This window comes from Flavobacterium ovatum, assembly GCF_040703125.1.
Classification (GTDB): Bacteria; Bacteroidota; Bacteroidia; order Flavobacteriales; family Flavobacteriaceae; genus Flavobacterium; species Flavobacterium ovatum.
The window spans coordinates 2192672-2423357 of record NZ_CP160035.1; the positions used below are offsets into that span (position 1 = coordinate 2192672).

Consider the following 230686-nt stretch of genomic DNA (forward strand, 5'->3'; position numbering starts at 1 on the left):
TTCAAAATCTTCTTCGATACGTTCAAAAACCATATCGGATATTTTCTTGTTGTTCACAAAAACTAAAACTCTGCTCATGTCTTGATTGGTAGCCAATAAATGCTTTAGTAAATTAATTTTGGTATTGAAGTTGGGAACGTTATACGAAATCTGTGTGATGTTTTCCAATGGTGTTCCGGATGCCGAAAGGGTAACTTCTTCTGGGTAGTCAAAGTAATCGTTCAAAATAGCATCTACTTCATCGGTCATGGTTGCCGAGAACAAAATGTTTTGACGTTTCTTAGGCATCATTGCCAAAATAGCGGTTAGTTGTGTTCTAAACCCTAAATTCAGCATTTCGTCAAACTCATCAATGACTAATTTTTGCATTTCTTCAAAACGGATCACATTGTCTAATGTTAAGTCCATTATTCTTCCAGGGGTTCCAACCAAAATGTCGCAACCTGTATATACAGTAGTTTTTTGAGTATTGATGTTTACTCCTCCAAAGATACCGACAGTTCTAACGGACATGTATTTTGTTAATTTTTCTACTTCATCTACCACTTGAACTACAAGCTCACGAGTAGGGACAAGGATAACAATTTTTGGAGTATGCCCAGGTGTGAATTTATACAATTTTAATAATGGCAATAAATAAGCAAAGGTTTTACCCGTTCCTGTTTGTGCAATTCCCATCATATCACGGCCGGACATGATTACTGAAAATGACTTTTCCTGAATAGGAGTTGGAGTTACAAATCCCAAATCATCAATTGCTTTTTGTACTGATTTTGGAAGATTAAATTGCTCAAAAGTGCTCATAAAACGTATATTTTGTGCAAAGATACACTAAAATAACTAGTTCGTTGATGTAGGCTGTTTCTAAAGGGGGTAAATAGGTAGAGAACCGTTTGTAAAAAGATAGGAAACACTAGTTGTTTTTTGCTATGATGGAGAGTGATGATCACGTTTGTCTTTATAGCGAAATTTACGAATTACTACATTTTGGATTAAAATGATAAGCTGTTTTTTTATTTGTGTACTTTGCTATTTACTTTCAAACCGCCAGCCTTTACTATGACTGTTGTTTTCTTAATATGTCCGTATAAACCTATTTTTGTATAATGTGATTATATTTTCTTACTGGTATTATAAACACTAGCTTTTAGATATAAATTATTACTATAAATCAACAATTAAAGAATTAGACAGTATTAGAAATCAAAAAACAAATACTACCTTTGAATGTTATTCAAGACGATGAAAAAATATATATTTTCTAAAATTATACTTCTTACTAATCCAAAAGAAATTAATGCTAAAAAATTAATGCTAGCCAATGCAAAATTGGCCTTGCAAATAGAGAAAGGTATTAAAAGAGCTAAAGAATTAGTTATTGTCGATAAAGAACTTGTTTTTCAAAATCAAGAAAAAGAAAATCGTGCAGCCGAATTGGTTATTGCCAATAAAGAGCTTGCTTTTCAAAATCAAGAAAAAGAAAATCGTGCAGCCGAATTGGTTATTGCCAATAAAGAGCTTGCTTTTCAAAATAAGGAAAAAGAAAATCGTGCGGCAGAATTAGTGATTGCGAATAAAGAGCTTGTTTTTCAAAATCAAGAAAAGGAAAACCGTGCTGCAGAATTATTGATTGCAAATGCAGAACTAGTTTTTCAAAATCAAGAAAAGGAAAATCGAGCAGCAGAATTAGTGATTGCCAATAAGGAATTGGCTTTTCAAAATCAAGAAAAGGAAAAACGGGCAGCAGAATTGTTGAGAGCCAATAAAGAGCTAGAGGCATTTACTTACATCTCAAGCCATGATTTACAGGAACCATTAAGGAAAATACAAATTTTTTCTAGTAGAATCCTATTGGATGAATTTGTGAATTTATCTACCAAAGGAAAACATTCATTTGAACGCATACAAAATTCAGCTTCTTACATGCAAGCGCTTATTGATGACTTACTGGCATATTCACGTACTACAGTGTCCCAAAAAGCATTTGAAAAAAGAGATCTTAATAAAATAGTAAATGAGGCTACGGCTGCGTTAAAAGAAGAATTGCTTCAGAAAAATGGAACAGTAGAGATAAATGCTTTTTGTGAAGCCAACGTAATTCCTTTCCAGTTTCGCCAGTTATTACAAAGCCTTATTAGCAATTCGATTAAGTTTTGTAAAGCTGAAAAGTCCCCACATATAATTATTGAAAGTAATTTCATTTCACAAAAAGAGGCGCTCTCTTGTGGTTTACCTTTAGAAATGGATTATTGCCACATTAGTGTGAGCGATAATGGTATTGGGTTTGATCCAATTTATAAAGATAAAATTTTTGAAATTTTTCAACGTCTTGGTACTAAGGAAGCTTATAAAGGAACAGGAATTGGACTTACAATCGTGAAAAAAATTGTGGAAAACCACAATGGCGTTATCACTGCCATAGGTGAATTAGATAAAGGAACGGTTTTTAATATTTATATACCTAACCAACAATAGCAGTAAATGTGATTTCTAGTTGTCTTTTTTAATCTAAAATAGTACTAAGGATCACAAAATTGCGTGAGGGATAGTCCCGAATTTTCGGGAGGAAACCCTTTTTTGGGACTTTTTTTGTCCCAAAAAAGATTGCAATGTATAGCCCGACCCGCTTTTTTTGGCGGGGAACGCCCAAAAAATTATTTAAATCTCAAATCCCAAGAAACGGTAAAAGAGTAAATCCAGAAATAACTTCCTGGATCAAAACTGATTTCTTGATGGGTGATGTCAAACTGTGCGCCCCAAGCATTTCGGTTTTTGTTGGTAGTAAAATAATAGCCTAGATTGAATCGTTGTGACTGTAGGTTTACAATGGTGTTTTCGTTATTATCTACTTTGAATTGGTAAATCTCTGGGGAGAATCCCATGCTGACAGTTGTGGACCAATAATTGTCTGCATTGGAACGGTAACGACGGTAATTTAGAGTTCCGGAAGTACTTAATCCTCCATCACCAGGCGTTAAATAAGGGCGCACTGACCAGTAATTATTTCCAGTGTACCAACCGAGGGAACCCGTATAAATGTTGGTTGTGGTTGTGTATTGCAAGCTTCTAAACCCTAAAGAAAGCTCTAGACTATGTGGTAAGGATTTGTACAATTCGGCACCATAGCGTATGTCAGGAAACAAGAAAGAATCAGACACTCCAAAATTCATATAGGCGTACAATCCTTTGATGATCCTAGGGTATAAATCGACTTCAAATTGGGTTCCGTTTTCATTGAAACGTCTGTTGAAATTTACTTTGGCTATGACGCTTCCGTATTTGGTCAATCGACTTAATTTTAAGGTATGGTATTGCATGGGGTCAAAAACATCCGAATAAATGTCTACCGAAGATCTAAGACCGACGGTATTTTTTCGTAACGTTTGATTGAGACTTGCTTTGTATTCCTGAGCTTTGGTGTCGTTCGGATTTTTTTCTAGAATTGCTTCAACAATTTCTAGGGCTTCGATTTGTTTGGTAGTATTTTCTAGTGCGCTGGCTTTTAATAATAAAATTTCGGCGTCGTCTGGGGAAACTTTTAAGGCGTTGTCAGCCATTGTAATCGCATCGTAATAGGAATTACTCCAAGATTCGTTTTTGATGGCTGCTACCCAGTTTTCGTGACTTTTTGCATCGTTTTTAATGACATAAGCAAATTCTTTTCGGGCTTTTTTATAATTACCATCCCACGCATAGGTAGTAGCTAAAAAAGTGCGGATATCGCTATAATTAGGATACTTAGTCAAAATATTTACGAGTGTATCCTGTGCTTGCTTGCGCTGGTCATTGAACGCCAATTTTCTAGCAGTTTCAAATGAGGTATCTGGATTTCCGTTATAAGGCTTCTTTTGTGCTTGCATTTGCAAGACAACAGCAAAAACCAATAATAGAGGAAGTTTTGTTATTTTTTTTAAAATCATTTTAGAACGTTTTTTTTATTTTGATGAATTCTTTGTTCCCAGGATGTTTTTTAATCACACTGTCAATAGTGGAATTGGCCATGGCAAGATTATTCAATCTTTTATAAGCTAGTGCTAATTTTGCTCCCAGTTCAGGGTTTTCGACTTTATTTTTTAAACCTTGTTTAGCTATTGAAATACCTTTTGTGTCCTCATTAGACCACCAATACATGTCCATTAAAGCCAGATAACTATCATTATAATATGGGGTTCTTTTAATAACTTCTAAAAGTTCTTTTTCGGCTTTAGGGTATTGTTTGTCCCAGGCCAATGTGCGTCCTTTTAGAGTTCTTACATCAGCATAATTAGGGAATTCATTCAAGATGTAATTGCATAATAATCGGGCTTTGTCTCTTTCTTTATTGAAAGCAAAATCTCTAGCAAGAAAGAACGTTTGATCATACGTTAATCCTTTGGTTAATTGTTTAATAGTTGCTAAATCCTCCTTTGAAAATTGAAAAGCGGGTTTGGTGTAAATATTGATTGAATTGGGAATTATTTTGTTTTTTTGTGTCAAATACGCATTGAGTTTTTTGGCTTCCTTCAAGCTGTCTTTAATGGTTTTTAGCATTTCGCTATCGTTCACTTTGGTGATTTCAAAATCTTCATCAATTTGGAATAAATTTCCGTCTGAATAGAGATAGTCTTTGTAAATCATTTCGTTGATGCTTCCTTTATTTTGCATAATAGGAATTTTGTGAATGTTGCGAAACTTTTGAACCGTATCCAAACCTGTACTCATCCATGCTGTTTGTTCCATTTTATTCATTTTATAATTGTTCATTAAAAATGAAATTAAACTTGGTGTAATATCCCAATGAGAAGAAACTGATTTAAACGTTTGTGGTTTTTTCAACAAAGGACTGTATAGGTACAATGGGACATGAAAACGGCATAACTTGTCTTTTTGAGCAATTGGAATCAAGCGGTGGTCACCCGTGATAACGAAAATGGTGTTTTTATATTCAGGTCTTTTGGCATAATCATTCATGAATTTTTTAATTGAATGATCAGTATATAACAAACACGCAAAAATATCTTTATAGGTTTCCACTTCTGATTTGGATACTTGTAATGTTTTATTGGTATTGAGGATGCTATCCACTTTTTTAAGATATTCCTTTTTGGCAGGGAAATCAAAAGGTTCGTGATTGGTCAAGGTCATAATAATGTCCAATCGTGGTGATTTTTTTTCGTCCAATTCAGAAAGCATTTTTTTGAAAATTTCTTCATCAGGATACCCCCAAGTAAAGCCCCCTGAATTGGCTTTGGTTTTTTCGTAACCAGGACCAAATTTATTAATATCAATAACATTGTCGATGCCGTTGTATTCAAGAAAATTGATTTTTCGGTCAAAGCTAGATTCATCACCACAATAAAAAGAAGTGTTGTACTCATTGGCTTTTAAAATACTTACTAAAGAAATATTAGAGGGCAATGGATTCATTTCTAAAAAACCTTTCTCTCCATAAGGTAAAGAACCTAAGATAGATGGCAAAGCACCAAATGTACGGCCAGCATTACTCACGAAATTTTCCCAATAAAGTGATTTTGGAACCAAAGAGTCTAAGTAAGGAGTAAAACCTCTGTAAGCATTTTTACCAATAAATTCGGTTCCTAAACCTTCTACGATAATCATAACGATATTAGGTTTTTCTTCATTGATTTGAAAAAAAGGGGATAATACATCGGGAGTAGCATCAAAGGGTTGTACTAATGGATATTCTTTTTTGTAAAATAATTTATCTGCGTCAAACTCATTTTTATCTGTTTGATACCTGATAATGTCAGACGTGAAAAAAGCAAGTTTATTTTGATTTTTTGAATCAGAAAAATCAGAAATAAAAATTTTTAAACCTAACGTCAGTAGTACTAAACTACCCAAAGCTATGTAAGCCGTTTTGGTTAAAACGTATTTTGAAGTGTATTTATTAATTACCAGATATAGCAATGGAAACAGAATAAATGGAACAAAATAAAGTATGGATAGCGATTCAGATGCAGTTACCGTTGTGAACATATCATCAATAGAATAGCCTAAAAAGTCAGCTCCAAGATTAACAAGTGTAGTCAAATGATATTTAGTCAATGCAAATTGTCCAATAATAATCAAACCAAATATCACTTTGATACTAACAATGTCCCAAGGTTTTTTTATATACCCTAATAGTAGGAACAAAGGGTAAATTAAGGCACTGATGATTAAAACTGTCCAGAAATCATTGAGCAATTTAAAAGAAAAAGCTGTAATAATATTTGAAAGTTCGATTCCGTTAGCCATTTTTGAAAAAATTTCAAAAAGACTAATGAGCCAGAAGGTAAGAATTAATGAAAGGCTTAAGTATAGATAAGATGAACTAGTTCTTAGTTGTTCCTTTATTTTCATGCTTTTAAAATTATATTTTTTGCCAATTTAGTTATTTGTCATTCCTTTTCTGGTCATTTCACCCCATTTTATTTTTTTGTTAAAATAATAATCAAAGTTTCCTTTGATAGCGGCGTATAAAACAAAAGGATGATTGATAAAAGGTTCTAAGAAAGCCGTTTTAACTAGTTGGTAACCAATTCCTTTTTTTTTATATTGATGATAGGTGTGCTCTTCGGTTATGATGGTCACAATTGAGAAAAAAACAGTAAATAAATAGGCAACAATAATAAAAGCAATAGCATAATCCCATTTTACACTTTGCATTGCAATAAGAAACAGAAAATAAAACAGTCCAATTACTTCGATAATAGGTGCAATCCTTTCAAAAATTAACCAATAGGGATAACTAATCGTTCCTAATGAATTGTAATCAGAGTTAAATCCTATTTTTTTGTGTTTCTTCAAGGTTTCAATCGTTCCACGAGTCCATCTATTTCTTTGAGAAATAAAAATTTTATAAGTATCGGGAGCTTCGGTCCAACAAAGAGGATCGGGGATATAGGCTACTTTATATTTTATTTTTTGTTCCTCCATACGTCGTCTCATTCTGACGATAATTTCCATATCTTCTCCAACAGTATTGGTGTCATAACCTCCAACATCAATAGCTGTTTTCTTGTCAAACATTCCAAAAGCGCCTGAAATTACTAGTAAACCATTCAATTTACTCCAAGCCATTCTTCCTAATAAAAAGGCTCTTAGGTATTCTAATATCTGACCTCTTACCAAGTCATTTTTCGGCATATTTACATCAAGAAGTTTTCCGTCTTTTATTACACAAGAATTAGCAATTCTAATTACTCCACCTGCTGCAATAACCTTGTGGTCAGTAGACTCTAGAAATGGTTTTATCATTTTTTGTAAAGCATCCTCCATTAGTAAACAATCGACATCAATACAAGCTACATATTTATTTGTACTGATATTTAGACCTGTATTTAATGCATCTGCTTTTCCTCCATTTTCTTTATCAACAACGATTAATTTTTCAAAAGCAGGATTGGTTGACTTGAAAATCCCTTCGCGTAAAGGTTTTGTTGGTATTTGTTCATTGATTAAATAATCTACTTTGACTAGATCGTAGGCTTTTATTAATTTTTCAAGACTATCATCTTTACTTCCGTCATTTACAATAATGACATCATAATTCACATAGTGACTTGACAACAGGGATCTAACATTTTCAACAACGTTTAAGGTTTCGTTATAGGCTGGTGCTATGATTGAAATAGAAGGTGAAATAGATGATGACAAAATTTCTTTGTAATTTACAAAGCTGTTTTTTTTCATATAATTAACCGTTTCAAAACCTGAAATTATAGCTAATATGATATAGGATAGTATGGCTGAAAAAGCAAAACCATAAAAAATTAATTCTAAAATGGTAGTTATTATATCAGGTATATTTGTAATCATAACTAACTGGCTTTAATTAGACTTGTATCTTCTAAGTTTTCTTTGATAACTCTATCCATATTAATGGTATTAGCATCATTAATATCTATTATTTTAATAATATTTTTGGCAGCATTTCTAATCTCAAAATTTTCATGAGTAGTATATTGCATTATAAATGATTCGTCAACTGTAATAAGGATTCCTTCATCTATGGTAAAGAAAGCTATTTGTTCTTCAATAGTTCTTTCTTCAATTTGGTCTTTCAACAATTCAATTGCCTCAAAAATTCCTAAATGAGCAACAATTTCAATAGTTTGAATTCTTATTTCTTGATTAGGATGATTTAATAATTTTAAAATTTCATCTTTGGCCTCAAACTGATTGTAAATTTTAGCCAATTTTAAAGCAAAAGAAATAACAGAGTGATTTGAGGATTGTAACCAGTGTGTAATGTCTGGAAGCTTGTGATTCTCGGTTTTTTGAAGGATTTCTAATAATTGAATTTGATCCCACTCAGAGAGTTGCGTTTTTAAAACATTTAAAAACTCCAGTCCATCAAATGAAAATAATTTAACGAGATAAAATTGGATCTCTCTACGAACTTCTTTTTTAGGATGATTGATGTGTGCAATTATTTCATCATGAACTTCTTTAATTTCAAATTGTGTTAACTCTTTTATCGCTCTTGCAATTACATCCCATTTTTTTTCTTTTAATTTAGAAGAAGCTTGGTTAATAAATCCAGTCTTATAATATAATTGTTGAATAGCCTCAGCTGTTTCCCCTGAAATTTCATTTCTTAATTTCAATAAAGTGTTGATGATTATCTTTCTTTTCAGACCGCTTGCAGCACATTTTTTTAAATAGTTTATGATTTTTTGCTGTTCATTACTGATTTCTTCCTCCTCATTTCCAGCATATAAATATTCAATAAGATCAGATTCGTATTTTTTTCTGTAGGTAGCTTGAATTCGTTCCTTACTTCTCAATCGAGCTCTTAAATATTTTAAATAAGATACTAATAGTATGATTGTTAAAAAGAAACCAGCACTCAAAATCCATGACAATTGGATAATTGTAGGAGCATGTTTGATGTATTCAATAAAATTTTGAGATAAGTTTACCATAAATAATAGAATTTAAAGATTAACGAAGCAATCTTTTGGTTCTGATAATTAGTTCGTTGGGACTGAACGGCTTGCTCATGAAATCGGTTGCACCTAAATTAAAGGCATTCAAAACCATCTCTTCTTGACCAGCAGAGGAGAAAACAACAATTGGCGTTAGTAATGCCAGCTTGTTCCTTACATGACTTATTACTTCTAGACCGCTTACAAAAGGCATCATGATATCCGTTAGAATCATATCAGGGTTATGCTCTTCAATTAGGTTAATAGCCTCTTTACCATTACCTGCAATTAAAAGATGATAACCTTCCTTTTCTAATTTGAATTTTAGCAATAATGAAAGAATCGAGTTGTCTTCAGCTAAAACAATTTTTTTTGAGATATTCATTATAGGTTAAGTTATTAAGTTAAGATTTGGAATGTTTGGGCATATCAAATATACTACAATATTTTTGTTTTAATCGATAAAACGTATAAAAACACCGATTAAGTACATCTATTATGCGTTATTGGGTATAAATACTACAGTTTTGTTCTTGAAATAAAATTATAGATTTACTAAGAAACCTCAATGGATTAATAAAAATTAAATTTCGAGGTTTTTTAAAGAATATCCTTAATAAAAACAGTAAGTTTAGAAAAGAGAAGAAGAATAAGGTTAAAATCCTTCAAATACTCCTAGTCCAAATAGGGCAAAATCATATTTGGAAGGATCAATAGGATCTAATTCTCGAAGTTGTGAATCGAGTTCCTTTAGTGCCTTGGCGTCATTTTGTTTTCGGGTTAGTAAGCCTAGTTTTCTAGCAACATTACCAGAATGTACATCTAGAGGACATGAAAGTGCTGCCATTGAGATGGTTTTCCAGATGCCTAAATCCACTCCCTTATTGTCTTGACGACACATCCAGCGTAGGTACATATTGATTCGTTTTGCCGCCGAACCGTTCAAAGGGTCTGAAATGTGTTTTTGAGTTCTGCTTAAATGTGGGATTTCAAAGAAAGTTTTTTTGAATTCAGATATGCTTTTTTGCATCGAATGCGGTTCTTGGTTTCTAGCAAAAACGGCTTCTAGTCCATTATGATTACTGTAGATATTTCGAAGACTTTGAATGAAAAAAGAAAAATCATAACTATTGAAAGTTCTGTGAACAAAAGATTCTAATCGTTCCAAGTCATCTTCGGTATGTGACATCACAAAATCATAAGGAGTATTTCCCATCATATCCATCATGCGATGACTATTCTTAATAATCATGGTGCGATTACCCCAAGCAATTGTTGCACTCAAAAAGCCAGCAATTTCAATGTCCTCTTTCTGGGTAAATATATGCGGAATTTGTACAGGATCAGTTTCAATAAAATCTAGGGTATTGTATTGAATAACTTTTTCGTCTAGGAAGTCTTTGAGTTCAGTTTTATTCATTTATAGTGATTTAGCGTAAAAGCCATCTTTTAAATTTATTGTTCTCATTTGAGGTGCTATTTTGTAATATTTTTCAAAATACTCTATTTGGTTTTGACTAACACAAGGTATTCTCCCATCTCCTGTTTCCCAAAAAAAAGAATTGTTTACGGGGGAGTTGAACTCTAAATTACCGTTTTTAATAGTCTTATATTTAATGTCAAACTTAGAGTTTTTATGAGGATGAAAAATTTCATCGATATTAAAAATACTATTATTTGTCAAATTTGTATTTTTTGTTAAAACACTTAAATTAATCGGTATAAATAGAGTTATAGCGACAATTAATACTGACAAGTAAAGAGTGGTGATGATTTTTTTTTCATTATTTAAAATCAAAGAGATAATCATCAATAAAAATAATAATACGAAATTCATGAAAAACCGATATTGTGGTGAGGACAATAGTAACAATGTGACATGAAATAAAAACACAGTATACAAACTCCAAAAATATTTTTTATTAAAAAACAGTTTTATAAAAAAGGGCATAATAATGATTAAAACTATGATTAATTTATTTATTATACCATCTAAAAAAGGCCTGCAAAGCCAGATTTTGAAAATTCCGAATGGACTCATTTGTTCAAATTGAATCTTGGTTATGGCGAAAGAATCTCTTCTGTTTTCGTCATAATAAAAATGAGCAATTGACTCTGGGATTTGAAAATCAAAAGAAAATGGGTTTGTAGTAATTGGAAATAAAGGGTAGCCGCTAATCAAGGTATTCTTTGTCAGAAAAAGCAATACTACTAGAGAGCCGATGATGATTGATGTTGTTATTTTTAGTGTGCGATGTTTGAAAAACAGAAATAATAAAATTAAAGTTATCGCAATGAAGGTTACTTTTATATAAACAATAAAGAAGACAAATATTGCTATCAGATTAAATGTTTCTATAGAAATGTTGTTGTAGTCTTTTATAAATAAATAAAAAATTATAAAAGACAAAATGTAAACTGGTAAATCCGTTGAAGGACTGCTAATAAATGGGAATAAAAAAACATTAGACAAAGGTAATAAACCTATAATTAGGGCATTTTTTTCTTTGGTTTTAAAAAACGAATTGAGATGAGAAATGGCAAAAATATTCCCTAACAGAAGGCAAAATCCGCTTAAGTCATTGAAGTTTTTATAAATAAAAGAAAAATTGTAAGCACTTTGTGTAATGTGCCAACCACTAGTTTGTGCTAATGAAAGATGTAAGTTAGCCAAGCCTTTTACAAACCCATAATTATTGATCCATTTGATGGTTTGGATGTAGTAAGATTCGTTGTCTATGATATACGGTACAGCAGCGCATTGTGCTAAAATTAAAAAGGATATGATTGTTAGTATTATTTTTAAAGAACGACTAAGTGATTTTAATTGTCTAAAAAATAATTTGTAAATAACAAGAACTTCACTTTTTAATTTTAAAAATAAAATGCCATTGAGGACTAGTAAAAACAAGTGAAATTCAATATTTATTCTTCCAAAAATAGCCCAAAAACTAGCTAAAATTGTAGTTGTAAATAATCCTAGTAGTGAACAAATAACAAAATTTGTATTTTTCAGTTGAGTTACTTTATTTAATAGCACACCAAGATTTATGGTGGAAAATATAATATAAATCCAACTAATTAGGATCAGAATCATTTTAGTTAATTATTTGACCATCCATCATCACTAACTTTCTATCAGCCATATTAGCCAGTTCTTCATTATGAGTAACGATGACAAAAGTTTGTCCAAATTCATCTCTTAGCTTGAAAAATAATTGGTGTAAATTTTCTGCTGAAACAGTATCGAGATTCCCTGAAGGTTCATCTGCAAAAATAATGGCAGGTTTATTAATCAAAGCTCTCGCTACTGCTACACGTTGCTGCTCTCCACCCGATAGTTCGTTAGGTTTGTGATTGATTCGGTGCGAAAGACCTAGGTATTCCAATAGTCTTTTCGCTTCCGTTTCCGTTTCTTTTTTTGACTTGTTTGCAATAAAGGCTGGGATACATACATTTTCCAAAGCGGTAAACTCAGGTAGCAACTGATGAAACTGAAATATAAAACCCAAATTCAAGTTACGGAATTGAGATAATTTTTTATCGTTAAGAGTTAAAATGTCGTCACCGTTGATTTTTAGCTCGATATTACTATCTTTTTCGGGTTTATCCAAAGTGCCTAATATTTGCAACAGTGTTGTTTTTCCAGCTCCTGAAGCGCCTACAATGGAAACTATTTCACCTTTTTGTATGTGCAAATCTACTCCTTTGAGAACATGAAGTTGATCGTAATATTTATGTAGATTTTTTGCTTGAATCATTTGAACCAATTTTAGCAAAGAAACAAAGATTTTGCTCAAATTCATATTCTTTTGCTATTAAGAAAGATAAATTTTAGTTAAAAACAATCTTTTAAATCCACATAATAACCTAAATTTGAGAGAATAGTAATTCATCGTTATGAGTTACAGCTTAAGAACAATTATTATAAATACATATTAAAAAAGAAGCATGAATCAATCAATAGAAAATGAAGTTGCAATATTTGGAGGAGGATGCTTTTGGTGTACAGAAGCTTTTTTTACAGAACTTAAAGGTGTACAATCTATTGCTCCAGGTTATATTGGGGGAGAAGTGGTAAATCCTACCTACGAAGCAGTTTGCACAGGTACTACAGGTCATGCAGAAGCGGTTAAAATCGAATTCAATCCTGCTGAAATTAGTTACGAGCTGCTTTTAGAAGTTTTTTTTGCTACGCATGATCCCACAACTTTAAATCGTCAAGGAAATGATAGAGGGACACAATATAGAAGTGAGATTTTCTATACTAACAATCAGCAAAAACAATTAGCGGGAGCATACATTGAATTCCTTACGCAAGAGCAGGCCTTTCCGGATCCAATAGTGACAAAAATAACTGAAGCGACGACTTATTATGTTGCTGAGAATTACCATCATAACTATTATAGTGGTAATAAAGAACAGGGATATTGTTCTTTTGTAATTACACCAAAACTTGAAAAATTCAAGAAGATTTATTCCGATATATTAAAATAATAACACTATTTGTGTTTTGAATCTTCTGGGGTAAAATTGTAAATAATGTAAGCTGAGCACAGTTGAAACCTTGTTTATGGGTAATGATAAATCTCGACTGCACTCGATTTGACAAAATAGGTCCTATTAAATTCAAAGTCTAATTTAGTTTAATTTGGGTGTGATTAAAAAAAGTAATTATGGAAGAACAAGTACAGATTTCTCCAGTTGATAATAAAATTAGAGATCTAATTTTAGGAATTCTATTTGATGTAATTGGAATGATGTCATTTACAATTCCATTTATTGGAGAATTTGGTGATGTAGTATGGGCTCCAATATCTGGAATGATTATGGTTTGGATGTACAAAGGTAAAATGGGGAAAGTAGCAGGGGTAGTTTCATTTTTAGAAGAAATCTTTCCCATAACAGATTTTATTCCTTCATTCACCTTAATGTGGTTGTACACTTATTTTGTAAAAAAAGGGAAAAGGTAAAACTCTAGCTTTTTGACTTGGGCAATAAAAAACCCATTTTCATGCTTTTAATCATCTTTTTACCAAATGGGGTAAAAAATTTAGATTGTCCAAAAAGCCATCCAAAAAATAGCAGCATAAATGGATACAATGGAAGTACTATAACTAATAATATTATGTAGTATAGAAAGATATTTGTGTTTTCCTTCGTCATTCCTAACTCTTCTAAAACGAAAGCAGATATTTTGGCTGATAAGGAACCATTTATAGCAAATACTAGTATAATAATTATGAGTTGATAATTAGAAGTAATTCCCCAACGTTCTTTTAGTTTCTTCATTTAATTTGTAATGATTACAAATATAAGAACATTATCTTAGAGGTACATTACCATAAAGTTTTTGTTTGTAGGTATTTTGAAAATAAATCATGTAGTTATAAATGAGGTAATTTACTTCGTAACCATAATTAATCATTGGGTCATAATTGATGCTCATTTCATATAAATTAGGATTATAACGTTGTGGTTGTAAAACACGGTTGTTCCATTCGTTTATGTACAATAGGTTTTTGTTTTCCAAAAAACTTTGCGAATGATAATCACGTGGAAGTGACCTGCTGTTAAGCCAGGTGCTATATCCATTGTCAATAATGATCACTTCGTATTCTAATTCTTTATTAGCTATTCTTATAGTATCGCTTGCAACTGGATTATAATTTTTCTCTTTTGACGCTACGGTTTTTGAAGAGTTACAGCTAACTACAATTCCAATAATAATCACTAATATGTAAATGCTTTTTTTCATGTTGGAAATATGAACACTAAATTTACAAATTAAATTATTGATTTCTAATTGTTCTAAAATAAAAAAGCCATTTATGTTTTAGATAAATGGCTTTGTATATTTAATAGGTTTACCGTTATTTTCCAAAAAGTTTCCCAAACATACCCGCTATGCCTCCTTTTTTAGTAAGTTCAATTGCGTCCTCTAGATCTACTTTTCCATCTGCATTTTGATCCAATCCAAAATGTACTCCATAAGTATCAATTGCTTCCATTATTCCAGCTTGTTCTGCACTTCCATTACCAGTTATAGAATTAAGAATATCTGAAATGTTTAAGCTGTTGTCTTTAGGATCGTTTGCTTTTTCGATTAATGCATTCAGTACTTGTGGTATCATTCCTTTAGCAGCTCCAGTAGCGGCTTCACTGCTTAATCCAAGTTTCTGGGTTAAAGAATTAGATACTTCAGTTGTGATTTCTTGTACCGATGGATTGTTTTTATCGATGTCTTTACCTTGTAATAAACCCACTATTTGTGATAAATCACCTTTACTCGCAATTTTTTGTAAACTTGAAAAGATGGAATTGCTAGTTTCCTTTAGTACGGCCTCATTTTTTTCATTTGGTATACTGTCATTTTTTATTACAGCATCAGTACCAAATTGTTGCGCTAATTGTGCTAATTGTTCTAACATGGAGTTTTATTTATGAGATTAGTTTACCAAATTTAATGAAAAAAGGACTCATTAACAATTAGTAATGAGTCCTTTTTGTATAATAAAAACTTTAAATCTTAGCTTAATAGGCTAATGATTTGTGAAGCTAATTCAGTTCCAATTCTATCTTGTGCTTCTCCTGTTGCAGCTCCAATGTGTGGAGTCAAAGAGATTTTTGCATGCATCAATAGTTGTGTAGCTGGAGTTGGTTCGTTTTCGAAAACGTCTAAACCTGCGAAAGAAACTTTTCCACTATCTAAAGCGTTAACTAAATCTACTTCGTTGATTACACCACCACGAGCACAGTTTACTATACCTACACCGTCTTTCATTGTAGCAAATTCTTTTTCAGAAACAATGTAACCATCTTGAGCAGGAACGTGTAACGTGATAAAGTCAGCCTCTTGGAACAAAGATTCCAAAGATTGAGAAACGATAGTAGTAGTAATAGATTGTCCGTCAAAGAATTCAACTTTCACATCAACTTGAGGGATAAAGCTATCTGCAGCGATCACTTTCATACCCAGACCAAGAGCCATTTTAGCAGTAGCTTGACCAATACGACCAATACCTACAACACCCAAAGTTTTACCTCTTAATTCAACTCCATCAGCATATGCTTTCTTCAAGTCATTGAATTTAGTGTCTCCTTCTAATGGCATATTTCTGTTTGAATCATGCAAGAAACGAACACCCGAAAACAAGTGACCAAATACCAATTCAGCAACAGATTCAGATGAAGAAGCTGGTGTATTGATTACGTTGATTCCTTTGCTTTTAGCGTATTCAACATCAATGTTATCCATACCAACACCACCACGACCGATGATTTTGATTCCAGGACAAGCATCAATAATGTCTTTACGAACTTTAGTTGCACTACGAACCAAAATAACGCTTACGTTGTTTTCGTTGATATAGTTAGCCACTTGTTCTTGCGCTACTTTTGCAGTGATTACTTCAAATCCACCTTTTTCTAAAGCTAAGATTCCACTTTTTGAAATCCCATCGTTTGCTAATACTTTCATTTTTATTTCATTGCGAGTTACGAAATAATCGTAATCTCATATTAATTATAGTTATTAGGAGCTATTTCCCGCTATCCGTTTCAATCTTTTTATTTTTAAAAGAAAAAATAAAAAGGATTTTCACTGCTATCGGGGCTAGAATCCTGGGAGTGTTTTTAATTTATTTCAACTTTCCTAATTTCTAGGAATTAGAAGGATTAAACTTTAGCCTCCAAAGCTTGCATCACATCAACCAAAACTTGAACGCTTTCAATTGGCATTGCGTTGTAAATTGAAGCTCTGTAACCACCTACTGAACGGTGTCCTGGAATTCCAGAAATCCCAGCTTCTTTCCACATTTTATCAAATGTTTCAGTGTGCTCTGGGTTGTTCAATAAGAAAGTAGCATTCATGTTGGAACGGTCTTCAGTAACTGCTGCTCCTTTGAACAATGGGTTTCTGTCGATTTCTCCGTAAAGTAAGGCTGCTTTTGCATTGTTTAATTTCTCAACAGCTGCAACGCCACCTTTTTCTTTAATCCATTTCATAGTCAATAAAGAAACGTAAACAGGAAAAACAGGAGGTGTGTTAAACATACTCTCAGCTTTGATATGTTTTGTGTAATCTAAGATACTAGGAATGTTTCTTCCGTTTTTACCAAGAATCTCTTCTTTGATAACTACCAAAGTAGCTCCAGCAGGTCCCATATTTTTTTGAGCACCAGCATAAATGATATCAAATTGAGTAAAATCGATTACTCTTGAAAATATATCCGAACTCATATCGCAAACAACTGGTACGTTGGTTTGTGGGAATGACTTCATTTGAGTACCAAAAATGGTATTGTTTGATGTACAGTGGAAATAATCTGCATCAGCAGGAATTTCATATCCTTTAGGTACATTATTGTAATTGTCATCTTTTGAAGAGGCTACAATAACTGTTTCTCCAAAAAATTTAGCTTCTTTAATTGCTGCAGTTGCCCAAGTTCCTGAATCAAGATAAGCGGCTTTTCCGTTTTCTTTCATCAAGTTGTATGGAGTTCTCAAGAATTCCGTACTAGCTCCACCAGCAAGAAAAAGAGCTTGATACCCTTTACCTGTAAGGTCTAGCAATTCTAATGCTAAGGTACGTGCTTCGTCCATTACAGCTACGAAATCTTTACTTCGGTGCGAAATTTCTAAAATCGACAATCCTGAATTATTGAAATCTAATATAGCTTGAGCTGATTTTTCAAAAACTTCTTGTGGTAAAATTGATGGTCCTGCGCTGTAGTTGTGTTTTTTCATGGTGTAGTTTATGTCCAAAAAATTAAAATGCAAATTTCGGTAATAGGAGTTGAATAATCATTAAATTATTCATAATAATTATTAAATTTTTCCTTATGTTATTAACAAAAACGATATAGTATCGATATTATCTGCATAATCCCATAATTTTGGTTGTTGTGTTTGTCCAAATGGGATGCTGTTTTTTATCAAATTATTACTTACGATACATTGGATGTTTTCTTCTTCGGTTTCGAGTTTTTTTTCTAAATCGGCTAGGGTCTCATAAAATTCATAAAACACACTTGAAATCGGCGAGGCGTGACTCTTGTCCTCTTTGATCGTTAAAAATCCGTTGTCTAATAATTTAAAATTACTCATCAAGAAAACCGCTTTGTTGTAATCGTAATTGTTAGCGTACTTTTCATAATGAACCACATCTTGGTACTTAAACATGCCTTCAAAAAAGGGGTCAAATACATATCCTTTTGGTACAAAAAGCTTAGAAACGTTGCGACATCCAAGTCCAAAATACCTAAAGATATCTTCTCCCAATGCTTCCAATTGCTCCTTCGTTTCTTTTCCATTTAAAACTGCCACAGAATTTCTGCTTTTACGAATGATAGATGGTTTGTCTTTGAAATAATATTCAAAATAACGAGCGGTGTTATTGCTTCCTGTGGCAATTACAGTATCAAAATTTTCTAATCTCCCTTCGGTAAAAGTAATTTTGCTAGCAAGCTCTGGTTCGATATGGATCAAGTATTTTGCCAAAAAAGGCAATAAATGTTGGTCGTTTGATGATAATTTGATTAAAGCTTCGTGTCCGGAAATCAAAACGGACAAAAAATCATGAAATCCAACCAACGGAATGTTTCCAGCAAGAATCAAAGCGACTTTTTTTGGAGTGACGTCGGTGAAATCATAAGAATTTAACCAAGTATCTAGGTTCTCTTTAGTCAACGCTTCTGCCCAGGATTGCAACGCAAAATAAACGTGTTCAGGAGTATACCAGCCATTATGTGATTGAGTAAGCTGAATCAAATCAATAAATGACTCATAAAAAACGTCATTGCCCAAAACGCCTTCTTTTTGCGTATTTTCGCCTTCAGAAAATTGACTCAGGAATTTCCCTAGTTCAATAAAAGCATTTTTTTTGTTTTCTAATGTCATAATGTTTGTTTATGAAATGTTTTGATTGTAATTTTGCACAAAAGTAAGATTTAATAAGTCGAAAGTCAAAAGTCTTGTGTCAAATGTTTTTTGGCCTAAAACATTTAACTTAGAAAAACATAAATTAAAGAACAAAATGGCAATTATCATAACAGACGAATGTATCAACTGTGGTGCATGTGAACCAGAATGTCCAAATACAGCAATTTACGAAGGTGCTGACGATTGGAGATATAAAGATGGTACAAAATTAACTGGAAAAGTAATCCTTGCTGACGGTACAGAGGTTGATGCAGAAGATGCTCAAACTCCAGTTTCTGACGAAGTATATTATATTGTTCCAGGAAAATGTACAGAGTGTAAAGGATTTCATGATGAACCTCAATGTGCTGCTGTATGTCCTGTTGACTGTTGTATTCCTGATGATAATCACGTGGAAGACGAAGAAACATTGTTGAGTAGAAAAGCATTCCTACACAACGAATAGGAATAAAAAATACTTTTTGATACTAAGAACCTGAGTGATAACTCAGGTTTTTTTTTGTTATATTTTAAAATTCGGTATTTTTTTATATAACTAATATTCGGATCTATATTTTTTTTTAATCCAACTTGTCTGGTTTTAAATCATCTTGCTGTTTTAATAAAACTTCAAAAGAGTGATTAAATAAACCAATAAAGTTATTTTTAAAACCATCTGTTATAACGGAAGTATTGTTGGTTTCATACATTTGTTTGTACTAACGCTAACTGTTTTAGTATCAATATAAAAGATTCATATCCAAACAAGATGAAAAAAAACTACACTCTTTTAAAACAGCTTAATCTATTAGTGATATTATTAATTATGCATTGTTCCGTTTTTTCGCAAACCAATTATTATGTGAGCGCAACGGGAAATGACGCTAATAATGGAACGTCATCGGGAACCGCTTGGAAAACATTAGCAAAAGTTAATAGTCAGAGTTTTACAGCTGGAAGTATAATTAATTTTGAATCGGGCAGTGTTTTTAATGGTAATTTAACGATTAGTGGTAAAACAGGAACCTCAAGTAATCCTATTATTTATAAATCTTATGGTACTGGGAGCAAACCAGTCATTAGAGCTTCCGCAACTATTGGAAATTGGACATTAGTGAGTAGTAATGTTTGGAAAACAACCTTAGGGTTAGTAGGTGGTAAACGACTGGCTTCTTTGTATCTCAATAATACTGCACAACAAATTGGGAGAGAACCAAACTACAACACTACTGATGGTGGTTTTAGAGTTATCAAATCTCATACTAGTGATAATCTTTCTATTTCGGAAAACTCGAGTTTGCCTTATCCAATAGATTATTTTAAAGGTGGTGAAATTACGATTCGAACATTAAATGATTTAATGAAATCAGAAACAATTAGTTCGCATAGTGCTAGTACCGTTATTTTTACTCAGTCAAGTCCAACAAGTACTAGTGAAAATATAATACGAGACAATTTTGGGTACTTTTTTCAAAACCATGTCAATGCTTTGGATCAAGAAGGGGAATGGGCACATGATACAACTAACTCGACTCTTTATTTATATAGTACTTTTGATCCCAATACGTTGAGTGTGGAAATCCCTTCTGTTTCTTATGCTATAGAAATAAAGAATAGCAGTAAGTATATTGAAATAAGGAATTTACAATTTGATAATGGTATTAAAAACGTGATGAATATAAGTAGTATTTCCAATGTAATTATTGATGGCTGTGTTTTTAATAATGGAAATGAATATGTGACTTTGGGTTTTACATTAACGGATGTTACTTTTACTCATAATACCATTAATGATAGCAATAGTGTTGGGGTACGATGGGAAGGCTGTAGTGGGCTTACTTTTAGTAATAACACCATAACTAATATTGGAATGCGTGCAGGAATGGGAGCGATTAGTTATATTCCTTATACAGGTGTAAGGATTATAAGTAATGGAACTGGCAATGTTAATATTATAGAGAAAAATAAATTAGACGGCATCGGGTACCACGGAATCAATTTTGCGGGGGGTAATACAACGGTTCAGTATAACGAAGTGGCAAATTATTGCGCTGTAAAGGATGATGGTGGTGGTATTTATACGGTTAATAATCAAAATGCTAATAATCTAATTTTAAAGAATATTGTTCATGATGCCCCTGGCGCCTTCAAAGGAAATCCTGTCGGAGCAACTCCTAAAACGGCAGGGATTTATGTTGATAATAATACAAATAATCATGTAATCAGTCAAAATACGGTTTACAATGTGGGAGCATGGGGAATTATGACAAACCTATCTGGAACAAATACAATAACTGATAATACCGTTTTTAATTGCGGTAATGCTATAGTGTCTTCAACTTACAATAATAGTTTTGGTCCTGGCGGTGCTGTTGCGAGAGCAAATGATAATACTGTTTTAAGAAATATTCTTTTCACAAAACAAAGTACACAATATTGCGCTTCATTTAGCAATCAAATAACGAGTGCCGATTTTGGAACTTATTTGGGAATCCTAGATTTTAATTACTATTGTCAGCCTTATACTGGGGGAAAAGAGATTTCAACTAAAGAAGGTGGAACAAGCAAAGAATATCTCTTGCCTGCTTTTAAGTCAACATATTCTAATTACGAACCTAATGGATTAACTGCTCCCTTGAAATTTAGTATTGGCACAAATCCAGAAGCTTTTATCCGATTTGAAGTGAATGCTACAGATACACCTATAGTTGTTAGCTTGGGGAATGTGATTTATAAAGATGCGAAGAATGTTTCTTTTTCATCGGATATAACTCTGGCAGCCTATTCTTCCATTGTTTTGCTGAATACTGGGATATTACTTTCAGTGGATAAATTTGGGAATCTAATTACTCCTGAAAAAGTAATTGTTTATCCAAATCCTACTTCAGATTTTTTGAAGTTAGAAAAGCTAACAATAGGAGATAGTGTTAAAATTTATACGATAATAGGAGAATTGTTAAGTAGTTATAAAGCTAATAATGAAAAAGAAATAATAGATGTCTCTAGTTTAGATTCAGGAATATACCTTATTTCAGTTGGAAAATATTTTACTAGTAAATTTATAAAAAAGTAATAGTACCGTTAGTACAAAAAAAAAATCCTGAGTTTATAAAACTCAGGATTTTTTTATGAAATGATTTTTCTTAGAAGTTAAACCCTAATCTAGCATAGTAGTAAGCTCCTCCAAATCCCATTTGTACAGCATCATAATAACCACCACCTTCAACCCAGTCATCTTGTTGGTCAGGGTAGATATTCATTAAGTTGTTAGCGCCAATGCTCAACTTTGTTGCTTTAGAAAGTTTAAATCCTAAAGTCAAATCAGTTGTTATTTTTGCAGTATAAAGGTCAGTAGCCTTATTAATTTTATCATCAAAACTAGCATAGTCAGCAGTGTCTTCATTTGCTTGATAATCAATTAATTTAACTTCGCTGAAACGTGTAAATGCCAATCCTGCATTAAACCATTTTTTGTTGTAGTTTAAGTTTAGGCCAAATTTACTGTTTGGAGCAGATGCCAAAAGGAACGCTTTTTCTCTTTCTCCAAAGAAAATTTCTTTGTCTAACGAACCGTTCTTTACCTTGTCTATTTTCATATCATTAATATTCCCTACTAAGGTTGCGCTAACTGTTTGGTCTCCAAAATTCTTTTTCCAAGAAAAAACCATATCCAAACCTTTAGTTTTGGTATCCACACCATTTACGAAAAACTGTGCAGCATCAACACCTATATTCAAAGCTGTTGCATCAAAATATCCAGTTAATACAATACGGTCTTTTACTTTAATATAATAACCGTCAACCGTTGCTGTGAAATCACCAAAGTTTGCTGTAAATCCTAGTGAAGCATTTAATGCTTTTTCTTCGTTTAATTTTTGAATTCCAAAACCTTTAGTTACTGGACTGTTGTTTGGAGATAATAAAACTTCTGAAGCTCCAGCTGAACTAAAGTTAGTGAATCGAAGATTGTAGTACACTTGCGCCAATGATGGTGCTCTAAATCCAGTACTTACAGATCCTCTAAGGTTTATTTTATCAGAAACTTTCAGACGTGAAGCTAATTTTCCGTTCAATGTACTTCCAAAATCACTGTAATGCTCAAAACGTACTGCACCACTTATTAATAAAGATTTGGTAACATCCAATTCTAAATCAGAATATAAGGAGATATTGGAACGTGTTTTGTCTACTGCATTTGATGGGCTGTATCCAGGAAATCCTTGTGATCCACCTGGTCTACTTAGTGTTACAGGATTATCTGAGGATATAGGCTTTGAAGAGTCGTATTCTGGATTAGGAATTATTGGAGCAGATTGTGTAGTTGGGTCAGTGATAACTTTACCATTTGTATCATAAGTTACATAAGAACCTTCTTCACCTGCGAAAATATTAAATTTTTCTGTTCTAAATTCACTCCCAAAAGCAATATTAAATCCTGAGAAAAAATCTTCATAGTTTTTTGAAATATCAAAATTGGTTGTATTTTGTGTTAAACTATGTCCACCAGCATCAAATTCGGTTGGAGAAGCATTTTCTAATGAAGCATTTAAAGTTCCTTTTACGTAATAATGAAATAGGTTTTTACCATTAGTATTGCTAAAATCTATTTTCCATCCTCCTGCAGTTTCTGTTCTAAACCCTACAGCTATTGAATTGTCTAAAATATTTGATGTAATTCGTGGGCTAAAACCACCAGCGTAAATTGATTCAACTACACGCTCACCATCGTTTCTCGTAAAAGCATAAGCATCGGTATCTCTAAAGTTTCTTCCTCCAAATGCATAAAACTCTGTTTTGTCAGAGACGGGAACCATCATATTAGCAAACATATTGAACCCTATAATTGCAGCTTCACCAAAACCTTTACGGAAATCAAAACCAGGTCTTAATGTTTTGTTTTTGTTGATATATTCTGTTGTGAAATTGGCAAAACCCCCTTTGTCACCAATGGCAACTCCGTAATTTGCTCCTACTTTTACAGAACCACCATCAAAAGATTGGTTTTTACCAAATGAATTTCCATTTCCATTTTGGTCTAACCTGTAGTTGTCAGTATTAGCGGTTCCAGCAGGGAAATCTCCTTTTGCATTGGTGTTGTAAGCACCGTAAGTTACAGATCCAGTAAATTCATCAACATTGTCATTCAATACAATATTTACAACTCCGGCAATAGCATCAGATCCGTATTGCGCCGCCGCACCATCTCTCAGAATTTCGATTCTTTTGATAGAAGTGGCAGGAATCGCATTCAAATCTGTTCCTGTATTTCCACGACCACGCGTTCCAAAAAGATTGATAAGCGAAGACTGATGTCTTCTTTTTCCATTAATTAATACTAAAGTCTGATCTGGTCCTAATCCTCTTAATGACGCTGGATCAACGTGGTCAGATCCATCAGATCCAGATTGTTTATTCGCATTAAAGGAAGGAGCTACATATTGCAGTAATTCGTTTATTTCTAATTTTCCGCTTTGTGTTGTAATATCTTTTACATTAATAATATCAATTGGTACTGCTGAATTGACAACCGTTCTTTTGGAATTCCTAGAACCTACAATAACAATGTCATTCAAAATTTCACCACCTTCAGATGATAAAGTTACATTTAAAGTGGTGCCTTTAACTAGTTTTTCAATTGTATTGTAGCCAATGTAACTGAAAATTAAAGTTGCGCCCTCCTTTGCATTGATTTTGTATTTACCATCAAAATCAGTGGCAACTCCTGTATTGGTTCCTTTTTCAATAATGTTTACACCTGGTATGCCACTTCCTGTTTCATCTTTTACAATTCCGGAAATTGTTTTTTGTGAAAAAATAAAACTGGTGTTAAGAATTAAAAAGAATAGGTAGGTTATTTTCATATTATCGATGTTAGTGGGTTTTGTGTTGTGCAATATAACAAAATTTTAACACTTTGTTTGTTGGACGGTTGTTAAAACAAGCTTTTTAGTGTATTAATGTTATTTAATTTTTTTGAGAGGAATATTTTTTGAAAAAAAATAAAAAAAAAGAGAAATATTATTTTAAACTCAAAATTATCACTACTTAAACATTTATTAAATCTTATATTTGCACACTTTTAAAGCTAAATTTTCATATGTACTTATTCTAAGTGCTGATTATAAAATATAAAAACCATGAAAGCAGGAATTGTAGGATTACCTAATGTTGGAAAATCAACCCTTTTTAATTGTTTGTCTAATGCCAAAGCACAAAGTGCAAACTTTCCTTTTTGTACTATCGAACCAAACATTGGAGTAGTAAACGTTCCAGATCCTCGTATCAACAAATTGGAGGAATTGGTAAAGCCAGAGCGTGTGCAAATGGCAACGGTAGATATTGTAGATATTGCAGGATTGGTAAAAGGAGCAAGTAAAGGAGAAGGTTTAGGGAATCAATTTCTTGGAAATATTAGAGAATGTAACGCTATTATTCACGTTTTACGTTGTTTTGATAATGACAATATCGTTCACGTGGACGGAAATGTAAACCCAATTCGTGACAAAGAAACGATTGATATCGAGTTACAATTAAAAGATCTTGAAACAGTTGAAAAACGTTTGGAGAAAGTAAATCGTGCGGCAAAAACAGGAAATAAAGAAGCGATAACAGAAAAAGGACTTCTTGACCGAATTAGAGAGTCGCTTTTACAAGCTAAATCTGCACGTACAATTGTTCTTCAAAACAATGATGAAGAGGTTTTGATGGAAGCTTTTCAATTAATTACAGCAAAACCAGTTTTGTATGTATGTAATGTGGATGAAAACTCAGCTGTAAGCGGAAATAAATATGTAGATCTAGTCAAAGAATTAGTAAAAGACGAAGATGCTGAGGTAATTATTCTTTCTGTTGGTGCCGAAGCGGATATCACAGAATTAGAAAGTTTTGAAGAGCGTCAAGTTTTTCTTGAAGATATGGGGTTAACAGAGCCTGGAGCTTCTGTTTTAATTCGTGCAGCTTACAAATTATTGAAACAACAAACGTATTTTACAGCAGGTGTAAAAGAAGTTCGTGCTTGGACCATCAATATTGGATCTACTGCACCACAAGCTGCAGGAGTAATCCACACCGATTTCGAAAAAGGATTCATCCGTGCAGAAGTAATCGCTTACGAAGATTTCGTTAGTTACGGTTCGGAAGCCAAATGTAAGGAAGCAGGTAAATTCAAAGTTGAAGGAAAAGAATATATCGTAAAAGATGGTGATGTAATGCACTTCCGTTTCAACGTGTAGTTAGAAGATAATAGAATAAAGAATAAAGAGAATAGAGGGAACCGTAGAAGCAATTCTACGGTTTTTTTGTGGCTTATTTTTTTGAGAGTAGTTTCCTCGCCAAGTTTTGCACGCTGGAAGCGTCTCATGAAAGCCGAGTGAACCCCCGTTTTTAAGTACAGTTTCTCACGCTGAAAGCGTCTAGCGCAAGCCGAGTATGCCCCAGTTTGTTTTCCTGCAACTGTTCGATTACAACGAAAGATTCCTCCGGAATGACAAACAGCCGTTAATTCGTAAGGTTCAACCTCTATTCTTGCCCTAATTTCACTATTTTTATAAAAAAAATACATGAAAATCATAGCTTTTGGCGCAAGCCCCAGTAAAAATTCGATTAATAAAAAATTAGCGACCTACGCCGCAAGTTTGTTTGAAAATGCTCAAGTAGAAGTATTGGACTTGAATGATTTTCAAATGCCAGTTTTTAGTGTGGATATTGAAACCGAAATTGGACAGCATAAATTAGCACAAGCTTTTCTGGATAAAATTGCATCTGCTGATTTTTTGGTAGTTTCTATGGCGGAGAATAACGGAAATTACTCAGCTGCTTTCAAAAATATTTTTGATTGGTGTACTCGAATTCAAAAAGAAGTTTTTCAACAAAAACCGATGCTATTGATGGCGACTTCGCCCGGAGGTAGAGGAGGGGCTTCTGTTTTGGAAATTGCCAAAGCAGCTTTTCCCCGTTTTGGAACAGAAATAAAAGGAGTATTTTCTTTACCTAATTTCAATGATAATTTTGATGTCGAAAAAGGACAAATTTCGAACTCAGAATTTGATAATCAATTGAAAACAATTGTCGCTAATTTTTAATTATACCTTCTAGATTTAATGAAATTTTCTCATTCTCTTTTCTTTGTTTTGGCTCTTCTGTTTTTAAATACAGTTGTAGCTCAAGATTTTGCAGCTGTTGATACCAAAATAAAAAATTATCCAGCTATTGCCGATGTTGCCGTTTTGGTAGAAAAATTAAAAACTGATTTTGTTACGCCTGCTGAAAAAGCCAGAGCAGCCTATACTTGGATTACAACGAATATTGCGTACGATGTTGCTTTTTCTGAAAATATGGAGAAAAAACCTATTATTGCCTTTTCTTATAAAACAGAATAAGAGAGGCAAATAAAGGAAAAGAAATTCAAAGTAGATTTGGCCACCAGTACTGTTGCTTCCAAAAAAGCGGTTTGTCATGGTTATGCAGCTTTGTCGGAGTACTTATTGTCAAGGTTAGGTCTAGAAGTGCAAACGGTTTTTGGTACCATCAAAACGGATCCTTCTGAAATTGGTGAAATTCCAACTCAAATTAATCATGCTTGGAATGCCGTTAAAATAAACGGCGTTTGGCGTTTTATAGACACCACATTAGGTTCCGGTTTTATTTCTCAAAAGACTAATTTATTTAAGTTTTACTTTAATGATAGTTATTTTTTTACGAAGCCCGAACGTTTTTTCTTAAATCATTATCCTGTTGATTCAAAATGGTTATTGGTGCCAAAGACTAAGAGTGAATTTGCATTGCAACCGGTGTATTTTGGTCTGTATTTCAAAAATAATTTTGAGATTTTGCATGAGGGAAAAGGGATTGTTTCGTCAAGTAATGAAGAGAATTTTGCTTTTACCATCAAGGGATTAGAGGAGTTTGATTCTGTTCAATGTTCGTTTAACGTTGAGAATAAAAGTATTTTTTTAAAACCTCAAAACGGTTCAGGAGACTTTGTGATTTCGTTAAAAGACAGGAAAGATAATTATCTTTCCATTTATGTCAATAGGGAAATTATTGCGATTTATAAGATTATTTAAAAACAGCTAGTTTTTTAAATTATAGTATCAATAGTACACAGCTGCTTTTTTTGGAATCTATAATTTGGTAGTCAGTTGAAAGCTATTGTCGCTAATTTTTGATTTTAATTCCTCAATTCCAAATCCTTAATCAAAATTCCGAAATTGTTATTTTTTTTTGTCAATATCATTCTTAATAACTTTGATTGCTGCTGCTTTCAAAATAGTTCGAGAAATGCTATATTAGCACAAAATCGATAAAATCCCAAAATGTCAGATCAAAATCAATATACCGAAGATAACATTCGGTCACTCGACTGGAAAGAACATATTCGTATGCGTCCTGGGATGTATATTGGTAAACTGGGTGATGGTTCTTCGCCCGATGATGGTATTTATATATTGTTAAAAGAGGTCATGGATAACTGTATCGATGAGTTTGTCATGGGTGCAGGGAAAACGATTGAGGTCACTATCAGAGACAAAACCGTTGCTGTTCGTGATTATGGTCGTGGAATTCCGTTAGGGAAAGTGATTGATGTAGTTTCCAAAATGAATACCGGAGGTAAATACGATTCCTTAGCGTTTAAGAAGTCCGTTGGTTTAAATGGAGTAGGAACCAAGGCAGTAAATGCTTTGTCTAACTATTTTAGAGTCGAATCTGTTCGTGAAGACAAACAAAAAGCGGCGGAATTCTCTGCGGGTAATTTGGTACTAGAAGAAGAGGTTATTGATACCACCAAACGCAAAGGAACCAAAGTTACTTTTATTCCAGACGAAGCTATTTTTAAGAATTACAAATTCAGATATGAGTATGTAATCAAAATGCTGAAAAATTACTGCTACCTAAATACAGGATTGACCATTATTTTCAATGGTGAAAAATATTTTTCAGACAATGGTTTACGTGATTTATTAGATGAAAATATTGCTGAAGAAGACAAAGTATATCAAATCATCCACTTAAAAGGAGAGGATATTGAGATCGCGATTACGCACAGTAAGTCGCAATACAGTGAGGAATACCATTCTTTTGTAAACGGTCAAAATACAACCCAAGGGGGAACGCACCTAGTAGCGTACCGCGAGGCGATTGTGAAAACGATTCGGGAATTTTATAATAAAAACTTTGAACCTTCAGACATTCGTAAATCGATTGTAAGTGCGGTGAGTATAAAGGTGATGGAACCTGTGTTTGAATCGCAAACCAAAACCAAATTAGGTTCAACCGACATTGGTTCTGAACCCGGAATGCCATCGGTACGTACGTTTGTAAATGATTTTGTGAAAACAAAATTAGATAATTTTTTACATAAAAATCCAGAAACAGCCGATTTACTTTTACGTAAAATTTTACAAGCAGAGCGGGAGCGTAAAGAGCTTTCTGGTATTCGAAAATTGGCCAAAGACAGAGCCAAAAAATCGAGTTTACACAATAAAAAACTTAGAGATTGCCGCGTGCATCTTGCCGATATAAAAAATCCACGTTACCTAGAAAGCACCTTGTTTATTACCGAGGGAGATTCAGCTTCGGGCTCGATTACAAAATCTCGTGATGTGAATACGCAAGCGGTATTTAGTTTACGTGGTAAGCCTTTGAATTCCTACGGAATGTCAAAGAAAATTGTTTATGAAAATGAAGAATTCAACTTGCTACAAGCCGCATTGGATATCGAGGACGATATGGAGAACCTGCGCTACAACAACATCGTGATTGCAACCGATGCCGATGTCGATGGAATGCATATTCGATTATTGTTGATAACTTTCTTTTTGCAGTTTTTTCCGGAGTTAATCAAAGATGGCCATTTGTATATTTTACAAACGCCATTGTTTCGGGTTCGAAATAAAAAAGAAACGATCTACTGTTATTCGGATGAAGAAAAACGAAATGCCATTGAAAAATTAAAACCAAAACCAGAAATCACCCGATTTAAGGGATTGGGAGAGATTTCACCAGATGAGTTTCAGTTTTTCATTGGCGAAGACATTCGATTAGAACCTGTAATGCTAGACAAAGCGACTTCTATCGAAAAATTGTTGGAGTTTTACATGGGGAAAAATACGCCAGACCGCCAAGAATTTATCATCAGAAACTTGAAAGTCGAATTGGATGTGATTGAGAAGGAGTAAGTTTAAAAAAAAAAGTATAAAATGATAAGTAAAAAAGTTTTAATTTATACCATAATTGCCTTTGTAGCGGGATTTGTAGCCACTTTTTTTATAATTAAAAGTTTGAAATCATAGTTAATTTATTAAAGAATAAACTGAAATAAATTCAGCCTAAATGAAAGACGAAGAAGACGATATCATCCCCAATCAAGATGACGAAAATAGCGCTGAGGAGCAATCTACGGACGATAGTCAAGAAAAGGAAGAGGAGATTATAAAAGTAGATGCCAAAAATTTTGAAGGCGGACATTTTTATGATAATACAAATGACGAAGGTGATACCATTACCAAGGTTACAGGAATGTACAAAGATTGGTTTTTGGATTATGCCTCGTACGTAATTTTGGAACGTGCTGTACCTGCGATTGAAGATGGGTTCAAGCCGGTGCAACGTCGTATTATGCATTCGCTGAAAGAGCTAGATGACGGTCGTTATAATAAAGTTGCCAATGTAGTAGGTCACACCATGCAGTATCACCCACACGGAGATGCGAGTATTGGTGACGCTATGGTGCAATTAGGTCAAAAAGAATTATTGATTGACTGCCAAGGTAACTGGGGGAATATTCTAACGGGTGATAGCGCAGCGGCATCAAGGTATATTGAGGCTCGTTTGTCTAAATTTGGACTAGAAGTTTTATATTCGCCAAAGATTACCGATTGGGGGGTTTCCTATGATGGTCGTCGTGCGGAGCCGAATAACCTTCCTGTAAAATTCCCGTTGCTACTTGCGCAAGGGGCAGAAGGGATTGCAGTAGGACTTTCGACCAAAGTTTTGCCTCATAACTTTATTGAGTTAATTGATTCGTCTATTAAGATATTGAAGGGAAAACCTTTTACTTTATATCCTGACTTCTTGACTGAAGGAATTGCAGATATATCCAATTATAATGATGGACTTCGTGGTGGGAGAGTTCGTGTACGTGCGAAAATTGCCCAACTCGACAAAAATACGTTGGTGATTACCCAAATTCCGTTTTCGACCAATACGACTACTTTGATTGATAGTATCCTGAAAGCGAATGAAAAAGGGAAAATAAAAGTCAAAAAAATAGAAGACAATACCGCTGCCAATGTGGAGATTTTAATCCATATGTATCCTGGTATTTCTCCAGATAAAACCATTGACGCCTTATATGCTTTCACGGCTTGTGAAACGTCAATTGCGCCTTTAGGCTGTGTTATTGAAGATAATAAACCTTTGTTTATTGGTGTATCGGAGATGTTGAAAATATCAACCAACCGTACGGTTCAATTGCTCAAAAGTGAACTCGAAATTCAATTAAAAGAACTTGAAGAACAATGGCACTTCCTATCGTTAGAACGTATTTTTATCGAAAATAAAGTCTATCGATTAATTGAGGAAGAAACCACTCGTGAAGGTGTAATTAATGCCGTTGACGAAGGTTTGAAACCGCATATCAAACACTTAAAGCGTGCTATTACTGAGGAAGATATTTTGCGTTTGCTGGAAATAAAGATTATGCGAATTTCTCGTTTTGACAGCAACAAAGCGCAAGACAAAATTGAAGCTCTTGAAGGAAATATTGAGCAAGTAAAACACGATTTGGAGCACCTAATTGATTTTGCGATAGCTTATTTTCTAAAACTTAAAGAGAAATACGGAAAAGGACGTGAACGTAAAACCGAACTCCGTGTTTTTGATGATATTGAAGCTACCAAAGTAATTTTAAGAAACACCAAACTCTACGTCAACAAAGTCGAAGGCTTTGTAGGTACCAGTTTGAAACGTGATGAATACGTGACCGATTGCTCGGATATTGACGATGTAATTGTGTTCATGAGAGACGGTAGTATGATGATTACCAAAGTAGATGCTAAAACCTTTGTTGGTAAGGATATTATTCATATTTCTATTTTCGATAAGAGTGATAAACGTACCATTTATAATTTGATTTACAGAGACGGTAAGTCGGGGCCTTCGTACATCAAGCGTTTCAATGTAACGGCGGTAACAAGGGATAAAAATTACGATTTGACTAATGGAACCAAAGGGTCCCAAATTCTATATTTTTCGCACAATCCAAATGGGGAAGCGGAAGTTATTACTATTTTATTGCGCCAAATAGGAAGTATCAAGAAATTGAAATTCGATATTGATTTTGCAAGTATGGCTATAAAAGGGCGTTCTTCAAAAGGAAACATTGCAAGTAAATATCCAATTAAGAAAATAGAAATAAAAGAGAAAGGAATATCTACTTTATTACCTAGAAAAGTATGGTATGACGAAACCGTACAGCGACTGAATGTTGATGCAAGAGGGGAGTTGTTAGGCGAATTTAGACCGAATGACAAAATCTTAATTATTCAGCAATCGGGTAAGTTGAAAGTGATTACGCCCGAATTGACGACGCATTTTGATCCAGATATGATTGTACTCGAAAAATGGATTCCTAAGAAACCTATTTCTGCGATTTATTTTGATGGAGAAAAAGAAAGGTATTATCTAAAACGTTTCTTGGTGGAAACCGAAAATAAAGAAGATATTTTTATCACAGAACACGCTAATTCACAGCTCGAAATCGTTTCTACAGATTACCGTCCGGTGGCCGAATTGATTTTTCCGAAAATTAAGGGAGTTCAAAAAGAAACTATTTCGGTAGATGTGGAGGCTTTTATAGCTGTTAAAGGGTTTAAAGCACTTGGAAATCAATTAACGACAGACAAGGTGAAACAAGTAAACTTATTAGAGTCTTTGCAGTATGAACCTCCTGTAGAAGTTGTTCCAGAAAATTTAGAAGTGAAGGACGCTCATGGTGGAGATGATTCGGATATTCAGCGAGATGAAGATGGACAAATCATTTTGTTTTAAAAAAAGTTTGATAAATTATAGAAAGGCTGTTCGATGAGGACAGCCTTTTTTGTTACGCAAAGATCCTCAGAGGAAACGCAGAGATTCGCAAAGTTTTTTATTATCAATTTAATGTTTTGTAACTATACAAGAGCATATCAGTTTTTATTACAGTGCTATAAAGTAAAGGAGTCAATATGTTTGACCTTTAAGTGCTATTTCATCTTTAGCAGCGTTGCGTGAATGATAGGAGCAAGCTACCGAAGTAGCGCGGATAGCACGACAGCATTGCAAAAACAGGGCACATCACCGCAAAGTAATGTGCCCTGTTTATGGAATGGTGGCACGCCCATAGGATTCTTTTGATTTTATTACTGAATGTCACTGAGGGTTTTCATGAAAGCTATTAATGCTTTTTTCTCAGGTTCGGTAAGATTTAATTCATCAGCTGGGAGGGTTTGGTTGGCTACGGGTAAACCGAGGCCTAGGCCGCCACCATTGTTATAAAATTCGATGACTTCCTCTAGGGTAGTGAAGACGCCGTTGTGCATGTAAGGACCTGTTTTATCGATATTTCGCAGTGTTGGGGTTTTGAAAGAATTTCTGTGAATGATGGCTTGGGTGAGATTGTATTTCCCTAAGTCAGTGTCGAGTTTCCCCATTTTGTTGGGTATGCCTAGTACTTCACTTTCGGTTTTATCAAATTTTGGAGGAACGGTTCCATTGGTCAAGGGAATAAAGTGGCAACTGGCGCACTTTGCTTTTCCTGCAAAAAGGTTAAAGCCTTGTTTCTCTTCGGTTGTATAAGTAGTCTCATTTCTCATATAGCGATCAAATTTAGAATCGTAATGGCTAAGGGATCGGATGTAAGATGCCAAAGCATTTTTGATTCCAAAGGCATTGATGTCGTTTTTTGGAAATGCTTTTTGGAATTGTCTAACGTACTTTTTGTTTTTCATGATTTCAAGTGCGGCTTTGTCTAGATTGCCATGCATTTCGTCTTCGTTAGTGATGACGGCCACGGCTTGATCCTCAAGGTAACTCACTCTAGAATCGTAAAAAAAGTTACGTTGGTAGGCTATATTTTTTAAGGTCGGCGTATTTCTTATTAGGGAGGAGTTTCCGTCCATGCTTTTGGCAGTTGCTAGTCCATCGGTAAAGGCTTTATCTTCGTAATGGCAGGAAGCGCAGGAACGGGAGTTATCACCAGACAGAATAGGATCATTGAAAAGAATTTTTCCCAATGCGATTTTTTCGGGAGTAGTTTTGTAATCTAGGAAACCTGAAAATCCTTCGACATCAAAAACGTCTTTGTCAAAAAGTGTTGCTGCCGTAGTTTTGAGTCCGCGAATTTCTTCGAAAATTGGGATTTTTAATTCCAATTGTTTTTCATACAATGCCTTGCTGATTGGGTTGGCATATTGTTTTATAAAAGTAGCACGATCAAAAGCATTGTAGTCAGTATGCGATGTAGTGTAAGCAATTGCTTTTTGTATCAATATGGTTATTTTATCTTGTTTATCAACGGTGTAGGCTTTGTAATAGTTGGCAATACTTTGCAAGGATACTGTTGCTTCAGGAATAGATTGTTGGGCAATAGGAGAATCAAATCCTGTAATTCCCATAGTAATGATGCGGAATATTTCTAATCGCAGTGCGTCAAAAATGTGTGCATCTGTGAGTTCGTTAGTGTTTGTGATTTTTTTTAAACGAATTAAATTTCCAGATAACATAGCCAATTGTTGTAATAATTCTTTTTTGGTTGTGATGTCGTAGTTAGGGAAAAGCATTTCTTCGATCACTTGAAAACCTTGTGGGTCGATGATTTTATTGTCATTGACTTCAAATTCGGGTATGGCTGGGCCATTAATAGATTTGGAAACTTCGGGAAAATAGTATTCGCTCAACGCTTCAATATCTTTATAGGATTGATGTGCAATACTAAATTTCTTTTGGATTACAGCTTCACTTTTATGAGCCACGATAGCATTTTGTAATTGCTTGGTATTGGCGATTAATTGCTTGATATTTTCTTGAAGCAATTGTTTCACTTGATTGTGCTTGGGTTTTGTGTCGCAGGAAACCAAAACGAGGGATAGTAATAGAAATAAATATTTTCTCATAATAAATGTAAAAACCTTTTTTAAACATAAAAACAAAAACCACGACTCCTAAGAATCGTGGATTTTACAACTATTTTGTATGGTGAATTATCTAGGCAAACCTTTGATTAATACAATTTGACTCGCTTGTTGTTCGTTTAGACGAACAGTACCTCCATCAACACCTTTGTACTTTGTTCCTGTCCAGGTATGAGGTTGAACACTTAGTAAGAAAGCATCTTTTACTCCTATTTTGTCTGAAACATCAATTAATGCACCGTATTCCCAGTCTCCAAATTTTGAAGTACCACCTACGTTGTATTTTGCAGCATCTACCGCAGTACGACGTTGGTCTAACTCAACTACGACTTTCAACGTTTTTTTGGCAATGTCATATTGGTAAATATAACCATCATGAGTTTCGTCTCCATATCCATTTGGGTCCTCTTGAACATACACATAGTTTGTTGTTACACAAATATTGTCAGGATTTTGGAATTTACCAGCAATTCCAGTACGGTCATCACCATCAAGAACAACTTTCAAAGTTCCTTTTAAAGGATCATTATCGTCCAAGTTCAATTGATACACTCTACCATATTTGGTTCTTGATGCATCTGCATTGGTACCAGTTGTGTTTTGCCCCGTAACATTAAAGTATAGTTCTCTGTTTGAAGTTGCGCTACCTTTTCTATAATCTAAGTCTTCAATTCTGCCAAATTTCACGGCTTTTAGTGTGTTTACGGATGCGTTAATTTGTGCACCTGTCAACGTGGTGTGATTGTTAATTTTTACAAAAGAAACAGCATAATCTTGACCAACGGCCATGTCTTTTTCTCTCTGATTGTCATCGTTTCTTTTTAGCATATAAAGAGATCCGTTTTCTAAGTCTCCCAATTTATCTGAAACATACATGAATAATTGTCCTCCATAAGTTCCGGAATCGTCATCACCAATTACTACGACAGTTTTGCCTGGAAAAGCACTTTTGTTTAGAGGTAAAGCATTTTCAGCACTTAACCTTCCAAAAGCAGGTAACTCCTTAGTGATGTTAGCCCCTGCAACGTTTCCGTATGGGTCAACACGATGCGTTCTTGACTCTTCACCAGATTCTCCACAGGTTAAGAAGTATGGTCCAAAACCGTGTTCCTCTGGAGTAGCCATAGTTGCGCCACACAATCTCCATGTTCCACCGCTTGAGTTTAATAGATATTCTCCTTTTACAGGCTTAAATGTTTTATCTAAGGTGATTCTTGATACAGAGAAATTATCTTCGTTATTTACCAAGAAGGTATAAGTTCCATCAGGGTTTTTCAATAAACCACTACCATCTGCGGATCCTCCAAAAACATAATTAGGGCTTTCAGGAAGTATATCATCTGAACTCAATAAAGAAAATAATTCTAGATTTTCAAAACCTGCTTTTTTAGTCAATAATACAGGTGTTACCGATTGATCTTTCAAAACTACATCTGGGTTTGTTACAAAATCAGATTCTGTTTCGTCTTTATTACACGACACTATTGTCAATGCTAAAAGTGCTGGTAAAATAATTCTTTTCATTTTTTTTTCTTGTTTTAAATTTTTACAAAGAAAGAATTCAAGTATTAATGGAAAACACATTTTATATTATGAAACTTTTAACGTAATCGGTCTTTTTTGAGAGAAAGCAACAATTTGTTTACAATCGTATTTTTTTCATTGTTAATATAACAATCATAGACTTTTCAGTTTTACCTTTAAGTCCTAGATTTTAATGATGTTAGGGAAATCAAAGAAAATGAAGGGTGTTACCAAACTGTAAACATATTCCAAAACAAAAAAGACCATTTTGAAAAAGATGGACTTTTTTTTGTGGGCTACGCCTATCATATGTATAGGGGGTAAATCTCGAACGAGCTTGACAAAGGGAATCGTTAGGTGTTGGTAGTGATCTCAAATCTGAAGATTATTGCGACAGTAATAGGTTTCTTAATTTATTATGATTGAACGGAAAGAAACCTAATATAGGGCCTACTCTGTGTGTTAGCTAGATTTAGACTGTAAAGCCAAAGAGTTGGACCTAAATAGAGGTAGTAAATTATGTCGATTACCGTGAAAGAGATCTGAATTTATAGTAGGAGGTCTGCAATATTATAAGCAAAGAGGAATGAAGTTAGATGGCTAATTTACTGGAACAGGTTATTAGTTTCAGGAATTTGCAACATGCCTATAAAATGATAAGAAGCAATGGAGGCAGTGGAGGAGTCAATATAATAAGTGTAAAATACTTTTGATATAAGCATGGGAAACACTACCAAGAACTTCAATTGGAAATAGGATAGGTAACTTATGGCTTGAGGGATACTTTGAAGATGACTCAAATGTTTTAGATTAAAACTATGAAAACGAGCTATTGGAGTTAGGTTTCTTATCAAGGTAAAAGTAGAAAAGCCTTAGTGTTGGCGAGTGGCATTGAGTGGAAAAAGGTGGTAGGGTTTATTTAACAGTCAAGGCCTGAGTATGGGAATGAATAATAATTAGTTTTTTAGAACAAGGCTTATATAGGCTAATGCTGAATTACCAGAAGTTATTTTGTAGTCGACTTTAGGTAAACTGCCTTACACATAAGTATATACGGTGGTTTTAGATGAGGACAAAGTTAAACTTTAAAACATAACTTTGGCGCCTATTTTAATTTTAGATAACTATTTTTTAATAGTAAACTGATTTAGTTTTTATGAGGTAATTATAACGATTTTATTAAATTGGTTTACCAGATTAAGCGTTTTAAGCTTTTATTTAGAGAACTTGTATTTTTTTAATAAGTTAATACTTATTTTAATATGTTTTTTGACTAATTTTTCGTTAAAAAAATAGAGTTTTATTTGCTGAATTATTCTAAAAAAAAAGATTTTAGTTATAATTTTTCAATAAATTTTAATCAAAAGAATGAATTGTGTTTTTATTTTCATTTTTTATTTTTTTATACGTTGCAGGCTTTTTTATTGGTCAAAAAAAAATTATGTTTGTTTAGTTGATTGGTTAACCAAATTGGTTGATTGGGTTTTAAGATTTAAGTAGAACAATTTAGTCTAAATTTCTCAATCGATATAGTAATAGTAAAAACGAGGTTAGCTCAAAAAAACAAAATCAAAAAATAACTAACAAACGGATTAAATTATGAAAAAAACGATTTTAATGTTTCTCTTAGTTTTCTCAGCTATTATGAGTGCTCAGACTGGTACAATTAAAGTGTCAGGAAAAGTACTTGATAATACGGGTCAATCTATTCCAAATGCTACTGTGATTGTAGATGGCAAGAGTACAGTAACAGATATTGATGGGAAGTACGTGATATTGGCCAATAGCGCTAAGTCAGTTCTGAAATTTTCTTATTTAGGATTTGACTCAAAAAGTGTTGTTGTGGGTAAGAACACAGTATTAAATGTTTCATTAGTAGAATCAAATAATGTACTTAATGAGATAGTAGTTGTTGGGTATGGTACTCAAAAACGTTCTAGTGTGACTGGGTCAGTTGCAAAACTGAAGAGTGATCGAATTGAAAATGCTCCAGTATCTCGATTGGATCAAGCCATTCAAGGAAAAATTGCTGGTGTAAGAGTACAAAATATATCATCAGAGGCTGGTGCTGATACGCAAATTAACATTAGAGGTATCAGTTCTGTAAATGCTGGTTCAGGTCCATTAGTAGTTGTTGATGGACAACCAATGCCAGACGGTATGTCCTCTGTAAACAATGCCGATGTAGAATCTGTTGAGGTATTAAAAGATGCTGCTTCTGCTGCTATTTATGGTTCTAGAGGTGCAGGTGGTGTAATCTTAATTACTACAAAAAAGGGTAAAGAAGGTAAAACAAAGTTTAAATTCAGTAACAATACTGGTTTTAAAACGGCTTACGAGACTTATAACGTAATGAATTCTGTAGATTATGTTACTCAATTATACGCAGAATCGGATATGAGAATTGCAGATCCACAATTTTTCACGTACAATAGTGCTGGTGCTTCTGTCGCTAAAACTCGTGCCAATACAATAGGGTCTTTGGGTAAATTTCAAAGTCAATATGCTATTGAAAAAGAAATATTAGGAGGAGAAGGTACTGATTGGCAAGATGAGGCTTTGAGAACTGCTATCTATCAAGACATCCAATTCAATGTATCGGGAGGTAGTAAGAAAAGTAATTTTTATATTTCAACTGGTTTTCAAAATGACCAAGGTTTAATGTTGAAAAGTAATTTCCAAAAGTTAAATTTCAGATTGAAATATAATACAGACTTAACGGATAAAATTAAATTAAGCCTTAATTTGAATCCTTCAAATACTAAAACAGAAAAGCCTGTTGCTAACTTTATTGACTTTGCAAGGTTTCCTAGTTTTATGCCAATCTACCATAGTCAAGCTACGGTTGATTACATCAAAGCACAATATCCTAATTCTACTGTAAAGGTAGGTGATTTTACAGATGATGATGATTTTATTGGTTTAGCTTATAATGAGACTACTTTCGGTCGTAAAATATATGCTCCTGATGGTACTGAATATAGTGTGACCAACGCTACGGCAAATAGACCATTTAACACTTCAAACACGAATCCAATGCGTAATTTAACGCAACAAAATGATAATAATAATCAATTTCGTTTTCAAGGAAGTGCTGGTTTAAATTTTCAACTTGCTAAAGGTTTGGATTTTAAAACAACTCAAAGTATCTATTATAAAAATTCTCAAAGAGTACAAACTGGTGAAACAGATGCGTCAAGAATAGGGAATCCAAATTATGCTACTTATACTAATGGTACTTATTTTGATTTCTTAACAGAAAACACTTTAAATTATAATAAAACTATTGGTAGTCATGATTTTACTGCTTTGGGTGGTTTTACATACCAATCTACAAACACTAAATCATTGGTTACTTCTGGAACGACGTTTTCAAGTGAATCTATCAGAAACTTAAACTATGCTACAGTTGTTTTGCAACCAATTCAATCTGATATTACTGTTGGTTTAACTTCATTTTTAGGAAGGTTGAATTACTCTTATATGAGCAAATATCAATTTAGTGCTAGTTACCGTACAGATGGAAGTTCTTTGTTTGATGTAGGAAATAAATGGGGAGGTTTCCCAGCAGTTTCTGTGGGTTGGGTAGTGTCAAAAGAAAACTTTTTGTCTAATGTAAGCCAAATTTCAAGATTAGCGTTTAGAGCTAGTTATGGAGCAACAGGAAACAATGCAATTACTCCATTTTTATACCAAGAAACTTTGAATAGTTCAAACTATGTGAGCGGAATAGGGAATGGTTCTGTAACTGCAGGACTTGCCAATTTAGCTAGTGTGTATAGTAATAGTGATATTACATGGGAAAGAACTTTTCAAACCAATTTAGGATTTGATTTATCAATGTTCAGAAGTAGAGTAAACCTTAATGTGGATGTATTTAAATCGAATACTGAAAAATTATTACTTGAAAATTCTGCGATGTTAACATCAGGGTCAAGCTCTATAATTACAAATGCTGGTAGTTTGGAAAATAAAGGATTTGAAGTTGAGCTATCTACGGTTAACATTAAAACAAAAGACTTCACTTGGAGTACAGACTTTAATTTTTCACAAGCTAAAAATAAAATCACTGAATTAGGAGATAAAACGTCTTTGATTTCTCCAACAATTGATGGTAGAAACGGATTGAATAACTACGCTATCGTTGGGCAACCATTAATTAGTTATTTTGGATATAAAACAGCTGGTGTATGGAATAGTACTGCTGATATCAATGCTGCTAAAGCTTCTGGTGAAATTATTAGATCTGATTTAACAGGTGATCTTGTTGAAGGAGGTTTGAGAATAGTAGATACAAATGGTGATAAGATTATTGACACAAATGACCGTGTACTTTTGGGTAATCCTTATCCTGATTTTACTTGGGGTTTGACAAATAACTTTAAGTATAAAAATCTAGATTTGAATTTTACTTTACAAGGAGTACTTGGAGGAGAATTAATTAACGGAGACATTAATTATAACGAAATCAAAGAAAGAGTAACAAATTATACAGCAAACAGATGGGTAAGCCCTAGCAATCCAGGTGACGGTAACACACCCTATCTTACAAACGGTGTTAATCCACTTTTTACAGATAATGCTATCGAAGATGCAACTTATTTTACTTTAAGAGAGATTTCTTTAGGATATAGTTTTAATGCAAAGAGCCTTAAATTATCTAGTTTAAGAGTTTCGTTAACAGGTCAGAATTTATTATTTGTTACAAAAGATTACAGAGGTATAAATATTGAAGCTAGAACATCTCAAACAAGTCCGTTGATTGATGGGTATCAAAGAGGTGGATTCCCAATACAGAAAATGATTATGTTTGGTGTAGAAGTTGGATTTTAATAAAAATAATTGTTAAAAAACGGATTCATTTAAACCTTTTTTTTGATGAAGCTATTATAAATTTTAAAAATATAAATATGAAAAAATATATCAAAATAAACAAACTGTTTATTTTATTTTCTATCCTTTCGTTAGTAAGTTGTTCTGACAATATAGATATAGAAAATGTAAACAAACCTTTGCAGCAAGATTTTTATGTTTCTGTATCTGATTTTAATACAGGATTAAATGGTTGCTACAGTACCTTAAGAGCACCAATTGCTTATGAGTGGATGTTGACTGAAGTACGTTCAGATAACACCTATCTTAATAACTATGGAACAACCAATCCTCAGAACTTACAAATCATTAGTAATGATGTATTTGAAGCACCTTCATTTGATTTGTTTATAGAGCAATATTGGGCAACTACTTACACTAGTATTCGAAGTGTAAATGGATTGGCAAGTGCTTTGGGAACTAATTACAATCCTGCTACAGGAACTATCGATTATGGTACTACAAGTACTAGTTTTCCTTTGTCAGTTACTGAAAGAAAAAGAATTTCAGGTGAAGCTTCTTTCATGAGAGCATACCATTATTTTAATTTAGTAAGAGTATATGGTGGTGTCTTTTTGATTGATAAAATCATTACTCCTGATGAAGCATTATTGATTCCGAGATCAAGTGTTGCCGATATTTATAAATTTATCATTGCCGATTTAAAAAATGCCACTGCTAATTGTACTACTGCAAAATACTCTGCGGCAGTAGGAACTGGTGGCGCTGCAACAAAATGGGCGGCAGAAGCATTATTGGCTAAAGTGTACCTTACTTTAGGTCAAAAATCTGATGCTTTACCTTTATTGACAGATGTCATTACTAATAGTGGACACAGTCTTATTACAGCAGGTACTGCTCCTTATTCAGATGTTTTTTCTTCTACTAATGAGTTAAATCAGGAAATACTTTTTGCTATTCGTTTTAAATCAGGAGGTTTAGGATACGGTAGTTCATTGTCTAATTTATTCTCTAGTACTACAGATCAAAAAATATCAGGCTTAGTGTATCCTACAGGAACAAGAGGAGGATATAATAATCCAACTCCAGAATTATATGGGAATTACGCAACTAATGATAAGAGGAGAGATTATAATATTAAAACTAAAATAGTTACACCAGTTACTACTACAAGTGCTAATAGTCAATTGTATTGGGCAGGAAAGCATAATATTGCGGTTTCCGTTCAAAATGATTCTGAATTAGATTGGCCAGTTTTACGTTATAGCGATGTATTGTTAATGTATTGTGAGGCTTCAAATGCACCTACCACAACTGCTTCACTATCTTATTCTTATTTGAATCAAGTGCATGTTAGATCTGGTGCAACTGCAATAGTATTGGCAAATGTACTTGCAACAGCAGGTTATGAGAAAGCAGTTGCAGATGAAAGAAGATGGGAATTTGCATTAGAAAATCAAAGATGGTTTGACTTGTTGCGTTTTAAAACAACAATGCCAACAGTAAATGCAAAAACAATAATGGAAAATCACTTTACTGCTATGCAACCATTCTATAGTCAGTTTGATGCGGCCTACACAACGCCACAATTAATTGCAAAAGTTAATAATGTTAAGTTCGATTTATCACCGATCCCAAATGTTGAAATCGTAACGAATACAGTACAAAAAATCCCGAATAATCCTGGATATTAATCTTGATTTTTGATTAGGATTAAAACACTAAAATAATACCACAGATTGGTTTTTAGATAATGTAATTTCATTTTTTTTGAACACCCAATGGCACTTGTTTATCGCAAGAGTTATTGGGTGTTTTTTATTGGTCGCTATAAAACTTTAAGCCACAGTATAAAAAAAATATACGGATCATAACCGAAATTTCACATATTAGATCTATGTAATAGGAAGTTATTGCTAAAGTTATTTTCAATTAATGATGCATTTTTCTTAGATTGAGTACATTTTAAATCTTGTTTAGAAACAATAAATAACTTATACCAATAATGTTTGTAAAATAGTTCAATTATCAGTTTGAGCGCAGTCGAGAACCGCTATTACATCTCGACTGCGCTACCTATGACGTTTTAGTTTAAATACTTGACTTACATATACTTAAAAAAAAACACACCCCTAGCCCCTCTCAAGAGGGGAATTAGAAGTGCTAACATTCAAATAACGTCATTTTATATTGCTTTTTTTAGAATAAAAATTACTCCTCGACGTGACAAAAATTAGATTGGACTAAATTGTACAGGTTTTTGGTATTAAGTTAATTATATTTTATAGCCATAAAAAAAGTCCGTTTAATTAAACGGACTTTCTTATTATTATAAATATTTGATAAACCTTTACGAAGTTCCGTTTCCGAAAGCAACAAATAGTATTCCAACCACCATACAAGCCAGTCCAAAATAGAGGAAATTTCTAGCTTTACCAGAGGCGTTAATCCATTCTTTAGTTACGATTCCGCTCATGATGGCAGTAACCACACAAGAGGTGTTGAAGATGGCATAACCAACCGTATTTCCGCTATTTCCAAGTTTGAAAGCTGCGAAAGCAAACAAAGCAGAAGCTGCGTAATGAAAAACGGCCATTACCAAAATCAAGAAAAAGTTTTTGCCAAAAGAAGGTGTTTTGAAGTCGTTCCAAGCTTTTTTGGCAGACAATTGCCATACAAAATAAGCAGTCATAACCAAACCACCACTGATGAAGATTGGGAACATAACAGCTACGGCAGTAATCCAATCGGCGTTTCCTTGTGCTTGACAAGCATCATGTAAGTACGGGCGACCCACTGCATTGGCATAGCTGAAACCAGTTGCCAATAAACCACCAATAACAGCGATAAGGATTCCGGTTGTCATTGATTTAGAATCTGTACTTTCTTCTTTTTTCTCAGCGCTTTCTCTAGCGTATCCTGCTTTTCCGTTGGCGAAAATTCCAATCAAAACAATGAATAATCCGATAAGGATTAAAGTTAATTTGTTGGCAGGAGGAAGGTCTTCTACAATAAATGGAAGTAGAGAACCGACCAAAATCACGGTTCCGATAAATAACGAAAATCCTAATGAAAGACCGATGTAGTTGATGGCTTTACTCCACATCATTACTCCGATTCCCCATAGGAAACTCGCCAATCCCATTTTGATTAAAATATCTGTTGGCATTTCGCTAAAAATGGTCGAAAAACCATCAATTAAAGTAACCGATGCGATGATAGGCACAACGAACATGGTTAGTAAAAAGAATAAACTCCAAGTATTCTCGTATTTGAAATCTTTGGTGAATTTTTCTGGCAGTGCGTATAAGCCGAGCATCAAGCCTGCAAATATGGCTAATAATATTCCTTCGATCATAATTTTTGTATTGTGTGGTGGTTAATTAATTTTTTTTGTTGACTAGAAAGATAGTTTGAAAACAGTTTCACTTTCGAATGTTTCTCCTGCTTTTGTGATGCAGTTTGGAGCATTTTCCATATTGATTCCGTTTGGATAACGATGCGTTTCACAACAGAAAGCACGGTACTTACCAAATTTCTCTCCTGTTTCCCTCACAATGGCATCCGAAGTATATTTTCCGGTGTAGAATAACATACCAGGTTCTGAACTACTGATTTCTAGTTTGCGACCGTTTGAAGGGCAATTGATTTCGGCTACTTTTTCTAATTCGAAATTGTTTTTATCGAAAATATAGTAGTGCTCAAAACCGTCATTCATTTTAGTATGAACCTCTTTGATAGTTTGAGTAGTTCTCAAATCATCTTGTTGTCCATCAAGGTTGACGATTTCGCCTGTTGCGGCTCCAGTGTCATCCATGGCTAGTTTTTTGCCAGCATGCACTTGAACCGAATGGCTCTCGATAGAATCTGAAAATCCAGATAGGTTAAAATAGGTGTGATTTGTCAATGAAAGGGGAGTGTCAGCATCAGAATTGGCTTGGTATTTAATGCTCAATTCGTTGGCATTATTTAAGCTAAACCAAACTTGAACTACCACATTTCCTGGGAAACCTTCCTCAAGGTGATTGCTTAGTAATGACATTTTTACTACTGACGCAGCTTCAGTTTGGATAGTTTCGGCATGCCATATTTTTTTATCATATCCAACAACACCTCCGTGTAAATTATTAGCTCCACAGTTAGCTGCTAATGCGTATTCTTTTCCGTTAAGACTGAATTTGGAATTTTTTATTTGCGAAGAATAACGTCCAACGATGGATCCAAAATAAGGAGCGTTGGATGTATAGCTTTCAGAAAAATAGTTATCGAAATTTTCAAATCCACATACTAATTCATCTCTTGTTCCATCTTGATTAGGAACAGAGATTGAAGTTATTGTAGCACCATAATTCATGATTTTTACGGTCATACCGTTATCATTTGTTAAGGTGAATAAATCAATTTCTTGATTATTATGGGTTGCAAAATTGCTTTTGGTTGCTTGCATTGTGGTTGTTTTTTGGTGTTAATAGACTTAGTTTTGTTCGAAAGGCGCTAATTTATTCCAATCGAATATTACTCCAGTACCAGGATAATCAGGAGCTACAGCTCTATGATTTTCGACCACTAAAGGACGAGTGGTGTACTCATCAATTGGGAAACTATGCACTTCTAACCATCCTGAATTGGGTTGTGCCGAAACCAAACTTACGTGTAGCTCTTGCATACCGTGAGAACAAGCAGGAATATTATGTTTGTCTGCTAATCGTGCTGCTGCCAACCATCCTGTAATTCCGCCACAATTGGAAGCATCAGGTTGGATAAATGATAATTTGGCTTGGTCAAAAGCGTACTCAAATTCGTGAATCGTATGTAAGTTTTCACCCATTGCCAATGGAAAACCGGTTTGGTCAACAATTTCGCCATATCCTTTGTAATCGTCTGGAATAATTGGCTCTTCAAACCAAGTAATATTTTGGTCTTTGAAACCTTCGATAGCACGAATGGCTTTTTCTTTCGACATTGAATAATTGGCATCTACCATAAAAGTAACTTCTGGACCAACAAATTCACGTACGGCTCTGATACGTTCTAAATCTTCTTCAAGATTTTCACGACCAATTTTGATTTTCACAGCTGTGAAACCTCTTTCCATGTAACCTTTCATGTTGTTCAAAAGCTTTTCGATAGGAAACATCAAGTCGATTCCGCCACAATATGCTTTACAGGTATTTCCTTGTCCACCAGCCATTTTCCATAACGGTAAGCCAGCTTTTTTACATTTTATATCCCAAAGGGCAATATCGATCGTCGAAATAGCAAAAGAAGCAATTCCGCCACGACCTACGTAATGTACATGCCATTCCATGAAATCGTAGATTCCGTCAATGTCTGTGCCGTCTTTCCCAACTAGAACGGAAGCAAAATCATGCTCCACCATAGCCTTTATGGCATGACCACCTTTTCCACCTGTGTAGGTATATCCAGTTCCTTCCGATCCATCTTCAAGAGTGATCGTCGTAGTAATTAATTCAAAATGAGAATGATCACCGTGTTTGGCATCATTTAATATTTCGGGTAAAGGCACTTTAAACAATTGCACTTTTACATTTTTAATAGCAGTATTCATGTTTGTCTATTTAAATTTTTTAAACTTTTATTTCTTTTTAGATTTCAGATTTCGAATAATAAGAATCGTATCTGCTTCTCCACGCCAAGGTTGCCAAGGCCAAAAATTATCTTTTATTTTTTCGTATTTTCTTTCTTCCGAAAATTCACCCGTATAGGTATTGAACCATTGCTGTGTAGCATTTGCACTAGAAAAATCCTTGTTTATTAGGCCATCAAACATAATAGTAAAATTCTCCTTAGGCATAAACAGCATAATAATACCCTCTTTTTCATTGGTTAAATTATAACCGCTTCCATTATTATTAGGTGACGGTTTGAAGTTTTCAATATTGAAAGTATCGTATAATTTTCGCATATGCGAAAAATAATCAAAACGCGGTTTGTAAACGCCTTCGGGTTGTTCAAAAGGATTGTGAATTATGGCATTCCAAGAAGTTCCTTGCCAATAATAGGTACTGTACGCACCTGCAAAAAAGCACATGTAATTTCGTCTCAAACAAGATTCGGCATTGGTATATGCGCCAGGAAAAACCTTGTAAGGTGCTTCTTCGTAACCGCCGTGTTCGATGTTGAAAATAGGTTTGTTGGGGAAATCAGTACGGGCATCTATCATGTGCTGATAGAGTGTGTGTCTCCAGTTTTGAGTCGAAATAAAATCAACTTCATCGGGATGATTTCTGCAAAAACCATAATCATGTACAGAGATTAGCCTTTGGTATCCATCTAGTTTTTTGGTGCGAGCGATACGTTCAGATATGTATTCATTGGTCGCTCTGCCATAATGCAAAGCCTCTTTGGATACATCCCAAATCATATTCGGGAAAGCTTGGTAGCGTTTGATCACATAATCGTAATACCTATTGTCTTCTGGAGAATTCATTTCTGGCCATGCGACTTTTTTGTTCCAAACATAAATCATCAAATGACTCACCAATTCTTTATCGTGCATCGAAGCAATTACTTTGTCAAAATGATCAAAAAATGCAACATTGAGCGAACTAAAATCGGGTTTCGAATTCGAGCCTAAAAAAGGAAACATCTTTTCGCTTCCGCCGTATTCATGTTCTGGATGTTGAGCTAATAAAGGATCTTTGGGCCATGAAACATCATAAGTGTACAGATTCATTACAATTTGACTAAAACCATTTTGAAGAATCGTTTCTAGCAATTGATTGGTTTTGGATAGTTCTTTCTGACCGTAATCAAGAGCAAATAACCAATCGCATTCAAAAGCCAAATTGCTGTAATGTTTGCCATCTTGGTAGAAAAAATGCTGCGGATTTTCCTTAGAAGTAGTTATACCTCCATGACGGTCTTTTTTAGTATTTTTAAGAATCGAAATAGTACCTTTTTTACCCGACAATTCTTTTATATCACCAGTAATAGTAAAGTTCTTAATTCCTTCAGAGGCACTTGAATAGCGAAATACCCAAGTGTTATTTCCGTTAAAAAACAAGGGGACTTTTTGCGATTCTCCATTAGCATTTACAAGAGCAAATACATTTTTATCAAAAGGAGCTTCGACTTTGTTTTTCAAATGAAAAACAAGATCATTTACTTCCCATTGTGGAATGGTAATCAAAGTGTTGGCTTTGGGATTGTCCCATTTTTTTATTTGTGCTTTCGAAAATGAAAAAGCGCAACAAACAAAGAGTAAAATGATTTTGTTTTTCATAAGAAAATTGAAATTTAAGCTTTATGTCTAATGTAGAAAGTTTTCTTTTCTAAATATTGTTCAAAACCATATTTACCATCTTCACCACCAGAACCAGATAATTTGTATCCGTTATGAAAACCTTGGTGTTGCTCACCATGACCACGATTTACATATATTTCTCCGTATTCCAATTCGTCATTACATTTCATGATAGTACTCATGTCATTGGTGAAAACCATTGCAGCCAAACCATATTCGCAATCATTGGCAAAACCAATCACTTCTTCAAAAGTTTTGAATTTAAGTACTGGTAATATTGGACCAAAAGACTCTTCATGAACAATTGTCATATCTTGTGTTACATTGGTCAAAATAGTTGGTTCAAACCAATATCCTTTTTCAAATCCAGGACCTGTTGGTTTGTTTCCTCCAGTTGCAATTGTTGCACCTTCTTTTACACTTACGGCTACCAAATGCTCCATCGCTTTTAATTCGGCGGCGTTAACCTTTGGTCCCATATCTGTATCTTCCAACATTGGGTCACCTACTTTTAATGCTTTTACTTTTGGAATAAATTTTTCCATGAAAACATCATAAATATCTTCGTGTAAGTACATACGTTCGTTACAAGTACACACTTGACCACAGTTGTCAAAACGAGAATGCAAAGCAGCATCTACAGCAGCGTCAATATCAGCGTCTGCAAAAACGATAAAAGGGGCTTTTCCACCTAATTCCAATTGTACGTGCGTTAAGTTTTCGGCAGCATTACGAGCAATATCTTGACCTACAGGAGTAGAACCTGTCATTGTAACCATTTTGGTTATTGGACTTTTTACCAAAGCATTCCCCATAGCTCTACCAGGACCGGTAAGGATATTGATAACTCCAGCAGGAATTCCAACTTTGTTCGCTATGTTTCCTAATTCTAAAGTAGATAATGGCGTTTCGGATGTTGGTTTGATTACAATACTATTTCCCGCAATTAAAGCTGGTCCTAGTTTACGTGCTGCTAGTGCAAATGGAAAGTTCCAAGCAGTAATCGCTACAATTACGCCACGAGGCACTTTTTGAATCCAAATTTGCTCGTTTGCATTGTCTGAAGGGATAATGTCTCCTTCAATTCTACGCGCACCTTCGCAAGCATATTCGATAAATGACGAAGCTACAGCAACTTCAAAACGAGCAACTTTTAGTAATTTACCTTGTTCTTTTACGATTAATTGCGCTAAATATTCAGAGTTAGCTTTAATTTCGTTAGAGAATTTATACATTAGATCAGCTCTTTCTCTAGCTGGTTTCTTTTTCCATTCTTTTTGTGCTTTATCCGCATGAGCTAATGTTTCAAGAGCTTCTTCAGCCGTTCCATTTTGCACTCTTGCCACAATCTCTTCAGTACAAGGACTTAAAACATCAATTGTATCACCAGAAGTAGAAGTTCTCCACTCGCCGTTTATAAATAATTGGTATTCTTTAATTTCTGCCATTTTTATAAGTTTAAATTATTTTTTATTTTTAAATCCTCTTGCTATTACAGTATCGGTTTCACTTTCATATTCTTCACCATTTTCACGCGTTAATTTATCGTAGAATTGGTTGTAATTTGAATATTTATAGATTCCGTTTCTTTTTCTAATTTCGGCACCCATTTCTTTGAATTCTTTGGCTGCTTGGTCATGGTCTCCAATCAAAAATTGATATTTATTGGTTGAAATAACCACACCATTTTGATCTTTCAATTCTAATTTGACATAAAAATTAGATGTCACTTTTTTAAGATTATCTGTTTTTATATCAAAGAATTTTTGGGAACTGTTTTCGCCAACTTTAGAAACTTCAAAAGATCCTTTTTCGATGGTTTTTCCTTTGTCATTTTCTATTGTGAAATTGGCAACACAATTGTTGTATTCTTTGTAGAAATCATTCACGATCCAAATTTGACCTTGAAAAGTTTCGTCGTTGTGCCATCTTCTTTTAGCAAAATCCAAATTGATTAAAAGTGGTTGATAGGCCGTTTTTACAAATTCGTACGAACGTTTTGTCTTTTGGTAATTATCTACGATTCCCCATTTCATATCGGGCCAGTAGGTAATAAAGTGACAAAGTGCAACACCACTATTTTTGGGTTTGTTACGTCTAAAATGTTCTATTCCTAATTGAAAAATAATCCCTTGAGAATCTTGTGTAGCATCTACAAATTCTTCTAATGAACCTGTTTTTTCGCTGCCAAAAGCATCAAAATTTTGTGCTCGCAAACGGTCCAAATCTGCCCAGTGATGTCCCCAACTTGGTCCCGGAGGCCAAATTTCATTCGCAGGAATGAATTTCTTCAAACTTTCGATATTGGGAACAGAGGTGATTGCAAATTCAGGTACAATCGGAAAATCTATTTTTTTGTACCAATCTTCCATAGGCAAATGCCCCATTCCGTAGAAATAAGCAAGTGCATGAATGGCTTCTTTTGGTTTATATCCTGCTTCTTGCGAAGGTTCATCGGTCATAGGAGAATCGGGAACGTAGGGTAAATCTACTTCTGCTTGCAATGCTTTTCCAAGACGCTCCAAGAACATTCTAGTAAATGCAGGATCGGCAGAACGCAACATCATTTCTTCGCCACCTTCCATCATAATTAAGGAGGGGTTGTTGCGTCGTTCTCTAATTACGGCAACTCCTTCGGCAATTGTGGTCGCTATAAATTCCTCATCTCTAGCCAAATTCCCAGTTCCTAGTGGAATAATATCATTCCAAACCGTAATTCCAGCTTCGCTACACAATTCGTAAAAAATAGGTAACTCAGAGGGGTGCCATCCAAATATTCGAATATTATTCATGTTTGCTTCTTTGGCAAGCTGAATTAATTTTCGGTATTTTTCGTCAGACGTACGACCGGTAAAAATGTCTGGAGGTCCACCCCAACAAGCCGATCGGATGTATATTTTTTTACCATTAATGAGCGTAGTTCTAGGAAAACTCACTTCATCTCTAGTAAAACCAGGATTCCATTCCATTTTTACTTCACGAATACCAAAAGTAGTTTCTTTGTAATCGTGGTTGATTTTGTTTTCTGTCAAGGACAGCTTATTGATGTACAAATTGGGTTTTCCTAAATCCCAAGGCCACCATAGTTGTGCATTTTTTATAAAAATGTCTTTTTTGATTGTTTGTTTTCCGGGGGCAATCGTCTCGGTAAATTCTGTTGTGATTACTTCAGATTCAAAGTTTTTGCCTTGAATTGTCGAAGTAAAAGTCATTTGTTTAGGTTGCGAATTTGTATTTTCGACTTCAACCTCTAGCGTTACTTTCGCATTGTTATTGTCCTCGATTTTTGGTCGTAGGTAAACATCTTTAATTCTTGTTTTTCCAGTATAAACCATTTTTATTGGTCTATAAATTCCAAACGGAATCAAATCTCTCCAATAATCGCCAAACCAAGGCGTTTTTCTACCTGCAACTTTGGCGTTGACTTGTGGGGGAGGAGCCAATCGAATCATTAACATATTAGTACTGGCTAAGTTTTTTTTGCTGCTGCGAATGTATTTATTTACATCGAATGAAAAACGTGAAAAAGCACCTTCGTGACTTCCTAAGTGATTACCGTTCAACCAAATATCGCACGCATAATCAATTCCGTCAAAATCAATTCGAACCAATTGATCTTTTAAATCTTGAGTAACATTGAATTGCAAGGCATACCACCATTCGTAGTGCATTACCCATTGTGCTTTTACGCTATTACGTCCAAAGTAAGGATCTTCGATAGCACCTATTTTCCATAAGTCAGTGTACACATCTCCTGGTACTTGTGCAGAATTCCACACTAGTGTTTCAATATCTTCTGGTGGTAATTGGTGTAATCCTGCCTTGACACCTTCGCCAGGCAACATCATCTTCATTTTCCATTTAAACCCACTCAAATCTTGTGATAACTGGCTGTTGTCTTTATGAGAAACTTCAGACCCGGGTTGCGCCAGGACTGAAGTTGTCATAAAAAATAGTATGCTTAAAGCTATAAAGGCTATTCTTTGTAGTAATATCATTTTTTGTTTTTTTGATTATCTTCCCATCCAACCACCGTCAACAAGCATCGTAGTACCGTGCATGTAAGAAGCTGCCTCTGAACATAAGAATACTGTAGGTCCTGCAAAATCTTCAGGTTTTCCCCAACGACCTGCTGGAATTCTACCTAAGATTGAAGCCGAACGAACGGGGTCATTACGTAATGCTTCTGTATTATCGGTGTTGATATATCCAGGTGCAATTGCATTTACGTTAACCCCTTTTCCTGCCCATTCGTTAGCAAAAGCCATAGTCAATTGACCAATAGCACCTTTACTAGCTGCATAGCCAGGAACAGTTATTCCACCTTGAAAAGTCAATAATGAAGCCGTGAAAACTACCTTTCCACTTCCTCTAGCGATCATATCTCTACCAATTTCTCTAGTTAAGATAAACTGTGCATTTTGATTGACTTCAATTACTTTATCCCACATTTCATCTGGGTGTTCTGCTGCAGGAGCTCTTAAAATAGTACCTGCGTTGTTTACCAAAATATCAATTGTTGGGAAATCTTTTTTTACAGCTTCTATGAAAGCATATAATGCTTTTCTATCACTGAAATCGCAAGCGTATCCTTTGAATTTTCTACCCAATTCGGTTACTTCTTTTTCAACAGCACTTCCTTCGGTTTCTAATGATGCACTAACGCCAATAATATCAGCACCTGCTTGTGCTAATCCAATTGCCATTGCTTTTCCTATTCCTCTTTTGCAACCTGTAACCAAGGCTACTTTTCCTTTTAAACTAAATGTATCTAAAACGCTCATGTTTTTTTGCTTTTGGCCATTAGCTTGAAGCTTTTGGCTCGTTTGTTTATTTCTTATTTGGTAATTATATGTCAAAAAGCCAATAGCTAATAGCCATTAGCCAATAGCAATAAATACTATAATTGACAGTCCATCAATACTTTCAATCCTTCTGGGTTTTTGTCAATGTTTTCAAAAACTTGTTGGATGTTTGATAGTGGCTGTACATCTGTAATCATTTGTTCGAAAGGCAATTCGTTTGCTGTAATTAATTCGATTGCTTTTTCGTAATCTTCTTTTTCGTAAACACGAGCACCGATTAAGCTTAATTCTTTCCAGAAAAATTTGAATAAATCCACTGGTTTTTTCTCTCCGTGTATGGCTACCATTAAGATTCTACCTCTAATACCTGCTACTTCACACATAATGTCAAGTGCTGGTTGAACACCTGCTACTTCAAAAACAACATCGGCTTTACGACCTTCTGTTTTTCCTTTTACATATTCAACTAAGTCAATTTTGATAGGGTTTACAGCATCAAAACCTAATTCCTTAGCTTTTGCAATACGGTTTTCGTTTACTTCAGAGATGATGACCTGTGCTCCAGCATCTTTGGCAACCATAGCTACTAATAAACCGATTGGACCACCACCTAATACCACAGCAGTTTCTCCTTTTACCAAGCCACTACGACGTACATCGTGAGTTGCAACAGAAAGCGGCTCAATTAAAGCAGCTAGTTTTAAGTTGGTATTGTCTTTTAATTTGTGAAGTGTAAAAGCTGGAACATTCCAGTATTCTTGCATAGCACCTGGGCTATCGATTCCGATGAATTTTAATTCCTCGCAAATGTGATTGAATCCTTTATCAGATGCTTTTGCTTTGCGGTCATCCAAAGGGCGGACAACAACTTTGTCTCCAACAGCATATCCTGTAACGCCTTCACCTACAGCATCAATCGTGCCAGACATTTCGTGTCCAATAGTTTCTGGAATGCTTACACGCTTGTCCATCATTCCGTGGTAGATATGCACGTCAGTTCCACATACACCTACGTAGGCTACTTTGATTCGTACTTCGCCATTTGCTGGATTTTCAATTTCTCTGTTAATTACAGTGAAGGTTTTATTCCCTTCATAAATAGTTGCTTTCATCTTTATATTTGTTTCAAATAGTAAACTTGTTTCTTATTTGAACAAATATAATACTTATGAACGAAAGTAACTTACTTTAAAAGTGATTTTTTATTCACATTTGAAACAAGTTTCGTTAATAAAAAAAGGAAATAAAAAAAGTACCTAAAAATCTTAGGTACTTTTTACTAATTGGTTTGTAGTTGTTTACCTTTCGATATAACCAAGTTTAGTAGATATTTCTAAAGCATACTTAGCGATTATCTTTCCTTTTTCCTCAAATTCCGAATGGGGTAATCGACCATGCGGAGCTGTAATCCAAAGACAGGCAACAGGTGTACCTTGCTCATTAAAAACAGGAGCTCCAATACAATGGATTCCTTGAATATCTTCACCGTTATCAATTGCATATCCTAATTCTCGAACGGTTTTTAATTGTTCTTTAAATTCTTTTTTGGAAGTAATGGTATTCTTGGTGAATTTTTCAAATTTAACCGAACTCAAAATGGCATCTACTTCTTCGTCTGGAAGAAAGGCTAAAATTGATTTTCCACCAACAGAACTGTGCAAATGGAAACGCGTTCCCAATTCAACAAAAAGTTTTACAGGATAGGAGGAGGAGACTTGTTCTAAGATAGTACCGCTATTACCAAGAACTACGCCCAGCATTACTGATTCCTTCAACTCGTCACGTAATGCTCTCATGATATCAATCGATAATTCGACAATACTTTGCTCATTCATTGAAGAAATTCCCAAGGTTAACATCTTTCTCGAAAGTGTTATTTTTTTGGTGGTTTCGTTCTTTTGAAGATAGTTTTTAAAAATCAAAGTATTGGTTATACGAAAGGCACTAGATTTGGTTACGTCCAAAGTCTGAAGGATTTCAGACAAAGTAAGTCCTTTTGGGTGTATTGCTAATAATTCTATGATTTGTAATCCTCTTTCTAAATTTGGAACGTTATAGTTTGATTTTAAATCTTCTTTTTCTTGAGTCATGTTGTTGTGTACTAGATAGTGTGCAAAAATAGTTTTATTTATTTGACTTTGAAAAAAAAATATTTTTATAAAATAAGTTTGATTTTAACTATTTTATGTATCCTCTATTCAGGCTTATAGACTCTAATCCAGTCCACACGCATAGTTGATCGAGCATCATCCAACACGGATGGATCAGTAAAATAATTTATGCCTTGTGATTGTCTCCAGGGTTGGGATGCGGCCGAAATAATTAAATACATATCCTTGGTAAGTCCAGTTCCACCAGCATAATTATTAGGGTCAATTTGGTTGGTTGGCGTTGTTCTTACTAGTACACCATCTACATAATATTTTAATGTAAAAGGATCTAACCATAATACTCCATAATTATGGTAATCGTTTGCCCATTGTGTTCCCTTGCCATCAGCATAATAGGTTTCCAAACCAGATGGCTGGTAATCCTGAAATGGTGTTCTTATGAAGACATGATGACTTAAGTGTAAACGTTTGGAGTAGTAATCATTCGTTTTATCGCCATAAGCTTCTAGATTGTCAATTTCCTGAGTTGAGTCTTCGCTGAGCATCCAAACAGCTGAAGCTAATGAAGATTCGCTAATTTTCACTCGTGCTTCCATATACATTGGATAGCCGACTTTAGTTTTAGAAGTAACTACTCCTGTTCGAATTATATCTCCAGTTGATTTTTTTTCGATGGTAGCTTTGTAGACTAATTCGCCACCAGTAATGGTTGATTGAGAAGCAGAATATACAGTTGGAAGAGCTCCTGTCCATCCATTGAAGAAACGGTCTTGCCAGTTGGTGGTAAAATCGGCTGTTTTTCCATCATAATTAAACTCATTGGAGAAAACAGGTTGAATAACCCAGCTTTTATTGTTTCCAGCACTTGGTAGAAAACTAACTTCGCTTGGTTTTTTGGCAGTTGTCAGTTGTTTTTGATCACCATAAAAAGTTACGGAACCAGCTACAAAATAGGCTTTTAGGTAATAGATTTGGTTTTCTTTTAATCCTGTCAAAGTGAGATCAAATATATTGGAAGTACTAGTAGTTATTTTTTTATTGGTTGCTGTAGTTGGGTTGGTGGTTTCTCCCCAGCAGATTCCTCTTTCGGTAATTGTTAAATTGTCATTTCCTAAAGTGATGGTTCCTCCCGTTTCAATTTCAGAATATAAAGTTGCGCCTACAGGAGTCTTGGTGATAACGGAAGTAGCTTTGGGAGTCGGCGCTGGTGCTTCGTCTTTTGTACATGCAGTCGCTATGACAATAGAAAAAGTAATGAACATTAGTGTTTTGAAAAATTTCATAGTTTGGTGGTATTGGTATTAATACATATTAGTACTTACAAATGTAGTTTAAGTAGCTATGATTGTGATAAAAAGCAACTAGATATAAACTAAACAATAAAGCGGAAACTGTTTTTAAGTTGTTTTTTGTTAGTGGTTTATGTTTTTTTTTTTTAACATTAAAGGTATGGATTGATTCATGTTGTTAAAAACAATACTGCATCACTACACTTCCCTAAAAGATAACTCCCCTTTTTGAATTTACTTTTAAAGTATATCCAAAAAGAGGAGTTATTGGTGAATAATTGAATTATTCTATTTGTGCATATTCTCTACTTCTCTGTTTTTCCGTTTGCTGATTTTTCACCAATAGCTGTATGGGTTGTTTTTCTAGCTGATGAAAAACGCATAATACTTTGGTAGTTTCCATTGTTATATATATGAGTTAATCCCCATCTTAAAACCTCAGTTGGGTCTTTTTCATTATCTGCTGTTCTGTTTAAGCCAATTGCATGGGGTGCGTCTTTAATCGAAGCCATAATCTCAAAATTAATTCCATCTGGTGACCATTGAATGGTGTTTTTTTCTGGACCATCAGTGGTGATTAATGATGCAATTCCGCCGTTGTAAGGCCAAACGCAAATTTCGTGTCCACTATTACTTATTGGGTTATAAGGTGATTTTACGTATGGTCCAAGTGGATTGTCAGCTATAGCGACTCCATGACGAATTTGGCGACCACCAAAAGTCATTTCTTCACCCATTTGTTCTCCTTTGTAGTACAAATAGAATTTACCTTTGTATGGTAATATACATGGATCATGCGTTTTATGGCTGTCAAAATCTCCTTTTTTTTCTACCATAAAACGGTTGTCCGTAGTACCTTTCCAAACACCATTTTGAGCAGGTGCGATAACGGGAGCATCCAATTTTGTCCAAGGACCATTTGGCGAGTTAGACCATGCCATTCCTACTTTTTCTTGAACTCGTATGTTGTAGATTCCTTCAACAGTTTGGTAGCATAAATAATATTTCTTATCCCATTTCATGATCTCAACTGTGAAAACAGAACGATCATCATAAGATCCTTTTTTACCTCTAGGTATTGCAATACCTTCTTCTTTCCATGTCCAACCATCTTGAGAAGTTGCGTACCAAATATCGCAACGATCCCATGGAAAAACTTTTTCATTGGCCATATCTCCACCAAATCCTTGTGTTGGACCAGTACTTTTTGTGTACCAAACATAGTATTTTCCGTTTTCTTGGATGATAGCACTAGGATCTCTTCGTACAACACCTTCTTCGTAAGCCAAATCACCTTTAAGGGGTTGTAAGTTTCCAAACTCGATAAACCATTCGTTTCCTAATTCTTTAGGCCATTTTAAGGCTCTTTTTGAAGCGGCACTTAAGTGGTTGACATCCATAATACCTAACTTATCTTTAAGTTCGATAGCATCTTTTTTTAGTTGTTTTTCTTCCTCCATTTTGCATTTTGTTGACTGTGCAATTGCCGAGATTGGCATTGCTAGCGTTAATAATCCAAGGACGCTTTTGTTAATTATATTCATAGTTGTAGTTTGATTGGTATTACAATATTACTTAATTTTTATTACTTAATTTAATTTTACTAGTGAAATTAGTTTTTTCTGTGAAATTTATTTTATTATTTTCAAGAACAATTTTTTCAATTTGAACGGTAGCATCTACTTTTGCTCCTTTTTTCGATTGAACAATAAGCAAACATCTTCCTTTTGAAGTGGTTATAGTATTTGATTGAAAATCCTGAACATTATCGACTGCTCCATTATCTACTCCAAGTATTTTTACGTTTCCATCAATCGAAAATGTGATTGTTGGATTCACTGTTTTTACTGGGTTATTGTCTTTATCAACTACTTGTGCTACGATATGTGCTACATCATATCCATCTGCGGAAAGGCTAGTTTTGTCTGTTGTTAATTGAACACGGTAAGCTTCTGTTGGAGTAACTCTTTCCGATGAGATCGTCTTTCCTGATTTTGTACCTCTTGCAGTTAATTTTCCTGATTGAAAAGGAACGGACCATTTGTAAATATGATCGTCAAAATCGGTTAGTTTTTTCTTTCCTAATGATTTTTCATTCAAAAATAATTCGACTTCATCACAATTCGAGTAGATTTCGACAATTGTCTTGTCTCCAGATTGGTACTCCCAATGTTCGTTGACATCATGCCAAACCCAAAGTGCATTTTCCCATCCATTTTTCTTTTTTTCTACAGGCTCTCCTGTTTGTTCATCAATTTTATAGATTGATTTATCCAGTCTTTGTGTGGCAATATATAATTCAGGAGCATCATTCCATAATGATTTCATCATGTGGTAGGATGGTTTTTCGAATCCAGCATAATCTAATATTCCACTATCTATTCCTTTTTTAGGCCATTGTTTATTGGCTTCGCCCAAATAATCAATACCTGTCCATAAATACGTCCCCGATATAAAAGGGCGTTCCATAATGGCTTTCCATTCGTGCCATTGTGCTACGTTTTCAGTACCCATTATTGGTAATTCAGGATAGTTTTTATGTCCATAATCGTAAACTACTCTGCGGTAGCTGTAACCAATCATGTCTAATGCATCTGCATATCCTGATTCATAACTAGATGACGGAAGGATACAGTTAGCAATTACATAGCGAGTAGTGTCCATTTCTTTTGTCCACTTTGCCAGTTTTTTAGCAGTTTCACCAATATCGTATTTCTCCCTAGGTAGGGTGCGCAAGTTTTCTTGAATTTTCTCAATAGAATTAGGAGGAAGTGACCAGAAATAATTTCCGCTCCAATCCATATTATCAAAGAACCCAGTGGCTTTTGCATTTCGTTCGTATGTCCATTCAATTTCATTTCCAATACTCCATTGGATGATGCTTGGGTGGTTTCTATGTGCTAACATGGTATTTTTTAAATCACGTTCTGCCCATTCTTGAAAATGTTCACCGTATCCGCGGGTAATGGCGTCTACTGATTGTTCTTTCATGTTTTTACGCTTGTCTTTTGGATTGTCCCATTCATCAAAAAACTCATCTTGAACCATTATTCCCATTTCGTCACAAAGCGAAATAAATTCATCTGAACCTGGATTGTGAGAGATTCTGATTGCGTTTACTCCCGCTTCTTTTAGTTTTTCAAAGCGTCTTCTCCAAACTCCTTCTGGTACAGCAGCTCCTACAAGACCAGCGTCATGATGCAAACAAACCCCTTTGATTTTCATGTTTTGACCATTTAGGTAAAAACCAGTATTCGCATCAAATTTGATAGTTCGGATTCCAAATTTAGTCTGATTCTCATCGACTGTTTTTCCGTTTTGTACAATTTTAAATTGTGCCGTGTACATACTAGGACTCACTACATCCCATAATTTTGGATTTTTTACAGTGGTATCGATGTTGAATTTTGTTTCTTCCTTGGAACTTACTTTTCCTTTTGTGGTTTGCTCGGCTACTTTTTTGCCTTTACCATCAAGTATTGTTGTGATGATGTCAAAAGTTTCATCCTTATCAAAGTTGTTTTTAACATTAACTTCTAAGTGAACTTTGCTTTCTTGCAAAGACACGTGTGGAGTTGTGATATAAGTTCCCCAAATAGGAATATGTAGGTTGTTTTTGGTTACTAACTTTACATTTCTGTAAATACCAGATCCAGTGTACCAGCGGCTATCAGCATATCTTGAATGGTCTACTTTTACCTTAATTTGATTGCTGTTATTGTTTAAATAAGCACTTAAATCATAAAAAAATGGAGAATATCCGTATGGGTGTTCTCCCAATTTTTTATCATTTAGCCACAAAGTACTATTGTTATATATTCCGTCAAATAGAATATAGGTAGTTTCATTTTTGCTAGGTTTTACTTTAAAATCTTTTTTGTACCAACCAATACCTCCTAAAAGATATCCTGTTGCACCTTCTCCTTTTATAGAATCAAATGAAAAACCAACACTCCAATCATGTGGGAGGTTTACATTTTTCCAATTACTTTGACTAGAATTTTCTAATTTGAAATTCCAATCAAAATTAAAGTCTTGAGTGTTATTTTGAGCACAAGCACAAACGGTAATTAAATTAAGAATGCCGAGCTGAACTATTTTTTTTACGGAATATTTGGATTTTATTTTCTTCACGATGATAAGTATATAATTTGTAATTTTTAGGTCTAATGTTTAGTTCTTATGATTGTTTTTATGTGTTTAAAAAGGAGTTGTAAACTGAATCATTAATTGTTTTTTATGTTTCAAAATGAACTGAGATTATTATAATTTTGTTCCAGATAAACTTAAAGTTTCTAGTAAAATGGAGTTTATGGTAAATTGATTATTATGTTTATAACTGAGATTTTGATATAAAAAAGGATTTTAAAATAGTAAATATGAAATTGTGTATCATAATTAATGCGAATATTTCTGCGATACAAATATCTTATAAATATGGTTCTTGGTTTTTAATATCGACTAGACATAAACTGAACATTGGTGTTTTTGGGCAATTTTTTGCTTTTATTAACTAGACTGTAACTATATTGTACTCTCTTAGAATTGTTATCGTATCGTTCGGTTCAAAATCATTGACTATTTATAAACCAAATTCCAAACCAACTAAATATTATTTAATATGAATAGAAATACTTTTTATAAGCTTTTGAATAAATTTTGTATTTCAACAAATACAAAGTTTATTCTATTGACAGTCTTTTTATTTACGTCTTTTCATTTTTACAGTCAGGAGCATAGTGCTACCAATCCTTACCTAGAGAAGGCAAATGAAATTAAATATACTAATTATAAAGGGGCTATTTATCATTATAAAAAAAGTATCGAATACAATACTGAAAATAAGGACACCGTAAATGTTATCTTAAACTTACGTGATATGTCCGATTTGTATGCACACAGATTGGATTATGGAAAAGCGTATGATGGCTATTGGAAAGCACTTTTCTTAGCCGATGCTTCCAAAGATGATTATTCGAAAGCGATGATTTACCAAGGTTTAGGTTGGTTGTTTAGTTTTTACGATAGAGATATGGAAGCACTTCGGTATTACAATAATTCATTAAATCTTACTAAGAATAATAAAGGCTTAGGGGAAGTGAAGAAATTTGAATTAATGATTCAAGATTATTTTTCTATTTTGAATTTATACCGTGTTAATGGGGATTATGTGAAAGCTAAAATATATCTTGATAGTTGTCAGATTTTGCACAATAAGCTTAATAGAGGAAATAAAAACCATTTCGTACGTGCAGAAGAATATTTTTTGAAGGCAGTTGATAAAAAATATGATTCAGCTTTGGAGGGTTTACAAGAATCCAATCTGTATTTTGAAAAAAACGATCCATCGTATTTAATCATTATTAACTATTTGATTGCTGAAGTACACCGACTGAAAGGTGATGTAAGTCAAAGTATATTGTATTATGAAAAATCGTTGACTTTCTCTGGGAAATATCACAGCCATGAGAATTATGTAATTATGGATCATGAGGCTTTGGCTAAATCTTACGCTAAAGCAGGTGATTATCAAAAAGCATTTGCGAACTCTAGTATGGCTATGAAACTCAATGCAGATGTATTTGGTAAAGGGAGTAAAAACAGTCAACATTTGTTTGAGATTAATGATAAATACAGGGTTCAAAAGCAAAAAGCACAAGAAATTTTAGATAAGCAACGAATTACACAATTAGAAAGTGAGGAGAAAGTTTGGTTTTTGAAATCCATCTTATATACTATAATAATAGTATCATTAGTGTTATATGGATATTTGTTTGTAAGAAGCATCAGGAGAAAGCATAAGGCAGAGAAAAAATCTATAGCTGAGAAGCAGGAAATGGAGCTAGTGAGGAGCAAAGCTATTTTGGAATTAAAGAATAAGGAACTAACTAGTTCTGCTTTACAATTAATAGAGAAAGATGAGTTTATAGAAAGGTTAAAACTTAATTTGACTGATGATAAAGATGTTGATGTGCGAACAATCAACAAAATGCTAAAAACAATTCAAGGATCACCTAGTAGTAACTGGAAAGAATTTGAAGCTCGATTTACTGATGTTAATCAAAGTTTTTATACAAACCTTAAAGATAAGTTTCCAGATTTGGGGCAAACCGATTTGAAAATTTGCGCACTTATAAAGTTGAATTTTTCAAGCAAAGACATGGCTGCATTATTGGGAATATCATTTGAAAGTGTTCATACCTCAAGATATCGCCTTAGAAAGAAATTCAAATTAGATAGAAATGATAATCTAAACGAATTTATAGGAACTTTTTAGTATTATCTACAATTTTCAATACTTATAAAAACTTCGATTTACTTTATGTAATTCGAGGTTTTTTTTTTTGAATTTAATTTTGAAATATAAAAGCAATATTTTAAACATGAATTTAATTACAATTACATAAATTGAACTGTATTTAATAGTTTGTACGGTCTAGTTTTTCTTGAACACTAGTATTTACGGGCTTTTTTTTCTTTTTGTACAGTTTTAATCAAGTTGGTTTACGAGTTGTTTTTGTATAGAATATGTAATTTTGGGATATATTAATTATGTAGTCAATAAAAATAGCTAACATAGGTTGCATTATTATTAGTAGAACAACTTAAATCAAATTATTAAACCAATTAAAATTATTGTATGAAAAAAAAGAATGGATTTTGGAAAAAAACATTTCCAATAATGTTTTTTCTTCTAAGCTTTTGTGTAATGAATGCACAAACGCTTCAAAATGTAAAAGGTAAAATCACAGGTGATGGACTACCATTACCGGGTGTAAGTGTACTTATTAAAGGAACTACTACGGGAACGGTAGCAGATTTTGATGGTAATTATTCCATTAACGTTAAACCAAACGATATATTAGTATTTAGTTATATCGGTTTTGTTGGTAAAGAGTTTAAGGTAAGTAATAAATCTACTATCAATATAGATTTAGTTTCCAAAGTTTCTTCATTAGACGAAGTGGTAATTGTAGGATACGGAACGCAAAGAAAGAAAGAAGTTACAGGTGCCGTTACTCGTGTGAAACAAGAAGACGTTGCAAAATCAGCTACATCCGATTTAGGTTCTGCTTTACAAGGTTTGATTGCAGGTGTAAATGTAACATCAAGTTCTGGAGATCCAGGAGCAGAGGCAAATGTTCAAATTCGTGGATTGTCTTCTGTTTTGGGAAGCAATAGACCTTTATACGTTGTTGATGGTATTCCTTATGATATCAATCCAAACATTAGTATGAACGAAATTGAAACAATCGATGTTTTGAAAGATGGTGCTTCGGCTGCTATTTATGGAACTAGGGGTTCTGCAGGTGTAATTTTAATCACTACGAAGCAACCAAAAATTGGAATAATGAAAGTTAAAGTAGATAGTTACTATGGTGTTCAAAGTAATTACAGACATATGCCTGTTCCAACAGTTGAAGAAAAACTATATATTGAATTTATAAATAAAAATAACTTAGGTGGAACTGTATTTGGAAATTCGTGGACTACAATTGAAGCCAACCCAACACAATTAACAAACAATAGTAATTTTTATGATGTTATTGAAAATGATTTGGCTCCAATACAAAGTCATAATTTAAGTCTTTCTGGAGGAAAAGACGGTTTGTCTTATACAATTAATGGAGGTTACTTTGGTCAAGAAGGTTCCTTAATTAAATCAAATTTTGAACGTTATAATGTAAGAGCCAATACCCAATACAATAAAGGTAATTGGAAAATCTCTACAGGTATGTCTGCAAGGAATGAATATACAACAAATGCTCCATGGGGATTGATCCTAGATGCTGTACGATATAATCCTTATGGTGTACAAGTAACAGCCGATCAGGTTGCAATTGCAAATACCGGTGGAGATGCAAATGAATCAAGTCGTTTGTCATATATAGGGTATAAGTTGCAAACTACTGATAAAAATGCCAGAGATTATTATGATGGTAACATAAGTGCTGAATATAGTTTTAGTAAAAATTTCAAATATACCGCTAGAGGAGCGGTTAGTTTTGATAATGCAACTAGAATTACAGTTAATCCAGCATTTATCGCCTATGACAACCTAGGGAACTTAGCACCAAGTCAACAATCAAAAATCAAAAATTTAAGTTCTAGAGCAACAAAGCAAACCTTGGAACACATTTTTAATTACAACAAAAAATTTGGAAACCACAGCTTAGGTTTAACTGGAGTGTATTCTGCAGAAAGATATACTTATGCTGAATTTTATGCAGAAAAATTTGACCTTGCAAATAATGATTATACTACTTTAAATACTGCTAACGGTCTTGCAAATGCAGGTACAGGAGCAGGTAATCAATGGACTCAAGATAGAGATACTAAAGTAATTGGTACTTTGGGTAGAATGCAATACAATTACAAAGGAAAATATCTTTTGAGTTTGAGTGCACGTCGTGATGGTTCTTCTAAATTTAATGCACAACACTACCAATGGTTTCCATCAGCTTCATTGGGTTGGAATGTATCTGATGAAGATTTTTTCCAACCGTATAAAAAGTATGTTTCTACTTTCAAAACTAGAATGAGTAGAGGAACAACTGGGAATTCAGGTATTGGTGATTACTCATACAATTCGGTTATCGTATTAAACAATGATTACGTTTTTGGAACAGGAAGCGATCAGAATTATATTCAAGGAGCAACACAAACACAATATGCAAACAAAAATGTAAAATGGGAGACTTCTGTATCTACCAACTTAGGTTTTGATTTTGCTTTCTTTAATAATAAATTAACCTTAACTTCTGATTTTTATGTAACGGAAAAGAAAGATATGTTGTTTCCGGTTTTATTGGCTCCATCTGCAGGTGCTGGTCTAGGCGGTGACGTAGTATTGAATGTAGGTAATATGAGAAATTCGGGTATTGAATATGCTTTAAACTACCGTACTGGAAAAAAATTCAAACATGATTTAGGAATCAACTTCACCAAAAACACCAATAAAGTTACCAAAATGAGTGGAACAAATAAGTTGTTACCATTTGACGGAAGTACTATTTCAGGACAAGATAATGATCAGGATAAAGTATCCTACTTGGCTGAAGGTTATGTAGCAGGTGCTTTTTTCTTAATGAAAACCGATGGAATTGTAAATTTAAATAATTTGGCTGATTACCAAAAATTAGAACCTACTGCGAAAGCGGGAGATTTACGTTATTTAGACTCCAATGGTGATGGGAAAATAGATAATGATGACCGTGTTTTCTCTGGAAGCGGAACTCCAGATTTTGAAATAGGTTTAAACTATTCGGGTAATTACAAAGATTTTGATTTTTCTATGCAATGGTATGGTTCTTTTGGAGCTGAAATTATAAATGGAGGTAAAGCGTTAGGATATAAATCTTCCAATAATAAAGATTTAATTTACCAATGGACTTTGCAAAACCAAACATCTCAAATACCTGCGGACAGAGGACCATTACATAATAATTATAGAGGTTGGTCAGATTATTGGTTAGAAGACGGAACTTTTGTAAGGCTTCGTAATGTCTCTCTAGGATATACGGTACCTAAAAAAGTAATAGATAAAATGAGCTTGACAAAATTACGCTTTTTTGTATCTGCTCAAAATCCACTTAGATTTTCTAAATACCAAGGATATGATCCTGAAGTAGGCAATAATGGATTAAGTACACGTGGTATCGACAAAGGTACTATTCCACAAAGTTCAAAATTCACTGCGGGTATGCAGTTTGAATTTTAGATTAAAATAACCCAACTTAAAAATGAAAAAAATGAAAAAACACTTATACATAAAACTATTGATAGCAGTAGGGCTTACCCTTAGTGTTAGTAGTTGTCAAAAAGACTGGTTGGATGAATCTAATCCAAACAATATTTCAACAAATTTGTTTTGGAAAGATACCAAAGATTTGCAATCTGGATTAACAGCCACTTATTGGTCTTTTGCAAATCCAAGATGCTACGCTGTTATACAGGAATTGGCACGTACAGATTTGGCTTATGCAAACGGATATACAAGACCTAGTAATACCAATCCGTATTATCAGCAAATTTTTACCAATGCGGAAAATCCGATTAATGATAAATGGACTCAGAATTACACCTCTATTTTTAGAGCTAATCAGGTAATTACTGCTGCCGCAAGAATTATCCCTATACTTACCTCTTCAGCAGACATTGATTTAGCCAATAAAATCGTAGCACAAGCTCGTTTTTTAAGAGGTTTTCATTATTTTATTCTTTATCACTCTTTTAATGGTGGTAAATTACCAATTTTTGAAAATATACCAGAAAATGAAGCTGATTTTTCTAAACCATTACAGAGCGCAGAAACGGTGAAAAAATTCTTTTTAGATGACCTACTTTATGCAGCGGCTAATTTACCCGCTAATTGGACAGGAAAAGACAAAGGAAGAGCATCTGCAGGTGCAGCGGAAGCTTTAATTGGTCAAACGTATTTATATGAAAATAATTATAAAGACGCAGCTCCTTATTTTAAAAGAGTTATTGAGAATTATGGTTATAAATTAATGCCAAATATTGGTAGTAACTTTACAACTATGGATGAGTTGAATGATGAATCTATTCTTGAAATATCCTATGCAACAGGTTATACAGATAATTACAATAATTATGATAGTAGAGACGTAGCGAGTTCTGGAGCATTACAATTACAATTTACTGGAGCTTCTGGAACTTATTTTGGAGCAGTTGTAGCTAACTGGTTGATCCAAGAATATAGAAATGAGGTAATGGACACGCAAGACGATAGAAATTATGTTACAGATAAAACAACTGGAAATAAACGTTTAAGAAAATTTAGTTTACGTACTTCTTGGTCAGTAGCAGTTGTTGATGATATTGATATGCCCTATTATCTAAGTGAAGAAACAGGTCAAGGAGCAACTTTTAATGTTTTTATGACTACTTTTTGGAGAAAACACACCAATTGGGACATTACCAAAGGTGAAAATATTTTGTCACCAGGTAAAGTTCGCTCTGCAGTAAATGAAAGACTAATAAGATTAGGTGGTATTCATTTGCAATATGCAGAATGTTTATTAGAATTAGGAGATACAGATGGTGCTTTGGCTCAAATTAACAAGGTTAGAAAACGATCAGGAGTACAATTATTGGGAGCAATAGGTTCTGGAGAATATCCAACTAACGATCATGACAATATTGTTTATACCAAAGAAACGTTGAAAAAGCATTTAAGATACAAAGAATATCCACTTGAATTATCTGCTGAAGGTTATGGTTGTGAAAGAAATATAGATTTAAGAAGATGGGATGGACCTACAGGAAAAGCGGATCGTTTTAAAGCACTAGCTGCTAAAAGATACAAAGCGTTAAACTTTGATGTTTACACCGTTGTAAAATTAGTTCCTTTAACGTTACAGAAAACGACAAGATGGTCGTCAATATTTGTTGAAGTTGCACCAACAGATCCATTAGTAAATACAGTCTTGAATGAGTTTGAACAAGCGGCTAAAAATTATAACGCAGCTGCTCATGCTTATTTCCCATTACCAAATGGTGAAATTATAACTAATCCAACATTGTATGATATTACGGGTAAATAATCTCAAAAAATGGAATTACAAAATAAACGAGACTTAAAAAATAAATAAGATGAAAAATAAATTAATAATAATCGGACTGGTATTATCTGGTATCTTTTACGGATGTCAGACAGAATACGAAGCACCAAATTCACTAAGTGATATTGCTTTTTATAATAGTGCGGGGACTATAAAAACCCTAAATGTAGCTTTAAATAAATACATGACGTTTACCGACCTGTCACAGGGGGCAAATGAACATAGTTGGTCTATTGACGAAGGAGTTAATTTTCTTCAAGGCCCTATTAAAGTAAAGGACAGCGTTTTTACAGTAATTAACAATGGGCAAACACTTACGGCAGAAAAAACTGTTATTTTGCAGTTTAATAAGGCAGGTATTAGTAAAGTTCGTCTTTATAATGTATTCAAAGACTCTGTTACTTTTAGAGGTAATACTAATGGGGTGAACTATTTTAAAGGTTCTGTAAAAATCGCAGAGAATAGATGGGCAATTGATACTACTTTTATGGTAAAAGTTTATGACAGTATTTCTCCTATAATTCAAGTAAAACAAAACGATATAGCATTAAATCTAACTGGAAAAGATACCATTTATGTTGAAGCAGGAGATAAATTGCATTTCTCAGACTTAACGATACAAGGCGAGCCAACTGGTCGCAATTGGTATATCAAAAAAGTTCTAGCACCTGGAGTTGCTGCTTCCGCTTCGGATGTAATCGCTTCAAGTTTACTTGCAGAAGTCGATATTGTTTTTAAAAAATTAGGAGTTTATAGAGCATTTGTCAATGTTACACGTTCTGCTCAATATGTCCCTGGTGCTGCGAAAACGGTTACCATAAGCCGTCCTATTAAAGTTACAAAATCTAATAAACCTTTTATTATAAGTGGAGCTGTAAAAGAGCAAGCAAATGAAACAATTCAGATTCCTTTTGCTGGTGAGTTTGCGCCATTTCTTGATCCCAAAGCCAACTTTACGGTAAAAGTAAATGGAAGCACATTTGCAATTGCATCGATTACATTAAATGCTGTAGATCAAACAATTTTAGATCTTAAATTAACCCAAAAAATATATCGTCCCGATGTAATTACTATTTCTTATAATGGAACATCACTTAAATCAGCAGATGAACGAGTATTAGCACCTTTTACAGACGTACCTGTTGAGATGCATAATGTAAATTTACTAAGTCCATTTTTAAGTGGTTTTGAAGATGGTGGTGGTTTTTGGAAGAAATATTATTCAAGTGATGCACCTGCAGCTATCACATCAGAAAAAGCATTTTCGGGTATTTACAGTGCTAAACTTTCCTTGACACCTGGATTTAAAGAAGCTTCTATTGCTACACTTCCTCCAGGAGGAGCCAATTTTCCTAGTATTGTTAATCAAACTGGTAAAAATTATGTTGTAACCTGGAAAATGTTCATTACTCCCGAATCAATCACAGTAGGAAAAAGTATGGGGTTGTTTTATATTCCTGCTTGGGCAAACCTTTGGGTAGATTTGTCAGTATATCCAAAAGGAGAATGGGTAACCGTAACAGGCGAAATTCCGCCATCCACAATAACAGGATTGTATTTACGTTTGCTTGATGCAGCTAAAACTAGTAACCTAATAATTTATTTTGATGACTTTAAAATGGTTGAAAAAGAAGTTAGACCATAATTGTTTTTAGTTTGAGTTAGTTTGAAAAGGCGGTTACATTGCAAAATGTGCCGCCTTTTTTATGTCTTATTTTTTTCGAATAGAAGAAGCTCGAATATTCAGCTCCCCATTCAAAGTAATTGTTCGCGGTTTAAAACTGGTTTTACTTTCTATTTGTTCTAATAAAATTTGGGCAGCAGCTTTCCCAATTTCGTTTGCAGGTTGTGCAACAGAGGTCAATGGCGGTTCTATAATTGTCGCCATTTGTGATTCGGTAAAACCTACAAAAGCAATATCATCCGGAATTCTAAAACCATTTTCTTTGAATGCTTGCATCGCACCAATAGCAACAGGATCATTGGCCGCAAAAATGGCATCGGGAATAGTACCCTTTTTAATAATTTCTAAGGCCACTCTTCGGCCGTCTGCAATGGTAAATCCTGTGGAGATAATTTGAGTTGGGTCAACACTCCTTTTGTGTTTGTGATGCGCATCCATAAAACCTCTCATTCTTTCATTCGATAATGAGATACCTTCATTTCCTTTTAAATGGACAATGTTTTGGTAGCCTTCTGTGATTAAATGTTCCGTAGCAAATAACGCCCACTTATAATCGTTAAATAGTATTTTCGAACAGTTTAATTGATTGTTCACCCGATTAAAAAACACAATAGGAAATCCCGACCGAATAAGGTCTTGGTAATATTCGGTATTTTTACTTTCGCTCGAAAGGGAAATAATCAGTCCGTCAACCATGCTGTCTTCCAGCGTTTTTATGTTTTTTAATTCGGTTTCATAGCATTCACTAGATTGGGCAATCAACACTTGGTAGCCTTTCTCCAAAGCAATTTCTTGCACACCAATAATCACTTTTGGAAAAAATGCATTCACAAATTCGGGAACAATAATTCCGATGGTGTACGAACGTTGTTGCATTAACTTTTTGGCAATAGGGTTGGGGCGGTATCCAAGTTCTTTGGCTGTTTTCAAGACCAAATCTTTGGTTGCAGCATTAATATCGGCTTTGTCATTGAAGGCTCGGGAGACGGTAGAAACCGAAATCTTTAATTTTTTGGCAATATCTTTAATAGTAATGTATTTCATAACGGCTTAATTTGACATTTCAAATAGAATGATAAATAAATTAAGGGCAAGTTACAAATTTTTCGGTAACGTTCTCGGAACTTAATTTATATTTCGGTAACGTTCTCGGTACTCCTTTTTGAAAAAAGTATTTGTAGTTCTAAAATCTATGGTACTTTTAATAAAAATTAATTTTTAAAGTATGAAAAACATTGATATTTGGGTAATAATACTATTCTCCCTCTTAATACTTATGTGTGGGTTAGCCTTCTCTAAGACAGGTAAAAACATGAAATCTTACTTTGCTGCTGGTGGTGCTTTGCCATGGTGGATGAGTGGATTGTCATTATTTATGAGTTTTTTCTCTGCTGGAACTTTTGTCGTTTGGGGTTCTATCGCTTACAAAAGTGGTTGGGTGGCCGTTAGTATTCAATGGACAATGGCCATTGCGGGTTTTATCATCGGTATGTATATTGCACCGCAATGGCGCAAAACCAATTCATTGACCGTAGCCGAATACATTACCAATCGTTTTGGGTATAAAATCCAAAAAGTATATACTTACTTATTTCTGCTAATATCGTTATTTACAACCGGTGCTTTTTTATATCCCGTTGCCAAAATACTAGAAGTCTCCACCGGAATCCCAATTACGACCAGTATTATTAGTTTGGGAATTTTAATATTAATCTACACCGCAGTCGGTGGATTATGGGCCGTAATTGTGACAGATGTGTTACAATTTGTGGTTTTGACAGCAGTAGTAGTAATTATTGTACCGCTAGCTTTTGATAAAATTGGAGGAGTAAGTACTTTTATCGAAAAATCTCCAGAACACTTTTTTGACCTATTAAACCAGGAATATTCGCTTTCTTTTATCATTGCTTTTGGATTTTACAATTTATTCTTTCTTGCAGGGAATTGGGCTTATGTACAGCGTTATACTTCGGTGGCTACTCCAAAAGATGCACAAAAAGTAGGTTGGTTGTTCGGAGCATTATATACTGTGAGTCCATTATTATGGATGTTGCCACCAATGATTTATCATGTTGTAAACCCTAATTTAGTGGGAATAGAATCAGAAGGTGCTTATTTATTGATGTGCAAAGAAGTTTTGCCAGCCGGAATGTTAGGTTTAATGCTCGTTGGGATGATTTTTGCAACCTCTAGTTCTGTAAACACAACTTTAAATATTGCCGCAGGTGTCTTTACCAACGACTTATACAAACACTTTAAACCCGAAGCAAATGATGTTGAACTCATGCGTGTGGGGAAATTATCGACCGTGGTTTTAGGATTGATTACCATCGGTGTGGCTTTAGTCGTTCCGTTATTGGGCGGTGTGGTCAACTTTGTTTTGAGCTTGGCTGCCGTTACTGGTGGCGCGATGTTTTTACCACCTTTGTGGACCATTTTCTCAAAAAAACAAACAGGTACAAGTATGCTATCAGTGACTGTTTTGTCTTTGTCTATCACTGGTTTTTTCAAATTTATAGCACCTCAATTAATCGATTTGGCCTTGAGTCGTAGTATGGAAATGATAGTTGGCGTGAGCGTACCCATGACTTTGATGTTGTTGTCTGAATGTTATTTTTACTTCAGTAAGCAATCCAATTCTTCTTATGATTTGTATATCGAAAAAATGAATGTTGGCGAAAATGTCTACGACGATGCTTCGGATGGGAGTAATAAAAAAGGAGGACGCGTGATTGGAATAGGTGTTGGACTAACAGGGGTTATGATACTAGTTTTGGGTATCATCGCTGCGCATGGTGCTTTGATAGTCACTGCTATGGGCGTTGTTGTCTCGCTTTTAGGTGCTTTTGTAGTATTTAAAAATAAAGAATAAACAAAAAAATAAGACTTAAAAAAACTTTTAATACGAGTACAATGTTACAAGAAAATTTTAGCCAGATTGCCAGAAAAAACAAAACAGTAATCACACAATCCGATTTGGTGGTGGTAGGAGGCGGACTTGCGGGTGTGTGTGCTGCTATTGCTGCCGCTCGTGACGGGATAAAAGTAACCTTAGTACAAGATCGTCCTGTTTTAGGCGGTAACGCTTCTAGTGAAGTGCGTTTGTGGACTTTGGGAGCAACTTCGCACATGGGAAACAACAACCGTTGGGCAAGAGAAGGTGGAATTATTGACGAAATTTTAGTCGAAAATTTATATCGAAATAAAGAAGGAAACGCACTTATTTTTGACACCGTTTTACTTGAGAAAGTAACGAATGAAAAAAACATTAAACTGTTGCTAAACACTTCTGTTTATGAAGTTGAAAAATCAGCTCCTACTACTATTAGTAAAGTGCATGCCTTCTGCAGCCAAAACTCGACAACTTATATTTTGGAAGCGAAACTGTTTTGTGATGCTTCTGGTGACGGAATCGTTGGGTTTCAAGCTGGAGCCGCTTTTAGAATGGGTGCAGAAACCAAAGAAGAATTTGGAGAGCTTTTTGCTCCTGATCAATCGTATGGAGAATTGTTAGGACATACAATCTACTTTTATAGTAAAGATTCGGGAGCGCCAGTTAAATATGTAGCGCCAGAATTTGCCTTAAAAGACATCACCGAAATTCCACGTTACAAATCACTGAGCGATAAAGATTTTGGTTGTCGTTTGTGGTGGTTGGAGTACGGCGGACGAAAAGATACCATTCACGAATCGGAAGATATTAAATGGGAATTATGGAAAGTTGTGTACGGAGTTTGGGATTATATCAAAAACTCAGGTGAATTTCCGGATGCCGAAAACTTAACTTTAGAATGGGTAGGAACGATACCAGGAAAGAGAGAAAGCCGCCGTTTTGAAGGACAGTATATGATTAAACAACAAGATATAATTGAACAAAATGAGTTTGAGGATGCCGTTTCCTTTGGTGGCTGGGCAGTCGATTTACACCCTTCAGATGGGGTGTATGATAGTCGTCCGGGTTGTACGCAATACCATTCCAAGGGGGTTTATCATATTCCACTGAGCACGATGGTTAGTAAAAATATTGATAATTTGTTCTTGGCAGGCCGCATCATCAGTGCCACTCACGTAGCTTTTGGTTCTACTCGAGTGATGGCAACTTGCGCACATATGGGACAAGCAGTTGGGTTTGCAGCCGCACAAGCCATCAAACAAAATAGTGCGCCATTACAATTGTTAGAAAAAGAAAATTTAAAACAATTGCAACAAACTTTAAGCATCAATGGGCAAAGTATTCCAGGAATTGCTATTGATGAAAATTTGAATTTAATTGCTGAGGCAAACGTAACCGCTTCTTCGACTTTGGCATTAAATACCATTGATTTTGATGGAGAATGGACCTCTCTAGAAGTTGCCGTTGCTCAACTATTACCTTTGAAAGCCAATATAAAATATAGCTTTAAATTTTTTGCGAAAGCGAAACAAGCGACACAAATTACGGTACAATTGCGTACGGCTTCTAAGTCGAAAAATTATACGCCTGATACTATTTTAGAAACTAAAGAAATTGAACTTCATGAAGGAGAACAATTTATTGTAATTGATTTTGAAGCGAGCACTAGCGAAAATCAATATGCTTTTGTTACTTTTTTATCGAATGAAAACGTAAGTCTTCAATCGAGTAATAGTCGTTATACCGGAATTTTATCAGTCTTTAATGGTCAAAATAAAGCCGTAAACAATACCGGAAAACAAACGCCACCAGAGGATGTTGGAATAGATGCATTCGAATTTTGGATTCCGTTTAGAAGACCAAAAGGACAAAATATTGCGATGGAAATCAGTCCAGCCTTGACCGATTTTGCTACGGACAATTTGACCAACGGTTTTGTACGTCCCTATGGTGCGGCAAATGCGTGGATGGCTGCACTAAACGACAAGAATCCAAGTTTAAAGATAGCCTGGGAGGTTGAAAAAGAAGTAAGCGAACTAAAACTTTTCCTAGACCCAGATTATGACCATCCGATGGAGTCAACTTTGATGGGGCATCCGGAAGATGTGGTTCCGTTTTGTGTTCGTAATTACACCATAAAAAATTTGGATGGTACTATTTTATTCGAAAAGAAAAATAATTACCAAGCCATCAACAGTTTTACATTCGATGCCAATTTTAAAACCAAAGGATTTTTAATTGAATTGGAACAAGCGCATGCAACCGTTCCTGTTTCGGTTTTTGAATTGTTTTGCCAATAAGATTTAGATAAAAAAATTATGAATAAGATACTATTATCAATTGCTGTTTTTTGTTTTTTGGGTGTGAATGCGCAAAAAGTAACCGAAAACAAGTTTTCGTTAAACGGCGATTGGAAATTTTATGCCATTGAAGGTCAAGGTTCCAATTCACTCCAAGTGAAGGAAGAACCAACGGATATAATTGTGGATAATGCCGATGCTGATTTTGTAGCAATAAAAGGCAAATGGAATCTAAAAAAAGTAGGTACAAAAGGAGCTACTTTTTATAAAACAGATTTTTTACAGCGAACCTACAAATCAGGAGAAGAAGCGGACAATTACGTTCGTTTTCGACCTAAAATTTCGAAAAAAGGCAATTTTGAGGCATTTGTTCGTTTTCCATTCGAAACCAATTTGACAACGCAATTTACCGTGCAACATGCCGATGGAAAAGTAGCTACTTATGCCAATCAGCGTAGTCGTGGTGACCAATGGATAAGCTTGGGAATTTATACTTTTAACGCATCCAAAGATAATTTTGTCGAAATTTCGGCTAAAGATGAAGGAGGTGTTTCTGCAGATGCGGTGCTATTCAGACCCATTTCTGACGCTGTTTTTTCGAATGCTAAAAATCTTCCCAATCAAGTGTATTTGCCACAATTTAATGATTCCAAATGGAATCGTTTGAAAGTGCCAGGACATTGGGGAATGCTAAATAATTTTTCTAATTATGTGGGTAAAGGTTGGTATCGCAAGACGTTTAACTTGCCTGTGAACTGGAAAATAAATGCGAACGAAAAAGTACGTTTGCAGTTTGAAGCCGTGTATCATGTTGCCAAAGTATATCTCAACGGAAAATTTGTGGGAGAACATCAAGGCGGCTTTTCGCCATTTGAGTTGGATATAACCGATAAGGTTTTAGCAGGAAAAACAAACGTTCTGGCGGTCGAAGTGGATAATAATTTTCTCGTTGGCGCTACTTGGAACTGGGGCGGAATTATCAGAGAAGTGGCGGTAGTTAAAAATAATGCTGTTCGAATCACGCAGCAATACATACATGCAGAACCGAATTTAAAAACCGGAACAGCACTTTTGAAATTGAGATTGAGAGTCGAAAATAATTCAGGGGTAACAGAAAACATTCAAATCAATTCTGCTATTTTGGATATCAAAAAAGTGGCAGAAATGAATGGGAATCTTGCTGTTTTGGCCCATTCGATACAAGAAATAAATCTAGAAACAACACTTAAACCTGAAGATGTAAAACTGTGGCATTTTGATTCGCCAAATTTGTATCAGATTCAAACGACTATCAGCGAAAACAAACAGCAATTGGACAATCAAACCAATACGTTTGGGATTAGAAAAATCGAAATCAATGATTCCCAATTGCTTTTGAATGGCGAACCCATTCGATTAGGCGGTTTTAATAGAGTGAGTGAGCACCGTTTTTGGGGAAGTTCAGAACCGCAAGAATTGTTAGAGCAGGACATGAAATTAATGAAAGAAGCGGGTGGCAATTTTATGCGCATCATGCACGGTACACAAAACGAGCGCTTGATAGATTTGTGCGATAAAATGGGGATTTTACTTTTTGAAGAAGTGAATGTGAGGGAATTATCAAATCCAGAATTTAATGCGCCAATTTTCGACCCTTATCCCAAAGAATGGATAAAAGCGATGGTGAATCGAGACATTAATCATCCGAGTATTATTGGTTGGAGCGTGGGTAACGAACTCAAAAATCATTATGATTACGGTCGAAAAATGATGGAATATGTTAAAACCGAATTGGACCCGTACCGTTTGGTGACTTGTGTGAGCAATACAGGACAGAAAGATTCGGCTACGCCAGAAACAGACCCCAATACTTTTGCCGATATTATTATGCACAATATGTACCAATGGCAGGGGAAACCACAAGATATTTTGGATATAATTAGAAAAAAATGGCCCAACAAACCCATTTTTATTTCAGAGTATGGGTTTGACCCTTTTCAAACGCCTTCTTTAGATGAGGATAAAGAAATACTTTCGGACTGGCATGATAATTTTCGAAATAAAAATCCTTTTGTAATTGGCACTTCGTTATGGACATTCAACGATTATCGTTCGGGTTATGCCGGAACATCCGATGAGGAAAATAGGGTGTGGGGAGTCATCAATTCTTGGAGACAAAAACGCCGACTTTTTGATAGAGTAAAAAAAGAATTGAGTCCCATAAAAGACATTCAGGTTGAGGGAATCGATTTTGATAAAAAAGAAGCACAAGTGATTGTTCCGATTCGTGGACTGGCAGATTATCCTAGTTTTAGTTTGAAAAATTATAAATTGGTGTGGATTTTTAAAGACGCGAATGGTTTAATTATTTCGAAAAATGAGATGAATTTACCAACAATCCATCCACAAGACGGACTTTGGAAAGGCAGAATTCAATGGACAAAATTGGCAGCCAAACCAATGAGTTTAACCCTAAATTTAGAAAACAGCATAGGCATCAATCGTTTCGAAAAAACACTTTCGTTTCAAGTTCCAAATCCACCAGCGATTAAGGAGGTAATTGCCGGAAACCAATCGGTTCGTGTGTTATTTGATAAAGTTGCAGGAGCTACAGAATACCAAATTAGTTATCTAAATAGTGTCAATCAATTGGTAAAAACACCAAAAACGATTGCCGATTATATTGATGTTCCTCAATTGGTAAACAACCAATCTGTTTCATTGATTTTGACTGCTTTTAATGACAAAGGAGAAAGCAAACCTTCGATAAAAGTAATAGCAACTCCAAACGGAATTGCATTGCCACCGCTGGTGTACGATGCTTTTATTGCGGATCAAAAGTTGGTGATTGGATACGCAACAACTAAAGACGAGTTACAATACAAAGTGCGTTACGGCGCAACAGAAAAATTGTTGAACAAAAATTTTGTTACCAATGTAAAAGGAATGCTTTCGATTGATTTGAAAGACGAAAAGGTCATTTATTTTCAAATAAAAAGTGTTTTAAAAACAGGAGAAAGTAATTGGTCGAATATAATAAAAGCAAAAAAATAGTAGTTATGAAATATATAAAAATTCTTGTAATAGCACTTTTAATATTACAGTCTTGCGCTCAAAAATCTAAAAAATCGGCCGCCAATGTTGGAGGAAATGATTTTAAAATTGAGTTTGGAAAAGTAGCAAAAAAATCAGTTTTTTCAGAAGAAGGAATGAGTATCTGGGGAGGTTCACTAGTCAAAGGGGAAGATAATTTGTATCATATGTTTTATTCTCGTTGGCCAAAAGCACCAGGATGGATTTGGGTTTCGCATTCCGAGATTGCTCATGCTGTTTCTGATTCTCCTTTTGGACCATTCAAATTCAAAGATGTTGCTTTGAAGGTGCGAGGAGCCGAATATTGGGACGGATTGTGTACTCATAATCCAACGGTTCATAAATTCAACGGAAAGTACTATCTCTATTATATGGGAAATACGGGTGATTTGAAAATTGATGGAACACCAGAGAAAGAACAGTTGAATTGGGTACATCGTAATAATCAAAGAATAGGAGTTGCGGTTGCAGACAGTCCGTCTGGGCCATGGAAACGTTTTGACAAACCCGTTGTTGATGTGTCGAAAGATGACAATGCCCACGATGCTTTAGTAACATCAAATCCGTCTGTTTGTCAAACGCCAGAAGGGAAATATTTGATTGTTTATAAAGGAGTTGGGAAAAAATATCCATTGCCAAATGGTGGTCCAGTCGTGCATTGTGTAGCCATTGCTGACTCACCTACGGGTCCATTTGTAAAGAGAGAAAAATTAGCGTTTGAAATTAAAGGGGAACGTTTCCCTGCCGAAGACCCTTATATTTGGTTTCAAGATGGCAAATACAGAGCAATCGTAAAACGTATTAAAGAAATTGATAAAAAAAGGGTATTCTCCTTGGTGCAATACGAATCTAAAGATGGTTTTGATTGGGTACCTTCAAAATACCATGAAATATCAGAACGCATAGTGCAGTGGGAAGATGGTCGCGTACAGCAATTTACTCATTTGGAAAGACCACAAGTGTTTTTTGAAAACGGAAAAGCAGTAGCGTTGCTTTGTGCTGCAGACACGATTGTCAACAAAGTAAGGCAATCCTTTAATATTCAAATTCCGCTAATTATTAAAAAAGAGCAATTATGAAAACTAAATTTGTAACATTTTTAATTTTCATTTCAGCCATTTCATTTGCTCAAAATAGACCTAATATTTTATGGATTAATTCAGATGATTTAGGGGTAGAACTTGGTTGTTACGGTAATAAAGATGTAAAAACGCCTCATATTGACCAATTAGCAAAACAAGGAGCTCTTTATAAAAATGCCTATGCTACGGCGCCCGTATGCTCAACGAGTCGTTCGTCAATGATAACAGGAATGTATCCACCAGCTATTAATTGTCAAGATCACAGAACGATAAACATGACGATGTTGCCAGATGGAATCGAACCAATCACGACCTATTTTAAAAATGCAGGCTATTTCTGTTCTAATGGAAGTTCAGCCGATTTGAATAAAAAAGGGAAGGAAGATTTTAATTTTTTGAATAAAAATTTATTTGATGGAACAGATTGGAGACAAAGAGCAAAAGGGCAAGCTTTTTTTGCACAAATTCAAATTAAGCAGCCCCATCGGCCATTTGTTAGAGATTTAAAAAATCCTATTGACCCCAAAAGTGTTACGCTACCCGCTTGCTACCCTGATTATCCATTATTAAAAGCAGATTGGGCTTTGTATCTAGAAAGTATTCAAGACGCCGATCGTCAAGTAGGTGAAATAATGGAAAGACTAGAGAAAGACGGATTGCTAGAAAATACCATCATTTTCTTTTTTGGAGATAATGGAAGACCTCATTTACGAGACAAACAATTTTTATATGAGGGCGGTTTAAAGGTTCCCTTGATTGTTCGTTATCCAAAATTATTGAAAGCAGGAAAAATAGACCAACAAGTGGTGAGCTTGATTGATGTTACTGCCACCTCTTTGGCATTATCGAATATTGAGGTTCCAAAACATATTCAAGGAAATATTTTTTTAGGTAAAAACTCAAGTAAACGTAAATATGTTTATGGTTTTAGAGATAGAACAGGAGATGCCATAGAAAATATGCGAAGTATTACAGACGGAAGATACAAGCTAATTTGGAACAGAACCCCAGACAGATCCTGGATGCAACTTACAAGTTATAAAAAATTGGAATATCCTGCTTTTGCTTTGTATCACTATTTATATGAAAAAGGAGAATTAAAAGCTCCCTTTAATCAATTTATGGCTGACACAAAACCAGAAGTCGAACTTTTTGATTTAAAAAAGGATCCAATGGAATTTAATAATTTAGAAAATTCCGCTAAGCATCAAAAGATTAAATCTGTCCTATTGTCAAAACTTCAAAAAGACATGGTGTTTTTTGAAAAAAATAGGATACAAGAAAATGCGGCTACAGAAAAAGAAGCAATGGAATCTTCTGTAAAGTATTATAAAAAAGGACTTATGGAGGAAAATTTAGGTTTAAAAGTAGATGCAACTTATGAACAAATAGTAAAAAAATGGGAGAAAGAACTATTAGTAAACTAGTAACTTTCATTATTTAAAAACGTAAAAATATGTTTATTATGAATTGCAGAATACGAATCACCAAGTCAAATATTCTACTAACTAGCCTTGGTTTTGGGTGTTTATTTCTATCTACAGTAGGATGTACTGCTCAAAAAGACCTTTCGAAAATTGCTGATAAGCAAGGTGGTTTCCCTTATACGGTAACCAAAGAAAGCGAAAAAAGAGAAATGAGCAGCGCTATGAAAAGAGCGTTTACAAATTATATGGGACCGAGACCTGCTGCCAATGAATTGTTCTCCGCATTCAAACACACTCCTCTAAAAGGTTTTGATTATCACAATGGCGATGGAACCATTTCGCGTAGAGATCCTTCAAAAGTTATTTTTGAAAACGGAAAATACTATGTATGGTACACGCATCGAGAGACACCAACACCGCCTATGGGAGCAGATGCAAGCACAGAAACCATTCCTTCAACCGACTGGGATTTGAGCGAAATTTGGTACGCTACCAGCGAGGACGGATTTACTTGGAAAGAACAAGGAGTAGCCATAAAAAGACCTGCAAAACCTCAAGTAGGTTGGCGTTCGGTAGCAACTGCTGATATTTTGAAATTTAAAGGAAAATACTATTTGTATTACCAAGGTTTTATGGAAGCCAGCGGAAAAAAAGGGGATTACTGCCCAGTTGCTGCCTCTTATGCTGATTCGCCTGATGGTCCGTGGACAGCTGCCGAAGGCGCTATTATCGAAAATGGAAAAGAAGGAGAATGGGATCAGTTTGCCATTCACGATCCTAATCCGTTTGTACACGACGGCAAAATATATGTGTATTACAAATCAGCTTTTAATAGACCCAATAATCTTTGGGTAGCAGGGGGTTTGGCAATAGCGGAAAATCCTCTTGGACCATTCAAAAAACATGCTTTGAATCCGGTTTTGAATTCCGGTCATGAGGTTTCTCTATTTCCGTTTGAGGAAGGAATTGCTGCCTTAACGACACAAGATGGAAATGAACACAACACAATTCAGTACGCTAAAGACTGGGTAAATTTTGAAATAGCCGCAATTTCTTCAATGATGCCAACCGCTGCAGGACCTTTTATTCCGGATGCTTTTACAGATACTAAAAATGGAAGAGGAATCACTTGGGGACTAGAACATTTTGTTAATGCAGGCGGTAAAGGTAAATCGCATACGATTCTAGGTCGTTTTGATTGTGATTTGAGTTTGGATGTTGATGATCCTGATATGAAAAAAACAGCTCCTTTATTAGCTCCAGAGGTTTATTTTAGTCAAGGTTTGAGTAAAAAACAGATGGAAAGAATTTTGAAAAAATAAAGTTAAGAGGTAATAGAGAAGAGAGAAGACAGAAAAGAAAATAGAACACAGAAAATAGAACATAGAAAATAGAACATAGAAAATAGAACATACTGAATAGATTAGGATGTTCTAATTTAAAACATACCACAAAAATGAAATTTCAACAAAAAATAGGATTAGTGTTTGCTTTTATATCAGTAACAGCAATAGCGCAAGATATTCCAAACGAGCTTAAGTCAATTTATAATGCCAAAGCCGATGCTAAGTATTCGGATGAATTTAATGGCAATAGAAAAGAAAATTCTTTTGATACTAATAAATGGCATTATAGAGAATCAACCAAAGAAGGTTTGGGACAAGGAGCAAATTTTGTTCAAGAAAAAGACGGTTCGCTTATTTGTTACGGTCATAAAGAGCTAAAAAAAGGGGGAGCAATTATTTCTAATAATTATTTTCAATATGGTTTTTATGCTTTTAAATGGAAAACTACAGGAATTTACGAAAACAAAAGAAATGCTTGGCATCCTTCTTTCTGGGGTTCATTGGATGATACCAGAGGCAATAAAGTACCGGGAACTAATGGTAATGGAGATAGTTGGATGGAAATTGACGTAATGGAATTTTCTACCGGCGGCGAAGAAGCTACCGATTGGAGCACTGACGCACCATGCTATATTTGGAACGACTCTCTAAAAAAGAGAATAAAAGTAAATGACCCTATCGGAAGGGATTTTGGTTGGAAAAAAGCGATAATGATTGATGGTCATAAAGATAGTTATAAAGGAGAAGTAATTGGAATAAAAGGGTTTGATCAATGGCAAACGTTGGGAATGGAATACCATCCAGACTATATGCAAATGTGGATGCTAGACGGAAATCAATGGGTTGAAATCGGAAATAAAGTGACGTTTACAACTGATGATACTCCACCAACATTACGCACTGTTCCAAAATACGCTGTTAAACCACTGTATTGGTATTTAGGAACTTTGTTTTTTACTTATGGGAAAACAGCTATTCGAGAAGACCAAATTACAAATTCTTCTTGTGAAGTGGACTGGTTTCATTTTCATCCTATGAAAAAATAAAGTAGTAAACTTTAATGCATTTTTGTAAAATCATAGACTGATAGAATTTAACTGTAAAGAGATACCATTGATCTTGTCTACTGTAACCAAATATAAATTAGATGAATAAAATTGTATTAACCTTTTTAGTTTTTGTGCTTTTGTCTTGTCAATCCCAAAATAAAACTACAGCAGCTTATACTAGTACTGACTTGTCCTTAAACGGCAAATGGGATTTTTTGGCATCCAATGAAGTGCCTGAAAAGGATGTTTTAGTTGCAGATTATTCAACCTGGGACAAACTGCTTGTTCCTGGGAATTGGGATGTACAAAAGCGTTATTCGGACTATGTTGGGAAAGGGTATTATCATCGCACTTTTAACATTATAGAAAATTGGAAAAACAAACAAATCCGCATAAAGTTTGATGCAGTTTACGAAACGTCAAAAGTTTGGATTAATGGTACATTAGTTGGAAAACACCAAGGCGGCTACACACCATTTGAATATAATATTTCTGATTTAATCAAAATTGGATTGTCAAACTCGGTGGTTGTAATGGCGGATAACACTTATAAACAGGGTGCTTGGTGGCCTTGGGGAGGCATTAGTCGTGATGTTGTGCTAGAGGCTAATGAAGATTTAAGGTTAGTTTACCAACACATTGCTGCAGTTCCTGATTTCGCAACCAATAAAGTTCATTTCACCATTAAATATAAGGTTGAAAATAATGGGAATACTAAAAAAGAGGCGCTCATTCAATCCCAAATAAAAGGAATTAGTAAACATTCGACTACGATTATTGTGGCTCCAAACACAACAGCCATCAAAACACTAGAGTTTGAAGACGAAATTACTAATTACAAATTATGGCATTTTAATGCTCCTGTGTTGTATGATTTAAGTAGTGAGATAGTTGTGAATGGAAAAGTTTTCGATACGGTTTTCGATAAATTTGGGATTAGAAAATTTGAAGTTCGTGGTGAACAATTTTTTTTAAACAATCAGGCAGTTCGAATGAATGGTGTCAATCGGGTGCATGACCATCCTGATTATGGAAATACCGAGCCTTATCATTTGATTAAAAAAGATTTGCTGGACATTAAATCTTTAGGTTGCAATTTTGCTCGATTGATGCATGCGCCACTTTCAAAAAATATTCTCAAATTCTGTGATAGTATCGGTTTTTTGGTAGTCGAAGAAATTCCAGTTTGGGGAGACAATGACCCTCAGTCTTTTGCAGACAATCCGGTGACCAAAAAGTGGCTGGAGGAAATGATCGATAGCGATTTTAATCATCCTAGTGTTGTGGCTTGGAGTGTAGGGAATGAACTTCGGGAACCTGATACAGATTGGAAAGACAAAGCTTTAACAAATCAACAGTACAACTATGTGAATTCCATGCTAGATTACGTAGGTATACTAGACCCCACTCGATTGAAGACTTATGTAACCATTACTTCTTATAGAAAGGGTGAAATAGGAACAGAACCTTATGAAAAAGTTGATTTTATTTCGATGAATAGTTACGGAAACGCTATTGAAGATGTTCAAGCCACACATCAAAAATTTCCAAACAAGCCTATTTTTGTTTCAGAAATTGGTTTAAAACAAATAGGCCCTGCGCCCGATGGTAAATTGAGTGACGTACTTGTGGGGTATTTGCGAGCGTTAAAAAAGTTCCCATATGTAACTGGAGTTTCTATTTGGAGTTATAACGATTATCGCAGTAATTACAAAGGTACTCCCGCATCTGGTTTTAGAGAATGGGGAATTGTAGATGAAAAACGCAACAGAAAAGAGGCTTATTATCAGTTAAAAGAAATCTACAAAGAATGGCTCGAATACTAGCTTACATTTTAAATAGAATATGGTTTTTTTCAAAAATAATAATAAATAGCATATAATGAAAAAGTATTTGATACTCCTAATGGTGATTGGAACATTACTTTCTTGTAAATCCCAAAAACAAGAAACCGATTTTAAATTAAATTTCAAACCCGTTCCGCTAACCGCAAAGTTTGAAAGCGAAATCAAAAGTATTTGGGGAGCTTCAATTGTTAAAGGCAAAGATGGTTTGTACCATATGTATTATTCTCGTTGGGATAAAAATTTGGGTTGGGCTTGGGTCACGCATTCCGAGATTGCGCATGCGGTTTCCAAAAGTCCATTTGGGCCATTCGAGCCTAAAGATGTGGCACTGCCTATTCGCGGAGCTCAATATTGGGATGGTTTATGCACGCACAATCCAACCGTACACGAGTATAATGGCAAGTATTATTTGTATTATATGGGTAACACGGGCGATGGTGTTGCAATGGGCAATAAATTAAATCCGACACACCGGAATAACCAACGCATTGGTGTGGCTGTAGCCGATAATCCCAATGGGCCATGGAAACGCTTTGACAAACCTATTATCGATGTCAGTCCAAATACTGATGCACTTGATGCCTTGATGGTTAGTAATCCGTCTATTACGCAAAGACCCGACGGAACCTATTTGATGGTATACAAAGCAGTTGGGAAAAAGAAACCCGGGATTATGGGAGGTCCCGTAGTGCATTGCATAGCTACATCCAAAACGCCAACAGGTCCTTTTGTAAAATATGACAAACCAGTTTTTGTTGCTGAAGGATATGATTTTCCTGCCGAAGACCCTTTTATCTGGTATCAAAATGGAAAATACAGAGCCATTCTCAAAGATATGCACGGCGCTTTTACTACAGCGGGTAGGGGATTGGTTTTATTCGAATCGAATGATGGTTTTGATTGGAAATTATCTAAGAACGCTTTGGTTTCTACGCTAGAAATTAAATGGGAAAACGGCACAGTTCAAAAATTAGAGCACCTAGAAAGACCACAATTGTATATCGAAAACGGAAAACCAGTCGCCTTGTTATGTGCTGCTGATATCGTTGATGATAAAGGCGTTTTGCAATCATTTAATGTTCAGATGCCGATAAAGTAATTTTACTTAAACGATAAAATCGTATCATTTTCGAAGTCTTAATTCAAAAATAGAGCACAAAATAGAGGTGGCAGATATAACAAAAAAAAACCAAGATGTGAGTCTTGGTTTTTTTGTTTAAATCTAAAGAAAGTACTTATGAGGATAAAGTAGTAAACCATACCCTCATTAAAGTTCCTTATTTGTTTAGCATTGCTTTGAACCAACCGCTTCCCCAAGCAGCGCTCCAAATAATATTTTCATTGGTTGGATCTGGTTTTACATCCACCATTTTGTCTGGTTGTCCGATGCCTTTATTGATTTTTGACCAGCTTTTTCCAGCGTCTTTGGTTAAATAAATTCCAGGATTTCTGAACTGGCTTTCGTTATTACCCGCTTGTGCAGGAACATTAACCAAAATAATATTGGAATTTGCAGGAGAAACTTCTGTTTGCCATACATAAGGTGCAATAAAGAATTTGGTCCATTTTTTACCATTATCGGTACTTTTCCAAACGCCACCAGTTTCAGCATCACCATTGCGATAGCCTGCAGACAAGAACATATCGTTTGTTTTTCTGTCAATAAACAAATTGTTTACCCCTTGAATTTCCGATGGGATATTCATTTTTTTCCAACTTTCGGCTTTATCTGTTGAAACGTATAAACCATCTGGCTCGTTTCCTGAAAACTTATTCAAACAAGCATAAAGAACATTTGAATTTTTAGGATCCATTATAATTCTTCTAACGCTTCCTTTTTCTGGTAGCCCATTATTATGAAGTTCCCATGTGTAACCTGCATCTGTAGACTTGTACACACCAAAACCACCTTTTGTCAAAACTTTTTCGTTTACCGAACTACCAACTTCAGAAATTGTTCTTCTAATCGAACAGAAATATATATTGTTAGGGTCTTTTGGGTCAATAGTCAACGAATATGTCATCGCAAGACCTTCGTACGAATTATTTTTTCCTTCGAAAATGGTTGAAATGTTTTCCCAAGTTTTCCCTCCATTCATTGTTCTTCTTAATTTTCCTCTATGCTCTTGTCTCCAAGACAATATGTAAATAATATCAGGATTATTTGGATGCACCGCAACGGTTGATATGGAATGCGCTCCATCATTTCCACTATGATCGTGTACTTGTCCTTCAATTTGTTTCACTGCCACAGCATCTTTGTCTGGATAATCGCCAAGATCTGCAGTCTCCCACAAACCATGTTCACCACTACATAATAAGTATCTGTCTTTTTTTCCAGTTTCTAGCAACATAAATCTCCCTGGTAAATCACTATCACCACGACCTACCCACGCATTGCTACCTGGTTTGGTTTCATAATCATCAATTTGTTGCCAGCTTTTTCCGTGGTCTGTAGAACGTTGTGTTTGTTGACCTATTCCGATAAATACATCACCAACAGAATTTATAGCCAATAATCTATTTCCGAATGCAGTTTCGCTTAGTTCTTCATACGAACGAGCAACATGAGAAAATTCTACATTGGCACCCGTTGGATTCCCTTTGTCTTCCCAGTATTTTTTGTCCTTATTCGTTAACCAATATTGTCCTGCACGAGCACAAATCACCCATGTTTTTCCACCATCAACTGTTTTCCAAGCATCACCAGGTCCAAAAGTTTTATCATGGCGTTGGTTTTCAACTAGATAAATTTCGTCTTTATTGATAGGATTTACCACGATTCTATTAAATGCAGAATAAGTGTTTTCTGGAAGTTCAGGATATACGTTTTTTGCATTTACACCCAAAAAGAATCCTATGTTTTTAAAATAGTTATTCAGGTGCGCACCGTAGGTTATTTTATTGAAGTTAACACCTAGATTTCCTGTAATGTTTCCCCAACTTTTACCGCTATCGGTACTTTTGTACACACCACCTTTGGTAGAAATACTTTTGCCATTTGGTTCGTAAACTGTTTGTTCGACCAAGTACAAAATAAATTCTTTTGTTTTTGGATTGTAGTACGAAGTTAAGTCTCTTGGCAAATTGTTAGGCAATCCTTTGCTGCCTGCTTGCCATGAATCACCGCCATTGTTACTGGTGTAAATACCAAAATTGGTAGCAATAACCATTTCGTCTGCTCTGCTTGGATTGATGATGATACGCGCAACATCTAATTTCTCATTTATGTTGTTTGCTATTTTATCCCAACTTTTACCACCATTTTTTGTTCTTAAAATATATCCATACTGGGCTCTATCTTGAAATTTACCATGAATGTCCTTTTTTGAACGATGATTATCTTTTACATTCCAAAAATCACCTGCTCCAATAAACCAAATAGCATCATTTGTAGGATTGATTGCCAATTTAGTATGCGCATTGACACCTGATTTATTTGCACCAGGAATGGTATATATTAATTTCCATGTTCTTCCTCTATCTTTAGTTTCAAAAAGTTTACCTCTACGTTCTAGTGCTAGACCAAAATCTGGATTTTTTGTAGAAAAAGCAATATCGTGTACACGTTCCAAATCGTCACCAGTACCGTCACTATCTTTGATTGTTTGCCATGATTTTCCGTTATCCCAACTTCCGTAGGTAACATGCATATCAGGACCCATAAACATCACATTTTTATCTGTTGGATGGCACCAGAATTCTTCATTATAACCCGACATTCCTGGTCCAAAATTCTTCCATTCGACAGAAGGATCGGATATAACTTTCTCCTCTTTTAATTTTTCAAAATATTTTTTATCAATTTGGGCCATCGATAAAAACGGAATTAAGAAAATAAAACAAACTATTTTTTTCATTATTTTACGAATTTATTTAGAGGTGCAAGGTAGGATATCATAAATCATACTACTGTTAGTTATGTGTTAATAGCTATAACAAAAGATTTTTATTCTTGTGAATGTACCTGTTTTTAAGCTTCGATTGTAAAAAAATAATCCAAAATTCAGCATCAGTTTTTCGAACCTTTAGAAATTGAAACTGACGAAATGGTTTCTGTTTTGTTAGTAAAACAGGATTGTTATTCACCATAATTGTATTTCCACTAGATATTAACTGAACAAAGAGACCAATTAGTATGTTTTGCCATTTTGTAAGTTGGTATTGATGGATAATAGTTTAATATTTGTTATGATAGTGGTCGCATATGATAGGAGTGATTAAAGAATTAATTCCTATCTAAAAGTAAAAAAATAAGAAATTTAAGTCCTGATCGCTAAGGGTTCTCTTCAAAGTAAAGGCAGTGATTTGCCTTTGCCGACAAAGTTGACTAAGCAAATTGTAATAATTAAAACGGTTATAATTTTCTATGTTTCTAAAAAACACGAGAAACTATTAGATTAAAGAAATCGGGTTATCAGTACTAGTTTTTACTTTTTCTCCCCAACTCACTTGTTGCGCACTACTATTTTGGATCTATTCAAGTGTAATTTCAATAGATAAGAAAAAACATTTGTTATACTTAATTGACCGTTTGATAAGCTGTTTTAGATTCTTACTATATAATTTTCACGTAATACAAAATGCATTAAATAACAATGAATTAATTTATAATACTTAAAATCAATGGCGTATAAAAGAAAGTTACTCATACCTTTAATTTTGGTTTTTTTCAATTCTTTTGCGAAAGATATTTATGTCTCAAAAGATGGAAACGATGCAAATGCTGGTACACTTATTAGTCCCTATTTAACCATTACAAAAGCAGCAAATGTTGCTGTTGCTGGTGACGTTGTCTATATAAGACAAGGAACGTATCAAGAAGTGCTTAAGCCTATCAATTCTGGTTCGGTGGGGCAACCTATTATTTTTCAATCTTACCCTGGGGAGCAAGTAATTCTATCAGCGATGAAAGCGCTTTCGGGTTGGACAAAAACTACAGGTTCCATTTATAAAACTACAGTTCCTTTTACTGTTTTGGGACAGCAAAATTTTATAATGAACGATAATACAGCTCTAACTTTGGCTAGATGGCCAAACAAAACAAGCGCAGATCCATTTGTCCTAAATTCAATTAGAAACACAGGAGGAAGTTCAAAGGATGTGAGCACTGGTGCTTTTTTGACCGAAAGTTCCATACCAAGCTATAATTGGACTGGCGGCGCTGTTTTCTTTTATGGCGATAAGACTGGATCAGGGTGGACCGCTTGGAAAAGTAAAATTACTAGCAGCTCTAGTGGAAAAGTAAATTTTAATCTTATTTTCAATGAAGAATGGGTTCGTACCTATCACGCACCAGCCGATTTAGGTGATTTTTACTTAGAAGGCGTTAAAGAAGCACTGGATTATCAAAATGAATGGTATTATGACGAGAGTACAAAGGAGCTTTTTGTACAACTTCCTAATGGTACAGCACCGGTAGATGGTCAAATTAAAATGCGTTCTAATATAGAAGCCATTAATTTGAAAGATAAAAGTTATATTCAGATTAAAAATATAGCCGTTTTTGGTGGTACCATAAATATGGAAGACTCTACAACTTGGCAAGCAACAAATGGCAACAGCCGTACCACAAATAATTTGCTTTATGGAGTAACTTCATTATATGGAAATCATACGCAAGGTATTTCTACTTCATCTCGAACTAGTATGGCAAGTATAAATCTTCAGGGATCAAATAATGTTATTGAAAAATGTGAAGTTGCTTTTAATGCAGCTGCTGGTATACAAGTTAGAGGTAATAGTATTAAAATTATAAATAATTATATTCATGATTTTGATTATTTATCAACTTATGATGCGCCACTTGTAATAAGGGGGATTACTAACTGTATAATTAAGAATAATACTATTTTTAATGGAGGTCGAGATGCTATTCAATATGCTGGAACAAATAACGAAATAGCATACAACGATATTTCTCATTCCAACTTACTAGCAGATGATTGTGCACTTTTTTATACCGTAGGGAAACAATTAGGTACGGAGATTCATCATAATTGGTTTCACGATGCAACTGGAAGAGGCAATTTATACAAGGCAGCGGGTATTTATTTGGATAATGATGCTGAAGGATTCAAAGTCCATCATAATGTTGTTTGGAATGTAGAGTGGACGAACATTCAAATCAATTGGAACGGTAAAGATATTGATGTGTTTAATAACACACTTTGCAAAGCAGGTAAAGGAACAATGGGAGCATGGCATCAAGCTGGAACAGCCTTCTCAAACGTAAATGTATGGAACAACATCACAGATAAACAAGCGACTTCTGCTGGTGGACAAGAAACAGAAACTACATGGGAACCTCAATCGGATAAGCAAAACAATATTATAAGCAAAGAGTCTTTTGTAAATTGGGAAAATAACGATTTTCATTTAAAAGAAAATGCTCCTGCCGTGGATTACGGAAGAATTATCACAGGCTATACAGATGGATATAAAGGAGCTAGTCCAGATGCTGGTGCTTACGAACTAGGCGACAACTGGGTTCCTGGTATTAATTGGGATCCTAAATTGAGCCCGAATGGCTTAGGTTGTTATGGATTGCCAGGAGAAAATTGCCTCAACTTACCTAAAAGTGATCAGGATAAAGATGGTGTTGCAGATGAATATGATTTATGTCCTAATACACCAATAGGTATTGCAGTAAATACTACTGGCTGCCCTGTTTTTACTTTGGCTGCTGATAATTTTACTGTTTTGGCAACAGCAGAACAATGTGCTAGTAGTAACAATGGGTCTATTTCTATAACTTCTAAAGTTACGAATTTTCCGTTTACAGCAAAAATTGAAGGTACTACAATCCAACAAAATTTTACTGCAAATACTATTTTCGAAAACTTACAAGCCAAAGATTATAGTGTATGTATCACAACTACAGCTGATGCAAATTATAAACAATGTTTTGATGTGAAAATCACTGAACCTAAAGATTTATCTGTTTTTTCAAAGATTGATGATACAAAGCAAACTTTAAAACTTGATTTGTCAGGAGGGGAGACCTACAAAATTGTTCTGAACAATGTAACTACAATAACCAAGGAAGAAGAAATATCTCTAGGGCTTAACGCAGGTAAAAATACACTTATAGTAACTACAGACAAAGATTGTCAAGGTATTTATGAGAAAGATATTTTAATTAATGATCAAATAACTGTTTTTCCAAATTCAGTAAAAGATGTATTTACAATTGAATTTCCTTTCGAAATAAAAGATCTTGTTACCTATAGAATAATAAGTTCAAACGGGCAGGTAGTTCGTGAAAACAAGCAAAAAATAGCAAATAGTGTACTAGAAGTTAATATCGAGAATTTAGAATATGGTATATACTTTTTAAGTGTAATGTCTGAGGCTATTAATTATAATTGTAAAATAATCAAACAATGATAAAAATTAAATATAAAAGTTTATTGGGGATTCTACTTTCTTCTGTTTTACTAGTAAACTGCAGTAGTGGTGGTGGTGACGATGAAGTAGTAGTCCCAAAAATTCCTGAGGCATCCCTACTTATTGAGCCAGTAAAAGATAAAGAATGCAACTCTGGCACTGTAGTTTCAGATACTGAAACCAAAGTAACATTTAAATGGAATGCTTCTAAAAACACAGATAATTACACCTTGGTTTTAAAAAATTTACAAACCAACACCACTAAGAATGTAGATGTAAGTGGTACATCAAAAGAAGAGGTCCTATTAAGAGGTGTTCCTTATTCATGGTCTATTATTTCGAAATCAAATACCGATAAAACAACAGCAACGAGTACGGTTTGGAAATTTTACAATGCAGGTATTGCAGTTACCAATTATGCGCCATATCCAGCCGAGGCGGTAACTCCATTACAGGGAGCTCTGAGTTCAAGCACAACTACCTTAAAATGGAATGGTGGCGATATTAATAATGACATAGAATCATATGATGTGTATATTGGAACTATAAATCCGCCTACGGTTTTACATTCGAATACGACCAGCACGAGTATTGAAAATGTTGCTCTAAGTTCGAAAACAGTTTATTACTGGAAAGTTGTTACTAAGGATAAATTTGGTAACCGTTCTTATTCCCCAGTTTTTGATTTTAGAACACAATAGTCAAAATTTGAATATATAAAAAATGACGATTTCACTAAAATGCAGATAGTGAATCGTCGTTTTTTAATAAATAACTTACTGTTTATTGTGAGTGAATTTTAGAGATATCTTTCCAGTGAAAACTGTAATAAAAAAGCAAGATGTTAAGTAATAATTGTTGAACCTTTCGATTACTTGTTAAGGAAAAAACAGCAGTAATTAATAAAAACTGTATTCCAACTAGACATTACCTGAACAAAGGGATGCAATAGTGTTTTTGTCATTTTGTAAGTTAACAATACAGGATAATACTTTAATAGTTGTAATAATAGCGGTTGCTGACAAGGATATTGATTGAGAAGTTAATTTCTATCTAAAAGCACAAAAAAACAAGAAATTTAAACATTTGTAGTACTTATAAAACCATTTGGAACGACTTTATCGTTCTTTAATAACAATCTTTGCAATGTTAGTTTTAGTTAGTTTGTTTATTATAATACTCGTCCTCCCATAAAGGACGAGTATTACTTTTTTTAATTAAAAACGAAATCATGAGATTCAGCTATTTTACTTTATTTGCAGTGTTATTTTTTATGAAGCCAAATTCTACAATTGGTCAAAAGATAACTTCTAAGAAACCCAATATCGTTTTTATTTTTACAGACGATCAAACCTATTCTTCAATTCACGCACTTGGGAATAAAGAAATCCAAACTCCTAATATGGATGCTTTGGTTCAAAACGGAACCACCTTTACACATGCTTATAATATGGGTTCCTGGAGTGGTGCCATCTGTGTTGCTTCAAGAGCAATGTTGATTTCGGGTCGTTCGGTTTGGAAAGCAAATGAATATATCGAAAAAAATAAAAAAGCAGATACAGCTCCTGAAACTTGGGGGAAACTGATGCAGAAACAAGGATATGAAACCTACTTGACAGGAAAGTGGCATGTTGATGTTCCTGTTGGAAAAGTATTTACACACACCAAAGATGTTCGTGGCGGAATGCCAGCAGATGCTTGGGAACATGGGAAAATGGTTCGTCAATTTGATTCGATTTCCAAAATACCTGGAGCCAATCCTAGAGCGTTGATGCCTAACGGGTACAGCCGTCCAGAGAGCGAAAACGACCATTCGTGGTTGCCTTACGATACTTCAAAAGGAGGACATTGGAAGGGTGGAACGCACTGGAGTGTTGTTTTAAAAGACGATGCGATTGCATTTATTGATCAAGCAAAAACCAAAAAAGATCCTTTCTTTATGTATTTGGCATTTAGCGCACCGCACGATCCACGCCAAGCACCAAAAGAATACCAAGAAAAATATCCATTAAGCAAATTAACGATTCCGAAAAGTTATTTACCAGAATATCCTTTTAAAGATGCAATTGGTAATGGACCTAGTTTAAGAGACGAAGCATTAGCCCCTTTTCCAAGAACCGAATTTGCAATCAAAACACATATGCAAGAGTATTATGCAAGCATTACTTATGCCGATGAGCAAATAGGTCTTATTCTTGATGCCTTGAAAAAATCGGGTAAAATGGACAATACCTATATCATTTTTACTGCTGATCATGGTTTGGCAATGGGACGCCACGGTTTAATTGGGAAACAGAGTTTGTTTGATCATAGTATCCGAGCTCCTTTTGTAGTAGTGGGGCCAAACATTCCTAAAAATAAAAGAATAGACGAAGATATTTACCTTCAAGATGCCATGGCAACGTCATTGGAATTGGCTGGAGCGGTAAAACCAAGTTATATTGATTTTCATAGTTTCTTAGATTTGGCAACTGGTAAAACCAAAAAAAGTCATTACAAAGAAATTTACGGAGCTTATCTCGATTTGCAACGTATGATTCGAAAAGACGGTTATAAATTATTGGTCTATCCAAAAATCAGTAAAGTATTGTTGTTCGATTTGAACAAAGACCCAGAAGAAATGACTGATATTGCAGGTCTTCCTGCAAATAAAAGTAAAGTGAAAGCATTGTTCCAAGATTTACTCAAAGTTCAAAAAGAAATGGAAGATCCTTTGGATATTTCACCAATTTATAAAACATTATAATTAAAATTAAAACCATTGAAAAATAAAATCTTTCTTGCCGTCCTATTTTTAAGTGTTGGTTTGTTTGCGCAACAAAACGATTGGGAAAATCCCGCTGTGAATCATATTAATAAACTCGAAGCGAGAGCTACTTTTTATTCGTATGAAAATGAAGCTTTGGCTAAACAAGATCAAAGAGAAAAATCAGCTTGGTTCAAATCTTTGAATGGTGATTGGAAGTTCAATTGGGTGCCGAAACCCGCCGATGCTTCAACTACTTTTCAAGAGTTAAATTTTAATACTTCTTCATGGAAAACCATTGATGTGCCTTCAAACTGGGAAATGCGTGGGTACGGAATTCCGATTTACACGAATTCGACATATCCGTTTTTTAGTGATTTTCCGTTTATCAATCACAGCGATAATCCTGTTGGACATTATGTGAAATCTTTCGAAATGAATGATACATGGAAAGACAAGGATGTGATTCTACATTTTGGAGGGGTTTCTTCTGCCTTTTATGTTTGGGTTAATGGAGAGTTTGTAGGCTATAGCGAAGACACTCGCTTACCATCTGAATTTGATATTACCAAACATTTGAAAAAAGGACAAAATAAAATTGCTGTAAAAGTGTACCGCTGGTCAGACGGAAGCTATTTGGAAGCACAAGATCACTGGCGTATGAGTGGTATAGAGCGTGAAGTGTTCTTGCAAGCAGTGCCAAAAGTGAGACTGTCTAATTTTGTTGTTCGAACAGACCTTGATGATAAATATGAAAATGCTACGTTGCAAATTCGTCCAACGTTTGAAGCCAATATTGTTAATAAATATATTGAGAAAGTCGGACATTTTGGCGATGATCCGTTGTACACAACGGTTGATGACTGGACATTATCGACACAATTATTAGATGCAAACGGTCAAGTTGTAGGCGATAAAAAAACAATCAAATTAAAAGAATATTTTGGGGAATCTTATCCACAAAGAGACAATGTAGATTTCGCAATGATTGAAACAGAGGTAAAATCACCTCGAAAATGGTCTGCAGAAGATCCATACTTGTACACCTTGTTATTTTCTGTTCAAGATGACAAAGGAAATCCGATACAATTTACCAGTACCAAAGTAGGTTTTAGAGAAGTTAAAATTGATGGCAGAGGTCGCTTTTTGGTCAATGGAAATCCAGTAAAAATGATTGGAGTGAACCGTCATGACCATCATATGACCAATGGTAAAGCGCTTTCTAGAGCCGATATGGAAAAAGACGTGCAGCTGTTGAAACAGTTTAACTTTAATGCCGTACGTACTTCTCATTATCCAAACGATCCCTATTTCTATGATTTGTGTGACCAATACGGAATCTATGTTATGGACGAAGCCAATCTAGAATCACATGGTATTCGAGGAAAATTGGCCAACCAACCGCTTTGGGCAGCCACTTATTTAGAAAGAGCGATTAAAATGGTGCAACGTGATGTAAATCATCCGTCGGTGGTGATTTGGTCGTTAGGTAACGAATCGGGAATGGGACCAAACCATGCTGCTATGTCGGCTTGGATTAAGGAATTCGACCCAACACGCTACGTTCATTATGAAGGAGCACAAGGAGACCATACAGATCCTCGTTACCAAAAGAAGTTTAATTCAAAAATGGCCAATCCTACAGATCCAAAATGGGTAGATATGTTGAGTCGAATGTATCCAACACCTCAGGAATTGCAGGATTTAATGGATCAAACTAGTTTTGATACTCGACCGGTAGTGATGTGTGAATACGCACACTCAATGGGGAATTCAACTGGAAATATGAAGGAATATTGGGATGTGATTTACAAAAATGACAGAGCTTTGGGAGGTTATATTTGGGATTGGATTGACCAAGGAGTAGTGAAGAAAGATAAAAACGGTAAAGAATTTTTTGCCTATGGTGGCGATTTTGGAGATACACCCAATTCTGGTAGTTTTTGTATAAACGGAATTATTACTGCCGATAGAAAACCGAAACCAGCAACTTACGAGTGTAAATATGTCAATCAACCTGTGGTGATTTCTGCAACGGATGCTTCAAAAGGGAATTTCAATATCCTTAACCGTCATCATGCTGTCGATTTATCACAATATGATTTGGTTTGGAATCTTACTGAAAATGGACAATCAATTCAATCTGGAACGATTCCAAGCTTGAATACCAAACCGTTTGCTACGGAAGCATTTGCTGTTAATTTCAAGAACATAAAATTCAAAGAAGATGCAGAATATTTTATTACCATTCAAGGAAAATTAAAAAACAATACAGTTTGGGAGTCGAAAGGCTATGTTGTTTTCGAAGAGCAATTCGAAATCAATAATCCTAAGAAAAACGAATCGGATAAAGAAGCAAAAGCATTTTCTTTAGATACCAAAGAAACGGCTCAAGAAGTGGTTGTTCAAAACAAAGCGATTGAAGTGGTTGTGAATAAAAAATCAGGTTTCGTAACCAAATTAAACACCAATGGAGTAGAAGTATTGGCAAGTCCATTAAAGCCAAATTTTTGGAGAGCCGAAACTGAAAATGATGAAGCCTATCGTAATGCCAAGAAATTGAAAGCGGAATTGGACTGGATGAAAGCAGGAGAACGTTTTGAAGTACAAAATGTAAAAGTAAACACTAGCGATGATAAGAATGTCGTGGTAACGGTAAAAGGTGCTATTGCAAATCCAAAATCGGACTTAACATTAACCTACACCATTCAAGGAAACGGAAAACTAAAAGTAGATTACACCGTATCAATTGATACTAAGGCACCAAATGTTCCTAAAATTGGAATGCAGTTTGATACCAATAATCAATTGGAGAACCTTACTTATTTTGGAAAAGGGCCTTTCGAAAATTACCAAGATAGAAACGTTGGGTCAAAAGTAGGCTTGTACTCTGGTAAGGTGAATACTCTGGACCAATCCTATATTTACGTAGAAGATTATGGTAATCGCACAGACACAAGATGGTTTCAATTAGTAAATAAAGCAGGTAAAGGATTCATGGTAAATCAAGGGGATAAACTACTTAATTTTAGTGTTCAGCCATATGCTACAATGAATTTACAAGAAGCCAAACATACTAATGAATTGATCGAAAGAAATGTATTTACAGTTAATGTTGATTTAATTCAAATGGGAGTTGGAGGAGATGATACTTGGTCGAAAAGAGCAGAATCTCACCCTCAGTTTTTAGTTAAACCAAACACCTATAGTTATTCCTTTTATATTAGTTCAAAATAAAAAATTATGTCAAAATCACATTTTCTAGTTGCCTCTTTATTTGCATGCAGTGCTGTTTTTACAGTCAATATGTATGCGCAGAAACAAAGCAATCAAAAGCCAAATATCATTGTTGTTTTAACAGATGATCAAGGTTGGGCTGATGTTGGTTTCAATGGAGCCACAGATATTCCAACACCCAATTTGGATCGAATAGCCAAAGAAGGAGTGATTTTTTCTAATGGTTATGTGTCGCATCCGTATTGTAGTCCTTCCCGTGCGGGATTAATTACAGGGCGTTATCAAGCTCGTTTTGGTCACGATTGTAACATTGCCGAAGATGGGTTGAACAACCCAACAGTTGGGACACCACTGTCTGAAAAGATGATTCCCGAAGCTTTAAAGGCACAAGGATATAGAACGAGTGCCATCGGAAAATGGCATTTAGGCGATCATCCTTCCCTTTATCCAAACAACCAAGGCTTTGATTACTGGTTTGGTTTTCCTGGAGGAGCAATGAATTATTGGGGAGAAGCCAAAAACGAAATTCAAACGATTTATCGCAATGGTGTAAAAGTTCCTGAAGATGAATTGACCTATTTGACAGATGACTTTACAGATGAAACCATCAAATTCATCAATCAAAAAGACAAAAAGCCATTCTTTATTTATTTGGCTTACAATGCACCGCACGCACCAGATCATGCGACAAAACAGTATTTAGAAAATACCAAACATATTGAGTACGGTGGTCGCAGCGTGTATGCAGCCATGGTAAACGGAGTAGATAACGGAGTTCGTAGAATTGATTCGACCTTGATTGCCAATAAGATGAAAGACAATACGATCATCGTGTTTTTAAGTGATAATGGCGGTAGAGCCGAGTTGGCAGACAACCGACCAAATCGTGGTCACAAAGGAATGTTGTTTGAGGGTGGAATTAAAGTACCATTTTTCATCACTTGGCCAAATGGTTTGAAAGCCAACCAAAAATATGAAAACGTAGTCTCGTCTTTGGATTTGTTTCCAACCTTTTTAGACGCTGCCGGTGCTGATTATAAGAAAGAAAAACAATTGGACGGAACAAGTTTATTGCCTTACATCACAGGAAAAAATAACGGTAAACCAAATGATTTACTTTTCTGGCGTTCGGTTGGTGGTTTTGAATATGCTGTTCGAAAAGGAGATTACAAATTGTATAAAAGTGCATACAAAAACAAAACCTTACTTTTTGATTTGAAAAAAGATGCTCTAGAACGTTACGATATCGCAGACAAAAATCCCGCTATCATTGCACAATTAGAAAAAGAGTACACAGCATGGGACGCCAAGAACATGGCACCAGGTTGGGTAGATCCACATGCAGAACACGTAATCAAGGAAGAAAAAGAGTTACAAGCAACACGCCAAAAATCGCTTAGAAAAAAATAGTATTGGAGCTAGGAGCAGAACAGCTGTTTTCAATTCTCGCCTCGTCCTGCTGTTCATTAAATCTCTTGTATTGGCAGTAGCCATACAAGAGGATATCATTACCATCAGGGCTATAAAGGACATATATTTTTCATAATAATATTCTCAAAAGAGACGTATAAAATAGCGAAGGTTTTTATTAAAAATCTTCGCTATTTTTTTTACTCAAAAAAGAATTAGACTACTTATTCCAAATTAGTTTTGCACGTAATACGCTTAAATTTAATTTACTAATCAACCAACATATCTATATGTTACATTCTGAATATCAAATTTTTCGATCTAAAAAATTGCTTTTATCCACTATTATCAATGGCTTGGTAATTTGCCTTTCGATTACTGCTTCTGCTCAAAATAACCCAAAAACAGCAATTAATTCAAAAGCGATCAAAGTAGATGTCATTGCACCGGAGCACGGAATGGCAGATCCTCATGCGTGGGTACAAAATGATTCTGTGTATGTGATTTGCGGTCACGATGAATCTTGGGAAGGGAAAGGTTCTTTTCGAATGGATCGTTGGGAAGTTTGGTCTACTGGTGATTTGGTCAACTGGAAAAAGCAACGTGAAATTTTACCTTCGCAAACCTATATTGGCAATCAACCCAATTGTTGGGCAGGTGATGTTACCGAAAGGGACGGGAAATACTATTGGTTTTTTTCGAATAGAAATACAGATACTGGAGTCATGGTTGCCAATAGCATTACTGGCGAATACAAAGATTTATTAGGAAAACCATTGTTGCCAAAAGGTATTGTACCGGTGCACCCTTATGATCCTGAGATTTATATTGAAGATGATGTTTATACCATTTGTTTTGGATCAGGAACCTACTATATGGCGACGCTATCCAAAGACATGAAATCCTTGACCACAGAACCCAAAGCGATTTTGGTGAAGGATGCAAAGGGAAATAGAATGAGCACAGACGATAAATCTACTTTATTCAAACGAAATGGGTGGTATTATTTGGTGTACGGAAGCAGATATGCCATGTCTCGTAATTTATATGGTCCTTACGATTTTAAAGGTGCTTTCTTAGAAGGTGGACATACTAGTTTTTTTGATTGGAAAGGACAAAAATATGTGCTGCAAGAAAATCATGATATCAGTGCTTTTTACCGTGGCGCTAGTTTAAAACCGGTAAACTTTAATGCAGACGAAACCATCATTGTCCCAAAAGACGATAGAATGTATCCTTCACCAGGAAGACCATTTGAGTTCAAAAACAGTACGATGGGTTGGGCTGCTGTTAATGGAACCACCACCGCTTTCAAAGATGGTAAGTTAATAGGAACTCTTTCTTCCAAAAATGCAACCATTCAAAGTGCACCTTGGCTTTATACCAGTTCTAAAAATTGTTCAAAAATAACAATCAATATTAAAAACAATAGCAGTGCTACAGCACTAAAACTAGCTGTTTTTTCTCGTGATGAGAAAGAAAATAATTTTTGGGCAAATGGAACAGGACAAGTTGATTGGAAAAAGCAACAATGGGTAGAGATTCCGATATCGAAAAATGATTCCAAATTTAAAAGTTACACCATTAATCTGTCACAATTTCAAAATGTAAAAAATCGCTTGATGCAAATTGCATTGCAACCAACTGTAAATGCAACTTCTGGAAATTGGGAAATCGAGGATGTTATGATTGATTAGATGTATGCAAAAGAATTTTTCATGCTTCAGTTAATGAATGCAATAATAGGTAAACGTAAAAATAAATAACAGATGAAATCTAGTAGCAAACAAAATTACTTTTTATATTTTGTATTATTCTTGTGCAACCATGCCATGGTTGTAAATGCGCAAGTCAAACTGCCCAACCTTTTTGGGAGCCATATGGTGTTGCAAAGGGAACAGCAAAATCTTGTTTGGGGTACCGCTTCGAATGGTGAAAAAATCACTCTTACGATTGCTGGTCAAAAGCACGAAACGACTGCAGACAAAAAAGGAGATTGGAAAATAAAACTGAATCCAATGCAAGCGGGTGGCCCTCATACTATGATTATCGAAGGGAAAAACAAAATAGTTTTTGACGATATTTTGATTGGTGAAGTATGGATTTGCACCGGACAATCCAACATGGCCATGACACTTGATGGTGGTCCAGGACAACATTTGGAAGGAAGCAATGATGCTATTTTGAACAGTACCAATCCAAACTTGCGTTTTTTTACGGTTGGCAATTCCGTTAGTGATACGCCAATGGATAATTGTAAAGGAAATTGGGAACTTTCACAACCCAAAACAGCAGCAGAGTTTAGTGCCGTTGGTTATTATTTTGGGCAACGATTACAGCAGTTTTTGAATATTCCCATTGGTTTAATTTCCAGTAATGTTGGCGGTACACCCGGACAAGCATGGACACCCAAAGAAATTATAACTTCCGATTTTCCGGAATTTAAGAAAGATTGGACCGAAAAACAAACCACACAATCAGCTAGTGCTTTGTACAACGGTATGATTCATCCCTTAATTCCATTCACGATCAAAGGGGCTATTTGGTACCAAGGTGAAGGAAATAAATCAGACCCAGAACAGTATTCAAGATTATTTCCAGCGATGATAAAAAGTTGGAGAGACAACTGGAAACAGGGAGATTTTCCGTTTTATTTTGTACAATTAGCTCCTTATGGAAATCAAGGCGAAAACTGGGTAAAATTACAACAAGCGCAACTCAAAACGATGTTGACTATTCCAAATACTGGAATGACGGTAATTAATGATGTTGGAGATGCAACGCGTATTCATCCGCCACGAAAAAAAGAGGTAGGACAACGTCTAGCCTTATGGGCACTGGCAAAAACCTATGTTGTGGAAGGAATTTTACACTCCGGACCTATTTACAAATCCATGACTATTGAAGGGAACAAAGCCCAAATTTCATTTGACAATGCGCCGTCTGGAATTACTAGTTTAGGAAAACCCCTTAAATATTTCGAAATAGCGGGTAGTGATCACATTTTTAAACCTGCCCAAGCCAAAATTACCAAAGCCGGTAAAATTCTAGAAGTGTGGAACGACAAAATTAGTCAGCCCGTCTCTGTTCGCTACGCTTGGGAAAGTTATGTTGAAGGATGTTTGTTTAATACAGCATCACTTCCGGCTTCTGCTTTTTGTACTGATGATTGGGACACTATTTTTAAGAAATAAAAACATAAATAGCTATTAATAAACCACATAAACATGAATTCTTTACAATTGTTAACCGTTCTGTTTTTAGGTTCTGTATTAATGCCTAATACGGTATTATGTCAAAATCAAAAACACCGACGGAATCGATGCCTCAGCTAATTTCACCTCGGCTAAGAAAGAAGTGATTGATGATCGAATTACTTATTTTACAAGTGCCAATCAAAGCTGGATGACTGCGGTAACCCAACGTTATAAATTGGTAGTTTCAGACAAAGACAAACCTTGGCTGATTGATTTAGAAAAAAATCCAAATGAAAATATCAATTTCTATACGGATCCTGCATACAAAAAAACGGCTGAGAAATTGCAAACCGAGTTGTTGAAACAAGCCAAGCAATACAATGACCCCGCATTTTCTATTCACAAAAAGAATTTTATTCTTCAATAATTATTTTTAGTACTATGAAACCATCATTAAACTCCATTTCCGTTCTTCTACTTTTACTTTCATTTTGTACGGTAAAGGCCGAAGTGAAACTACCTTCAATATTTAGTAATCACATGGTTTTGCAACGCAATCAACAAAATCCTATTTGGGGTAAGGCAAGTGCGGGCGAAAAAATAACCGTTGTAATCAATGGGCAAAAACATAAAACCACCACAGACGAAAAAGGAAACTGGAAAGTGAAATTAGCATCTATGCAAGCAGGTGGACCCTATGTTTTAACAGTGCAAGGCAAAAATAAAATCACTTTTAAAGACGTTTTAATTGGTGAAGTTTGGGTTTGTGCGGGACAATCCAATATGCAGTGGAGTGTTGTTAATTCTAATCATTCAGAGGTAGAATTAGCAGCTGCCAATTATCCTAATATTCGATTATTCAGTGTTCCATTGGTAGCAACGCCAGAACTTCAAACAACTATCGCAGACACCACTTGGTATGCATGTACGCCGAAAAGTATTCCTGAATTTTCTGCTCCAGGCTATTTTTTTGGCATCAAATTATACCAAGCATTAGGAATTCCGATTGGATTAATAAATGCTTCTTGGGGATCTTCGTCTTTAGAAACTTGGGTACCTCGTGATGCAATGGAGAAAACCAACGAATACTCCGAATTATTAGAAGACTGGGATTTGGCTGTAAAAGAATTTACCGACGAAAAATTGGTTGAAGTGACCAAAAAGTACGAAGCTTGGGAAGCCGCAGGAAAACCGGGTAAAAAAATGCCTCCGCCAAGAGATATCCGTATCGGACAAAATAGACCCGCCAATGCTTTTAATGGTGTAATCAACCCTATTTTAGGATACGGAATTAAAGGCACTATTTGGTGTCAAGGCGAAAGCAATGTTGGTCGTTCTTTTCAAACGAGAACCTTATTTCCGTTATTAATTAATAGTTGGAGAGAAAGATGGGGGCAAGGTGATTTTCCATTTTATTGGATACAATTAGCCGATTTTGGAGAGGCAAAAGAACAACCTTCTGAGAGTAATTGGGCAGAACACCGCGAAGCACAAACAAAATCGCTTGCTATTCCAAAAACGGGAGAAGTTGTTACTTTCGATTTAGGAGAAGAAAGAGATATTCATTATCGAGACAAGCAAACGGTTGGAAACAGATTGGTTCGTCATGCATTAGCAAATGAATATGGTTATAAAATGGAAGCGAGTAGTCCAAGATATCTTTCTATGGAAAAAAAGCAAGGTTCCATCATCATCACTTTCGATCATATTGATAAAGGATTGTACGCATTTGATAATGAAGTTGTAAAAGGTTTTGCTATCGCTGGCGAAGACCAAAAATTTGAATGGGCTACGGCAAAAATCATTAGCAAAAATCAAATAGAAGTATCTTCGGATAAAATCATTAATCCTGTAGCTGTTCGTTACGGTTGGGCAAATAACCCAGAAATTAACTTGTATGATTTTGATGGATTACCAGTGACTGGTTTCCGAACTGATGATTGGAAAGTCTCTACACAAAATGCCAAAAAAGCTTCGAGACGCTACTAGTACTGCATATGATCAAAAAACAAATACATTTTTAACCGAAATTTAATTTCACTAGAATAACAGTGATTTTAGGGAGAGGATTAACCATTTGTATTATGGTTTAAGCCTAGATTATCGTTCTGTAAAATTGAAACGGACTAATTTTATAATCGGATTATAAAGCCAATTATTTTGTTTCAAGTAATAAATTTTAGAGAATGAATAAAAATATTTTAACCGTATTATTTATTGGTACAGTGCTGTTTTATCAACAAGGGAATAGCCAAAAGTTGGATTCTAATAAAAAGAAACCCAACATTATTGTCGTTTTTGCAGACGATATCAGTGCAAGAGAATTACCGATATATAATTCGTCAACATGGAGTGTTGCACCTCAGGGTGGTGATACTTCTGATCCTAAATTTAGGGCAGTAACTCCTGTAATGGATAGACTTGCTACTGAAGGTTTGTATATAAAAACCGCATGGGGAGCAACTATTTGCTCACCAAGTAGAGCTTCGATGATGACAGGAAGATATGCCCATCTTCATAAATGGTGGCATTTGAAAGATAGAGGAAAGTTTAAAAATGAAGAAGGTAAAAACATTACCTATCCTCTATATGAAAGTTCACCTTATACTATTGGTATTGTTGCCAAAGCGGGCGGCTACGCAACGTATTGGGCAGGAAAAACACAAATCGATGGCGTAGAAAAGTTTGGATTTGACGAAGGTTGTTTTACACCTGGAGTAAATGATAAGGGGAATCCTTATTCTGATTTCAAAATTGTATCCCAAAAAATAAATGGCAAGCCCGTACTTATAAATGAAGATACAGGTGGTCAAGTAGACTATTACGCCCAAGGAGGTTGGTACTGGAAACCTAACGTTGAGTTGATGAATTATCCCAATTCAAAGAAGAAATTTGAGTATTGGCCAAACACGCCAGAGTCCAAAGCTTCTTATGGTTTAAATACTTATGGTCCTGATGTCGAGCTAAATTTTATACTTGATTTTATGGAACGCAAGAAAAAAGAGGATAAGCCCTTTTTTATTTATCATACAAGCCATTTGGGGCATGACGGTTGGGATTTCTTAAACAGTGATATCAATCCAGAAACCAGACAAAAGTGGCCAGGAACTCCTATTGTAGAATGGAAAAACGGAAAATATGTTCGTACCAATCCAAATGTTACAGGAGACAAAGGAAATTATGACACTCACGGAACAGTTACTGAAGGAGGAATACACAATCACGTGAAATATTTGGATTATCAGTTATGGCAGTATGTTCAAAAATTGAAGGAATTAGGAATTGAAGACAATACTATTTTGATTTTTTGTGCTGATAATGGAACAAGTGGCTACGGAAAAGGAAGCACGGTTTCACAACGTGGCCCACACATACCTATGTTGATATATGCACCTTGTTTGAAAATGACCAAAAAAGGAGCACAAGATGCCTTGGTAGATGTAACGGATATTTTACCAACTATTGCAGAGATTACGGGAGTAAAATTACCTGATAACTATGAACTAAATGGAGAGAGTTTAATTCCGTTTTTGACAACTTCCAAACCAGAACACCGCAAATGGATTTATACTTTTCATAACGAAAAACAGTTGATAAGAAGCAAAGATGTATTGATTGATGGTCAAGGGACTATTTATGATGTAGCAAAATATCCAGCCGATTTAATCAGTTTTCCTAAAATAAAGGAGGTAAGTGAAACTTCAAAAACCTATCAAACGGAGTATAAAGAATTAAAAGATATTTTACCACAATTTGATATGTACAAGACAGAACATGATGCACCAGTAAATGGTATTGGAAAAGTTGATCCGTTGAAAGTGAAAAAATAGTAGTAAATCATTCCTCTTTTGAGAGAAAACATTCAAATTGATAGCTTAAAAGTAGACTACCTATGAGACATCAATTATAGGTAGTTTTATTTTTGAAAAAATTAATATTTGAAACTAGTTTTATATATGAATTCATTAAATTTGAATTCTTGAAATTTTAATTAGAAATAAAGAGTGGTAGATTCAATCCTACCATATAGATTATAATAAATACAACAAATGATAAAAAGTAATTTATACAAAAAAATAAGCATTGCCTCAGTGGTTTTAATAACGATGAGTACGAATGCACAAAAAGTGGATTTTTCTTTTCAAAACAATAATTTACCGATTGAGAAAAGAGCCGAAATTTTGGTGTCCCAAATGACAACCGAAGAGAAAATCAATCAGTTGAAAAATGGTGCTGCAGCGATTCCACGCTTGAAAGTGCCCGATTATGATTGGTGGAATGAAGCGCTTCACGGAATTGGTAGAAACGGTAAAGCAACTATTTTTCCACAAGCCATTGCTTTGGGTGCTACTTTCGATGCTGTACTAGCAGAAAGAGTAGCTTCGGCAATTTCTACAGAAGCACGTGCAAAATACAGTATTTCTCAAAAAAATGGGAACCATAGTAAATATTCTGGATTGACTTTTTGGACTCCCAATATCAATATTTTTAGAGATCCACGTTGGGGACGTGGTCAAGAAACCTATGGTGAAGACCCATATTTGACTTCTCGAATTGGAGTTGCTTTTGTAAAAGGATTGCAAGGAAATGATCCTAAATATTTGAAAACTGCCGCTTGTGCCAAACATTTTGCAGTACATTCTGGTCCAGAAGTCATTAGACACGTATTTAATGCAGAACCTTCAAAACAAGATTTATACGAAACCTATTTGCCTGCTTTTGAATCTTTGGTAAAAGAAGCAAAGGTCGAAGGTGTAATGGCGGCATACAACGCCGTATACGGAAAGCCAGCTTGCGCAAGTGATTTTTTATTGAAAGAAACTTTGAGAGACAAATGGAAATTTGATGGTTATGTAACCTCAGATTGTGGTGCTGTTGGCGGTGTTTCGGGTAAATTAAAGTATGTAAAAACGGCGGCAGAAGCGGCAGCAGTTTCTTTGAAGGCAGGAACCAATTTGGAATGTGGAACGACTTACGATCAATTGAAAAAAGCGATTCAAGAAGGTTTTATCACAGAAAAAATAATTCATGAAAGAACGGTTCAACTTTTCAAAACTCGTTTTAGATTAGGAATGTTTGACGAGTCCGGAACAGATAATCCGTATTTGAATTATGGTTTGGATAAAATTCATAGTCCTGAACACATTGCTTTGGCGAGAGAAGTTGCGCAAAAATCAATTGTATTATTAAAAAATAAAAACAATATTTTACCCTTATCGAAAGAGATAAAAATCCCTTATGTTACAGGCCCTTTCGCTAACTCTAATGATATGTTGATGGGAAGCTATTACGGAGTGACTTCGGGAATGGTGACAATTTTGGAAGGGGTTGCAGATGCAGTTTCTCCAAGTTCTTCGTTGAATTATAGAAGTGGTGTTTTGCCTTTTCATAAAAATATTAACCCCAAAAACTGGGCTCCTTTTGAAGCAGGTGAATCAGATGTGACGATTTGCGTCGTAGGTTTAACAGCCGATAGAGAAGGAGAAGAAGTTGATGCCATTGCTGCCGAAAATGTAGGTGATAAAAATGATTTGAAGTTGCCACAAAGTCAAATTGATTATGTAAAAGAAATTGCTACTAAGATCAAAGGAAAGCCATTAGTTTTGGTAGTTGCCAGCGGAAGTCCAGTTTCATTGGAAGGAATTGAGGAATTATGTGATGCTGTCGTGCAAATTTGGTACCCAGGTGAACAAGGTGGAAATGCAGTTGCCGATGTACTTTTTGGAGACATTTCACCCTCAGGACATTTGCCATTGACCTTCCCTAAAAACATCAAACAATTGCCAGCTTACGAAGATTATTCGATGAAAGGCCGTACCTACAAGTACATGACCGAAGAGCCAATGTATCCTTTTGGATTTGGTTTAACCTATTCGAAAACAACTTTCGATAAATTAAATATAAGCAGTACAACTTTAAAAGAAAAACAAACTTTGACGCTACAAGTTGCCGTTTCAAACACAGGAGCTTATGACATTGATGAAGTAGTACAATTGTACATTAACCCAATGGAAGTTTCAGGCGGAATTCCGATTAAAAGTTTAAAAGCTTTTGAGCGTATTGCTTTGAAAAAAGGAGAAACAAAAACGGTGAACTTCACTATTGAGCCAGACAAATTGAAAGTAATCAACGAAGCTGGAAATAGTGTGTGGAGAAAAGGTAAATACCAAGTGGTTGTTGGGAACGCTTCACCAGGTGCATTAAGCACTCGATTGGGAGCTGCAGTACCACAAGAAGCGGTTTTAGTTTTGAAATAAACAGTTTGAATTTAAAATTACTAAATAAAAATTATGTCTTTTAGAAAAATCCTTGTCCTGTCCGTTTTATATGTATGCGGGAATCTACAAGCCCAAGTGAAACCTTATTCAACTCCCGAAATTGAAAAGCAAGTGGATGCTTTGATGGTCGATATGACTATGGAAGAGAAACTGGCTCAAATCATGGGAACTCGTTTGGAGGAAATCCTAGAAGACGGAAAAGTTTCTTTGGAGAAATGCCGAAAACACATTCCGAACGGAATAGGTCAGTTTTGTCAATTTGCGGCAGGACAGGCATTAGAACCAGAAAAACTGAGAGATCTAGTGCGACAAGTACAGCATTATTTAATGACAGAAACTCGTTTGAAAATCCCAGCGATTTTTCATGAGGAAGCTATTACGGGTTTTGCGACCCAAGGAGCCACGACTTTCCCACAACAAATTGGAGTGGGTTGTACTTGGAATCCTGAGTTGGTCGAAAAAAACACCCATTCTACAGCAGTAAATATGAGAGCAGTGGGCACTACTTTGGCACTTTCGCCGATGTTGGATTTAAGTCGAACTGCGCATTGGAACCGCCACCAAGAGAGTTATGGCGAAGATTCGTATTTGACTTCTCGCTTAGGTGTTGCTTTTGTACAAGGATTGCAAGGGAACGATTTTAAAACAGGAGTTGCTGCAACCGTAAAGCATTTTGTAGGCTACGGAACCAATAACGACGATCCAAAAGAGTTATACGAAGAATATTTGATGCCGCATGAAGCGTGTATGAAAATTGCAGGTGCCAAAAGCGTAATGCCTTCTTATGGAGAATACAAAGGCGTTCCCGTAGCAGCTAGTCCGCAGATGTTGGATCAAATTCTACGCAAAGAGGTTGGATTTGACGGCTTGGTAGTGAGTGATTATGGAGCGATTAATTTGCTGTTCAAAAAATACAAAGTAGCTACCGATTCGTTAACAGCAGGAGCAATGTCTTTGAATGCAGGGATGGATGTAGAATTGTCTTCGCCATCAACATTTCCTAAATTGGGCGAAGCACTTAAACAAGGATTGACAACAGAAGCAAAAATAAATACTGCTGTCAAGCGTGCTTTGATTATGAAAGCCAAACTGGGTTTATTGGACAAAAATCCAATTATTGGTAAAGACGGAGATTTGGATTTAGACACACCAGAAAACAGAAAATTAGCGTATCAAACAGCTAGTGAATCGATCGTTTTATTAGAAAATAAAGGAGTTTTACCTTTGAAAAAGTCCGTTAAAAAAATTGCATTAGTTGGTCCAAATGCGGCAACGGTTTATGGCTTGTTGGGTGATTATACCTATCAAGGAATGCGAGCTTTTTGGAAACAATCAGCTTTTGATTCGAATAATCCAAAGTTGGTGACTATCAAAGAAGGTTTGGAAAGCAAGATTGGAAAAAAAGTACAAATTGCTTACGAACGTGGTTGCGATTGGAATGATGATCTCGAAATCAAAATCGACAAAAGTGGAGCAGGAGACAGCCGATTGGACAAATTAAAATTATTAACTGTTAAAGATTTAGAAAAGCCAAACTTACAAAGGGCTTTAGAGATTTCGAAAGAAAGTGATGTTATCATTGCGGTAATGGGAGAAAATTTATACTTAAACGGCGAAGGACGAAATAGAAAAGGAATTCGTTTGCCGGGAGAGCAAGAAGCATTTGTACAAAAACTACTTGCTACAGGTAAGCCAGTTGTTTTGGTGATGTTGAGTGGACGTCAAGAAGTAATCAGTAATTTTTCAGATCAATGTGCGGCAGTCATTCAAGGATGGTTTCCGGGGGAAGAAGCTGGAAACGCAATTGCAGACATTCTGTTGGGAACCGTTAATCCATCGGGAAAACTATGTGTGACTTACCCTAAAACAGAGAAAAATGTAGAAATCGATTATAAAAATGGCTATCCCGAAAAAGAGTTGGTGCATTATCCTTTTGGTTACGGATTATCGTATACCAAATATGAGTACAGTGATTTGAAAATTAAATCAAATGTTAGCAATTCCGATGAAACTTTTTCAGTTTCGTTTACACTAAAAAATACAGGAAAAGTGGACGGAACCGAAATTACGCAATTGTATGTTTCTCCAAAAAATGCAACTTCGACTTTAAAACCGATTCAGTTAAAAGGATTTGAAAGAGTGTCTTTGAAAGCAGGAGAATCAAAGAAAGTGACTTTCAATGTTTCGCCAGAGCAAATGGCACAATACAAAAACAGTCAATGGATTGTTGAGAGTGAAGCCTACGACATCAAAGTAGGAGCGTCAAGCACCGACATTCGTTTAAAAGGCGAAATGCAACTTACAGGTAAAAGTAAACTTCTACCAAAAGGAAGACAGGTGTTTTTTGCCTCAGTAACCAAAAATTAATTAAATATTTTATACAAACACTAATGATTAGTAAGATGAAAACGAGACAGATACTGACCTATTTGTTTATGGGGGTACTATTGACCAATGCAAATGCCCAAAAAGGAAAAACTACCAAGCCCAATATTGTCGTAATTTATTTGGATGATTTAGGTTATGGCGATCTTAGCGCTTATGGAGCTACCGAAATCAAAACACCAAATATGGATGTTTTGGCCAATGAAGGAGTCAAATTTACCAATGGTTATGCCACATCTGCGACTTGTACGCCTAGTCGTTACGGTTTGCTTACGGGAGTGTATCCGTGGAGAAATAGTGAAGCTAAAATTCTACCAGGAACGGCACCACTGATTATCAATACCAAGCAAGAAACTTTGCCTAAAATGCTAAAAAGAGCAGGATATCAAACGGCTGTCATAGGAAAATGGCATTTAGGATTGGGAGCAGGAGACACCAATTGGAACGGTCATATTACGCCAGGAGCCAACGAAATTGGTTTTGACGAGTCGTATATTTTAGCCGCTACACAAGATCGTGTACCAACAGTTTACATCAAAAATGGTCGTGTAGACGGTTTAGATCTAAAAGATCCTATTGCTGTAAATTACAATAAAAATTTCCCAGGAGAGCCTACCGGTGTTGATAATCCTGAATTGTTAAGCATGAAATGGAGCCACGGTCACAATAACAGTATCGTAAACGGAATTCCGAGAATTGGGTTTGTAAAAGGTGGAAAAGCCGCAAACTGGAGCGACGTCGATATGGCCGATCACTTTTTGGCAAAAGTGCAAGATTACGTTCGTACGCACAAGAAATCACCTTTCTTTTTGTACTACGCTTTACAACAACCACACGTTCCCCGCACACCAAACCCTCGTTTTGTTGGTAAGTCTGGCATGGGACCTCGTGGAGATGCTATTTTGGAAGCCGATTGGTGTATTGGTGAATTCATTAAAACCTTGAAAAAAGAAGGGATTTTAGAAAACACATTGATTGTATTTTCAAGTGATAACGGTCCAGTTTTAGATGATGGGTATTATGATGATGCCGTTGAAAAATTAGGAAAACACACCCCAGCTGGAAAACTACGTGGTGGAAAGTACAGTTTGTTTGATGCAGGTACACGCGTGCCGTTGATGGCATACTGGAAAGGAACAATCAAACCACAAGTATCAGATGCTTTGGTGTGTCAAGTGGATCTTTTGGCTTCGTTGGCCGATTTAGTTGGAGCAAAAGCTGAGATGGGAGACAGTGAAAATATGTTGAAACCTTTATTAGGGAAATCAAAAAAAGGACGTAACAACATCGTTTTGGAAGCCGGTTCTAATACTTGTTTCCGCTCAGGTGACTGGGTAATGATTCCGCCATACAAAGGAAATGCAATCAACAAACAAACTAACACAGAGTTGGGAGTTTCGCTTCAATTTCAATTGTATAATTTGAAAAACGATCCAAGCCAAGACCACAATCTAGCCGAATCAAATCCAGCAAAATTAAAAGAACTTCTTGCCGCTTTTGAAGCGATTAGAGGTAAAAACTATTCGAATATAAAATAGTATTTTATAATTTTTTAAAATGAAAAATACCTTCTCTGCATTTTGTGGAGAAGGTATTTTTTTTTGGTTTTTATCGAAAGAAAAAACTTAAAAAGTTGTTAGGGATTTGTGTGGAAAACGCATATACTTGCGTATATTTACTTGGAAGTACTCATTAAAAAAAAACGACTGAATAATCAAAATAAACAATAAATTATATATGTTTTTTACTTCAAAACGACTGTCAGAAAGAGCAGAAGGTCTTGAACTTTTAAAAGAAATTTTGAAGAACAAGAATAAATCTGTTATTATTCATTATTCCTGTGAATCCTTTGTGACTACCCATGGACGCACACCAAGAGTAACCTCAATTTGTATGCGATATTTAGGAACATCACAGACAAAATCATTTTCTATTCATTTGCAAGCGCAGTTTGAGCAAAAAGATTTTAATAATCTAACAATTGATGATTATGATGAATTGGAAAAGAAGATGTTGAATGAGTTTTATGAATTTACGAAAAAACATAAAGATTTTAAGTGGGTACATTGGAATATGCGTGACTCAAATTATGGTTTTGAAGCAATCGCAAATCGTTATCGAATTTTAGGTGGTGAAGCCTCTGAAATTGACGAAGATAGACGTTACGACTTTCCTAGAGTTTTAAGCAAAATATATACTCACGGTTACGAAAAAGATAAACCAGACGGCAGACTATTAAACTTGGCTAATAGTAATAATATAACCACAATTGATGCTCTAAAAGGCGTGGAAGAAGCAAAGGCATTTCTTAGATTCAAGTAATAAATGCAACACTTAGAAATTGATTAAATAAAGCCTACTGATAAGTCTTGCAGATCTAGATCTTCAAGACTTATCAGTAGGCTACGAAAAAAATTTCACTTATTTTTGGGTTACTAAGCACAAAAAAAGATGTCACATTTAACGATTGAACAAAGATACGAAATTGCTACACTACGTTCGCAAGGATTTTCCATGAGTAAAATTGGAGAGTTTGTAGGTAGAGACAAATCTGTAATTTCAAGAGAACTTTCTAGAAATTCAGACCAAAGAAATAATGTATATAAAGCAGATTTAGCTCAAAGTAAATTCCATTTTCGACAGCGAAAAAAAGCAAAGAAAATACACTTTACTGAAGAGATTAAAACACTTGTAACATCACTATTAAAGGAAGATTTTAGTCCCGAACAAATAGTTGGTCATTGCAAAATAAAAGACTTTAAATGTGTTTCTGCTGAAAGAATTTATCAATTCATTTGGGATGATAAAAAGAAAGGAGGTCAACATTATAAGCACCTTCGCTCAAAAGGTAAGAGATATGCTAAAAGGGGAGCTTTAAAGGGGTCGAGAGGTATTATTAAAGACAGAGAAGGTATCGAAAACAGACCTTTAGTTGTAGAAGAAAAGCAAAGAATAGGTGATCTTGAAATAGATTTGGTTATTGGTGGAAATCACAAAGGAGCTTTATTAACAATAAATGATAGAGCAACAGGCGTGCTAAAAATGGCTAAAATATATAGTAAGGAAGCACGAGAAGTTCAGGGGAAATTAATTGAATTATTAATGGAATGGAAACCTATTTTGCACACTATCACTTCTGATAACGGAAAAGAGTTTGCCAACCACAAAAAAGTGTCAGAAATACTAGAAATTAAATACTTTTTTGCCAACCCATATTGTAGTTGGGAAAGAGGTGCTAATGAAAATTTAAATGGACTAGTAAGGCAATATTTCCCCAAAAAATATAACTTTGATTTAATAACAGAAGAAGAGGTTTTAAGAGTAACAAATAAATTAAACAATAGACCCAGGAAAAGGTTTGGATTTAAAAGTCCAAATGAAATTTTTGAACAAAAACTTAAACAATGTGCATAATGTTGCATTTGTTACTTGAATCCACCTTTGAAAATAAAGAATATTTAAAACTACATAAATCTACTCTTCGAAAAGTTGATATAATTGATAGCATCATTGACCGTACCGACAAAAATGAATTAAAGGTTATTTCAAAATCAAAGCATATTTATGGTTTGACAATTCCTGGGATTTTCGAAATTGTAAAAAACAATTGGATATTAATCATAATTTGGAGCGTAATAATTTATATAGTTGGAGCAGCAACTGAACCGATAATTCAAGGAATATTTGGAACAGCAAGTTAAAAAAAAAACCAACTAGCGCTCGTTTGTCCTTGTCCCTGGCCCAACCACCGCTCGTTTGTCCTACCTTCTGGTGCTTGACTGCGTCGAGTACCTATTTACCTTATGACCAAAAAAGGTAGCGTTTGCAACGCGGTTCCTTACAACAATTATAAATTAAAATGTAAACGCAAAATAGTTTATTTGATAGAAAAACGATGTCTGAAAAATACAAAGTAATAGATAGTACCGTGCCCACTTTCATAACTATTACTGTTGTAGATTGGGTTGACGTTTTTACAAGGCCTATATATTGTTCTATTCTAGATGAATCCTTAAATTATTGTATTAAGGAAAAAGGCCTTAGCGTCCACACTTATGTATACATGACCAACCATATACATTTGATTGTGACAGCACCCGAAGACGAGTTACAAAATGTTGTTCGTGATTTTAAAAAATTTACTTCAAAGAAAATAATTGCAGCAATCAAGGAACAACCTGAAAGTAGACGGGAATGGTTATTGCGGAAATTTAGTTATGCAGCGGAGGTTAGAGGCAGAGCGAAGAATTATAAACTTTGGCAAGATGGTTTTCATCCTGTGATTTTGGATACTCTCGAGAAAATTGAACAAAGAATTAATTATATTCACTATAATCCAGTAACCGCAGAAATTGTTTTTCATCCTCGTGATTATGTCAATAGTAGTTACAGGAATTACGAAGAGGATAATGCAAACCTATGCAACGTAAACACAGAAGTTTTATGGTAGTGAACCGCGTTGCAAACGATACGACTTGTTTTCAAAATTACAGCAGGCACTCGACGCAGTCAAGCGCCAGAGGGAGTGAGTAGTTTACAATAGCTTCTCTCACAAATACAAAAGAGTACTAAAAATAATAGGTTTCATTATACACTACACACCTTTATAGCCGTTAATTTATGTAGAGGGTCGAATGCTGTTTTGTAGCGGATTCTCATAAATTAGTATTAAAACTAACTTTTGAAACTACGGAGACCACAATAAAATTCTATCTTTCCTTTTAATAAAGGTAAAGAACAAAAAATCATGAAAAATATATTTATCGCGTCACTCTTATTATTGAGTGTATCCTGCAAGAAAGAGGCAGTAAAAGAAACTTTCGATACAACAGTTGAAACGACAGCTATTCCAACAGCATTAGCAAAAGAGGAACCTAAAATCAAGGTCGAAAATTTCAACAAAAGCTATGTTGGCACTATAGGAAATGGTATTGAAGTTGTTTTTACAATTTCGAATGTAGATGGAGCAATCAGCGGTTCTTATTTTTATAAAAAAGTTGGGCTAGATATTGCCCTTGAAGGTAGTCTTGAAGGAGATGAACTGACATTGTTTGAACTTGATGGTCAAAAAAGAAAAGTGGCCACGATTGATTGCAAAATTGTGGAAAATAAGATTATTGGTACTTGGAAAAGTAAGAACACCCAGAAAGAATTAAAAGTAGCATTAACCGAAATGGACCATCTTGTCGCTGAACTTCCTAAAAATATTGTTGGGACTTACACCAATGCAAATGGGACAGCTTGTAATTTCAAACTGATCATCAGTAAGAAAAAGAACAGCTATTTTTATTCCATTATAACTGCTGAAAGGTCATTGAAAGGGAAAGTTAGTTTTAGTCGTAATATCGATTCCAAAGAAGTTTACATCAATTTTAACGGAATCAAATGGGCGGCGTATAATGGTGCTTTGGATGCAGAGGGAGAGCCAGCGAATAAAACCATCAAAATTCCAGTTGGAATCGAAGGTTTACTGAATGAAAATGAAATTACGATTCAGAACTACGGTAATGCAATGAACAATTACACGAAGTTTAATGATTGTGATGACAAATATATTACGTTGCGCAAATAAACAACTGGGATATTCTTTTGTTGCGAACTGAATTTATAAATTAGGAAATCCGAAAAACAAATGATAGGAAAAATATGATTTTAGTTGTTATCGCTGCGATTTGTTCATTTGACTTTACGACTTACTTGATTAGTTTTTAAAAATTAAAAAAATAAATGAAATTGAAAACAGATTTTACATTAAACAATAAAGTAATAATAGTTACTGGCGGCACTGGAGTTTTGGGTGAAGCTTTTGTAAAAGGAATTGTAGAAGCAGGAGGAACTGCTTGTATTTTGGGGAGAAACGAAAAAATAGCTAACGAAAGAGCACAATCAATTATAGATTCTGGAGGAAAAGCAATTGCTTTAATTGCTGATGTGACCAAAGAAAGTGATTTGATTGCAGCGCGTGATCTAGTTCTTTCAAAATTCGGAAAAATTGATGGTTTGGTCAATGCTGCTGGCGGAAATATGCCCGAAGCCGTTATTCAACCAGAGCAGGATATTTTTAAAATGAACATGGGCGCTTTGCAAGAAGTGATGAATCTCAACTTATTTGGAACCGTTTTACCAACGCAGTTATTTGGCGAAGCTATAAAAAACAGTGTAGGAACCGGTAGTATTGTCAATATTTCATCAGTCTCTACGGTTCAAGCTTTAACTAAAGTATTAGGATATAGTATGGCCAAATCAGCCATTGATTCTTATACCAAATGGTTTGCTGTAGAACTTTCTAATCGTTATGGTGATGCTATTCGAATGAACTCCATTGCTCCTGGTTTTTTTCTAACGGAACAAAATAGAACCCTTTTAACAAATACAGATGGTAGTTTGACTGCAAGAGGAAATGCTATAATTCATAAAACGCCTTTTAGCCGTTTTGGAAATCCCGAAGAATTAATTGGCGCCTTAGTATGGTTGTTAAGTGATGCTTCGAAATTTGTTACCGGTTCAAAAATAACGGTCGATGGAGGGTTTACTATTTATAGTGGTGTTTAATTTTTCAAATATATAGATTATGTATCGAATGAAGCAAACGTGGAGGTGGTTTGGTCCAAACGACCCCGTAAGTTTACAATATATCAAGCAAACGGGTGCCACAGGAATTGTGTCGGCACTGCATCATGTTCCTCACGGTGAAGTTTGGACAATTGAAGAAATCAATAAACGGAAATCTGAAATTGAAGCAGCTGGTTTGACTTGGGACGTAGTGGAGAGTATTACGGTTCACGAATCTATAAAAACAAGGACGGGTGATTACCAATTGTATATTAACAAATACAAAGAAAGTATTCGTAATGTGGCGCAATGTGGTATTAAAATTATTACCTATAATTTTATGCCTGTTAATGATTGGACAAGAACCCAATTGGATTACAAGATGGAAGATGGTTCGGAAGGATTGTATTTCAATTGGGCAGATTTGGCATTGTTTGATAGGTATGTTTTAAAGAGAGAACAAGCAGAGAAAAGTTATCCAGAAGCGGTTGTTGTTAGAGCAAAAGAACGTTTTTTAGAAAGTACTGAAAAACAATTGGAAGAGTTGGCAGCTATTATCATGTTTGGCATCCCGGGTGAACAAAAGGCGAGTATTCCTGATATGCGATTGGCTTTGAAAGCCTATGATAAAATTGATAGAGCGACTTTGAGAAGTAATTTGAGCTATTTTCTAAACGAAATTTGTCCCGTTGCTGATGCGTTTGGAGTGAGATTAGCAATTCATCCAGATGATCCGCCTTTTGATATTTTTGGTTTACCTCGAATAGTAAATTCCATTGAAGATTTTGAATATATTCTAGCAAATGCTCCGTTTGAGTCCAATGGAATTTGTTTTTGTACAGGGTCTCTTGGGACATCTTTAACGAATGATTTACCCGAAATGGTAAAGAAACTCGATGCTAAAATTCATTTTATTCATTTACGAAATGTACGTAGTGATGCAGAAGGGAATTTTTATGAAGCAGACCATTTGGATGGAAATACAGATATGTTTGAAGTTGTAAAAGAGCTTTTGACCATTCAGAAAAAGTATAAAATTTCGATTCCTTTTCGCCCTGACCACGGACATCAAATGTTGGATGATTTGGGAAAAACAAACAACCCTGGCTATTCGGCCATTGGTCGTTTGCGTGGATTGGCAGAATTAAGAGGATTGGAAGAAGGAATTATTCGATCGTTATAAAAACTTAAAAATATAGGATAGTGGAAAACTAACCTTATGAAATAAAATAAGCACTTCCGGTATTGATATTAGGTTGAATAGCAAAATGCAAATGGAAGTAAAAAACACTATTCTTCAAAAAGGATTCTAGGTGTTTTTCCCCACTAGTACTCAAAGATTAAGAATTAAGATTTTAAGAATCTTTACTGATAATAAATAGGATATTTAAAGACCTTTAATCCATCAAAAAAAAAATTGTTGTTGTTACTGAATTAAAAAAACAAGAATTTTATACTTTAAAAAGAAACCTTAAACCATGAAACAATTCAAACCACTGACTTTATTATTTTTGATGGGCCTTTGCACGACAATTAATGCTCAAAAAGGTCCGCAATTTAAAAATAATCAAGATCCAAAACCTACTGAAGCAAAATGGAAGTTGGTCAAAAATATGTCCGATGAATTTGATGGGGAAATATTGGATAAAACAAAATGGCTACCTACTGCCAAAGGATGGATTGGTCGTGCTCCTGGATTATTTGTGGATAAAACGATTCAAGTCACAAATGGAAGTTTACAAATTACAAATTCAAAATTACCTGAACCGGTAGTGGAAAAAGGAAAAACTTTTACTCATGCTGGAGGACTTGTTGCATCGGTTGAAGGTAGGACTTACGGCTATTATGAATGCGAAATGAAAGCAAGTAATACTTTTATGTCTTCTACTTTTTGGTTGATTAATGAAAGAGGAAATGAAACAGGATGTGACAAAAGAACCACGGAATTAGATATTCAAGAATGTATCGGACAAATTACTTGTGATAAAGTATGGTGTCAAGCTACAGATAAATCAATGGGCTCAAACCTGCATAGTAGAGGTATTCAACCTGGTTGTGATATCAAAACGGCTTCGATAGGAGCAAAGGGGAATTTAGAAAAAGGAAAAGTATATGATGATTTTCATACTTATGGTGTTTGGTGGAAAGATAAAAATGAAGTTCAGTTTTTCTTAGATGGAAAATTGGTGAAAAAAGTGATACCTCCTGCTGATTTTAATATCCCCATGCATTTGCGTATGGTGACAGAAACTTATGATTGGAATCCAGTTCCTGCTGATGGCGGAATGAATGGATCTGTAGCCGAAAGAACAACTACTTATAATTGGATACGTACTTGGGAATTGGAAGAATAGATAGAAATTACCTTTGTAAAAGCCCCATTTTGGGGCTTTTTTGTAATATGCCAGGCTAATCCAAAACAAGTAATGGGTGTGTTTCGACTTAGGTTAGTAATGCAAAACACCACTTGTAATCATTATTATTAGTTACATTCCGTAAATTGCTACTTTACTTTTTCCACTTGCCATTTTACTAACATTAATTTGTGTTGGAATACGTTCAGTCATTTCTTGAACGTGTGAGATTACCCCAACTTTTCGCCCTTGGTTGTGTAATCGTTCCAATGCATCCATAGCAATATTGAGTGTGGTTGGGTCTAATGATCCAAAACCTTCATCAATAAAAAGAGACTCTACTTTCATTCGGCTTGAAGTAAGTGATGAAAGCCCCAAAGCCAAGGCTAGAGAGACTAAAAATGATTCCCCACCTGAAAGCGAATAAACGGTGCGTATCTCATTTCCCATATCTTGATCAATTACCTGAAGACCTAGCGAACCTGGAATTCGTTGTATTTTGTATCGGTTAGTTAATACTTCGAGATGGATGTTGGCGTAGCCGAGTAAAACATCAAGTGTATATTCCTGTGCAATTTGGCGAAATTTTTTACCATCTGCAGAACCTATGATATCGTTTAACTTGCTCCAGTTTTCAGAAATTGCCAATTGTATATGTATAGATTTAAGTAAGTCCCCAATTTTATTTTTATTGGTTGCATCTAGTTGTAGTTGAAATGTTATTTCTCCTTTTATTTGCTTCTTCTTTTCGAGTTCAAATTTGGTAGCAACATGTAATAACTTAAGATCTTCTAGCAGATGGTTTGATGCGCTTTTGAGTTTGTGAGCTTCTAGTTGCTGAGTTCGTTCAGCAAGTATAGCAGTTATTTTAGTTACTTCGTCGTCAATTATTTTTAGCGAATTCTGTTCTGTTTCTATCCAATCGTTACTTAATAAAAGCAATTCTTGAAGTTGCGTTATACTTAAATTTTGACTTTGCTTTTGATTATACCCTTCGAGCCAATCTATCATTTTTTGAAAAGAAGTTGTAGCTGTTTTATTAATTGTTTCTAAGGATTCTAGTAATCGTTTCTTATTTATGTTGGCTTCAGCACTTTCAATAGACAGCTGCTGATTTTGTTGTTTGTTTTTTTCAACCTGATCTTGCGCATTAATTATGGCGTCTTTGAGTTGTTTTTCTATTTCTTGAATCTCAATTCCGTTGAAAATGGCAGTACGCTGTTTTTGAAGCGAACTGTAGTCTTTGTCTTGCATATAATAAGCTTCTGTTTTTTGTAAAGCTTCAGCCAAAAAGCTTTTCTCTTGGCTTTTTAATTCGCTCAATCTTGCTTCAAGAATTCCTTGCTGACGGTAACTTTGTTCTCGTTTGTCGCTGTTGGTTTTCCATTTTTGAGTAAAATTTGTAATTTTTTCTAGAAAAAGGACAGGTTCTACTTTCCAGTTTTCCATCCAATCGGCGTTGATAAAATAAGGGGTAAGCAGTTCTTCTACTTCAATAAGTGATACAGTTGCTTTTTCTTGTTCATTTTTCCGATTCGTTTGTTGTTCAGCAAATAAGACTAACGCATTCTTATCCTCTTTTAATTGATTGTTTAGATTGTCAATCATTTCTTTCAATAGATCCAATCTTGTTTTATCAATTTCTAATTGTTGTTTTTGAGAGGTATGTGTTTGTATTTGTTTTTGTAAATCAGTTTGTGTTTTTTTGAGTTTTTCTAATTTTTCAGCTAACCAATCGACTTTTTGTTCATTTGTAATTTCTTGACATTCTTTCGAGATAGCAAATTTTTTCCATTCCTGTCTTTTGAATTCCAATAGGCTTTTTTTAGTACCCAAATCTTCTTGCTGGCTACCAATAGTTTTTTCAAATGTGCTACATTCCTGTTCAATACTACTATGTTGCTTTAAATAAGAATCATAAGCAGTTTCATTGGTTTGATGTGCCATTTCCAAAGCAGTCAAAACATTTTCTAGCTGCGGATTGTGCGCTGCATACGGATGATCCTCGCTTCCGCAAACGGCACAAGCTTCATTGTCAACCAATTCGGCTCTTAATTTCTCTACATTTTCGGAGGCGGCCAAACGTGCTTTTTGTAATAATTGAGAAGAAGCTTCTTTGACTGCTTTTTCAGTAATCAAACGCTCGCTAATTTGTTTTAGCGTTTCTTCTTTGGTTCTAAAGTCTGATTGATCTTGTATTTGTTTTTTGTCTAAAGCTTCATAATTATTTAATAAATTAAATAATGAATCCCAATTTGCCGAAGCTTGAATGGTATTTTGTACGCTAAGTTCAGTCTGATCTTTGTCTAAATTCAGCTTCTCAATTGGAATTAAAAGTAGTTCTTTCGATTTTGAATCAAACGTTTTTTTAAGTCCTTCCCATTCTTTTTGTTGGGTTCCAAGTTTAGTTTCAAGATTTGTTTTTTCAATTTCCTTTGACTTAATTTTATTTTCGACTCCCTCTAATTCTTTTTTCGAAAATTGTACAGTTTCCAAGAGTTTTTGAGCGTCTTGTAATTTAGAAAGAATAATGTCTTTATTTTCTGCTAAAGGACTACGGTCTTTGTTTTCCGTTTTCCAATTTTCTATAATTTTTATATCTGTCAAAAGTGTTGTTAGCGCTAGTTGCTGCTCTCCAACTATTTTTTGGTGGTTTTTACTTTTTGTTGAAGTATTTTCGGCTTCTTCTTTGACTTTGGCTAACTGCTCCTTTTTTTCAGAAAGTAAAGTATCCAATTTTTTAGCCTCCTCTAATTGTGGGAGTGCTTCTGTCAGGGATTTATTTTTGGCAGTAAGATTTATTTCTGAAGATAGTAATTGAGTATCAAGGACTTCTTTTTGTTTTAGAAGTCCGGCAATGGTTACTTCTAGTGTTGCCAAAGCGATTTTTTTTTCCGTTTGCTGCTTTTGTGCTTGTTGGAAAGCATCAAACCAACTTCTAGTTTTTTGTGCTTGTTCTGCTTGTAATAATTTCAAGTTGCGAGCTGCTGCTTTCGTTTTTTCTTGCGTAGCTTGTTGCAAAGCCGTAGTTGCCGCTTCGTAACTCGTTTGAATTTGAATTAATTGCTCATGCCAATTTATTTCATTAGCCAAGCCAGTTGCTTCTTTTTCGAAAATAATAATCTGCTCTTCTAATACTGCCAGTGCTTCTTTTTGGGTGATTAACTCTTCGTCCGTAAAAGTGGTAATCCCTTCCTTTTGTAGGTTGAGCTCTCGAAGTTGCTGCTCTTCCTGTTTGTATTTCTCATAAATTTTTTTCGAAATTTCAGAGTAGATATAAGTACCTGTCAGTTTCTCTAATAAGGATGACTTTTCATCTTTATTGGCTCTCAAGAAAGCGGTAAAATCACCTTGAGCCAAAAGAACTGAACGGGTAAATTGTTCAAAATTCAAACCAATTAATCGTTCGATTTCTTTATAGGTTTCTGCTTTTTTACCAGGAATAGGAGTATTTGAAGTGCTATTTTCTAAGGTAATTGAATCGGCTTGCATGCTTCCTTCGGCCTTGTTTCTCGCTCGTCTTACCGACCAAGTGGAACGATATTGCTGTCCATCGGTTCCTATGAATTCCACTTCGGCATATCCGTCGGCGGTACCATCTCGCAAAATTCCACGTACATCCCCTTGGCTCATCGTACTGCCTTGTACATCATGAATTTCGATTCCTATTTCTTTGGCCTGTAAATACCTTGGTGTTTTGCCGTATAAAGCCAAACAAAGTGCGTCCAAAATCGTTGATTTACCCGCTCCCGTTGCTCCTGTAATGGCAAATATTCCCGCAGATTTTAAAGGTTCTGCTGTGAAATCAATTTCAGTAATACCCTCCAAAGAGGCTAGGTTTTTTATACGGATGGCAATTATCTTCATTTTATTCTTCTTTTTGGTTAACCTCTTGAGCGACTTCTTGAAACAGTTGCATCATCAGTTCGGGAACTTCGGTACTGAATTTACTTTGGTATATTTTTGAAAACACATCAATTGGTTGTAATTCGTTCAATTTTTCGGGACTAATAAATTCCGTGTCTTTCGAACTAGAATTTGGATATTTTACATCAATTTTGGCTAGTCTAATGTGTTTTCCAGTTAAAGCTGTTTCTACTTTATGGCGTAAAGCAGGCTCTGGTCCTTCAAGCAGTACGCGTACTTCGAGGTAAGGAGCTTGTTCGATGCTAGTTTCCATGTCTGGTAATTGTTCTAATAAAATAAGGACATCATCTAACGGCTTATTTGTTAATGGAACCCGTTGAAGTTTTACAAATAGCGGAATTTCTACCGATTCTAGATTACTTATTTCTTCATCGATTTCGAAAATAATCACTTGATGTTTATAATTCAATTCCGAAAAAGACATAGGTAAAGGGCTACCTGAATACCGAATGTGTTCTTTGCCGCCAATGCGTTGCGCTTTATGAATATGTCCCAAAGCCACATATTTGATTTCTTCGTGAAATGCGCTTGCAGGCACGCATTCAACCCCGCCCATAATTAGTCTTTCGGTTTTGTCCAACTCCGTTATTTCGGCTTGATGAGTGTGCAAATGTCCCATGGCAATAATGGCTTGTCCTTTTTGTTTTTTGCTTTTGGCACATTCAAAAGTTTCGTTATACAACGCCGTAACACCATCGGTATAAGGATTGTTACCGTCGGTAATCGAGGGATAATCACCCATTCGCAAAAAAGGAACGGCAAGACACCAGACTTTAATTTCGCCTAAAGCATCATGAATCGGAATTATAAGTTTTTCATAGTCAATCGCTCCTTCCGTATTTTTCTCTACCAATCCTATAATGTGAATGTTGGAGGATTCGAGTAATGGTTTAGGTGATTCCAAGCGCGAAGCAGAATCATGATTTCCAGCTGTAATGACTATCTGAATCGCTGGATTGGCTTTGATGGCTTGGTTTAAGAATTTATAAAACATCTTAATCGAAGTCGCGGCAGGATTAGAATGGTCAAAAATATCGCCACTAATAAGCAATACATCAATTTTTTTTTCCGCTAAAGTGGTAATTAACCAGTTTAAAAATTGTAGGTGTTCATGAGTACGATCGTATTCATGAAAAAGTTGACCTATGTGCCAATCTGCAGTATGGAGAATTTTCATTATATGTGGATAAAGATAATTGTTTTTTTAGGCTAGGCTAATATAGGGAAATGGACCTGTTTGCTTTGTATGAAGTCTTAATTTATTTTATAAAATAAAGAGATGGAAGGTGTAGCGATTTCAATGGGGTTTGGGAATTTACTAATAATAAAAAATTCAATTTTGAAGAGAAGAGATGTGAAAATCCAAAAAAAAAGCTCCAAATTTGCATTTGGAGCTTTTGTGACCTTGACTGGATTCAAACCAGTAACCTCTTGAGCCGTAATCAAGTGCGCTATTCAGTTGCGCCACAAGGCCGTTTTGTAATCATGTCTGTCGTAAAAAACATAACCTGATTGCGGGTGCAAATATAAAGATAAATGTGTAATTTGCAAGCCTAAAATTAAATTAAATTCAAAAAAAATGTCAATTAAGAATTATATACGTGATATTCAGGATTTTCCAAAAGAAGGAATTTTGTTCAAAGACATCACGCCGCTACTTTTAGACCCAAAAGTAACACGAGAATGTGTGCAGATTTTAGTGGATTCTTTGAAAGGACAACAAATTGACAAGGTCGTTGGAGCAGAAAGCCGTGGTTTTTTGTTTGGAATCTTACTGGCGCAAGAAATGAATGCGGGTTTTGTACCCGTGCGCAAGCCTAATAAGCTTCCGTATGACACCATTTCAGCTTCCTATGCTTTAGAATACGGGACCGATACCTTAGAGATTCATAAAGATGCGATTCAAAAAGGAGATCGAGTCTTGATTCACGATGATGTTTTGGCAACTGGAGGAACAGCCAAAGCGGTTTGTGAATTAGTAGAACAGCTAGGAGGCGAAATTGTCCAACTAAACTTTTTGATGGAAATAAGTTTCTTGAAAGGCAGAGAAAAGCTTCCTAATAAAGAGGTGTTTGTAGCCTTGACTTATTGATTTATGGCTCGTGTGGTTACAAAATAACGATAGCCAATAAGTGCCAATTGCCAGCTTTTGGCTTTGGAAACATCCAAACCATTTTTGGTAAAACTAGGTAATAAGAGTTTGTTGAGGTAGGCTAGAATTTGAAACATTTTTTTTAACAAAGGTATTGTTTTTTAGGTCTTAAGGATTTTGTTTTTTATTGAAAAAATGTTCTCTTTGTGTCTTTCCGACTTTTACACTATTTTTACAAAATAAAAATAATTAGGTTTATCTTTTATAGGAAGAGCTATAAATTCGCGAATCATTCGATAATTAATGAAGTTTTTTAATCTACATACACACTATTACACCAATCAACCAGAAATTGTTGAATTGGTAAATCAATACCCTTGGGAGTTTAATGAAAATTATTCGTTCTTTTCTATTGGGATTCATCCGTGGTATATTGACGAAAAAAGACTGTCTTCCGACTTAGAAACTATTGAAGCTAAATTGCAAGAAAAGAGTTGTTTTGCCTTAGGCGAATGTGGATTGGACAAAAGAATCGACATCCCGATGGAACTGCAACAATCCGTTTTTGAAAAACAACTGGTATTGGCTCAAAAATATAATAAACCTGTTGTGATTCATTGCGTAGCAGCTTTTGATGAATTGATTGCGACCAAAAAACGATTGAAAATCACCGTTCCCATCATCATTCACGGATTTTCAAAAAACCAACAATTGGCAAAGCAATTAGTCGATAACGGATTTTATCTTTCGTTTGGAAAATATTTATTGCGAAACCCCGAAATGGAAACCGTTTTTAAATGGGTTCCTGAAGACCGATTTTTTTTAGAAACAGATACTATTGCCGAAAGCTTGGAAGACGTCTATGCTTTGGCAGCAAAATATAAAAATAGCACAATAGCTGAAATACAGCAAACAATTAAATATAATTTTCAACAGGTTTTTAAGACTAGTTGGGAAACAAAATGAATCTAAGGCGCAAAGTTTTTTAACTTAACACCTTAAACTTTAAACAAAAATAAAAAATGGCAGAGTGGACAGAAAGAGCAGAACTTTTATTTAAAAAAGAAGGATTAGAGAAATTACAAAATGCTCATGTATTGGTAGTTGGCTTAGGTGGCGTAGGTTCTTTTGCAGCCGAATTTTTGGTTAGAGCAGGAGTTGGAAGTTTGACCATTGTAGATGGAGATGTTGTGGATATCACCAATATCAACAGACAATTGCCAGCCTTACATTCTACAGTTGGGCAACCAAAAATTGATGTTGTTGGAGATCGTTTGATGGATATTAACCCCGAATTAAAGTTAATCCGAATTAAAGAATTTCTTTCGCCCGAAAGGGCTTTTGAAATAGTTACTACGGATTATAATTATGTAGTGGATTGCATAGATAGTGTGACTCCAAAACTTAATTTAATTATTGGCGCAAAGAGAAAAAGAGTTAAAGTTATTTCGAGTATGGGTGCTGGGGGTAAAATGGAAGCTTCCAAAGTACAAGTGGCAGATATCGGTAAAACCGTAAATTGCTTTTTTGCAAAAACCATTCGCAAGCGATTAAAAATGGAAAAAATAGACAAAGTAAAAGTTGTTTTTTCATCTGAAATACAAGATGATTCAAGTTTGAAGATGACCGATGGTTCCAATTATAAAAAATCTTTTTATGGTACGAATAGCTATATGCCAGGATTATTTGGTTTATACGCTGCCGAAACTGTAATTCGATATTTAATAAAATAATTAAAAATAGAGGAAAGTAGAACCACGAGCTACTTCCATTTCGAATATAAATTCCGATTTTTTATAAAATTAATTCGTGATAATTCGTGGCAAAAACAAACAAAATGATACAAACAATAATTTTTGATATGGACGGTGTAATTGTAGATACAGAACCCGTACACCGTTATGCTTATTTTCAACATTACAAAGAATTAGGACTTGATGTTTCCGAAGAGCTGTACACTAGTTTTACAGGCCTTTCGACTAGAAATACCTATCAGAAATTAAAAGATAGATTTGGTTTCGAGGGAGAAGTCGAGGATATGATTCTTAGAAAGAGAGCCTTATTCAACGATGCTTTCGACAGTAAAGAAGATTTACAACTTCTGGATGGAGTAGAAAACTTAATCAAAGATTTTTATAATAACGGAATGCAGTTAATTTTAGCTTCCTCAGCTTCCAAAGTGACTATCGAACGAGTTTTTACACGATTCAATTTACATCCATATTTCACTCATATTGTGAGCGGAGAAGATTTTCCACAGTCGAAACCAGATCCGGCTATTTTCTTGCATGCAGCTTCACTTTCAGTTGCACCCAAGGAAAACTGTATTGTGATTGAAGATAGTACTAATGGAGTAAAAGCAGCTAAAGCGGCCGGGATTTTTTGTGTAGGTTACAATAGTGTACATTCAAAAGATCAAAACTTAGATTTAGCGGATAAAATCATTAGTCATTTTGACGAATTGAATCATGCAGCTGTTGTTCAGTTTTAGTAGTTTAGTAGCAATGGTTTAGGTATTATTTAACAGCAAAACGGTTTTCTATTTTGTAATTTTGCAAGATAAAATTATTCGACATGAAAAATATATTGATAGCATTTGCTGTTTTTTTATCACAATTTGCAATGGAGGCGCAAATTAAAACGCCACAACAAAGTCCTAAGGCAGTACTCAACCAACAAGTTGGTCTTACAGATGTGGAGGTGGTTTACAGCAGACCATCCGCTAGAGGAAGGAATGTCTACGGTAATTTAGTTCCTTTTGGAAAACTATGGAGAACGGGAGCCAATGAAAATACACTGATTAGTTTTAGTGATGATGTTGTCATTGACGGAAAGACTTTGCCTAAAGGGAAATATGCCCTATATACGATTCCAAATATTCAAAGTTGGGATGTTATATTTTATAAAACCACTGATAATTGGGGGACTCCTAAGGCTTATGATGAAGCAAATGTAGCTTTGAAAGCGAAAGCGAAAGAAATTGCTTTGCCGCAGTCAGTAGAAACCTTCACTATTGGAATTAACGGTTTAGACAATGATTCGGCAAATTTAGATTTAGCTTGGGAACATTCTTTCGTTAGTTTAAAGTTTGAAGTACCGACTCAAAAGAACGCCATGGAAAGTATCCAAAAAGTACTTGGAGGAGCTACTGGCGCTGACTATTATTCAGCTGCACAGTATTACTTTCAATCCAATGCCGATATTACTAAAACTGAAAGTTATATTGATAAAGCTTTGGCGTTAACTCCTGAAAAACCATTCTTTTACTTGCGTTTGAAAGCTTTAGTTCAAGCTAAAAAAGGAGATAAAAATGGTGCCATTGAAACCGCTAAATTATCGATGGCTGCAGCTGAGAAAGCAGGAAATCAGGATTATGTAAAAATGAATAAAGACAGCATCAATGAATGGAGTAAGTAATTTGCTTATCTCATAAAAATATAAATCCCGTTTCATGCCAAATGAAGCGGGATTTTTTTTGGCCGTTCCCCGCCGAAATCCCGAAAGGTTTGGAGCGGGGCTTATACTCACTGCAAGTCCTCAACAAGTTCTGCTATCGCTACACTTGTTTGTGGGCTTTCCTCCCGAAACTTCGGGACTATCCCTCAAACTGCACAATAGGTTATTTTTTTTGTTCCACATTTCATCAAGATTAGAAGCTGGCTTAACCACAAACAAAAAGTTTTAATCGGGGTTAATTTGAGTAATCTGTGTTAATTGTTCAACTAAATTAATTAGTGAAAATAGTGTCTGTTTTTAAACCACTCGTGGTTCCGCGTTTTTGCGCAACAACACCTGCAACAACATAGACAATACAATCGTCAACATCGCACCAATAAAGTTCAACCATAAGTACCCTAACGTTTCTTTACCGCTTGGGTAAATACTATTGGTAAAATAATAAATGGCAAAAATGGCCAACTGACTGATTACAGCACTATAAAAAATGGCTTTTGATTTTACAAATTTGAAGTAAAAACCAACCAAGAAAATTCCCAATACAGTTCCATAAAATATGGAGCCAATAATATTGACAAGCTGAATTAAATTTTCGAATAGTGTTCCAATACAAGCAAAAAGGATGGCAATAATACCCCAAAGTAAGGTAAAAAACTTAGTGGCATTCAAATAATGTTTTTCTGTTTTTTCTACTTTTAAATTACGTTTGTAAATATCAATAGCTGTAGTTGAGGCTAATGCGTTCAATCCTGAAGCCGTAGATGACATCGCCGCTGAAATTATTACAGCCAATAATAGACCAATCAACCCCTTGGGTAAATAATGAAGAATAAAATGAAAAAACACATAATCCTTGTCGTTGGTTTCGCTATTAGGGTCTGCTTTTAGAATAATTTCTTTGGCTCGCTCTCTCAAATCTTTTTCTTTCAATGACAAGGCAACTAATTCTTTCCTCAAAATAGGATTGTCAAAATCTTGATTCAGCTGGTCGATGTACAATAAGTTGATTACTTTTTTGTCTTCAGATAGCGTGGTAAGATCTTTTTCTAAAGCATGGTATTCACCTTTAAATTTAGATTTTTCAATCGCAATTTTGTTATTTGGATTAAAGTTTAAAGGAACTGGGTTGAATTGAAAAAAGACAAAAACCATTACTCCAGTCAATAAAATAAAAAACTGCATCGGTACTTTCAAGAATCCATTCATAATCAACCCCAACTGACTTTCACGCACCGATTTCCCTGATAAGTAACGTCCTACCTGCGATTGGTCAGTACCAAAGTACGCCAATGCCAAGAAAAAACCACCTGTAATTCCGCTCCAAAAAGTGTATTTGTCTTCTGGATCTGTAGAGAAACTAACGATATTCATTTTAGAATTGGCACCTGCAATATGAAGCGCATTGCTAAAAGTCATGTCGTTAGGCAAAAAACGTAAAATCAAGAAAAAGGTAATAAACATCCCCGACATGATGACAAACATTTGCTGTTTTTGAGTTACGTTAACCGCTTTGGTTCCTCCTGAAAAGGTATAAACGATAACTAACGTTCCCATGACAATATTCATGTACGTTAAATTCCAGCCCAATAATGCGGATAAAATAATGGATGGAGCATAAATTGTCAACCCAGTTCCTAATCCTCTTTGGAACAAAAATAAAACAGCTGCTAACGAACGGGTTTTTAAATCAAAACGCTTTTCTAAATATTCGTAGGCTGTATAGACTTTGTATTTGTGGTAAATAGGAATAAAAGTCAAACAGATGACTATCATTGCTATAGGTAGGCCAAAGTAAAATTGCAAAAATCCCATACCGTCATGATAAGCCTGTCCAGGTGTGGATAAAAAAGTAATGGCGCTAGCTTGTGTTGCCATGACAGATAATCCTACGGTATGCCAAGGGGTTTCGTTTCCTCCTAAAATAAATTCTTGAACATTTTTACTCCCTTTTGTTTTCCATGCCCCATAAATCACAATAAATAATAAGGTGACAATTAGTACAATCCAATCAAATAACTGCATCTTTTATGAGTATAATTTCATTATTAAAAAGAAAATAGTGATGTAAATAGCATTAGCAATCAACACCCAAGTGTAATCTTTTTTCCATTTTTCCGACTTTTTTGGTTCCATGCTATTTGTTTTTAGGGTTTTGTATTGGGAACAGTTTCGGTATTCCTGTTTTGTAAGGAAATAAGATTGGCCATCAATCGATAAGCTCCCGCCACTCCTTCTGGTAATTCTCTAAAAAAGCTTAATCCGGTATAAACATAGTATCCTTTGCCGTAGGGCGCTACTAATAAAGCTCCATCTTTAGGACTTTCGCCCGTATCATTGGACGATAAAATAGGAGTAAAGGCAGGGTCATATTCATTAGGGTAATACAAACCTTGTTCCTGTGTCCATCCTGTAAAATCGGCTTGAGTTATTTTGTTAGGGTAGTTTAAAACGGGATGATTTGGAGCGAGAAAGCGAACTTTTACGTTTTCTTCGGTTACTCTATCATTTGATAAAGTTATTGGATAAGGGCCTAATTGTACGCCTGCCAATAAGTTTGGAGTGTTGTATTGTACAATCATCGTTTTACCTTCTTTGATAAAATCAAATAATATTTGTTGTTTGTTGACCAAAGGTTTAATCGTATTGTATGCTCTGATTCCTGTAATAATAACATCAAAGGAGGCAATACTCTCAGCGGTAATTTCTTCTGGGTCTAAAAAGAAAAGATCATAGCCCATTTGTAATAAACTGGCAGGAACAGCATCTCCTGCACCCATAATATAACCCACTTTTTGTGGGCCAATTTTGATGTCTAATTTGATGAATTTAGATTCAGCAGGCTGCAACACCTGTTGTTTGGTAATATGTGGATATTCAATATTCACTTGCTCTGAACTGAATTTCTTTCCATCTACAATTATACTGTTTTTAGCGAATATTTCACCAGCTAAAGCAGGAGGAGTCACTAGAAATTGAAAGATTTTTTCATTTCCCTTTTTTGGTATTTCGACTTCAATTTTTTCGGGTGTAACAAGCCAGTTTTTGGGTAATTCAAGTTGTAGTTGTCCTTTAATACTGTCTTTTCCAGCTTTGACTATGATCGCTATTTCTTTAGGTTTGTCATTGTTAAAAAGAATTACTTTTTCTTGAAAACTAGTAGAGACTTCGGGGATGATATCTAAAAACTGATACATTTCGCCTTTTGTCGGGTGGTTGAATTTGTACACTATAGGTTTTTCTATAGTAATATCTAGTCCGTTGATATTGAGATTGAAGAATATTTTGTTGTTTCTGATGATATCTGGAATTCCAATATCTTCGGGGTCTTTTACAGTATACATTCCCAACGTTCCCGTTTCTTTCAGCCAATAAGGCGCTGTAAAATCACTTGTTATAGGTACATCAATAAAAATACTAATTTTATTGACGATGTTGTTATTCAAAGGTCGGTTTTGCGTAGTCGTAATTTGTTCAGGAAAAGTGGTAATGCTTTCTAATTTAATTTTAGCATCGGTACGATTAATTGCTTCTAAAGTAAGCTGAACAGTATTACCAGGACAGACTGCTTGTAGATTGGCAACGGCTTCCAGATACAATCCTGCACAATTGGTAATACAATTTTTAATTTCTTCAGATTTGATGGTTTTCCAATGCGATTCGTCCAATAACTGAATCATTTCGTATGCTTTGACCAAATTTGGAATACTTTTATAAGGATTGGTAAAATCGTATTTAGTAATAATTTTAGTAATTAAGTCTCCAATAGGTTTTCCACCAACAACACGGTTCCAACTGGTATCAATTCCATCAAATAAATCCAATTTAGATTTTTGTCCGTTAATTTGTTCCAAATATTCAATTTCTACCCCACGGGTTCCGGTACTTCCAAAACCTTGTGATTGGTGACAACTTCTGCTCAAAGCAGAAATCTCCGAATTGGATTTGCCTAAATTAGTATAATATACGTCTGTTTGAAGCGTAAGAAAATTGGATTTATCAGCAGCATCAAATTTCTCTTGACTCCCATAAAACCAATAAGAAGGATTGAAAAATTGTTTTGTGACTTGCCAAGGTTCCACGTAAGCCAATTGTTCAGGAAAGGCTGTGGTAGTATTAGATAAATCAAAACTTTCGAGACTTAATAATGCCGAAGCCGAATGATGACCATGAGTGTTTCCAGAAGTGCGATGATCAAAGCGATTGATGATAAGGTCCGGTTTAAATTTACGAATAGCCCAAACGATATCTGCTAATACTTGCTTTTTATCCCAGATTTGTAAAGTTTCTTGAGGCGTTTTGGAAAAACCAAAATCATTAGCACGGGAAAAAAATTGTTGACCACCATCAATTTTCCGAGCTTCTAGTAATTCTTGGGTGCGAATAACTCCCAATTGTTCCCGTAGTTCTGGACCAATTAAGTTTTGCCCTCCGTCTCCTCTTGTTAATGAAAGGTAAGCAGTTCGTGCTTTTTTTTCATTAGATAAATAAGAAATTAGTTTAGTGTTTTCATCATCTGGATGGGCAGCGATATACAAGACTGAACCCAAAAAATTAAGCTTCTGGATTTGGTTGTAAATCTCAGCTGAATTCGGCTTTTGTGGCTTTTGAGCCGAAATTATTTGGAAAGAAAAAAGGAATAATAAAAAGAATTTATTAATGTATTGATACATCTTTTTTGAGATTAATTTGCAATAGAGTCAAATGTAGTAATTATAATTTTTTATGACCGTTTTTTTTAGTTTTCTTATCAAAAGAAAGAGCACCAATGATGCTCTTTCTAGTTGAATAACCTATTAATAATTTACAATATAGTCTTTAGTGTTTTCCTTTGTTTTTATTTGACTTACTTTTTTTATGATCATCGTGGTCATTATCTTTGCTTGATTTGTAATGATTTTTGTGATTGTCATAGTGACTATAAGGTTGGTTTCCTCTATACCCTTTAAGAGCAATTTTTTGACATTTTTTTAAATCATAATGACCATAACGGGATGGTAAGTGTTTCGCTCTTACCCAATTATTACCATTTAAATAAATGAATATGGAAGCATGGGTGTCGTAGTATGCATTTACTTCGGGGATGTAATAATAATCTACTGTTGAGTACCCTTGTACAGGAGCCCAAACGGGACGTGGACCTATATTCACGTTTACGGATACTTGGGATTGAACCGAACTTGACACAACAAATAAGACGCCTAAGGCTAATAATTTTAATGTTTTCATGATTTCTAAAATTTGATTGTGTTGAATTTATTTAATTTATTTTGTATATGTATATTTTCAATAATTATGCCAAAACTATATAAATATACGTATAATGAGTTTGATTTTAAGTTGAAGTAAATAGATTAAATAAAATTGATTTTAAAATGTTTGCCTTTTTTAAAATAGGTTTTTGAAAGGAAAGGAATTATTGTTGTGTTTATGATTTATTAGGATATAACTATAAAAAAAGAGTGCTTAAAAGCACTCTTTTTAGTTAATCAATCTAAATTTACATTATTTAGGAATTAATGTTTTTTGTAATGTTTTTTATCTTTTTTGTAGTCATCTTTATCATGGTGATCGTGGTCATCGTATCGGTCAGAACGGTCGTATCTATCATGATCTCTTTCTACATAGACTACACGTTGCGGAGTTCTGTGGTTGCTATAATGTTCGTAAGGACGATTTCCTCTATAACCATTCAAAGCTACTGTATGGCAATTATTCATATTTACATTTCTATATTGATATGGTACATTTCTTGATCGTACCCAGTTGTTACCATTTTGATATACATATACTGAAGCACGAGTATCGTAATAAGCATGTACTTCAGGAACGTAATAAAAATCGACTGCTGCATATCCTTGGGAAGGTGCCCAAACAGGTCTAGTTCCTATGTTTAAACTTACGGACACTTGCGCTTGAATGGAACTAGTTGCTGCAAACAGAATTCCTATGGCTAATAATTTTAATGTTCTCATGATTTCTATAATTTTAATTGTTTTGTTTGTTTCAGTGTTATTGTTGAAAGGATATTTTCAACAACTGTGCCAAAACAATTTTATAGATGCTGTGAGGTTATTGTTTTTGGTGCTTTTGTAATCTTTAAAAACTTGAAATATAATGAGTTATGTTCATTTTAAAATACTAGAATTTAAATTTTAAATCTGAGTATTTGGTGTTTTTATTTAATTAAAAGTATTGGATAAAATTATTTAGAGCGAATAAATAGTTCTAAATAATTAAATTTTGATAGATGATGTTTAATAAAATATTTTAATCTGGGGCTAATAAAAAGACAATGATTGTTATGCATTCACGTCCAGTCCGAAAGTATTTCTTAAAAGTTCAATATTAGGATTGAGTTCTAGTAAGCGGTTGTAGCGGTCTTGATCGTTTAAATTTCGTTTGTTTTGTATGGTTTCATTCACAATGACCTCAATCGTAATATCGTGATTGTGTAAATGACCACGTAAATGACCTAAAAGTCCAATTTTTTCACTTTCAAAATCTAGTTTAGAACCTTCATTGGGTAATTCAATGGTAATTGCACAACCAGCGTTTAACTTAGGGTCATTAATCATCAATAAAGATTCCATGATGCGATATCCTTTTTCTCCAAGCTTTTTAGCGTAGTTATTCCACTGAATCAACATTTCAGTTTCCGTAAATAATTCTGTGGGTAAAACAGTATATGTGACTGGTTTCACAAAGTTTTTACTGTTTTCGACCAATGCTTTTTTGGCACGAATACTTGTTAACGAAAAAGCAGAAACATTAGGGCCGTCAAAATTTGGTGTTTCTTTTTTTACAGGAACTATTGGTGTTTCTTGTATTTCAGAGGGTGCAGGAACTGTTTTGGGAGTATCAACGGTTGCTGTAGTTTCCTTTACTGACGTTTGGTCTGCAATCGAATAATCACGTTTCCTAAAATAAGTAGGTGGTATTATGAAAGACTCAACTTTTTTTTTTCTCCATCAAAAGTGATAGAGGCAAGTTGCATTAGGCAAAGTTCAACGAGTAAACGTTGGTTTTGACTCAGTTTGTATTTCAGATCACAATCATTGGCGATAGCGATTCCTTTTAGTAAAAAGTCGGCTTCACATTTTTGAGCTTGTATCCCGTATAGTTTTTGAGCTTGTTCTCCTGCTTCTAGTAATGTTAGCGTTGCAGGCGTTTTGCTGACTAATAAATCCCTAAAGTGACTCGCTAATCCCGATACAAAATGATGTGCATCAAACCCTTTTGACAAAACAGCATCAAAAGCCATTAATAAATCCGGGATTTTATTTTCAATAATTAAATCGGTGATATTGATATAGGTTTCATAATCAAGAACGTTTAAGTTCTCGGTTACGGATTGTCTCGTTAAATTGGTCCCACAATAAGAAACCACACGGTCAAAAATAGACAACGCATCACGCATCGCGCCATCCGCTTTTTGAGCAATGATATGTAAAGCATCATCTTCAAAAGTGATTCCTTGACTAGTAGCTACTTCCGCCAAATGTTCTTTGGCGTCTTTGACAGTGATTCTTTTGAAGTCAAATATTTGACAGCGAGAAAGTATCGTTGGAATGATTTTGTGTTTTTCGGTCGTTGCCAAAATAAAAATGGCGTGTTTTGGTGGTTCTTCCAATGTTTTCAAGAAAGCATTAAAAGCCGCAGAAGAGAGCATGTGCACCTCATCTATAATGTACACTTTGTATTTTCCGGTTTGTGGCGGGATACGTACTTGGTCAATCAAGTTTCGGATATCATCCACAGAGTTGTTCGAAGCCGCATCCAATTCGAATACGTTAAAAGAGAAATCTTCTTCCAAATCATCATAACCGGGTTGGTTTATTTTTCGAGCCAAAATCCTAGCACAAGTTGTTTTTCCAACTCCTCTAGGACCAGTAAACAACAGTGCCGAAGCCAAGTGATTGTTCTCTATAGCATTCAATAAAGTATTGGTAATAGCCTTTTGACCCACAACATCTTTAAATGTTTGAGGACGGTATTTTCTAGCCGATACGATAAATTGTTCCATAGGTTTGTGTATTCGAAAGCAAATATAAGACTTGAAAAACCATTTACAAAATTTATATTTAATGGTCTTTTAGATTAAGATTAATAAGTAGCTTTTTTGGAACACAGATTGAAGAAATTGGAAAAATATTAGAAATAGTTAAGTTATCATAATCTGTATTAATCCTCTTAATCAGTGGCTAATAAAAATGAATATGTGATAATTTGCGGAATTTGTGGTTCGAAGAATATCGTACGTTGAATTTTTAGAACACAGATTTGAGAAATTAAAGAAATCTATAAAATTTTCTTAGTTTAGAAAATAGAATTAATCCTCTTAATCAGTGGCTAATAAAAATGAATTTGCGGTAATTTGTGAAATTTGTCGTTGATGACAAAGTATTCTATGTTTCCCCTGCAAGTATAACGCCTAAACTAAGTTCAAAGATTAATCTATGATTCTATGTGTTAAAAAAAACTAGTAAACTAAAAGTTCACAATACTGAAATACTATATTTGCTTACCAATTAAAAGCAGTCATGGAAATATATCATTCAAAAAAAGCCAGTTTAGAAAACGATTTAAAAGCCTTAAACAAAAAATATAGTTCCATTAGTATATTACGATTGCTGGCAATTGTTGTTTTCGGTACGAGTATTTATTATTACATTCAAAATAGCGAAACACTTTTTGCAATTGCTGCAGTTGTCTTTTTTATTGGATTTATTGTCTTGATGAGATTTCATTCTAAGTTGCAATTCGAAAGAAAAATTCAAGAAGCATTATTAGAAATAAATATCAACGAAATAGATTTCCTCGAAAATAAAAAACTGACATTTGAAAACGGAATAGAATTCAATGACTTTCATCATCCGTATGCGTATGATTTGGATATTTTTGGCGAACATTCTTTATTTCAGAACCTCAATAGAACGGCGACTTATATTGGAAAGAAAACCTTAGCCAATCAATTATTGAATGTCGCAACAGTTGCTATTATTAAAGAAAACCAAGATGCCGTTCAAGAATTGACTCAGAAATTAGACTGGAGACAAGAGTTTTCGGCTTTCGCCAAAATCACCAAGGACAATCAATCCAGTTATAGTGATTTACTGAAATGGAGTAAATTTAATAGTGACCCTTTGCCACGTTGGGCAGTGCTGTTTTCGTTTATAAGTCCTGTTGTTTTGGTTGGTGTTTTTGTGGCGTATTTGGTGACTTCAAATACAGTTTTGATTAATAGTTTATCGTATTTATTTATTCTTAACTTAATCGTTTTGGGTAAATTTTTAAGTCGAATTAAAATCGAAATAGCTAATTCAGATAATATTGACAGCATCAGTAAGCAATATAGTTTCTTGCTTCAAAAAATAGAAAATGAAACCTTTCAATCTGCGAAACTAAAAGGGCTACAACGCAAATTAACATTCAAAACTGAAAATGCTAGTATTCACTTAAAGAAATTATCAGAACTTTTTTCGAATAATGATACGATAGCGAATTTGATTACTGCCGTTTTATTCAACGGAACATTTTTGTTTAATGTCCATGTTTTAAAAAGTTTGATTCACTGGAAAAAAGAACATGCACACGCACTCGAAGAATGGCTAGAAATCATTGGTGAAGTGGAAGCTTTGAATAGCTTAGCGAATTTTGCCTACAACAATCCTGATTTTATATATCCCGAACTGAATTCAGATTTCCAAATACAATTTAAAGATCTTAGTCATCCTTTGTTAAGTTCTAAAACTAGAGTAGGGAATGACGTTAGTTTTAATCCACAATCGTTTATGATTTTGACGGGTTCCAATATGTCGGGCAAAAGTACGTTTTTGAGAAGTTTGGGTGTTAATATGGTGCTGTCTGGAATAGGTTCTGTAATCTGTGCTTCAGAAGCCAAAGTACATCCTTTGCCTGTTTTTGTTTCGATGCGATTATCGGATTCTTTGACTGATAGTGAATCGTATTTTTATGCCGAAATCAAACGCCTGAAACAAATCATGGATGCACTCGAAGAACGACCTGCTTTTGTATTACTAGATGAAATCCTAAGGGGAACCAACTCTGACGATAAACGCAATGGAACAATTGAAGTAGTAAAAAAAGTAATTGCTCAAAAAGCCGTTGGAGCAATAGCCACTCACGATATCGAAGTTTGTTTGACAACCAATAATTTTCCAGATACTTTAATTAACAAATGTTTTGAAGTCGAAATTCAGAATGACGACCTTCACTTTGATTACAAACTAAGAGATGGTGTTTGTCAAAATAAAAGTGCTTCTTTCTTGATGAAAAAAATGGGCGTTATTTAGAAGGAGGTTTATTAAACATAAAAAGCACAGCTTTTCGTTGCGTATAAAACCACTAAAGTAAATTGCAGCTATACGTTATGTTTTTAAGCTATTTAAGAAATTGAGGCTCATATAACTGTTGGTGCAAAAACAAACTCAATAAATTCATTGCGAGGAACGAAGTAATCACGTCTGCTGCTTTACTTTCAGTTTTTAAATCATTTGATTCTGCAAGATTTTTTGTTGAATATCTCCTTGTGGATTTTCTTTGCGGACACAGGAATCCCGAAGCGTCGGGACTGTGCTAACTACTGTCTGTAAACGTGCGCGATCGGGGTTAAAAACACTATGACTAGTGAATAATAACTAGTTAGTTTTTTTTCTTTTCCAATCTATATTGAAAAACGTATTATTTAATATTGTAAATATTAGTAAAAGAATAATAGACATTAAAATCATTGGATACTTCCAGTGTAGTCTGTAATTTGTAAAAGAAAAAACAACAAACCAATTTGTTCCCAAAACTAAAAAGGGAACGGAACATATTGTTTTAACTATGTTCGTTGTAGTTTTTTTTCTAAAAAGTATAATAGCTAAACAAATTACAATTGGAAGTAAAAGTCTAAATTGTAATACTCCTGTAGTTGAAGTTTTATAGCTTAAGTCAATGTCTTTAGTTTCAATATGTGTCAGGATAAAATTTATCAATATTAAAATATAAATGGAATATTTAATTATTCTATTGCTTTTTTCTTCCATAGTTACTTCACGTAAATTTTAATCTCCACAAGTTTAATGATCTTTCTTCAACTCACAAAACATCCCTCCAAGTTTTTTCTGTCTTTTTTCAACTCGTCAATCCTTGCAAAATCTCGCGTGAAGGATAGAGGCAATCCGCCGCGGCGGAGCCGAAAGCCTACCACCACTATAAAAAGGGGCTTTGTAAACGCAAACTGCTTTTATCCCCTTTTTATAGTGGAGGCAAGCCTAGATGATTATTTTTAGGAGTATTAAAAGTGACTTTTGGGAAGAGTAAAAAAAATATATAATTCCGTTTTTACAATCCAAATTTTAAAAGTAATTTTGCGCCCATGCAACACAACGTACTTATTTTAGATTTCGGATCGCAATACACTCAGCTGATTGCGCGTAGAGTTCGCGAATTAAATATATTCTGCGAAATTTTTCCTTACAATCATTTTCCAGATGATTTGTCCAGTTATAAAGCAGTAATTCTAGGAGGTAGCCCTTTCTCTGTACGCGGAGAAGATGCGCCACACCCAGATTTGTCGCAAATACGTGGCAAATTGCCATTGCTTGCCGTGTGTTACGGGGCGCAATATTTGTCTCACTTTTCGGGTGGCGAAGTTGCGGCATCGAACACGAGAGAGTATGGTAGAGCGAATTTGTCATACATTAAGGAAGACGAAGTTTTCTTTGAAGGGATTTCGCCAAATAGTCAAGTTTGGATGAGTCATAGTGATAGTATCAAGGCGTTACCAACCAATGGAGTTAAATTAGCAAGTACTCACGATGTGGAGTTTGCGGCTTACAAAATTGAAGGGGAAACGACTTATGCGATTCAGTACCATCCAGAGGTTTTTCACTCAACTGAAGGTGGAAAAATGTTGGAGAACTTCTTGGTGAAAATTGCCGAAGTGCCTCAAAACTTTACACCAAACGCTTTTGTTGAAGAGATGGTGGCAGAGTTGAAAGAGAAAGTAGGGGATGATAAAGTAGTTTTGGGACTTTCGGGTGGAGTAGATTCTACTGTTGCGGCAGTTTTATTGCACAAAGCGATTGGAAAAAACCTTTACTGTATTTTTGTAAATAACGGTTTGCTTCGTAAAAACGAATTTCAAAGCGTACTGGATCAATACGAAGGTATGGGCTTGAACGTGAAAGGAGTAGATGCTTCGGAGCGTTTTTATACTGCTTTGGCGGGAGTTACAGATCCTGAGTTGAAAAGAAAAGCGATTGGGAATGCTTTTATTGAAGTTTTTGATGCTGAATCACACCTTATTGAAGATGTGACTTGGTTGGCTCAAGGAACTATATATCCTGATGTAATTGAATCGGTTTCGGTAAAAGGACCTTCGGCTACGATTAAATCTCACCATAATGTGGGTGGCTTACCTGATTATATGAAATTGAAAATTGTAGAGCCTTTACGCATGCTTTTCAAGGATGAGGTACGTAGAGTAGGAGCTTCATTAGGAATTGATCCTGAATTGTTAGGAAGACATCCTTTTCCGGGACCTGGATTATCGATTCGTATTTTAGGAGATATTACCTTGGAAAAAGTACAAATCTTGCAAGATGTTGATAAAGTTTTTATCGACGGGTTGAAATCTTGGGGATTGTATGATAAAGTTTGGCAAGCAGGAGCGATTTTGCTTCCTGTGAACAGTGTTGGTGTTATGGGTGATGAGCGAACGTATGAAAAAGTGGTTGCCTTGCGCGCGGTAGAATCTACTGACGGAATGACGGCTGACTGGGTACACTTACCTTATGACTTCTTGATGAAGGTGTCTAACGACATTATCAACAAAGTAAAAGGAGTGAATAGAGTGGTGTATGACATCAGTTCTAAACCGCCAGCAACTATTGAGTGGGAATAAGCACAATTAGTTTATTGGAATAAATATAGAAACGGTATCAAATTTTTGGAATAAAATTTGATACCGTTTTGTTATCGTTGAAATAATAATTTCTATAAAATTAAATAATGAAGTACTTTTTTGCCTGTATTCTTAGCTTTTTTTTAGTTGTACAATCTAGTTTTTCTCAAGGGAAAACCATCACACATAAAGTTGCGGCAGATGAAACTATTATTCAGATTGCTCAAAAATACCAAGTAACGCCCTATGATATTTACCAACTCAATCCAGACGCTCAAAGAGGATTGAAGCCAAATACGGTTTTGTTGATTCCAAATAAAGCAGGATACAAACCTGCTGTTGTGCCAGCTGTAAAACCTACTGTTGTATCTGCAGCTGTGCCTGATAAAATTATTTTGAAAACGACTTCCCACGAGGTGATGCCAAAGGAAACGATGTATGGTATTTGTAAAAAGTACAATCTTACAGAAGAGGAACTTATAAAATCTAATCCCTTTTTAGAAACTGACGGTGTACAAATTGGACAAGTTTTACTTATTCCAACTAAAAATACGGCTAAAGCAGTTGAGAAATCAGTAGTAGTCCTTGTTCCTGAAAAGACATTATATCATGAAGTCCTTCCTAAAGAAACGAAATATTCGATTGCGAAACAATACGATTTAACGATTGAAGAATTGGAAAAATGTAATCCAGAGATAATTTCAAATTTCCCTATTGGATTTAAATTATTGATAAAAGGAAACCGACCAAAGGAAGTAACTCCTATAGAAACGGTAGGGTTTAAAAAAGAGAGTAGTATACCAAGTCCGTTGAATTCAATACCTCTGATGGAATATACAAGTTATGAGGTGAAGCCTCAAGAAACTTTATATAGTTTGTCTAAGAAGTTTGATTTGACGCAAGAGGAGTTAATTGCGCTTAATCCTATTATGAAAACAGGTGTTTCTATTGGGATGCTTTTGAAAGTTCCTGCGAATATCATTTCCAATTTTCAAGAGAAAAAAGAATTTGGTTCCTTGTCTAAAATCATTGCTGAAGGGAGGCGTAAGCGATTGGTGATGTTATTGCCTTTTAATATTCCGAATGTAGAAGGAGATACCGTTAATTCGACAATGGAAAGATTGAAGAAAGATAAGTTTTTGAATATGACTTTAGAGTTTTATTCTGGAGCGTTGATGGCAATTGATTCGGCTAAAGTGTTAGGCTTGCCAATTGATATTGAGATTTATGATTCACAAGAAAATAAATATGGTTCTAATGTGGCTTCGCTTATTCAGCGTAAGAAGCTGGACAGTGCTAATGCTATTGTTGGGCCATTCTACCAAAGTAATGCTGAGGTGGTGGCAAAATTATTAACAGAAACCAATACGCCAGTTATTTCTCCATTGTCTAAAGATGTAGGGAATCCGTTTCGTAATTTATACCAAACCATTCCTTCGACTGATGCGGTAAAAAATACCATGTTTGATTTTATGCGTGCCAATGGAGGGAATATCATGGCAGTAGTAGATAGAAAGAAAATATCTATTATTAAATATATCAAGGAGAACCAAAAAGGAGTTTCTTTTGTAGCTTTTACAGATCGAGGAAGCGTTTCCGTTGAAAGTTTTAAAAGTCTTTTGGTAAAAGGGAAGATGAATTATGTGGTGATGGAAACCGCTAATACTTGGATGATAAAAACGACCATAGCTATGATGTTAGGGGTAAAGAATGAATACGAAGTGCAATTAGTGATTTTGGAGCCTAATGATACCTTAGATTTTGAAGAAATAAAGTTTGATAATTTGGTCAAATTAAAACTGATGTACCCATCAGTTACTCGTGAAAGTGTAAGTCCTGAAGCTATGGTTTTTGATAAAAATTATAAAAAAATTAATAATATTTATCCAGGAACCTATGCTACTCGTGGTTTTGATGTGACTTTTGATACCATGATGCGATTGGTTCAGGATGTGAAATTTGAAGAAACGGTTAATTCAATAGCGACCAAGCAAATCGATAATCAGTTTGAATATTACCGTAAATCAGATGGTGGATATACCAATAAAGGCGTGTTTATCCTGTATTACGATTCAGATTTAACTATTAAAGAAGCAAAATAATGACCTCAAAAGTAACTTATTTAGGAGATTTAAGAACATCGTCTATTCACTTACAATCAGGAACTGAAATTATTTCTGATGCGCCAATAGATAATAACGGAAAAGGAGAAGCGTTTTCACCAACAGATACTGTGGCCAATGCTTTAGCAAGTTGTATGTTTACCATTATGGGGATCAAAGCGAGAGACATGCAAGTGGATTTAGCTAGTTCAACTGCGTCTGTTACTAAAGTCATGAAAGCAGCGCCAAGGATGATTGCTGCAATCGAAATTGAATTTGATATGAATGTTATGGTTGATGATAAAACCAAAACCATATTAGAACGAGCGGCGATGACTTGTCCCGTTTTCTTGAGTTTACATTCAGATATCGAAAAGAAAATTAGTTTTAATTGGGGGTAGTTTTTTTAGAATATTGATTTTATAAATAAAAAATCAGAAGTAATTCTTTTAATTAGAGGCAATGTATAAGCTATTCTTACATATTATTTTATAATTTAAAATAATTTTACAGAGTAATCTTTGTGTCCTTTGAAAGTGACACGCCTAAAATAAAGACAAATAAAATTGTATGTCTCTGTATGTTTCAAAAAAGAATCTAGATTGCCGTTTTAGACACGAATAGAATTTACCAAAAATAAAACTTAGTGTATCTCTGCGTTCCCTTTGAGAATCTCTGCGGAGCCAAAAATGATATAAATGGATAAAAATCAAGAACAACTCATTAAACTAGCACATACCAAGATGCCTTTTGGTAAATACGAAGGACGCTATTTAATCGATTTACCTGAGTATTACGTAGTCTGGTACCACAATAAAGGATTTCCGAAAGGCGAATTAGGGCAACAACTCGAATTAATTTATGAATTAAAATTAAATGGTTTAGAGGAATTGATACGAAATATTAAAAAAAGGTATCCAAAAACTAGATAATTAGTTAAATAAATAGCGGTTTTTAATGTAAAAATGAATCTGTTAACCAATTGTCAAATTTCCAAATTATCTCTTTTTTAAATTAGCATAATCCCAATTTATAATCGTATTTTTGCATCGTTTTTTATACAATTACAATACAAATCAATACAGAATGAATCAAACGAAATATATTTTTGTTACAGGTGGTGTGACTTCTTCTTTAGGGAAGGGAATTATTGCAGCATCCTTAGCGAAATTGTTACAAGCCAGAGGATATCGTACAACAATTCAAAAGTTTGATCCTTATTTGAATGTGGATCCGGGGACGTTAAACCCTTATGAACATGGGGAATGTTATGTAACAGATGATGGTGCTGAAACCGATTTGGATTTAGGACACTACGAACGTTTTTTGAATGTTCCTACTTCACAAGCCAATAACGTTACTACAGGTAGAATTTACCTTTCTGTTATTGAGAAAGAAAGAAGAGGAGAATTCCTTGGAAAAACCGTTCAAGTAGTTCCTCATATCACTAACGAAATTAAGGATAGAATGCAATTGCTTGGTAAATCAGGTGATTATGATATCGTTATTACTGAAATTGGTGGAACTGTTGGGGATATTGAATCTTTGCCTTATATCGAATCTGTGCGTCAACTAGTTTGGGACATGGGAGAACATAATGCTATTGTAATACATTTAACGTTAGTTCCTTATCTAGCTGCTGCTGGTGAGTTGAAAACAAAACCTACACAGCACTCTGTAAAAACATTGATGGAAAGCGGTATTAAAGCGGACATCTTAGTATGTAGAACAGAGCACGAAATTTCAAATGAAATTCGTAATAAACTAGCGTTGTTTTGTAATGTAAAAAGAGAAGCTGTTATTCAATCTATCGATGCTTCTACTATATATGAAGTGCCCAATTTAATGCTTGAAGAAGGATTAGATATTGTGGCTTTGAAGAAATTAGACCTGCCTAAAAAAGTAGCTCCAGATTTAAAAACGTGGAACACTTTCTTAAAGAGAATCAAAAACCCAAAACATACTGTAAACATCGGTTTGATTGGGAAATATGTTGAAATGCAAGACTGTTATAAGTCTATTTTAGAATCGTTTATACACGCTGGTGCAGCAAACGAAACTAAAGTTAATGTGATTTCAATTCACTCAGAATACATTGACGACGAAAATATTGCTGAAAAATTCAAAGGTTTAGACGGAATTCTTGTTGCTCCAGGTTTTGGCGAAAGAGGAATCGAAGGGAAAATTGCAGCTGTTCGTTATGCACGTGAAAATAAAATGCCATTTTTGGGTATTTGTTTAGGAATGCAGATGTCGGTTATTGAATATTCAAGAAACGTATTAGGATTAGCAGAGGCTAATTCGACAGAAATGAATAGTGATACTCCAGATCCAGTAGTGAATTTGATGGAAAGTCAAAAAAATGTTACAGAGAAGGGTGGTACAATGCGTCTTGGAGCTTGGAAATGTCAAATCAAGCCTGATACTTTAGCATACAAAATTTACGGAGACACAATGATTTCTGAACGTCACCGTCACCGTTATGAATTCAATAATGAATATCTTGGTGCACTAGAAAAAGCAGGTTTAAAGGCTTCTGGTGTAAATCCAGATACAGGATTGGTTGAAATAGTAGAGATCGAAGATCATCCATTTTTCATTGGAGTACAATACCATCCAGAATATAAGAGTACTGTGGTAAATCCACACCCTCTTTTTGTAAACTTCGTTGCAGCAGCTGTACAATCAAAAAAGAAATAATTACCAAAATTTCCGTTTCTATCTTAGAAACGGAAATTTTTAGATTTTAAACATTTTTTATAAATTATAATGGAAGAAAAAAAATTTGATCCCAATTCGTTAATCGGTTTTGCATTGATATTTGGAATATTAATTTGGATAATGTACCAAAATAAACCAGATGAAGCCAAAATTGCTGCTGAAAAAGCACAAAAAGAATTGGTTGCTAAAGAAATAATTAAAACGGAAGAAGTAGCTAAAACAATTACATCAGTAGCTGTTACTCCCGGAGATTCTCTACAAGTTGCTCAATTGCAAAAGTCATTAGGAAGTTTTGCTTTTTCGGCTACTTTACCGTCTGCAAAAGAAGATTTTACTACAATCGAAAATGAATTAGTTAGCTTAAAAATAGCTAATAAAGGGGGGTATATTGTTGAAGCTACTTTGAAGAATTTTGAAAGATTCAAAAAAGGTTCAGGGGAATTAGTGAAGCTAATCCAAGACAATAATTCGAGTTTAAACATTCAATTGTTTACCAAAGACAACCATACTTTAAATACTAAAGATTTGTTTTTTGAGCCTACACTAACTAAAAATGGTGATGATCAAATTCTTTCTATGCGTTTAAAATCCGCGGATAATGCTTATTTAGAATATAAATATGTGTTGAAAGCGGATAATTATATGCTTGATTTTGAAATTCAAACACAAGGGTTAAGCAATGCTTTGGTTACTTCAAAACCATTAGAATTACAATGGGATTTAAAAACTTATGCTAACGAAAAAAGTATTACTTACGAAAATCGTTATGCTGAAATGTATTTTGAATACGAAGATGAAAAAACAGATTATTTAGGACAAGGTACTGATAAAACTGATAATCCTGAAAAAGTATCTTATATCGCCTTCAAACAACACTTTTTCTCTTCTATATTATTGAGTAATGAACCTTTTTCGAAAGCGGAATTGTACTCTAACAACTTAGTAATTGACCAAGATGTAGATACTACTTTCACCAAACAATTTAAAGCACAAGTACCTTTGGCTTTTAAAAACGGTGAAATTGACCAAAAAATGAACTGGTATTTTGGACCAACAGATTACACACTTTTAAAATCGTATGACAAAAACTTAGAAGCAATTGTTCCATTAGGTTGGGGGATTTTCGGTTGGATCAACCGTCATGCTTTTATTCCTTTGTACGGTTTATTGAGTGCGTTTATGGAACATGGTTGGGCAATTATTTTGTTTACCATTTTGATTAAATTATTGATGTCTCCGATAACTTATAAATCATTTTTGTCACAAGCAAAAATGAAAGTTTTGAAGCCAGAAATTGCTGAATTGGGTGAGAAGTTCAAAAAAGACCCAATGAAGAAGCAACAGGAAACCATGAAATTATACAATAAAGCGGGAGTGAATCCTATGGCGGGTTGTATTCCAGGTTTGTTGCAAATGCCGGTGTTTTATGCCTTATTTCAGTTCTTCCCATCTGCTATTGGTTTAAGACAGAAACCGTTCCTTTGGGCAGACGATTTATCATCATTTGACTCGGTTTACGAATTACCATTCCGTATCCCAGCTTACGGGAACCATATTAGTTTGTTCCCGATTTTAGCGTCTATCGCCATTTTCTTCTATATGAAATTGACAACGGGTGACCAACAAATGGCTGCTCCAGCGCAAGAAGGAATGCCGGACATGGCTAAGATGATGAAAATCATGATTTATGTTTCACCATTAATGATGTTGTTTTTCTTCAATAGTTACGCATCAGGATTGAGTTTGTACTACTTTATTTCCAACTTAATCTCAATCGGATTGTTATTGGTTATCAAGAATTATATTGTGGATGAAGATAAAATTCACGCTCAAATTCAAGAAAACAAAAAGAAAGAGCCTAAAAAGCCAAGTAAGTTCCAACAAAAATTACAAGATGTAATGGAGCAACAAGAGGCTAACAAAGCACAACAAAAAAAGAAATAATTCAATCAAAAAAATCTCGTTCATTCGGGATTTTTTTGTTTTTAGACGTAATTTTATCTGCTGAAAAACGTTAACATTAATTAAGTACATATCCAGTAGTCCACTATAGCCATGAAAAAAATAAGTCTTACTGTTTTATTTTTAATACTATTGAGTTTTGGTCTACAAGCCCAAACCAATTCCAATCAACTTGACGCTAACGGTAAGAAAGATGGAATTTGGAAAGGGGTGCATGGAGAATCTAAAAGACCTAAGTATGAAGGAACTTTTGCCCACGGAAAAGAAGTAGGTATTTTTAAATTCTTTGATGATACTATGGTTGGTTCTGTCATCGCTACACGTGAGTTTAGTGCTGTTGACGGAAGTGCATATACTGTTTTTTACGATCAAGCCAAGAATAAAGTAAGTGAGGGTAAAGTTGTCAACAAACAATTTGAAGGTGAGTGGAAATATTACCATCAAGCTTCGCCAGTCATAATGACTAAAGAAAATTACAAAAATGGAAAACTAGAGGGTTTACGTTCTGTTTTTTACACTAGTGGGAAAATCGCTGAAGAAACAAATTATAAAAACGGACTTAAAGAGGGTATTTATAAAAAGCATTCTGAAAACGGAATTGTATTAGAAGAATCGTTTTATAAAGCAAATGAATTCAATGGTCTCGCTATTTATAAAGAAGCAGATGGGCAAATCGTTTCACAAGGAAATTTTTTCAATGGAAAAAAAATGGGTATTTGGAAATTTTATGAAAATGGAAAATTGACTAAGGAATCGAATATGAGTTTGCCACAAAATCCAAAACCAGCCAAGGCGAAATAGTTTTGCCGTAAATTACACTGACTTGATTTTTAATGATTCTCAGAGATCCTGTTATTGTGAGCAAAGCTTAGCAATCACACAAAGAGAATGAAACGGTAGGTGATGTAGCAAACGTGATTGCTTTATACCTAACAATGACTTTATAGAGTTTATTAGCGCAACAACACTTATATGCACTTCTATTTTTTATATGGTTTAAAATGATCAGCGCATTGCTAAGTAGAATAAACTTAGGTATTAGGAACTATTTGTAGTCGTATAAAAAAAAACTCAAGTCCATTCGTCGTTACAGGTAAATTTTATAAAAAAAAACACACGACCTTATTTCGTTCTCATTACTTATAGGACTTATATAGTTTAAAATTTGAGCACTTCTCCGTCAAACTTAACCATTTTACTCGAATTAACAATAGTTAAAGATAATATCGTTTTAAAACTTTGTACCTTTGCACCCTCATAAAAAACAGGAATAATGAAACGTGTCGTAGTAGGTCTTTCAGGAGGAGTTGATTCAAGTGTAGCAGCTTATTTGTTGCAACAACAAGGCTATGAGGTAATTGGACTATTCATGAAAAACTGGCATGACGATTCGGTTACTATTTCTAATGATTGTCCTTGGCTGGAGGATAGTAATGACGCTTTATTAGTAGCTGAAAAACTAGGGATTCCTTTCCAAACAGTTGATTTAAGCGAAGAATATAAAGAAAAAATTGTGGACTATATGTTCAATGAATACGAAAAAGGGCGTACTCCAAACCCTGACGTACTTTGTAATCGCGAAATAAAATTTGATGTTTTTATGAAAATTGCTTTAAGTCTTGGAGCGGATTATGTAGCCACAGGACATTACTGCAGAAAAACAGAAATCCAATTAGAAGGTGAAACCGTCTATCAGTTAAAAGCAGGCGCGGATAATAATAAAGATCAATCTTATTTTCTTTGTCAGTTATCACAAGATCAGTTATCTAAAGCTTTATTTCCAATTGGAGAATTGACAAAACCAGAAGTAAGAGAAATTGCCGCCGAAATGGAATTGGTTACCGCCGAAAAGAAAGACTCACAAGGACTTTGTTTTATCGGAAAAGTACGTCTACCAGAGTTTTTACAACAAAAATTACAACCTAAAGAAGGTTTGATTATCCAAATTGATGCCGCAGATTCTATTTATGCCGTTGAAAAACCGGAAGGCTTGTCAGAATTAGAGTCAATCATCCAAGCTTCTAAAAAAATAGAGTACACTCCTACGATGGGAAAAGTAGTGGGAAAACACCAAGGTGCTCATTATTTTACAGTCGGTCAACGCAAAGGATTAAATGTAGGTGGAACTAAAGAAGCCTTATTTGTCATAGCAACTAATGTAGAAACCAATACTATCTACACGGGAATGGGAGCCCAGCATCCTGGATTATTCAGGAAAGCCTTGTTTGTTGATAAACCTGAAGTACACTGGGTTCGTACGGATTTAGCCTTGAAGAATGGAGAAACACTGGAAGTAATGGCTCGTATTCGTTACAGACAACCTTTGCAAAAAGCAACTTTATATCAAGTTGAAGAAGGTATGTTTGTCAGTTTTGAAGATCCTCAATCTGCAATCACCGAAGGACAGTTTGTAGCTTGGCATCATGAAGATGAGTTACTTGGTTCAGGGGTAATTTCTTAGTTTTCATGTATTTAGCAGAAAAAGAGGTTAATCACTTCAGTAAGTCTTCAAAAAGATAAGGAATTAGTGTTTATTTATTATATTTGACACTGCACTTATATTTTTGTTGAAATTGAAAAAAATCACACTATTATTGGTCTTTCTAGTTTCCTTGACTGCTTGGTCTCAGGACGATGCATGGGTTTATTTTAATGCTAAATCCAATGAACAAGTGTATTATGATTCTCCTTTGAGTATGCTTTCACAAAGAGCCCTAGATAGACGTTTCAAACAAAATATCGCCTTAGATTTTAAAGATATTCCAATTAATCCATCTTATATTAGCCAAGTAAAATCAGTTGACGGGATTACTGTTTTGGCTAAATCCAAATGGTTGAATGCACTTCATATTCGTGGTTCTGTCTCGACAATTAATTCATTAAAATCATTTGGTTTTGTAAGTAACGTCCATTTTGCAGATAAATCATTAAATATAACCGCAAAATCAGTCAATACTTCAAAATCAAAAATAGAATCCAAAATCAGTAATAGCCGCGTGAATTTTGCGTACGGAACCTCCGATAATCAAATAAAAATGCTGAAAGGTGACGCTTTACACCAACAAAATTATACCGGTTCAGGGTTAATTATTGCGGTTTTAGATGCCGGTTTTCCGGGTGTGAATACGGTGCAACCCTTTCAACGTTTAAGAGATAATAACAAAATTTTAGGAGGCTATGATTTTGTGACTCGAAATGCAAATTTTTATGCGGGAAACAACCATGGAACCTATGTGTTGTCAAGCATGGGGGGCTACAAAGAAAACGCTTTAGTAGGTACGGCTCCAGATGCATCATATTATTTATTCATTACAGAAGATAATTCACAAGAAAACCCAGTGGAAGAATCCTATTGGGTGGAAGCTGCAGAAAAAGCAGATAGTTTAGGTGTCGATATTATTAATACCTCTTTAGGGTATTTGGGGGATCATACAAATCCAGCTTATAATCATACTTATGAAGACATGACAGGTGATGCTACTTTTATTTCTAAAGGGGCTAACATTGCTTTTTCAAGAGGAATGATTGTAGTGGCCTCAGCAGGAAATGATGGAACTGAATCCGAGCCTCATATAGGTTCTCCTGCAGATGCTTTTTCAGTTCTGGCTGTAGGTGCAGTTACTGCTAATGGGAGTAAAGCTAGTTTTAGTTCAATTGGACCTTCTTATGATGGTAGGGTCAAGCCAGATGTAATGGCACAAGGACAATCTACTGTTTTGTCTGATGAAAACGGTAATATAATTGCAGCCAGTGGAACTTCTTTCTCGGGGCCTATTATGGCAGGAATGGTAGCTTGTTTGTGGCAAGCTTTTCCTAATAAATCCAATCAAGAAATTAAAGATATGATTGTGAATTCAGCCGATAAATTTTCGACTCCTAGTCCTCAATACGGATATGGTATACCTGATTTTAATTTGGCTTTGGGATTGCAATTCCCAGATATGGAAGAGGATGTTATGGGGGCTATTCATTTGAATCCTAATCCTACAGCAAGTCTTGTGAAAGTAAGTTTTCCACAATCTGTACAGGGAGTCAATGTCGTTTTCTATTCGGTATCAGGGAATAAAGTATTGGACTACAAAAATATAGTTTCGGATGCGCCAATATCATTGGAATCTTTAGAAAGTGGTACCTATATTTATAAATTAGAATTTAATAGCTCTATCAAAACAGGAAAAATTATTAAACTATAAATAATTTTGTTGATGAATAGAATTACCCAACTTTTTAATATTCAATATCCAATAATTCAAGCTGGAATGGTTTGGGTCAGTGGCTATAAGCTTGCCAGTGCTGTTAGTAATGCTGGAGGATTGGGATTAATCGGTTCAGGTTCTATGTATCCGGAAGTTTTGCGAGAGCATATACAAAAATGTAAAAAAGCCACTTCAAAACCTTTTGGTGTCAACGTTCCTTTGTTGTATCCAAATATTGAAGAAATAATAAAAATTATTATTGAAGAAGGGGTGAAAATTGTTTTTACTTCGGCAGGGAACCCTAAAACTTGGACGCCAATTTTGAAAGAAAATGGAATTACCGTTGTTCATGTTGTGAGCAGTGCTACATTTGCATTAAAAGCACAGGCAGCTGGAGTAAATGCTGTGGTGGCGGAAGGTTTTGAAGCTGGAGGTCACAATGGAAGAGAAGAAACCACTACTTTTACGCTGATTCCAATGGTTAAAGAACAAATCCATATTCCATTAATAGCCGCGGGAGGCATTGCAACTGGACAAGGGATGTTAGCCGCCATGGTGCTAGGTGCTGATGCGGTACAGGTAGGAAGTCGTTTTGCAGCTTCTAAAGAATCTTCTGCTCATGAAAATTTCAAGAATTTGATTGTAGCGGTAAAAGAAGGAGATACACAGTTGACTTTGAAAGAAATAACTCCAGTGCGATTGATAAAAAATAAATTTTATCAAGAAGTTCAGGAATTGTATAAAAGTTGCCCAACTACGGATGATTTAAAGACTTTGTTAGGTCGCTCTAGAGCAAAAAAAGGAATGTTTGAAGGTGATTTAGAACAAGGCGAACTCGAAATAGGGCAAGTAGCAGGAATAATACATGAGGTAAAAACAGCCACAGATATTGTAACATCTATGGTAAAAGAATATGAAGAAGCAAGAATAGCAATACAAAATAATAGTATTATCTAATGATTAAAAAGTCCCCAATAAAATTAAGTTTCTTATTGTTTTTTTTAAGTTTTGGCATGCAACAATTGTATAGCCAGTCTTATAAGTTTACGACTTCTGGTGTGAGTGTTTTAGAGAAAAATGATAGAGGAAAATGGGGCGAATGGTCCAATTTAGAGTTGGTGAATCTAGTGGTAAATTTAGATACTAATAAAAACCGTATCGTGGTTTATTCTCGAATTATTCAAGTATATGACATTGTCACTTATGCTCCAGCAGAAGAAAATGATTCTGATATCGTTTATTCTTTTATGTGTAAAAATATCGATGGCGAAAATTGTACACTCTCTATTATCACTCGAAAAAATCAAGGAAACCGAAAACAATTGTATATTAATTTTGGTGATAGGATTATCCTCTACAATATTTTTAATGCTTAGAGAACTCAGGTAATAATTTGTGCGTGCCCCGTCGAAAAAAGGGGTCGGGTTTTACGCTAAATCTTTTTGTCCTGGCAGAAAAGCCAGCCCAAAAAGGATGCCGCTTCAACCTCTCACGCAAAACGCACTAGCATTCAAAATTATTTTTAGAAAAAAAATGAATAACTTATACAATCAAAATGATGTCAAAGGTATTTTAAAAAGATTAGAAAACCTTCAACCAAACTTAGAAAGACAATGGGGCAAAATGTACATAGCTCAAATGTTGGCTCATACTAACATATCTCTTGAGACAGCATTGGGACAAAATTCTCCAAAAAGAATGTTCATTGGCCGTATTATTGGAGGTTTCCTCAAAAAGAAATTTCTAAATGATAAACCAATGGACATAAACTCGCCAACAGATAAAAACTATGTCTTTACAGATAAAAAGGAATTTGAAAAAGAAAAAAGCAAAGCAATTCAAAGTGTAAAGCAATTTTATGAAAATGGAGCTGAAAAATGCACCAAATACCCTCATTCTTTTTTTGGAAATTTCACAGCAGAAGAATGGGCAGTTTTACAATGGAAACATTTTGATCATCATTTAAGACAATTTGGAGCATAAAATAAAACACTTACATTATTGTTGATATCAGGCTGGTGCTCGTTTGCAACGCGAATTATTTACTGCTAAAAACGATGCCGCAAACGTGATTACTATGTTCTTAGCAATTACTCTGTCCGGTTTGTTTGTGCTACATACTCATTTGAAATTCTTGCTATTAATAGTTTAAAAAAAACCTTTATGAATCTCTGTTTTTTCTCTGAGAATCTCTGCGGAACAAAAAATTAAATGACTTATATGTTTTTAAAAAAAACTATTCAATGTCCTTAATAAACTCGTCATATTCTAGATAAAACAATTCTAAAGCATTCATTTTTTCGAAAAAGAAATCAAAAATAGCATCCCAATGGTAGCGGTTACTAAAACCTACTCCTTGTTTTTCGACCCAAATACGACTGATAGTTTTACCACTTTCTAATACATACTCTTTTTCGAAAACCAAGTCTTTGATGAATTCCTCTTCAAGAATACTTCTCAAGGCTTCCAGTTTTTCAAAATAAGCGGTACGTTTTTCAGCACTACGGTGCTCAATGTCAATTAATACTTGTGCTTTTTTGTTATCTACAAAAAACTTAAAAGAAAAATCTTTGATTTTAGTATCGTACAAAACCCATTTACGTGGATGTTTTTCGGCAAAACTAACCCAGAATTCTCTTTTTATCTTTTGTGATTCTTCTTTACTGTACATGTATTTATGCGTTTTGATTGGCCAAAATTTGTGATATGTTGTTTTCTAGACTATATTTATAGTTGCTATAGACTGCAAAAATAAGATTTGATTATGGATTTTCGCTATTTTTTAGAAATTGTTCCCCATATTATTAATGCTGAATTACCAGCATTGACTGCGCATGCTAAAATGGCACCATTGGAGCGCATGGAACAATTAAATTATATTGATTTGGATAAAAAGGATATCAAAACGGCTGCCGTAATGATGTTATTGTATCCAAAAGCCAGTTTGACACATTTGGTATTGATAGTTCGGAACTTGTATGATGGTGTACATTCTGGACAAATTGCTTTTCCTGGTGGAAAATATGAGTCTGAAGATGTTGATTTTGCCCAAACAGCCCTAAGAGAAACCTATGAAGAGGTAGGAGTGCATCCAGATTTTGTGGAAATTAAAAAAGATTTTTCACCCATTTATATTCCGCCAAGTAATTTTATGGTCTATCCTTTTTTAGGAGTTAGTCAAAATGAAATTAATTTTGTTCCAGACCCATCCGAAGTGGATCATATTATTGAATTGCCATTGTCGGTTTTCATGAGTGATGAAATCATTGTAAAAGTTAAAATGACGACTTCTTATGCTCATGAAATTGAAGTGCCTGCTTTTGAAATTGAAGGTCAAATGGTTTGGGGAGCAACCGCTATGATTTTGAGTGAACTGAAAGAAGTCTTAAAATCAGTGATTCCTTAAAAATGAATAAGCAGCGAATGAAAACTGCAACTGAACACTATAATTTTTCACAATCAAAATAAACAGATCACTGAACACTGAGACAGAATATTGAAATTAAAAATCACTACATTCGTAAATCAATTTTCAAAAAAAAAATAACTAATTATGGGATTGTTGAAACGAAATCCTTTTGGACATATATTGATTGTGAAAAAATGGATAATCCGATTTTTTGGGGGTTTAACACACCGACGTTATAGAGGATTCAATGAATTGCAAATTGAAGGTTCTGAAATTATTAAGAATTTGCCTGACACTAATGTACTTTTTATATCCAATCACCAAACCTATTTTGCTGACGTTGTGGCGATGTTCCATGTGTTTAACGCTAGTTTAAGTGGGAGAACGGATAGTATTAAAAACGTTTGTTACATGTGGCAACCTAAACTCAATATCTATTATGTGGCTGCCAAAGAAACTATGCAAGCGGGATTATTACCAAGAATTATGGCTTATGCGGGAGCGATATCTGTAGAACGTACTTGGCGAGCCAAAGGTGTGGATGTAACAGAGAAAAAGGAAATCAATCCTAATGATACTGAGAATATAAAAATAGCACTTCAAGACGGCTGGGTGATTACGTTTCCACAAGGAACTACCAAGTCTTTTAAACCTGTGCGGAAAGGAACGGCTCATATTATCAAAGAACACCGACCGATTGTGGTTCCAATCGTAATTGATGGTTTCCGACGTTCTTTTGATAAAAAAGGATTGCGTGTCAAGAAAAAAGGAATTTTACAGTCCTTTATCATTAAAGAACCCCTAGAAATCGATTACGAAAATGAAACCATAGAGGATATTGTGGCAAAAGTCGAATATGCTATTGAGCAACATCCGTCATTTTTGAACGTTATTTCAATTGAAGATCTCGAAGAGCAAGAAAGATTGAATGACTTGAGGAAATGGGAAGTCTAGTTAATAGTGGTCAGTCGCAGTTTTTAGTTTTCATTCATTTTGGGTTAATCAAAAATAGTTAATCGTATATCAATAAAAAAAATGAATATACCCCATTCAACTTTACCACGTATTATTATCATAGGCGGAGGCTTTGCTGGAATTGCATTGGCGAAGGCACTCAAGAAACAGGCAATTCAAGTTGTGCTTATCGATAAAAATAATTACCATACTTTTCAGCCATTGTTGTACCAAGTGGCGACTGGAGGACTGGAAGATGGTTCGATTGCTTATCCACTTCGGAAAGTGATTCAGGAATATGACAATTTCTATTTTAGATTAACAAATGTTCAGGAAATAGACACAAAGAGCCAAAAAATAATTACCGAAATAGGGGAGTTGACTTATGATTATTTGGTGATGGCAACGGGAGCCAAAACGAATTATTTTGGTAATAAAGAAATCGAACGAAACAGTATGGCGATGAAAAGCATTCCGCAAGCGCTGAATATTCGTAGTTTGATTTTGGAAAACTTTGAGCAAGCGGTCTTGACCAGTGATGTAGTAGAAAGAAATAGCCTCATCAATTTTGTGCTTGTAGGTGGTGGTCCTACGGGAGTAGAATTAGCAGGAGCCTTGGCCGAAATGAAAAAAGCTATCCTCCAAAAAGATTATCCAGACTTAGATATTACCAAAATGCAGATCAACCTCATTCAAAGTGGGGATCGTATTTTAAATACTATGAGCGAAAAATCATCTCTGGCTGCCGAAAAGTTTTTGAGAAGTCTAGAGGTTACTATCTGGAAAAATGTACGTGTGAAAAACTACAATGGCCACACCGTAACGACTAATACCGATTTGAGTTTTGAGTCGGCAACGGTGATTTGGACAGCAGGAGTTCAAGGTGCTTTAGTTCAAGGACTGCAGGCGGATTCGTTAATCGAAAAAGTAGAACGCGTTCGTGTGAATGGGTTTAACCAAATCAAAGGTTACACCAATCTTTTTGCCATAGGAGACGTAGCTTGTATGGAAACCTCTGATTTTCCACAAGGGCATCCTATGATGGCGCAACCCGCTTTACAACAGGGAAAAGTCTTGGGTGAAAATTTAGTACGATTGATTACTAACAAACCCATGGAAGCTTTTGAATACTGCGATAAAGGCTCGATGGCAACGATAGGCAGAAACAAAGCCGTAGTCGATTTGCCAAGATTTCATTTTGACGGTGTTTTTGCGTGGTTTGTTTGGATGTTTGTCCATCTTTTTTCGTTGATAGGATTCAAGAATAAGGCCGTAGTTTTCTTGAGTTGGGTGTACAACTACATCCGTTTTGATAGAGAAAGCCGCTTAATTATTCGACCTTATAAAAAGAGAAGTTTTGTAACGTTTACGAGCGATGAACTGTAGGGAGATATGAATTATGAAGTAGTAGGTCATAATTTTGAAGTATTACTAAATATACGATATGCCTTGTTAACCAAAAAAAACTTAGGAACTTAGCAACTCTTTTTTTTCATAATTAATCAATAAATTCAAGAACTTACTATAACTATCCATTCCATCCGTTTGCTGATTAGCTTTCAAGAATTGATCATAAAACGCATGAAAAGCGTTGTCAATAGGGCTTTGATAACGCATCCAGAAATCTTCACTTTCTTGATAGTTTTTTAGGACTCCAGGATGAATGGTTTTGAGTAAAGCTTTGTATGTATTTTTATCACGCATTTGCCAATTTCCCAAACAATAGCGTAAAGCAAAACTATAACCTGAATATTGAAAATAGAGATTCGGGTTCTTTACCGTTGCTAGAAACCCAATAAAATTACATTCACTTTCACTACCATACCCCAGTTGATGAGCCATTTCGTGTGCTGTTACAATAGGAAAATTGTACATGGGCATCAAATCATTGACTTGTGCTTCATTAGTAAAGGGATTGAGATACCCGCTAAAGCCCATATAAGTCAAAGGCAAGCTAATTAATGACTTTTTTGTGCTTCTATTTTTGTAGAAAAAAAAGGAATGTTCTTGAGCTAAATTTTCATAACCATTCAGATTCATGTTAAAAACAGTTTCTTGCGAATAAGGAAAAACTACTTTTAGACCGTCATTTGTGGTGATTTGATGCTGAATAGTATTGGTTTTTACTATCAGTTTTTTGGTAAAATCCAGTAAATCTGTATCGGAATAGTCACGGTTGATATTCATTTTTTCAAACAATGGTTCGCGGTAATAATTGAATCCCCACAACAAATGAAATACAAAATACAAAACCGAAAGAAAACTAATAACCGTCAATAGATTATTTTCCCAATGTAGTTTCCACTTTTTTCTTTGTTTCCAAAGCCATTTGATGATGAAAAAAATTAAAATTCCGTACAAACAATCGCCTACTGAAAACGGGAAGAATCCAAAGGTAATTCTGGATATTTTTGAAATAATGAGGTATAAACCATTACTGTAATAACTTTCAACCCAGTCGGGGAAATAAGCTATTACTTTTAAAAAAAGGATTTGAACTAGGAGAAAAAGAGGAAGTATATATTTTGATTTCACGAAGCGAAATTTTATTTGCTAATGGTAAAGATAGTTTGTTTTTGTTCAAACATATAAATTTTGGCTTCGCAGATTTGTACTGATTTTTTAAATCATAGACGAAATATAAGAATATATAAGTTTTGATATATCAAAGTACAATATAGGTCTAATCTAATTTTTGTCACATTGAGCGCAGTCAAGATGTAATAGCGTTTCTCGACGGCGCTCAAATTGACAATTGTACTATTTTATAAACATTATTGGTGTTATTGCGCGGAGGTTTGTAAAATGAAAATACAGAGTTGGGCTAAGATTTAGAAAGAAACACTACAAAGTTTATCATTTCTTAGAAATTTCACATTCCAATTTTACTGTTTTGGAGGTGTTTTAGCGGGGCACTCTAGTTGGTTTTGGCTATCTTTTATGAATCCATTCTACGGTAAAGCAAAATGCAATGAGGACTGATGAAATAATTACGCCAAGGATATTGGAAATTAATTGTTGCTGAATTAACGTTATTAACGCAAAGACGCACAAGATGAATCCAACCAAAGGAATTATTTTATTACCCTTTACAGCAGTCGAAAGTTTATAACCTACTAGATTAACCATACTGAAAATTAATAAAAAACCTACGCTTCCTGCCGTAGATATACTTTCTAAATCTAGTGTGTTGACCAAGATTAAAGTAGCAATTGCCATTATCATCAAACCTATGGGTTGGTTCCAAAGTTTAGAAAGGAAATGATGTGATAGTTCATCATCTTCGGCAATTTCATAGCTTACTCTGCTTCCTCCTAAAAGTGATGCGTTAATCGCTGAGAAGGTAGATATTAAAGCGGCTACTGTTATAATAGAAAAGCCAATTTGCCCCAGCATAGGTTTAGCGGCTTCTGCTAAAACATAATCTTCGGCGGTAGCGATTTTTTCAAAGGGAAGCGATCCAACGGTTACAATAGCAATGATTATGTAAAGTAGAATTACAAAAATCACTGAAAAATAATAGGCTCTGGAAATATTTTTTTCAGGTTTTATAATGTCTGGAGCAGCATTTGCAATTAATTCGAATCCTTCATAAGCGACAAAAATAACCATCCCGCCAGCAAATAATTTCGCGGGAGATTCCCAATGGGTGATGGCTAGTTGTGCAATATTTGGATTTTCATTTAAACCATAAATGCCAATACCAATAAATCCAATAAGAATAATCAATTTGATGATAACGGCATAAGATTCTATTTTTCCTATAACCGCAATGCTGTAATAGTTGATGGCTGTAGCTATAATAATAATCGCACTGGCGTAAATATGAAAATCAATATTTTTGTTAGCAGTAATTTCAAATAAATTCGGAGCATAAGAGCCAAATGCAGAAGCATACAAGGAAAGCATTATGATATAGCTCACCCAAAGTAAATTATTGACACCGCCACTAAAAACGGAAATACCAAATCCTTGATTGATGAATTTAACAGTTCCTCCTCTGTTAGGATAGGTTTTGGACAAATTAACGTAGCTGTACGAAGTGATTAAAGCTACAGTTCCAGCTAATAAAAATGCGACTGGTGTACCTCCTTGCGCCAAGGAAACAGCTAGTCCAAGGACTGCAAAAATCCCACCACCAACCATACCACCTATTCCGATGGAAATGGCCTCTTTTAACCCGATTTTTTTATTCATGTAATCCTTTTTTTCTAGTAGAACCAATAGAAAAACACAAGTTACTGCTTCTTTTTAAACTGAACGGTATAAAATATAAAGTTTTTGGTTTTGGTGGAAAATCACTAAGTAAATATGTGGATAAGCTAAGTATTGTAGAAAAAACGCTGTAAATTATGTCATTGCAACGAATGAACTAATCACGGCTATAAATCACGTACCTTTTACTTATTGATGTGAGTACATAGCTTCAATATTTATCATCAAAGTTTGTATAAAACCGCTATTAAAAGTTGAAAAGTACTATCGGTAGAACATGTTGCTTCCTTCTTAATTATCTGAAAGCTCTAATAAACCTTGTTGAATTATATGAAAAATAAGCATATAATTTATTTATAACTTTTTTTCAGAATAACTGTTCAACTTACATATTTAGCGAGGTACTACCTTTTAAATTTAATAAAACCACCACAATTCCCTTGTCTTTCGATAGATTGTATAACAATCAACGTTGCTATAGTTAGCATGTTTAAAAATTCGTAATAAGAAGTATTAGTTTGATGTATTTTGCCTACTTTTTCTATTTCTTTTTCCCATTCCAAAAGTTGTTCTTTAGCATTTAGCAAATCAGTTTCGTATCTGACGATTCCAGCATTTTGTCTCATCAAATGTTGAAGTTTAACTTTTAATGTTGTCAAATATTCAGAATCAATTTCAGATTTTTCTATTTCTTCTACTTTTGGAATTTCAAATAGGGATTTTTTTATTTCTAAATTTGGATTGGTTAAAAATTCATATATTTTATTTGAATAAACCAAAGCTTCCAATAAAGAATTTGAAGCCAGTCTATTAGCACCATGTAAACCTGTTCGCGAACATTCGCCACAAGCAAATAAATTTTCTACGGATGTTTTTCCAGACTGATCTACGGCAATTCCCCCACAAATATAATGTTGCGCAGGGACTACAGGAATCCAATCTTTGGCAATATCCACACCTACATTTTTACAACGCTCATAAATCATTGGGAAATGATTGATGAAAGCCTCCATGTTCAAATGAGTGCAATCAAGGTAAACACAATCATCTTTTGTTTTGGATAATTCTTTTTCGATGCTTTGAGATACAATATCTCTAGAAGCAAGATCGCCTCTAGCATCGTAATCCAGCATAAAAAAATGTCCGTTTTTGGTCCGTAAATGTGCTCCAAAACCGCGAACTGCTTCAGATATCAAAAAGGATGGGCCTACTGATTTATCATATAATGAAGTAGGGTGGAATTGTATAAATTCCATGTCTTTAATTTCTGCGTGAGCACGGTAAGCCATGGCGATTCCGTCTCCAGTAGCAATAATTGGATTGGTGGTGTGTCCATATAAATGACCAATTCCTCCTGTTGCTAAAATAGTAAAATCAGCTGTGAAGGTAATAGTTTCTTTATTTAATTGATTTAAAACATAAGCCCCCAAACAACGGTTGTTATCTGTTATTAAATCAATAGAAAAGTGGTGCGCTAGTACGTCAATATTTTTTTTAAGTTGCACCTGACTCAATATGGCACGTTCAATTTCCTTTCCTGTTTGGTCTTTATGGTGTACAACTCTGTTTTCAGAATGGCCTCCTTCTTTTCCTAAATCTAATGTACCTTCATTGTTTTTGTCAAATTTGGTACCCCATTCAATGAGTTCTTTAAGGCATTTAGGGCCTTCGTTAATGACCATTTCTACTACAGCGGGGTCGCATAAACCGTCCCCACAAATAATAGTATCTTCAATATGTTTTTTATAAGAATCTCCAATTTGGTCCGTTACTATTGCAATACCACCTTGTGCATACTTAGTATTAGATTCGTCTGCAGTAGATTTAGTAACTATAGTGACCGTTTTCTCAGGAAATTGGTTGGCTATTTTTAAAGCTAAGGTTAGACCTGCAACTCCAGATCCTATAATTAGGTAATTAGTTTTGATCATTATTTTGATAATTCCAGCATTCGTTCAATAGGAATCAACGCTTTTTTGATAATGTCTTCAGGAACCGTAACTTCTGGAGATTCATTTAATAAGCAATTGTATAATTTTTGTAAGGTATTCATTTTCATGTAACCGCATTCACTACAAGCACAAGTATTGTCTTCTTTTGCTGGGGCAGGAATTAAAATTTTATTAGGAACTTCTTGTTGCATTTTGTGCAAAATTCCAGCTTCAGTAGCGACAATATATTTATGGTTAGGATCTGTTTTTACAAAATCAATCATACCGGCTGTAGAACCAATGTATTTTGCCGTTTGTAAAATATGTGTTTCCGATTCTGGGTGTGCTATAATCTTTGCATCTGGGTGTTCTTTATAAAGATCAAGTAGTTTTTCTAACGAAAAAGCTTCGTGAACCACACAGGAACCGTCCCAAAGTAACATCTCACGCCCCGTAACTTCCATTACATATTTTCCTAAATTTTTATCTGGTGCAAAAATAATAGGTTTGTCTTTTGGAATTGAATTTACAATTTTTACTGCATTAGATGATGTTACTACAATATCCGTCAAGGCTTTTACTTCGGCAGAACAGTTTACATAAGTAATAACGATATGATCAGGATGTGCATCAGTAAATTTTTTGAATAAATCTGGTGGGCAGGAATCAGCAAGAGAGCAACCTGCATTGGCATCTGGTAAAATAACTTTCTTAGATGGGTTTAAAATCTTAGCAGTTTCGGCCATAAAATGTACTCCTGCAAAAAGGATGATATCAGCATCTGCCTTCACGGCTTCTTGTGATAGCCCTAAACTATCACCTACATAATCGGCTACATCTTGAATATCGGATTCTTGATAATAATGGGCCAAAATAACCGCATTTTTCTCTTTTTTCAAGGCCAATATTTTTTCTTTAAGATCTTTCATTCCTAATAAATTTGATTTTTTAGTTTAACTATGAATTTGTTGTAAATACATACGTATTTTCAACGATTATTGAATTACAAAATGTATTTATAAAAACTATTTTGTTGGATTTTTTTCATTTCTAGATTTGTAAAAACAAAATTAATACCTTAAAAAGGTATCTCCTGATTTAATTCCTAGAGCCAATTCTTCAAGATTTGTATTCTCTAACATGAAACTTAATTCGTTTCTAATGATTTTGAATTTATCATGAACCGGACATGGATGTGTCTCGGAACAGTGACTGAGTCCCAATCCGCAACCTGTAAAGATACTATCTCCTTCTAAAGCCGTTACAATATGTGATAATTTGATATCTTTCATTTTCTCCTTTTCAATTTCAAAACCACCACCAACACCTTTTATAGAATCAATAATTTTGTCTTTAGATAAAATCTGAAGGATTTTAGCAGTAAAGGCTTCTGGAGAATCAATTTTTTTGGCAATGTCCTTCAATCCAACTCTTTTATTTTGATAAGATTCTGAAGCTATAAAAATGGTGGCTCGAATGCCATATTCACAGGTTTTTGAAAACATAATTTGTTTTTGTCAAAATTACGAAATAAGTTTTATTTTAGGTGTTAAATTGGATTGTTTTGGGTAGTAACTTGTTTTCTTTTTACATGACTTAGTAAATCTCCAGTAATCAGCAAAAGTCCAATGGCTAAAAGAACACTACCTACAAACAAACTTAGATAATAGTGAGGAAGCATTCCCGTTTCAAAGAATAAGCATAAACCTTGTAGAAATAAAAGCATTTCGGTAGCTACAAAACCGGTTAGAAAGACTTGGATTCCCCATTTTTGAATAACATTTTGAACATTTATAAAATTATTTTTCAATGCAAATCCAAATAAAAAACCAGTGATAATACCAAGCATGGTTAAATGAATGTATCCAATTACAAAATTCCTGATTTGATGCGACATTTGAGCTAATTCGGGAAATAATACAATCAATTGAATTCCGATTTTTAGTATTAAAGAAAGTAATGCAAAACCATAAACTATTTTTTCTAAAGAAGATAAAGTACCAAAAAAGACTTGTAATTGTGATCTAGCGTTTTGAATAAAAAGTACAGCAGCAACCAATTGTAGCACCACACCAACTACATTTATCCAATAAAAAACAGGATTGGTAAGAAACCAACTTACCGGCAAGGCCAAAGTCATGATCGTTGCAATAACGAATAAGCTGTAAAACAAACGGAATTTCTTCTCGTCAATTTTTAACTGAATTTGTTTAAAAAACAAAGCTAAAACCGCAAACAGAAACCAACCATTAAATTGAAAATGTAGAAAATACTGAATACATATTTGATAAAAAGCACTTGATTTCCCTAGTAATCCAACTGCTGGTCCCAAACACCAAACACCGAAAGTAGAAAAAACCATAAAAAGTAAAGCGGTGCGCAACATTCTTTTTTCGGGGAAAGTAGTGGGTTTTGCGTCTTTCCAAATGAGTCGAGCAAAATAATAACTGCAAAAAATATGAAGGGTAGAAAATAGGATAGAAACAAAAGCATAACCTTGAGCAGGGAAATCCAGCATCATGCCAATGACGGCGACTTCGGTAATCCAAAATAAGCGATTGTAAATTCGTTTTTGTTGTGCTTCTTTTGGAATAAAATTATAAACGATTAAACAATACAACATCATATAAACCCAGCCCAACATGGCTACGTGAGAATGACCATGCATTAAAAACTGAAAATTCACGCCTTCGATTGGGGAAACATACATCCAACGAAGGAGCAGTCCCATTAACGAGGCAATAAAAAAATTTACAAAACAAATTACTATCCAATGTTTTTTCATAATCAATCTCTAATACGAACCGTAACTTTTTGCTGAATTTTAAAAATATAACCATTGATAAATTATGGGTATAAAGCCTTAACTTATTATTGGTTCAAAATATAATTTTAAAGCCAAAATGTATTATCATCTTTTTCAACAAAAGCTTCTTCTGTATGGATTTCTTTAATTTTAGCTAATTGATCCGCGGTGGCTACTTTTTGAATTTCAGCAAATAATACGCGCTCTTCAAAACGAATGTGTGCTTCCAATTCTTTATCAATTAGACTAAGATTTTCTTTTAAATCGGTAGTAGCGTTGAATAAATCTTTGAGACGACTATGTTCTGACAACGCTTGTTCAATCAATGGATTATCATTGCCTAAAATCGTAAAAATATATTTTTCTTCTAATTCAAAATGAGGTTTTAGATGATTTTCAAAAAACCAATCAGTGTATTCTTTAATGCATTCTAGAGGAACTTCCTTTTTTATTCCAGTGCGTATTTTCCAGCATAGCAATAATCCTTGATGATGGTCGTGACTTACAGGTTGTAATTCAGGGGCTCTTTTTAATGGTTTAGTATCGCTCATGAGCTATTTTTAAATTAATGGTTTATAAATAAAATAGAATAATCACCCTCTAAAATGTATTTTTATTTTTTCTGTCGAAAGGTTTTCTTTTTCTAATTCTTTAAACGAATACCCTAGTTTTTCAATAGTAGTCGTTCCGTTTACAAAATGCTGAATGTAATAATTGCCTACGTATCCTGCTTTTTCCAAATAAAGAATCATTCGATGAATATCTTCTTTTTTAAGTAAATCAGAATGTACGGTAGTTCGAACTTCAAACGGCAACTGACTTTCGAGCAATAAATGTAGTGACTTTTCGAAAGGGATAAAAAGATTCGATTGTGTTATTTTTTCAAAATTATCTGGCATCGCCTTAAAATCAAGAGCAACATAGTCAATCAACTCTTTTTTGATTAATTCCTCAAGTACTTTGGGTTGTGAACCATTGGTATCTATTTTGACCAGAAAGCCCATTTTTTTGACTTCTTCAATAAACAAAATACTCTTTTTGTGAAGTAAACATTCGCCTCCGCTAAAGACTACGGCATCTAGTAATTGTTTCCTGCTGTTCAAGAATTCTAATATTTTTTCGAAAGAAATACTTCCTTTACCAAAAACAATTTCGGGATTATAGCAATACAAACACCGCATATTACAGCCTGCAAACCAAAGAATGCAAGCTGATTTATGTGGGTAATCTAATAAGGTAAATGGAGTGATGCTATAAATTGGTTTAGCAACATTTTCTTTCTGTAAAATGGGTACGTTGTTTGTGTTCACCTTTTTTTCCTATGTTAAAACTTTCTACTGGTCTGTGATACCCCATTACACGAGTATATACCAGGCATTTTGTTCTCAATTTTTGATTTTCTTCTAGAATTTGATGTGCTGTTGTTTTCATGGTTTTTTGTTTAAAAGTTTAACTGGTTATTTGTTTAAAGGTTTAGAGTTTAAAATTGTTTAGAGGTTAATTGTTTTAACAGTTTAGTGTCTAAATTGTTTAAAGTTTTAGATTATTGATGTAATAAGATTTCAAATTTGTAGTTCACCATTAACCAGTTCACCAGTTAAACTTTTAACCCCTTAAATCTTTAAACTTTTCTCTTTCTCTTCAATCAATATTTCATCACATTTTGGGCAATATTCATGTTCGCCATTCAAATAACCGTGTACGGGACAAACGCTAAATACGGGAGTCACCGTGATATAAGGCAATTTGAAATTGGAGATTACTTTTTTGACAAACTGCTTGCATGCTTCTGGTGAACTGATTTTCTCACTCATATAAAGATGAAGCACCGTTCCGCCAGTGTATTTGCATTGCAATTGGTCTTGCAACAATAAAGCTTCAAACGGGTCTTGCGTAAAATCTACCGGAATTTGGGAGCTGTTGGTATAATAAATATTCTCTTCTTGACCCGCTTGAATGATGTCTGCATATCGTTTTTTGTCTTCTTTAGCAAAACGATAGGTTGTCCCTTCGGCAGGAGTTGCTTCTAGATTATAAAGATTTCCCGTTTCTTCTTGAAATTCTTTCATTCGGTTTCGAATGTGGTCCAGGATTTCGGCAGCGAATTCTATTCCAGTGTCGGAGGCAATAGTGTCTTCATTGTTCGTAAAATTCTGAATCATTTCGTTCATTCCGTTTACACCAATGGTCGAAAAGTGATTTCTGAAATGTTGCAAATACCGCTTGGTGTACGGATACAATCCACGGTCATACATTTCTTGAACGAACACTCTCTTTTTCTCCAAAGTCGCTTTTGCAATGTATAAAAGATGGTCTAGTTGTTTGAATAATTCGAACTTATCACCTTTGTATAAATAACCCAAACGAGCCATGTTTACGGTTACGACACCAATACTTCCGGTCATTTCGGCACTACCAAACAAGCCGTTTCCACGTTTCAGTAACTCCCTTAAATCCAGTTGCAAACGACAACACATACTGCGAACCGCATTGGGTTTGTAAGCGTTTTCGTTTTCAATTTGGTTGCCGTTTTCATCCAAAACATATTGACTGCCAATAAAATTTTGAAAATAAGACGAACCAATTTTGGCGGTGTTTTCAAACAACAATTCGGTGTTTTCTCCATCCCAATCAAATTCTTCGGTAATATTCACCGTCGGAATCGGGAAGGTAAAAGGTTGTCCGTTGGCATCACCTTCGGTCATTACGGTATAATAGGCTTTGTTGATAAGATTCATTTCTTTCTGGAAATGTTCATATCTCAAATCGGTTAATTTTTCGACACCTCTTTCATTGGCACGTACCAAAAGGTCATATTTAAAATTACTTTCGAAAAAATGCAAATCATTTTTGGTCGGAATCTGAGTTTTCAAATCTTCGGGAACCACCCAGTCCAAAGTAATATTCGTAAAAGGCGATTGTCCCCAACGAGCAGGAACATTCAAATTATAGACAAAACTACGAACGGCTTTCAGTACATCATCAAAGGACAAATCGTCTGCAAAGACGTAAGGAGCTAAATAGGTATCAAACGAACTAAAGGCTTGCGCACCTGCCCATTCGCTTTGCAAAATTCCAAGAAAATTGGCCATTTGTCCCAGAGCTTCTCTAAAATGAGAAGGAGCTTTGCTCTCCACACGTCCTCGAACTCCGTTGAAACCGTCGTTCAGCAAAACCCGTAAGCTCCAACCAGCGCAATAACCAGTAAGGCAATCCAAATCATGAATGTGAATGTCTCCATTACGGTGTGCGTAGCCTTCTTCTTTAGTGTATACCTTGTCCAACCAATAATTAGCTATCACTTTCCCAGCAACATTATTGACTAATCCCGCATTGGAATAGGAGGTATTGGCATTGGCATTGATGCGCCAATCGGTTTGTTCGATATATTCTTCAATGGTTTGCGTACTATCTACATAAGTAGTGTCGTCGTTCAAACCGTTTACATGTTCTCTTTGAAGTTTGCGAGTATGACGAAACAACATAAACGAACGCATCACTTCAAAATAATTATTCTCAAAGAAAGCTTTTTCGATTAAATCCTGGATTTCCTCAACAGCCCAAACTTCTTTGGTTTCGAGTATTTCATTAACACTATCAAAAATACTTTCCTCAACAACTACAGAGGCACTTTTGAAACTCTTTTCAATAGCATCTTTAATTTTAAAAGACTCAAACGGTTCGTATTTTCCATTTCTTTTGATAACGTATTTCTCCATAGTTGTTGTTTTTTAAGTTGCTAAGTGACTAAGTTTCTGAGTGACTAATTTTTTTTATTTCTTACCTTAAAAATCAGATTCTTATCTGCTTAATGTTTTGCCTTGTTTTTTAATTTATTGTGTTTTAAACTTAGAAGCTAAGAAACTTAGCATCTCAGCAACTTTCTTTGATACTTAGCAGCTTAGAAACTTAGCAACTTTCTCTACTGTTCTGCAAATTCTTTTTCTAAAGCCACTGCTTTTGGGAACAAAATGTTGTTTTCCAAATGAATGTGTTTGTGTAAATCTTGTTCAAATTCTTGTAGCATTGCAAAAGTCACTTTGTAGGTATTACAAGCATCAGCTGGCGGAGTGTAATTGTTGGTCAGTTCTACAATTTTAGCAAAACGGTCTCCTTCTGCTTCGTGCTCTGCCATCATCATCGCAATCGGGTTTTTAACGGTTCCAAAGTGAGGTTGTGCAATTAATTCATCAGAAATTGATGCGGTAACCATTTTTTTAATAAAAGGAAATAACATCAATTCTTCTTTTTTCATGTGTTGTGTTAGTTCTCCTGCGCAACCTTTGAAGAGTTCGTTGATTTTAAATAATTCAGGATGACTTGCTCCATGAACTTTACATAATTTATCCAAAAACTGAAGTAATGTTGGTGTTTTTTCTTCAACATAACGATGGTGTGTTTTTTCGATATAATCAGCTAAAAGATCTAATGGCCATGCATTAAAATCGATTCCAGAATCACTTTTAGTATTCAAAACAGCTTCAATTTCGATTTGTAAATCTTCTGGTTTTACAGCTTTTTTTTCACAAACTTCTTCTACAGTTCTATTTCCTTTGCAGCAAAAATCAATGCCGTATTTTGAGAATAAAGCGGCTGTTCTAAAATCTTTTGCTACATATTCTCCAATTGTAATTTTTTCTAAAGTTTCCATATTGTTGTTTTTATATTTATTTGAATAAGCAAATTTAGTAATTATTTTTAATAAAAGATAAATTTATCCTTAATTAAATTATTTTTTATAATTCACTGTTAGTTAGTATGTTGTTGCTTTTTGTATTATGTTTTTTGAATTTCTACTATTAGGAGTGTAGTGACCTTGCTAAAATTATTTTTACTAGAAATCATGCCTTTTACTTAGTCTTAAATTCATTTTTGAAGTGGAGAGTATTCAAATAGTTCAGATTTGGGTACGAATATTAGACCTTTTTTTATTTACTTGCTTCAAGTCGATTTTGGTTTAAATAATCAATCTTAAAAATAAGTTAAAAACATGATTTTTATCATCTTTTGAGTGAAGCTTCTATTGTACATTTACCGAAATAAAAGACAAAAATATCTTTTATTTGAAAGTCGTTATTTTAAACCATATAAATATGAAAAACCAATTGAATTTTAGAAAATTCCCGCAAGTATTTGCCTTTGTATTATTTGCTTCTTTGGCATTCTTTTCTTGTAAGAACAAGGACGAAAAGGACAAAAATTATGAAAATGTAGAGGTTGAAGGTCAAAAAGAAGCAGAACTTACTTCGCCACCCTTAGTGCCAAAACCAGTAGGCGATAGACCAGCAATGAAGTTGGTTGTCAATATGGAAATCCTTGAGCGAGAAGGCGAGATGGTCGATGGAACCAAATACATTTATTGGACTTTTGGAGGAACGGTACCAGGAAGTTTTATTAGAACCAGAGTTGGTGATGAGATAGAATTCCATTTAAAAAACCATCCAGACAATAAGCTACCGCACAATATCGACTTACATGCCGTAACAGGACAAGGTGGTGGTGCAGCAGCATCGATCGTAGCTCCAGGACACGAGAAAGTGTTTAATTTTAAGACCTTAAATCCAGGTTTGTATGTGTACCATTGTGCAACTGCACCGGTAGGAATGCACATTGCCAACGGAATGTACGGACTGATTTTGGTTGAACCAGAAGGTGGATTACCGCCAGTGGATAAGGAATACTACGTGATGCAAGGTGACTTCTATACCAAAGGAAGTTATGGAGAACAAGGAATGCAACCTTTCGACATGAATAAAGCGGTAAAAGAAACGCCAGATTACGTTGTATTTAATGGTAAAGTGGGTGCCATTGCTGGTGATAATGCATTAACTGCCAAAGTAGGCGAAACAGTACGTATTTATATGGGTAATGGTGGGCCGAACTTAGTGTCTTCTTTCCACGTGATTGGGGAAATTTTTGACAAAGTACACGTTGAAGGTGGCGAAACAATTAATAAAAATGTGCAAACTACTTTGATTCCAGCTGGTGGAGCGGCAATTGTAGAGTTCAAAGTAGATGTTCCTGGAACATTCATCTTGGTTGACCACTCAATCTTTAGAGCATTTAACAAAGGTGCTTTGGGAATGTTAAAAGTAGAAGGGCCAGAGAATAAAAAATTATTTGCAGGTACAACTCAAGAAGGAATTTATTTACCTGAAGGAGGAACCATTCAAAATATGCCTGCACGTAAAAAAGAGGAAGCGCCATCTGTTGCAAAAACGCTACCTGAGCAAATCAAAGCGGGTAAAGGGATTTATGGAACCACTTGTTTTGCTTGCCACCAATCCGAAGGACAAGGGATTCCAAATGCGTTCCCTCCATTGGCAAAGTCAGACTACTTGAATGCTGACCCAAAACGTGCTATTCATGCGGTAATAAGAGGATTAAGTGGCGAAATTACAGTTAACGGTAAAAAAATCAATAGTGTAATGCCAAGTCAGAACTTAACCGATGATGAGGTTGCAGATGTATTGACTTATGTATACAGCAGCTGGGGAAATAATAAAACAACGGTTACACCAGCAATGGTAAAAGCGGAAAGAAGTAAAAAATAAATTCTAAATAAATAATAAAGTCATGAAAAAGTACATTTTAGGACTTGCAATTTTAGGTTTTGGATTGCAAGGGTATAGTCAAGATGCAAACAAAGGTAAAGCAGTTTATAATAAAACGTGTGTCGCTTGTCATCAAGCAACGGGAGCTGGAATTCCAGGAGCATTTCCTCCATTGGCAAAATCAGATTACTTAAATACCGATGTAAACCGTGCCATAAAGCAAGTCATCAAAGGATCTTCGGCTCCTATGACTGTTAACGGTAAAAAGTACACAACACCAATGCCTGCACAAGCTTTGACCGATCAACAAGTAGCAGATGTACTTACTTATGTATATGCCAATTGGGGTAATAGCAAAAAAGTAATTACAGTTGCCATGGCAAAAGCGCAACGTAAATAAAATACCATTTTGCCTTTTAATTTACCATTTAGAGATTAAGAACCATTAAGCTAAATTTTCTTAATTTCTTAATGGTGAAAAAAACATTTTCAAAATGGTAAATTTTAAAGGATACAGGTGTAAGAAATCTATTGAGTTGATTAATTAAAGATTGAAAAAAATCCGTTTTTATCTGCTTAAATCTGCGTCATCTGCGTGCAAATAATCTCGTTGTCCGCATGGCGGACAATCAAATAACCTAAAACCAAAGCCTCTCCATGTCTTTATTACATAAAATAGCAAGTTTCTTTCTATTGTTTGCATGGGGCATTCTTGGTGCTCAAGAAGTAAAAATGGTACCTATAAACGGGGGGACTTTTGTTCCCCTTTATGGTGCAACTGCCAAAAAACCTACCAAAGTAGATTCGTTTAAAATGGATGTTTATCCTGTTACCAATGTGCAATATCTAGCTTTTGTAAAAAAATATCCAGCCTACAGCCGTTCCAAAATTATTGGTTTGTATGCCGATAAAAGTTATTTAAATCAATGGAAAAGCGATTTTGATTATGGTAAAAATAACCTGAGTAACGCACCGATAACCAATGTTTCTTGGTTTGCAGCCAAAAAATATTGTGAGTGTCAAGGAAAACGTTTGCCGTCTATGGACGAATGGGAATATGTAGGTATGGCCGATGAAAAACGGTCTGATGCCCGTACCAAACAAGAATTCAATAAATTTATTTTGTCTTGGTACGAAAAACCAAATTCTGCTATTAATGAAGTGGGACACACCTACAAAAATTATTGGGGCGTGTACGACATGCACGGATTGGTGTGGGAATGGACATCCGATTTCAATAGCATTTTTCTATCAGGAGAATCCAGGAAAGATAAAGATACCGACAGAAATCTCTTTTGCGGAAGCGGTTCTATCAACGCAACCGACTTGATGAACTATGCTGCCTTTATGCGCTACGCTTTTAGAGGAAGTTTGAAAGCAACTTATAGTACCAAAAACTTAGGTTTTAGATGTGCGCAAGACAAATAAATTTATCCAAAAATCAATACAATGAAATCAATCCTAACATCAAAACGAAATAGCTTTCTTAAAAAAGGAATGGCTGTTTTATTTCTCTTGACAATCCTTTTCACTTTCGAAAATTGCAAAAAAAAGGAGGCCGAAGTAAAGGAGAAAACCATTTCGGACTTGTCGATTTATAATTTACCATCCAAATGGACCAACCAAAACGGTCAGGAAATCGAAATGAAACAGTTAAAAGGAAAAGTATTGGTCATGGTCATGATTTATACTTCCTGCAAAGCTGCTTGTCCTCGTTTGGTGGCAGATATGCGTAATATAGAATCTCGATTGCCAGAGGATATTAAGAAAGATGTAAAGTTGGTTTTAATCAGTATTGACCCAAAAACCGATACTCCAGAACGTTTAAAAGAGTTTTCAATCGCCAATAAAATGGAAGGAGAACAATGGGAATTCTTGCGTTCTACCGAAGAAAACACTAGAGAGTTTGCAGCAGTGTTGGCTGTAAATTACAAGAAAATTGCTCCTTTGGATTTCTCTCATTCGAATATTATCAGCGTTTTTAATGCCGAGGGTGAACTTACTTTTCAACAAGAAGGATTGGGGGTGAATTCAGACAACACTGTACAGAAAATCATTGAAGAAGCTAAAAAAATAAATTAATAAAATGAAATTACTAAAAATAATCAGTTTGTCATTATTGACAATGACTGGAGTAGGAGCAATTGCTCAAGAATTTGACGCTAGTTTGCAATTGCGTCCTCGTTATGAGTACCGCAACGGCTTTAGTAAATTAATTGCCAACGGCGAAAGTCCAACTTCATTTGTTTCGCAACGTTCTCGTTTGAATATGAATTTCAAACAAGATAAATTGAAAACCAAATTAAGTCTACAAAACATTCGCACTTGGGGAGATGTTGCGACGACGACTCAGACTGACAAAAATGGAGTTGCCGTATTCGAAGCTTGGGGACAATATGATTTGAATCCCGATTGGAATGTACGTTTAGGACGTCAAGTGATTTCGTATGACAACCAACGTATTATGGGCGAAATTGACTGGATTCAACAAGGACAAAGTCATGATGCCCTTGTGTTTTCGTATCATAAAAAAAGCAACCAATTGGATTTAGGATTTGCCCTAAACGCAGCGGCAGAAAATAATTTAGCACCAACCACTCCATATACGGTGAATTACAAAGCCATGCAATATGCTTGGTACCACACCCAATTGGACAAAATAAGTGCAAGTTTTCTATTCTTGAATACGGGTTATCAATACGCCAAAACGCCTAGCGATTTGGAGGTAGATTACAAACAAACCTTTGGAACTTATTTGGTTTTCAAAGACAAAAAGTGGGATGCCAATTTGGGTGTGTATGCGCAAACGGGTAAAAGTGTCGGTCAAGATGTGGATGCTTGGACTGTGGCTGCCAATTTGATGTATGCTGCTTCAACCAAATTCAAAGTAGGTTTGGGCTACGAATACCTTTCAGGAAAAGACCAAGACGATAGCAGTGCAGGATTCAAATCTTTCACACCATTGTTTGGAACCAACCACGCTTTCAACGGATATATGGATTATTTCTATGTCAAAAATCACGTGAATAGCGTAGGCTTGCAAGATGTGTTTTTGAAACTGAATTATTCAGCAAACAAATGGCAATTCAATTTGATTCCGCATGTATTCAATGCCGCCAACACGGTTTTGGATAGTTCAAGCAACAAAATGGACAGTTACCTAGGTACAGAGGTTGATTTGACCGCCAGTTATGCCGTTCAAAAAGACATTATGCTCTCCGGTGGCTATTCTCAAATGTTTGGGTCTAGTACTTTGGAACGCATCAATGGCGTAGCAAATCCAGCCAATACCAACAATTGGGCTTGGTTGATGGTTTCGATAAGTCCAAAACTATTTTCGATAAAATAAAAAAAGCAGCATTATTTGGGCGTGCCCCTTCGTAAAAACTACGGGTCAGGCTGTTCGCTATATCTTTTTTGGGGCAAAAAAAGCCCCAAAAAAGGATGCCGCTACCATCCTTCACGCAAATACACGACACGTTTATTTGGTCAATAAATAAAAATATAACAATCTAATTATATAGCTTTTTAGTACAACAGTAGTTTCAATTGCCTCTAGCTTTAGCTGGAGGGAAAATAAAGCAATTGTAGTATTGGCTTTAGCCAAGATCATCTACTATTTGGCTAAAGCCAAATAGCTTATTTCTGATTTTATACTTCCAGCTAAAGTTGGAGGCAATGCAACTTTTGGAAAACTAACCACTCTGAATTACAATCTAATTACTAATTCAACCTCAGGATCAAAAGGCTATAAATTCATTTTTATGGCCTTTTTTTAGATTTTTTTTAATTCATCAATTATGTATCGCAAACCACTACTCATTATCGGACTTGTATTGCTGCTTTTTGTAGCATTTAGATTTTATTTTTTGCCTCAATTTGATGCCAAAGACGGAATTTTTTCAAAAATAGAATCCAATAAAATAGCGTATGTGGGTGATGTATCTTGCAAAGAATGTCATAACGGTCAGCATAACGAATGGTCGGATTCACACCATTATAAATCCATGTTGCCGCCCAACGATTCAACAGTAAAAGGGGACTTTAACAACATCACTTTTACCGCAGATGGTGTGACGAGCCGATTCTTCAAAAAAGGAAAAAAATTCTACATCAACACCCAAGGAAGTGATGGTGCCAATCATGATTTTGAAGTCAAATACACTTTTGGTTTTACGCCATTGCAACAATATTTAATTGAATTTCCAGGCGGACGCTTGCAAGTATTGCGCACAAGTTGGGATGTTAACAAAAAGAAGTGGTTTAACCAATATCCGGGAGAAAAAATCCCTGCACACGACTGGTTGCACTGGACAGGGAATGCACAAAACTGGAATACCATGTGTGCCTACTGCCATTCGACCAATATTCATAAAAATTATGATAGCGAAAAAGATGTTTACAAAACCAGTTATAGTGTGGTAAATGTGAGCTGCGAAAGTTGCCACGGTCCAGGCAAAAAACATATTGATTTTGTAAAAGGTGGGGATTATAAATCGGGGGATAGAATAGAAGGAAGTTATCTGAAACTTCCTAAAAACGCCAGTCAAGCCGATGAAATTTTGGTTTGTACCCCTTGTCACGTTCGGGCTGGCGAGATTAGTTCCAAGAAAATAGATAGCAAGGAATTATTGGATAATTATATTCCGGAAATTCCATCCACAGAGAACTTTTTTGCAGACGGACAAATTGACGATGAAGATTTTATATACACATCTTTTATGCAAAGTAAAATGTATAGTCAAGGTGTAACATGTAGTAATTGCCATAATCCACATTCTACTAAACTGAAAAAAGTAGGGAATCAAACTTGTTTACAGTGTCACGTTCCGGCTACTTATGATGTGCAATCTCATACCAATCATGCTGTTGGTAGTGCAGGTGCTTTGTGCGTAAGTTGTCACATGCCGGGTAAATTGTACATGGGGAATGATTTGCGTCACGACCACAGTTTTAGAGTGCCACGACCAGATTTATCGGTAAAATATGGTACGCCAAATGCGTGTAGTAATTGCCACAAAGACAAAACCGAAAAGCAACTTGCTAGTGCGGTTGAAAAATGGTTTGGAACCAAAAGAAAATACCACTTTGCCGATGATTTAATCCCCGGAAGCAAGCTGGACGCCAATAGCGAAAAACATTTGGTACAATTAATTAAACAAGCGACAACTCCAAATATTGTGAAAGCTACAGCTGTTTTTTATTTAGGAAGCATTCAGACCAATTCGAGTTTAAAAACGCTTTTGGAATGTTTGCATCAACCCGATGCACAAGTTCGTTATCGAACGTTACGAAGCTTAAATAATTTTGAATATTCGACTTGGATTAATAATGTTGGCCCATTATTGACAGATAAAGTTCGAGCCGTGAGAATTGCTGCTGCCGATTTGTATATTGGGATTCCCGTTGATAAAATCCCGTCGAATTGGACTGAAGATTTTGCGCTTGCGCAAAAAGAACTCAAAGATTATCTCTACTATCAAACCGATTTTTCTACAGGAAATGTAATGATGGGCGACTACTATTTAAAGTTGAATGATTATGCGAATGCAGAGAAATATTATTTGAAAGGTTTACGAAAAGACAGTCAGATGAATTATGCTTTGTTGAATTTGTCTACTATATATAATTCGCAAGGAAACAACGATAAAGCATTATTGGCATTGAAAGTAGCGGCTAAAAACGATTCCAAAAATGACCGCGTTTTTTACAATATGGCGTTGTTGTACAATGAAATGAATAATAAAGTTGAAGCCGAAAAAGCATTTGGAAAAGCGGTACAATTAGAATCAAGAAATTCAAGAGTTTACTATAACTATGGATTGCTTTTACTCGAAAAAAATAAGTTTCAAGAGGCAGTTGCCGTGCTTGAAAAAGGGATTTCTATAAGTCCCAATGAACCCGATTTGCATTACGCACTAGCATTTGTTTACCGTCAAAGTAATAATATGACCAAAGCAAAACAATCGGTTTTGAAGTTAAAATCACTAGCACCCAATAATCCTAGTTATCAGGAATTATATAAAGCAATGGGTATGTAATGGTGTGTTTTAACAAGGCTATAATTCGATTTATTTTTCCGAACTCTGATATTTATCATATAATAAGCTGTTTTTAGGGATTACTTTTGCTTCATCAAATAAAGGATTTTAATGTCTTTTATTGAGAATTGTATAATTTAAGAGAAGCAAAAAATGAGTAATTTATCACAATCACATCGAATGTTATTTTTGAATACACTCGCATTCACCATATGTTTCGCGTGTTGGACTTTGAATGGTGTTTTGGTTACTTTTTTAGTAGATAGAGGCATTTTTAATTGGTCAGTTGTTGAGGTGGGTTGGTTACTCGGAATTCCAATTTTATCTGGTGCCATCTTTAGGTTGCCAATCGGAATTTTAACCGACAAGTTTGGAGGTAAAATTATCTACTCTGCATTGCTATTCCTTTGTGCGATTCCGTTGTTTTTATTGCCTTATGCCAATTCGTTTTGGAGTTTTGCTGTCCTAAGTTTTCTGTTTGGATTGGTCGGAACAAGTTTCGCAGTTGGTATTGCTTATACTTCGGTTTGGTACCCAAAAAACTGGCAAGGTAGAGCATTAGGAATTTTCGGAATGGGAAATGCAGGTGCAGCCATCACCACTTTTGTAGCACCAACTCTTTTAAATTATTTCTCGAAAGAGGACGCAGTAAATGGCTGGAAAATGTTACCCGTAAGTTATGCTATTGTTTTGGTATGCATCGGTCTCGTATTTGTCGTTTTTACTAAAAATAAAAAACCAGAAGGAGAATCAAAAAATCTAAAAACACTTTTGACTCCGTTGAAATCGGCTAGAGTTTGGCGATTTGGAGTGTATTACTTCTTGGTTTTTGGTTGTTTTGTGGCGTATTCACAATGGTTGTTGCCAAATTTCATGAATGTCTATCACACCACTTTGGTCATGGGCGGAATGTTTGCAACGATGTTCAGTTTGCCTGGCGGTGTAGTTCGTGCTTTGGGAGGTTACCTGTCTGATAAATATGGCGCTCGACAAGTAATGTATTGGGTTTTGGGTTCTACGATGGCGATTAGTTTTTTGCTGATGTTTCCAAAAATGGAATTGTTTACTTCAGGTCCTGGTATCATGGCAAATAATGCGGGTGTAGTTTCCAAAGTTTCCGAACATGGATTGGTATTAAACGGGAATGATTACAGTATTAAACCAAGAGTAGATGGTGTTTTGACAGACGCTTCGGTTTTACCAGTTAAAACTTCTTGGCAAGAAATAATAGTTAAAGAAAATCAAACCGTAAAAAAGAAAGAATTACTTGCTAAAGGTGTTACGCAAATTAAGTTTTCTGCCAATATGTGGGTGTATGTAATTCTGGTGGTTTTAATCGGGATTTCATGGGGAATTGGGAAAGCTGCAGTTTACAAACACATACCCGAATATTTTCCAAATGAAGTAGGAGTTGTAGGTGGAATGGTTGGATTAATTGGAGGTTTAGGAGGTTTCTTCGGGCCAATTATTTTTAGTTATTTACTCAATTTTACAGGACTTTGGACAAGCTCTTGGTTGTTTATTTTCGTCATTTCTACAATATGTTTATTATGGATGCACAACACTATTATAAAAATATTGAGAAAGAAAAATCCAGATTTTAGTCGTGAAATCGAACACATTAATCATTAAAAGAAAATTCACAAAAATAAAATAATACCATAAAATAAAAGATTATGAAAACATGGTTAGACAATTGGGAACCAGAAAACGAAAAATTCTGGAACGAAACGGGAAGTAAAATTGCTTGGAGAACATTGATTATTACAACATTGTCATTAATTATGTCTTTTGGTTCATGGTTTATGATGAGTGTTATAGCTGTAAAATTACCGGGACTCGGTTTTTCATTCACTAAAGATCAACTTTTTTGGTTGGTAGCAATACCTGGATTGGCTGCAGGATTTTTGAGAATTATTCACACCTTTATTTTGCCTATTTTCGGAACAAGGCATGTTGTAACCTTTGCCACTTTACTTAAATTAATTCCAGCAATTGGAGTTGGATTTGCGGTAATGGATACTAATACTCCCTATTGGGTGTTTGTCCTTTTGGCAATTACTACCGGTTTTGGAGGAGGAGATTTTTCGTCTTTTATGCCCAGTACAAGTTTGTTTTTTCCAAAAAGATTGAAAGGTACTGCTTTAGGAATTCAGGCTGGAATTGGAAATTTTGGGGTTAGTTTGGCTCAGTTTATAACGCCACTTATCTTGAGTGTTAGTATTTACGGGGCTTCATCAGTGTTTACTAGTATCGATGCTAAAAACACCCAGATTGTTCTTAAAGATTCCACAGTTGAAAAACAAAAAGAAGTCTTTGCCGCTTTAGATGTCAAAACTCAAAATTCAATTTTAGCAACAGTAAAGAAGCAAGTATTGGATTCGGTTTCTGCAGTAACGCATTCGAAAGAAAATCACGAAATTTTCTCTGCATTACCAATAAAAGAGAAATCAAAAGCAATTGCAAGTGCTAATCCTAAGTTGGCTGCACAAATATTACACAAAATTAGCCCCAAAAACGAGGCGGTTAAAACTACAGACATCTACATTCAATCGGCTGCCTTTTGGTACACTGGATTTCTTTTGGGTTTGGCGCTTGTTAGTTGGTTGTTTTTAAAGAGCATCCCGATGCGGGTTTCTGTAAAAGAGCAAATGGATATTTTTAAAAACAAACATACTTGGTATTGTACCATCACTTATTTGATGACATTTGGAACTTTTGCAGGTTTAGCAGCAGCATTTCCATTGATGATTAAGTTTTTATACGGTGATTTTGCAAACGCTCCAGACCCATTAGTTTACGCTTTTTACGGACCATTAATTGGTTCTGCAAGTAGAGTTTTATTTGGTTTTGTTGCTGATAAAGTTGGTGGAGCAATCTTAACGACTATTACAGGTTTAGGAATTATAGCAGGAACCATAATTTTGGTAACACAAGGACTGGTAGCTCCAACAAGCATGGATCAATTTCCATTGTTTGTAGGTGTAATGTTAATGATGTTTTTCTTTACAGGAGTTGGAAATGCAGGTACTTTTAGACAATTTCCTATTATATTTTCTGAAAATCAAAGACAAGCAGCTGGAGTTATCGGTTGGACCGCAGCGATTGCTGCATTTGGACCTTTTATTTTTTCTATATTAATTGGTAGTAATATTGGTTCCAATGGGTCTGCTAATCAGTTTTTTATTGGTTTGATATTGTTTTGTATATTAGCTACTGGAATAAATTGGTGGTTTTATAATAGAAAAGGGTGTGAAAAACCTAGTTAATCTGCATTTTAATTAAAACTATTCGAAATGAAAAATAAGACTTATAATTTAAAAGCCTTACTTATTGCGACGCTTTTGTCTGTATTTATGATTGTGCTTGTTTTCTATGGTTCTAGAGAATTGCAAAATTTTGATGCTGCATTAGTAACCTATTTGTTCGGAACGGTGTTTGCGTTTTTTGGAATCGTTTATAGATATACTGTTTGGCTGCAAAGGCCACCCACTTGGATATATTTCAAACGAGGTATAAGCTATTTGTTTACAGGAAAAGTGATTTCGCATTTCTGGTTTGCATCCAAGGAAACGATTGAAAATATTGCTTTTCAAAAGTTTATTTATCCAAGAGGAAAATACCGTTGGATGGCGCATTTCATGATAGCCATTGGTTGTACATCGGCTTTTATGATAACTATTCCGCTTACTTTTGGATGGATACATTTTACTTTGGCACCCAATTCAATTTCGATTTATGAAGCCCATTTTTTTGGTTTCAAAGTAATGGATTTCGAACTAGGTTCTGTCGTTGCATTCTTGACTTTTCACGCTTTGAACTGGTCATCCTACTTAGTGATTTTAGGTTCATTGTATTATTTAAGAAGACGATTAACAAACCCAGGATTGATTGCAACTCAAAGTTTTGAAGGTGATTTGTTACCACTTATTTTGTTAATTGCTATTTCGGTAACGGGATTAGGATTAACGTATTCGTACCAATTTATGAAAGGTTTTGCTTTTGACTTTTTGGCCGTATTGCATGCGATAACCGTAATTATGTTTTTGATTTGGATTCCGTTTGGGAAGTTTTTCCACATCATTCAGCGTCCAGCACAAATTGGAGCGCATATTTACAAAAAACAAGGAATGAAACAAGGTATGGCAGTGTGCGAACATACAGGTGAAGAATATGCAACCAATTTACATATCAATGACCTGAAAATAGTTACCAAAGAATTAGGTTTTAATTTCGATAGAGAAGACGGAACTTCCCATTTAGACTTGAGTCCCGAAGGAAAAAGATCTCGTTTGGCACAAGCCCATTTGAAAGCAAGAACCGCTGGAGGTAATTTATTTGGATAATTAAGGAACTGTTTAGTTTTCAGTTGCAGTTTACAGTTGTAATTTGAATTAGAAAAGTGATAAAAAGACTTTCAGCTTTCGTACCAAAATAGAAAGTAAAAAATACTTTGAGCCTTTGAGTCTTCGTGGCAAAAAAAAATAAAATAGACTTTGTGCCTTCGAGGCAAAAAAAAATAAAAATCATGGCAAAATTACCCGTTTCAGAAGAAAATATTATTGCTCAATATGGACCAACGCTTAATTACAGTCCAAAAGAGGGATATGAAGGAAGAGATGAACCAGACGAATTGGTAAAAACACATTGTTGCTTTTGCGGTATGCAATGCGGAATTCAATTGTCTGTGAAAGATAATAAAGTGGTTGGATTTGAACCTTGGATGGAATTTCCTTTTAACGAAGGAAGATTGTGCCCAAAAGGAGTACAGCGCTATTTGCAAAACAACCATCCTGACCGCCTTTTGCATCCCGTAAAAAGAGTCGAAGGACAAGGTTTTGTACCGACTTCTTGGGATGAAGCGATGGATAAAACGGTTTCGGAAATCAAACGCATTCAAACTACTTATGGTAACGATGCTTTCTCGGTACTTTCGGGAGTTTCCTTGACCAATGAAAAAAGTTACTTGATGGGGAAATTTGCCCGAGTAGCTTTAAAAACAAAAAACTTAGATTATAACGGACGCCTTTGCATGGTAAGTGCAGGTGCTGGAAACAAAAAAGCATTTGGATTAGACAGAGGTTCGAATAATTATTCGGACTTAGAATATGCCGAAGTAATTATTGTGGCTGGTGCCAATGTCAGCGAGACTTTTCCAACTTTAACGCATTGGATTTGGAAGGCTAGAGATAGAGGAGCCAAATTGATTGTAATTGACCCAAGGATGATTCCACTGGCTAGAACTGCCGATATTCATTTGGATGTTCGTCCCGGAACCGATTCTGCTTTATACGGAGCAATGCTGAAATATTTGGCGGATCACGATATGTTGGACCACGATTTTATCGACAATCATACTTCAGGTTTTCAAGAAACTTTGGATGCTGTAAAAGACAATACGCTCGAATGGGCCGAAGAAATCACAGGAATTAAGAAAGAAAAAATAGAAGCTGCAGCCAAATTATGGGGAAAAGCCAATACAAGTTTCTTGCTTCATGCTCGCGGAATCGAACACCATTCAAAAGGAGTAGATAATGTTTTGGGTTGTATCAATTTGGTTTTGGCAACAGGACGAATCGGAAAACCCTATTGTGGTTATGCTACCATCACAGGACAAGGAAATGGCCAAGGTGGTAGAGAACACGGTCACAAATGTGATCAGTTGCCTGGAAATAGGGATATTGAAAACCCAGAACACCGCAAATATATTTCGGATGTTTGGGGAATTGATGAAAAAGATATGCCTGGGAAAGGGTTGTCTGCTTACGAAATAATCGAGGCGATTCATCGAGGCGAAATCAAAGGATTGTTGTCTATTTGTTTCAATCCGTTGGTGTCTTTGCCGAATAGTAATTATGTTCGTGAAGCTTTAGAAAAATTAGAATATTATGTTTGTATCGATTTCTTTATGAATGAAACCGCTCGTCATGCCGACATGGTTTTGGCAGGTTCATTACAAGAAGAAGAGGAGGGAACAACCACATCTGCCGAAGGTCGAGTTATTCGAATTCGTCAAGCGGTAACACCTCCGGGAGACGCAAGGACAGACACTTCTATTATTTTAGAATTAGCCAAAAGGTTAGGAGCAGAAGATAAGTTTACTTACGAAAATAGTGAGGCTATTTTTAATGAATTGCGTGTAGCTTCCAAAGGAGGAACAGCAGATTATTATGGAATTACCTATAAAAGAATAGAAGACGAAATGGGTGTTTTTTGGCCATGTCCAGAAATCGGGCATCCCGGAACCCCGCGTTTATGGGAAGATAGAAAATTTAAAACTCCAGACGGAAAAGCACATTTTAATGCTGCACCTTACAAACTTCCTGGGGAAGTTACCGATGCGGATTATCCTGTGATTTTGACCACGGGTCGTGTAGTTTCGCAATATTTAAGTGGAACACAAACCCGCAGAATAGGGAAATTAGTTGACCAATATCCTGAGCCGTTATTAGAAATTCATCCGGCTATGGCAAAGAAATTCGGCATCAAACAAAGGGAATTGGTGCGTGTTTCAACTCGAAGAGGAGATGGCGTTTTTCCCGCGAATATCGTAGAAACCATTCGAGAAGATACCGTTTTTATTCCGTACCACTGGTCTGGAAAAAAATCGGCAAACCAATTGACACCGGGAACTTTGGATCCAATTTCCAAAATCCCTGAGTTTAAAGTTTGTGCTTGTCACTTGGAACCACTTAACGAAATTGCAGCTCCTTCTAATGAATCCAAGGCTTACGCTAGTCTTTAATCTATAAAAAATTGATAAAATTATGAATTATACCAGTTTTAATAAAAATGAAGAGTTTTTTGTAGATATGCAACGTTGCATTGGCTGTAAAGCCTGCGAAATGGCTTGTGCCGAATGTGAGACGAACGGACAAGATTCGATGATTCACGTGAATTATGTTGACCGTGCTTCGACTGTGCAAACAACAGTACAAGTGTGTATGCACTGCGAAGACCCCGTTTGTGCCAACGTTTGTCCTGCAGATGCCATCTCCAAAGACGAATTCGGAATCGTACATACGGCCAATACTGAAAGATGTATTGGATGTTCCAATTGTGTGATTGCTTGTCCTTTTGGTGTACCCAAAAAAGAAGAAAGCTATGATTTAATGATGAAATGCACCATGTGTTATGACCGTACGAGTGTAGGGAAAAAACCAATGTGCGCAACAGTTTGTCCTAGTGGCGCGTTGTTTTATGGTACGAAAGAAGAAATCGCCGAAATGCGTCCGAATAGTTCACCAGTAAATACTTTTGTTTTTGGACAAGAGATTGTAAATACCAAAGTGAATATTATGATGCCAAAAGGCAGTACCGAATTGATAATATTTTAGTATAAAAAGGAAATTGTGAAAAGTTGCTAAATCAGCTTTACACTTTAAACATAAGAAAAATGTCAAAAGAAGATAATTTGAATCAAAATTGGAAGAAAGATTTTCCAATAGAAAAACAACAAGCAACCAATGTAAGTCGTCGTGATTTTGCCAAATTCCTAACCTTGGTTTCTGGAGGTTTGATGGTTGGTAGCGGAGTCGTTGCAGCCAAGGCGTATTTGATGCCCAAGGAAGAAGTGGCTGGAGAGCATTTTGTATGCAAAAAAGACGAAGTGCCTTCTGGAGGAACTCGTGGTTTTGTAATCGAAGGAAGTACCGTTCCTTATATTTTAATTCATCTAGAAACGGGTGAGTTCAAAGCCTATGAGCAGAAATGTACGCATCTTTCTTGTTCTGTTTTCTACAAACCTGGAACAGGAATTATTCATTGTCCTTGTCACGAAGGTTCGTTTGATGCCAAAACAGGAGATGTGATTGCTGGTCCTCCGCCACGTGCATTGCCAAATTTAGATGTCTTCTTCAAAGACAATGATATTTATGTAAAAGCCGCAGAAAAAGTGGAGTATCACAGTTAATTCAAATTTTAAATAAAAGCTTATGAGTAATTTTAGAACCAGTCAAAATAAAGCCAATCCCAATAAACTAAATGCGATTCTTTCGACATTGATATTTATATTAATCTTGAATGTGAGTATTCAAATTTGGTTGTTGTATGCTTCTTTGAACAACGCATTAGACAATAATCGCGAAATTTTGATTCCAGCTTTTATAGCTTCTTTGCTGATTTTTTTAATTGGTTTTGGTATGTTATATTATTTACCAACAGGAAATAATAAAAAGTAAAGTTTAATAATCTCAAAAAAGCTTCAGGGAAATCGGAAGCTTTTTATATAGTCAAGACTGAACAAATATCAAAATACTTTTTGAAGATTTAGAGTGGATCATTAGGAATAGATAATCAATATTAAGTAACTAATACTCAGAAAAGGGAGGTTTTTTTATCCTTTAAAAGTTATGTGTAGGTCAGGAAAAGAAAAGATAAAAATAAAACCCTGATAATTATATTATTATCAAGGTTCCTTTGGAGTGATTGGGATTACAGTTGAACACTTGATACCAGTTTTGACGTTTTTTGAGGGTCTTGATTACAGAATTTAAACAGTTAACTTCAAGGTTGTTAATTTAGTAAGAGTCTTTATTCTTCGGTTATTTAATCCGTTTTTTGACAAAAGGCATATACTGATTAGAACATTGTTGTATAGGTAAAATGTAATAATTTTTTTTATGTAAATTTTGTTATTATCATTGGGTTTCGGTCTCAATATAATATTCTTGGTCTAAACCTTTTTTTTCTGTATTAATGATTTCCAATAAGTATAAAATTTTTACTTCCTGAATGGTATCTATTTTGAAATTTAGTTTTTGATTATTAAATCTTTCTCTATTTCCATTTTCACATAAAGCACTTTTAATATTTTCAGGTATGAAAAAGGTAGCCTTTTGTGATAAATGCTTTTTGTATTCATTTAAATAAATTCCAATTCCTGCAAAATCAAAATCTCCAAAATGTAGATAATTATTAGGAATAGATTTCAGCCATTTTATTAAATCTTTATTTTGATTTTGTGGATAACGGGAGACAAATAACGGGTTTAAACCTTCAAATAAATATTGCTGTTCTTGAATCTGACTGAAGTTTTTAGCATTTTCAACACCTATGATCGTTACATTTTTGGGTATTTTAAAAGTTTCATAATCATAAATAAAAATAAAACTACCTTCGACAGGATTAATTGTTATTGACTTATTATTTAATTCAGCAATAATTGGATTGTAACAGTTTACCAAAAAACCTTTAAAAGCTCTTTCCTTTGAGTTTTTCGAGTCGCTAGTAATTTTTACAAAGTCAGCGCGACTTGAATTTTCGTTTTCTAAAGCTTCAATGTACTTATTCAAATCATTGATTTGTAATTGATTTATTAAATAAAGGTGTAAGTTATTTTCATTAAATAGCTGTAAAGTTTTTTTATGTTTTCCCTTTCTAAAAATGATATTTTCTCTAACTAAATCATCAATTAACTTGCTTTTAGCTGAGCTATCTGGAATAGTTTCGCCATTAATGAGTTGGACTAATACTTTTGCTATTTTTAAGGTTAAATTCATTAATCAAGAATTTTGGTATTTACCTTTATCAGCCTATTTATTTTAGTTATGTATTTTTTAGCATCCGTTTTAGATTGCTCTTTAGCCAATTTATACGTGTATTTATAGTCGGTTGCATTTTGACTTGTTGGAGAACCATTGATTAATAAAATGTTTCTTTCATTAGCAAAACGTAGAATACCTTTCTGATTCGTAGGATGTAATGTACCTATTTCATCCATCATACAGTGTAATTTAAAATCTTTGAATTGTTTTGATGCACTTTCTTTAAAAACATTAAGTAAAGAAATGTTAATCATCGCTTTTACCAAAATATCGGTACCTTTACTTCCAACATCGGAAAGTTTTTCTACCCAACCCGAATCATTATCATTTTCTACAATTCTAAATTGCAAATCGAAAGATTCTGATAAAGTAAGCGAAGTGTTTTTAGATTTTTCCAGCTCTTTTACCAGTTGCTTTAACAATTCTACAGCTTTTTGATTTTTTGAATTGGTTTCTGAACTTGTAAACAAATTTGACTCTCCTAATAAAACACTATTCTCGTCGTTAAACTCTTTGATTTGAATCAGTAATTTCACTATTGAGTTTGAACTTTTTTGCGTTCTCATTTCCATTTCTTTAATGGCTTGCACAAAATTTTTGTTCACAAAATCGTCATTTATTTTTCGGATAATTTTTTCAATTTCTGCTTCTTTTGAATTTAATTCAGTGGTTTCCCTGCCAATTAACCGAATAATATTAGCAAAACGTTCATTCACTCTTTTTTCAAATTCATTTATTTTATCAGCTTCAACAAATTCTTTTAAGTCTAATGCGAAATTTAGATAATCCAAATCCTCATTTAACTTTACTTTAAAACTAAAAATATTATGCTCGTTAAAGTTTCCATTAAAATTGTTGATGGCTTGCTGTAACTCTTTGAATGTTTCAATTCCTTTATAATGTTTGTCGTTTATTTCCGAAATAATTGCAACAGCCGTTTTTGTATCTTCAATTTTGTTTGTTGCATCAGAAAAATGAATTTGAATACTTGTGAAAGTTTCTGATTTTTTAAACTCTAGAAACTTGTTTTCATCAATCTCAAATTCGTTTCTTTTTGATTGAATGTTCTCAACTATTTCTTTTTGATTGCTGTATTTTTCTTCTAATTTTTTAATTTCAATTTTATGTTCAGTTTCAAAAGCATTTTGCTTTTTTTCTAAGCTTAATTTATTAGCTTTCAGTTCTGGTATTTTATCAAAAAGTTCTCTTTTATCTTTTTCAAATTCAATAACGATACGTTCGTTAATAGTTATAAAATCTAGCGAATTTGATAGTTCACCTAATCTAACGTCAATTAAATAAAGCCTTTTTGTATCAGCCCCTTTGTCATCTAATTCCGAAGTTTGTTGTTTTTTTAGTTCCAGAATTCTATAGTCACACTCTTTTTTATTTGCTAAAATTGCAGTTGAAATTACTTCAATTTTTGTGTTCTTTATCGTATTTAGATTTGAAATTTCAGTATCTCGTTCTTTTTCTTTTAAAGTGACTTTTCGATCAATTCCTTTTTTAATAATCTTTATTTGCTCTTGTGCTTTAATTTTTTGAGAGGCTATTTTATCCAATTCACTTTCTAAACTACTTAGAATTATTCCTTTTTCCTTTTGGGATTTTTCAATCCACTCATTCCATTCAATTTTGTTTTTCTTTAGTTTTTCTTCAACTTGAGTAATATTGTATTCATTTTCCGCTATACTATCTTTTAAGTCTTTTATAATTTTCTGAAATTTAGTTTTAAGTTTAAGCAAATTACCATCTTTATCGATGGTGGTTTGCTTAATAGTTTTTTGAATATCCTTAATCTTATTTTGAAGTTCTTCAATTTCAAGATTATAATATTTTACCGTTTTAATTCTGCTTTTCAAAGCATTTAAATTCAGTTCTACGCCAAAAAAAGTATTCGCATTTTTATCAATTAATTGTGGGTTTAAGTCCGAAATAAATAAGACGTTGTCTTCATCAATAACTTTTCCAATTGTGTTTTCCCAGTTAGGAATTGTATCGTTTAGCCAACCATAAAGTGACGATTTACTTTGCTTGATTTTATTTTGAATGACCTCAATTTCTTTTTCGAATTTTTGATTTTTTTCAATTTCTTTTTCAATGGAAACAGTATGATTTCTTTCGATATCTTTTGTTTCTAATTCCCATTCTTTTCGAATGTTTTGCGATTTGTTTTTTGAATTTGAAATGATAGAAGTAGCCGTATTCAGTTGACCATTCAGTGTTTCTTTTTCTCCTTTGCATTTTTCAATTTCTGCAACAAAAAAGCTCTGATGTTTCAGTTCTGATTTTTTGTTCTTAAAACGATTCTCTTCATTTTCTATACTTTTTAATTCATTCGAAGCTTTTTCTTGTTCCGCTTTATGATCCCCTTTAATTTGTGAAATCAATAACTGATATCTATCGATTAATGAAGATTTTTCTTCACTAAATGAACTTTGAATATTATTCTTTTCCGCGTTTTGAGTATTGGTATATTCTTGATGTTGGTTTTGTACCTGAGCTAATAATGCTTCATATTTTTGAGTAATCAATCCGAATGAAGAGGTGAGAATATTTTTTTCTTCTACTAAGGTTTTTTGTTCATTCGTTAAAGTGCTTTTCTGTGCTACTTTTTCAATTAAATCAGTAATATTTTGATTGTTGTATTCGGTTTGTTTGTCGCCTGCTTTGGTTAATTCTTTCTTGATATAATCTATCTCTGAAATTATTTTCTGTTCTCTTTTTAAATGAAGGTCTTGTAAGTTTTCCTTCTTTTTAAAAATTGAAATAAGCGTATTGTTTTCATTCGAAAAGTTGGATAGCAATATAGGTTTATGGCTTTCAATATAAGACACTCTGGAATTCAAACTTGAAGCTAATTCTTTCTTTTCTCTATTCAAATAATTAAAAATCCTGTATTTTTCAATTACTCTTTCTGCTTGATTACGAACAATTATTTGACCTTTTTTGTTTTTGTTAAACCATATTTTAATATCATTAATTTGTGTTTCAAAATCTCGTAAATGACTTTTATGATAGTTTTCAATATCGATTATAAATTCGTCTTCATTTAAAGAATTTATAATGGTGTCTTTAATGAATTTAGCCTCTAAATTAGAGTTCAACAATACATTTTGGATGGTTCTAGGGATATTTTGGTATTGCTTGCTTTCAATTAAAGCATATTTCCTGAATTCAGCATTTAATCCTTTATTATCACCATAAATTATCCTGCGAAAATCTTCATAATTTGAAATCAAGGGCGTATAGTGAATTTCTTTTCCAAACGAATTTCTAATCTTTTCCCAATTTTCAAATGCTCGATTATTGTCATCAACAAAACTTTCACTTTTGTATTCCGAATCAAAAAATCGAAAAGCAACTTTACCGTTTACTTTGTAAGCTAAAACACAAAATGGTATACTATCTTTTACCACTTCATAGATAATGTAGGAGTTTTGATACTCAAAATAATAGTCATCAAAACCTTTTTTTTCTCTTGGAATACCCAATTTCGTTTTATTGGCATTGTAAAAAAACAAAATAGCTCGAAGCAAAGTGCTTTTTCCAACACCTTGTGTACCGATTAAATGGGTGTTTCCGTCTAATTCAATTTCAGCATATTTTATAGATGCGCTGTTGATAAAAACTATTTTATTCAGGTATCTCATTTTCTATTTCTTCAGGAATATTAATAGTCGTAATGATGTCTTTTAGGTAATTGAAAGAAGTTAAAACTTTGTAGGTTTCAGAAATCTCATTTTCTAAAGAGATGAAATTATCCTTTTCTAATTTTTCAATTATTTTTTTAATTCGATCATAGTTCTTTTGCTCTCCACTTATTTTTTTAAGATTTTCTAATTTCGTCTTTAAATCTGCATTGTTTTTTAATTGGTTTACAATATCCGCAGGGGAAAACCGAAAACCAACATCAAAAGAGGAATCAAAAGTTTTGAAGAAATCTAGTATATCAATCCAATTAAATGCTTTTTCCAATTTTCTGTCTAAGTCGACATTATTTTCAACACGACTAAAATAAAAATATTCGTTTCCTTGTTCTAAAATATAATTTATTTGATAAAAATACTCGTGTAAATCTTCAAAGGTATCTTGTTCTTCGAGTACTTTATAAAGCGTTTGAATGTGTTCATTTGGACTGTTAGAACAGATAAATTGTCCTCTGCGGAGCACATCAAATATTTCTGAAGTATATTTTGTAATCATAAGTATTATTTGGAATATACGATGGCGTATTCTATATCGTTTGTTTTTTGAAAACCATCTTCAATAACTAATTCTTGTTCGTATTGAGAAATAATTTGGCAAAAAATAGTTACTCGCTCATCAAAATCAACTTCTTTCTGGAAGTCATAATGAAGAATAAAATTGAACAAATTATCGCTAGTTGCAACAAATTTGTTTCTAATTTCTTCCAAATTAATCATCACTTCACTTTCAATACTGTTTTCAAGGTATTCATCCGAAATTCTATCGGCAAGAGCGGGTTTGTTTTGTTTTCTGTTTTTATGATTTTTTGCAATTCTTTTAATTGCTTCAAAAGCTTTTTCGTTTTCTCTGAGAAAATCTAATGATAAGTTTAAAGGTTCAGTTAATCTCGTTTCAAAAATGACTTGATTTTTAGTGGCTATTATTTGCTTAGTATCTGTTTCTGCTTCAATTGTAAAATGATCTTTTAGATATTTTAGTTTTCGAAGCTTTTCTGAAAATTTCCCTTGATGTTTAATTTGATTTAGATAATCAATAATTTGTTTTTCTATTTCAATCAAGTTATGTGAGCATTCTCCTAATTGATGTTTTAACTCAATAATAATCCTGTTTAACTCTTCATCTAATGCTCTGTTGAAAAACGTAATTTCATCTTCTTTAATCAGTTTTAAAGTATGATCAATAAGGTTTTCAACTACTTTTCTTTTTATATCTAGATTTTCAAGCTTTAATTGTTTGTTTTTATAATTTGTTTCATTTTTAAAAGTATTCTCGATATTTCGTCTCAAATCCACTACACTTCGAAGTGTAATAATTCCCATTTTTCTGAAAGTTTTTTTGATAAATCGAAGATAGCTGTACTTTTTGTTATCGTTATTTTCGTTTAAAAAGTAATCAATGTTTTCTCTAATATTTTTGATGTTTTCATCAATATAAGACAAGTTGATTTCTTCGTTAACATCCAAAATCTGTTCAAAGAATTCTAAAAATTGATCGTCAAGTTCTAAAAGCCCTCCGTTTTCTCTTATAACTGATCTTTCTATCAAATACTGAATACGGTTTTCATCATAATCAACTAGCGAAACGGCATCACTGTATTTGTAATCAATAGATTTTCTTTTGCTAAACATTTCAGAAATTAGTTTTTCCTCTCTTTTCAAAGCAGAAATTAATTCCTTAATGTCATTGAATGTATTCATCTATTTGATCTTTATTTTACTAATTTGAGATATTTATGTAAGAGAATCACTTAAAATATATTAAATCAAATATAATATTTATTTTAAGTGATTGGTTAAGAATCTAATATTTTTGCCATAATTTATATTAAGTTAAATATTGAATTGATAGTTTCAATTTTTATTTCATGAATACTTTTGATTCATCATTAAGGTATGAAGATTAAACATTACATTAATTTTTGTTCCCTTTCCTTTAACTGATTCAATTTTAAATTCACCTTTGAGGGATTTTACCCTTTCATTCAAATTAATTAAACCAATTCCATTTTTTTTATGGTTAACGTCGAAACCGTCACCGTCATCTATAATATTTAATTCTAAAAAATTATGCAGTATAATTGTAATAGTACAATTTTTGGCATGTGCATATTTACTAACATTTAAAATAGACTCTTGGATTATTCTATACATATTTATCTTGTAAATATTTGGTATTGATAACCATTCGATCTGTGGTGGTCTAACCCCCTAATAATCGGACTTTAACATTTTAGGTTTTACAAACATAGTAAATTATTAAATATCTTTGCCTAGCAAGGAACAAACGACGGCGAGTTTTATACCGATGTTTGTAGAAATGTTTCAGGCCTGACCATTTCGTTTTTATTAAAATTTAGTTCATCCGCCCAAAAAGGCGGAATCTCTAAATTTTGCAAGGAACTGCACTTCCAGCTCGTATTGCCCGATATTTGGTTGTATGGAATTTTGAGTTTAAAGTTTATTTTTCGTTTTATTTCGTCTCTTTTTTGTTCTATTAGGTCTTTGTTCCAACATTCTAAAAAGATATTCGGAGGTAAATTACAAACAGACGAATGCAATCGTTGATTGTTGTATTTTTCATAAAAAAGAGTTAGAAGCTGCTCCAATTCGTCGATTGTCCAAAAATGAAATGGGCGTAGTTTTTTTGCTAAAATAGCGTGAAAACTTTCAATGTGTCCGTTTTCTTGTGGTGTGTATGGGTGTGTAAAGACTTGATTTAAATGGTTTTCTTTGAAAAAATCCTGAATCGTTTTTGCTGAAAACCTACTGTCATTGTGGAAATTCCAGCTATATTGACCACCCAATTCCAATTTAAAGTGATCACCTGATTCCAATTCAAAATGACCACCTAATTCCGGAGCAAAATGACCATCTCCATTTTTCATTAAAAACTACTTTTTTTCATCTGTTAATTAGTATTCAAATATACTTAAAATATTATCCCTTGTTTATGCTTTTTTTCTTTCTCATAGATTCTCCATGGAGTTCGATTCGGTGAGATTGATGTATTAGCCTATCCAAAATTGCATCAGCTATGGTTTTCTCTCCAATGATGTCATACCAACCTTGCACTGGGATCTGCGATGTTACAATAATAGAACCATTGTTATGCCTGTCTTCAATGATTTCTAAAAGGGTAATTCGATTGTGACTATCTAATGCCTGGAGTCCAAAATCATCCAAAATAATAACATCTTGCCTTTCAATTTTAGCCAATTCTCGCAGATAAGAACCATCTGCTTTGGCCATTTTTAATTTAGCGAACAACTTCGAAGTATTAAAATAGCTTACTTTATAGCCTTGTATACAGGCTTGATAACCTAATGCGGTGCCTAAATAACTTTTGCCCACACCAGTGCTTCCGGTGATTAAAATATTTTCATTTTTTTCTACAAATTCACATTCTGCCAGACGCAGTATGGTGTTTCGATCCAGATTACGAGTCTGGTCAAAATGGATACTTTCAATATTTGATTTGTAATGGAATCGGGCGTTGGTGATACTGCGAGCAATACGCTGATTGTGCCTTTCATCCCATTCGGCATCAATAAGCATTGATACAAACTGATCGAGTGTGTAATGGTCTGTTTTTCCGCTTTCAATGGCCGTTTTAAAAGCATTATGCATGCCATAAAGCTTCATTTGTTTCATTTTTGTTACTGTAGATTCATTCATGATTACTTGGTTTTAATTAATTATAATATTGTTTTCCTCTTATGTTACCGTGGATAGGGAGTTCTTGCTCGGGTTCTTGCTCAAAATCAATATGGTCTAAGTTGTTTTCTAAGATGTTTTGTATGGTCTTAAAATTGTAAATCTTAAAATCAAGTGCCCGTTTACAGGCATTTATTAATCGCTGCTTACCAACCTTTTTTTCGAAGTTTAGTATTCCTAAACAACTTTTATAAGCCTGTTCAGGGTGGTTTCTGCTTTCGATTATTTGCAAAATATATTCTCCAACGGACTCATCAATACTAATAGCCCAATCAATGAAGCGAGCAGCGCTCCACTGGGCTACAAATTGATGCGTACTGGCTAAATGCTCTGGGATTGTGGTATAAACATACGGTTTGTAATTCCTTTGATGAATGGCTATCCGATTGTATTTGTAATAGATCTCTACCGTTGATTTAGTATACAATAGTTTGGCTTTTTTCTTTACATATTGATACGGAACACTGTAATAATTTTTGTCTTGACTTAATTGAACATGCCCATTTTGCATGATAGTAGCAAAGGATTGGTATTTGATTTCAAAGCGTTCTTGTGGCAGTGGGCGCAGTTTTTCTTTTTCATCTTCTAAAAATACTTCCAAGCGAGAATATGGGCGTCCCGTGAGTTTTCGACTATTATGGGTGTCTAATAAATCCCATATCTGCTGATTTAATTCTTCCAGAGAAAAGAATTTGGTTTCTTTTAGATTGACATAAATTCTTCTGTATAATATCTTAACAGCCCCTTCAACTAACGACTTATCCCTAGGTTTATAGGCTCTGGCAGGCAAGATTGTAGTTTGATAATGTTCGGCTAAATCAGCTAAGGTTTCATTAATTGTGGGTTCAAAACGACTGCTTTTTATCACTGCAGATTTTAAGTTATCGGGAACAATTGCCGCTGGAGTGCCTTCGAAAAAACGCATAGCATTTTCTACAGAAGTGACGAAATCTTCTTTTTGTTGGCTTATAGAAGCTTCAGCATAAGTATATTGACTGGCTCCCAATATGGCTACAAAAAATTGTACTTCTTTGATTTCCCCAGTGTCGTTATCAATAATGGAGAGTGTTTTTCCGGCATAATCCACATACATTTTATCACCAGCTTTGTGATTCATATGCATTACTGGATTGACTCGTTTACTCCATACTTTATAATGATGGGCAAATTGCGAACTCCTGTAACCATCAGGGTTTATGGCAATATATTGTTCCCACATATGTTGTATGGTAACACCAACTTTTTTTAGTTCACGCTCCATTTTAGGGAAAAAATTATGGAGTGTCTGTAATTTGGGATTAATTGATTCAACAGTAGTCTGTGAAAACAAAAGTTCTAGTTCAGCATCTGTTTTTTTATCAATTAATTCAAAGCTTAATCCGAGAACTTCAAATAAAGAAATATATTTCTTTACCGTATTCCTGGAAAGGGATAAGTAGCTACTTATGAATAACTTACTCTTTCCATCACAATAGAATTTAATTACTTTTCTAATTTTACTCATGTCTGTTATTTTGTTTGCCATAATCCGTGTTTTTTTAAACGAATGTATGGTTCTAACAACATGAAAAAGTCAGTAGTTTTTAATAATCAATTTAACCCGAAATCAGGTGGTCAATTTGAACTGGAAAGTGGTGGTCAGTTTGCTCCGGAACTGGTGGTCAATTTACACTGGAAAGTGGTGGTCAATTTGACTGGTTTTTCCAGGTTGTGCCTTAAAATCTTTAAGATTTAGAAAAAAACTTTATTCTGAAAAATAATAGAAATTGTTAAAATAGGCGACTACTTTTGTGAGTAGTCGCCTTTAATTTTAAAGCCTTTTTAATTGAAGTTGAAAACGTCAGTACCATTTTTTTGAAATGAGGTACAGATTTCAAAAGCCTTTTGCGATTTTGATTGTGCTGTACCTCCCAAAATAATAGATTGTAATTTTGCTTCATTGTTCTTATAGCTACGTACATTTTGGTAGTAGCCTGTAACTGCGTTATAAGCTCCAAACAAAGTGCCTTTTGTCGTTTCCATTTGTTGTGAGTCGCTCGTCATAGCATAGGCAAAGGCATCCTCAACCGTATTTTTAAAAACGGTTGATATTTCGTCCTCATTTCCGTTTTTAATATGCTGTAAGGTTTCCTTGTTGGGACATAGTGCTAATTGTATCAATTTTTTAACCTCGTTGTCGTTTACTCTTACTTTTGACCATTCATTAAAAATTCCCTCTAGTTGATTACTAAATTCGTTTGCTAATCCCATTACTTTATGCGCATTCTCCAAACGTTGTTTTGCTCCCGAAGTATGGCGGATGCGTACCACGTTGCTCATATTTCGAAGTGAAGCGTTTAGTGTATTTTGGCATACAATTCTAACAGGTGTAAAAGCTGCCGTAATACTTCCGCTACCATCGTGTGAAGTAGTGAGGAAAATATATTTTTCTGTAACATCATCACCAGTACCCACACGAATATAGTCAGGTAATTTTGCTGTAATAAAAATGCGTTCTCCATTTCCTAAAGCGCCTGCAGTCTCGTACAAAATTCCATCAGTACCACCTACAATAGCATCAAAGAAACCAAATGCTTCACGATTTTGTACAATATGATACTCTTTACCGACTACACCCAAAACAGTATTGGTATCGTTACGGGTAGTAGCAAAATAATTAGGCACTTTTAGTTCATTGTCCCTAATTTCTAAACTGTCAGTAGGATCAATTATGTTTGATACCTTGGAATAAAGAGGACTTTTTATAACTTCATAGTTAAGTCCTGCGTGGTTAATAGCTTCTGCACTTGTCGGATAGTCTGTTACTATTTGCCCTAAGCAGTGCCAAGCTTTTTGTTGTACGCTAAAAAATGAATAACGTCCCGTTCTTTCGTTGAAATTTAAATTGTGTGCCATGATATTAAAATTTAAAAGGTTGAAAAATGAATAAATTAATGGTGTTAAAAAGGTAGATCATCGACCGTTTCATGTTCTTTAACTTTCCTCTTTTCTTGATTTGAGATGTCAAGTTTATTATCTGTTTTCATACCGCCTCCATGCAATTTAATAGTAGCCGTGTGAAAATTTAAACTTGCTCTTAATTCCCCGTCATTAGCTGTCCACGCTCTAGTGCTTACTCTGCCTGTAAGCTCTACCAAAGCGCCTTTGGTAAGTATCTTCGCTACATTTGGACTAATCCAATACGAGCAATCAAAATAGCTTGTTTGCTCTATGCGTTCGCCTTGTTTGTTGCGATAGCTGTCATTGATAGCTATCGAAAAGTTTACTACTTGTTTTTCCTGTGACGTTGTGCGTACTTCCGCATCCCTTGTCAGTCTTCCGATGATGTTCATAATTTTTAATTTTTAGAGTTATAATTTTTCAGTTAATTTATTCGGCAATGAGAGGAGGAGCTGTTTCGTTTCACTCTGTTTCCATTTCTAAAGCTGTTGTTTTCCATAATTGACATTTTTTTTATTCGTCCAAAGAGTCGGAGTATGCTATGTTTCGTTTCGAGAGCATAAAAGGTTAGTGTTTAGCAAAAACAAGGTTTTATCAAATAAATACTACCCGAATGGGTGGAGATTTTTTGATAAACCCGCAGGGCTTGACCTTTTTTTTGCGTTAAAAACACTAGTATACCTTTGCTCTTGAAATGGGACAATTAGCATACTGGCTTTTGAATATAGATAGGATGGAAGCAAGGTTGTAAAGCGTATTATGTTTTATTGTAAAGAAAGAAGGTAATCACTAGAAATATTGTCTGATGGTTTTAATCGGCTTATAGTTTGAAGTAATGATATGGCTATTAAAGCCATGGAAAAGGATCTTGAAAATTATACGTAGGTAGCAACTTCAATTTTCAAGATTCTTTTATTGAGTATTCTTAAAGCTCTTTTATACTGTAGCATAGCGAAAGTATAAATGTGCTTTGCGGATTGTGCTGCGGACAAAAAGCCCAGGGTTCTTAAAGTCTGAGCTGAATTTTAAAATTATGCAAATAATGCATTGTCAAAGGATATTTATCCACAAGAAAGAGAAGTATATTCATTAGTACTAAGTACTGAACGGGACAATTTATATAGATTGTTTATTTATTGAGTTAATTTATTTAGTCCTCAAGTTTAGAAAAGGAAATAGTGAAATAGTAGGAGTGATAGAAATGTAATAAATTTAAATTTCCGATGGAAATAGATAATTTATTTAGACGAGTTACCAATTACAAACAAAATGATACATCGACTGATGTTAAATGCCACTAGTAGTCAAAAAGAGCCTTGACATGACATTCCCATTCGATTTACTGGCCTTGCTGTTAAATTTATTTATGTGTGCGTTCATATAAAATTCACAAAGTAAAAATAAAATTCATTTTCATAAAGAGTAAAGGAGGTAAATAATGGAACAGGAAGACAAGAGCTTGATTGATGGAAAGATAGAGGAGTTAAAGTTTGATATTGAGAAGCTAAATGAACAGAAATTCGTAAATTTACTGATTGAAATTATTGTTTCTATTACATTAAATGAATTAAATGAAAAGAGCGATTAGATACTTAAGATTTAGTCAGTTGGGACAAAGTAATGGTTCCATTGAAAGACAGGAGCTTTATACGGATCAATGGTTGAAATTTAACAATGTTGAATTAACAGATACTTTTATTGATCGAGGGAGAAGTGCTAAGACATTTGATAGACCAGACTTTATTAAACTTCAAGAGTTTATTAGTAAACATTTTAAAACTGTGGACTATCTTTTGGTAGATCAAATGGACAGATTTAGTAGGGATGCTGGAGAAGCAATGAGTATGGTAAAGATGCTTCAGCGAAAATACAATATTCAGGTCGTCAGTGTAACCGAAGGAATTACGTTCGACTATGATACTCCAGGAAGTTTTTTCAGAGCGGGATTACAACTATTGCTTGCTGAAGAGGATAATATTAACAGGAGTATTAAAATTAGGGGAGGACTCTATACTGCTAGAGCAAAAGAAGGCCGTTACATCGGAATTAAACCACCTTATGGTTATATAAAGTTTGGCGAAGGAAAGGAACGAAAATTAATTATTGAAGAAACAGAAGCAAAGGTTGTCAAGTTTATGTATGATGCTTATTTACATGATACACCACTTTATATAATTAAAGGACAAGTATTTAAATTAGGATTTAAAGCAAGAGGAAATACGGCTGTTGAAAGAGTATTGACTAATCCTGTGTATGCAGGTATGTTGCAGGTTCAGGGATATAAAGAGTATCCCGGGGGAATTTTTCCAGCTATACACGAAGCTATTATTGATAAAACTACTTGGCAATTGGTGCAAAATAAGATGAAAAAGCCTGAAAAAGTTAGAGCAATATTAGATGAAAATTTACCACTTCGCGGAATCTTAAAATGTCATTGCGGAAACCTACTCACAGGTGCTCCATCAAGAGGGAAATCAGGCAAGTATTTTAATTATTATAAGTGTAAGACTTCAAAGCATAATAATATAAGTGCAATAAAAGCCCATACACAGCTTGCTGAAATATTAGAATTAATGAGTCTCCCAGAAAATACTTTGTCTGAAATAAAAAAGTCTTCTAGTGTGGCAATAGAAGAAAATTTAAAATCTAACAAACTGATAATAGAACAAAAGAAACTTTTGCTAGAAGAGACTCAAGAAAAGATGTTTTCTGTAGAAGAAAAGTGGATTAAAAATGAGATTTCAAAAGATACTTATGATAGATGGTATGCTACTTATAGCAGTACTATCCATTCCTGCAAAGATGCAATTGAGCGTTTAAGTAAAGTTGAAACACATGCATTCAAAATTTTACATAAAAAATTACACTTACTCGGAGATCTAAAATCTATATATGATAATGCAAATATTATCCAAAAAAGGGAATTTGTCAAATTGGTGTTCGACAGCAATTTATACTATCAGGAAGGTGTCTATCGAACACCTACCATGATACCGATAATGTCTCGGAATCACCTGTTAATGCAGGAAAAAGGCTTGTTGATTTACCATAAAAAAAGGGATGATTTTCCAATCATCCCATCCAGTGGAGTCGCCGAGAATCGAACTCGGGTCCAAACAAGCAATTAAAAGGCTTTCTACAGGCTTATTTCCTGATTAGATTTTCGATAACAAGCTAGGCCAGAAACAGCCACTTATTACTTATCTTCTTAATTTTGAAATCCACCCGAAGCTCATGGAAATCTAGGTCTATTTTTACGGTTCTCCTGAATAGAACGCCACAAACCAAGGCTTTCAAGGAGAATCCAGCTTTCCTATCTGATAGGAACGTGGCGTAATCGTACTATAATTCGGATTATGCAGCTAAAGCGTAGTTATTTTCGCCGTTTAAAATGGTGAGATCTTATATTAACGAGCAAGGTCTCAATGCTCGGCCTGCTTACTTTTCAATTCGACTTGCTGTCAAAACCAGTCGACCCCAGTATTTAATCATAAAATTGAGTTTGCAAAGATATTCTTTTTGTGCTAACTACAATTTAGTTATTGTTATTTATTCATCAAAAATCATTCCCCATTTCCGTTGTCATCTAGTTTAAAGGGGTAATCACCAAATAAAGCGGCTAGATTACGCACTTTATAAGTCATGCGATTGAACTTGTTAGACAAGGCTATTATAGTGACTTTCTCCTCTGGCAATGTAATGTAGGCAGAAGTATTTCCGTGCCACCATCCGTTATGGAAGTAGAAATTTTGTCCAGTCTCCCAGTTAATCATTCTCATTCCAAGTCCGTAGTTATTTAGACCTTTGCGCTCATTGCTGTAGCCGATAAATGCTTTTTTTAGTAACTCAGGTTTAAAGAAGTCTGGATCATTACGTCCCATATCAAATTTCAATAAATCTCTAGGAGTGGAGTAGATATTTTTATCTCCATAAATAGCGTCTAAATAATCCCAATAGTAAAGTGAAAAATTACCTCTGTATGACGGATTTGCTGTTTGCCTGTCTTTATCATAATCAAATACATAAGTGTCATTCATGCCTAAAGGTTTGAAAATAATCGTTTTCATAGCCTCTTTATATTTTTGACCAGTAACTTTTTCGATGATTAATGCCAAAATAGCATAATTTGTATTGCAATAACTAAAACGACTGTCAGTTCTAAATTCTAAGTCTATTTTTTTAGTAATCAACAAGTTTACAATGTCTTGATTTGTCAAAATCTTATGACGATCCCAAATTTCTTTTTTATCTGTAAAATAGGAATAGTTTCTAATTCCACTTCGGTGACTCAATAGATTTTTAATTGTTACATTCGGATAAGGAAATCCTTTTAAAAGAGTAGTGACTTTTTGTTCTAAATCTAACTTATTTTGGTCAATTAATTTTAAAACTGCTGTAGCCGTCATTACTTTAGAAACTGAGGCAATATGAAGTGAACTAGAACTAGTCATTTCTGTTTTAGTTTTGTTATTCGCTAAACCTTCATATTTTTCGTAAATAATATGACCGTTTTTTGCCACCAAAAAACCTCCGTTTAAACTATTATGAGGCCAGTTTTTGTTATAAAAATGCTCAATTGCATTTTTCTTTGAATTGACATATTCATTTGTAAGATTAGGACCTTCTTTTAAAACAAATGTTTTTTTTGATTTATTATCTGATAAATCTTGTTCGGAATTATTATTTCCTTTACAAGACGTCAAAAGGAATAAGAGCAGTAGTAATTGTAGTATATTTGTATTTTTTATCGAAATCATTATTTTGGTGCTTGAAAAACAAATATATAGAATCATTCTCTTTTTTGACAATTATTTGGAAGTCATTTTAGATTATTTTTTGGAATTTAATTCTTGTTTTTCTATCGATTTGAGATTCAGAGGTTCAGCTATAAAAAACTTTTTCATTGTTGATGATGATGGTTTTGACGAACTTTTTTTTGTAAAAATAACCCGATGTAGGCTATTCTTTTTTATAAGTTTAGCCATTAAATATAGATAATAGTTTTGAAAATGAAATTTGGAATTTTAAAAGAAAGAAAAAACCCGCCAGACCGAAGAGTTGTTTTTTCACCTGAGGCTTTAGTTCAGTTGAAGCAACAATATCCTGATTTTTTAGTTACAGTTGAAAGTTCTAAGGATAGGATATTTACAGATGAAGAATATCAATTTGCAGGAATAGAAGTGGCAAAAGATGTAAGTGATTGTGATGTACTCATTAGTGTCAAAGAAATTCCAGTAGATGAGTTGATCCCTAACAAATCCTATTTCTTTTTTTCGCATACGATAAAAAAACAACCACATAACCGTGCTTTACTTCAAGCTGTTTTAGAAAGAAATATTAATTTATACGATCATGAAACTATAGTGGATCAAAACAATCGTAGATTGATTGGTTTTGGTAAATATGCTGGTTATGTTGGGGTATATAACAGTATTCGTGCTTTTGGATTGAAATTTGGATTGTTCAAATTGCCTAAGGCTTCTACATTAAACGGAAAGGAAGAGCTCGTTAGGCATTTAAAGCGTTTGGTATTACCACCGTTAAAATTTGTAATAACCGGCAAAGGAAAAGTAAGTAAGGGGGCCAAAGAAATCCTTGATACTTTAAAAATTAAGGAAGTTACAATTGAGAACTATTTGACTAAGAATTATACACAATCTGTTTATACTCAATTAGGAGTGTCTGATTATTATAAAAGAAAGGATAATAAGTCTTTTGATTTTGATGAATTTAAGTCTAGCCCTCAAGATTATGAATCTGATTTTGAAAAATTCACTAAGGTTTCTGAAATTTATATTTCAGGACATTTTTATAGTGTAGGTTCTCCACTTATCTTAACTCGTGAAATGCTACAATCTAAAAATTGCAAGATTAAAGTTGTAGCTGATGTTTCCTGTGATATTAATGGTCCAATTGCTTGTACATTGCGTTCTTCGACTATTGAAGAACCTTTTTATGGTTATTTACCTTTAGAAGGCAAAGAAGTCGATGTTTTCCATCCAGCTGCTATCGTTGTGATGGCTGTGGATAATTTACCAAGTGAATTGCCTAGAGATGCTAGTGTCGGTTTTGGAGAAATGTTTACAGAACATGTAATTCCAGCTTTTTTTAATGGAGATAAAGATGGAATCTTAGAAAGAGCACAAATCTCTAAAGATGGTCAATTAACTGTTCGATTTAGTTATTTACAGGATTATGTCGTAGGAAAATAATACTATAAAAAAAAGGCTGCTCAAAATTGAAGTAGCCTTTTTTTAAATTATTCTGTTAATTGATAGAATTTTCCCGTCATTTCTTTTCCTTTTAAGACTTGACCAGTTTTAATTAAAGCATCTGCATATCTGTAATAATATACAGTATCTCTTGATTTGCTAGCTTCAAATAGTTTTTCATACCATTTTACTGCTTTTATCATTTGATTTCCAAAATAAAAATGATCACTTAATTTCCTGAATAGTACAATCGATTTGTATCCTTTTTCAGCTACTCTTTTGTAATTATCAAAAATTCGAACATATACATATTGTTGTCTTTTGCTAATTGGATTGTTAGCGATATCTTCAATTACAGCAAATTTTTTAAAGTTTTCAATTTCTTTAGCAAGTAATACTTCATCTGCTTTTGAGTCTTCAACTATTTCGTTTTTGGGATTTAAAAAGGTGTATTCAAGGATGGTTTTTGTAATTGATATCTTTGAATTGGTTTCTTTAGTAGTATTATTATCTGTTTCTAATTCATTATTTTTTTTATCAATATTAGACTTATTGTTAATTATATCAGGATTGTTTTTTATTTGATCAGTGGGAATAATTTTTTGTTGAATACTTTCGTTTTTGTAAACAGGAGTAATGATTCTTTGATTAGTGGAGCCTAGATTAACTTTACTGATCAGTCTTAAATCTGAAACCATATAGGTTGTTTTTGATCCGCCAAAACGGTCATTTATAATTTCTTGTACCTTGTAACATTCTATTTTTCTTTCTTGACTTGAAACGTTTAAACAATATAACTGTAATAGGAGAATTAGAATTAAATAATTTATTTTCATTGTAAGAGAATGCTTTTTTCGGGAAAGTTAGTAGAATATTTTTATAACTATATTCAGTATATTTTTTTTGTACAAATATATCTATGAAAGTAAAAAAAAAACATTTACTGGTATTTTGTCTTTTTAACCTTCCAAAAAGAATATGTAATTTAAGGGTTTTTTATTAGCCGAAATAATTTTAATGAGAACTTTGAATTATTCTGTTAAACGATTGAATTTTTCTATCATTTCATTTCCTTTAATAGTTTGACCAGTTTTTATTAAAGCATCTCCATATCGGTAGTAATATTCTGGGTCTAAATGAGTAGTTATTTTAAATAACTCATCATACCATCGTACTGCTTTTTCAGTTTGTTTACTGTAGTAAAAAGAGTCGGATAATAATTTAAATAAGTAAACAGATTTATATCCTTTGTCCGCAACTCTTTCATAAATGTCTATAATATTGATGTAAATATGGTCGGTTTTTTGTCTTGTTGGGACATTTTTTGCTATTTCAATAGCTTCAGTTTTTTTAAAATTTTCAATAGCTAATTTTAAAGCTACTTTCTCAATTTCAGGATCTTCTATTACTGCTGTGTTTTTACCTTCTAATTGAATTTCGCTAACTTTCTCTGACCTTTTTTTTACAACTATTTCTCTAGTTTTATTTTGTGGAGAATTAGAATAATTTTTATCGGTGAAGTTTTCTTTTTTGTAAACGGGTGTTATTTTTCGGGTGTTATTAGGTCCCAAATCTTCGTCACTAATAAGACTCAAATCAGAAACAGTGTAACTTGTTTTGGTTCCACCAAAACTTAAATTTACCGTTTCTTCCACCTGATAATAAAGTACTTTTCGAGTTTCGGTATTAATGGTAACTGTTGGTTTTTGGCAATAACCATTATGCGTATAGAAACCTGCTAATAATATAGTTACTATTTGGATAATTTTTTTCATGACGTGTAGTTTTAGAATCCATATGCAATTATTATAAAATTATATTTCAAAAAAAAAGTAAAACGAGAACCTTAATTAAAGTCTGTATTGCAGATTAATAAAGTAAGTGTTGGAGTGTAAGTCTCTTGTTTGTCATACAACAAATAAAAAAATCTTTCAGTGCAGTTTTTATAGACAAAATAAGGTTTTCTGTCAATAATTCAGGTTTGCTTCGTGTATGTCGTTAATGTATTGACAATGAGGTGGTATTGTTTGTTTTTGGGCTTTGAATAATAAGCTAAGTTAGTAAAAAAAAGCCTCTAAAACAATTTTAGAGGCCTTTTTGTAGGTTTGTTTTACATTAAAACTTATAGTTGTATCCTAGACGAATAACTTGTGTTTCATAATAATCATTACTAGTATAATGAAAACCATTTCCTTGAATTTCTTTTTTAGGAACCATACTATTTAATAAGTCAGTAGCATTAATGAAAAATTCTCCTTTGCCATTTTGTACCGTTTTTTTGATTCCTAAATCTACAGAGTAACGCGACTTTATTTTTCCCTGCGCAATCACATCGGGTGCTAAATATATTGCGGTTAATTGTGCATCAATTTTCTTAGCAAAATGGAAGCTATTATTCCATTTAATATTGCCGGAATAAATAACTTGTTCATCAGCCGAAAATAAATGCGTAGTGGGATATTTATTTTCAACTGTAAAAGCATTAATTTGATTGCGATACGCATTCATATTGACATTAAAGGAGTATGATTTACTTATTTCTTGTGATAATACCATTTCAATTCCGGTATTGTAACTTTTATTTACATTTTGAAAAGTAGCATAAATAATGTCACTTCCAGGAACTGTGCTCGAAATTCTAGTAATAGTGCCATCGGCAAAACGATGATAAAGTGCATTGTATAAACTTCCTTTTTTCCATGATTTTTTGTATCCAAGTTCTAATGAATTAGTAAACTGTGGTTGCAACTGTGGGTTTCCAACTTTTATGATTTCGGCATCATCATATTTGGGAAAGATACGAATGTCAACTTCATTGGGTCTATCGACTCTTCTGTTAAAAAATACCGACATCTTATTATCGTCATTAAATTTATAAGCTAATCTCATATTAGGGAAAGGCTGTGTATAATTATAGCCATCACTTTTGTAAGTATTGTGATTAGGATTCACTTCGTAATTCAAATCAACATACTCTAAACGTAAGCCTAGCTCCGCTTCCCATTTGATACTTTCAAAAACATAATTACCATATACTGCTGGAATCAATTCTTTGTAGGTCGCTGGTCCACCAGCATCAGCATCTATTACTGAGTTTTGCCCTGGTTTGAATTCCATATTAGTAGGAATATCTCTTTTTCTAAATTTGATTCCCGTTTCGATTCTACCTTGTTTTAAGGGTTCAATATAGTCTAGATTAAAATCATATACCGTTTCATCAGAAAGTAATTTAAATGCGTCTGTTCCGGTAGATCCGACTAAAATATTGTCATAAAAATATTTCTCATCCTCTCTATGGAAAGTGTAATTCAACCCAATGTTCAGTAGACGTCCCGCTTCTTTAAATTTGTGTTGGTAGGAAGCTGTTGCCATTACAGTCGTTTTTAATTCATCTTCTAAAAACTGCCATAACCTTCTTCTTTCTGAAAAATCGCCATTGAAAAACGGTTGATCACCTCTGTCGATAATTTTTTCGCTCCCAAACATTCCTGAAACGGTCAGGGTATTTTGGTCATTAATGTAATAATCAAATCCAGATTTTATAGTGGTAAAATGCGTGTTTCTATTTCGTTTTAATTGAGAATTGATAATATCACCATTGTCATACGTACGAGTCACAAACTCATTTTTGTTCAAGGTTTCTGTATAAAGATAATCTCCTTGAAAAAAGGCATTGATTTTGTTTTTACGATAATTTAGCGAAAGCGAAGGATTTATTTTTGGTGTCAAAGTATATTGTGGACGAATAGTAGGTAAGTTTTCTTTACGAACCCATAAGGAACCCAAGCCTGAAGTGAGTCCCACTTTTCCATTAAATCCTTCTTTTTTATTTTTTTTGTAAATGATATTAATGATTCCAGCATTTCCGTTTGCATCATATTTGGCCGAAGGATTGTTGATGATTTCGATTTTTTCAATTGCTGAAGCTGGAATATTGTCTAAACCACTTTGACTTCCAAAACCAGTTAATGCCGTTTGTTTGCCGTCAATCAAAACCATGACTTTGTCGCTTCCTCTCAGTTGGACTTTACCATCTTGCACGGTAACACTAGGTAAATTTTGCATGGCTTGTAAAACAGAACTTCCTGATTGCGTAATATTATCCGCTACTGAAAATGTCTTTTTGTCCATTTTATTACTAATCGCTTCTGCTTTGGAAGTAATAATTACTTCATTCAATGAATTGATGTTTTCGTTTAGTATAATGGTTTTTAGATCCAAGAAATCAGAGAGTGTTCCAATGAACAAGTCCTGTTGAGATGTAGTATAGCCTAAGGATGAAATTTCCAGAATATAATTTCCGTTTTTTATATTTGTCAAAGTGAAGCGACCAGATTCATTACTGATGGTACCAGCAACAAAAGTTTGTTTGGTAGTTTTTAGAAGCACATTTGCAAAAGGTAAACTGTTATTTGTTTTTCCTTCTTTTACAAGGCCTGAGACAGTTACTTGCTTGCTCTGAGCCCTAGAAATATTTGTAATCAAACATAAAATGAAGAGCGTTTTTAAAAATATATTTTTCATAGATGTGTATTTATTTTGTGTTTAAAATGATTCCTACTCCTAGTTGTTTTCCGTTATAGAAAGGAGATATTATTCCTGTATTTGTATTATTTTTCTTTTTGAATATTCGATTGATGTAAGGGAAGGTCCAATAGGCAATTTTTGTTGATAAAATACCAATTCCAGCTCCCATCGTAACATCAGTCAACCAATGACGGTTGTTGTAAATACGAAAAGCACCTGTTCCTGCTGCAACCAAATAGCCCGATATTCCATACCAAACTGACACGTCTTTGTATTCCTGCCATAAAAATTCAGCGCCTGCAAATGCAGTTGCCGTATGACCAGAAGGAAAAGAATTATTAGCTGTGCCATCAGGACGTTCGATATTTGAAATCTTCTTCAAAGGCAATACGATGGAAGACATGAGTAAATACGATGTTGCCAAAATTATCGAACGGTCTCTTAAATTATTTTTCCCTTTAATTCCCATATTATTTAATGCGTAAACCGTTACGGCAGGTGCGTACTGGGAGAAATCATCTACTGTTATTCTTTTGTCAATGTGCTCGTTGACTTCCTCTTTGATTTCTGAATTGATAGATTTTATAGCATCGCTTTCCAAGCCAATTATGCTATAAGACATTAAAGTGACTGGAAGGATTAATTGTTTATAATTAAAATGTATGTTTTCCTGTTTTGTTGAATAAATGCTATCCTGTTTTATTAATTGTTGTGCTTGACTATTTACATTTAACGTAATAAGCATGTAAGCTACATAATAAAGGTGTTTTTTCATTGTATATTTTTTTCAATATTGTTTAAATATTATCTAAAAACGAATAATTAATATTAGAGTATTGGGGGACGAAAAATAGAGTAATCAGGATTATAGGAGTAAAACTTATTTTTAAAAATAGAAGTCGATTTTTGCTCAAAGGAATACGGTACAGTAGTATTTTTAAATTCAAAAATAACTATCTTTTCTTTTAAAGGGATAACTGGATTAATTTGGAAAAAATTCCACCATTTGATGTGGTTTGTCATCATCTTCCGTTTCATCATCTTCAAAAACCCCATCTAAATTCATTAAATATTCTACAATAAAATCACCTAAATTTAAATCAGGGTCTTCGGTAACTTTACAATAATCATACATTTCAGGCAAGTGAATCAAATTCGAGAAATTACCCAAAGGAAGACAAATCACTCCTAGAGTATAGTAAACAAACAGAAATATGTAGAATGTTTTTCTCAAATTTTTTAAAAATGCTCCAAATGTAAATTATTTATATGCAATAGACGTTAATGAGTGAATAAGGTTTAAAATAAAAATCGGCTAAAAGTTTTATTTTTAGCCGATTTAAATATTTTGAAAAGAGTCTTAATCTAAAAATGATTTTAGCTCTTCATATGTTTTTATTTTAGTACTTACTTTATCTTCGTGCATAACTGCTTCAATTTGAGCAGGAATTGAAAGTGTAATATTCAAAGCTGGTTCTACAACATCTAAAAACTTAATTGGATGCGCTGTTTCTAAGAAAATACCAATTGCATTTTCGTGTAACGGTAATTCTTTCTTTAAACCTAAATAACCCACTGCACCATGAGGTTCTGCAACATAACCATTTGTTTTGTATATGTTTTGCATGGCAACCGTAGTTTCTGCATCGGTAAAGCTATAGGAAGAGAAATCTTTTTTGAATTGCTCCAAATCGTTTTGATACATTTCTTGAATACGAATAAAGTTACTAGGATTTCCTACGTCCATCGCATTAGATATCGTCGCAATCGAAGCTTTAGGGTCGTATTCTCCGTTTACTAAGAATCTTGGAACGGTGTCATTCACATTCGTAGAAGCTACAAAATGGTGTACAGGTAATCCCATTTTTTTAGCAATAATTCCTGCACAAATATTCCCAAAATTCCCACTTGGACAAGAGAAAATTAATTTTTTATTTTGACTTTTCAAGGTTTTGTATGCAAAGAAAAAGTAGAACATTTGAGGTAGCCAACGTGCAATGTTGATAGAATTGGCAGATGTCAATCCTTTGTGTTTTAGACTTTCGTCCAAAAAAGCTTTTTTGACCATGTCTTGACAATCGTCAAAAACGCCATCTACTTCTAGCGCTTTGATGTTTTGTCCTAAAGTTGTTAATTGTTTTTCTTGAATGTCACTTACTTTTCCTGAAGGATATAAGATGATAACTTCAACTCCTTTTACGCCCAAGAAACCACTGGCAACAGCGCCTCCTGTGTCTCCAGATGTAGCTACAAGAACCGTATTTTTACTATCTTTTTTATCTCGGTTAAAATAACCCAAGCAACGGGACATGAAACGTGCTCCCACATCCTTGAAAGCCATTGTTGGTCCATGAAACAATTCTAAAGAGTAGATTCCGTTTTCAAGAGGAACTACCGGGAAATCAAAGCACAAAGTATCGGCAATGATTTCTTTTAATTTAGTTTCTGGAATTTCATCTCCAACAAATTGTTGAATTGCAGCAAATGCAATTTCTTCATTACTTAAATTTTCAATGTTGTCAAAAAAGTCTTGTGATAATGGTGTGATACTTTCAGGAAAGTACAACCCTTTGTCAGATGCTAATCCTTTAATAACCGCTTCTTCAAAAGAAACGTTCGGTGCATTATGATTTAAACTGTAATATTTCATTGTGATTTTTGATTTTTGATTGAAGATTAACGATTTTTGATTTTTTCTAGTAACAACTGTTACATCTTAAGTCAGAAATCGTTAATCAAAAATCTTAAATATTTTTAATACTTATTTTATAACTCTCATTCCTTCGTCATTCACTTTACAAACATGAATTTCGTAAGGTAAATTGATACTATCGTAAACGGCACACATGGCTTTTGCAGCTTTTTCAGCAGTCTCTTTTCCTTTGCTTAACGCAAAAATAGAAGGACCAGAACCTGAAATACCTGAGCCCAAGGCACCTTGTTCGTATGCGGCTTGCTTAATTAAATCAAAACCAGGAATCAAAACAGATCGTAAAGGCTCTATAATTTCATCATGCAATGAACGACCGATTAATTCATAATCTTGGGTGTATAAACCAGCAATCAATCCACCAACATTTCCCCATTGTGTGATAGCACTTTTTAGAGAAACGGTTTGTTTTAATACCGAACGTGCGTCCGATGTTTTCAACTCTATTTGAGGATGAATAACTGTAGCATATAACAATGAAGGGCTTTCAATTTTTATTATATCCAAAGGATTTGCACTTCTTACCAAAGTAAAACCACCCAAAAGGGCAGGAGCAACGTTGTCTGCATGGGCATTACCAGAAGCTAGTTTTTCTCCTTGCATGGCAAATTTCACCAATTCTGTTCTGGTAAAAGGATTACCTAGTAATTCATTCGCACCAAAAACAGCCCCAGCTGAACTAGCAGCACTACTACCAATTCCGCTTCCTGCTTTGATGTGTTTGTATATTTCAATTTCAAAACCAAAATCGGTTTCCACCTCTTCAAGCATAGCTAACAAAGCGACACCTGCAACGTTATTTTCGGTTTCAAGAGGTAAATTGGCACCTTCAATTTTTGTGATTCGAACCCCTTTTTCTTTTGATTTTCGAATAATCATTTCGTCCCCAACATTGTCTAGGCATAATCCTAAAACATCAAAACCACAAGATAGATTGGCAATTGTAGCAGGACAAAAAACTTTTATTTCATTCATTTTTTTTGTAGTTTCTAAGCTTCTTAGATCCTAAGTTTCTAAGTTCCCCAGTTTTATATTCATTTTACAATCTTAGTAACTTAGAATCTTAGTCACTTAGTATCTTTTCTTAAACGTTACCTATTCTAATTACATCAGCAAATATTCCGGACGCAGTAACTGCCGCACCTGCACCTGCACCTTTGATTAATAAAGGCTGGTCCACGTAACGGTCAGTGAAAAACAATACGATATTGTCTTTTCCTTCCAAGTTATAGAATGGATGATCCTTTGGGATAAATTGCAATCCTACACTAGCTTTGCCATCTTCGAATTTTGCAACATATTTTAATCTTGATTCTTTACTTATAGCTTCTTGATAAATTGCATCAAAATGAGCTGCGTGCTCAATTAATGAAGCAAAGAAAGCTTCGTTAGAATTAGTTTGCAAACAAGCTGCAGGCATAAAAGGATCGTTAGTAATTTCTTCAATATCCATTTTATATCCACTTTCGCGAATCAAAATTAATATTTTTCTAGCCACATCAATTCCGCTCAAATCAATAGTTGGGTCAGGTTCTGTAAAACCTTGTACACCTGCTTCTTTTACGACATCGTGGAAAGAGTTTTTATCATCAAAATTATTGAAGATAAAATTTAAACTTCCTGATAATACGGCTTGTATTTTGTGGACTTTATCACCAGAAGCAATTAAGTTTTTAACGGTGTCTATAATAGGTAATCCCGCTCCAACATTCGTTTCAAATAAGAAAGGAGCATTGTATTGACGGGATAGATTTTTTAATTTTATATAGTTGCTGTACTCAGATGCACATGCAATTTTATTACAAGTAACAACTCCAACACTTTGTTCTAAGAACCTTTCGTATAATTTTGAAACCCCTTCGTTGGCAGTGATGTCTACAAAAATACTGTTACGTAAATTAAGTTCTTTTACTTTAGAAACAAAACAATCTTGGTCGGCAGTTTCTCCTTTTTCGTCAAGAAGGTCTTTCCATTTTTTCAAGTCCATACCATCTTCGTCAAAATACATTTTTCTAGAATTAGATACAGCAATGACACGAAGGTTTATTTTTAAATTTTCTTTTAAAAATTTCTTTTGTTGTGCAATTTGAGAGATGAAAATTTCCCCTACGTTACCAACACCCATTACAAATAAATTCAATTGTTTGGTGTTGTCTTCAAAGAAACGTTCGTGAAGTGTATTCAATGCTTTCTTGACATCTCTTTCGTTAATAACCACTGAAATATTTCTTTCAGAAGCACCTTGAGCGATGGCACGAATATTTACATTGTTTTTCCCTAAAGTACTGAACATTTTTCCGCTCAATCCTTGGTGGTTTTTCATTTTCTCGCCTACAAGTGCAATGATACAAAGGTTTTTTTCAACGATGCAAGGTTCAACTTTATTTTGTACGATTTCAATTTCAAATGCCTTATTGATTGCGCCTTCTGCTTCTTCAGCATCTTCATTTAAGATCCCGATGCATATAGAATGCTCAGAGGATGCTTGTGTGATGAAAATAACATTAATATGTACTTGAGAAAGTACTTCGAAAAGCCTTTTTGAAGAACCAGTTACTCCGATCATTCCTGGGCCTTCAAGTGTGATTAAAGTAATGTTTTCAATATGACTTATACCTTTTACAGGATTAGTACTAGCTATTGGGTTATTTGAAATATAAGTTCCTTCTACTTCTGGAGCAAAAGTATTCTTAATATAGATTGGAATGTTTTTTTGTAAAACAGGTTGAATCGTTGGTGGATACAATACTTTGGCACCAAAATGTGACAATTCCATTGCTTCTTGATACGAAATAGTAGCGATTGGCTGTGCTTGTTTTACAATTTTTGGATTGGCAGTAAACATTCCGTTTACATCAGTCCAAATTTCTAAATCGTCTGCATGTAATGCTGCGGCAATGATGGAAGCGGTAAAATCGGAACCACCACGACCTAAAGTAGTACTTATCCCTTCTGTCGAAGAAGAAATAAATCCTGGCATAACCACAACTTGATTTTCATTCGAATCAAAATAATTCTTGATTAATAAATTAGTAACGTCAAAATTAACGTTGGCTTTTCCAAAATTATTATTGGTTTTAATTAATTCGCGACTGTCTTTGTAACTAGTGTTTTTTAAATTTTGTTTTAAAGCTTCAGCGATAATATAAGAAGAAAGTAATTCTCCAAAACTTAAAATTGTATCCAAAGTTCTAGCGGAAAGTTCTCCCAAAAGAAAGCATCCATCCAGTAAAGTTTCAAGGTGGTTGATGATTCTTTTAATATGACTTAATAGACCGCTTTGTTCGCTAACTGGAATTAGTTGCTTTAGAGTATCTAAATGTGTCTTTTCAATTTCAGCAATGATTTCTTTGAAACTTTCATCATTAGCGGCGGCTTTTGCTGCCGCAAGATGTAGTGTGTCAGTGATTTTACTAAGCGCAGAGACAACTACTATTATTTTATCTTCTTTGGCTTTATTAGCGACGATGTCTAAAACTAATTTTATATTTTGTGCATTGGCAACTGAAGTTCCGCCAAATTTTAATACTTTCATTTCGTTTGTTTTATTTAAAAAAAAATGTACTATTTTTTATATATCCAAGACCTTCCTTTAAATAAGGAAAATGCAAATATAAGATTATATGTGAATTGTTTACCCCTAAGGGGTAGTAGTTGTTGTAAAAGTAACAGAAAGTACAACTTCATTAGAAGTTGTTAGGGAAGTAAAATATGTGTTTCTGTAATTGTTCATATTAAGAAGCCCAAATGTACATATTTTTTACAAAAAAGCAAAATGCTTACTCTTTAATTTGTTTTTGATTAGCTAATGTTATAGTTAGTCAGTGGTTTAAGTTTAATATGGATTTGTTCTTATAGATGCGTATTGATAAAAAAAAATAATTTAAATTTGCGCACAACAATAAAATAGATAAAAATGTCAATAAATAGTATTTTTCAGTTTTTAGTTCCAAAAGATAAAAAGTTTTTTCCTCTATTTGAAGAAGCTTCAAGTAATTTAATTGAATTAGCGTCAGATCTTCATGAAGCAGTTAATTTACCATTAAAAGAAAGAGAAGCTCTTTTTCAAAAGATTGATGTTTTGGAACAAAGAGGAGAAGATATTACGCGCCAAACAAATTTAGAGTTAAGTAGAAACTTTATTACTCCTTTTGATAGAGAGGATATTCATTCATTGATTACTTCAATAGATAATGTTGCTGATAAATTACACGGAGCTGCTAGTATCATGCGTTTATATCAAGTAGATAAAATCACTAAATCTATAAGGAAATTAACGGAAATTAATCTTGAGGCTTGTCAAAATATTGACTCAGCTGTAAAAGAGTTAAGAAACTTGAAGAATCTTAGAAGTATTACTGAAGCTTGTGCTAGAATTAGCAAATTGGAAAACAAATCAGATAATGTTTATAATAAGGCAGTTTTTGAGATTTTTGAAAATGAAACAGACGTTAAAAATATTATTAAATATAAAGAAGTATTATCTGTTTTAGAAACGGCTACGGATAAGTGTAAGAGTGTTGCTAGTGTATTAGAATCAATTGCAGTAAAACACTCTTAATTTAATCGTTACATTTCTGAAACTACATTTATGGATTTTACATTACTTATAGTTATAATAATTTTAGCCTTGATTTTTGACTACATCAATGGTTTTCATGATGCTGCTAATGCAATTGCTACTGTAGTTGCTACAAAGGTACTGTCGCCTTTTCAGGCGGTACTTTGGGCTGCTTTTTTTAATTTTTTAGCCTACTGGGTTTTTGGTTTTGGAGTGGCAGATACTGTTGCAAAAACTGCACACACTATGGATATTAATCTAGTCGTGATTCTCGCAGGTGTGATTGCGGCTATTTGCTGGAACTTACTCACTTGGTGGTTGGGAATTCCTTCTAGTTCTTCTCATACTTTGATTGGAGGTTTTGCTGGTGCAGCTATTGCACACGCAGGTTTTGAAGTGGTTTCATGGTATAAAGAAGGAAAAGATGGAGGAATGCCATCGGGAGTTTTAATCATCATTGCGTTTATTGTACTTGCACCTTTGGTAGGAGCGTTGATGTCCTATTTAATCTCTCTTTGGTTATTACATTCGTCGAAAAAAAGTATTTATCCTAAACTATTTACATTGGCTTTGATGGCTTTTACTATTTGGTTTATCGAAGGGCAAATGGTATATTATGAAGCTATAGAAAAACCACGTTTTGATTCTCATTTTCTGAGTGTTGCGTTTGAAGCTCATAATTTAAAATGGTTTTTGGTTGCTTTTATTGTATTGTCGGTAAGCATGTTTTGTTTGATTTTTAGTTATTTAAACTTAAATCAAGCATCATATTGGTTGAAAAAGATGCAATTATTGTCATCTGCAGCCTTTAGTTTAGGTCATGGTGGGAATGATTCTCAAAAAGTAATGGGAGTTATTGCTGCTGCTGTTGCAGTATATATTCATACAACTGGTGCGGCTCAAGAGAGTTTACCTGAATGGTTGAATGTGGTGCTACCAAATGATAAAGGAGATTTTCATATGCCAGGTTGGATTCCATTAGCTTGTTATACGGCAATTGCGGCAGGAACTTTAAGCGGTGGATGGAAAATTGTGAAAACAATGGGTTCTAAAATCACAAAAGTAACTTCGTTTGAAGGTGTGGCCGCGGAAACAGCTGGAGCTTTAACTTTATATTTTACAGAACATTTGAAGATTCCGGTGAGTACAACGCATACTATTACCGGTTCTATCATTGGAGTTGGATTGACTAAGCGTGTTTCTGCAGTTAGATGGGGTGTTACTGTGAGTTTGTTATGGGCTTGGGTATTAACGATTCCAATCTCGGCTTTGTTAGCAGCTTTGTTTTATTATATATTAAGTGCTTTTATTTAGAAAGTGTTACTACATAAATTGATTAAAAAAAACATCCTAATTACTATAAATTAGGATGTTTTTTTTGCCTTATATAAATTTCTTTAAGTGGACTTACTTTGATTTGATGAAGTTCTTTTCAATTGCTTTAATCATTTCTCCAGCGATATCTTTATTAGTCGCTCCCTCGATACCTTCAAGTCCAGGGGATGAATTTACTTCCAGTAATAACGGACCTTTAGAGGAACGAATGATATCTACACCTGCTACTTTTAAATCCATCGCTTTTGCTGCTTTAATTGCAATGCGTTTTTCTTCAGCTGTTGCTTTGATTACTGAGGCGGTTCCTCCTAAGTGGATATTTGCTCTAAATTCACCTGGCATAGCTTCTCGTTGAATAGTTGCTACAACTTTTCCATCGATTACAAATAAGCGTAAGTCTTTTCCGTTAGCCTCTTTGATGAATTCTTGTACAAGAATATTTGCATTTAAGCTTTTGAAAGCATTGATAACACTTTCTGCTGCTTTTTTTGTTTCTGCTAATACAACTCCTTTTCCTTGTGTTCCTTCCAGTAATTTTACAATTAATGGTGGTCCGCCTACCATTTTTATCAAATCATTAGTATCCAAAGGGGAATTTGCAAATCCAGTTGTAGGAATACCAATACCACTATGTAGTAATAACTGTAGGGAGTATAATTTATCTCGTGACTGCGTAATAGCCATTGAGGAATTTAAACAATATACATTTAAGGCTTCAAATTGACGGGTTAAAGTACAACCATAAAACGTAGCACTAGGACGTATTCTAGGGATAATAGCGTCAAATTTATTTAATATTTTTCCGCCTCGATAATGAATCTCTGGTTTTTCGGCATCGAGTTTCATGTAACATTCTTTAATGTTTAAAAAATGCATTTCATGTCCGCGCATTTCACCAGCTTCCATGATCCTTTTATTACTGTACAATTCAGGATTACTAGCTAATAGCCCAATACGTAAGCCTGTAGTTTGTTTTTCAGCATCTTTGTAAAGGCTTTTAAGGTTTTCTGGAGTTGGTTGTCCTAATAAGTATTGTTGTTCGGGATCGACTAATACACGTCCGCTCATTGCTTCCCGACCTAAAAGCATACGGTAGCCCATTGAATCTCGGTTTGTTAACGTCATTTCAATAGTCCATTTTTCTTCTCCAATATCTATGGTAGTTTGGATGACATACCTCTGTTCTCTGAATCCACTTGAACTTTTAACAATTCGCTTATCAATAAGTGGGGCTTCACAGTGGATAACTGTTTTTTGATTGTTTTGAATTGGATTGATATCGAATTTCACCCAATTTGCTTCATTTTTTATAAAAGGAGCAATATTTATGGCATGTAAAGCGGAAGTTTTAGCGCCTGAATCAACACGTGCTTTGATGGTTGGGATTCCTAATTCTGGAAGCGAACACCATTCTTCACTACCAAGTATGACTTTATTTTGAGACATAATGTATCGTTTGTTTGGTCTAATTTATGTAGGGGCAAAAGTAGATATAGTTTTTTGAATTCGTTAAGAAAAAAGTTTAAAAAATAAACCCGTTATGTTAATAAAACGTAACGGGTTTATAGAATAGTTATAATTGTAATTATGGGTTTGTAGCTTCGCCTGCTTTATGAATTACAACAGACAGTTCTTGTGCTCCATCTTCAATATCCATAAATATTTCATCGCCTGAATGTATTTTAGAGGTGATGATTTCTTCTGCAAGAGTATCTTCAACATATTTTTGAATAGCTCTTTTTAGAGGTCTAGCACCAAATTGCTTGTCAAAACCTTTGTCTGCGATGAAACTTTTTGCTTTGTCTGAAAGATTTAATGTGTAGCCTAATTCGGCAACTCTAGCAAATAATTTTTTTAATTCAATTTCTATAATTAAATCGATATCTTCTTTTTCTAAAGCATTAAATACAATTACATCATCAACACGGTTTAAGAACTCTGGAGCAAAAGTTTTCTTTAAAGCGTTTTCAATAATGCTTTTTGAATTATCATCGGCTTGGGCTACTTTGGCAGCAGTTCCAAAACCAACACCTTGACCAAAATCTTTTAATTGTCTAGCTCCAACGTTTGAAGTCATGATAATTATAGTGTTTTTGAAGTCTATTTTACGACCTAAACTATCTGTTAAGAAACCGTCATCGAGTACTTGTAAAAGCATATTAAATACATCTGGATGTGCTTTTTCAATCTCATCTAAAAGAACAACTGCATATGGTTTTCTTCGTACTTTTTCAGTCAATTGCCCCCCTTCTTCGTATCCAACGTATCCTGGAGGTGCTCCTACTAATCTTGAAATAGCAAATTTCTCCATGTATTCACTCATGTCAATACGTACTAGGGCATCTTCAGAATCGAATAATTCTCTTGCAAGAACTTTTGCTAATTGTGTTTTACCAACACCTGTTTGACCAAGAAAAATAAACGAACCAATAGGTCGGTTAGGGTCTTTTAGGCCTGCTCTATTTCTTTGAATAGAACGCGAAATTTTCAAGACAGCTTCTTTTTGACCAATAACTTTACTTTCAATTAATTCGGGCAGTTTTGCTAATTTATTACTTTCAGTTTGGGCAATACGATTTACAGGGATTCCAGTCATCATTGAAACTACATCAGCTACATTGTCTTCGGTAACTTCAATTCGGTTATTTTTAGCATCTTCTTCCCATTGTTCTTGTGCGATGGCTAAATCTTTTTCAAGACGTTTTTCATCGTCACGAAGTTTGGCTGCTTCTTCGTATTTCTGTTTTTTAACTACAACATTTTTAAGCTCTCTAATGTCTTCTAATTGGCGTTCTAGGTCAAGAATTTGCTTAGGGACTTCAATATTAGTGATATGAACACGAGAACCAGCTTCGTCCAAAGCATCAATTGCCTTGTCAGGTAAGAACCGCTCAGACATATAACGATTGGTTAATTTTACACAAGCTTCAATTGCTTCTTGTGAATAAGTAACATTATGGTGGTCTTCGTACTTGTTTTTTATATTGTTTAAAATAATTATTGTTTCGTCAACAGATGTAGGTTCTACAATAATTTTTTGAAAACGTCTTTCTAAAGCACCATCTTTCTCAATATATTGCCTGTATTCGTCAAGCGTTGTTGCTCCGATACATTGAATTTCTCCTCTTGCTAATGCGGGTTTAAACATATTGGATGCATCCAAAGACCCAGTTGCTCCACCTGCACCTACAATCGTGTGAATTTCATCAATGAAAAGAATGATATCGTCATTTTTTTCTAATTCATTCATAACGGCTTTCATACGTTCTTCAAATTGACCACGATATTTGGTACCTGCAACAAGACTAGCTAAGTCAAGAGTAACAACGCGCTTATTGAATAATATACGAGATACTTTCTTTTGGATAATACGTAGAGCAAGTCCCTCTGCAATAGCAGATTTACCCACACCTGGTTCTCCAATTAAAAGAGGGTTGTTTTTTTTGCGTCGACTCAAAATTTGACTTACACGCTCAATTTCTTTTTCACGCCCTACAACAGGATCTAATTTTCCTTCTTCGGCCATTTCGGTTAAATCTCTACCAAAGTTGTCAAGGACTGGAGTTTTAGATTTTTTATTCGATTTGTTAGATGGAGTGTTGAAGTTGCCCTCTTTTAGGCTGTCATCTTGTCCTGGATCGTCATTATAGGAATCAGTAGCTCTAGGTAGGTTTTCTAAGAATTCTTCTTCGTTTGGTGTCATATTTAAATATTGTTCTTTAGCTATATCATAATCTATTTTTAGTTTATTTAGTAGCTTTGTTGTTGGGTCGTTTTCGTTTCTTAATATGCAAAGTAATAAATGTGCTGTACTGATTGAAGTGCTTTGAAAAACTTTAGCTTCTAAGAAGGTTGTTTTTAAAGCTCTCTCCGCTTGACGAGTCAAATGCAGGTTTTTCTTTTCTATATTGGTCTCAGTGGTAGGGTTTGCGGGGCTTAGTATTTCTACTTTTCTGCGTAAGTGTTCTAGGTCAACAGAAAGGTTGTTTAATATCTTTATTGCTTTTCCATTACCGTCCCTTAAGATACCAAGCATTAAGTGTTCTGTTCCTATAAAGTCATGGCCCAGTCGCAGGGCTTCTTCCTTGCTGTAGGTTATAACGTCTTTTACTCTTGGTGAAAAATTATCATCCATAATATTTGTATTGGTATCAGTAAATTTAGTGAATTAGTATTTTAAAAACAAAAATCATTCCTTTCTAGGGTCTTGACAGCTAATTGACAAAAAAAATAGATAATACATCTATAAATAAAGGTTAATTTATTAAATAAATACAACCTGCGTTTGTTAATAAATCATTGAAATTAGTGTGTTAAAAAGCTTTTAAAAATTTCAAAAAGCTGTATATTGGCACGTTTTGAAACTAATATAATATTTAATATAACAACTTATGTCTGAAGGAGAAAAGGTAATTCCTATTAACATAGAAGATGAAATGAAATCAGCTTACATTGATTATTCAATGTCAGTTATTGTATCTAGAGCACTTCCAGATGTTAGAGATGGTTTGAAACCAGTACATCGAAGAGTCCTTTATGGAATGTATGATTTAGGAGTTTTTTCAAATAAAGCCCATAAAAAATCCGCTAGAATTGTTGGGGAAGTTCTAGGAAAGTATCACCCACACGGAGATACTTCAGTATATGATGCTATGGTTCGTATGGCCCAGGAGTGGAGTATGCGTTATTTATTAGTTGACGGTCAAGGTAACTTTGGTTCTGTGGATGGCGATAGTCCTGCAGCGATGCGTTATACTGAGGCTAGAATGCGCAAGATTTCTGAAGAAATAATGGCCGATATCGAAAAAGAAACTGTTGATTTTCAATTGAACTTTGATGATACTTTATATGAGCCGAAAGTAATGCCAACTCGTGTTCCTACCTTATTGATTAATGGAGCAACGGGTATTGCAGTAGGTATGGCAACTAATATGCCTCCTCATAACCTTACTGAGGTTATCAATGGAACATTGGCCTATATGGACAATAATGACATTGAGATCGATGAATTGATGAATCATATAAAAGCGCCAGATTTTCCTACTGGGGGAGTTATTTATGGTTATGAAGGTGTTCGTGAAGCTTTCAAAACAGGTAGAGGTAGAGTAGTAATGCGTGCCAAAGTTGGTTTTGAAGAAGTAGATGGTAGAGAGTGTATCATTGTAACGGAGATTCCTTACCAAGTAAATAAGGCAGATATGATTAAACGTACTGCTGACTTAGTAAATGACAAAAAAATAGACGGAATTGCGAATATTCGTGACGAATCGGATAGAAATGGTATGCGTATCGTTTATATCTTGAAACGTGATGCAACTCCAAACGTTGTTTTGAATACCTTATATAAGTATACACAATTACAATCTTCTTTCAGTGTAAATAACATTGCATTGGTAAAAGGGCGTCCGCAAATGTTGAATCTGAAAGATATGATTCATTATTTTGTAGAACACCGTCACGATGTTGTTACACGTAGAACACAATTTGAACTGAAAAAAGCCGAAGCAAGAGCGCATATTTTAGAAGGTTTAATTATTGCTTCAGATAATATAGACGAAGTTATTGCTTTAATAAAAGCTTCGAAGAGTACTGAAGAAGCAAGGGAAAAATTAATCGAAAGATTCAAACTATCTGATATTCAATCTCGTGCAATTGTAGAAATGCGTTTGCGTCAATTAACAGGTCTAGAACAAGACAAGTTAAGAACAGAGTACGATGAAATCATGAAGTTAATAGAGCATTTAAGAGCTTTATTAGCAGATGTAAACTTGAGAATCGCTTTGATTAAAGAAGAACTAGAAGAAATTCGTGAAAAATACGGAGATGAACGTCGTTCTGTTATTGAGTATTCTGGTGGAGATGTAAGTATTGAAGATTTGATTGCAGATGAGAATGTGGTAATTACAATTTCGCATGCAGGATATATCAAACGTACAAACTTGACAGAATATAAAACTCAAAATAGAGGTGGAGTAGGACAAAAAAGTGCTGGAACAAGAGATCAAGATTTCTTGGAGCACATGTTTGTTGCTACTAATCACCAATACATGATGTTCTTTACTCAAAAAGGAAAATGTTTCTGGATGCGTGTTTACGAAATTCCAGAAGGAAGCAAAACAGCCAAAGGTAGAGCAATCCAAAACTTGGTAAACATAGAGAGTGATGATAAAGTGAAAGCTTTTATTTGTACTCAAGATCTTAAAGATAAAGACTATATTACTTCTCATAACTTAGTTATGGTAACTAAAAAAGGGCAGGTTAAGAAAACTTCTTTAGAGAAATATTCTAAACCTAGAGTTAATGGAGTTGCTGCAATTACTATTAAGGAAGGGGATGAGTTGTTAGAAGCTAAATTAACAAATGGGGATAGCCAAATTATACTTGCTGTTAAGTCTGGAAAATTAGTTCGTTTTGAAGAAACTAAAACACGACCAATGGGAAGAACAGCTTCTGGAGTACGTGGAATCTCTCTTAAAGATGATAATGATGAAGTGATTGGCATGGTTACTGTTGCTAAGGATGCAGTAAACGATACTCAAGTTTTAGTGGTTACTGAAAATGGATACGGAAAACGTACTAAATTAGTAGATGATGATGGAGAGGATGTTTATCGTATTACCAACCGTGGTGGAAAAGGGGTAAAAACACTTAATATCACCGAAAAAACTGGGCCGCTAATTTCTATTAATGCCGTGACTGATGCTGATGATTTAATGATTATTAATAAATCAGGATTAACAATCAGAATGGCTATTGAGGATTTACGCGTTATGGGACGTGCTACTCAAGGTGTGAAATTAATTAACTTAAAAGGTAAAGATTCTATTGCTGCAGTTACTAAAGTAATGAAAGACGATGCCGAAGAAGTTGTTGTTGATGAAGATGGTAATGTTATTGAAGTAGAAACAATCGAAAGGGTTAAGCCTGTTTTAGAGGTTTTAGAAGACGAAGGTTCTGATGACGATGATGATTCTGATGATGACGAAGTTGAAGATGAAGAAATTGACGATGATTCAGAAGATGATGAGTCTTAATAACCAACTGAAAACAAACTAACTAATTTTAAAATAATTTATTATGAAAGCTAATAATGTATTACTGACATCAGCTTTATTGATATCGGTAGCTGCTTTTGCTCAAAAAGATCAATTAAAAGCAGTAGAAAAAGCGATTAAAAAAGGAAATATGCAAGAAGTTCCTAATTTGTTAAATCAAGTAGAGCCTCTGCTGTCTAATGCTTCTGATGCTGAAAAAGCACAGTATTATTATTTGAGAGAAACTGTGTATATGGACGCAGCTGATAAAAATGTTGATGTAGATAACAATTTATCTTTGGCAGTAAAAGCAGCTCAGGAAGTAATTGCAATTGAAAAGAAGTCTGGAAAGATGGAGTACACAAATGAAGTACTAAAGACAATTTCAAAAGTAAAAGATAAATTAATAAACGGAGCAATTGAAGATTCTAAGATTGAAAAGTATAAAGAGGGAGCGGCTAAGTTATCTGAGGCATACCAATTAGATAAAAAAGATACTCTGAATTTGTATTATGCTTCAAGTTTTCAGTTAAATGGTAAAGATTTCGATGGTGCTCTTGTGAGCCTGCAAGAGTTAAGAAGATTAAACTTTACCGGTAAGTCTAAAAGCTTTGTTGCTACCAGTTTGATTTCTAATAAAGAAGAAGCGTTTCCTTCTAAAGAAGAAAGAGATAGAATGGTGAAATTGAAGACACATTCGAAGCCAAGAGTTGAAGTAGTAGCTTCAAAACAAGGTGAAATTGTTAAAAATATCGCCTTAATTTTAGTACAACAAAAGAATATTGAAGAAGCTAAAAAAGTTATTGTGGAGGCTAGAACTTTAAATCCAGAGGACACTTCTTTGGCTATGACGGAAGCTAATTTATATTTAGAAACTAAGGATTTTGTTTCCTATAAAAAATTGGTTACTGAAATTTTAGCAAAAAAACCAAACGATGCTGATTTGTTATTTAACTTAGGAGTTGTAAGTGCAAATGCAAAGAATAAGGAAGAGGCTGAAATGTATTACAAGAAAGCTATTGAGGTAGATCCTAAATACATGAATGCTTATATCAATCTGGTAGGTGTAAAGTTAGAAGCTGAAACACCACTTAATACGGAGATGAATAAATTAGGTACTTCTGATAAGGACAATAAAAGATACGAAGTGTTGAAGGGAGAAAAGAAAAAGATTTATCAAGGTGTAATTCCGTTTTTGGTAAAAGCTTTGGAAATTGACCCTGCAAATAAAGATATTGCGACCACACTTATTAGTGTTTATGGTGCTTTAGAAATGTCTGCTGAGAAAAAAGCATTGAAACAAAAAATGGGTATGTAATTTTTTTTTATACTAAAAAACCGCTTAGATTATTTTCTAAGCGGTTTTTTGTTGTTGTTTAGCGAATTATTTATTCCAGATTTCCCAAGATTTTTCAGCTTGTAATTCAAGCATTCTTAATCCATTTTTAATTTTAGCTCCTTTTGCCTTCGCGTTTTGAAGAAATTTAGTTTCAGCTGGATTATAAATTAAGTCGTAAGCGATATGTTTATCTGTGAAATAATCATAAGGAATCGCAGGGCTAGCATCAATGTCAGGACTCGTTCCTACGGGTGTGCTGTTGATGATAATGTGGTATTGATTAAATGTCTCTTCGTTTATTTGACTATAGTCAATAGTGTTCTCTTTATTGCCACGAGATACAAAAGTATATTCAATGCCTAGTTCTTCTAATGCGAAAGCTACACCTTTAGATGCCCCGCCAGTTCCTAGAATTAACGCTTTTTTGTGATGTGGCTGCAATAGTGGTTGTAATGACTTTTTAAATCCATAATAATCAGTGTTGTAGCCTTTTAATTTTCCGTTTTTGGTTATTTTAATGGTATTTACAGCGCCAATTAAAGCCGCTTTTTTTGATAATTTGTCCATATATTGTATGACAACTTCTTTGTAAGGTATGGTTACATTGATACCTCTTAATCCAGAGTGATTGTTCTCAATGATACTCGGGAATTCAGTAATTTCAGGAATATCAAAATTTTCATAGCTACATCCTTCGTAATTACCAGATTCAAATTTTTCTTTGAAATATCCTCTAGAAAAGGAGTAACTAATGTTTTTTCCTAATAAACCAAAACGTTTTTTTTGAATCGTAATCATTATTCTTTTTTATGTTTGTCAATATAGTTTCGCACACTTTTTTTAGTCCAAACGACAGGGAATAGATCTTCTAAAATTATATAATTATCAAAATTAAGACGCAAAGCATTACTTAAGTGAAATTTTGCTTTGGTAGTATCTTGAATCATAAAATACAATCCGGCTAATCGATATTCAATTTCGTTTGATTCAGGGTAAAATTCGGTCGCTTGTAAAAGTGTTACTATAGCTCCATCAAATTCGCCTAAAAACTGCAATAAATCTACCCAAAACAACCAAGTGTCAAGTTCAGTGTCACCAAATTCCACTGCTTTTCTGTAGCCAAATTCAGCTTCTTCAAAAAAGTTCATTTGTTTATTGATAGTAGCATATCGTTTCCAATAGAGTTTGTTTTGGTTGTCAATGGCCAAAGCTTTGTTGGCATAAAATAGTGCCTTTTGGAAATTATTTTGACGAACGTAAAAATCAGTAATGGCAATCCATCCTTTGTCTAAAAGGGGATCTTCATGTACGGTTTCATTATAAAATTTTAAAGCTAGTGCTGTATTTCCAAGTTTTTCATGGCATTTTCCTGTTCTCAACAAGGCATATGAAGTGGCATCGTCTAATTCTAATGTACGATTGTAGCTTTCTATGGCTTTTTCATATTGGTTTAAGCGTTCATAAGCTTTAGCCTTCTCCATATGTGCACCTAAGAAGTCTTCGTCAATTAAGGTAGCGTATTCAAAAGCGCGGATAGCTTCGTCGTATTGTCTTAATCCATAATGTAAGCGTCCTTTTTGATGCCAAGCAATTTCGCTATATGGATTTTTTTCAATATATTGGTTGAGATATTCAATGGCTTGAGTATGTTGGTCTAAAAATTCAAAACAATAAACCACGTTATATAAAGCTGTTTGATCTTCAATATCTTCCTCCAAACATTTTATAAAGCTATTTTTAGCGTCTTCTAGATTATCCATAAAAAGATACTCCATACCCATTAAATTATATACATCAGCATAATCATCAGTATGTTCTAAAGCCATTTTGAGATAGTCTACAGCTTTTTCATGTTGGTCTCTTTTAGAGCATATATTAGCTTTTTGGATATAAATTTCCTCGTTGTTAGGCTCTATTGCATAGAGTTCGTTTAGTAATTTTTCGGCAATATCAAGCTTGTCCTCAAAAATAAGCATTTCGACTTGCACCAATTTCAAACCAGTTGATTTAGGGTGTTGGTCTAAGGCCAATTTAAGGGCTTTTTTAGCTAATGCTGGCTTACCCATATCCAAATAGTGAAGGATAATTTCCTCAAATTCTTCAGAGTCAAAAAAAAGAACTTTATTAGTTTTTAACATGGACTCGAATTTGGAAAGCGATAAGTTATAGTTTTCTTCTTCGTCACTTAGTTGCATACTGTTGTTGTTTAGAATTTAGCCTATTTAAAGTTAGGTATCATTACTTTTATGAGGAAGAAAATCTTGAATTGTTGTCAACAATTTAATTAACAATTTGAAGTGTAATAAATTAGTAATAATGTTATTATTTTTTAGTAATTTTTTCCTGTTGTAAAGCCACTTCGTTCATCACGTCTATCAATATCGAACAACCCTCACGAATTTCTTCTTCAGAAATAGTCAAAGGAGGAGTGATTCGTATAGCGCAACTTTCAAAGAGTAACCAAAATAAAATTAGCCCTCTGTCTTGACATCTTAAAATCACTTCATTTGTAATGTCTTCGCTTTTTGTCATAGCAGCAAGCATTAACCCTTTTCCTCTTATTTCTTGTATCAAAGGATGTACCAAAAGTGTTCTGAAAAGCTTTTCTTTTTCTAAAGCCACTTCCATGAGATTGGTTTCTGTTAATTCTTGCAAAGTCGCTAAACAGGCTGACGCAATGACAGGATGACCGCCAAAGGTAGTGATATGGCCTAGTTTCGGATTATGAGTCAATAAATCCATCATTGCTGTAGAGGCAGTAAAAGCACCTACGGGCATTCCGCCCCCCATGCCTTTGCCCATTACTACTATATCAGGTACAATATCATAGTTTTGAAATCCAAATAATTTCCCAGTTCTACCAAAACCAGGTTGTATTTCGTCTAAAATTAATAATGCCCCTACTTCGGTACAGCGTTGACGTACTTTTGTTAGAAAATTATTCTCAGGTTGGATAAAACCGGCACCACCTTGAATGGTTTCTAATAAAATCCCAGCTGTTTTAGTCGTTATTTTTTCTAGATCTGCTTCATTGTTAAAGGTAATGAAATTAATATCAGGAAGTAAAGGGCGAAAGGCTTGCTTGCGTTCCTCGCATCCCATTACACTCATAG

The 230686-nt window shown here is 34.5% G+C and carries 168 protein-coding genes, 1 tRNA gene and 1 other RNA gene (2 of these 170 cut by a window edge); 90 read left to right on the forward strand and 80 right to left on the reverse strand.

Annotation, left to right across the window (positions count from 1 at the left end):
• Positions 1–804 carry the 5' portion of a DEAD/DEAH box helicase gene (locus tag ABZP37_RS09390; RefSeq protein ID WP_366182454.1) on the reverse strand. 540 nt of this gene lie to the left of the window's left edge, so 804 of the gene's 1344 nt are visible here — the first part of the coding sequence; the start codon lies at positions 802–804; the stop codon falls past the left edge of the window.
• 438 nt (positions 805–1242) lie between these two features.
• Between ABZP37_RS09390 and ABZP37_RS09395 the strand changes: the two genes are divergently transcribed.
• Positions 1243–2475: an ATP-binding protein gene (locus tag ABZP37_RS09395; protein WP_366182456.1), complete on the forward strand. Its 1233-nt coding sequence runs from the start codon at positions 1243–1245 to the stop codon at positions 2473–2475.
• Between the two features lie 179 nt (positions 2476–2654).
• Here the strand turns inward: ABZP37_RS09395 and ABZP37_RS09400 are convergent, their stop codons facing one another.
• The 8 genes from ABZP37_RS09400 to ABZP37_RS09435 all read right to left on the reverse strand — a co-directional run bounded on the left by ABZP37_RS09400 (position 2655) and on the right by ABZP37_RS09435 (position 12676).
• Positions 2655–3920 (reverse strand): YaiO family outer membrane beta-barrel protein, encoded by a 1266-nt coding sequence (locus ABZP37_RS09400; protein WP_366182458.1) that lies wholly within the window; start codon positions 3918–3920, stop codon positions 2655–2657.
• A 1-nt stretch (position 3921) separates the two neighbouring features.
• A complete protein-coding gene (locus ABZP37_RS09405) occupies positions 3922–6345 on the reverse strand; it encodes a sulfatase-like hydrolase/transferase (RefSeq protein WP_366182460.1) in 2424 nt (807 codons plus the stop codon).
• A 27-nt stretch (positions 6346–6372) separates the two neighbouring features.
• A complete protein-coding gene (locus ABZP37_RS09410; RefSeq protein WP_366182462.1) occupies positions 6373–7803 on the reverse strand; it encodes a glycosyltransferase in 1431 nt (476 codons plus the stop codon).
• 2 nt (positions 7804–7805) lie between these two features.
• Positions 7806–8912: a hypothetical protein gene (locus ABZP37_RS09415; protein WP_366182464.1), complete on the reverse strand. Its 1107-nt coding sequence runs from the start codon at positions 8910–8912 to the stop codon at positions 7806–7808.
• A 19-nt stretch (positions 8913–8931) separates the two neighbouring features.
• Positions 8932–9300 carry a response regulator transcription factor gene (locus ABZP37_RS09420; protein ID WP_366182465.1) on the reverse strand — a complete coding sequence of 123 codons (369 nt, stop codon included), beginning with the start codon at positions 9298–9300 and terminating at the stop codon, positions 8932–8934.
• A 270-nt stretch (positions 9301–9570) separates the two neighbouring features.
• Positions 9571–10335 carry a TIGR02757 family protein gene (locus ABZP37_RS09425; protein WP_366182467.1) on the reverse strand — a complete coding sequence of 255 codons (765 nt, stop codon included), beginning with the start codon at positions 10333–10335 and terminating at the stop codon, positions 9571–9573.
• Positions 10336–12012, reverse strand: a complete 1677-nt coding sequence (locus tag ABZP37_RS09430) for a hypothetical protein (RefSeq protein WP_366182469.1) — start codon at positions 12010–12012, stop codon at positions 10336–10338.
• A gap of 1 nt (position 12013) precedes the next feature.
• Positions 12014–12676, reverse strand: coding sequence for an ABC transporter ATP-binding protein (locus tag ABZP37_RS09435; RefSeq protein WP_366182471.1), 663 nt, complete (start codon positions 12674–12676; stop codon positions 12014–12016).
• Positions 12677–12866: 190 nt separating this feature from the next.
• On the opposite strand from ABZP37_RS09435, the gene msrA reads away from it, so the two are divergent.
• A complete protein-coding gene (msrA, locus tag ABZP37_RS09440; protein ID WP_366182473.1) occupies positions 12867–13412 on the forward strand; it encodes a peptide-methionine (S)-S-oxide reductase MsrA in 546 nt (181 codons plus the stop codon).
• Between the two features lie 179 nt (positions 13413–13591).
• Positions 13592–13888 (forward strand): hypothetical protein, encoded by a 297-nt coding sequence (locus tag ABZP37_RS09445; RefSeq protein WP_366182475.1) that lies wholly within the window; start codon positions 13592–13594, stop codon positions 13886–13888.
• A gap of 4 nt (positions 13889–13892) precedes the next feature.
• Here the strand turns inward: ABZP37_RS09445 and ABZP37_RS09450 are convergent, their stop codons facing one another.
• From ABZP37_RS09450 to ABZP37_RS09475, 6 genes are all read right to left on the reverse strand, one after another.
• A complete protein-coding gene (locus ABZP37_RS09450; RefSeq protein WP_366182477.1) occupies positions 13893–14207 on the reverse strand; it encodes a DUF6787 family protein in 315 nt (104 codons plus the stop codon).
• Between the two features lie 31 nt (positions 14208–14238).
• Complete coding sequence (locus ABZP37_RS09455) at positions 14239–14673, reverse strand: DUF6146 family protein (RefSeq protein ID WP_366182478.1); 435 nt, start codon at positions 14671–14673, stop codon at positions 14239–14241.
• Positions 14674–14788: 115 nt separating this feature from the next.
• A complete protein-coding gene (locus ABZP37_RS09460) occupies positions 14789–15346 on the reverse strand; it encodes a hypothetical protein (RefSeq protein ID WP_366182480.1) in 558 nt (185 codons plus the stop codon).
• A gap of 98 nt (positions 15347–15444) precedes the next feature.
• Positions 15445–16395 (reverse strand): D-2-hydroxyacid dehydrogenase, encoded by a 951-nt coding sequence (locus ABZP37_RS09465; protein ID WP_366182482.1) that lies wholly within the window; start codon positions 16393–16395, stop codon positions 15445–15447.
• A gap of 197 nt (positions 16396–16592) precedes the next feature.
• Entirely contained in the window at positions 16593–17663 is a 1071-nt protein-coding gene (gene serC, locus ABZP37_RS09470) for a 3-phosphoserine/phosphohydroxythreonine transaminase (protein ID WP_366182484.1), read from the reverse strand.
• A 93-nt stretch (positions 17664–17756) separates the two neighbouring features.
• Complete coding sequence (locus tag ABZP37_RS09475; RefSeq protein WP_366182486.1) at positions 17757–18815, reverse strand: acyl-CoA reductase; 1059 nt, start codon at positions 18813–18815, stop codon at positions 17757–17759.
• Between the two features lie 76 nt (positions 18816–18891).
• Here ABZP37_RS09475 and ABZP37_RS09480 point away from each other — a divergent pair, with 76 nt between their 5' ends.
• The gene (locus tag ABZP37_RS09480) at positions 18892–19302 is read left to right on the forward strand and encodes a 4Fe-4S dicluster domain-containing protein (protein ID WP_366182487.1); all 411 of its coding nucleotides are present in this window, start codon (positions 18892–18894) and stop codon (positions 19300–19302) included.
• A 115-nt stretch (positions 19303–19417) separates the two neighbouring features.
• On the opposite strand, the gene ABZP37_RS09485 is transcribed toward ABZP37_RS09480, so the two are convergent.
• Complete coding sequence (locus ABZP37_RS09485; protein WP_366182488.1) at positions 19418–19546, reverse strand: hypothetical protein; 129 nt, start codon at positions 19544–19546, stop codon at positions 19418–19420.
• Positions 19547–19605: 59 nt separating this feature from the next.
• Between ABZP37_RS09485 and ABZP37_RS09490 the strand changes: the two genes are divergently transcribed.
• The gene (locus ABZP37_RS09490) at positions 19606–21909 is read left to right on the forward strand and encodes a right-handed parallel beta-helix repeat-containing protein (RefSeq protein WP_366182490.1); all 2304 of its coding nucleotides are present in this window, start codon (positions 19606–19608) and stop codon (positions 21907–21909) included.
• A 70-nt stretch (positions 21910–21979) separates the two neighbouring features.
• Here the strand turns inward: ABZP37_RS09490 and ABZP37_RS09495 are convergent, their stop codons facing one another.
• Complete coding sequence (locus ABZP37_RS09495) at positions 21980–24697, reverse strand: TonB-dependent receptor (RefSeq protein WP_366182492.1); 2718 nt, start codon at positions 24695–24697, stop codon at positions 21980–21982.
• A gap of 276 nt (positions 24698–24973) precedes the next feature.
• Here ABZP37_RS09495 and ychF point away from each other — a divergent pair, with 276 nt between their 5' ends.
• From ychF to ABZP37_RS09525, 6 genes are all read left to right on the forward strand, one after another.
• Complete coding sequence (gene ychF, locus ABZP37_RS09500) at positions 24974–26068, forward strand: redox-regulated ATPase YchF (RefSeq protein WP_366182494.1); 1095 nt, start codon at positions 24974–24976, stop codon at positions 26066–26068.
• Positions 26069–26395: 327 nt separating this feature from the next.
• The gene (locus ABZP37_RS09505; RefSeq protein ID WP_366182495.1) at positions 26396–26917 is read left to right on the forward strand and encodes an NAD(P)H-dependent oxidoreductase; all 522 of its coding nucleotides are present in this window, start codon (positions 26396–26398) and stop codon (positions 26915–26917) included.
• A gap of 18 nt (positions 26918–26935) precedes the next feature.
• Positions 26936–27214 (forward strand): hypothetical protein, encoded by a 279-nt coding sequence (locus tag ABZP37_RS09510; protein ID WP_366182497.1) that lies wholly within the window; start codon positions 26936–26938, stop codon positions 27212–27214.
• A gap of 36 nt (positions 27215–27250) precedes the next feature.
• A complete protein-coding gene (locus ABZP37_RS09515; RefSeq protein WP_366182499.1) occupies positions 27251–27901 on the forward strand; it encodes a transglutaminase domain-containing protein in 651 nt (216 codons plus the stop codon).
• 249 nt (positions 27902–28150) lie between these two features.
• Positions 28151–30013, forward strand: coding sequence for a DNA topoisomerase IV subunit B (locus ABZP37_RS09520; protein WP_366182501.1), 1863 nt, complete (start codon positions 28151–28153; stop codon positions 30011–30013).
• A gap of 154 nt (positions 30014–30167) precedes the next feature.
• Positions 30168–32885: a DNA gyrase/topoisomerase IV subunit A gene (locus ABZP37_RS09525; protein WP_366182503.1), complete on the forward strand. Its 2718-nt coding sequence runs from the start codon at positions 30168–30170 to the stop codon at positions 32883–32885.
• 350 nt (positions 32886–33235) lie between these two features.
• Here ABZP37_RS09525 and ABZP37_RS09530 read toward each other — a convergent pair whose 3' ends face one another.
• Complete coding sequence (locus ABZP37_RS09530) at positions 33236–34987, reverse strand: cytochrome c peroxidase (protein WP_366182505.1); 1752 nt, start codon at positions 34985–34987, stop codon at positions 33236–33238.
• Between the two features lie 87 nt (positions 34988–35074).
• Positions 35075–36529: a hypothetical protein gene (locus ABZP37_RS09535; RefSeq protein WP_366182507.1), complete on the reverse strand. Its 1455-nt coding sequence runs from the start codon at positions 36527–36529 to the stop codon at positions 35075–35077.
• Positions 36530–38128: 1599 nt separating this feature from the next.
• Between ABZP37_RS09535 and ABZP37_RS09540 the strand changes: the two genes are divergently transcribed.
• Positions 38129–41362: a TonB-dependent receptor gene (locus tag ABZP37_RS09540; RefSeq protein WP_366182509.1), complete on the forward strand. Its 3234-nt coding sequence runs from the start codon at positions 38129–38131 to the stop codon at positions 41360–41362.
• 77 nt (positions 41363–41439) lie between these two features.
• On the forward strand, positions 41440–43056 hold the full coding sequence (locus ABZP37_RS09545) for a RagB/SusD family nutrient uptake outer membrane protein (RefSeq protein ID WP_366182511.1): 1617 nt from the start codon (positions 41440–41442) through the stop codon (positions 43054–43056).
• Between the two features lie 656 nt (positions 43057–43712).
• On the opposite strand, the gene ABZP37_RS09550 is transcribed toward ABZP37_RS09545, so the two are convergent.
• The 12 genes from ABZP37_RS09550 to ABZP37_RS09605 all read right to left on the reverse strand — a co-directional run bounded on the left by ABZP37_RS09550 (position 43713) and on the right by ABZP37_RS09605 (position 60968).
• Positions 43713–44720, reverse strand: a complete 1008-nt coding sequence (locus tag ABZP37_RS09550; protein ID WP_366182514.1) for an L-rhamnose/proton symporter RhaT — start codon at positions 44718–44720, stop codon at positions 43713–43715.
• Between the two features lie 42 nt (positions 44721–44762).
• Entirely contained in the window at positions 44763–45809 is a 1047-nt protein-coding gene (locus tag ABZP37_RS09555) for an aldose epimerase family protein (protein WP_366182515.1), read from the reverse strand.
• Between the two features lie 27 nt (positions 45810–45836).
• Positions 45837–46931, reverse strand: a complete 1095-nt coding sequence (locus ABZP37_RS09560) for a mandelate racemase/muconate lactonizing enzyme family protein (RefSeq protein ID WP_366182516.1) — start codon at positions 46929–46931, stop codon at positions 45837–45839.
• Between the two features lie 27 nt (positions 46932–46958).
• Complete coding sequence (locus ABZP37_RS09565) at positions 46959–48608, reverse strand: DUF4038 domain-containing protein (protein ID WP_366182518.1); 1650 nt, start codon at positions 48606–48608, stop codon at positions 46959–46961.
• A 14-nt stretch (positions 48609–48622) separates the two neighbouring features.
• Entirely contained in the window at positions 48623–50077 is a 1455-nt protein-coding gene (aldA, locus tag ABZP37_RS09570) for an aldehyde dehydrogenase (RefSeq protein ID WP_366182519.1), read from the reverse strand.
• Between the two features lie 15 nt (positions 50078–50092).
• Positions 50093–52627, reverse strand: coding sequence for a sugar-binding domain-containing protein (locus ABZP37_RS09575; protein ID WP_366182520.1), 2535 nt, complete (start codon positions 52625–52627; stop codon positions 50093–50095).
• Positions 52628–52642: 15 nt separating this feature from the next.
• Complete coding sequence (locus ABZP37_RS09580; protein WP_366182521.1) at positions 52643–53413, reverse strand: SDR family NAD(P)-dependent oxidoreductase; 771 nt, start codon at positions 53411–53413, stop codon at positions 52643–52645.
• 116 nt (positions 53414–53529) lie between these two features.
• Positions 53530–54546 (reverse strand): alcohol dehydrogenase catalytic domain-containing protein, encoded by a 1017-nt coding sequence (locus ABZP37_RS09585; RefSeq protein WP_366182522.1) that lies wholly within the window; start codon positions 54544–54546, stop codon positions 53530–53532.
• Positions 54547–54732: 186 nt separating this feature from the next.
• Positions 54733–55524 (reverse strand): IclR family transcriptional regulator, encoded by a 792-nt coding sequence (locus ABZP37_RS09590; RefSeq protein ID WP_366182523.1) that lies wholly within the window; start codon positions 55522–55524, stop codon positions 54733–54735.
• 104 nt (positions 55525–55628) lie between these two features.
• A complete protein-coding gene (locus tag ABZP37_RS09595) occupies positions 55629–56828 on the reverse strand; it encodes a family 16 glycosylhydrolase (protein ID WP_366182524.1) in 1200 nt (399 codons plus the stop codon).
• A gap of 311 nt (positions 56829–57139) precedes the next feature.
• A complete protein-coding gene (locus ABZP37_RS09600; RefSeq protein ID WP_366187517.1) occupies positions 57140–58294 on the reverse strand; it encodes a glycosyl hydrolase in 1155 nt (384 codons plus the stop codon).
• Between the two features lie 115 nt (positions 58295–58409).
• Positions 58410–60968 carry a glycoside hydrolase family 2 TIM barrel-domain containing protein gene (locus tag ABZP37_RS09605; protein ID WP_366182525.1) on the reverse strand — a complete coding sequence of 853 codons (2559 nt, stop codon included), beginning with the start codon at positions 60966–60968 and terminating at the stop codon, positions 58410–58412.
• 487 nt (positions 60969–61455) lie between these two features.
• On the opposite strand from ABZP37_RS09605, the gene ABZP37_RS09610 reads away from it, so the two are divergent.
• The 4 genes from ABZP37_RS09610 to ABZP37_RS09625 all read left to right on the forward strand — a co-directional run bounded on the left by ABZP37_RS09610 (position 61456) and on the right by ABZP37_RS09625 (position 70064).
• The gene (locus tag ABZP37_RS09610) at positions 61456–63111 is read left to right on the forward strand and encodes a hypothetical protein (RefSeq protein WP_366182526.1); all 1656 of its coding nucleotides are present in this window, start codon (positions 61456–61458) and stop codon (positions 63109–63111) included.
• Between the two features lie 363 nt (positions 63112–63474).
• Positions 63475–66555 (forward strand): TonB-dependent receptor, encoded by a 3081-nt coding sequence (locus tag ABZP37_RS09615; protein WP_366182528.1) that lies wholly within the window; start codon positions 63475–63477, stop codon positions 66553–66555.
• 31 nt (positions 66556–66586) lie between these two features.
• Positions 66587–68401 carry a RagB/SusD family nutrient uptake outer membrane protein gene (locus tag ABZP37_RS09620; protein ID WP_366182530.1) on the forward strand — a complete coding sequence of 605 codons (1815 nt, stop codon included), beginning with the start codon at positions 66587–66589 and terminating at the stop codon, positions 68399–68401.
• A gap of 49 nt (positions 68402–68450) precedes the next feature.
• Positions 68451–70064, forward strand: coding sequence for a hypothetical protein (locus tag ABZP37_RS09625; RefSeq protein WP_366182532.1), 1614 nt, complete (start codon positions 68451–68453; stop codon positions 70062–70064).
• A 66-nt stretch (positions 70065–70130) separates the two neighbouring features.
• Here ABZP37_RS09625 and ABZP37_RS09630 read toward each other — a convergent pair whose 3' ends face one another.
• Positions 70131–71147, reverse strand: coding sequence for a LacI family DNA-binding transcriptional regulator (locus tag ABZP37_RS09630; protein WP_366182534.1), 1017 nt, complete (start codon positions 71145–71147; stop codon positions 70131–70133).
• 268 nt (positions 71148–71415) lie between these two features.
• Here ABZP37_RS09630 and ABZP37_RS09635 point away from each other — a divergent pair, with 268 nt between their 5' ends.
• The 9 genes from ABZP37_RS09635 to ABZP37_RS09675 all read left to right on the forward strand — a co-directional run bounded on the left by ABZP37_RS09635 (position 71416) and on the right by ABZP37_RS09675 (position 86218).
• Positions 71416–72975, forward strand: coding sequence for a sodium:solute symporter family protein (locus ABZP37_RS09635; protein WP_366182536.1), 1560 nt, complete (start codon positions 71416–71418; stop codon positions 72973–72975).
• A gap of 41 nt (positions 72976–73016) precedes the next feature.
• Positions 73017–75296, forward strand: coding sequence for an FAD-dependent oxidoreductase (locus ABZP37_RS09640; protein WP_366182537.1), 2280 nt, complete (start codon positions 73017–73019; stop codon positions 75294–75296).
• An 18-nt stretch (positions 75297–75314) separates the two neighbouring features.
• The gene (locus tag ABZP37_RS09645; protein WP_366182539.1) at positions 75315–78329 is read left to right on the forward strand and encodes a glycoside hydrolase family 2 TIM barrel-domain containing protein; all 3015 of its coding nucleotides are present in this window, start codon (positions 75315–75317) and stop codon (positions 78327–78329) included.
• Between the two features lie 5 nt (positions 78330–78334).
• On the forward strand, positions 78335–79447 hold the full coding sequence (locus ABZP37_RS09650) for a glycoside hydrolase family protein (protein ID WP_366182541.1): 1113 nt from the start codon (positions 78335–78337) through the stop codon (positions 79445–79447).
• The gene (locus tag ABZP37_RS09655; protein WP_366182543.1) at positions 79444–80877 is read left to right on the forward strand and encodes a sulfatase; all 1434 of its coding nucleotides are present in this window, start codon (positions 79444–79446) and stop codon (positions 80875–80877) included. Before ABZP37_RS09650 ends, ABZP37_RS09655 begins: the two co-directional genes overlap by 4 nt.
• Before the next feature lie 38 nt (positions 80878–80915).
• Complete coding sequence (locus ABZP37_RS09660) at positions 80916–82199, forward strand: family 43 glycosylhydrolase (protein WP_366182545.1); 1284 nt, start codon at positions 80916–80918, stop codon at positions 82197–82199.
• A gap of 134 nt (positions 82200–82333) precedes the next feature.
• Complete coding sequence (locus ABZP37_RS09665; RefSeq protein WP_366182547.1) at positions 82334–83269, forward strand: hypothetical protein; 936 nt, start codon at positions 82334–82336, stop codon at positions 83267–83269.
• Between the two features lie 101 nt (positions 83270–83370).
• Positions 83371–85098, forward strand: coding sequence for a glycoside hydrolase family 2 TIM barrel-domain containing protein (locus ABZP37_RS09670; RefSeq protein ID WP_366182548.1), 1728 nt, complete (start codon positions 83371–83373; stop codon positions 85096–85098).
• 55 nt (positions 85099–85153) lie between these two features.
• Entirely contained in the window at positions 85154–86218 is a 1065-nt protein-coding gene (locus ABZP37_RS09675; protein ID WP_366182550.1) for a sucrase, read from the forward strand.
• Positions 86219–86396: 178 nt separating this feature from the next.
• Here ABZP37_RS09675 and ABZP37_RS09680 read toward each other — a convergent pair whose 3' ends face one another.
• Positions 86397–88979 (reverse strand): hypothetical protein, encoded by a 2583-nt coding sequence (locus ABZP37_RS09680; RefSeq protein WP_366182552.1) that lies wholly within the window; start codon positions 88977–88979, stop codon positions 86397–86399.
• A 766-nt stretch (positions 88980–89745) separates the two neighbouring features.
• Here ABZP37_RS09680 and ABZP37_RS09685 point away from each other — a divergent pair.
• From ABZP37_RS09685 to ABZP37_RS09785, 21 genes are all read left to right on the forward strand, one after another.
• Complete coding sequence (locus ABZP37_RS09685) at positions 89746–92508, forward strand: right-handed parallel beta-helix repeat-containing protein (protein WP_366182554.1); 2763 nt, start codon at positions 89746–89748, stop codon at positions 92506–92508.
• Positions 92505–93209: a hypothetical protein gene (locus tag ABZP37_RS09690; RefSeq protein WP_366182555.1), complete on the forward strand. Its 705-nt coding sequence runs from the start codon at positions 92505–92507 to the stop codon at positions 93207–93209. Before ABZP37_RS09685 ends, ABZP37_RS09690 begins: the two co-directional genes overlap by 4 nt.
• 530 nt (positions 93210–93739) lie before the next feature.
• Entirely contained in the window at positions 93740–95254 is a 1515-nt protein-coding gene (locus tag ABZP37_RS09695) for a sulfatase-like hydrolase/transferase (RefSeq protein WP_366182557.1), read from the forward strand.
• Between the two features lie 15 nt (positions 95255–95269).
• Entirely contained in the window at positions 95270–98491 is a 3222-nt protein-coding gene (locus tag ABZP37_RS09700; RefSeq protein ID WP_366182558.1) for a glycoside hydrolase family 2 TIM barrel-domain containing protein, read from the forward strand.
• Positions 98492–98497: 6 nt separating this feature from the next.
• The gene (locus ABZP37_RS09705; RefSeq protein ID WP_366182560.1) at positions 98498–99901 is read left to right on the forward strand and encodes a sulfatase-like hydrolase/transferase; all 1404 of its coding nucleotides are present in this window, start codon (positions 98498–98500) and stop codon (positions 99899–99901) included.
• Positions 99902–100230: 329 nt separating this feature from the next.
• On the forward strand, positions 100231–101598 hold the full coding sequence (locus ABZP37_RS09710; RefSeq protein WP_366182561.1) for a family 43 glycosylhydrolase: 1368 nt from the start codon (positions 100231–100233) through the stop codon (positions 101596–101598).
• Between the two features lie 72 nt (positions 101599–101670).
• A complete protein-coding gene (locus tag ABZP37_RS09715; protein ID WP_366182563.1) occupies positions 101671–103095 on the forward strand; it encodes a sialate O-acetylesterase in 1425 nt (474 codons plus the stop codon).
• Between the two features lie 163 nt (positions 103096–103258).
• Positions 103259–103525, forward strand: a complete 267-nt coding sequence (locus tag ABZP37_RS09720; RefSeq protein WP_366182565.1) for a sulfatase/phosphatase domain-containing protein — start codon at positions 103259–103261, stop codon at positions 103523–103525.
• 14 nt (positions 103526–103539) lie between these two features.
• Positions 103540–105087, forward strand: a complete 1548-nt coding sequence (locus tag ABZP37_RS09725) for a sialate O-acetylesterase (protein ID WP_366182567.1) — start codon at positions 103540–103542, stop codon at positions 105085–105087.
• A 197-nt stretch (positions 105088–105284) separates the two neighbouring features.
• On the forward strand, positions 105285–106928 hold the full coding sequence (locus tag ABZP37_RS09730; protein ID WP_366182569.1) for a sulfatase-like hydrolase/transferase: 1644 nt from the start codon (positions 105285–105287) through the stop codon (positions 106926–106928).
• Positions 106929–107147: 219 nt separating this feature from the next.
• Positions 107148–109355 carry a glycoside hydrolase family 3 C-terminal domain-containing protein gene (locus ABZP37_RS09735; RefSeq protein WP_366182571.1) on the forward strand — a complete coding sequence of 736 codons (2208 nt, stop codon included), beginning with the start codon at positions 107148–107150 and terminating at the stop codon, positions 109353–109355.
• Between the two features lie 33 nt (positions 109356–109388).
• Entirely contained in the window at positions 109389–111743 is a 2355-nt protein-coding gene (locus tag ABZP37_RS09740) for a glycoside hydrolase family 3 N-terminal domain-containing protein (RefSeq protein ID WP_366182573.1), read from the forward strand.
• Between the two features lie 68 nt (positions 111744–111811).
• Entirely contained in the window at positions 111812–113299 is a 1488-nt protein-coding gene (locus tag ABZP37_RS09745) for an arylsulfatase (RefSeq protein WP_366187518.1), read from the forward strand.
• A gap of 199 nt (positions 113300–113498) precedes the next feature.
• A complete protein-coding gene (locus tag ABZP37_RS09750) occupies positions 113499–114083 on the forward strand; it encodes a hypothetical protein (RefSeq protein WP_366182575.1) in 585 nt (194 codons plus the stop codon).
• A gap of 129 nt (positions 114084–114212) precedes the next feature.
• Positions 114213–115175 carry an IS30 family transposase gene (locus ABZP37_RS09755; RefSeq protein WP_366182577.1) on the forward strand — a complete coding sequence of 321 codons (963 nt, stop codon included), beginning with the start codon at positions 114213–114215 and terminating at the stop codon, positions 115173–115175.
• On the forward strand, positions 115175–115462 hold the full coding sequence (locus ABZP37_RS09760; RefSeq protein WP_366182578.1) for a hypothetical protein: 288 nt from the start codon (positions 115175–115177) through the stop codon (positions 115460–115462). Before ABZP37_RS09755 ends, ABZP37_RS09760 begins: the two co-directional genes overlap by 1 nt.
• Positions 115463–115656: 194 nt before the next feature.
• The gene (locus ABZP37_RS09765; protein WP_366182580.1) at positions 115657–116211 is read left to right on the forward strand and encodes a transposase; all 555 of its coding nucleotides are present in this window, start codon (positions 115657–115659) and stop codon (positions 116209–116211) included.
• 297 nt (positions 116212–116508) lie between these two features.
• Positions 116509–117333 (forward strand): hypothetical protein, encoded by an 825-nt coding sequence (locus ABZP37_RS09770; RefSeq protein ID WP_366182582.1) that lies wholly within the window; start codon positions 116509–116511, stop codon positions 117331–117333.
• Positions 117334–117488: 155 nt separating this feature from the next.
• Complete coding sequence (locus tag ABZP37_RS09775; protein ID WP_366182584.1) at positions 117489–118313, forward strand: SDR family oxidoreductase; 825 nt, start codon at positions 117489–117491, stop codon at positions 118311–118313.
• Positions 118314–118341: 28 nt separating this feature from the next.
• Positions 118342–119496 (forward strand): mannonate dehydratase, encoded by a 1155-nt coding sequence (gene uxuA, locus ABZP37_RS09780; protein ID WP_366187520.1) that lies wholly within the window; start codon positions 118342–118344, stop codon positions 119494–119496.
• A 295-nt stretch (positions 119497–119791) separates the two neighbouring features.
• Positions 119792–120667 carry a family 16 glycosylhydrolase gene (locus tag ABZP37_RS09785; RefSeq protein ID WP_366182585.1) on the forward strand — a complete coding sequence of 292 codons (876 nt, stop codon included), beginning with the start codon at positions 119792–119794 and terminating at the stop codon, positions 120665–120667.
• 132 nt (positions 120668–120799) lie between these two features.
• On the opposite strand, the gene ABZP37_RS09790 is transcribed toward ABZP37_RS09785, so the two are convergent.
• The 3 genes from ABZP37_RS09790 to ABZP37_RS09800 form a co-directional block, all read right to left on the reverse strand.
• Positions 120800–124534 (reverse strand): AAA family ATPase, encoded by a 3735-nt coding sequence (locus ABZP37_RS09790; protein ID WP_366182587.1) that lies wholly within the window; start codon positions 124532–124534, stop codon positions 120800–120802.
• Position 124535: 1 nt separating this feature from the next.
• On the reverse strand, positions 124536–125771 hold the full coding sequence (locus ABZP37_RS09795; protein ID WP_366182589.1) for an exonuclease SbcCD subunit D C-terminal domain-containing protein: 1236 nt from the start codon (positions 125769–125771) through the stop codon (positions 124536–124538).
• A gap of 223 nt (positions 125772–125994) precedes the next feature.
• Positions 125995–126068, reverse strand: a tRNA-Arg gene (locus ABZP37_RS09800).
• Positions 126069–126173: 105 nt separating this feature from the next.
• On the opposite strand from ABZP37_RS09800, the gene ABZP37_RS09805 reads away from it, so the two are divergent.
• The gene (locus ABZP37_RS09805) at positions 126174–126686 is read left to right on the forward strand and encodes an adenine phosphoribosyltransferase (protein WP_366182591.1); all 513 of its coding nucleotides are present in this window, start codon (positions 126174–126176) and stop codon (positions 126684–126686) included.
• Here the strand turns inward: ABZP37_RS09805 and ABZP37_RS09810 are convergent.
• Positions 126680–126823 carry an SsrA-binding protein gene (locus ABZP37_RS09810; RefSeq protein ID WP_366182592.1) on the reverse strand — a complete coding sequence of 48 codons (144 nt, stop codon included), beginning with the start codon at positions 126821–126823 and terminating at the stop codon, positions 126680–126682. The two genes, ABZP37_RS09805 and ABZP37_RS09810, sit on opposite strands and share 7 nt — an antisense overlap.
• A gap of 166 nt (positions 126824–126989) precedes the next feature.
• Between ABZP37_RS09810 and ABZP37_RS09815 the strand changes: the two genes are divergently transcribed.
• The 4 genes from ABZP37_RS09815 (at position 126990) to ABZP37_RS09830 (ending at position 130103) form a co-directional block, all read left to right on the forward strand.
• On the forward strand, positions 126990–127652 hold the full coding sequence (locus tag ABZP37_RS09815) for a TatD family hydrolase (protein ID WP_366182594.1): 663 nt from the start codon (positions 126990–126992) through the stop codon (positions 127650–127652).
• Between the two features lie 56 nt (positions 127653–127708).
• Positions 127709–128419 (forward strand): tRNA threonylcarbamoyladenosine dehydratase, encoded by a 711-nt coding sequence (locus ABZP37_RS09820; RefSeq protein ID WP_366182596.1) that lies wholly within the window; start codon positions 127709–127711, stop codon positions 128417–128419.
• Between the two features lie 104 nt (positions 128420–128523).
• Entirely contained in the window at positions 128524–129177 is a 654-nt protein-coding gene (locus ABZP37_RS09825; RefSeq protein ID WP_366182597.1) for an HAD family hydrolase, read from the forward strand.
• Positions 129178–129260: 83 nt separating this feature from the next.
• Positions 129261–130103 (forward strand): DUF2911 domain-containing protein, encoded by an 843-nt coding sequence (locus tag ABZP37_RS09830; RefSeq protein ID WP_366182599.1) that lies wholly within the window; start codon positions 129261–129263, stop codon positions 130101–130103.
• A gap of 336 nt (positions 130104–130439) precedes the next feature.
• Here ABZP37_RS09830 and ABZP37_RS09835 read toward each other — a convergent pair whose 3' ends face one another.
• From ABZP37_RS09835 to ABZP37_RS09855, 5 genes are all read right to left on the reverse strand, one after another.
• Positions 130440–132164 (reverse strand): sodium:solute symporter, encoded by a 1725-nt coding sequence (locus ABZP37_RS09835; RefSeq protein WP_366182601.1) that lies wholly within the window; start codon positions 132162–132164, stop codon positions 130440–130442.
• Between the two features lie 122 nt (positions 132165–132286).
• Positions 132287–134812, reverse strand: coding sequence for a PIG-L family deacetylase (locus ABZP37_RS09840; RefSeq protein WP_366182602.1), 2526 nt, complete (start codon positions 134810–134812; stop codon positions 132287–132289).
• Between the two features lie 145 nt (positions 134813–134957).
• On the reverse strand, positions 134958–135368 hold the full coding sequence (locus ABZP37_RS09845; RefSeq protein ID WP_366182604.1) for a hypothetical protein: 411 nt from the start codon (positions 135366–135368) through the stop codon (positions 134958–134960).
• Between the two features lie 287 nt (positions 135369–135655).
• Positions 135656–136114, reverse strand: coding sequence for a hypothetical protein (locus ABZP37_RS09850; protein ID WP_366182606.1), 459 nt, complete (start codon positions 136112–136114; stop codon positions 135656–135658).
• A gap of 327 nt (positions 136115–136441) precedes the next feature.
• Positions 136442–136843, reverse strand: a complete 402-nt coding sequence (locus ABZP37_RS09855; protein ID WP_366182607.1) for a DNA polymerase III — start codon at positions 136841–136843, stop codon at positions 136442–136444.
• On the opposite strand from ABZP37_RS09855, the gene ABZP37_RS09860 reads away from it, so the two are divergent.
• Positions 136830–137051 (forward strand): hypothetical protein, encoded by a 222-nt coding sequence (locus tag ABZP37_RS09860; RefSeq protein ID WP_366182609.1) that lies wholly within the window; start codon positions 136830–136832, stop codon positions 137049–137051. The genes ABZP37_RS09855 and ABZP37_RS09860 overlap by 14 nt on opposite strands.
• Before the next feature lie 28 nt (positions 137052–137079).
• On the opposite strand, the gene dnaX is transcribed toward ABZP37_RS09860, so the two are convergent.
• A complete protein-coding gene (dnaX, locus tag ABZP37_RS09865; RefSeq protein WP_366182611.1) occupies positions 137080–138165 on the reverse strand; it encodes a DNA polymerase III subunit gamma/tau in 1086 nt (361 codons plus the stop codon).
• 517 nt (positions 138166–138682) lie between these two features.
• Here dnaX and ABZP37_RS09870 point away from each other — a divergent pair.
• From ABZP37_RS09870 to ABZP37_RS09930, 13 genes are all read left to right on the forward strand, one after another.
• Positions 138683–140455 (forward strand): DNA mismatch repair protein, encoded by a 1773-nt coding sequence (locus ABZP37_RS09870; protein WP_366182613.1) that lies wholly within the window; start codon positions 138683–138685, stop codon positions 140453–140455.
• 1070 nt (positions 140456–141525) lie between these two features.
• A complete protein-coding gene (gene guaA, locus ABZP37_RS09875; RefSeq protein WP_366182615.1) occupies positions 141526–143055 on the forward strand; it encodes a glutamine-hydrolyzing GMP synthase in 1530 nt (509 codons plus the stop codon).
• Positions 143056–143162: 107 nt separating this feature from the next.
• Positions 143163–145157 (forward strand): LysM peptidoglycan-binding domain-containing protein, encoded by a 1995-nt coding sequence (locus tag ABZP37_RS09880; protein ID WP_366182617.1) that lies wholly within the window; start codon positions 143163–143165, stop codon positions 145155–145157.
• On the forward strand, positions 145157–145558 hold the full coding sequence (locus ABZP37_RS09885) for an OsmC family protein (protein WP_366182619.1): 402 nt from the start codon (positions 145157–145159) through the stop codon (positions 145556–145558). The genes ABZP37_RS09880 and ABZP37_RS09885 overlap by 1 nt, the downstream gene beginning before the upstream one ends.
• Before the next feature lie 297 nt (positions 145559–145855).
• Positions 145856–146089: a DUF3820 family protein gene (locus ABZP37_RS09890; protein WP_366182621.1), complete on the forward strand. Its 234-nt coding sequence runs from the start codon at positions 145856–145858 to the stop codon at positions 146087–146089.
• 154 nt (positions 146090–146243) lie between these two features.
• Positions 146244–147857: a CTP synthase gene (locus ABZP37_RS09895; RefSeq protein WP_366182623.1), complete on the forward strand. Its 1614-nt coding sequence runs from the start codon at positions 146244–146246 to the stop codon at positions 147855–147857.
• Between the two features lie 69 nt (positions 147858–147926).
• Positions 147927–149822 (forward strand): membrane protein insertase YidC, encoded by a 1896-nt coding sequence (yidC, locus tag ABZP37_RS09900; RefSeq protein WP_366182625.1) that lies wholly within the window; start codon positions 147927–147929, stop codon positions 149820–149822.
• 111 nt (positions 149823–149933) lie between these two features.
• Positions 149934–150641 carry a hypothetical protein gene (locus ABZP37_RS09905; RefSeq protein ID WP_366182626.1) on the forward strand — a complete coding sequence of 236 codons (708 nt, stop codon included), beginning with the start codon at positions 149934–149936 and terminating at the stop codon, positions 150639–150641.
• Between the two features lie 472 nt (positions 150642–151113).
• The gene (gene mnmA / locus ABZP37_RS09910; protein WP_366182627.1) at positions 151114–152301 is read left to right on the forward strand and encodes a tRNA 2-thiouridine(34) synthase MnmA; all 1188 of its coding nucleotides are present in this window, start codon (positions 151114–151116) and stop codon (positions 152299–152301) included.
• A gap of 112 nt (positions 152302–152413) precedes the next feature.
• Positions 152414–154033: a S8 family serine peptidase gene (locus tag ABZP37_RS09915; protein WP_366182629.1), complete on the forward strand. Its 1620-nt coding sequence runs from the start codon at positions 152414–152416 to the stop codon at positions 154031–154033.
• Positions 154034–154045: 12 nt separating this feature from the next.
• Positions 154046–154993, forward strand: coding sequence for a nitronate monooxygenase (locus ABZP37_RS09920; protein WP_366182630.1), 948 nt, complete (start codon positions 154046–154048; stop codon positions 154991–154993).
• Positions 154993–155412, forward strand: a complete 420-nt coding sequence (locus ABZP37_RS09925; protein ID WP_366182632.1) for a hypothetical protein — start codon at positions 154993–154995, stop codon at positions 155410–155412. The genes ABZP37_RS09920 and ABZP37_RS09925 overlap by 1 nt, the downstream gene beginning before the upstream one ends.
• Positions 155413–155569: 157 nt before the next feature.
• The gene (locus ABZP37_RS09930) at positions 155570–156019 is read left to right on the forward strand and encodes a DUF1569 domain-containing protein (RefSeq protein ID WP_366182633.1); all 450 of its coding nucleotides are present in this window, start codon (positions 155570–155572) and stop codon (positions 156017–156019) included.
• Between the two features lie 253 nt (positions 156020–156272).
• Here the strand turns inward: ABZP37_RS09930 and ABZP37_RS09935 are convergent, their stop codons facing one another.
• Positions 156273–156707, reverse strand: a complete 435-nt coding sequence (locus ABZP37_RS09935) for a DUF4268 domain-containing protein (RefSeq protein ID WP_366182635.1) — start codon at positions 156705–156707, stop codon at positions 156273–156275.
• A gap of 93 nt (positions 156708–156800) precedes the next feature.
• Between ABZP37_RS09935 and ABZP37_RS09940 the strand changes: the two genes are divergently transcribed.
• The 3 genes from ABZP37_RS09940 (at position 156801) to ABZP37_RS09950 (ending at position 159785) form a co-directional block, all read left to right on the forward strand.
• Positions 156801–157442 carry a CoA pyrophosphatase gene (locus ABZP37_RS09940; protein ID WP_366182637.1) on the forward strand — a complete coding sequence of 214 codons (642 nt, stop codon included), beginning with the start codon at positions 156801–156803 and terminating at the stop codon, positions 157440–157442.
• A gap of 147 nt (positions 157443–157589) precedes the next feature.
• The gene (locus tag ABZP37_RS09945; RefSeq protein ID WP_366182638.1) at positions 157590–158399 is read left to right on the forward strand and encodes a lysophospholipid acyltransferase family protein; all 810 of its coding nucleotides are present in this window, start codon (positions 157590–157592) and stop codon (positions 158397–158399) included.
• Between the two features lie 81 nt (positions 158400–158480).
• Positions 158481–159785: an NAD(P)/FAD-dependent oxidoreductase gene (locus ABZP37_RS09950; protein ID WP_366182640.1), complete on the forward strand. Its 1305-nt coding sequence runs from the start codon at positions 158481–158483 to the stop codon at positions 159783–159785.
• Positions 159786–159866: 81 nt separating this feature from the next.
• On the opposite strand, the gene ABZP37_RS09955 is transcribed toward ABZP37_RS09950, so the two are convergent.
• From ABZP37_RS09955 to ric, 11 genes are all read right to left on the reverse strand, one after another.
• Positions 159867–160934 (reverse strand): DUF3810 domain-containing protein, encoded by a 1068-nt coding sequence (locus ABZP37_RS09955; protein WP_366182642.1) that lies wholly within the window; start codon positions 160932–160934, stop codon positions 159867–159869.
• Positions 160935–161330: 396 nt separating this feature from the next.
• On the reverse strand, positions 161331–162596 hold the full coding sequence (locus ABZP37_RS09960; protein WP_366182644.1) for an APC family permease: 1266 nt from the start codon (positions 162594–162596) through the stop codon (positions 161331–161333).
• A 422-nt stretch (positions 162597–163018) separates the two neighbouring features.
• Entirely contained in the window at positions 163019–164545 is a 1527-nt protein-coding gene (gene nadB, locus ABZP37_RS09965; RefSeq protein WP_366182645.1) for an L-aspartate oxidase, read from the reverse strand.
• Positions 164545–165474 (reverse strand): quinolinate synthase NadA, encoded by a 930-nt coding sequence (gene nadA, locus ABZP37_RS09970; protein ID WP_366182647.1) that lies wholly within the window; start codon positions 165472–165474, stop codon positions 164545–164547. The genes nadB and nadA overlap by 1 nt, the downstream gene beginning before the upstream one ends.
• Before the next feature lie 141 nt (positions 165475–165615).
• Positions 165616–166050, reverse strand: coding sequence for an Rrf2 family transcriptional regulator (locus ABZP37_RS09975; RefSeq protein WP_366182648.1), 435 nt, complete (start codon positions 166048–166050; stop codon positions 165616–165618).
• Positions 166051–166094: 44 nt separating this feature from the next.
• Positions 166095–167330 (reverse strand): hypothetical protein, encoded by a 1236-nt coding sequence (locus ABZP37_RS09980; RefSeq protein WP_366182650.1) that lies wholly within the window; start codon positions 167328–167330, stop codon positions 166095–166097.
• Between the two features lie 107 nt (positions 167331–167437).
• Positions 167438–167902, reverse strand: a complete 465-nt coding sequence (locus ABZP37_RS09985) for a hemerythrin domain-containing protein (protein WP_366182652.1) — start codon at positions 167900–167902, stop codon at positions 167438–167440.
• 42 nt (positions 167903–167944) lie between these two features.
• The gene (locus tag ABZP37_RS09990) at positions 167945–168661 is read right to left on the reverse strand and encodes an anaerobic ribonucleoside-triphosphate reductase activating protein (protein ID WP_366182654.1); all 717 of its coding nucleotides are present in this window, start codon (positions 168659–168661) and stop codon (positions 167945–167947) included.
• On the reverse strand, positions 168615–168782 hold the full coding sequence (nrdD, locus tag ABZP37_RS09995; protein WP_366182656.1) for an anaerobic ribonucleoside-triphosphate reductase: 168 nt from the start codon (positions 168780–168782) through the stop codon (positions 168615–168617). The genes ABZP37_RS09990 and nrdD overlap by 47 nt, the downstream gene beginning before the upstream one ends.
• A 182-nt stretch (positions 168783–168964) precedes the next feature.
• Entirely contained in the window at positions 168965–171070 is a 2106-nt protein-coding gene (locus ABZP37_RS10000) for a ribonucleoside triphosphate reductase (protein WP_366182657.1), read from the reverse strand.
• A gap of 203 nt (positions 171071–171273) precedes the next feature.
• Positions 171274–172002, reverse strand: a complete 729-nt coding sequence (ric, locus tag ABZP37_RS10005; RefSeq protein ID WP_366182659.1) for an iron-sulfur cluster repair di-iron protein — start codon at positions 172000–172002, stop codon at positions 171274–171276.
• A 442-nt stretch (positions 172003–172444) separates the two neighbouring features.
• Here ric and nirK point away from each other — a divergent pair, with 442 nt between their 5' ends.
• The 13 genes from nirK (at position 172445) to ABZP37_RS10070 (ending at position 188126) form a co-directional block, all read left to right on the forward strand.
• On the forward strand, positions 172445–173905 hold the full coding sequence (gene nirK / locus ABZP37_RS10010; RefSeq protein WP_366182660.1) for a copper-containing nitrite reductase: 1461 nt from the start codon (positions 172445–172447) through the stop codon (positions 173903–173905).
• A gap of 22 nt (positions 173906–173927) precedes the next feature.
• Positions 173928–174305, forward strand: coding sequence for a cytochrome c (locus ABZP37_RS10015; RefSeq protein WP_366182662.1), 378 nt, complete (start codon positions 173928–173930; stop codon positions 174303–174305).
• A 332-nt stretch (positions 174306–174637) separates the two neighbouring features.
• Positions 174638–175333: a formylglycine-generating enzyme family protein gene (locus ABZP37_RS10020; RefSeq protein WP_366187522.1), complete on the forward strand. Its 696-nt coding sequence runs from the start codon at positions 174638–174640 to the stop codon at positions 175331–175333.
• A gap of 21 nt (positions 175334–175354) precedes the next feature.
• Positions 175355–175987, forward strand: a complete 633-nt coding sequence (locus ABZP37_RS10025) for an SCO family protein (RefSeq protein WP_366182664.1) — start codon at positions 175355–175357, stop codon at positions 175985–175987.
• 4 nt (positions 175988–175991) lie between these two features.
• Positions 175992–177254: an alginate export family protein gene (locus ABZP37_RS10030; RefSeq protein ID WP_366182666.1), complete on the forward strand. Its 1263-nt coding sequence runs from the start codon at positions 175992–175994 to the stop codon at positions 177252–177254.
• A 451-nt stretch (positions 177255–177705) separates the two neighbouring features.
• Entirely contained in the window at positions 177706–179946 is a 2241-nt protein-coding gene (locus ABZP37_RS10035) for a tetratricopeptide repeat protein (RefSeq protein WP_366182668.1), read from the forward strand.
• Positions 179947–180099: 153 nt separating this feature from the next.
• Entirely contained in the window at positions 180100–181578 is a 1479-nt protein-coding gene (locus ABZP37_RS10040) for an MFS transporter (RefSeq protein WP_366182669.1), read from the forward strand.
• A 44-nt stretch (positions 181579–181622) separates the two neighbouring features.
• Complete coding sequence (locus tag ABZP37_RS10045; RefSeq protein WP_366182671.1) at positions 181623–183215, forward strand: MFS transporter; 1593 nt, start codon at positions 181623–181625, stop codon at positions 183213–183215.
• 27 nt (positions 183216–183242) lie between these two features.
• Positions 183243–184292, forward strand: coding sequence for an MFS transporter (locus ABZP37_RS10050; protein WP_366182672.1), 1050 nt, complete (start codon positions 183243–183245; stop codon positions 184290–184292).
• A 182-nt stretch (positions 184293–184474) separates the two neighbouring features.
• Positions 184475–186691 (forward strand): molybdopterin oxidoreductase family protein, encoded by a 2217-nt coding sequence (locus ABZP37_RS10055; RefSeq protein WP_366182674.1) that lies wholly within the window; start codon positions 184475–184477, stop codon positions 186689–186691.
• 22 nt (positions 186692–186713) lie between these two features.
• Positions 186714–187283 (forward strand): 4Fe-4S dicluster domain-containing protein, encoded by a 570-nt coding sequence (locus ABZP37_RS10060; protein WP_366182676.1) that lies wholly within the window; start codon positions 186714–186716, stop codon positions 187281–187283.
• A gap of 59 nt (positions 187284–187342) precedes the next feature.
• Entirely contained in the window at positions 187343–187858 is a 516-nt protein-coding gene (locus tag ABZP37_RS10065; protein WP_366182678.1) for a Rieske (2Fe-2S) protein, read from the forward strand.
• 22 nt (positions 187859–187880) lie between these two features.
• Complete coding sequence (locus tag ABZP37_RS10070; protein ID WP_366182680.1) at positions 187881–188126, forward strand: DUF6755 family protein; 246 nt, start codon at positions 187881–187883, stop codon at positions 188124–188126.
• A 459-nt stretch (positions 188127–188585) separates the two neighbouring features.
• Here the strand turns inward: ABZP37_RS10070 and ABZP37_RS10075 are convergent, their stop codons facing one another.
• From ABZP37_RS10075 to istA, 8 genes are all read right to left on the reverse strand, one after another.
• Complete coding sequence (locus ABZP37_RS10075) at positions 188586–189446, reverse strand: hypothetical protein (RefSeq protein WP_366182681.1); 861 nt, start codon at positions 189444–189446, stop codon at positions 188586–188588.
• The gene (locus tag ABZP37_RS10080) at positions 189446–193144 is read right to left on the reverse strand and encodes an ATP-binding protein (RefSeq protein ID WP_366182683.1); all 3699 of its coding nucleotides are present in this window, start codon (positions 193142–193144) and stop codon (positions 189446–189448) included. The genes ABZP37_RS10075 and ABZP37_RS10080 overlap by 1 nt, the downstream gene beginning before the upstream one ends.
• Positions 193128–193697 (reverse strand): hypothetical protein, encoded by a 570-nt coding sequence (locus ABZP37_RS10085; protein WP_366182685.1) that lies wholly within the window; start codon positions 193695–193697, stop codon positions 193128–193130. The genes ABZP37_RS10080 and ABZP37_RS10085 overlap by 17 nt, the downstream gene beginning before the upstream one ends.
• 5 nt (positions 193698–193702) lie before the next feature.
• Positions 193703–194899 carry a hypothetical protein gene (locus tag ABZP37_RS10090; RefSeq protein WP_366182687.1) on the reverse strand — a complete coding sequence of 399 codons (1197 nt, stop codon included), beginning with the start codon at positions 194897–194899 and terminating at the stop codon, positions 193703–193705.
• Positions 194900–195064: 165 nt separating this feature from the next.
• Positions 195065–195352 (reverse strand): ATP-binding protein, encoded by a 288-nt coding sequence (locus ABZP37_RS10095; RefSeq protein ID WP_366182689.1) that lies wholly within the window; start codon positions 195350–195352, stop codon positions 195065–195067.
• Between the two features lie 146 nt (positions 195353–195498).
• Entirely contained in the window at positions 195499–196086 is a 588-nt protein-coding gene (locus tag ABZP37_RS10100) for an integrase core domain-containing protein (protein WP_366182691.1), read from the reverse strand.
• A gap of 52 nt (positions 196087–196138) precedes the next feature.
• Positions 196139–196876, reverse strand: coding sequence for an IS21-like element helper ATPase IstB (istB, locus tag ABZP37_RS10105; protein ID WP_366182693.1), 738 nt, complete (start codon positions 196874–196876; stop codon positions 196139–196141).
• A gap of 16 nt (positions 196877–196892) precedes the next feature.
• Positions 196893–198440: an IS21 family transposase gene (istA, locus tag ABZP37_RS10110; RefSeq protein ID WP_366182695.1), complete on the reverse strand. Its 1548-nt coding sequence runs from the start codon at positions 198438–198440 to the stop codon at positions 196893–196895.
• Positions 198441–198479: 39 nt separating this feature from the next.
• Here istA and ABZP37_RS10115 point away from each other — a divergent pair, with 39 nt between their 5' ends.
• Positions 198480–198650: a hypothetical protein gene (locus ABZP37_RS10115; protein ID WP_366182697.1), complete on the forward strand. Its 171-nt coding sequence runs from the start codon at positions 198480–198482 to the stop codon at positions 198648–198650.
• Between the two features lie 86 nt (positions 198651–198736).
• On the opposite strand, the gene ABZP37_RS10120 is transcribed toward ABZP37_RS10115, so the two are convergent.
• On the reverse strand, positions 198737–199810 hold the full coding sequence (locus ABZP37_RS10120) for a DUF932 domain-containing protein (protein ID WP_366182699.1): 1074 nt from the start codon (positions 199808–199810) through the stop codon (positions 198737–198739).
• 44 nt (positions 199811–199854) lie between these two features.
• On the reverse strand, positions 199855–200247 hold the full coding sequence (ssb, locus tag ABZP37_RS10125; RefSeq protein ID WP_366182701.1) for a single-stranded DNA-binding protein: 393 nt from the start codon (positions 200245–200247) through the stop codon (positions 199855–199857).
• A 1046-nt stretch (positions 200248–201293) separates the two neighbouring features.
• Here ssb and ABZP37_RS10130 point away from each other — a divergent pair.
• Positions 201294–201443 (forward strand): hypothetical protein, encoded by a 150-nt coding sequence (locus ABZP37_RS10130; protein WP_157504840.1) that lies wholly within the window; start codon positions 201294–201296, stop codon positions 201441–201443.
• Positions 201427–202983 carry a recombinase family protein gene (locus ABZP37_RS10135; protein WP_175547737.1) on the forward strand — a complete coding sequence of 519 codons (1557 nt, stop codon included), beginning with the start codon at positions 201427–201429 and terminating at the stop codon, positions 202981–202983. The genes ABZP37_RS10130 and ABZP37_RS10135 overlap by 17 nt, the downstream gene beginning before the upstream one ends.
• Here the strand turns inward: ABZP37_RS10135 and ssrA are convergent.
• Both ssrA and ABZP37_RS10145 read right to left on the reverse strand, forming a co-directional pair.
• Positions 202938–203334: a transfer-messenger RNA gene (gene ssrA / locus ABZP37_RS10140) on the reverse strand. The two genes, ABZP37_RS10135 and ssrA, sit on opposite strands and share 46 nt — an antisense overlap.
• 84 nt (positions 203335–203418) lie before the next feature.
• The gene (locus ABZP37_RS10145) at positions 203419–204612 is read right to left on the reverse strand and encodes a serine hydrolase domain-containing protein (protein WP_366182703.1); all 1194 of its coding nucleotides are present in this window, start codon (positions 204610–204612) and stop codon (positions 203419–203421) included.
• Positions 204613–204864: 252 nt separating this feature from the next.
• Here ABZP37_RS10145 and ABZP37_RS10150 point away from each other — a divergent pair, with 252 nt between their 5' ends.
• Positions 204865–206067 carry an NAD(P)-dependent oxidoreductase gene (locus tag ABZP37_RS10150; RefSeq protein ID WP_366182705.1) on the forward strand — a complete coding sequence of 401 codons (1203 nt, stop codon included), beginning with the start codon at positions 204865–204867 and terminating at the stop codon, positions 206065–206067.
• Positions 206068–206114: 47 nt separating this feature from the next.
• Here the strand turns inward: ABZP37_RS10150 and ABZP37_RS10155 are convergent, their stop codons facing one another.
• The 8 genes from ABZP37_RS10155 to thrA form a co-directional block, all read right to left on the reverse strand.
• Positions 206115–206903, reverse strand: coding sequence for a hypothetical protein (locus tag ABZP37_RS10155; protein WP_366182707.1), 789 nt, complete (start codon positions 206901–206903; stop codon positions 206115–206117).
• Positions 206904–207098: 195 nt separating this feature from the next.
• The gene (locus ABZP37_RS10160) at positions 207099–207842 is read right to left on the reverse strand and encodes a hypothetical protein (protein ID WP_366182709.1); all 744 of its coding nucleotides are present in this window, start codon (positions 207840–207842) and stop codon (positions 207099–207101) included.
• A gap of 340 nt (positions 207843–208182) precedes the next feature.
• A complete protein-coding gene (locus ABZP37_RS10165; RefSeq protein ID WP_366182711.1) occupies positions 208183–210591 on the reverse strand; it encodes an outer membrane beta-barrel family protein in 2409 nt (802 codons plus the stop codon).
• Positions 210592–210601: 10 nt separating this feature from the next.
• The gene (locus ABZP37_RS10170) at positions 210602–211369 is read right to left on the reverse strand and encodes a phosphatase PAP2 family protein (RefSeq protein WP_366182713.1); all 768 of its coding nucleotides are present in this window, start codon (positions 211367–211369) and stop codon (positions 210602–210604) included.
• A 207-nt stretch (positions 211370–211576) separates the two neighbouring features.
• Positions 211577–211828, reverse strand: a complete 252-nt coding sequence (locus tag ABZP37_RS10175; RefSeq protein WP_366182714.1) for a hypothetical protein — start codon at positions 211826–211828, stop codon at positions 211577–211579.
• Positions 211829–211954: 126 nt separating this feature from the next.
• Positions 211955–213244: a threonine synthase gene (gene thrC, locus ABZP37_RS10180; RefSeq protein WP_366182716.1), complete on the reverse strand. Its 1290-nt coding sequence runs from the start codon at positions 213242–213244 to the stop codon at positions 211955–211957.
• A 111-nt stretch (positions 213245–213355) separates the two neighbouring features.
• Positions 213356–214279, reverse strand: a complete 924-nt coding sequence (locus tag ABZP37_RS10185) for a homoserine kinase (RefSeq protein ID WP_366182718.1) — start codon at positions 214277–214279, stop codon at positions 213356–213358.
• A 109-nt stretch (positions 214280–214388) separates the two neighbouring features.
• Entirely contained in the window at positions 214389–216839 is a 2451-nt protein-coding gene (gene thrA / locus ABZP37_RS10190) for a bifunctional aspartate kinase/homoserine dehydrogenase I (RefSeq protein WP_366182719.1), read from the reverse strand.
• A 381-nt stretch (positions 216840–217220) separates the two neighbouring features.
• On the opposite strand from thrA, the gene ABZP37_RS10195 reads away from it, so the two are divergent.
• Both ABZP37_RS10195 and ABZP37_RS10200 read left to right on the forward strand, forming a co-directional pair.
• Complete coding sequence (locus ABZP37_RS10195; protein ID WP_366182721.1) at positions 217221–217865, forward strand: DUF47 family protein; 645 nt, start codon at positions 217221–217223, stop codon at positions 217863–217865.
• A gap of 30 nt (positions 217866–217895) precedes the next feature.
• On the forward strand, positions 217896–219179 hold the full coding sequence (locus tag ABZP37_RS10200) for an inorganic phosphate transporter (RefSeq protein WP_366182723.1): 1284 nt from the start codon (positions 217896–217898) through the stop codon (positions 219177–219179).
• Between the two features lie 93 nt (positions 219180–219272).
• Here the strand turns inward: ABZP37_RS10200 and rimK are convergent, their stop codons facing one another.
• Both rimK and ABZP37_RS10210 read right to left on the reverse strand, forming a co-directional pair.
• Positions 219273–220646: a 30S ribosomal protein S6--L-glutamate ligase gene (gene rimK / locus ABZP37_RS10205; RefSeq protein WP_366182725.1), complete on the reverse strand. Its 1374-nt coding sequence runs from the start codon at positions 220644–220646 to the stop codon at positions 219273–219275.
• A gap of 139 nt (positions 220647–220785) precedes the next feature.
• Positions 220786–223335: an ATP-dependent Clp protease ATP-binding subunit gene (locus ABZP37_RS10210; protein WP_366182726.1), complete on the reverse strand. Its 2550-nt coding sequence runs from the start codon at positions 223333–223335 to the stop codon at positions 220786–220788.
• 256 nt (positions 223336–223591) lie between these two features.
• On the opposite strand from ABZP37_RS10210, the gene gyrA reads away from it, so the two are divergent.
• Positions 223592–226234, forward strand: a complete 2643-nt coding sequence (gyrA, locus tag ABZP37_RS10215; RefSeq protein ID WP_366182727.1) for a DNA gyrase subunit A — start codon at positions 223592–223594, stop codon at positions 226232–226234.
• Positions 226235–226277: 43 nt separating this feature from the next.
• Entirely contained in the window at positions 226278–227552 is a 1275-nt protein-coding gene (locus ABZP37_RS10220; RefSeq protein ID WP_366182728.1) for a hypothetical protein, read from the forward strand.
• A gap of 66 nt (positions 227553–227618) precedes the next feature.
• Here the strand turns inward: ABZP37_RS10220 and ABZP37_RS10225 are convergent, their stop codons facing one another.
• The 3 genes from ABZP37_RS10225 to ABZP37_RS10235 all read right to left on the reverse strand — a co-directional run.
• Positions 227619–228371, reverse strand: a complete 753-nt coding sequence (locus tag ABZP37_RS10225) for a shikimate dehydrogenase (RefSeq protein WP_366182729.1) — start codon at positions 228369–228371, stop codon at positions 227619–227621.
• Positions 228371–229768: a tetratricopeptide repeat protein gene (locus ABZP37_RS10230; protein WP_366182731.1), complete on the reverse strand. Its 1398-nt coding sequence runs from the start codon at positions 229766–229768 to the stop codon at positions 228371–228373. The genes ABZP37_RS10225 and ABZP37_RS10230 overlap by 1 nt, the downstream gene beginning before the upstream one ends.
• Before the next feature lie 127 nt (positions 229769–229895).
• Positions 229896–230686 carry the 3' portion of an aspartate aminotransferase family protein gene (locus ABZP37_RS10235; RefSeq protein WP_366182733.1) on the reverse strand. It continues 415 nt past the right edge of the window, so 791 of the gene's 1206 nt are visible here — the last part of the coding sequence; its start codon lies beyond the right edge, outside the window; it ends in the stop codon at positions 229896–229898.

Excerpts from the sequence above, each read along its gene's own strand:
- ABZP37_RS09625 (WP_366182532.1), top strand. The coding sequence starts at position 68,451 with ATGAAAAATAAATTAATAATAATCGGACTGGTATTATCTGGTATCTTT.
- ABZP37_RS10100 (WP_366182691.1), bottom strand. The coding sequence starts at position 196,086 with ATGAAAAATGGAGATGGTCATTTTGCTCCGGAATTAGGTGGTCATTTT.
- nrdD (WP_366182656.1), bottom strand. The coding sequence starts at position 168,782 with ATGAAAACAACAGCACATCAAATTCTAGAAGAAAATCAAAAATTGAGA.
- ABZP37_RS10020 (WP_366187522.1), top strand. The coding sequence starts at position 174,638 with ATGGTACCTATAAACGGGGGGACTTTTGTTCCCCTTTATGGTGCAACT.
- ABZP37_RS09940 (WP_366182637.1), top strand. The coding sequence starts at position 156,801 with ATGGATTTTCGCTATTTTTTAGAAATTGTTCCCCATATTATTAATGCT.
- ABZP37_RS09615 (WP_366182528.1), top strand. The coding sequence starts at position 63,475 with ATGAAAAAAAAGAATGGATTTTGGAAAAAAACATTTCCAATAATGTTT.
- ABZP37_RS09425 (WP_366182467.1), bottom strand. The coding sequence starts at position 10,335 with ATGAATAAAACTGAACTCAAAGACTTCCTAGACGAAAAAGTTATTCAA.
- ABZP37_RS09460 (WP_366182480.1), bottom strand. The coding sequence starts at position 15,346 with ATGTTAGAACAATTAGCACAATTAGCGCAACAATTTGGTACTGATGCT.
- ABZP37_RS09765 (WP_366182580.1), top strand. The coding sequence starts at position 115,657 with ATGTCTGAAAAATACAAAGTAATAGATAGTACCGTGCCCACTTTCATA.
- ABZP37_RS09715 (WP_366182563.1), top strand. The coding sequence starts at position 101,671 with ATGAAATCTAGTAGCAAACAAAATTACTTTTTATATTTTGTATTATTC.
- ABZP37_RS09885 (WP_366182619.1), top strand. The coding sequence starts at position 145,157 with ATGACCTCAAAAGTAACTTATTTAGGAGATTTAAGAACATCGTCTATT.
- thrA (WP_366182719.1), bottom strand. The coding sequence starts at position 216,839 with ATGAAAGTATTAAAATTTGGCGGAACTTCAGTTGCCAATGCACAAAAT.
- ABZP37_RS09580 (WP_366182521.1), bottom strand. The coding sequence starts at position 53,413 with ATGAGCGTTTTAGATACATTTAGTTTAAAAGGAAAAGTAGCCTTGGTT.
- ABZP37_RS09560 (WP_366182516.1), bottom strand. The coding sequence starts at position 46,931 with ATGAATACTGCTATTAAAAATGTAAAAGTGCAATTGTTTAAAGTGCCT.
- nadA (WP_366182647.1), bottom strand. The coding sequence starts at position 165,474 with ATGAAAGATCTTAAAGAAAAAATATTGGCCTTGAAAAAAGAGAAAAAT.
- ABZP37_RS09495 (WP_366182492.1), bottom strand. The coding sequence starts at position 24,697 with ATGAAAATAACCTACCTATTCTTTTTAATTCTTAACACCAGTTTTATT.
- ABZP37_RS09980 (WP_366182650.1), bottom strand. The coding sequence starts at position 167,330 with ATGAAAAAACATTGGATAGTAATTTGTTTTGTAAATTTTTTTATTGCC.
- ABZP37_RS09740 (WP_366182573.1), top strand. The coding sequence starts at position 109,389 with ATGTCTTTTAGAAAAATCCTTGTCCTGTCCGTTTTATATGTATGCGGG.
- ABZP37_RS09430 (WP_366182469.1), bottom strand. The coding sequence starts at position 12,012 with ATGATTCTGATCCTAATTAGTTGGATTTATATTATATTTTCCACCATA.
- ABZP37_RS09670 (WP_366182548.1), top strand. The coding sequence starts at position 83,371 with ATGAATAAAATTGTATTAACCTTTTTAGTTTTTGTGCTTTTGTCTTGT.
- ABZP37_RS09985 (WP_366182652.1), bottom strand. The coding sequence starts at position 167,902 with ATGAGCGATACTAAACCATTAAAAAGAGCCCCTGAATTACAACCTGTA.
- ABZP37_RS09630 (WP_366182534.1), bottom strand. The coding sequence starts at position 71,147 with ATGAAATACATTACTATTAAAGATATTGCCAAAAAATTAAAGATTTCG.
- ABZP37_RS09575 (WP_366182520.1), bottom strand. The coding sequence starts at position 52,627 with ATGATATTACTACAAAGAATAGCCTTTATAGCTTTAAGCATACTATTT.
- thrC (WP_366182716.1), bottom strand. The coding sequence starts at position 213,244 with ATGAAATATTACAGTTTAAATCATAATGCACCGAACGTTTCTTTTGAA.
- ABZP37_RS09695 (WP_366182557.1), top strand. The coding sequence starts at position 93,740 with ATGAGATTCAGCTATTTTACTTTATTTGCAGTGTTATTTTTTATGAAG.
- ABZP37_RS09555 (WP_366182515.1), bottom strand. The coding sequence starts at position 45,809 with ATGCAAGCAACCAAAAGCAATTTTGCAACCCATAATAATCAAGAAATT.
- ABZP37_RS10050 (WP_366182672.1), top strand. The coding sequence starts at position 183,243 with ATGAAAAATAAGACTTATAATTTAAAAGCCTTACTTATTGCGACGCTT.
- istA (WP_366182695.1), bottom strand. The coding sequence starts at position 198,440 with ATGGCAAACAAAATAACAGACATGAGTAAAATTAGAAAAGTAATTAAA.
- ABZP37_RS10065 (WP_366182678.1), top strand. The coding sequence starts at position 187,343 with ATGTCAAAAGAAGATAATTTGAATCAAAATTGGAAGAAAGATTTTCCA.
- ABZP37_RS09530 (WP_366182505.1), bottom strand. The coding sequence starts at position 34,987 with ATGAGAAAATATTTATTTCTATTACTATCCCTCGTTTTGGTTTCCTGC.
- ABZP37_RS09540 (WP_366182509.1), top strand. The coding sequence starts at position 38,129 with ATGAAAAAAACGATTTTAATGTTTCTCTTAGTTTTCTCAGCTATTATG.
- ABZP37_RS10220 (WP_366182728.1), top strand. The coding sequence starts at position 226,278 with ATGAAAGCTAATAATGTATTACTGACATCAGCTTTATTGATATCGGTA.
- ABZP37_RS09645 (WP_366182539.1), top strand. The coding sequence starts at position 75,315 with ATGAATAAGATACTATTATCAATTGCTGTTTTTTGTTTTTTGGGTGTG.
- ABZP37_RS10040 (WP_366182669.1), top strand. The coding sequence starts at position 180,100 with ATGAGTAATTTATCACAATCACATCGAATGTTATTTTTGAATACACTC.
- ABZP37_RS09690 (WP_366182555.1), top strand. The coding sequence starts at position 92,505 with ATGATAAAAATTAAATATAAAAGTTTATTGGGGATTCTACTTTCTTCT.
- ABZP37_RS09845 (WP_366182604.1), bottom strand. The coding sequence starts at position 135,368 with ATGAAAACATTAAAATTATTAGCCTTAGGCGTCTTATTTGTTGTGTCA.
- ABZP37_RS09665 (WP_366182547.1), top strand. The coding sequence starts at position 82,334 with ATGAAATTTCAACAAAAAATAGGATTAGTGTTTGCTTTTATATCAGTA.
- ABZP37_RS09490 (WP_366182490.1), top strand. The coding sequence starts at position 19,606 with ATGAAAAAAAACTACACTCTTTTAAAACAGCTTAATCTATTAGTGATA.
- ABZP37_RS10130 (WP_157504840.1), top strand. The coding sequence starts at position 201,294 with ATGGAACAGGAAGACAAGAGCTTGATTGATGGAAAGATAGAGGAGTTA.
- ABZP37_RS09525 (WP_366182503.1), top strand. The coding sequence starts at position 30,168 with ATGAAAGACGAAGAAGACGATATCATCCCCAATCAAGATGACGAAAAT.
- ABZP37_RS09600 (WP_366187517.1), bottom strand. The coding sequence starts at position 58,294 with ATGGAGGAAGAAAAACAACTAAAAAAAGATGCTATCGAACTTAAAGAT.
- ABZP37_RS09750 (WP_366182575.1), top strand. The coding sequence starts at position 113,499 with ATGTTTTTTACTTCAAAACGACTGTCAGAAAGAGCAGAAGGTCTTGAA.
- ABZP37_RS09520 (WP_366182501.1), top strand. The coding sequence starts at position 28,151 with ATGTCAGATCAAAATCAATATACCGAAGATAACATTCGGTCACTCGAC.
- ABZP37_RS10145 (WP_366182703.1), bottom strand. The coding sequence starts at position 204,612 with ATGATTTCGATAAAAAATACAAATATACTACAATTACTACTGCTCTTA.
- ychF (WP_366182494.1), top strand. The coding sequence starts at position 24,974 with ATGAAAGCAGGAATTGTAGGATTACCTAATGTTGGAAAATCAACCCTT.
- nirK (WP_366182660.1), top strand. The coding sequence starts at position 172,445 with ATGAAAAACCAATTGAATTTTAGAAAATTCCCGCAAGTATTTGCCTTT.
- ABZP37_RS09925 (WP_366182632.1), top strand. The coding sequence starts at position 154,993 with ATGATTAAAAAGTCCCCAATAAAATTAAGTTTCTTATTGTTTTTTTTA.
- ABZP37_RS09475 (WP_366182486.1), bottom strand. The coding sequence starts at position 18,815 with ATGACATTAGAAAACAAAAAAAATGCTTTTATTGAACTAGGGAAATTC.
- ABZP37_RS09485 (WP_366182488.1), bottom strand. The coding sequence starts at position 19,546 with ATGTATGAAACCAACAATACTTCCGTTATAACAGATGGTTTTAAAAAT.
- ABZP37_RS09585 (WP_366182522.1), bottom strand. The coding sequence starts at position 54,546 with ATGAAAGCAACTATTTATGAAGGGAATAAAACCTTCACTGTAATTAAC.
- ABZP37_RS10060 (WP_366182676.1), top strand. The coding sequence starts at position 186,714 with ATGAATTATACCAGTTTTAATAAAAATGAAGAGTTTTTTGTAGATATG.
- ABZP37_RS09680 (WP_366182552.1), bottom strand. The coding sequence starts at position 88,979 with ATGAAAAAAATAGTTTGTTTTATTTTCTTAATTCCGTTTTTATCGATG.
- nadB (WP_366182645.1), bottom strand. The coding sequence starts at position 164,545 with ATGATCAAAACTAATTACCTAATTATAGGATCTGGAGTTGCAGGTCTA.
- ABZP37_RS09595 (WP_366182524.1), bottom strand. The coding sequence starts at position 56,828 with ATGAAATTTTTCAAAACACTAATGTTCATTACTTTTTCTATTGTCATA.
- ABZP37_RS10045 (WP_366182671.1), top strand. The coding sequence starts at position 181,623 with ATGAAAACATGGTTAGACAATTGGGAACCAGAAAACGAAAAATTCTGG.
- ssb (WP_366182701.1), bottom strand. The coding sequence starts at position 200,247 with ATGAACATCATCGGAAGACTGACAAGGGATGCGGAAGTACGCACAACG.
- serC (WP_366182484.1), bottom strand. The coding sequence starts at position 17,663 with ATGAAAAAACACAACTACAGCGCAGGACCATCAATTTTACCACAAGAA.
- ABZP37_RS09550 (WP_366182514.1), bottom strand. The coding sequence starts at position 44,720 with ATGATCGAAGGAATATTATTAGCCATATTTGCAGGCTTGATGCTCGGC.
- ABZP37_RS09400 (WP_366182458.1), bottom strand. The coding sequence starts at position 3,920 with ATGATTTTAAAAAAAATAACAAAACTTCCTCTATTATTGGTTTTTGCT.
- gyrA (WP_366182727.1), top strand. The coding sequence starts at position 223,592 with ATGTCTGAAGGAGAAAAGGTAATTCCTATTAACATAGAAGATGAAATG.
- ABZP37_RS10135 (WP_175547737.1), top strand. The coding sequence starts at position 201,427 with ATGAAAAGAGCGATTAGATACTTAAGATTTAGTCAGTTGGGACAAAGT.
- msrA (WP_366182473.1), top strand. The coding sequence starts at position 12,867 with ATGAATCAATCAATAGAAAATGAAGTTGCAATATTTGGAGGAGGATGC.
- ABZP37_RS09835 (WP_366182601.1), bottom strand. The coding sequence starts at position 132,164 with ATGCAGTTATTTGATTGGATTGTACTAATTGTCACCTTATTATTTATT.
- ABZP37_RS09705 (WP_366182560.1), top strand. The coding sequence starts at position 98,498 with ATGTCAAAATCACATTTTCTAGTTGCCTCTTTATTTGCATGCAGTGCT.
- ABZP37_RS09880 (WP_366182617.1), top strand. The coding sequence starts at position 143,163 with ATGAAGTACTTTTTTGCCTGTATTCTTAGCTTTTTTTTAGTTGTACAA.
- ABZP37_RS09755 (WP_366182577.1), top strand. The coding sequence starts at position 114,213 with ATGTCACATTTAACGATTGAACAAAGATACGAAATTGCTACACTACGT.
- ABZP37_RS09505 (WP_366182495.1), top strand. The coding sequence starts at position 26,396 with ATGAAAATCATAGCTTTTGGCGCAAGCCCCAGTAAAAATTCGATTAAT.
- istB (WP_366182693.1), bottom strand. The coding sequence starts at position 196,876 with ATGAATGAATCTACAGTAACAAAAATGAAACAAATGAAGCTTTATGGC.
- ABZP37_RS09660 (WP_366182545.1), top strand. The coding sequence starts at position 80,916 with ATGAATTGCAGAATACGAATCACCAAGTCAAATATTCTACTAACTAGC.
- ABZP37_RS10080 (WP_366182683.1), bottom strand. The coding sequence starts at position 193,144 with ATGAGATACCTGAATAAAATAGTTTTTATCAACAGCGCATCTATAAAA.
- ABZP37_RS10085 (WP_366182685.1), bottom strand. The coding sequence starts at position 193,697 with ATGATTACAAAATATACTTCAGAAATATTTGATGTGCTCCGCAGAGGA.
- ABZP37_RS09825 (WP_366182597.1), top strand. The coding sequence starts at position 128,524 with ATGATACAAACAATAATTTTTGATATGGACGGTGTAATTGTAGATACA.
- ABZP37_RS09730 (WP_366182569.1), top strand. The coding sequence starts at position 105,285 with ATGAATAAAAATATTTTAACCGTATTATTTATTGGTACAGTGCTGTTT.
- ABZP37_RS09960 (WP_366182644.1), bottom strand. The coding sequence starts at position 162,596 with ATGAATAAAAAAATCGGGTTAAAAGAGGCCATTTCCATCGGAATAGGT.
- ABZP37_RS10170 (WP_366182713.1), bottom strand. The coding sequence starts at position 211,369 with ATGAAAAAACACCTTTATTATGTAGCTTACATGCTTATTACGTTAAAT.
- aldA (WP_366182519.1), bottom strand. The coding sequence starts at position 50,077 with ATGGCAGAAATTAAAGAATACCAATTATTTATAAACGGCGAGTGGAGA.
- dnaX (WP_366182611.1), bottom strand. The coding sequence starts at position 138,165 with ATGGAACAATTTATCGTATCGGCTAGAAAATACCGTCCTCAAACATTT.
- ric (WP_366182659.1), bottom strand. The coding sequence starts at position 172,002 with ATGGAAACTTTAGAAAAAATTACAATTGGAGAATATGTAGCAAAAGAT.
- ABZP37_RS09725 (WP_366182567.1), top strand. The coding sequence starts at position 103,540 with ATGAAACCATCATTAAACTCCATTTCCGTTCTTCTACTTTTACTTTCA.
- ABZP37_RS09975 (WP_366182648.1), bottom strand. The coding sequence starts at position 166,050 with ATGTTTTCAAAAACCTGTGAATATGGCATTCGAGCCACCATTTTTATA.
- ABZP37_RS10030 (WP_366182666.1), top strand. The coding sequence starts at position 175,992 with ATGAAATTACTAAAAATAATCAGTTTGTCATTATTGACAATGACTGGA.
- ABZP37_RS09760 (WP_366182578.1), top strand. The coding sequence starts at position 115,175 with ATGTTGCATTTGTTACTTGAATCCACCTTTGAAAATAAAGAATATTTA.
- ABZP37_RS09395 (WP_366182456.1), top strand. The coding sequence starts at position 1,243 with ATGAAAAAATATATATTTTCTAAAATTATACTTCTTACTAATCCAAAA.
- ABZP37_RS10070 (WP_366182680.1), top strand. The coding sequence starts at position 187,881 with ATGAGTAATTTTAGAACCAGTCAAAATAAAGCCAATCCCAATAAACTA.
- ABZP37_RS09840 (WP_366182602.1), bottom strand. The coding sequence starts at position 134,812 with ATGTATCAATACATTAATAAATTCTTTTTATTATTCCTTTTTTCTTTC.
- ABZP37_RS09450 (WP_366182477.1), bottom strand. The coding sequence starts at position 14,207 with ATGAAGAAACTAAAAGAACGTTGGGGAATTACTTCTAATTATCAACTC.
- mnmA (WP_366182627.1), top strand. The coding sequence starts at position 151,114 with ATGAAACGTGTCGTAGTAGGTCTTTCAGGAGGAGTTGATTCAAGTGTA.
- ABZP37_RS10150 (WP_366182705.1), top strand. The coding sequence starts at position 204,865 with ATGAAATTTGGAATTTTAAAAGAAAGAAAAAACCCGCCAGACCGAAGA.
- ABZP37_RS10075 (WP_366182681.1), bottom strand. The coding sequence starts at position 189,446 with ATGAATTTAACCTTAAAAATAGCAAAAGTATTAGTCCAACTCATTAAT.
- ABZP37_RS09675 (WP_366182550.1), top strand. The coding sequence starts at position 85,154 with ATGAAAAAGTATTTGATACTCCTAATGGTGATTGGAACATTACTTTCT.
- ABZP37_RS09810 (WP_366182592.1), bottom strand. The coding sequence starts at position 126,823 with ATGTTTCAAATTCTAGCCTACCTCAACAAACTCTTATTACCTAGTTTT.
- ABZP37_RS09920 (WP_366182630.1), top strand. The coding sequence starts at position 154,046 with ATGAATAGAATTACCCAACTTTTTAATATTCAATATCCAATAATTCAA.
- ABZP37_RS09770 (WP_366182582.1), top strand. The coding sequence starts at position 116,509 with ATGAAAAATATATTTATCGCGTCACTCTTATTATTGAGTGTATCCTGC.
- ABZP37_RS10200 (WP_366182723.1), top strand. The coding sequence starts at position 217,896 with ATGGATTTTACATTACTTATAGTTATAATAATTTTAGCCTTGATTTTT.
- ABZP37_RS09435 (WP_366182471.1), bottom strand. The coding sequence starts at position 12,676 with ATGATTCAAGCAAAAAATCTACATAAATATTACGATCAACTTCATGTT.
- ABZP37_RS09640 (WP_366182537.1), top strand. The coding sequence starts at position 73,017 with ATGTTACAAGAAAATTTTAGCCAGATTGCCAGAAAAAACAAAACAGTA.
- ABZP37_RS10165 (WP_366182711.1), bottom strand. The coding sequence starts at position 210,591 with ATGAAAAATATATTTTTAAAAACGCTCTTCATTTTATGTTTGATTACA.
- ABZP37_RS09850 (WP_366182606.1), bottom strand. The coding sequence starts at position 136,114 with ATGAGAACATTAAAATTATTAGCCATAGGAATTCTGTTTGCAGCAACT.
- ABZP37_RS09775 (WP_366182584.1), top strand. The coding sequence starts at position 117,489 with ATGAAATTGAAAACAGATTTTACATTAAACAATAAAGTAATAATAGTT.
- ABZP37_RS10120 (WP_366182699.1), bottom strand. The coding sequence starts at position 199,810 with ATGGCACACAATTTAAATTTCAACGAAAGAACGGGACGTTATTCATTT.
- ABZP37_RS09535 (WP_366182507.1), bottom strand. The coding sequence starts at position 36,529 with ATGAAAAGAATTATTTTACCAGCACTTTTAGCATTGACAATAGTGTCG.
- ABZP37_RS09805 (WP_366182591.1), top strand. The coding sequence starts at position 126,174 with ATGTCAATTAAGAATTATATACGTGATATTCAGGATTTTCCAAAAGAA.
- ABZP37_RS09420 (WP_366182465.1), bottom strand. The coding sequence starts at position 9,300 with ATGAATATCTCAAAAAAAATTGTTTTAGCTGAAGACAACTCGATTCTT.
- ABZP37_RS10115 (WP_366182697.1), top strand. The coding sequence starts at position 198,480 with ATGAAAAAGTCAGTAGTTTTTAATAATCAATTTAACCCGAAATCAGGT.
- ABZP37_RS09410 (WP_366182462.1), bottom strand. The coding sequence starts at position 7,803 with ATGATTACAAATATACCTGATATAATAACTACCATTTTAGAATTAATT.
- ABZP37_RS09820 (WP_366182596.1), top strand. The coding sequence starts at position 127,709 with ATGGCAGAGTGGACAGAAAGAGCAGAACTTTTATTTAAAAAAGAAGGA.
- ABZP37_RS10000 (WP_366182657.1), bottom strand. The coding sequence starts at position 171,070 with ATGGAGAAATACGTTATCAAAAGAAATGGAAAATACGAACCGTTTGAG.
- ABZP37_RS10025 (WP_366182664.1), top strand. The coding sequence starts at position 175,355 with ATGAAATCAATCCTAACATCAAAACGAAATAGCTTTCTTAAAAAAGGA.
- rimK (WP_366182725.1), bottom strand. The coding sequence starts at position 220,646 with ATGTCTCAAAATAAAGTCATACTTGGTAGTGAAGAATGGTGTTCGCTT.
- ABZP37_RS09895 (WP_366182623.1), top strand. The coding sequence starts at position 146,244 with ATGAATCAAACGAAATATATTTTTGTTACAGGTGGTGTGACTTCTTCT.
- ABZP37_RS10185 (WP_366182718.1), bottom strand. The coding sequence starts at position 214,279 with ATGAATGAAATAAAAGTTTTTTGTCCTGCTACAATTGCCAATCTATCT.
- yidC (WP_366182625.1), top strand. The coding sequence starts at position 147,927 with ATGGAAGAAAAAAAATTTGATCCCAATTCGTTAATCGGTTTTGCATTG.
- ABZP37_RS09945 (WP_366182638.1), top strand. The coding sequence starts at position 157,590 with ATGGGATTGTTGAAACGAAATCCTTTTGGACATATATTGATTGTGAAA.
- ABZP37_RS09930 (WP_366182633.1), top strand. The coding sequence starts at position 155,570 with ATGAATAACTTATACAATCAAAATGATGTCAAAGGTATTTTAAAAAGA.
- ABZP37_RS09590 (WP_366182523.1), bottom strand. The coding sequence starts at position 55,524 with ATGACTCAAGAAAAAGAAGATTTAAAATCAAACTATAACGTTCCAAAT.
- ABZP37_RS10155 (WP_366182707.1), bottom strand. The coding sequence starts at position 206,903 with ATGAAAATAAATTATTTAATTCTAATTCTCCTATTACAGTTATATTGT.
- ABZP37_RS10160 (WP_366182709.1), bottom strand. The coding sequence starts at position 207,842 with ATGAAAAAAATTATCCAAATAGTAACTATATTATTAGCAGGTTTCTAT.
- ABZP37_RS10015 (WP_366182662.1), top strand. The coding sequence starts at position 173,928 with ATGAAAAAGTACATTTTAGGACTTGCAATTTTAGGTTTTGGATTGCAA.
- ABZP37_RS09415 (WP_366182464.1), bottom strand. The coding sequence starts at position 8,912 with ATGGTAAACTTATCTCAAAATTTTATTGAATACATCAAACATGCTCCT.
- ABZP37_RS09685 (WP_366182554.1), top strand. The coding sequence starts at position 89,746 with ATGGCGTATAAAAGAAAGTTACTCATACCTTTAATTTTGGTTTTTTTC.
- ABZP37_RS09870 (WP_366182613.1), top strand. The coding sequence starts at position 138,683 with ATGGAAATATATCATTCAAAAAAAGCCAGTTTAGAAAACGATTTAAAA.
- ABZP37_RS10055 (WP_366182674.1), top strand. The coding sequence starts at position 184,475 with ATGGCAAAATTACCCGTTTCAGAAGAAAATATTATTGCTCAATATGGA.
- ABZP37_RS09735 (WP_366182571.1), top strand. The coding sequence starts at position 107,148 with ATGATAAAAAGTAATTTATACAAAAAAATAAGCATTGCCTCAGTGGTT.
- ABZP37_RS10095 (WP_366182689.1), bottom strand. The coding sequence starts at position 195,352 with ATGTATAGAATAATCCAAGAGTCTATTTTAAATGTTAGTAAATATGCA.
- ABZP37_RS09935 (WP_366182635.1), bottom strand. The coding sequence starts at position 156,707 with ATGTACAGTAAAGAAGAATCACAAAAGATAAAAAGAGAATTCTGGGTT.
- ABZP37_RS09510 (WP_366182497.1), top strand. The coding sequence starts at position 26,936 with ATGAAATTTTCTCATTCTCTTTTCTTTGTTTTGGCTCTTCTGTTTTTA.
- ABZP37_RS09650 (WP_366182541.1), top strand. The coding sequence starts at position 78,335 with ATGAAATATATAAAAATTCTTGTAATAGCACTTTTAATATTACAGTCT.
- ABZP37_RS09565 (WP_366182518.1), bottom strand. The coding sequence starts at position 48,608 with ATGAAAAACAAAATCATTTTACTCTTTGTTTGTTGCGCTTTTTCATTT.
- ABZP37_RS09785 (WP_366182585.1), top strand. The coding sequence starts at position 119,792 with ATGAAACAATTCAAACCACTGACTTTATTATTTTTGATGGGCCTTTGC.
- ABZP37_RS10225 (WP_366182729.1), bottom strand. The coding sequence starts at position 228,371 with ATGATTACGATTCAAAAAAAACGTTTTGGTTTATTAGGAAAAAACATT.
- ABZP37_RS09815 (WP_366182594.1), top strand. The coding sequence starts at position 126,990 with ATGAAGTTTTTTAATCTACATACACACTATTACACCAATCAACCAGAA.
- ABZP37_RS10195 (WP_366182721.1), top strand. The coding sequence starts at position 217,221 with ATGTCAATAAATAGTATTTTTCAGTTTTTAGTTCCAAAAGATAAAAAG.
- ABZP37_RS09620 (WP_366182530.1), top strand. The coding sequence starts at position 66,587 with ATGAAAAAACACTTATACATAAAACTATTGATAGCAGTAGGGCTTACC.
- ABZP37_RS09890 (WP_366182621.1), top strand. The coding sequence starts at position 145,856 with ATGGATAAAAATCAAGAACAACTCATTAAACTAGCACATACCAAGATG.
- ABZP37_RS09455 (WP_366182478.1), bottom strand. The coding sequence starts at position 14,673 with ATGAAAAAAAGCATTTACATATTAGTGATTATTATTGGAATTGTAGTT.
- ABZP37_RS09610 (WP_366182526.1), top strand. The coding sequence starts at position 61,456 with ATGAATAGAAATACTTTTTATAAGCTTTTGAATAAATTTTGTATTTCA.
- ABZP37_RS09545 (WP_366182511.1), top strand. The coding sequence starts at position 41,440 with ATGAAAAAATATATCAAAATAAACAAACTGTTTATTTTATTTTCTATC.
- ABZP37_RS09655 (WP_366182543.1), top strand. The coding sequence starts at position 79,444 with ATGAAAACTAAATTTGTAACATTTTTAATTTTCATTTCAGCCATTTCA.
- ABZP37_RS09405 (WP_366182460.1), bottom strand. The coding sequence starts at position 6,345 with ATGAAAATAAAGGAACAACTAAGAACTAGTTCATCTTATCTATACTTA.
- ABZP37_RS10210 (WP_366182726.1), bottom strand. The coding sequence starts at position 223,335 with ATGGATGATAATTTTTCACCAAGAGTAAAAGACGTTATAACCTACAGC.
- ABZP37_RS09745 (WP_366187518.1), top strand. The coding sequence starts at position 111,812 with ATGGGGGTACTATTGACCAATGCAAATGCCCAAAAAGGAAAAACTACC.
- ABZP37_RS09465 (WP_366182482.1), bottom strand. The coding sequence starts at position 16,395 with ATGAAAGTATTAGCAAACGATGGGATTTCAAAAAGTGGAATCTTAGCT.
- ABZP37_RS10035 (WP_366182668.1), top strand. The coding sequence starts at position 177,706 with ATGTATCGCAAACCACTACTCATTATCGGACTTGTATTGCTGCTTTTT.
- uxuA (WP_366187520.1), top strand. The coding sequence starts at position 118,342 with ATGAAGCAAACGTGGAGGTGGTTTGGTCCAAACGACCCCGTAAGTTTA.
- ABZP37_RS09905 (WP_366182626.1), top strand. The coding sequence starts at position 149,934 with ATGAAAAAAATAAGTCTTACTGTTTTATTTTTAATACTATTGAGTTTT.
- ABZP37_RS10090 (WP_366182687.1), bottom strand. The coding sequence starts at position 194,899 with ATGAATACATTCAATGACATTAAGGAATTAATTTCTGCTTTGAAAAGA.
- ABZP37_RS09635 (WP_366182536.1), top strand. The coding sequence starts at position 71,416 with ATGAAATCTTACTTTGCTGCTGGTGGTGCTTTGCCATGGTGGATGAGT.
- ABZP37_RS09830 (WP_366182599.1), top strand. The coding sequence starts at position 129,261 with ATGAAAAATATATTGATAGCATTTGCTGTTTTTTTATCACAATTTGCA.
- guaA (WP_366182615.1), top strand. The coding sequence starts at position 141,526 with ATGCAACACAACGTACTTATTTTAGATTTCGGATCGCAATACACTCAG.
- ABZP37_RS10230 (WP_366182731.1), bottom strand. The coding sequence starts at position 229,768 with ATGCAACTAAGTGACGAAGAAGAAAACTATAACTTATCGCTTTCCAAA.
- ABZP37_RS09790 (WP_366182587.1), bottom strand. The coding sequence starts at position 124,534 with ATGAAGATAATTGCCATCCGTATAAAAAACCTAGCCTCTTTGGAGGGT.
- ABZP37_RS09795 (WP_366182589.1), bottom strand. The coding sequence starts at position 125,771 with ATGAAAATTCTCCATACTGCAGATTGGCACATAGGTCAACTTTTTCAT.
- ABZP37_RS09950 (WP_366182640.1), top strand. The coding sequence starts at position 158,481 with ATGAATATACCCCATTCAACTTTACCACGTATTATTATCATAGGCGGA.
- ABZP37_RS09445 (WP_366182475.1), top strand. The coding sequence starts at position 13,592 with ATGGAAGAACAAGTACAGATTTCTCCAGTTGATAATAAAATTAGAGAT.